Source organism: Halobacillus locisalis (assembly GCF_013694105.1).
In the GTDB taxonomy this organism is placed as follows: Bacteria; Bacillota; Bacilli; order Bacillales; family Halobacillaceae; genus Halobacillus; species Halobacillus locisalis.
On the sequence record NZ_JACEFG010000001.1, the window covers coordinates 57,672 to 288,357 of the forward strand.

The 230,686-nt window shown below is 43.3% G+C and carries 231 protein-coding genes, 2 tRNA genes, 1 other RNA gene, 1 riboswitch and 6 other annotated features (2 of these 241 only partly in view); of the genes, 201 read left to right on the forward strand and 33 right to left on the reverse strand.

Features of this window, described 5'->3' with window-relative positions:
- On the forward strand, window positions 1-55 hold the 3' portion of the coding sequence (locus tag H0266_RS00270; RefSeq protein WP_181470397.1) for an amidohydrolase family protein. Its footprint begins 1,532 nt before the window's first position; only the last 55 of its 1,587 coding nucleotides appear in the window; the start codon falls outside the window, past its left edge; the stop codon is at window positions 53-55.
- Window positions 56-139: 84 nt separating this feature from the next.
- Here the strand turns inward: H0266_RS00270 and H0266_RS00275 are convergent, their stop codons facing one another.
- Complete coding sequence (locus H0266_RS00275) at window positions 140-943, reverse strand: NAD kinase (RefSeq protein ID WP_343063166.1); 804 nt, start codon at window positions 941-943, stop codon at window positions 140-142.
- 226 nt (window positions 944-1,169) lie between these two features.
- Between H0266_RS00275 and H0266_RS00280 the strand changes: the two genes are divergently transcribed.
- The 4 genes from H0266_RS00280 to H0266_RS00295 all read left to right on the forward strand — a co-directional run bounded on the left by H0266_RS00280 (window position 1,170) and on the right by H0266_RS00295 (window position 5,375).
- Window positions 1,170-2,156: a class I SAM-dependent methyltransferase gene (locus H0266_RS00280; RefSeq protein ID WP_181470399.1), complete on the forward strand. Its 987-nt coding sequence runs from the start codon at window positions 1,170-1,172 to the stop codon at window positions 2,154-2,156.
- A gap of 128 nt (window positions 2,157-2,284) precedes the next feature.
- Window positions 2,285-3,475, forward strand: coding sequence for an acetate kinase (locus H0266_RS00285; protein ID WP_181470400.1), 1,191 nt, complete (start codon window positions 2,285-2,287; stop codon window positions 3,473-3,475).
- Window positions 3,476-4,033: 558 nt separating this feature from the next.
- Window positions 4,034-4,882, forward strand: a complete 849-nt coding sequence (locus H0266_RS00290) for an EcsC family protein (RefSeq protein ID WP_181470401.1) — start codon at window positions 4,034-4,036, stop codon at window positions 4,880-4,882.
- Window positions 4,863-5,375: a MogA/MoaB family molybdenum cofactor biosynthesis protein gene (locus H0266_RS00295; RefSeq protein ID WP_181470402.1), complete on the forward strand. Its 513-nt coding sequence runs from the start codon at window positions 4,863-4,865 to the stop codon at window positions 5,373-5,375. The genes H0266_RS00290 and H0266_RS00295 overlap by 20 nt, the downstream gene beginning before the upstream one ends.
- 30 nt (window positions 5,376-5,405) lie before the next feature.
- Here H0266_RS00295 and H0266_RS00300 read toward each other — a convergent pair whose 3' ends face one another.
- Window positions 5,406-5,858, reverse strand: coding sequence for a universal stress protein (locus tag H0266_RS00300; RefSeq protein ID WP_181470403.1), 453 nt, complete (start codon window positions 5,856-5,858; stop codon window positions 5,406-5,408).
- A gap of 114 nt (window positions 5,859-5,972) precedes the next feature.
- Here H0266_RS00300 and H0266_RS19550 point away from each other — a divergent pair, with 114 nt between their 5' ends.
- Entirely contained in the window at window positions 5,973-6,101 is a 129-nt protein-coding gene (locus H0266_RS19550) for a hypothetical protein (protein WP_281374188.1), read from the forward strand.
- Window positions 6,102-6,152: 51 nt separating this feature from the next.
- On the opposite strand, the gene H0266_RS00305 is transcribed toward H0266_RS19550, so the two are convergent.
- The gene (locus H0266_RS00305; protein ID WP_246363568.1) at window positions 6,153-7,472 is read right to left on the reverse strand and encodes a purine-cytosine permease family protein; all 1,320 of its coding nucleotides are present in this window, start codon (window positions 7,470-7,472) and stop codon (window positions 6,153-6,155) included.
- A 101-nt stretch (window positions 7,473-7,573) separates the two neighbouring features.
- Here H0266_RS00305 and H0266_RS00310 point away from each other — a divergent pair, with 101 nt between their 5' ends.
- The 9 genes from H0266_RS00310 to H0266_RS00350 all read left to right on the forward strand — a co-directional run bounded on the left by H0266_RS00310 (window position 7,574) and on the right by H0266_RS00350 (window position 16,072).
- Window positions 7,574-8,338, forward strand: coding sequence for an SDR family oxidoreductase (locus tag H0266_RS00310; RefSeq protein ID WP_181470405.1), 765 nt, complete (start codon window positions 7,574-7,576; stop codon window positions 8,336-8,338).
- 128 nt (window positions 8,339-8,466) lie between these two features.
- Entirely contained in the window at window positions 8,467-9,585 is a 1,119-nt protein-coding gene (gene ald, locus H0266_RS00315; RefSeq protein WP_181470406.1) for an alanine dehydrogenase, read from the forward strand.
- A gap of 282 nt (window positions 9,586-9,867) precedes the next feature.
- The gene (locus H0266_RS00320; RefSeq protein ID WP_181470407.1) at window positions 9,868-10,377 is read left to right on the forward strand and encodes a DUF4178 domain-containing protein; all 510 of its coding nucleotides are present in this window, start codon (window positions 9,868-9,870) and stop codon (window positions 10,375-10,377) included.
- A gap of 15 nt (window positions 10,378-10,392) precedes the next feature.
- The gene (locus tag H0266_RS00325; RefSeq protein ID WP_181470408.1) at window positions 10,393-11,064 is read left to right on the forward strand and encodes a PspA/IM30 family protein; all 672 of its coding nucleotides are present in this window, start codon (window positions 10,393-10,395) and stop codon (window positions 11,062-11,064) included.
- 88 nt (window positions 11,065-11,152) lie between these two features.
- The gene (locus H0266_RS00330; protein WP_181470409.1) at window positions 11,153-11,827 is read left to right on the forward strand and encodes a DUF4247 domain-containing protein; all 675 of its coding nucleotides are present in this window, start codon (window positions 11,153-11,155) and stop codon (window positions 11,825-11,827) included.
- 15 nt (window positions 11,828-11,842) lie between these two features.
- Window positions 11,843-12,238, forward strand: coding sequence for a DUF350 domain-containing protein (locus H0266_RS00335; RefSeq protein WP_181470410.1), 396 nt, complete (start codon window positions 11,843-11,845; stop codon window positions 12,236-12,238).
- 96 nt (window positions 12,239-12,334) lie between these two features.
- The gene (locus H0266_RS00340) at window positions 12,335-13,885 is read left to right on the forward strand and encodes a polyamine aminopropyltransferase (RefSeq protein ID WP_181471671.1); all 1,551 of its coding nucleotides are present in this window, start codon (window positions 12,335-12,337) and stop codon (window positions 13,883-13,885) included.
- 35 nt (window positions 13,886-13,920) lie between these two features.
- On the forward strand, window positions 13,921-14,601 hold the full coding sequence (locus tag H0266_RS00345) for a metal-dependent hydrolase (RefSeq protein WP_181470411.1): 681 nt from the start codon (window positions 13,921-13,923) through the stop codon (window positions 14,599-14,601).
- A 157-nt stretch (window positions 14,602-14,758) separates the two neighbouring features.
- On the forward strand, window positions 14,759-16,072 hold the full coding sequence (locus tag H0266_RS00350) for a DRTGG domain-containing protein (protein ID WP_181470412.1): 1,314 nt from the start codon (window positions 14,759-14,761) through the stop codon (window positions 16,070-16,072).
- 59 nt (window positions 16,073-16,131) lie between these two features.
- On the opposite strand, the gene H0266_RS00355 is transcribed toward H0266_RS00350, so the two are convergent.
- On the reverse strand, window positions 16,132-16,431 hold the full coding sequence (locus H0266_RS00355; protein ID WP_181470413.1) for a YtpI family protein: 300 nt from the start codon (window positions 16,429-16,431) through the stop codon (window positions 16,132-16,134).
- Between the two features lie 123 nt (window positions 16,432-16,554).
- On the opposite strand from H0266_RS00355, the gene H0266_RS00360 reads away from it, so the two are divergent.
- Entirely contained in the window at window positions 16,555-17,499 is a 945-nt protein-coding gene (locus H0266_RS00360) for a DHH family phosphoesterase (RefSeq protein WP_181470414.1), read from the forward strand.
- 800 nt (window positions 17,500-18,299) lie between these two features.
- Here the strand turns inward: H0266_RS00360 and ytrI are convergent.
- Window positions 18,300-18,797: a sporulation membrane protein YtrI gene (ytrI, locus tag H0266_RS00365; protein ID WP_181470415.1), complete on the reverse strand. Its 498-nt coding sequence runs from the start codon at window positions 18,795-18,797 to the stop codon at window positions 18,300-18,302.
- 4 nt (window positions 18,798-18,801) lie between these two features.
- Entirely contained in the window at window positions 18,802-19,134 is a 333-nt protein-coding gene (gene ytrH, locus H0266_RS00370) for a sporulation membrane protein YtrH (protein ID WP_181470416.1), read from the reverse strand.
- 233 nt (window positions 19,135-19,367) lie between these two features.
- On the opposite strand from ytrH, the gene dnaE reads away from it, so the two are divergent.
- The 8 genes from dnaE (at window position 19,368) to H0266_RS00410 (ending at window position 30,222) form a co-directional block, all read left to right on the forward strand.
- Entirely contained in the window at window positions 19,368-22,691 is a 3,324-nt protein-coding gene (gene dnaE / locus H0266_RS00375; protein WP_181470417.1) for a DNA polymerase III subunit alpha, read from the forward strand.
- A gap of 137 nt (window positions 22,692-22,828) precedes the next feature.
- Window positions 22,829-24,067 (forward strand): NADP-dependent malic enzyme, encoded by a 1,239-nt coding sequence (gene ystJ, locus H0266_RS00380; RefSeq protein WP_181470418.1) that lies wholly within the window; start codon window positions 22,829-22,831, stop codon window positions 24,065-24,067.
- Between the two features lie 125 nt (window positions 24,068-24,192).
- Entirely contained in the window at window positions 24,193-24,747 is a 555-nt protein-coding gene (locus H0266_RS00385) for a FadR/GntR family transcriptional regulator (RefSeq protein WP_220127073.1), read from the forward strand.
- A gap of 112 nt (window positions 24,748-24,859) precedes the next feature.
- Entirely contained in the window at window positions 24,860-25,720 is an 861-nt protein-coding gene (gene accD, locus H0266_RS00390; protein ID WP_181470420.1) for an acetyl-CoA carboxylase, carboxyltransferase subunit beta, read from the forward strand.
- Window positions 25,717-26,679, forward strand: coding sequence for an acetyl-CoA carboxylase carboxyltransferase subunit alpha (locus H0266_RS00395; RefSeq protein WP_181470421.1), 963 nt, complete (start codon window positions 25,717-25,719; stop codon window positions 26,677-26,679). Before accD ends, H0266_RS00395 begins: the two co-directional genes overlap by 4 nt.
- Before the next feature lie 242 nt (window positions 26,680-26,921).
- Window positions 26,922-27,881, forward strand: coding sequence for a 6-phosphofructokinase (gene pfkA, locus H0266_RS00400; RefSeq protein WP_181471672.1), 960 nt, complete (start codon window positions 26,922-26,924; stop codon window positions 27,879-27,881).
- Between the two features lie 33 nt (window positions 27,882-27,914).
- Window positions 27,915-29,678: a pyruvate kinase gene (gene pyk, locus H0266_RS00405; RefSeq protein WP_181470422.1), complete on the forward strand. Its 1,764-nt coding sequence runs from the start codon at window positions 27,915-27,917 to the stop codon at window positions 29,676-29,678.
- Between the two features lie 151 nt (window positions 29,679-29,829).
- Window positions 29,830-30,222 (forward strand): FxsA family protein, encoded by a 393-nt coding sequence (locus H0266_RS00410; RefSeq protein WP_181470423.1) that lies wholly within the window; start codon window positions 29,830-29,832, stop codon window positions 30,220-30,222.
- Window positions 30,223-30,255: 33 nt separating this feature from the next.
- On the opposite strand, the gene ytvI is transcribed toward H0266_RS00410, so the two are convergent.
- Window positions 30,256-31,395: a sporulation integral membrane protein YtvI gene (gene ytvI / locus H0266_RS00415; protein WP_343063169.1), complete on the reverse strand. Its 1,140-nt coding sequence runs from the start codon at window positions 31,393-31,395 to the stop codon at window positions 30,256-30,258.
- Between the two features lie 241 nt (window positions 31,396-31,636).
- Here ytvI and citZ point away from each other — a divergent pair, with 241 nt between their 5' ends.
- The 24 genes from citZ (at window position 31,637) to H0266_RS00535 (ending at window position 55,703) form a co-directional block, all read left to right on the forward strand.
- A complete protein-coding gene (gene citZ / locus H0266_RS00420; RefSeq protein ID WP_181470425.1) occupies window positions 31,637-32,752 on the forward strand; it encodes a citrate synthase in 1,116 nt (371 codons plus the stop codon).
- Between the two features lie 118 nt (window positions 32,753-32,870).
- Window positions 32,871-34,145: an NADP-dependent isocitrate dehydrogenase gene (icd, locus tag H0266_RS00425; protein WP_181470426.1), complete on the forward strand. Its 1,275-nt coding sequence runs from the start codon at window positions 32,871-32,873 to the stop codon at window positions 34,143-34,145.
- A gap of 128 nt (window positions 34,146-34,273) precedes the next feature.
- Complete coding sequence (gene mdh / locus H0266_RS00430) at window positions 34,274-35,212, forward strand: malate dehydrogenase (RefSeq protein WP_181470427.1); 939 nt, start codon at window positions 34,274-34,276, stop codon at window positions 35,210-35,212.
- Between the two features lie 75 nt (window positions 35,213-35,287).
- Window positions 35,288-35,764 (forward strand): MaoC family dehydratase, encoded by a 477-nt coding sequence (locus tag H0266_RS00435; RefSeq protein ID WP_181470428.1) that lies wholly within the window; start codon window positions 35,288-35,290, stop codon window positions 35,762-35,764.
- Between the two features lie 271 nt (window positions 35,765-36,035).
- On the forward strand, window positions 36,036-36,731 hold the full coding sequence (locus H0266_RS00440; RefSeq protein WP_181470429.1) for a response regulator transcription factor: 696 nt from the start codon (window positions 36,036-36,038) through the stop codon (window positions 36,729-36,731).
- Window positions 36,732-38,486, forward strand: coding sequence for a two-component system histidine kinase PnpS (gene pnpS, locus H0266_RS00445; RefSeq protein WP_181470431.1), 1,755 nt, complete (start codon window positions 36,732-36,734; stop codon window positions 38,484-38,486). It begins immediately after the preceding gene.
- Between the two features lie 261 nt (window positions 38,487-38,747).
- On the forward strand, window positions 38,748-39,545 hold the full coding sequence (hflC, locus tag H0266_RS00450; protein ID WP_343063228.1) for a protease modulator HflC: 798 nt from the start codon (window positions 38,748-38,750) through the stop codon (window positions 39,543-39,545).
- 87 nt (window positions 39,546-39,632) lie between these two features.
- The gene (gene polA, locus H0266_RS00455; RefSeq protein WP_181470432.1) at window positions 39,633-42,269 is read left to right on the forward strand and encodes a DNA polymerase I; all 2,637 of its coding nucleotides are present in this window, start codon (window positions 39,633-39,635) and stop codon (window positions 42,267-42,269) included.
- Window positions 42,270-42,286: 17 nt separating this feature from the next.
- Window positions 42,287-43,111 carry a DNA-formamidopyrimidine glycosylase gene (mutM, locus tag H0266_RS00460; RefSeq protein WP_181470434.1) on the forward strand — a complete coding sequence of 275 codons (825 nt, stop codon included), beginning with the start codon at window positions 42,287-42,289 and terminating at the stop codon, window positions 43,109-43,111.
- Between the two features lie 69 nt (window positions 43,112-43,180).
- On the forward strand, window positions 43,181-43,768 hold the full coding sequence (gene ytaF / locus H0266_RS00465) for a sporulation membrane protein YtaF (protein WP_246363572.1): 588 nt from the start codon (window positions 43,181-43,183) through the stop codon (window positions 43,766-43,768).
- A gap of 12 nt (window positions 43,769-43,780) precedes the next feature.
- Window positions 43,781-44,380: a dephospho-CoA kinase gene (gene coaE, locus H0266_RS00470; protein ID WP_181470438.1), complete on the forward strand. Its 600-nt coding sequence runs from the start codon at window positions 43,781-43,783 to the stop codon at window positions 44,378-44,380.
- Window positions 44,381-44,512: 132 nt separating this feature from the next.
- Complete coding sequence (locus H0266_RS00475; protein WP_181470439.1) at window positions 44,513-45,547, forward strand: glyceraldehyde-3-phosphate dehydrogenase; 1,035 nt, start codon at window positions 44,513-44,515, stop codon at window positions 45,545-45,547.
- A 255-nt stretch (window positions 45,548-45,802) separates the two neighbouring features.
- On the forward strand, window positions 45,803-46,180 hold the full coding sequence (speD, locus tag H0266_RS00480) for an adenosylmethionine decarboxylase (protein WP_220127075.1): 378 nt from the start codon (window positions 45,803-45,805) through the stop codon (window positions 46,178-46,180).
- Between the two features lie 163 nt (window positions 46,181-46,343).
- On the forward strand, window positions 46,344-46,694 hold the full coding sequence (locus tag H0266_RS00485) for a cytosolic protein (RefSeq protein WP_246363573.1): 351 nt from the start codon (window positions 46,344-46,346) through the stop codon (window positions 46,692-46,694).
- A gap of 40 nt (window positions 46,695-46,734) precedes the next feature.
- The gene (nrdR, locus tag H0266_RS00490) at window positions 46,735-47,199 is read left to right on the forward strand and encodes a transcriptional regulator NrdR (RefSeq protein ID WP_181470440.1); all 465 of its coding nucleotides are present in this window, start codon (window positions 46,735-46,737) and stop codon (window positions 47,197-47,199) included.
- Window positions 47,200-47,353: 154 nt separating this feature from the next.
- Window positions 47,354-48,706 carry a replication initiation and membrane attachment family protein gene (locus H0266_RS00495; protein WP_181470442.1) on the forward strand — a complete coding sequence of 451 codons (1,353 nt, stop codon included), beginning with the start codon at window positions 47,354-47,356 and terminating at the stop codon, window positions 48,704-48,706.
- Window positions 48,707-48,728: 22 nt separating this feature from the next.
- Window positions 48,729-49,661 (forward strand): primosomal protein DnaI, encoded by a 933-nt coding sequence (gene dnaI, locus H0266_RS00500; protein WP_181470444.1) that lies wholly within the window; start codon window positions 48,729-48,731, stop codon window positions 49,659-49,661.
- A gap of 228 nt (window positions 49,662-49,889) precedes the next feature.
- On the forward strand, window positions 49,890-50,681 hold the full coding sequence (gene ytxC, locus H0266_RS00505) for a sporulation protein YtxC (RefSeq protein WP_246363574.1): 792 nt from the start codon (window positions 49,890-49,892) through the stop codon (window positions 50,679-50,681).
- Between the two features lie 327 nt (window positions 50,682-51,008).
- Window positions 51,009-52,955 carry a threonine--tRNA ligase gene (gene thrS / locus H0266_RS00510; protein WP_181470445.1) on the forward strand — a complete coding sequence of 649 codons (1,947 nt, stop codon included), beginning with the start codon at window positions 51,009-51,011 and terminating at the stop codon, window positions 52,953-52,955.
- 412 nt (window positions 52,956-53,367) lie between these two features.
- Window positions 53,368-53,490, forward strand: a sequence feature (ribosomal protein L20 leader region).
- 23 nt (window positions 53,491-53,513) lie between these two features.
- Window positions 53,514-54,074 (forward strand): translation initiation factor IF-3, encoded by a 561-nt coding sequence (infC, locus tag H0266_RS00515; RefSeq protein ID WP_343063229.1) that lies wholly within the window; start codon window positions 53,514-53,516, stop codon window positions 54,072-54,074.
- 32 nt (window positions 54,075-54,106) lie between these two features.
- Window positions 54,107-54,304 (forward strand): 50S ribosomal protein L35, encoded by a 198-nt coding sequence (rpmI, locus tag H0266_RS00520; RefSeq protein WP_035509568.1) that lies wholly within the window; start codon window positions 54,107-54,109, stop codon window positions 54,302-54,304.
- Window positions 54,305-54,334: 30 nt separating this feature from the next.
- Window positions 54,335-54,691: a 50S ribosomal protein L20 gene (gene rplT, locus H0266_RS00525; RefSeq protein WP_181470446.1), complete on the forward strand. Its 357-nt coding sequence runs from the start codon at window positions 54,335-54,337 to the stop codon at window positions 54,689-54,691.
- A 116-nt stretch (window positions 54,692-54,807) separates the two neighbouring features.
- A complete protein-coding gene (locus H0266_RS00530; RefSeq protein ID WP_181470447.1) occupies window positions 54,808-55,086 on the forward strand; it encodes a DUF1294 domain-containing protein in 279 nt (92 codons plus the stop codon).
- A gap of 44 nt (window positions 55,087-55,130) precedes the next feature.
- The gene (locus tag H0266_RS00535; protein ID WP_181470448.1) at window positions 55,131-55,703 is read left to right on the forward strand and encodes a TVP38/TMEM64 family protein; all 573 of its coding nucleotides are present in this window, start codon (window positions 55,131-55,133) and stop codon (window positions 55,701-55,703) included.
- Between the two features lie 74 nt (window positions 55,704-55,777).
- On the opposite strand, the gene H0266_RS00540 is transcribed toward H0266_RS00535, so the two are convergent.
- The gene (locus H0266_RS00540) at window positions 55,778-56,179 is read right to left on the reverse strand and encodes a sigma-w pathway protein ysdB (protein WP_181470449.1); all 402 of its coding nucleotides are present in this window, start codon (window positions 56,177-56,179) and stop codon (window positions 55,778-55,780) included.
- Window positions 56,180-56,291: 112 nt separating this feature from the next.
- On the opposite strand from H0266_RS00540, the gene H0266_RS00545 reads away from it, so the two are divergent.
- Complete coding sequence (locus H0266_RS00545; protein ID WP_181470450.1) at window positions 56,292-56,774, forward strand: dUTP diphosphatase; 483 nt, start codon at window positions 56,292-56,294, stop codon at window positions 56,772-56,774.
- Window positions 56,775-56,847: 73 nt separating this feature from the next.
- Window positions 56,848-57,933, forward strand: coding sequence for a M42 family metallopeptidase (locus H0266_RS00550; protein ID WP_181470451.1), 1,086 nt, complete (start codon window positions 56,848-56,850; stop codon window positions 57,931-57,933).
- Window positions 57,934-57,973: 40 nt separating this feature from the next.
- On the opposite strand, the gene sspI is transcribed toward H0266_RS00550, so the two are convergent.
- Window positions 57,974-58,186: a small acid-soluble spore protein SspI gene (gene sspI, locus H0266_RS00555; RefSeq protein ID WP_181470452.1), complete on the reverse strand. Its 213-nt coding sequence runs from the start codon at window positions 58,184-58,186 to the stop codon at window positions 57,974-57,976.
- A 108-nt stretch (window positions 58,187-58,294) separates the two neighbouring features.
- Here sspI and H0266_RS00560 point away from each other — a divergent pair, with 108 nt between their 5' ends.
- From H0266_RS00560 to pheT, 3 genes are all read left to right on the forward strand, one after another.
- Window positions 58,295-59,029 (forward strand): TrmH family RNA methyltransferase, encoded by a 735-nt coding sequence (locus tag H0266_RS00560; protein WP_181470453.1) that lies wholly within the window; start codon window positions 58,295-58,297, stop codon window positions 59,027-59,029.
- Between the two features lie 55 nt (window positions 59,030-59,084).
- Window positions 59,085-59,305, forward strand: a binding site (T-box leader).
- A gap of 46 nt (window positions 59,306-59,351) precedes the next feature.
- Entirely contained in the window at window positions 59,352-60,386 is a 1,035-nt protein-coding gene (pheS, locus tag H0266_RS00565; protein ID WP_181470454.1) for a phenylalanine--tRNA ligase subunit alpha, read from the forward strand.
- 15 nt (window positions 60,387-60,401) lie between these two features.
- A complete protein-coding gene (pheT, locus tag H0266_RS00570; protein WP_181470455.1) occupies window positions 60,402-62,828 on the forward strand; it encodes a phenylalanine--tRNA ligase subunit beta in 2,427 nt (808 codons plus the stop codon).
- A 516-nt stretch (window positions 62,829-63,344) separates the two neighbouring features.
- Here the strand turns inward: pheT and rnhC are convergent.
- Entirely contained in the window at window positions 63,345-64,271 is a 927-nt protein-coding gene (rnhC, locus tag H0266_RS00575) for a ribonuclease HIII (protein WP_181470456.1), read from the reverse strand.
- A 158-nt stretch (window positions 64,272-64,429) separates the two neighbouring features.
- Between rnhC and zapA the strand changes: the two genes are divergently transcribed.
- The 5 genes from zapA to H0266_RS00600 all read left to right on the forward strand — a co-directional run bounded on the left by zapA (window position 64,430) and on the right by H0266_RS00600 (window position 69,869).
- Window positions 64,430-64,723, forward strand: coding sequence for a cell division protein ZapA (gene zapA / locus H0266_RS00580; protein WP_181470457.1), 294 nt, complete (start codon window positions 64,430-64,432; stop codon window positions 64,721-64,723).
- Window positions 64,716-65,258, forward strand: coding sequence for a CvpA family protein (locus tag H0266_RS00585; RefSeq protein ID WP_181470458.1), 543 nt, complete (start codon window positions 64,716-64,718; stop codon window positions 65,256-65,258). The genes zapA and H0266_RS00585 overlap by 8 nt, the downstream gene beginning before the upstream one ends.
- A 92-nt stretch (window positions 65,259-65,350) precedes the next feature.
- The gene (polX, locus tag H0266_RS00590) at window positions 65,351-67,066 is read left to right on the forward strand and encodes a DNA polymerase/3'-5' exonuclease PolX (RefSeq protein ID WP_181470459.1); all 1,716 of its coding nucleotides are present in this window, start codon (window positions 65,351-65,353) and stop codon (window positions 67,064-67,066) included.
- Between the two features lie 20 nt (window positions 67,067-67,086).
- Window positions 67,087-69,435: an endonuclease MutS2 gene (locus H0266_RS00595; RefSeq protein ID WP_181470460.1), complete on the forward strand. Its 2,349-nt coding sequence runs from the start codon at window positions 67,087-67,089 to the stop codon at window positions 69,433-69,435.
- Window positions 69,436-69,461: 26 nt separating this feature from the next.
- A complete protein-coding gene (locus tag H0266_RS00600) occupies window positions 69,462-69,869 on the forward strand; it encodes a DUF350 domain-containing protein (RefSeq protein ID WP_181470461.1) in 408 nt (135 codons plus the stop codon).
- 673 nt (window positions 69,870-70,542) lie between these two features.
- Here H0266_RS00600 and H0266_RS19555 read toward each other — a convergent pair.
- Window positions 70,543-70,671 (reverse strand): hypothetical protein, encoded by a 129-nt coding sequence (locus H0266_RS19555; RefSeq protein WP_281374191.1) that lies wholly within the window; start codon window positions 70,669-70,671, stop codon window positions 70,543-70,545.
- A 108-nt stretch (window positions 70,672-70,779) separates the two neighbouring features.
- On the opposite strand from H0266_RS19555, the gene H0266_RS00605 reads away from it, so the two are divergent.
- The 7 genes from H0266_RS00605 to uvrC all read left to right on the forward strand — a co-directional run bounded on the left by H0266_RS00605 (window position 70,780) and on the right by uvrC (window position 78,378).
- The gene (locus tag H0266_RS00605) at window positions 70,780-72,483 is read left to right on the forward strand and encodes an AMP-binding protein (RefSeq protein WP_181470462.1); all 1,704 of its coding nucleotides are present in this window, start codon (window positions 70,780-70,782) and stop codon (window positions 72,481-72,483) included.
- A gap of 104 nt (window positions 72,484-72,587) precedes the next feature.
- Entirely contained in the window at window positions 72,588-73,178 is a 591-nt protein-coding gene (gene fadR, locus H0266_RS00610; RefSeq protein WP_181470463.1) for a fatty acid metabolism transcriptional regulator FadR, read from the forward strand.
- 13 nt (window positions 73,179-73,191) lie between these two features.
- The gene (locus H0266_RS00615; RefSeq protein ID WP_181470464.1) at window positions 73,192-73,965 is read left to right on the forward strand and encodes an enoyl-CoA hydratase; all 774 of its coding nucleotides are present in this window, start codon (window positions 73,192-73,194) and stop codon (window positions 73,963-73,965) included.
- 17 nt (window positions 73,966-73,982) lie between these two features.
- Window positions 73,983-74,756 (forward strand): electron transfer flavoprotein subunit beta/FixA family protein, encoded by a 774-nt coding sequence (locus tag H0266_RS00620; protein ID WP_181470465.1) that lies wholly within the window; start codon window positions 73,983-73,985, stop codon window positions 74,754-74,756.
- 25 nt (window positions 74,757-74,781) lie between these two features.
- On the forward strand, window positions 74,782-75,762 hold the full coding sequence (locus tag H0266_RS00625; RefSeq protein WP_181470466.1) for an electron transfer flavoprotein subunit alpha/FixB family protein: 981 nt from the start codon (window positions 74,782-74,784) through the stop codon (window positions 75,760-75,762).
- A gap of 145 nt (window positions 75,763-75,907) precedes the next feature.
- On the forward strand, window positions 75,908-76,222 hold the full coding sequence (trxA, locus tag H0266_RS00630) for a thioredoxin (protein ID WP_181470467.1): 315 nt from the start codon (window positions 75,908-75,910) through the stop codon (window positions 76,220-76,222).
- A gap of 353 nt (window positions 76,223-76,575) precedes the next feature.
- Window positions 76,576-78,378, forward strand: a complete 1,803-nt coding sequence (gene uvrC / locus H0266_RS00635) for an excinuclease ABC subunit UvrC (protein ID WP_181470468.1) — start codon at window positions 76,576-76,578, stop codon at window positions 78,376-78,378.
- A 15-nt stretch (window positions 78,379-78,393) separates the two neighbouring features.
- Here uvrC and H0266_RS00640 read toward each other — a convergent pair whose 3' ends face one another.
- Window positions 78,394-78,837, reverse strand: coding sequence for a YslB family protein (locus H0266_RS00640; protein WP_181470469.1), 444 nt, complete (start codon window positions 78,835-78,837; stop codon window positions 78,394-78,396).
- Window positions 78,838-79,116: 279 nt separating this feature from the next.
- Here H0266_RS00640 and H0266_RS00645 point away from each other — a divergent pair, with 279 nt between their 5' ends.
- The 14 genes from H0266_RS00645 to H0266_RS00710 all read left to right on the forward strand — a co-directional run bounded on the left by H0266_RS00645 (window position 79,117) and on the right by H0266_RS00710 (window position 91,521).
- Window positions 79,117-79,737: a succinate dehydrogenase cytochrome b558 subunit gene (locus tag H0266_RS00645; RefSeq protein WP_181470470.1), complete on the forward strand. Its 621-nt coding sequence runs from the start codon at window positions 79,117-79,119 to the stop codon at window positions 79,735-79,737.
- Window positions 79,738-79,791: 54 nt separating this feature from the next.
- Window positions 79,792-81,543, forward strand: coding sequence for a succinate dehydrogenase flavoprotein subunit (sdhA, locus tag H0266_RS00650; RefSeq protein WP_181470471.1), 1,752 nt, complete (start codon window positions 79,792-79,794; stop codon window positions 81,541-81,543).
- A gap of 15 nt (window positions 81,544-81,558) precedes the next feature.
- Window positions 81,559-82,323, forward strand: coding sequence for a succinate dehydrogenase iron-sulfur subunit (gene sdhB / locus H0266_RS00655; protein WP_181470472.1), 765 nt, complete (start codon window positions 81,559-81,561; stop codon window positions 82,321-82,323).
- 168 nt (window positions 82,324-82,491) lie between these two features.
- The gene (locus tag H0266_RS00660) at window positions 82,492-84,783 is read left to right on the forward strand and encodes a sensor histidine kinase (protein ID WP_181470473.1); all 2,292 of its coding nucleotides are present in this window, start codon (window positions 82,492-82,494) and stop codon (window positions 84,781-84,783) included.
- The gene (locus tag H0266_RS00665) at window positions 84,780-85,430 is read left to right on the forward strand and encodes a response regulator transcription factor (RefSeq protein ID WP_181470474.1); all 651 of its coding nucleotides are present in this window, start codon (window positions 84,780-84,782) and stop codon (window positions 85,428-85,430) included. Before H0266_RS00660 ends, H0266_RS00665 begins: the two co-directional genes overlap by 4 nt.
- Before the next feature lie 61 nt (window positions 85,431-85,491).
- A complete protein-coding gene (locus H0266_RS00670; protein WP_220127076.1) occupies window positions 85,492-85,746 on the forward strand; it encodes a helix-turn-helix domain-containing protein in 255 nt (84 codons plus the stop codon).
- Window positions 85,747-85,936: 190 nt separating this feature from the next.
- Window positions 85,937-86,374 (forward strand): MarR family winged helix-turn-helix transcriptional regulator, encoded by a 438-nt coding sequence (locus H0266_RS00675; protein WP_181471678.1) that lies wholly within the window; start codon window positions 85,937-85,939, stop codon window positions 86,372-86,374.
- Window positions 86,375-86,391: 17 nt separating this feature from the next.
- Complete coding sequence (gene racE / locus H0266_RS00680; RefSeq protein ID WP_181470475.1) at window positions 86,392-87,213, forward strand: glutamate racemase; 822 nt, start codon at window positions 86,392-86,394, stop codon at window positions 87,211-87,213.
- A 601-nt stretch (window positions 87,214-87,814) separates the two neighbouring features.
- Window positions 87,815-88,894, forward strand: a complete 1,080-nt coding sequence (locus tag H0266_RS00685; RefSeq protein WP_181470476.1) for a GerMN domain-containing protein — start codon at window positions 87,815-87,817, stop codon at window positions 88,892-88,894.
- Window positions 88,895-89,062: 168 nt separating this feature from the next.
- Window positions 89,063-89,824: a ribonuclease PH gene (gene rph / locus H0266_RS00690; protein ID WP_181470477.1), complete on the forward strand. Its 762-nt coding sequence runs from the start codon at window positions 89,063-89,065 to the stop codon at window positions 89,822-89,824.
- Window positions 89,821-90,414 (forward strand): XTP/dITP diphosphatase, encoded by a 594-nt coding sequence (locus tag H0266_RS00695; RefSeq protein WP_181470478.1) that lies wholly within the window; start codon window positions 89,821-89,823, stop codon window positions 90,412-90,414. Before rph ends, H0266_RS00695 begins: the two co-directional genes overlap by 4 nt.
- Before the next feature lie 17 nt (window positions 90,415-90,431).
- Window positions 90,432-90,959 carry a metallophosphoesterase gene (locus H0266_RS00700; RefSeq protein WP_181470479.1) on the forward strand — a complete coding sequence of 176 codons (528 nt, stop codon included), beginning with the start codon at window positions 90,432-90,434 and terminating at the stop codon, window positions 90,957-90,959.
- A gap of 250 nt (window positions 90,960-91,209) precedes the next feature.
- A tRNA-Gly gene (locus H0266_RS00705) sits at window positions 91,210-91,283 on the forward strand.
- A gap of 164 nt (window positions 91,284-91,447) precedes the next feature.
- Window positions 91,448-91,521, forward strand: a tRNA-Arg gene (locus H0266_RS00710).
- 54 nt (window positions 91,522-91,575) lie between these two features.
- Here H0266_RS00710 and H0266_RS00715 read toward each other — a convergent pair.
- Window positions 91,576-92,283 carry a DUF421 domain-containing protein gene (locus H0266_RS00715; RefSeq protein WP_220127077.1) on the reverse strand — a complete coding sequence of 236 codons (708 nt, stop codon included), beginning with the start codon at window positions 92,281-92,283 and terminating at the stop codon, window positions 91,576-91,578.
- Between the two features lie 217 nt (window positions 92,284-92,500).
- On the opposite strand from H0266_RS00715, the gene H0266_RS00720 reads away from it, so the two are divergent.
- The gene (locus H0266_RS00720; protein ID WP_181470480.1) at window positions 92,501-92,662 is read left to right on the forward strand and encodes a hypothetical protein; all 162 of its coding nucleotides are present in this window, start codon (window positions 92,501-92,503) and stop codon (window positions 92,660-92,662) included.
- A gap of 51 nt (window positions 92,663-92,713) precedes the next feature.
- Here H0266_RS00720 and sda (H0266_RS00725) read toward each other — a convergent pair whose 3' ends face one another.
- On the reverse strand, window positions 92,714-92,848 hold the full coding sequence (gene sda / locus H0266_RS00725; RefSeq protein WP_181470481.1) for a sporulation histidine kinase inhibitor Sda: 135 nt from the start codon (window positions 92,846-92,848) through the stop codon (window positions 92,714-92,716).
- 369 nt (window positions 92,849-93,217) lie between these two features.
- On the opposite strand from sda (H0266_RS00725), the gene H0266_RS00730 reads away from it, so the two are divergent.
- The 8 genes from H0266_RS00730 to H0266_RS00765 all read left to right on the forward strand — a co-directional run bounded on the left by H0266_RS00730 (window position 93,218) and on the right by H0266_RS00765 (window position 103,114).
- Window positions 93,218-94,204 (forward strand): tetratricopeptide repeat protein, encoded by a 987-nt coding sequence (locus H0266_RS00730; RefSeq protein ID WP_181470482.1) that lies wholly within the window; start codon window positions 93,218-93,220, stop codon window positions 94,202-94,204.
- A gap of 169 nt (window positions 94,205-94,373) precedes the next feature.
- The gene (tig, locus tag H0266_RS00735) at window positions 94,374-95,663 is read left to right on the forward strand and encodes a trigger factor (protein ID WP_181470483.1); all 1,290 of its coding nucleotides are present in this window, start codon (window positions 94,374-94,376) and stop codon (window positions 95,661-95,663) included.
- A 326-nt stretch (window positions 95,664-95,989) separates the two neighbouring features.
- The gene (clpX, locus tag H0266_RS00740) at window positions 95,990-97,267 is read left to right on the forward strand and encodes an ATP-dependent protease ATP-binding subunit ClpX (protein WP_181470484.1); all 1,278 of its coding nucleotides are present in this window, start codon (window positions 95,990-95,992) and stop codon (window positions 97,265-97,267) included.
- 265 nt (window positions 97,268-97,532) lie between these two features.
- The gene (gene lon, locus H0266_RS00745) at window positions 97,533-99,863 is read left to right on the forward strand and encodes an endopeptidase La (protein WP_181470485.1); all 2,331 of its coding nucleotides are present in this window, start codon (window positions 97,533-97,535) and stop codon (window positions 99,861-99,863) included.
- Entirely contained in the window at window positions 99,853-100,440 is a 588-nt protein-coding gene (gene yihA, locus H0266_RS00750) for a ribosome biogenesis GTP-binding protein YihA/YsxC (protein ID WP_181470486.1), read from the forward strand. The genes lon and yihA overlap by 11 nt, the downstream gene beginning before the upstream one ends.
- A 252-nt stretch (window positions 100,441-100,692) precedes the next feature.
- Entirely contained in the window at window positions 100,693-101,517 is an 825-nt protein-coding gene (locus H0266_RS00755; protein ID WP_181470487.1) for a transporter substrate-binding domain-containing protein, read from the forward strand.
- Window positions 101,518-101,662: 145 nt separating this feature from the next.
- Complete coding sequence (locus tag H0266_RS00760; protein WP_181470488.1) at window positions 101,663-102,361, forward strand: amino acid ABC transporter permease; 699 nt, start codon at window positions 101,663-101,665, stop codon at window positions 102,359-102,361.
- A gap of 30 nt (window positions 102,362-102,391) precedes the next feature.
- Entirely contained in the window at window positions 102,392-103,114 is a 723-nt protein-coding gene (locus H0266_RS00765; protein ID WP_181471680.1) for an amino acid ABC transporter ATP-binding protein, read from the forward strand.
- Between the two features lie 124 nt (window positions 103,115-103,238).
- Here H0266_RS00765 and H0266_RS00770 read toward each other — a convergent pair whose 3' ends face one another.
- Complete coding sequence (locus H0266_RS00770) at window positions 103,239-103,730, reverse strand: LiaI-LiaF-like domain-containing protein (RefSeq protein WP_343063173.1); 492 nt, start codon at window positions 103,728-103,730, stop codon at window positions 103,239-103,241.
- 243 nt (window positions 103,731-103,973) lie between these two features.
- Between H0266_RS00770 and hemA the strand changes: the two genes are divergently transcribed.
- The 7 genes from hemA (at window position 103,974) to spoVID (ending at window position 111,547) form a co-directional block, all read left to right on the forward strand.
- Entirely contained in the window at window positions 103,974-105,347 is a 1,374-nt protein-coding gene (hemA, locus tag H0266_RS00775; RefSeq protein ID WP_181471681.1) for a glutamyl-tRNA reductase, read from the forward strand.
- Between the two features lie 14 nt (window positions 105,348-105,361).
- Complete coding sequence (locus H0266_RS00780) at window positions 105,362-106,180, forward strand: cytochrome C assembly family protein (protein WP_181470490.1); 819 nt, start codon at window positions 105,362-105,364, stop codon at window positions 106,178-106,180.
- A gap of 19 nt (window positions 106,181-106,199) precedes the next feature.
- A complete protein-coding gene (hemC, locus tag H0266_RS00785) occupies window positions 106,200-107,129 on the forward strand; it encodes a hydroxymethylbilane synthase (protein WP_181470491.1) in 930 nt (309 codons plus the stop codon).
- Window positions 107,129-107,881 (forward strand): uroporphyrinogen-III synthase, encoded by a 753-nt coding sequence (locus tag H0266_RS00790; RefSeq protein WP_181470492.1) that lies wholly within the window; start codon window positions 107,129-107,131, stop codon window positions 107,879-107,881. The genes hemC and H0266_RS00790 overlap by 1 nt, the downstream gene beginning before the upstream one ends.
- A 16-nt stretch (window positions 107,882-107,897) precedes the next feature.
- Window positions 107,898-108,875: a porphobilinogen synthase gene (hemB, locus tag H0266_RS00795; protein WP_181470493.1), complete on the forward strand. Its 978-nt coding sequence runs from the start codon at window positions 107,898-107,900 to the stop codon at window positions 108,873-108,875.
- Window positions 108,876-108,890: 15 nt separating this feature from the next.
- Window positions 108,891-110,174 carry a glutamate-1-semialdehyde 2,1-aminomutase gene (gene hemL / locus H0266_RS00800; protein WP_181470494.1) on the forward strand — a complete coding sequence of 428 codons (1,284 nt, stop codon included), beginning with the start codon at window positions 108,891-108,893 and terminating at the stop codon, window positions 110,172-110,174.
- 398 nt (window positions 110,175-110,572) lie between these two features.
- Window positions 110,573-111,547, forward strand: coding sequence for a stage VI sporulation protein D (gene spoVID, locus H0266_RS00805; protein ID WP_181470495.1), 975 nt, complete (start codon window positions 110,573-110,575; stop codon window positions 111,545-111,547).
- Here the strand turns inward: spoVID and H0266_RS00810 are convergent.
- A complete protein-coding gene (locus H0266_RS00810) occupies window positions 111,544-111,735 on the reverse strand; it encodes a hypothetical protein (protein ID WP_343063174.1) in 192 nt (63 codons plus the stop codon). The genes spoVID and H0266_RS00810 overlap by 4 nt on opposite strands.
- Window positions 111,736-111,829: 94 nt before the next feature.
- Window positions 111,830-112,056, forward strand: a binding site (T-box leader).
- Between the two features lie 51 nt (window positions 112,057-112,107).
- Here H0266_RS00810 and H0266_RS00815 point away from each other — a divergent pair.
- The 3 genes from H0266_RS00815 to H0266_RS00825 all read left to right on the forward strand — a co-directional run bounded on the left by H0266_RS00815 (window position 112,108) and on the right by H0266_RS00825 (window position 117,950).
- Window positions 112,108-114,750, forward strand: a complete 2,643-nt coding sequence (locus H0266_RS00815) for a valine--tRNA ligase (RefSeq protein ID WP_181470497.1) — start codon at window positions 112,108-112,110, stop codon at window positions 114,748-114,750.
- Window positions 114,751-114,854: 104 nt separating this feature from the next.
- Window positions 114,855-116,156 (forward strand): bifunctional folylpolyglutamate synthase/dihydrofolate synthase, encoded by a 1,302-nt coding sequence (locus tag H0266_RS00820; RefSeq protein ID WP_343063175.1) that lies wholly within the window; start codon window positions 114,855-114,857, stop codon window positions 116,154-116,156.
- A gap of 60 nt (window positions 116,157-116,216) precedes the next feature.
- On the forward strand, window positions 116,217-117,950 hold the full coding sequence (locus tag H0266_RS00825; protein WP_181470498.1) for a sensor domain-containing diguanylate cyclase: 1,734 nt from the start codon (window positions 116,217-116,219) through the stop codon (window positions 117,948-117,950).
- Between the two features lie 22 nt (window positions 117,951-117,972).
- On the opposite strand, the gene H0266_RS00830 is transcribed toward H0266_RS00825, so the two are convergent.
- Window positions 117,973-118,932 (reverse strand): prepilin-type N-terminal cleavage/methylation domain-containing protein, encoded by a 960-nt coding sequence (locus H0266_RS00830; RefSeq protein WP_181470499.1) that lies wholly within the window; start codon window positions 118,930-118,932, stop codon window positions 117,973-117,975.
- Window positions 118,933-118,973: 41 nt separating this feature from the next.
- On the opposite strand from H0266_RS00830, the gene H0266_RS00835 reads away from it, so the two are divergent.
- The 42 genes from H0266_RS00835 to yajC all read left to right on the forward strand — a co-directional run bounded on the left by H0266_RS00835 (window position 118,974) and on the right by yajC (window position 154,443).
- Window positions 118,974-119,441, forward strand: a complete 468-nt coding sequence (locus H0266_RS00835) for a prepilin-type N-terminal cleavage/methylation domain-containing protein (RefSeq protein WP_181470500.1) — start codon at window positions 118,974-118,976, stop codon at window positions 119,439-119,441.
- Window positions 119,438-120,400, forward strand: coding sequence for a hypothetical protein (locus H0266_RS00840; protein ID WP_181470501.1), 963 nt, complete (start codon window positions 119,438-119,440; stop codon window positions 120,398-120,400). The genes H0266_RS00835 and H0266_RS00840 overlap by 4 nt, the downstream gene beginning before the upstream one ends.
- Window positions 120,401-120,410: 10 nt before the next feature.
- Window positions 120,411-121,253 (forward strand): DUF4229 domain-containing protein, encoded by an 843-nt coding sequence (locus H0266_RS00845; RefSeq protein WP_181470502.1) that lies wholly within the window; start codon window positions 120,411-120,413, stop codon window positions 121,251-121,253.
- A 12-nt stretch (window positions 121,254-121,265) separates the two neighbouring features.
- Window positions 121,266-122,627: a VanW family protein gene (locus tag H0266_RS00850; RefSeq protein WP_181470503.1), complete on the forward strand. Its 1,362-nt coding sequence runs from the start codon at window positions 121,266-121,268 to the stop codon at window positions 122,625-122,627.
- A 12-nt stretch (window positions 122,628-122,639) separates the two neighbouring features.
- A complete protein-coding gene (locus H0266_RS00855) occupies window positions 122,640-124,262 on the forward strand; it encodes a GspE/PulE family protein (protein ID WP_181470504.1) in 1,623 nt (540 codons plus the stop codon).
- Between the two features lie 10 nt (window positions 124,263-124,272).
- Window positions 124,273-125,313: a type IV pilus twitching motility protein PilT gene (locus H0266_RS00860; protein WP_181470505.1), complete on the forward strand. Its 1,041-nt coding sequence runs from the start codon at window positions 124,273-124,275 to the stop codon at window positions 125,311-125,313.
- Entirely contained in the window at window positions 125,314-126,519 is a 1,206-nt protein-coding gene (locus tag H0266_RS00865) for a type II secretion system F family protein (protein ID WP_181470506.1), read from the forward strand.
- A gap of 78 nt (window positions 126,520-126,597) precedes the next feature.
- A riboswitch (cyclic di-GMP riboswitch) is annotated at window positions 126,598-126,680 on the forward strand.
- Window positions 126,681-126,736: 56 nt separating this feature from the next.
- Window positions 126,737-127,222: a type II secretion system protein gene (locus H0266_RS00870; protein WP_181470507.1), complete on the forward strand. Its 486-nt coding sequence runs from the start codon at window positions 126,737-126,739 to the stop codon at window positions 127,220-127,222.
- Between the two features lie 64 nt (window positions 127,223-127,286).
- Complete coding sequence (locus H0266_RS00875; RefSeq protein ID WP_181470508.1) at window positions 127,287-128,042, forward strand: prepilin peptidase; 756 nt, start codon at window positions 127,287-127,289, stop codon at window positions 128,040-128,042.
- Between the two features lie 16 nt (window positions 128,043-128,058).
- Window positions 128,059-129,024: a pilus assembly protein PilM gene (gene pilM / locus H0266_RS00880; protein WP_181470509.1), complete on the forward strand. Its 966-nt coding sequence runs from the start codon at window positions 128,059-128,061 to the stop codon at window positions 129,022-129,024.
- 22 nt (window positions 129,025-129,046) lie between these two features.
- Window positions 129,047-129,649, forward strand: a complete 603-nt coding sequence (locus H0266_RS00885) for a hypothetical protein (protein ID WP_181470510.1) — start codon at window positions 129,047-129,049, stop codon at window positions 129,647-129,649.
- Window positions 129,627-130,403, forward strand: a complete 777-nt coding sequence (locus tag H0266_RS00890) for a hypothetical protein (RefSeq protein WP_181470511.1) — start codon at window positions 129,627-129,629, stop codon at window positions 130,401-130,403. Before H0266_RS00885 ends, H0266_RS00890 begins: the two co-directional genes overlap by 23 nt.
- A gap of 129 nt (window positions 130,404-130,532) precedes the next feature.
- Window positions 130,533-131,363 (forward strand): SPOR domain-containing protein, encoded by an 831-nt coding sequence (locus tag H0266_RS00895; RefSeq protein ID WP_181470512.1) that lies wholly within the window; start codon window positions 130,533-130,535, stop codon window positions 131,361-131,363.
- A gap of 160 nt (window positions 131,364-131,523) precedes the next feature.
- Window positions 131,524-132,090, forward strand: a complete 567-nt coding sequence (locus H0266_RS00900) for a Maf family protein (protein ID WP_181470513.1) — start codon at window positions 131,524-131,526, stop codon at window positions 132,088-132,090.
- Between the two features lie 62 nt (window positions 132,091-132,152).
- Window positions 132,153-132,824 carry a RadC family protein gene (radC, locus tag H0266_RS00905; RefSeq protein ID WP_181471683.1) on the forward strand — a complete coding sequence of 224 codons (672 nt, stop codon included), beginning with the start codon at window positions 132,153-132,155 and terminating at the stop codon, window positions 132,822-132,824.
- Between the two features lie 158 nt (window positions 132,825-132,982).
- Window positions 132,983-134,023 carry a rod shape-determining protein gene (locus H0266_RS00910; protein WP_181470514.1) on the forward strand — a complete coding sequence of 347 codons (1,041 nt, stop codon included), beginning with the start codon at window positions 132,983-132,985 and terminating at the stop codon, window positions 134,021-134,023.
- Between the two features lie 11 nt (window positions 134,024-134,034).
- Entirely contained in the window at window positions 134,035-134,916 is an 882-nt protein-coding gene (gene mreC / locus H0266_RS00915; protein ID WP_181470515.1) for a rod shape-determining protein MreC, read from the forward strand.
- A complete protein-coding gene (mreD, locus tag H0266_RS00920) occupies window positions 134,913-135,440 on the forward strand; it encodes a rod shape-determining protein MreD (RefSeq protein ID WP_181470516.1) in 528 nt (175 codons plus the stop codon). The genes mreC and mreD overlap by 4 nt, the downstream gene beginning before the upstream one ends.
- 52 nt (window positions 135,441-135,492) lie before the next feature.
- Window positions 135,493-136,155 carry a septum site-determining protein MinC gene (gene minC / locus H0266_RS00925; RefSeq protein ID WP_181470517.1) on the forward strand — a complete coding sequence of 221 codons (663 nt, stop codon included), beginning with the start codon at window positions 135,493-135,495 and terminating at the stop codon, window positions 136,153-136,155.
- Window positions 136,148-136,945, forward strand: coding sequence for a septum site-determining protein MinD (gene minD, locus H0266_RS00930; protein ID WP_181470518.1), 798 nt, complete (start codon window positions 136,148-136,150; stop codon window positions 136,943-136,945). The genes minC and minD overlap by 8 nt, the downstream gene beginning before the upstream one ends.
- Window positions 136,946-137,355: 410 nt before the next feature.
- Entirely contained in the window at window positions 137,356-138,099 is a 744-nt protein-coding gene (locus H0266_RS19670) for a peptidoglycan DD-metalloendopeptidase family protein (RefSeq protein WP_343063176.1), read from the forward strand.
- Window positions 138,086-138,940, forward strand: coding sequence for a site-2 protease family protein (locus H0266_RS00940; RefSeq protein ID WP_181470520.1), 855 nt, complete (start codon window positions 138,086-138,088; stop codon window positions 138,938-138,940). Before H0266_RS19670 ends, H0266_RS00940 begins: the two co-directional genes overlap by 14 nt.
- Before the next feature lie 8 nt (window positions 138,941-138,948).
- Complete coding sequence (locus tag H0266_RS00945; protein ID WP_181470521.1) at window positions 138,949-140,370, forward strand: ribonuclease E/G; 1,422 nt, start codon at window positions 138,949-138,951, stop codon at window positions 140,368-140,370.
- Between the two features lie 36 nt (window positions 140,371-140,406).
- Window positions 140,407-140,478, forward strand: a sequence feature (ribosomal protein L21 leader region).
- A 13-nt stretch (window positions 140,479-140,491) separates the two neighbouring features.
- Window positions 140,492-140,800 carry a 50S ribosomal protein L21 gene (gene rplU, locus H0266_RS00950; RefSeq protein ID WP_181470522.1) on the forward strand — a complete coding sequence of 103 codons (309 nt, stop codon included), beginning with the start codon at window positions 140,492-140,494 and terminating at the stop codon, window positions 140,798-140,800.
- Window positions 140,801-140,812: 12 nt separating this feature from the next.
- Window positions 140,813-141,142: a ribosomal-processing cysteine protease Prp gene (locus tag H0266_RS00955; RefSeq protein ID WP_181470523.1), complete on the forward strand. Its 330-nt coding sequence runs from the start codon at window positions 140,813-140,815 to the stop codon at window positions 141,140-141,142.
- Between the two features lie 14 nt (window positions 141,143-141,156).
- Entirely contained in the window at window positions 141,157-141,447 is a 291-nt protein-coding gene (gene rpmA / locus H0266_RS00960; protein ID WP_181470524.1) for a 50S ribosomal protein L27, read from the forward strand.
- A 186-nt stretch (window positions 141,448-141,633) separates the two neighbouring features.
- Window positions 141,634-142,155, forward strand: a complete 522-nt coding sequence (locus H0266_RS00965; protein ID WP_181470525.1) for a Spo0B domain-containing protein — start codon at window positions 141,634-141,636, stop codon at window positions 142,153-142,155.
- 13 nt (window positions 142,156-142,168) lie between these two features.
- Window positions 142,169-143,449 carry a GTPase ObgE gene (gene obgE / locus H0266_RS00970; RefSeq protein ID WP_181470526.1) on the forward strand — a complete coding sequence of 427 codons (1,281 nt, stop codon included), beginning with the start codon at window positions 142,169-142,171 and terminating at the stop codon, window positions 143,447-143,449.
- A 16-nt stretch (window positions 143,450-143,465) separates the two neighbouring features.
- A complete protein-coding gene (locus H0266_RS00975; protein WP_181470527.1) occupies window positions 143,466-143,915 on the forward strand; it encodes an ACT domain-containing protein in 450 nt (149 codons plus the stop codon).
- A gap of 13 nt (window positions 143,916-143,928) precedes the next feature.
- Window positions 143,929-144,804, forward strand: coding sequence for a prephenate dehydratase (gene pheA / locus H0266_RS00980; RefSeq protein ID WP_181470528.1), 876 nt, complete (start codon window positions 143,929-143,931; stop codon window positions 144,802-144,804).
- A 290-nt stretch (window positions 144,805-145,094) separates the two neighbouring features.
- On the forward strand, window positions 145,095-146,153 hold the full coding sequence (gene safA, locus H0266_RS19675; protein WP_181470529.1) for a SafA/ExsA family spore coat assembly protein: 1,059 nt from the start codon (window positions 145,095-145,097) through the stop codon (window positions 146,151-146,153).
- Window positions 146,143-147,102: a phosphotransferase gene (locus H0266_RS00990; protein WP_181470530.1), complete on the forward strand. Its 960-nt coding sequence runs from the start codon at window positions 146,143-146,145 to the stop codon at window positions 147,100-147,102. The genes safA and H0266_RS00990 overlap by 11 nt, the downstream gene beginning before the upstream one ends.
- Window positions 147,103-147,139: 37 nt before the next feature.
- Window positions 147,140-147,877 (forward strand): NAD(+) synthase, encoded by a 738-nt coding sequence (gene nadE / locus H0266_RS00995; protein WP_181470531.1) that lies wholly within the window; start codon window positions 147,140-147,142, stop codon window positions 147,875-147,877.
- Window positions 147,878-147,946: 69 nt separating this feature from the next.
- Window positions 147,947-148,501, forward strand: a complete 555-nt coding sequence (locus H0266_RS01000) for a YhcN/YlaJ family sporulation lipoprotein (RefSeq protein WP_181470532.1) — start codon at window positions 147,947-147,949, stop codon at window positions 148,499-148,501.
- 81 nt (window positions 148,502-148,582) lie between these two features.
- A complete protein-coding gene (locus H0266_RS01005; protein WP_181470533.1) occupies window positions 148,583-149,335 on the forward strand; it encodes a YebC/PmpR family DNA-binding transcriptional regulator in 753 nt (250 codons plus the stop codon).
- Window positions 149,336-149,412: 77 nt separating this feature from the next.
- Window positions 149,413-149,982, forward strand: a complete 570-nt coding sequence (locus H0266_RS01010; RefSeq protein ID WP_246363576.1) for a BofC C-terminal domain-containing protein — start codon at window positions 149,413-149,415, stop codon at window positions 149,980-149,982.
- 135 nt (window positions 149,983-150,117) lie between these two features.
- Window positions 150,118-150,735 (forward strand): Holliday junction branch migration protein RuvA, encoded by a 618-nt coding sequence (ruvA, locus tag H0266_RS01015; protein ID WP_181470534.1) that lies wholly within the window; start codon window positions 150,118-150,120, stop codon window positions 150,733-150,735.
- Between the two features lie 18 nt (window positions 150,736-150,753).
- Window positions 150,754-151,755 carry a Holliday junction branch migration DNA helicase RuvB gene (ruvB, locus tag H0266_RS01020; protein WP_181470535.1) on the forward strand — a complete coding sequence of 334 codons (1,002 nt, stop codon included), beginning with the start codon at window positions 150,754-150,756 and terminating at the stop codon, window positions 151,753-151,755.
- Window positions 151,752-151,952, forward strand: a complete 201-nt coding sequence (locus tag H0266_RS01025) for a DUF2905 domain-containing protein (RefSeq protein WP_181470536.1) — start codon at window positions 151,752-151,754, stop codon at window positions 151,950-151,952. The genes ruvB and H0266_RS01025 overlap by 4 nt, the downstream gene beginning before the upstream one ends.
- 18 nt (window positions 151,953-151,970) lie before the next feature.
- Window positions 151,971-152,996, forward strand: coding sequence for a tRNA preQ1(34) S-adenosylmethionine ribosyltransferase-isomerase QueA (gene queA / locus H0266_RS01030; protein WP_181470537.1), 1,026 nt, complete (start codon window positions 151,971-151,973; stop codon window positions 152,994-152,996).
- A 31-nt stretch (window positions 152,997-153,027) separates the two neighbouring features.
- On the forward strand, window positions 153,028-154,164 hold the full coding sequence (tgt, locus tag H0266_RS01035; RefSeq protein WP_181470538.1) for a tRNA guanosine(34) transglycosylase Tgt: 1,137 nt from the start codon (window positions 153,028-153,030) through the stop codon (window positions 154,162-154,164).
- A 15-nt stretch (window positions 154,165-154,179) separates the two neighbouring features.
- Window positions 154,180-154,443, forward strand: coding sequence for a preprotein translocase subunit YajC (gene yajC / locus H0266_RS01040; protein ID WP_181470539.1), 264 nt, complete (start codon window positions 154,180-154,182; stop codon window positions 154,441-154,443).
- A 200-nt stretch (window positions 154,444-154,643) separates the two neighbouring features.
- On the opposite strand, the gene H0266_RS01045 is transcribed toward yajC, so the two are convergent.
- Entirely contained in the window at window positions 154,644-155,027 is a 384-nt protein-coding gene (locus tag H0266_RS01045) for a TIGR04086 family membrane protein (protein WP_181470540.1), read from the reverse strand.
- A 145-nt stretch (window positions 155,028-155,172) separates the two neighbouring features.
- On the opposite strand from H0266_RS01045, the gene H0266_RS01050 reads away from it, so the two are divergent.
- The gene (locus tag H0266_RS01050; RefSeq protein ID WP_181470541.1) at window positions 155,173-156,459 is read left to right on the forward strand and encodes an ArsB/NhaD family transporter; all 1,287 of its coding nucleotides are present in this window, start codon (window positions 155,173-155,175) and stop codon (window positions 156,457-156,459) included.
- 104 nt (window positions 156,460-156,563) lie between these two features.
- Window positions 156,564-157,220, forward strand: coding sequence for a YetF domain-containing protein (locus H0266_RS01055; RefSeq protein ID WP_181471685.1), 657 nt, complete (start codon window positions 156,564-156,566; stop codon window positions 157,218-157,220).
- A gap of 51 nt (window positions 157,221-157,271) precedes the next feature.
- On the opposite strand, the gene spoVB is transcribed toward H0266_RS01055, so the two are convergent.
- On the reverse strand, window positions 157,272-158,822 hold the full coding sequence (gene spoVB / locus H0266_RS01060; protein WP_181470542.1) for a stage V sporulation protein B: 1,551 nt from the start codon (window positions 158,820-158,822) through the stop codon (window positions 157,272-157,274).
- 119 nt (window positions 158,823-158,941) lie between these two features.
- Here spoVB and H0266_RS01065 point away from each other — a divergent pair, with 119 nt between their 5' ends.
- The 7 genes from H0266_RS01065 to dtd all read left to right on the forward strand — a co-directional run bounded on the left by H0266_RS01065 (window position 158,942) and on the right by dtd (window position 167,846).
- On the forward strand, window positions 158,942-159,235 hold the full coding sequence (locus H0266_RS01065; RefSeq protein WP_181470543.1) for a post-transcriptional regulator: 294 nt from the start codon (window positions 158,942-158,944) through the stop codon (window positions 159,233-159,235).
- Window positions 159,236-159,424: 189 nt separating this feature from the next.
- Entirely contained in the window at window positions 159,425-161,707 is a 2,283-nt protein-coding gene (secDF, locus tag H0266_RS01070; RefSeq protein ID WP_181471686.1) for a protein translocase subunit SecDF, read from the forward strand.
- 110 nt (window positions 161,708-161,817) lie between these two features.
- The gene (locus tag H0266_RS01075) at window positions 161,818-162,144 is read left to right on the forward strand and encodes a lipopolysaccharide assembly protein LapA domain-containing protein (protein WP_181470544.1); all 327 of its coding nucleotides are present in this window, start codon (window positions 161,818-161,820) and stop codon (window positions 162,142-162,144) included.
- A gap of 57 nt (window positions 162,145-162,201) precedes the next feature.
- Window positions 162,202-164,529 carry a single-stranded-DNA-specific exonuclease RecJ gene (gene recJ, locus H0266_RS01080; protein ID WP_181470545.1) on the forward strand — a complete coding sequence of 776 codons (2,328 nt, stop codon included), beginning with the start codon at window positions 162,202-162,204 and terminating at the stop codon, window positions 164,527-164,529.
- Entirely contained in the window at window positions 164,519-165,031 is a 513-nt protein-coding gene (locus H0266_RS01085; protein ID WP_181470546.1) for an adenine phosphoribosyltransferase, read from the forward strand. Before recJ ends, H0266_RS01085 begins: the two co-directional genes overlap by 11 nt.
- A gap of 147 nt (window positions 165,032-165,178) precedes the next feature.
- Window positions 165,179-167,377, forward strand: coding sequence for a RelA/SpoT family protein (locus tag H0266_RS01090; protein ID WP_181470547.1), 2,199 nt, complete (start codon window positions 165,179-165,181; stop codon window positions 167,375-167,377).
- A 22-nt stretch (window positions 167,378-167,399) separates the two neighbouring features.
- On the forward strand, window positions 167,400-167,846 hold the full coding sequence (dtd, locus tag H0266_RS01095) for a D-aminoacyl-tRNA deacylase (RefSeq protein ID WP_181470548.1): 447 nt from the start codon (window positions 167,400-167,402) through the stop codon (window positions 167,844-167,846).
- Window positions 167,847-167,933: 87 nt separating this feature from the next.
- Here the strand turns inward: dtd and H0266_RS01100 are convergent, their stop codons facing one another.
- A complete protein-coding gene (locus H0266_RS01100) occupies window positions 167,934-169,460 on the reverse strand; it encodes an N-acetylmuramoyl-L-alanine amidase family protein (protein WP_181470549.1) in 1,527 nt (508 codons plus the stop codon).
- A 156-nt stretch (window positions 169,461-169,616) separates the two neighbouring features.
- Window positions 169,617-169,830: a binding site (T-box leader), on the forward strand.
- Window positions 169,831-169,906: 76 nt separating this feature from the next.
- On the opposite strand from H0266_RS01100, the gene hisS reads away from it, so the two are divergent.
- The 3 genes from hisS to ssrS all read left to right on the forward strand — a co-directional run bounded on the left by hisS (window position 169,907) and on the right by ssrS (window position 173,231).
- Window positions 169,907-171,187 (forward strand): histidine--tRNA ligase, encoded by a 1,281-nt coding sequence (hisS, locus tag H0266_RS01105; RefSeq protein WP_181470550.1) that lies wholly within the window; start codon window positions 169,907-169,909, stop codon window positions 171,185-171,187.
- 1 nt (window position 171,188) lies between these two features.
- Complete coding sequence (gene aspS, locus H0266_RS01110; RefSeq protein WP_181470551.1) at window positions 171,189-172,958, forward strand: aspartate--tRNA ligase; 1,770 nt, start codon at window positions 171,189-171,191, stop codon at window positions 172,956-172,958.
- Between the two features lie 76 nt (window positions 172,959-173,034).
- Window positions 173,035-173,231: non-coding RNA, 6S RNA (ssrS, locus tag H0266_RS01115), on the forward strand.
- An 80-nt stretch (window positions 173,232-173,311) separates the two neighbouring features.
- On the opposite strand, the gene H0266_RS01120 is transcribed toward ssrS, so the two are convergent.
- Both H0266_RS01120 and H0266_RS01125 read right to left on the reverse strand, forming a co-directional pair.
- Window positions 173,312-173,953 carry an RsfA family transcriptional regulator gene (locus H0266_RS01120; protein ID WP_181470552.1) on the reverse strand — a complete coding sequence of 214 codons (642 nt, stop codon included), beginning with the start codon at window positions 173,951-173,953 and terminating at the stop codon, window positions 173,312-173,314.
- Window positions 173,954-174,089: 136 nt separating this feature from the next.
- The gene (locus tag H0266_RS01125; protein ID WP_181470553.1) at window positions 174,090-175,367 is read right to left on the reverse strand and encodes a replication-associated recombination protein A; all 1,278 of its coding nucleotides are present in this window, start codon (window positions 175,365-175,367) and stop codon (window positions 174,090-174,092) included.
- 632 nt (window positions 175,368-175,999) lie between these two features.
- Here H0266_RS01125 and H0266_RS01130 point away from each other — a divergent pair.
- From H0266_RS01130 to H0266_RS01220, 19 genes are all read left to right on the forward strand, one after another.
- Window positions 176,000-176,683, forward strand: a complete 684-nt coding sequence (locus H0266_RS01130) for a DUF6198 family protein (protein ID WP_181470554.1) — start codon at window positions 176,000-176,002, stop codon at window positions 176,681-176,683.
- A complete protein-coding gene (cymR, locus tag H0266_RS01135; RefSeq protein WP_146812759.1) occupies window positions 176,637-177,056 on the forward strand; it encodes a cysteine metabolism transcriptional regulator CymR in 420 nt (139 codons plus the stop codon). Before H0266_RS01130 ends, cymR begins: the two co-directional genes overlap by 47 nt.
- Before the next feature lie 18 nt (window positions 177,057-177,074).
- Window positions 177,075-178,217: a cysteine desulfurase family protein gene (locus H0266_RS01140; RefSeq protein ID WP_181470555.1), complete on the forward strand. Its 1,143-nt coding sequence runs from the start codon at window positions 177,075-177,077 to the stop codon at window positions 178,215-178,217.
- Between the two features lie 14 nt (window positions 178,218-178,231).
- On the forward strand, window positions 178,232-179,344 hold the full coding sequence (gene mnmA, locus H0266_RS01145; protein ID WP_181470556.1) for a tRNA 2-thiouridine(34) synthase MnmA: 1,113 nt from the start codon (window positions 178,232-178,234) through the stop codon (window positions 179,342-179,344).
- Window positions 179,345-179,453: 109 nt separating this feature from the next.
- Window positions 179,454-180,110, forward strand: a complete 657-nt coding sequence (locus H0266_RS01150) for a tetratricopeptide repeat protein (RefSeq protein ID WP_181470557.1) — start codon at window positions 179,454-179,456, stop codon at window positions 180,108-180,110.
- Between the two features lie 25 nt (window positions 180,111-180,135).
- Window positions 180,136-182,463 carry an SF1B family DNA helicase RecD2 gene (gene recD2, locus H0266_RS01155; RefSeq protein WP_181470558.1) on the forward strand — a complete coding sequence of 776 codons (2,328 nt, stop codon included), beginning with the start codon at window positions 180,136-180,138 and terminating at the stop codon, window positions 182,461-182,463.
- 19 nt (window positions 182,464-182,482) lie between these two features.
- On the forward strand, window positions 182,483-183,295 hold the full coding sequence (locus tag H0266_RS01160; RefSeq protein WP_181470559.1) for a TIM barrel protein: 813 nt from the start codon (window positions 182,483-182,485) through the stop codon (window positions 183,293-183,295).
- Window positions 183,296-183,525: 230 nt separating this feature from the next.
- Complete coding sequence (locus tag H0266_RS01165; protein ID WP_181470560.1) at window positions 183,526-184,593, forward strand: AI-2E family transporter; 1,068 nt, start codon at window positions 183,526-183,528, stop codon at window positions 184,591-184,593.
- Window positions 184,594-184,637: 44 nt separating this feature from the next.
- Window positions 184,638-184,844 (forward strand) — a binding site (T-box leader).
- A 118-nt stretch (window positions 184,845-184,962) separates the two neighbouring features.
- Entirely contained in the window at window positions 184,963-187,599 is a 2,637-nt protein-coding gene (alaS, locus tag H0266_RS01170; protein ID WP_181470561.1) for an alanine--tRNA ligase, read from the forward strand.
- A gap of 63 nt (window positions 187,600-187,662) precedes the next feature.
- Complete coding sequence (locus H0266_RS01175; RefSeq protein ID WP_181470562.1) at window positions 187,663-187,935, forward strand: IreB family regulatory phosphoprotein; 273 nt, start codon at window positions 187,663-187,665, stop codon at window positions 187,933-187,935.
- Complete coding sequence (ruvX, locus tag H0266_RS01180; RefSeq protein ID WP_181470563.1) at window positions 187,932-188,348, forward strand: Holliday junction resolvase RuvX; 417 nt, start codon at window positions 187,932-187,934, stop codon at window positions 188,346-188,348. The genes H0266_RS01175 and ruvX overlap by 4 nt, the downstream gene beginning before the upstream one ends.
- A gap of 16 nt (window positions 188,349-188,364) precedes the next feature.
- A complete protein-coding gene (locus H0266_RS01185) occupies window positions 188,365-188,649 on the forward strand; it encodes a DUF1292 domain-containing protein (protein WP_181470564.1) in 285 nt (94 codons plus the stop codon).
- Between the two features lie 677 nt (window positions 188,650-189,326).
- Window positions 189,327-190,451 carry an endolytic transglycosylase MltG gene (gene mltG / locus H0266_RS01190; RefSeq protein WP_246363579.1) on the forward strand — a complete coding sequence of 375 codons (1,125 nt, stop codon included), beginning with the start codon at window positions 189,327-189,329 and terminating at the stop codon, window positions 190,449-190,451.
- Between the two features lie 138 nt (window positions 190,452-190,589).
- Window positions 190,590-191,219: an O-methyltransferase gene (locus tag H0266_RS01195; RefSeq protein ID WP_181470565.1), complete on the forward strand. Its 630-nt coding sequence runs from the start codon at window positions 190,590-190,592 to the stop codon at window positions 191,217-191,219.
- 52 nt (window positions 191,220-191,271) lie between these two features.
- Entirely contained in the window at window positions 191,272-191,925 is a 654-nt protein-coding gene (gene udk, locus H0266_RS01200; RefSeq protein WP_181470566.1) for a uridine kinase, read from the forward strand.
- 157 nt (window positions 191,926-192,082) lie between these two features.
- Window positions 192,083-192,559: a transcription elongation factor GreA gene (gene greA, locus H0266_RS01205; RefSeq protein WP_181470567.1), complete on the forward strand. Its 477-nt coding sequence runs from the start codon at window positions 192,083-192,085 to the stop codon at window positions 192,557-192,559.
- A gap of 157 nt (window positions 192,560-192,716) precedes the next feature.
- Entirely contained in the window at window positions 192,717-193,385 is a 669-nt protein-coding gene (locus H0266_RS01210) for a YrrS family protein (protein WP_181470568.1), read from the forward strand.
- Window positions 193,386-193,413: 28 nt separating this feature from the next.
- Window positions 193,414-194,106, forward strand: a complete 693-nt coding sequence (gene mtnN / locus H0266_RS01215) for a 5'-methylthioadenosine/S-adenosylhomocysteine nucleosidase (RefSeq protein WP_181470569.1) — start codon at window positions 193,414-193,416, stop codon at window positions 194,104-194,106.
- 67 nt (window positions 194,107-194,173) lie between these two features.
- On the forward strand, window positions 194,174-194,404 hold the full coding sequence (locus tag H0266_RS01220; protein ID WP_181470570.1) for a YrhC family protein: 231 nt from the start codon (window positions 194,174-194,176) through the stop codon (window positions 194,402-194,404).
- Between the two features lie 37 nt (window positions 194,405-194,441).
- On the opposite strand, the gene sigK is transcribed toward H0266_RS01220, so the two are convergent.
- The 8 genes from sigK to sda (H0266_RS01260) all read right to left on the reverse strand — a co-directional run bounded on the left by sigK (window position 194,442) and on the right by sda (H0266_RS01260) (window position 201,228).
- On the reverse strand, window positions 194,442-195,155 hold the full coding sequence (sigK, locus tag H0266_RS01225) for an RNA polymerase sporulation sigma factor SigK (protein ID WP_181470571.1): 714 nt from the start codon (window positions 195,153-195,155) through the stop codon (window positions 194,442-194,444).
- Window positions 195,156-195,465: 310 nt separating this feature from the next.
- A complete protein-coding gene (gene mnhG / locus H0266_RS01230) occupies window positions 195,466-195,852 on the reverse strand; it encodes a monovalent cation/H(+) antiporter subunit G (RefSeq protein WP_181470572.1) in 387 nt (128 codons plus the stop codon).
- Complete coding sequence (locus tag H0266_RS01235; protein WP_181470573.1) at window positions 195,833-196,144, reverse strand: Na(+)/H(+) antiporter subunit F1; 312 nt, start codon at window positions 196,142-196,144, stop codon at window positions 195,833-195,835. The genes mnhG and H0266_RS01235 overlap by 20 nt, the downstream gene beginning before the upstream one ends.
- Complete coding sequence (locus H0266_RS01240) at window positions 196,144-196,620, reverse strand: Na+/H+ antiporter subunit E (RefSeq protein WP_181470574.1); 477 nt, start codon at window positions 196,618-196,620, stop codon at window positions 196,144-196,146. The genes H0266_RS01235 and H0266_RS01240 overlap by 1 nt, the downstream gene beginning before the upstream one ends.
- 6 nt (window positions 196,621-196,626) lie before the next feature.
- Entirely contained in the window at window positions 196,627-198,111 is a 1,485-nt protein-coding gene (locus H0266_RS01245; RefSeq protein ID WP_181470575.1) for a Na+/H+ antiporter subunit D, read from the reverse strand.
- Complete coding sequence (locus H0266_RS01250; protein ID WP_181470576.1) at window positions 198,104-198,442, reverse strand: Na(+)/H(+) antiporter subunit C; 339 nt, start codon at window positions 198,440-198,442, stop codon at window positions 198,104-198,106. The genes H0266_RS01245 and H0266_RS01250 overlap by 8 nt, the downstream gene beginning before the upstream one ends.
- A gap of 2 nt (window positions 198,443-198,444) precedes the next feature.
- Complete coding sequence (locus H0266_RS01255; protein WP_181470577.1) at window positions 198,445-200,784, reverse strand: Na+/H+ antiporter subunit A; 2,340 nt, start codon at window positions 200,782-200,784, stop codon at window positions 198,445-198,447.
- A 276-nt stretch (window positions 200,785-201,060) separates the two neighbouring features.
- Entirely contained in the window at window positions 201,061-201,228 is a 168-nt protein-coding gene (sda, locus tag H0266_RS01260) for a sporulation histidine kinase inhibitor Sda (RefSeq protein ID WP_220127080.1), read from the reverse strand.
- A 423-nt stretch (window positions 201,229-201,651) separates the two neighbouring features.
- Between sda (H0266_RS01260) and H0266_RS01265 the strand changes: the two genes are divergently transcribed.
- Genes H0266_RS01265 through H0266_RS01300 form a run of 8 tightly spaced genes read left to right on the forward strand, consistent with a single transcriptional unit; the run spans window position 201,652 to window position 206,668 of the window.
- Window positions 201,652-202,179 (forward strand): YqeG family HAD IIIA-type phosphatase, encoded by a 528-nt coding sequence (locus H0266_RS01265; RefSeq protein WP_181470578.1) that lies wholly within the window; start codon window positions 201,652-201,654, stop codon window positions 202,177-202,179.
- The gene (yqeH, locus tag H0266_RS01270) at window positions 202,176-203,276 is read left to right on the forward strand and encodes a ribosome biogenesis GTPase YqeH (protein ID WP_181470579.1); all 1,101 of its coding nucleotides are present in this window, start codon (window positions 202,176-202,178) and stop codon (window positions 203,274-203,276) included. Before H0266_RS01265 ends, yqeH begins: the two co-directional genes overlap by 4 nt.
- Window positions 203,277-203,290: 14 nt before the next feature.
- The gene (gene aroE / locus H0266_RS01275) at window positions 203,291-204,124 is read left to right on the forward strand and encodes a shikimate dehydrogenase (protein WP_181470580.1); all 834 of its coding nucleotides are present in this window, start codon (window positions 203,291-203,293) and stop codon (window positions 204,122-204,124) included.
- 1 nt (window position 204,125) lies between these two features.
- Complete coding sequence (gene yhbY / locus H0266_RS01280; RefSeq protein ID WP_181470581.1) at window positions 204,126-204,416, forward strand: ribosome assembly RNA-binding protein YhbY; 291 nt, start codon at window positions 204,126-204,128, stop codon at window positions 204,414-204,416.
- Between the two features lie 12 nt (window positions 204,417-204,428).
- Window positions 204,429-205,001: a nicotinate-nucleotide adenylyltransferase gene (locus H0266_RS01285; RefSeq protein ID WP_181470582.1), complete on the forward strand. Its 573-nt coding sequence runs from the start codon at window positions 204,429-204,431 to the stop codon at window positions 204,999-205,001.
- Window positions 204,985-205,545, forward strand: coding sequence for a bis(5'-nucleosyl)-tetraphosphatase (symmetrical) YqeK (gene yqeK / locus H0266_RS01290; RefSeq protein WP_181470583.1), 561 nt, complete (start codon window positions 204,985-204,987; stop codon window positions 205,543-205,545). The genes H0266_RS01285 and yqeK overlap by 17 nt, the downstream gene beginning before the upstream one ends.
- Before the next feature lie 41 nt (window positions 205,546-205,586).
- Window positions 205,587-205,940, forward strand: a complete 354-nt coding sequence (gene rsfS / locus H0266_RS01295; RefSeq protein WP_181470584.1) for a ribosome silencing factor — start codon at window positions 205,587-205,589, stop codon at window positions 205,938-205,940.
- 2 nt (window positions 205,941-205,942) lie between these two features.
- Window positions 205,943-206,668 carry a class I SAM-dependent DNA methyltransferase gene (locus tag H0266_RS01300; protein WP_181470585.1) on the forward strand — a complete coding sequence of 242 codons (726 nt, stop codon included), beginning with the start codon at window positions 205,943-205,945 and terminating at the stop codon, window positions 206,666-206,668.
- 131 nt (window positions 206,669-206,799) lie between these two features.
- Here H0266_RS01300 and comER read toward each other — a convergent pair whose 3' ends face one another.
- Window positions 206,800-207,609, reverse strand: a complete 810-nt coding sequence (gene comER / locus H0266_RS01305; protein WP_181470586.1) for a late competence protein ComER — start codon at window positions 207,607-207,609, stop codon at window positions 206,800-206,802.
- A 76-nt stretch (window positions 207,610-207,685) separates the two neighbouring features.
- Here comER and H0266_RS01310 point away from each other — a divergent pair, with 76 nt between their 5' ends.
- From H0266_RS01310 to H0266_RS01320, 3 genes are all read left to right on the forward strand, one after another.
- Window positions 207,686-208,249 (forward strand): helix-hairpin-helix domain-containing protein, encoded by a 564-nt coding sequence (locus tag H0266_RS01310; protein ID WP_181470587.1) that lies wholly within the window; start codon window positions 207,686-207,688, stop codon window positions 208,247-208,249.
- 65 nt (window positions 208,250-208,314) lie between these two features.
- Complete coding sequence (locus H0266_RS01315; RefSeq protein ID WP_181470588.1) at window positions 208,315-208,881, forward strand: ComE operon protein 2; 567 nt, start codon at window positions 208,315-208,317, stop codon at window positions 208,879-208,881.
- A gap of 83 nt (window positions 208,882-208,964) precedes the next feature.
- A complete protein-coding gene (locus tag H0266_RS01320; RefSeq protein WP_281374227.1) occupies window positions 208,965-211,142 on the forward strand; it encodes a DNA internalization-related competence protein ComEC/Rec2 in 2,178 nt (725 codons plus the stop codon).
- Between the two features lie 37 nt (window positions 211,143-211,179).
- Here H0266_RS01320 and H0266_RS01325 read toward each other — a convergent pair whose 3' ends face one another.
- Window positions 211,180-211,314 carry a YqzM family protein gene (locus H0266_RS01325; protein ID WP_079479604.1) on the reverse strand — a complete coding sequence of 45 codons (135 nt, stop codon included), beginning with the start codon at window positions 211,312-211,314 and terminating at the stop codon, window positions 211,180-211,182.
- 345 nt (window positions 211,315-211,659) lie between these two features.
- On the opposite strand from H0266_RS01325, the gene holA reads away from it, so the two are divergent.
- On the forward strand, window positions 211,660-212,655 hold the full coding sequence (holA, locus tag H0266_RS01330; protein WP_181470590.1) for a DNA polymerase III subunit delta: 996 nt from the start codon (window positions 211,660-211,662) through the stop codon (window positions 212,653-212,655).
- 92 nt (window positions 212,656-212,747) lie between these two features.
- Here holA and rpsT read toward each other — a convergent pair whose 3' ends face one another.
- Window positions 212,748-213,008: a 30S ribosomal protein S20 gene (rpsT, locus tag H0266_RS01335; RefSeq protein WP_181470591.1), complete on the reverse strand. Its 261-nt coding sequence runs from the start codon at window positions 213,006-213,008 to the stop codon at window positions 212,748-212,750.
- Window positions 213,009-213,166: 158 nt separating this feature from the next.
- Between rpsT and gpr the strand changes: the two genes are divergently transcribed.
- From gpr to H0266_RS01425, 18 genes are all read left to right on the forward strand, one after another.
- A complete protein-coding gene (gpr, locus tag H0266_RS01340; protein WP_181470592.1) occupies window positions 213,167-214,258 on the forward strand; it encodes a GPR endopeptidase in 1,092 nt (363 codons plus the stop codon).
- A 95-nt stretch (window positions 214,259-214,353) separates the two neighbouring features.
- A complete protein-coding gene (gene spoIIP, locus H0266_RS01345; RefSeq protein ID WP_181470593.1) occupies window positions 214,354-215,499 on the forward strand; it encodes a stage II sporulation protein P in 1,146 nt (381 codons plus the stop codon).
- Window positions 215,500-215,510: 11 nt separating this feature from the next.
- Entirely contained in the window at window positions 215,511-215,789 is a 279-nt protein-coding gene (locus H0266_RS01350; RefSeq protein WP_181470594.1) for a hypothetical protein, read from the forward strand.
- A gap of 104 nt (window positions 215,790-215,893) precedes the next feature.
- Window positions 215,894-217,708: a translation elongation factor 4 gene (gene lepA, locus H0266_RS01355; RefSeq protein WP_181470595.1), complete on the forward strand. Its 1,815-nt coding sequence runs from the start codon at window positions 215,894-215,896 to the stop codon at window positions 217,706-217,708.
- Window positions 217,709-217,780: 72 nt separating this feature from the next.
- Window positions 217,781-218,920, forward strand: a complete 1,140-nt coding sequence (gene hemW / locus H0266_RS01360; RefSeq protein ID WP_181470596.1) for a radical SAM family heme chaperone HemW — start codon at window positions 217,781-217,783, stop codon at window positions 218,918-218,920.
- Between the two features lie 98 nt (window positions 218,921-219,018).
- Window positions 219,019-220,041 (forward strand): heat-inducible transcriptional repressor HrcA, encoded by a 1,023-nt coding sequence (gene hrcA, locus H0266_RS01365; RefSeq protein WP_181470597.1) that lies wholly within the window; start codon window positions 219,019-219,021, stop codon window positions 220,039-220,041.
- Window positions 220,042-220,162: 121 nt separating this feature from the next.
- Window positions 220,163-220,696 (forward strand): nucleotide exchange factor GrpE, encoded by a 534-nt coding sequence (grpE, locus tag H0266_RS01370; RefSeq protein WP_181470598.1) that lies wholly within the window; start codon window positions 220,163-220,165, stop codon window positions 220,694-220,696.
- A gap of 36 nt (window positions 220,697-220,732) precedes the next feature.
- Window positions 220,733-222,559, forward strand: a complete 1,827-nt coding sequence (dnaK, locus tag H0266_RS01375; protein ID WP_181470599.1) for a molecular chaperone DnaK — start codon at window positions 220,733-220,735, stop codon at window positions 222,557-222,559.
- Between the two features lie 137 nt (window positions 222,560-222,696).
- On the forward strand, window positions 222,697-223,821 hold the full coding sequence (gene dnaJ, locus H0266_RS01380; RefSeq protein ID WP_181470600.1) for a molecular chaperone DnaJ: 1,125 nt from the start codon (window positions 222,697-222,699) through the stop codon (window positions 223,819-223,821).
- 180 nt (window positions 223,822-224,001) lie between these two features.
- Entirely contained in the window at window positions 224,002-224,940 is a 939-nt protein-coding gene (gene prmA, locus H0266_RS01385) for a 50S ribosomal protein L11 methyltransferase (RefSeq protein WP_181470601.1), read from the forward strand.
- A gap of 12 nt (window positions 224,941-224,952) precedes the next feature.
- Window positions 224,953-225,711 (forward strand): 16S rRNA (uracil(1498)-N(3))-methyltransferase, encoded by a 759-nt coding sequence (locus H0266_RS01390; RefSeq protein WP_181470602.1) that lies wholly within the window; start codon window positions 224,953-224,955, stop codon window positions 225,709-225,711.
- Between the two features lie 100 nt (window positions 225,712-225,811).
- On the forward strand, window positions 225,812-226,483 hold the full coding sequence (gene deoC / locus H0266_RS01395; RefSeq protein WP_181470603.1) for a deoxyribose-phosphate aldolase: 672 nt from the start codon (window positions 225,812-225,814) through the stop codon (window positions 226,481-226,483).
- A gap of 104 nt (window positions 226,484-226,587) precedes the next feature.
- Window positions 226,588-227,151 carry a flavin reductase family protein gene (locus H0266_RS01400; RefSeq protein WP_343063180.1) on the forward strand — a complete coding sequence of 188 codons (564 nt, stop codon included), beginning with the start codon at window positions 226,588-226,590 and terminating at the stop codon, window positions 227,149-227,151.
- A gap of 92 nt (window positions 227,152-227,243) precedes the next feature.
- Window positions 227,244-227,417: a 30S ribosomal protein S21 gene (rpsU, locus tag H0266_RS01405; RefSeq protein WP_181470604.1), complete on the forward strand. Its 174-nt coding sequence runs from the start codon at window positions 227,244-227,246 to the stop codon at window positions 227,415-227,417.
- A 17-nt stretch (window positions 227,418-227,434) separates the two neighbouring features.
- On the forward strand, window positions 227,435-227,881 hold the full coding sequence (locus tag H0266_RS01410; protein ID WP_181470605.1) for a GatB/YqeY domain-containing protein: 447 nt from the start codon (window positions 227,435-227,437) through the stop codon (window positions 227,879-227,881).
- A gap of 207 nt (window positions 227,882-228,088) precedes the next feature.
- Window positions 228,089-229,411, forward strand: a complete 1,323-nt coding sequence (locus H0266_RS01415) for an NfeD family protein (RefSeq protein ID WP_181471690.1) — start codon at window positions 228,089-228,091, stop codon at window positions 229,409-229,411.
- The gene (gene floA / locus H0266_RS01420) at window positions 229,408-230,397 is read left to right on the forward strand and encodes a flotillin-like protein FloA (RefSeq protein WP_181470606.1); all 990 of its coding nucleotides are present in this window, start codon (window positions 229,408-229,410) and stop codon (window positions 230,395-230,397) included. Before H0266_RS01415 ends, floA begins: the two co-directional genes overlap by 4 nt.
- A gap of 29 nt (window positions 230,398-230,426) precedes the next feature.
- Window positions 230,427-230,686, forward strand: the 5' portion of a protein-coding gene (locus H0266_RS01425) for a hypothetical protein (protein ID WP_181470607.1). The gene runs 241 nt beyond the window's last position; 260 of the gene's 501 nt are visible here — the first part of the coding sequence; its start codon is at window positions 230,427-230,429; its stop codon lies beyond the right edge, outside the window.

Sequence of the window (230,686 nt, forward strand, 5' to 3'; positions counted from 1 at the left end):
CGACGCGAACGTCATGATGACGGTGGTGGATGATCAAATCGTGTATCAAAGGTAGTAAGGGAGCGGCAACGTTCACAATAAAAACGTCCAGGGAAAGCCACCCCTGGACGTTTTTTTAGTTATACAACTAGCTGATTACTTACAAGAATGTACGTTTTACGCGGTCCCAATACGTGTTGTGTTTCATTTTTACTGTTTTGATGACATCATCGCTCAGTTTGATGGTCACATCACGGATGTTACGGATCGAGAAGGCTTCATTATCCATTCCGATGACAGGATGGTCATTCCCATCTTGGCGAACATCAAGTTTTAACGTGCGCTCTCCGCTCAAAATGAAGGATGAACCTAAGGTGCGGTATCGGTTGTTATTCAAAGAGGCAAGTTCACTGACTTGGAAGCAAGGTAATTTTGGATCGACCACAGCTCCGTTTACTGATTTGTTATAGGCGGTACTTCCGGTCGGTGTAGCGATCACGAGCCCATCTCCTCGGAACGTTTCAAAGTGAAGGTCATCAATATGCACATCCACAACAATCGATTTAATTAATGTGGAGCGGACGCTACATTCATTAAGACACTGATAGGTGGACTCACCATTGACGGTCGCTTCAATGACAGGAAAGCGTCGAACTTCGACCTCTGCGTTTTTCATCGCGGCGATCATTTCATCATGATCATCAATATCAAAGTCACAATACAAGCCCGCTTCGTTATGGCTGCGGATTCCTACATAAAGACAATCCTGTCGGAAGCCTGTTTTTCTAACGGCTTGAAGGAAAGTGCCATCGCCTCCAATTGCGATGATGATATTCGCTTCTTTGGATTCATTAACTACGTTGAAATCATTGTCGCTTGCCAGTTGAAAGAGAGGAGTCAGTTTCTCATCGAGTTCATGACTCGGGTGATAATAGAAAAATAAGTTTCTGCGTTGATCGGACACAATAAATCCTCCTTTATGTAGTGGATGTTGCCATTTTATCATTTTCCTGTTGAAACCGCACTCAATATTCACAAAAGTCCGTCAACAGCGTCTTTGTTGAATCCTGCTGTATATTTCGATATGGTTGAAATAGTGATAATCGAAGATCAGAAGACCTTAGGCGCATGTTGTTTCGTAACAGATGCGCCCATTTCTTTTGAAATACACCTGCTGAAGGAGAATAACGATGAAGCAACAACAAGTCGAACAATTATTCCAATGGATTGATGATACCGCCACAACGGTATCTGAAGATATGAACATCACATATCTAGAAGCGATTGCAGAGACGCTCGACGTATTATTCAACGGTCAACCTTTCAAAGATATGAGCAAGCCTCTCCAAACTCAATTGAACAATGAGTTGGCTAAAATATCGAAAGATCAATTCGAAAAGGAAGAAGTACGTAAAGCCGTCCAATTGACTATATTAAAAGGCATGAAGGGAGCCACACAACAACAGCATCTGATTACCCCTGATTCCGTAGCGATGTTTATGGGCTACATTGCCTCTAAATTATTCGAAGGTGAGGAAGGTTTGAAACTGTTTGATTTAGCGGCTGGATCGGGTAACTTATTAACATCCGTCATGAATCAGCTCGATATGCCCGTGACCGCCTACGCAAGTGAAGTCGATCCTACGTTAATCCAACTTGCTGTTACAAATGCGAATCTTCAAAAGAATCAAATCGAATTCTTTCACCAAGACAGCTTACGACCATTTCTAATGGAACCGGTTGATTTTGTTTTAGGAGATTTACCAGTTGGGTATTATCCGGATGATGTTCAGGCCTCCAAGTATGAATTGAAAGCGGAGGAAGATCATTCTTATTCTCATCACCTATTTATCGAACAAGGATTGAACTACACGAAGGACGGAGGCTACCTGATGTTCGTCGTTCCGAACTTCTTATTTGATAGTGACCAGTCCAAACAGTTGAATGCTTACCTTCGCGAACATGCTCATATTGTCGGCATGCTGCAATTATCTGATTCATTATTCAAAGATGAAAAACATGGTAAGAGTATCTTGATCTTACAAAAGAAAGGGAAACAGACGAAGCCACCGAAGCAGGCGTTATTAGTCAAACTTCCGTCTTTCAAAAACCCTGAGGCCATGTCCGATATCCTAGCTCAGATGAATCAATGGTTCGATCAGTATAAGACGCAGTAATTGTGTGAAAATAGAGAATATAAGAAGTAAACGTTATCATGTTCTTTCCGCCTTGAAATCGAAGAGAACGGGTGATTAAATAGTAGTGGTAGTAATATTCGAACCTAATTTTAAGGGGATGAGCAACGTTGAGTAATAAAATTCTTGCTATAAATGCCGGTAGTTCATCGCTGAAATTTCAGCTGATTGAAATGCCTGAAGAAACAGTTGTTACAAAAGGTCTAGTAGAACGAATTGGACTAGACGATGCAGTCTTCACAATTGAATTTAATGATGAGAAAGATAAAACCGTTACAGATATTCCAGAGCACGGTGTAGCTGTTACCATGTTGTTGGACAAGCTTACTGCAAATGGAATCATTGAATCCTTGGATGAAATCAACGGTGTCGGTCACCGTGTTGTTCATGGCGGAGAGCGTTTCAGTGAATCCGTATTGATTACAGATGAAGTCATCCGTGAAATCGAAGATGTATCTGACCTGGCACCTTTGCATAATCCGGCTAACTTGACTGGAATTAATGCATTCCGCGAAGTGCTTCCGAATATCCCACACGTCGCAGTGTTTGATACGGCGTTCCACCAATCCATGCCAGAACAATCATACTTGTACAGCCTTCCTTATGAGTACTACAAGGAATATGGTATTCGTAAATATGGCTTCCATGGTACTTCCCACAAGTATGTATCTGAGCGTGCCGCTGAGATGTTAGGCCGCCCCGTTGAACAGTTACGCTTGCTTTCTTGCCACCTTGGTAATGGAGCGAGTATCGCAGCAATAGAAGGTGGAAAATCCATTGATACGTCTATGGGATTCACACCACTTGCTGGAGTAACAATGGGTACCCGTTCAGGTAACATCGACCCTGCTTTGATTCCATTCATCATGGAGAAAACAGGTAAAACGGCAAATGAAGTTATGAACGTACTGAATAAAGAGAGTGGTATGCTCGCACTTTCTGGTTTCTCAAGCGACCTTCGTGATATCGAAGATGCAGCAGAGCAAGGCGATGAGCGTGCGGAATTGGCACTAGAAGTATTCGCTGCAAGAATCCACAAGTATATCGGTTCATATGCATCTCGTATGCACGGAATCGATGGCATCATCTTCACGGCAGGTGTAGGCGAGAACAGTACTTCTATTCGTGAACGTGTACTGAAAGGTCTTGAGTTCATGGGTGTCTACTGGGATCCTTCATTGAACCAGGTTCGTGGAAAAGAAGCATTCGTAAACTACCCGCACTCACCAGTTAAAGTCATGATCATTCCGACGAATGAGGAAGTCATGATTGCGCGTGATACAGTAGAAAAAGGTCTATAAGTCGTCACCATCCCCCTATTATTTTATAGGGGGATTTTTTTATTTCTGCCATAATAATGGTTCAAGAATCGGTCAGGGGTCGTCACCTAATTAGTAGTAGGGGGGTGGTTTTGAAACAACTCGCTTTCCTGCGGGGGAGCCGCCTAGCCTCCTCGGTCGTTGACACTCCCTGTGGGGTCTCGCTGTTTCAAAACCATCCCTATCAACATATAGCGGAACGAACCGTCTACATGAACAATGCGCTAGCTAGCAAAATACCCGCACATACTGTTTATTTGAGGTGATCCAACTCATCTGATGTTTCCGTTCCCCTCATAAAAGCAAGTGAGTCATTTCCCGGACCTTCTGACACTACTCTAGGCAACGGAAATCACCAAACTATCTGAAAATTGAGTCTTCAAGATATGGGGGGTAATCTGAAACAAGATCATATTTCCTGGGTGGAGATAAAATCCAATATTGTAAAAATTCACAGCGCTAAATTTCTAGATACTTGCTCTTTTGAATAAGGTAGAGATACAATAAAAGTAAGAAATTCGGTGTAGGAGGGTCTTGAATATGTCACAAGAACGTGTCGCGCACGATGTGAAAAAATGGCTGGATCAATACAAAACTTACGAACCGAACGATTTTGAAATGATGTATGACGATTGGATTACACAAAACTTTGAACAGATCGATCCTGGTATGAAGGAGAAATTTTTCTCTAAATTGGACGATTGGTTCTTTCATACCCATGCCTTCTTGCAAGGGAGTTCATTCCAAAACGATGCGAGGGAACGTATCCTGACCGTCGGGCGTGCGATCTCTAGTGATATCAATAAAATTGAGGACATGAAGCATGAGTTGACGATTGATCAACTGACATACATAGCCGAACAACATAAAGCGAGAGGTCGTCTCTATTCGTTCACGCAAGGTGGATTAACAGGAACTGGCGGATGGTTGTTATTAGGCATTGATTTCCCGTTAATGATGATTATGAATATTAGGTCTGTTCAACTCATCGGGTTAACATTTGGTCACGAAATGAACCATCCCTATGAAATGATGATTTCATTGAAGGTTTTTCATGCTGCGACGTTGCCGAAACGAATGCAAGCAAGAGCCTGGCGAGAGTTGATGGATGAATTGGATAATCAAGAGCATCCCTTTATCTACGAAGGTAATGATCAACTGACGAATGAGAGGTGGCTTGATCAGCCAATTAAACAGGGGCTGAAGTCACTATTCATTCTTATGTTCCGTAAAAAGATATTTCAGGGGCTTCCCTTCATTAGCATAGCGATAGGCGCTTATTCAAATTACCATTTAACGAAGCGGGTCACCGACTTTGCTTTACGATTCTATCAATATCGTCATTTACAGTTGGAGAGGAGTAGGTCTGATGTCGGTTCAGGAACATAAAAAAGAAGCGCCTGACCATGTTCGGTGCATGGTTCTTACCATCAGCGATACGCGCACAGTGGAATCGGATAAGAGCGGCCGATTCATGATGGAAGAACTTCAACAAAAGGGACATGAAGTAGTCAAATATGAGATTGTTAAAGATGAGAAGGCGTCGATTATGAGTCATTTAGAGGAGGGCGTATCTGACCCAGCTATTGATGTCGTTTTGACTAATGGAGGCACGGGGATAGCGAAGCGTGATATTACGATAGAAGCAGTCCAGTCTATCATCGATAAAGAAATTCCGGGATTCGGTGAATTGTTCCGAATGTTAAGCTATACGGAAGATATCGGTTCTGCTGCTTTGTTATCACGAGCCATCGCAGGAACGAAAGGGACAACAGCCATTTTCGCTACGCCTGGGTCTAGTGGCGCGGTACGATTAGCTATGGAGAAGTTGATCTCTCCAGAGATGACGCATGTAGTGAGAGAACTAAGGAAAGATGCATGAAAAAAGCGCCGGAGAGCGGCGCTTTTTTCTTTATTCGTTTTCTTCATCCGCACGTACAACCAGGACATCACAAGTAGCATATCTCGTAATATGTTCGGATACACTGCCAATGAAAAAGCGCTCCATCGTGCTCAGACCCGTGGCTCCACAGATGATTAAATCTGCTTGATGTTTAGGTGCCACATCTTTTGCGATTTTCACTTTAGGGGATCCATACTCGATGTCAATGACGACATTTTTAATACCCGCCTCTGTCGCCTTTGTCTGATAATCATTCAGCAAGTCCGTTGCATATTTCTCAGCTCGAATGGCGAGTGAACGATCATAGGCTTCAACCGTTGCGAAAGCCCTCGTATCGACGACGTGGGATAAGATCAGCTTTGCCTCATTTCGGTTTGCGATATCAATGGCCTTATTAAAAGCCACCTCAGCAGTTTCAGATCCATCCACAGCGACAACGATATCTTTGTACTCAAAAGTCATCGTGAATTCCCCCTTCCCTTTATACTGCTATTATATCACGGTCACCATCGGTTCGTTTATAAGAAAAAAGAATAATTCAAACTATTTTGTGAAAAGTAAGGTGGGGGTGATGAAATGGATAAGAAGAAAAAACCAGTTAACCCGATGGAAAAAGAAGCGCAGCAAGAACTTGAATTGATGAGTGCTCTTAACGAAAGCTATCAATCAGGGGTAAAGGCCTCAGAAGAGAATAAGAAGTCATAAAAGAAGATCCCATCGACTTGGTTGTTGATGGGATCTTTCATGCAGGAGGAATTAATCGCCCCACGTTTTGTTTTTCATGACGATTGGATACGTTATGAATATGACCAGGAATGTAAGGAATCCCGGAGACCATTCATCTGGTAAAGAAAAGTAAACGACACCGCCTACTATAATGTAAATCATAGCCCACGGATTAATGCTCGAGGTTTTGGTAAGTTGAGAAAGAGCTCGGTCATTTAAATAAAGCCGCTTCACAATTAAATAATCACTCGTTATGACAGCTGAAATAGGAATGATCAAGCCGCCGAGCATGGAAATATAGGACTCAGCTTCCGTGACGAGTTCTGGAAATCCGCTCAATAGTACGCCGACGCCCCCGAATAATACGGCACTCTGAACGCGTGACAGACGACTGAAGGTGTTCAATAAGCTATAGCCACCTGTGTAGGCGTTACTGATATTAATCGAGACCATGGACACGATCGCAGTCAGCGTGATGATGCTGATGAAGATCGGGGACTGCGTTTGGTTACTAGAAGATACATAAGGGTTGATGTCTTGGAATAAATACGCTGACGCACACCCTATAAAGGCCGTAATGAAAAAACCGATTCCATTACCGACAAGCAAACCCCAGAACCCGTGAGAAGGGGTTTTCGCGTATCGCGTCATATCCGCAGAGGCACTGACTCCAGAAACATATTGTACGAAAGCTAAACTAGAAAAGAAGAAGAAACTGGGCCAGGAAATCTCTATAGGCGCAGGTGAGAGCGTCAGCCATGAACCTATTCCCTCATTTGTAGTAAAGTATAGGTACAGCATGGTCCCTTCACCAAGTAGAAGCAACGGAAGAAAATAGGTCGTCGCTTTTTTTACAGCATCAAAACCGATGATGGCAATGACGACCATTAAAATCGATAAAGGTATAGAGAAGAGCAAAAAAGGGAGTTCCCTTCCTGAAATTCTAAGAATGAGCTGCTGAATGACATATGTACCACCGATTGTTTGTACACTGAACCAATAGAGGGAAGTTATGCTCCTGATCGGAGAGGATAAGTAGCGTGTTCCTTGGACACCGAGCATGGTGCGGATGGAATATTGAGCTGGAATGCCGAGCCGTGCGCCTGGTAGCGATAAATATGAGACGCATAAAAAGCCTAGCAAGGCACCTATACATGTAGATATGACACCAGCCCAAAAGGATAAGCCCCCTTCTAATACAGCTAGAGCAGGAACTAAGAAGTTTCCGGCATTCGCAGCAATCGCAATTTGAATGATGGCGAAACGGTACCAAGGAGTGTTCTGTTGTTCTTTTGGAACCGATTCTAACCCGATTGTTTCAATCATGGTTTTACGAGAGGTTGCTCTCATGAGGTTGCACGTCCTTTCTGCCGCATTCATTGTACAGAAGGGAGCGGTACTTGTAAACAAAATGATACAGGCTTACATATAGGAAGATTGAAAGAGGAGGAATGGATATGAGACATGCAATTATAACAGCAGGTACAAAAGGTTTAGGGAAAAATGTGACGGAGAACTTCTTGAAAAAGGGGGTTTCTGTCACGGTCACGTACAGGACGGATAAAAATAAAGCATTGGAGCTCTTGCGTGACTTTCCTGAACATCAAGAATCCATTCAACTGATTCAAGCGGATGTGACAAAGAAGGAAGACTTAATTCGGATTGTAACAGAAGCCTACGAGCGTTTCGGTCGTATTGATTATTTAGTGAACAACGCAGGCCCCTACATCTTCGAGAGAAAAAAATTGATGGATTATTCGACCGAAGAATGGGATGCTATGGTTAGAGGAAACCTAGACGCTGTCTTTCATTTATTGAAACTGACGGTGCCCTATATGAGAAATCAAAAATTCGGGCGGATCATCAACTATGGATTTCAAGGAGCGGGGGAGGCCTCTGGTTGGATTTATCGTTCTGCCTTTGCAGCCGCAAAGGTAGGGTTGGTTTCGCTAACGAAGACCATCGCTTATGAGGAAGCCGAACACGGGATTACCTCGAACATGATTTGTCCGGGTAAGATCCTTGGTGATTGGAAAGAAGCAACGATAGCAGAAGGTCGATCCACACATGATGAAGAGACGCCTATAGGACGGCCGGGCACGGGGGAAGACATTGCGCGTACGATTGATTTTCTCTGCCATGAAGACTCGGATATGATTACGGGAACAATCTATGAAGTGACGGGTGGATTGGATGTCATCCATCGGCATTTATAGGGTCATAAATCGGCAAAAAAACAGTTGTATTTCCTGTCGATTTTGTTACAATGAAAAGGCTTTCGTGCACTTGGTGTGAACGGTAAGCTCTGGGAATGATAGAGAATGGAATGGGAGGTAGAATAGCCGTGAAAATTGGAATACCAAGAGAGATAAAAAACAATGAAAATCGTGTGGCTATGACACCCGCGGGAGTGGTAACGTTAACGAATGCGGGACATGAAGTATTTGTTGAAGCAGCAGCAGGTCTCGGGTCTAGTTTTACAGATGAACAATATACGGAAGCAGGGGCGACGATTGTATCCACAGCAAAAGAAGCGTGGAGCAAAGAAATGGTCATGAAGGTAAAAGAGCCGCTTCCAGAAGAGTTCGATTATTTCTATGAAGGACTTATATTATTTACTTACTTACATTTAGCACCAGAGCCAGATTTAACGAAAGCTCTTGTGGACAATAAAGTCGTAGCGATCGCCTATGAAACGGTCCAGGCATCTAATGGTTCCCTTCCTTTGCTTACACCTATGAGTGAAGTGGCCGGTCGTATGGCTTCTCAAATCGGAGCTCAATTCCTTGAGAAATCCCATGGTGGGAAGGGGATCTTGCTAGGTGGTATTCCTGGTGTGCGTCGAGGACGTGTAACCGTAATTGGTGGGGGAGTAGTTGGAACCAATGCTGCCAAAATCGCTATGGGACTTGGTGCCGATGTAACAATCATCGATCTAAGTCCAGAGCGTTTGCGTCAATTAGATGATATTTTTGGTTCCGACATTAACACACTTATGTCGAACCCTTTAAATATTCAAGAAGCCTTACAGGAGTCTGACTTAGTGATCGGAGCCGTTCTCATTCCAGGAGCCAAAGCGCCGAAACTGGTTAATGAAGACGTTGTGAAGTCCATGAAAGAAGGATCGGTTATTGTCGATGTGGCTATTGATCAGGGTGGTATCTTCGAGACGACTGATAGAATTACGACGCATGATAACCCAACCTATGAAAAACATGGAGTGCTTCATTACGCGGTAGCGAACATGCCGGGTGCGGTTCCACGTACATCCACAATCGGGCTTACGAACGTTACGGTGCCTTATGCTTTACAGTTAGCTAACAAAGGATATGTAAAAGCATGTCAGGATAATGAAGCGTTGCTTAAAGGAATGAACACGCTAGAAGGGTATGTTACATACCAGGCGGTAGCAGAAGGGCAAGGCTTAGAGTATGCAGATGCAAGAAGTTTAATCAATAAATAATGGAACAAGCCAGCGGGTTTTTGCCTTGCTGGCTTTTTTCAATATGAACATTCATGCCCCCACTTCTTTGGTTGCTAACGGAGGATGATTTGGAGGAGTTTTCCTGTGAACGGTGGTTTGTTCTAGCCTGTGATGGGAATCTTTTTCATTTTAAGAAAAGGTAGGTTATCATGGAACCTGTTCGATTTGTTATAATAAGAATAAATAAAAAAATGAAACCATTGCCTTGGTTGAACCGTACATAGAGGTACACGAGGTCAAAGTTGAAGGAGAGGTGAGCACTTGGGATTCTTTTCAAAGCTTTTTTCTAACAAAAAAGAGACCCCCGAAGTGAAAGAACGAACCGTACTAAACATTGAAATTGGAGATATCATCACATACGATCTTGTGGATTATGAAGTGGTAGGTAAAATCACATACCGGGATGGTTCTTACAAGTGGTATAGTTATCAATTGCTAGAGGGAAACTCTACAAAATGGTTAGCCGCTGAAATGGATGACGAATTAGAGCTAGGGATGTATGAGACCGTCAAGTTGCCTGTGTCTACACCATTTCCGAAGCAACTGGAATATGATGGTGTCACCTACTTCAAAGATGAAGAGGGTGAGGCGCAAGTGACAGGAGAAGGTCGTAGTGAAAACATCAACGGCCGCTCGACTCGATATGCGGATTACATCTCTGAAGATGAGGAAACGTACTTGAGCCTAGAGTCCTGGGGAAGTGAGGTCGAAGTCAGTTACGGTTACGACATCGAGTCCTATGAGATCAAAATTATTGCAGGTTCAAAATAACAAGGAGGCATTTACATGTTTAAATTTTTCAAACGAGTAAAGACAGTAGTCGGTTCAGAATTAAATACGATGTTAGATAAAGCGGAAGACCCGGTGAAAATGCTGGATCAGTTCATGCGTGATATGGAGAGCGATATTCGTGAAGCGGAAGCTGCAGTAGCGAAACAGATTGCTAATGAGAAAATGTTGAAGCGTAAGTACGATGACTCTCAAGCATTAGTGGATAAGCGTATGAAGCAGGCTGAAAAAGCCATCGAAGCAGGGAATGAAGATTTAGCGCGCCGCGCACTAGAAGATAAGAAAAATCAACAAGATCAAGCGGATCAATTCAAAGCATCTTTAGAGCGTGCTCAAGAAGATTCCAACAACCTACGTTCAAAACTGGATGATATGAAGAAAGAGTATCAAGAAATGAAGCTTAAGAAAGATTCCTTGAAAGCTCGTGCTGAATCCGCGAAGACGCGTACGAAGATGAACCGCACGATGTCTAGTATCGGCGGTGACGAATCCCGTCAAGGCTTCGAGCGTATGGAAGAGAAAGTCCTGCGTTATGAAGCAGAAGCGGAAACGAGTGAAGATATGTCATCTGAAAGCCGCTCGTTGGATGATGAGTTCGATGCCATGGATGATAAGGACAGCGTGGATAATGAACTAGCGGAACTTAAGAAGAAAATGAATAAAGAATAACAGTCTTGTATCCGAGTGAATAAGAATGAGAACGTGCCTAACGGACATTCGTTAGGCACGCCTATTTTTGGAGGAAGGAGGATCTAACATGAAAGATTTTGCAGGGATCATTGTCGTAGGCATCATTGCAGTCGTATTGCTTTTTAATGTGTTTGGTGATGGTGGAAGCCCGCTTAGAGGAATGACAGGGTCTAATACAGAAGATACATACAATGAACTGCCTAGTGAACCTAGTCGCTCAGAGATATTGGATACGATAAGGAATGCGGGAGCGAATGACATAGAGAATCTGATTCAGCAGTCGTTTCCTTTATTGGATACGGTACAGACCAACCAAGGAATATCAAAAATCTATATGACAAAAGAGCTGACTTTACCTGAAGTGGCTGATGAATTGTCGGGTCAGATTCAACCACAAGAAATCAGTGAACGTCAAAGCGATAAGCAAGTACTGGTTTATCCCGATAACTTTGTCATCATTCAAGAAAGTAACTCTGAACCAGGCCTCATAACGATTGAATTGGCAAGTGATCAGTTTGTGAAGAACAACTACTCTCCGAGCTTTTTTGATGGATTACTCGCTTACTATATTTTGGATGAAGTATTAGATGTGGACGACTGGTTCAAGAAGCGGAAGAACCGTTGCCGGCAAACAGGAGACTGTTATGGTGGATATGGGATGTACGGCGGATTGAACTCTGGAGGGTCTGGTTCATTCAGAGGATCTAGCAACAGAGGTGGCGGACCAGGAACAGGAAAATAAAGGAGGCTATTTATAATGGGACCGTTCTTAGCAACATTGGGTTATTTTGTGATCGCTATTGTAATTGTACTTATCGGATTAGCTATTTTCGAATTTTTGACGAGGCAGTATAAAGACTGGGATGAAGTCAAAAATGGTAATCAGGCGATTGCCATGTCGATCTCAGGTAAGATTATAGGAATTTGCATCGTGTTATCCTTTGCCATTTATCATAGTTTTACGGTTTGGGATACATTGATTTGGGGAGCTTACGGTATGGTGTTACAAATGATTGCGTATTTATTATTTGAATTATTCACCCGGAAGTTCTCGGTCGAAACGAAATTGAAAGAAAACAATACGGCTGTAGGAATCATTTCTATGGGAGTCTCCATAGGGTTGGCCTTTGTAATCGGAGCATCGATTACATAATCTAAAGATGAAAATAGATGTTGAAAGCCACTATGAAGTTGACCATAGTGGCTTTTGATTACGAAAAAAGTATTACCGGAATTGGGAGTGAAAACAGTGGAGGCAAGGGGAATTAGGCAGAGTCACTTTATTTATTGGGCATCAGGCATTGTTTCCATATGTGGGATTATCTTTGAAGTTTTGTTCGGCGCGTTAGGTTCATACATACTAGGTGACGGAGTGAAACAATACACGCTTACGATCAGTCTGTTCTTGACGGGGATGGGAGTAGGAGCAAGCTTAAGTGAACGTGTCATGAAGCAGTTGATCATTGCATTCGTCTGGATTGAATTCATGGTTGCGCTTATTGGGGGATTCTCCAGTTTTGCCATGTTCGGTATGACGGCTTTCGCACCAGCCGGATCAGATGCACTATTTCTTTATTTAGTCACATTCACGATCGGAGCATTAACGGGTTTAGAACTTCCTATACTCATTAGAAAAGCGAATGAAATCGGCGTCGAATTGAACCGGAGTACGGCGCGAGTCTTATTTTCTGATTATGCAGGAGGATTGATCGGGGGCCTATTGTTCGCCTTCTACCTGCGCCCGCAAATGGGGATGGTCAAAAGTGCGTTTTTTGTAGGTTGCATCAATTTAGCTGTAGCCATCATTGTCCTGTACTTATTCCGTTCCGAAATCAAACGGATGAAGGTTCATCTTACAGCAGCTACCGTCATTGCTGCTCTCTTAATTGCCGGATTATTCTTCGGGGAAGAAATGGCTTTTTCTTTTGAACAAAAATTGTATAAAGATCCAATCATTCATATGGAAGAAAGTAAGTATCAGAAAATCGTCTTGACGAAAGAACAAGGAGATACACGCCTATTCCTCAATGGTTCTTTACAATTCAGTTCAACAGATGAGCATCGATATCATGAAACACTCGTTCACCCACCTATGGCTTATGCAGACGCTCACGAGCAAGTGCTAGTCTTAGGCGGAGGGGATGGCATAGCAGCAAAAGAACTGCTGGACTATAAGGACATCAGAGAGATTACGTTAGTTGATTTGGATCCCGCAGTCACAGAGTTAGCACGGAAAAATTACCACTTGTTAGAGCTTAACCATGGAAGTCTTGACGATGAACGAGTGACGGTGAAGAATCAAGATGCCTTTACGTTTTTGGAAGAGTCGGATCAATTCTATGATGTCATTATCATTGACTTGCCTGATCCGAATAATGAAAGCTTGAATAAGCTCTATACAAGAGAATTCTACTCATTAGTGAGAAATCATTTATCACCGGGTGGTGCTGCGATGATTCAGGCGACCTCCCCCGTGTTCGCAACAGAAGTCTATTGGACGATTAATGAGACTGTGAAGGCGACTGGAATGTTCACAGAGAATTTCCATGTAGACATTCCGAGTTTCGGAAATTGGGGGTTCATCATGGCTAGTCGTAACCCCATTAACGTAGAAGATTTGAAAATCCAAGAAGATACCACTTATTTATCCGAGGACGTACTACCTGCATTGACAGTGTTTGGGAAAGATGAAGATGGGGAAATCATAACGAGTGAAGGTGAGAGTATTCGATTAAAGCCCAATACTCTCATAGATCCCCACTTGATCCAAAAGTATGAACAAGCCTGGAGACACTATTAAGTGAGGATAATCAATGATCTTAAGGAGTGGTATCAGTGAAAGTGTCATATCATGGACATTCAGTTGTAAAAGTTGAATCGAACGGAAAGACGATTCTATTTGACCCGTTTATTTCGGAAAATGGAAATACGGATTTAAATGCAGACCAAGTCGAGGCAGACGTCATTTTACTAACGCACGGACATAACGATCATGTGGGAGACACGTTGGAGATTGCTAAGCGTAGTGATGTACAAATAGTAGCGCCGTTCGAGCTGGCTACTTATCTAGGAAACCAAGGATTGAACGCCCACCCGATGTATATTGGTGGTGGACATGAGTTTGACTTTGGTCATGTGAAATTCACACAAGCCTTTCATGGTTCTTCGTACACAGAAGAGGACGGCACCATCGTTTACACGGGCATGCCAACTGGCATCCTTCTGACCATTGAGGGGAAAACGATTTTCCATGCTGGCGATACAGGCTTATTTTCTGATATGAAGATGATCGGTGAACGAAATGACATTGACCTCGCTTTCCTGCCGATTGGAGATAACTTTACGATGGGACCAGAAGATGCGCTTGTAGCTGCCGAGTGGCTTCAGGCGAAACAGGTCGTTCCGGTTCACTATAACACCTTCGATTTAATCAATCAGGATGGTGAAGCATTCGCTTCGAAAGTGACTCCTGGAAAAGGGACTGTATTACAGCCGGGAGATTCAATAGACCTATAATATTCACCAAACACCCCTTCACCGGACAATCGGTGAAGGGGTGTTTTGCTGACTTCTCCTTACTTTTTTCAACGGTAATTGCGGTGTAACTGTATCAACTGTATAATAACAAATATAGGTGGTTGGATTAGTACAGTTAGAAAGAATGGTGAATCGAATGGCTACGAAACATGAACAGATACTTCAACATATAGAATCTTTAGAGGTTGGAAGCAAAATCTCGGTCCGCGGGATTGCGAAAGCCTTGAATGTCAGTGAAGGAACCGCTTATCGTGCCATTAAAGAGGCGGAAAACCAAGACCTCGTCAGCACAATGGAACGTGTAGGGACCATTCGGATTGAGAAGAAGAAAAAAGAGAACATCGAACGGTTGACGTTCGCTGAGATTTTGAATGTGGTGGATGGACAGGTGCTTGGAGGTCGAGAAGGGCTATACAAAACGTTGAGCAAGTTCGTCATCGGCGCGATGAAGTTAGAGGCGATGATGCGCTATACGGAAGCGGGTTCTTTGCTCATTGTCGGAAACCGTACAAATGCTCATGAGCTAGCCGTGAAAGAGGGAGCTGCCGTCTTAATTACGGGTGGATTTGATACGACAGATTCGGTCAAGCAATTGGCGGATCAAAAGAAATTGCCGGTCATCTCCACGAGTTACGATACCTTTACGGTCGCTACCATGATCAACCGTGCGATTTACGATCAATTGATCAAGAAGGAAATTGTCATGGTCGATGATATTTATACATCCTTTAAAGACTCTAAATATTTAAAGACGACCGATACGGTCCAACAGTGGTACGATTACAATGCGGAAACGAAACACAATCGTTACCCAGTTGTCGATTCGAATAATCGAGTGGTTGGGATTGTCACCTCAAAAGATGTCATCACAAACGATGTAACGGTACGTATTGATAAAGTGATGACAAGAAACCCGATGACGGTTAACACAACCACGTCACTTGCCAACGCGGCACATATGATGGTTTGGGAAGGCATTGAACTTATGCCTGTCGTAGATCAATCTCAGCACCTTCAAGGAATCATTTCAAGACAAGATGTATTGAAAGCGCTCCAACATATTCAGAGGCAACCGCAAGTCGGAGAAACAATCGACGACTTAGCCACCAATCAGTTAGAGATTATCGAAACGACAGGGAAATCACAGCGATTAAGGTCCAGGGTGACGCCGCAGATGACGAATCAACTCGGGACGATGTCGTATGGAGTCTTCATTTCCCTTATTACAGAAGCATCCAGCAGTCTATTGCGTAAGCATAAAAAAGGGGATTTAGTTGTTGAGAACATCTCTGTCTATTTCATCAAACCCGTTCAACTAGAGAGTGAAATAGAAATTCTGCCACAGATTCTAGAAGTTGGACGCAAGTTTGCAAAAGTAGATGTTGAAGTCCACTTTGAAGGAACGATTGTAGGGAAAGCTTTACTCATGGCGCAACTCATTGATCGCTAGAGAGCGAACCATTCTTATCTAAATAAAAAAAGATCGCTGCCTTTTTAGCAGCGATCTTTTTACGTTGTTGATGTTTCTTGCTTTCGGTATTCGTTTCGGTAGTGCTTCGTAGCTTTCCAACCCGTTTGAGCTTGATAGGCTCCTAAAATGAGAAAGACGATGCCTATAATAAGAGAAAGTTTTGTTTGGTAAAAGAGATATTGGTTTATTCCCCAAAAGAAAATGAAACCACCAAGAAAGATTTTCGCTTTGCTGTTCAAATAAACCTGTGTTAACGAATCTTTTGCTCGAGTAATCATTACTTTGTAGTAAATATATAAAACAAAAGAGAGTAAAATAAGAATCGGAAAAATAATCACGATGAATCGACTCCTGCATGTTTGGATTTTCTCTACTATTGTAGCTTGTTTTCATTCATATGGCTACCTGTTAGATAAAAATCTATGGTTTAATGAGGGAGAAACAAGGAAAGGGGCAATACAATGTTAGAAGCCATTGTTCAAAAAATTAAACAATATGACACGATCATCATCCACCGCCATGTTCGACCGGACCCAGACGCTTATGGATCACAAGCCGGCCTGGCTCAATTGATAGAGAAAAACTATCCGGAAAAGAATGTTTATGTGACGGGTTCAGAAGAAGCGTCCCTGCATTTTCTAGTTCGTATGGATGAAGTGAAGGACTCAGACTATGAGGGTGCCTTGGTGATAGTATGTGATACGGCCAATCAGGCACGTATTGATGATCAAAGGTATGACAAAGGAAAAGAATTGATCAAAATCGATCACCATCCAGTCGTCGATGCTTATGGTGATCTCCAATGGGTAGATACGACGGCAAGCTCCACATGTGAGATGATTTATGAGTTATTTTTACATATGGAGAAAGAGGGAGGCGTATTGTCCGATCAAGGTGCTCGTCTCATTTATGCAGGGATTGTCGGAGATACAGGCCGCTTCCTCTTCCCGAGTACAACACCTAAGACATTGACTTATGCTTCTGACCTTGTCCATTATGATTTCGATCGCAAGGAGCTCTATAACGAGATGTATAAGACATCTTTGCGTGTTGCGAAACTAAAAGGACATATTTTACAAAATTTATCTCTTGAAGAAGCAGGCTATGCGACGATCCCTTTAACGAAAGACGTGTTAGATGAATATGAAATGACTGCTTCAGAAACGAGTCAACTGGTAGGTATACTTGGGGATATCGAAGGAATTCTAGCATGGGTTTTCTTTGTGGAAGAAGAGGACAGCATCCGTGTTCGATTGCGTTCTAAAGGACCAGTCATCAACAAAATTGCAGAAGACCACAATGGCGGGGGACACCCGATGGCTGCCGGAGCAACCGCTAAGAGCTGGGAAGAAACAAAACAGATTGCAAAAGAGTTAGAACAAGCTTGTTATGACTATCAAAAATAAAGCAGGTGCCCCCAGCACCTGCTTTATTTTTGTCCACTTCCAATCACTCATGCTCATTATCTCCCCCTTGTCTTGAATACTTGAAGGTGAGAGGTTCTTGGTCCTCTACATACGTAAGTGTGGGGTGTGGTGGGAAATGACTCGCTTCCCTGTGGGGGAACCGGCAAGCCTCCTAGGTCGTTGACACTCCCTGTGGGGTCTCGCCTGAGCCCTTCTCCCACGGGAGTCTCCCCATTTCCCACCACCCCCATCCCAATGTAGATTGTCGGACTTTTCTTTAAGAGTGGTTACTGATGTGGAGTGCGGGTGTACTTAAAAACGTGCAAGCTGTCCGAATAAGCTGAGCAAATGTCCGATAAAGTGCACCTCTTGTCCGAATTGAAAGAAAATGTCCCGTATAGAGGATCGCTTGTCCGAATTGAGCTTATGAATGTCTGATATGGTGCGCCTGTTGTCCGAATCGCTTTGTTAAATGTCCGAATTGAAGTCCGTTCATCCAATATATCGTAGGGAGGGAAGGGAAAACAGGTAGACTCCTGCGGGAAAATGGAACAGGCTGAGACCCCGGAGAGAGGGGACTACCTGAATATACTTCCTTGCTCCCTTGCGCCGAGAAAGCTTGCTACAGAGCGATACGAGCAGACGCAGGCGCACGTTTCTTTAGCTCGAGGAGGCTCAGCGTTCCCCGCTGAAAGCGGACTGTTCTCCCTTCCCTCCAGACTCTCTTATTAGTGAACGGACCAGCAAATCTCCAATTCAAGTCTTACGCAATAATGCCCGTCTCTTGAATATAGCTTTATCTATGGCACAAGTTTGATTTCGAGGTCGAGGGTCACTTCTTTGGCGACAATCAGCTTCCTTACTTCCAACTGATACGTCATTTGATCGATTACATAGTCCTTGCTTTCCACAGTTGAAATGATCAAGTCTACTTGAGTGGAGATCGTGTTCAAATCTTGCCCATGAATCGATGCCAAAAGCTCTTTGACAAGAGAAGTCAATTGGTGTTGAGTCAGTAAATCGACTTCTAATTTTTTGGCATTGGCATAATTGACGACAACTTCATTGACTTTAGTCGGTTCGGCTTCTTTGCCTTTCTTTGGATTATTCAGGAGGTGTTCGTATTTATCCTCCAATTCGTTGAATTCAGCTGTTAGTTGTATATGTTCTTTCGTGATGTTCTCCTGTTGCTGGCCATAAATAAAAAGAAAGAACATATATCCTATGATGGCACCTAATGAGAGACCGGCGAAAAACCTTTTCCACTCCTTTTTTTTATATAATGGCGGGATGTGCATTCCGTTACGTCACCTCATCTCCAAGAATCCATTGAAATAGCAAAAGAGCTGCTTTGACTCCACCCATAGCCGAAATGATGATAACGATCTGTTTGAAAACATCGAATGTTGACCCGTCTAATATCCCCTTTTCAAAGTTGCTTATGGCGTCGAACGTACCGCCGATCGCTGCGACAATGGCCCAAATCCTTAATCCTTTAGCAATTCGATACATCGACGTTAAAGGAGCTTCTCCAGTCAAAAAACTTCCAATACTTCCAATGATAGTTCCACCTATGATGACACCGAAAGCGATAAAGAAGCATTGAATTATGGATACAATTAAGCGATCTTCCATCTTGTCCCTCTTTTCGCTGTTAGATGGTCTTCCTTAAAAAATATGAGGCGCAACTATTGATTATGCAGAAGGCTTTTCTTTCCACCTTTCTCTCTTGAAAAAACATATCCCTCATATAGACATCACAGTTATTGTGCGCTTTTGACAGAAGGTGTTAGTAGTGGACTATGCTTTCAACAGGTGATAAATAGTAGTAAGATATAACAAAGCCTAACGGAAAGAAGGTGAAAGGAATGCCCTTTACTCACTTGCACATTCAAAGTGCCTATAGTCTGATGAAAAGCACCATAAAAATAGACCCCTTAGTCCAGCAGGCAACCGAGTTCGGTTTTGACTCGCTTGCTTTAACGGATGAAGGGACCATGAGCGGTTCTGTCGCTTTTTATCAGGCTTGTATCAAGCATGGGATCAAACCCATCATGGGGCTGAAATTGACCATACAGACGGATAGCGGAAAGTTCAATACACTTTTGTTCGCAGAGAATAATCAAGGATATCAGAACCTGATGAAACTTAGTTCCTGGGTTCAAACGCAATCGATTATCCCAGAACTCGACAAAGTATCCAACTATACCAACGGGTTGATCGCAGTGATCATGACGAGTGATTCTCCTTGGGCTGATGATATTGCAAAAGGACAGTTAGAAGCTTTAGACAGGGAAATTCACCAATGGCAAGACGCTTTTTCTACTTCTTGTTTCTTTCTTAGTGTCCAAGATTTCGACTTGCACCAAGAGCTGCCTTTGCATAAGTTTTTAAAACCTTGGAGCGTGAAGAACGATGTTCCTGTCGTGGCCATCAGTGATGTGAGGTATATACATAAAGAGGATGCTGAAGCCTTTCATTGTTTGAGGGCTATAGAAGAAGGAAGCCAACTTCCTGAGGAGGCACTTGACAATCATCGTTATTTAAAATCTGGAGAAGAGATGGAACGATTCTTTGATGATTGGTGGCCAGAAGCTGTTGAAGCTACTCAGGAGATTAAGGAACGCTGTCATGTAAGCATCGAGTTCGACCAACAATTGATTCCTTCTTACCCGACGCCAGAGGGCAAAACAGCAGATGAATTTCTGAAAGACCTTTGTTTCGATGCTTTGGACCGCCACTACAAGGATAATAGGGAAAGTGCCATCAACCGGTTGAATCATGAACTGCAAGTCATTCAGTCCATGAAGTTTAGCGATTACTTTCTCATCGTATGGGACTTTATAGCCTATGCGAGGAACAAAGGGATACATGCTGGGCCAGGGCGTGGATCCGCTGCAGGGTCTATCGTCGCGTTTTTGCTGGATATCACTCAAGTAGATCCGTTGGAATATGATTTGCTTTTTGAGCGATTTCTCAACCCTGAACGGATTAACATGCCAGATATCGATATTGACTTTCCTGATCACCGGAGAGACGAAGTCATCCAGTATGTCGCAGAAAAATATGGAAGACATCATGTAGCTCAAATTTGTACGTTCGGGACATTTGGTTCAAGAAGTGTCTTGAGAGATCTGTTCAAGGTGTTGGCTATTGATGAGAGTGATGCGACCTTCATTTTGAAACATATTCCGAAAACATCAAACGAGCCTCTTATTGAATTGATAAAACAATCGGATGACTTAAAAGACTATATTAGGAATGCCTCGTATTTGAAGCGGTTGTTCCAAGTGGCGACTAAGCTGGAGGGGTTACCTCGCCATGTATCGACGCACGCTGCAGGAGTGATCATCAGTGAGAAGCCTCTCGTTCAATATACAGCACTGATGAGTGGTCAAGGGCAAGCATACCTGACGCAATTGGCAATGGGAGATTTGGAGAAAATCGGTCTTTTAAAAGTCGATTTCTTAGGCTTAAGGAATTTGACTTTCATAGAGAAAATAGAGCAGAAAATTCAACGATTCGAGCATCAAGGGTTCTCTGCATCCACCATTCCATTTGATGATGGACCCACGTTCCAATTATTGCAGGAAGGCAGGACCAATGGTGTCTTCCAGCTTGAGTCACAGGGCATGAAAAATGTATTAAAAAGGCTGAAGCCTTCTCATTTTGAAGACGTAGTGGCTGTCAATGCCTTGTATCGCCCTGGACCGATGGACTACATTCCTACCTTTATCAGTCGGAAACACGGTAAGGAGAGCATTCAATATCCCCACCCTGATATCAAGCCGATCTTGCAACCTACTTTTGGGGTCCTGGTTTATCAAGAGCAAATCATGCAAGTAGCGCAAGCTGTAGCTGGATACACGCTCGGACAGGCAGATTTACTTCGGAGGGCCGTCAGTAAAAAACAGGCTCAAGTTCTTGAAGAGCAGAGGGTGGCATTCGTGCGTGGGTGTCTGCAACAAGGTTACACCGAAACCGTTGCCGACCAACTGTTTGACTGGATTGTGAAATTCTCTAATTACGGCTTTAACCGTAGCCATGCGGTGGCCTACAGTATCATTTCGTACAAGCTTGCTTTTATGAAAGCACATTACCCTACGTATTTCCTGTCAGAGCTTATGAATGCTCAAATTGGAGACAAAGAGAAAGTGTCTTTGTATATAAGGGAAGCGCGAGATATGAACATTCCTGTTTTTGCTCCAAGTATTAATAAAAGTCTTATTGCAACCAAGGATGAGAATCAGTCCATCCGTGTAGGGTTGCTAGCTATCAAAGGTGTCGGTTATCAAGCGGCACAATTAATCATCGAGGAAAGAAAGAACGGCTATTACAGAGGACTGAATGATTTTTGTTTGCGTCTCGTTTCAAAGGTGATCAGTCGCTCTGTCATCGAGTCCCTCCTTCTAGCAGGCGCATTTGATGAATTTGATGACAATCGCGCCAAGCTTCTCTCAAGCGTTGACCAAGCGCTTGAACAAGCGGAGTTATTCAAGGAATTTCAAGATCAACCTGAGCTTTTTGGTGATGACTTTGACGTGGGGGAGACGGTTGAGATTGAACCGTTTCCTCAGCTGAAGAAGCTCTCATTAGAAAAGGAAGTACTGGGTACGTACTTATCAGAGCACCCACTGAGCATCCACCGTCAAACATTCAATGAGCAAGGATACATGACCTTAGCACAAGTGGTGAAGCTGAAGCGTAAACAAGTCAAGGTGGCCGGAGTGATTGAATCGATCAAAGAGATTCGAACGAAACGTGGGGAATCCATGGCTTTTGTCAACCTCAGTGATGAAGCAGGAGAATTAGATGGCGTTCTGTTTCCAGATGCCTATCGAGATGTAAGGCCTTGGATAGAGGAACAACTCCTCGTTCTATTAACAGGAAAGGTGGAAGAGCGAAGGGACCGGGTACAACTCATTATCAATAAGGTTGAGCGGTTTGAAGATACCTCAAATGAACAAGAGAAACCAGAGCGATTATTCATCAAAGTGGAAATCGCAAATGAGCGAGCTGCTGTCGAACGAATTAAGAAACTGACTCAATATTTCCCGGGGAATACACCAATCGTCATTTTTCGGGCAGAAGACCGAAAAACCTATCAACTAGACTATCGCGTGAAGGTTTCTGAAGAATTCATGAGCAAGTTGAACGATCTATTCGGGCCTGAGTCCATTGCTCTCAGGTGACGATGGATCGTGGAACTCAGTCCAGCGTTTTGTTATTCTTTACAGGTGAAAACCATCTGTTATAATAAAGAGGTTGACGGTGGTCAGACCACCTAAGTTCGGTATATAACATATATGTCTAAAAGGAGCGTGTCGTCGTGTCTAACTTGCGAGATGAAGCACTGCACATACACAGAGTCAATAAAGGAAAATTGGAAACTCATTCTAAGGTACCCATCCGTAATGCAAAAGATTTGAGTCTTGCATATTCACCAGGGGTCGCTGAACCTTGTAAAGAGATTTATGACCATAAAGAAACCGTCTATGACTACACGATGAAAGGTAATATGGTTGCTGTCGTGAGTGATGGAACAGCTGTCCTTGGTCTAGGGAACATCGGACCTGAAGCTGCTCTGCCTGTTATGGAAGGAAAAGCGGCGCTATTTAAGAGTTTTGCAGGAGTCGATGCGTTTCCGATCTGCCTGAATACAAATGATATCGATGAAATCGTACAGACAGTTAAATTGATGGAGCCTACCTTTGGTGGTGTAAACCTCGAGGATATTGCTGCACCGAATTGCTTCATCATTGAAGACCGCTTGAAGAAAGAGACGAACATCCCTATTTTCCATGATGACCAACATGGAACGGCCATCGTTACGGTAGCTGGTCTGATGAACGCTCTGAAAATCACTGGTAAGTCATTCTCAGATATTAAAGTCGTTGCCAACGGCGCGGGTGCTGCAGGTATTGCGATTATTAAACTGTTGTATCATTTTGGCGTCCGGGACATCATTATGTGTGATTCTAAAGGGGCTATCTTTGAAGGTCGAGACTACGGTATGAACGACGTAAAAGATGAAATTGCTAAGATAACGAATAAAGACCGGGTGGAAGGTAAACTGGAAGAAGTCATGGAAGGTGCTGATGTTTTCGTCGGTGTTTCTGTGGGTGGTTTGCTATCGAAGGAAACGGTACAGAAAATGAACGATGACTCGATCATCTTCGCTATGGCTAATCCTGAACCAGAAATCATGCCTGAAGATGCAAAAGAAGCAGGAGCTCGTGTGATTGGGACAGGTCGTTCGGACTTCCCTAACCAGGTCAACAATGTTCTGGCGTTCCCTGGAATCTTCAGAGGTGCGTTGGATGTACGTGCGACCCGCATTAATGAAAAAATGAAGATTGCCGCAGCTGAAGCCATTGCTTCTCTTGTCAGTGACGAAGAGCTGAGTGAGGATTATGTCATCCCTGCACCATTCGACCCTCGTGTTGCTCCTGCTGTTGCAGCAAGTGTAGCCAAGGCAGCCATGGAATCTGGTGTTGCACGTCACCATGTGGATCCCGAAGAAGTCGCTGAGAAGACGAGACAAATGACTATGATAGATGAAGAGTAAAGATTCGGAGTGTCTTGGAGGAAGTTGTTGTTCTTTCTCCTTACATAGTTTTCTTGGCTTGATATGAAAAGAGGTGTTCAAGTTTCGTGACCCGTTCTCAAAATGGAAAGGTATACGAGGGTGTATTGAGTCAGTTGCAATCATATATTGAGAGAAACCACCTGAAACCGGGTGACAAACTCCCATCTGAAAGGGAATTAAGCGAACAACTTCAAGTTGGGAGGTCATCGATCCGCGAGGCGTTTCGTGCAATGGAGTTGTTAGGGTTGATCGAAACAAGGCGTGGAGAAGGAACGTTCATGAGAGCGTACCGACCCTATCATATGGTAGAACTTCTCTCAAATTTCCTTCTCAATGAATCAAGAACTAGAGAGGAACTTGTCACCGCCAAGCAAATGCTTGAAAAAGAAGTGCTTACTTTGCTAGTTGGAAAGCTGAGTGACGATCAATTAAAAGAAGTGGACCGCATTTGTACGGAACATGAGGGAAAAGAGCGACACCAGTTGCTGTTTCACTATTTGTTCGAGCAATGTGACCAACACCTTCTGCTTTCTATGTGGCAGTTCATATCTGGCTTTACTAATACGGTACACACGATAGAATATGAGTCTGCATGGTATCGATCGGTTCAGAGTGTTTTAGAGTCTGGAGACCGTGTAGATGTACTGTCAATCTTTTAAATGCAATCAAATCTTAGTTGTCGAAGACTTTTCGACACGAACAGTGAGATTACGTAACGACCTTAATGTATATTGAATGGAAGGAAAGCTTTGTCCCAAAGGAGGAATCACCTTGCTAAGAGATTTTTTCAGCAAGAAAAAACGATATGCATCCATTCCCAGACAAGAAGCAAAGAAGGATGTACCCGAAGGGCTCATGCAAAAATGCCCGAACTGCCAAAAGATCTTCTACCGAAAAGAATTACAACGAAATATGAATGTTTGCCCACATTGTGATCATCATCATCGCCTAACAGCTTATGAACGAGTGCAGCATTTATTTGATGAGGATACCTTCGAAGAATGGGACAAGCACATGATATCAAACAACCCTCTTCAATTCCCTGAGTATGAGGAGAAACTTGAAAAAGACCGTATGAAATCAGATTTGAATGAAGCGGTCGTGACAGGGAAAGCGAAATTAGAAGGGATGGAAGCTGCTGTAGCGATTATGGATGCCCGATTCCGTATGGGAAGTATGGGGTCTGTAGTTGGAGAGAAAATTACGAACGCCATCGAAAACGCGAGAAAAGCCGGCATTCCATTCATCATCTTCACTGCTTCCGGTGGTGCTCGAATGCAGGAAGGTGTATTGAGCTTGATGCAAATGGGCAAAACGTCCGTTGCCCTTCAAAGACTGCATGCGGATGGTGGACTGTTCATCTCTGTTATGACCCATCCTACGACTGGCGGCGTATCTGCAAGCTTCGCTTCTCTCGGTGACTACAATTTTGCTGAGCCAGGGGCGCTGATCGGTTTTGCTGGGAGGCGCATCATTGAACAGACAATTCGAGAGAAGCTCCCTGATGATTTCCAAACAGCAGAATTTCTTTTAGAACATGGTCAGTTGGATAAAGTTGTCCATCGTCATGATTTAAGAGACACCCTAAACACCGTGTTGGATATCCATGTTCCAGGAGGTGAGAAAGCGTGAAGCATGTATTAGAATTTGAGAAACCTGTGATCGAGTTACGTGACAAGATCGATGAGCTTAAGCGACTTACAGAGAATAGCGAAATGGACTTGAGTGATGAAATCGTCAAACTTGAAAAACGTCTGGAAAACTTGGAAACAGATGTCTATGATCGAATGCAGCCTTGGGATCGCGTTCAGATGGCACGTCATCCGGAACGACCTACGACGCTTGATTATATTGAACATCTATTCTCTGGTTTTTTAGAGCTTCATGGCGACCGTCTTTATGGGGATGATGAAGCGATCGTATCGGGGATAGCTAAATACAAAGGTAAACCTGTGACGGTCATTGGTCATCAAAGAGGTAAAGATACAAAAGAAAATATTCGGCGGAACTTTGGTATGCCACACCCTGAGGGCTACCGAAAGGCATTACGTCTGATGAAGCAGGCAGAAAAATTCAATAGGCCTATTATTACGTTCATTGACACAAAAGGGGCATACCCTGGTAAAGCAGCCGAAGAACGTGGGCAAAGTGAAGCCATTGCCAGGAATCTTCTGGAGATGGGTGGCATCACCGTCCCGATTATATGTGTTGTAATTGGAGAGGGTGGTAGTGGAGGTGCCTTAGGTCTCGGTATCGGTGATCGGATCTTTATGCTTGAGAACTCCACCTATTCCGTTATCTCCCCAGAAGGTGCCGCATCTATTCTTTGGAAGGATTCAGCTTATGCGCAAAAGGCCGCAGAGTCCATGAAAATCACGTCTTATGACCTTGAGCGTTTAGGAATTGTCGATTCAGTGATTCCGGAAATCCGTGGAGGTGCTCATCGAGACATTGCCGCCCAAGCGAATCACATTGATGAAGTGATTTCTAATGCTCTTGAAGAGCTATTAGCGCTTGATGAATCCCAATTATTAGAAGGTAGATTCAATAAATATAAAAATATTGGCGAATATACGCATCTTGATTTATAATATAAAACGGTTGAAAAAATAAATAGTTCCCATCTAACGTCAAAAAGTCGCACATTCTGGTGCGACTTTTCGCATCTTGAGAGGTTGGTAACGCTATCATTCCTAACGATATGCAGCTTCTTTTCTTTACGATTGATGGAATTTGCACATGCTATAGGAATAAGCGAGCGGTGTGTCAAGAAGGTTTTGCCAGGCGTTTGTTTGGGGACAGAATAACTAGTCTAACTTTTGAGGTGATGAGAATGAAAAAAATCGGTGTACTTACAAGTGGCGGAGACGCCCCAGGTATGAATGCAGCTATTCGTGCTGTGGTACGGAAAGCTATTTATCATGACTTAGAAGTATATGGTATTAAGTACGGCTATCAAGGCTTAATAGATGGAAATATTGAAAAGATGGAACTGGGTTCTGTCGGTGACATCATTCAGCGCGGTGGTACGAAGCTCTACTCTGCGCGTTGTGAAGAGTTCAAGACCGAGGAAGGCCAGCTTAAGGGAATTGAACAATTGAAAAAACATGGCATCGAAGGGTTGATTGCAATCGGTGGTGATGGTACCTTTATGGGTGCCAAGAAATTGACCGAAAAAGGTTACCCTTGTATTGGTGTGCCAGGAACAATTGATAATGATATTCCAGGAACAGACTACACGATCGGGTTTGATACGGCCTTAAATACAATTATTGACGCCATTGATAAAATTCGTGACACGGCAACATCCCATGAGCGCACGTATGTCATCGAAGTGATGGGGCGCGATGCAGGGGATCTAGCTTTATGGGCAGGTCTTGCTGACGGTGCAGAAAGTATCCTTATCCCTGAAGCGGAAGATGAATTTGAAGATGTAATTGAGCGTTTGAAGCGTGGTCACGATCGTGGCAAGAAACACAGCATCATCATAGTGGCCGAAGGTGTAGGCAGTGGTGTCGAATTTGGTCAGAAGATCAAGGAAGCAGCTGACTTAGAAACCAGAGTTACGGTGCTTGGTCATACGCAACGTGGGGGATCCCCTTCTGCCTCTGACCGCGTACTTGCCAGCCGTTTAGGTGCTCATGCAGTAGACCTTCTCATTAAGGGGCAAGCTGGGCGTATGGTAGGTATACAACAGAACAAACTGGTCGATCATGATATTGTAGACATTTTGAATACAAATCACCAAGTAGACCTTGATATGTATCGTCTTTCTAAAGAGTTATCTATATAAATTGTAAGTGGTATTTAGAGGAGGAGAATAAGAATGTTTAGAAAAACAAAAATTGTTAGTACGATCGGTCCTGCATCAGAGTCCGTCGAAAAACTAACTGAGCTTATGACGGCTGGAATGAATGTAGCTCGCTTGAACTTTTCTCACGGAGATTTTGAAGAGCACGGAGCGAGAATCAAAAATATTCGCGAAGCAGCGGCCGCTACTGGTAAAACCGTTGCGATTTTGCTAGATACAAAAGGGCCTGAAATTCGTACAGGAACGCTTAAAGAAGGCGAAGTGTATTTGGAAAAAGGTTCGACTGCTTATGTAAGCATGGAAGATATCGAAGGCGATGCAGAGCGTTTCTCTGTAACGTATCCAGGACTGATTAATGACGTGCACCCTGGTTCCAAAATTCTTCTTGATGATGGTCTTGTGGAATTGCAAGTCGAAGAAGTGGACAAGGACAACAATGAAATCAAAACGACTGTTTTGAACAATGGTCCTCTGAAAAACAAAAAGGGCGTAAACGTTCCGAATGTCAGTGTCAACCTTCCGGGAATTACAGAAAAGGATGCGAAGGACATTGAATTCGGAATCGAGCAAGGTGTTGATTTCATAGCTGCATCCTTTGTTCGCCGTGCTTCTGACGTACTAGAAATCAAAGAGTTACTCGAAAAACACGACGCTCTAGACATTCAAATCATTCCGAAGATCGAGAACCAAGAAGGTGTCGACAATATCGATGAAATCCTTGAGGTTAGTGATGGTCTTATGGTTGCACGTGGTGACCTAGGTGTAGAAATCCCTGCAGAAGATGTACCCCTAGTGCAAAAGGATCTAATCGCGAAGTGTAATAAAGCAGGTAAACCTGTCATTACGGCTACACAAATGTTAGATTCTATGCAACGCAACCCACGCCCTACGCGTGCGGAAGCTTCTGACGTTGCCAATGCAATCTTTGACGGAACGGATGCCATTATGCTTTCAGGTGAAACAGCTGCGGGTGATTATCCGGTGGAGGCTGTTCAGACGATGGCGAACATCGCAAGCAAAACAGAAACGGGTCTAAATCATAAAGCGATTCTAGATGTGCGTTCTAAGCATAGCTATATGACCATTACAGATGCGATTAGCCAATCGGTTACGCATACGGCGATCAACTTAGATGTGAATGCCATTGTTACACCAACAGAAAGTGGACATACAGCACGTATGATTTCGAAGTATCGTCCAAAAGCCCCGATCGTAGCGATCACGTCTAGTGAGAAAGTGAACCGCAAGTTGTCACTTGTTTGGGGCGTCTATGCTATGATGGGACCACGCGCACACTCTACAGATGAAATGCTTGATGTCGCTGTAGAACAAAGTCTTTCTTCTGGTTTGGTAACTCGCGGTGACCGTGTCATCATCACAGCTGGTGTACCGGTAGGAGAGAGCGGAACTACGAACTTGATGAAGGTTCATGTCATCGGAGACGTTCTTTTGAAAGGTCAAGGAGTTGGCCAGAAGAGTGCATATGGCCGTGCGGTCGTTGCTGAAAATGGCGAAGATGCGATCCGTCGTGTTGAAGACGGAGATATCTTGATTACAAATAGCACAGATCGTGACATGATGCCAGCTATCGAAAAAGCTTCTGCACTAGTAACAGTTGAAGGTGGACTTACTTCACACGCAGCTGTTGTAGGGTTGAGTTTGGGAATCCCAGTCATTGTCGGTGTCAAAGATGCACTTGACGTTATTCAGGATGGCTCTGAATTGACGGTGGATAGCTCACGTGGAGATATCTACGAAGGCAATGCTAGCGTCATTTAATCGATATTTTAAGCGGAGAGGGTTACCTTCTCCGCTTTTTTCTATACCATTTAACGTTCAGAGCTGTTTTCGGTAAAGAGCACCCTATTATTCTTTATGATCTTATCATCAAAGGTTATAATAGAGGAAAGGTAAAGGAAAGGACGATGCTATGTTTCGCTGGTTGTTACTCTTTATATTAATCGTACCAGCACTTGAAATCGGTGTACTCATTTGGGCTGGAAATTGGATGGGTCCCTGGTGGGTTATTCTATTGATCATTTTGACTGGTGTTATCGGGGCTTGGTTAGCAAAGCAACAAGGGCTTGAGACGATCCGAAATGTTCAAAACTCGATGTCGACCGGACAAATGCCTCAAGATGCCTTATTGGATGGCGCTTGTATTCTAGTAGGTGGTGCCGTATTGTTGACCCCTGGTTTTATTACAGATGCCATTGGGTTCTTACTGCTTATGCCACCAACCCGCGCACCAATTAAACGGGTTTTAAGAAAAGTCATCACTCGAATGATAGACAAAGGTTCTGTCACCATTTATAGAAGATAAACCCCATTAGCCGTCCACCATTAAGGTGGATGGCTATTTTTGGTCTCCGAGGATAAAGGATTTAGCAAGGTGAAAAAGACCAGAAGTGTAGAGGGTCTTTATCGTTACGATGACGAAAGGACTTAAAATCATCCCGTACACCCCTAATAATTGAAAGCCTAAAAACAAACCGATTAACAATAAGACCGGTGGTACGCCAAAATGAGAAGCGAGTAACTTCGGTTCTAACACTTGTCTAGTGATCACAATCACGGCATATAGAATCGACAGCCCGATCGTCATGGAGAACTGACCACTGAAAAATGAATAGATTGCCCAAGGGATGAAAATCACACCTGTACCTACGTAGGGAATGACATCGACAAGTGCAGCAATCAATGTAATACTTAGAACATGGTTGACATTAAGAATAGTGAGCCCTACCCAAATCAATAGTGTAGAAGTACAAATAAGAATGCATTGGGCCTTCATAATTCCGGTTATAGTCTGACGGAGTTGCCTAGGAATCATCCCTCCTTTTTCGAGTATGGTACGAGGTGTGAGGGACTCTACAACACCTAAGATCTTATTCCAATCTTTGCTGAAAAAAAAGGTCGCTAAAATGCCGACAATCAGGGCTGTCAGTGACATAGGTAAGCTAGCTATGGCACTGGTGATGGTCTCCAAGAATGATTGTAAGAGTCCGGCGGCGAAAGAGCTGGCTTTAGTTTGAAGGACCTGAATAGAATCGGTAAGAGAATGTCTTTGTGTGTCGTTCATTGTTCCAAGCCATCCTTCGATTTTATGGATCATTGGAGTGGCTAACAGGGTTAATTGGTCCGTAATATGATGAATCAATCGTTGTAGTTGTGCTGGTGTTTCTGAAGCTAAGAAATGAACACCTCGAATGGCTTCTACTAGCACGAGAAGAAAGAAGGCCGCCATGAACAGACAAAAAAATAGCACAATCACTAGAGTGGCAAAGGTTCGGGAAAGTTTCATTTGTCTTTCTAGCAATTGGATGAACGGTTGCAGCAAAGCGGCTATACATAGAGCGATGACAAAAGGATAAAGGTATGTCCAGGATAAAGTCATGATCAAAACAGTACATGTTATAGCCAGTAAGACTAAGCACAATCTAAAGAAACGATAAATCAGCTGGTTGTCCAAGGTAAAACGCCTCCTTACTTTCACAAGTTAAATGGTGGAGAACAACCCGGTTCTATGTTTTTCTACACAGGAAAACAGAATGTGTCTGATTGTAGTTCCATTCGATAAAAAGACAGGAAATTAACCGGTTTCAATTCACATTCTCTTCAGAATACTTTATAATTGAATTTGGGGTTCATTTCCTAATTGTATATACGATAAAAGTAAAGCGTTTTCTTGTCGATTGGACAATGAGAACTTCGAATTACTTAAAAGGAGAGATTGTATGTCATCTACTAAAGGTCTAGAAGGAATCACAGCAACGGATTCGTCCATTAGCTCGATAATCAACGACAAACTTACCTACGTTGGATACGATATCGACGATCTAGCAAACAACTCTAGTTTTGAAGAGGTCGTTTATTTACTTTGGAATCAAAAGCTTCCTACATTGAGCGAGTTGAATGAATTTAAAACAGAACTCATTTCAAATATGGATATACCTACTGAAGTTGTGGACCATCTGAAAGGATATGATCTATCGACTGTACATCCAATGGCTGCTCTGCGGACGGCTGTATCGATGCTTGGACTATTCGATCCGGAATCGGACGTCATGGAAGAAGCAGCGAACAAGCGAAAAGCACTGCGTCTACAAGCCAAAATTCCTACAGTCGTTACAGCATTCGCTCGAATCCGAAAAGGGGAAGAGCCAGTTTCTCCGAAGAAAGAATTAAGCTTTGCTGCAAACTTCTTGTACATGCTAAATGGCAAAGACCCTGAAGATATCGAAGTAGAAGCATTTAATAAAGCGCTCGTTCTTCATGCAGACCACGAATTGAATGCTTCAACCTTCACAGCACGTGTATGTGTAGCTACGCTATCTGACGTGTACTCAGGCGTGACAGCAGCCATCGGTGCCTTGAAAGGCCCTCTTCACGGTGGTGCCAACGAGCGAGTGATGAAGATGTTGACTGAGATCGGCGACGTAGATAATGCGATCCCTGCCATTGAGAAAAAATTGGAAAACAAAGAAAAAATCATGGGTATGGGACACCGTGTTTATCGTACAGGCGATCCACGTGCGAAACACTTAAGAGAAATGTCTCGTGAATTGACTGAACTTACAGGTCAATCGAAATACTATGAGATGTCTGTGAAGATTGAAGATTATATTAAAGAAAACAAAGGGCTTCCGGCAAACGTAGACTTTTATTCTGCGTCCGTCTACCACAGCCTTGGAATCGATCACGATGTTTTCACACCAATATTTGCGGTAAGTCGTGTGTCTGGATGGTTGGCTCACATCCTAGAGCAATACTCAAATAACCGACTAATTCGCCCGAGAGCAGAATACGTAGGGCCTAAAGGTCAAACTTATACACCGATTGAAGAGCGTTAAGAACCAAACAGCCTTTTATTAGGGCGGTGCTTTTTCTTGTGTATAATTTAACGTATGATAGAAGGGGATGTTACATCCCAAAAAAGTTAGTAAGCAATATTATTCAGGAGGGTTTCCATTGACACAATCAGAAAAAATCACAGTAGAACAAAACGGAGAATTAAACGTACCTAATCGTCCCGTCATTCCTTTCATCGAAGGTGATGGAATCGGACCAGATATTTGGGCAGCAGCGAGTCGCGTAATCGAAGCGGCCGTTGATAAAGCGTATAACGGTGAAAAATCAATCGAGTGGAAAGAAGTATATGCTGGTCAAAAAGCTTACGATAAGTCCGGTGAGTGGTTGCCAGAAGCTACATTAGACACGATCCGTGATTATAAAATCGCGATCAAAGGACCTCTTACAACACCGATCGGTGGAGGAATTCGTTCATTGAACGTAGCACTACGTCAAGAGCTGGACTTATTTACATGTCTTCGTCCTGTCCGCTACTTCGAAGGCGTACCGTCTCCTGTTAAGCGCCCTGAAGATACCGATATGGCCATCTTCCGTGAGAACACTGAAGATATTTATGCTGGAATCGAGTGGCAACAAGGAACACCTGAAGTGAAGAAAGTGATTGACTTCCTTCAAAATGAAATGGGTGTACATAACATCCGTTTCCCAGAGACGTCTGGAATCGGAATTAAGCCTGTTTCTGAAGAAGGGACAAAGCGACTTGTACGTGCGGCAATTGATTATGCCCTGAACGAAGGTCGTAAGAATGTAACACTTGTACACAAAGGAAACATCATGAAGTTCACAGAAGGCTCCTTTAAATCATGGGGATACGAAGTGGCTGAAGAAGAATATGCGGACAAAGTGTTCACGTGGGCAGAATATGATCGCATTGTAGAAAAAGAAGGAAAAGATGCAGCAAACAAAGCCCAAGATGCTGCCGAAGCTGAAGGGAAGCTGATTGTAAAAGACGCTATTGCGGATATCTTCCTTCAACAAATCCTTACTCGTCCAAAAGAGTTTGACGTTGTCGCTACCATGAACTTGAATGGTGACTATATTTCCGATGCTCTTGCTGCACAAGTAGGTGGAATCGGAATTGCACCTGGAGCGAATATCAACTTTGAAACGGGTCACGCCATTTTTGAAGCAACACACGGAACGGCACCGAAATATGCGGGAATGGATAAAGTAAACCCATCATCTGTTATTCTTTCTGGTGTACTTATGCTTGAGCACCTAGGTTGGAGAGAAGCAGCAGAACTGATCTCCAATTCTATGGATAAAACAATTGGTAGTAAGACGGTCACATACGACTTCGCTCGTATGATGGACGGTGCTACAGAAGTTAAATGTTCTGAATTCGGAGATGCCCTTATCAACAACATGGGATAATTCGGATGCAGTGTGCATTTTGAGTAAAACACCAGCATGAAGGTGAAACCTTCTTGCTGGTGTTTTACATAAGGATAAGACAGTAGATTCAAACTATAATGAAATAACCTTGGAGGAAGGGGATTGTGATGGCCATTCGTAGAAATAAAATCTCAGTCATTGGTGCAGGTTTCACCGGAGCTACAACAGCCTTGATGTTAGCTCAAAAAGAGTTGGGGGATGTCGTGCTCGTTGATGTTCCTGACATGGAAGACCCAACGAAAGGAAAAGCTTTAGATATGTTGGAAGCCAGTCCTGTACAAGGTTTCGATGCGGATATTAAAGGTACATCAAGCTATGAGGATACGAAAGATTCTGATCTCGTCATTATTACAGCGGGGATTGCCAGGAAACCTGGTATGAGTCGTGATGACCTTGTCGCGACAAACTCCAAGATTATGAAGAGCGTGACGAAAGAAATCGTCAAATACTCTCCAGACTGCTATATAGTGGTGTTGACCAATCCGGTTGATGCTATGACGTATTCTGTTTTTCAAGAAGCAGGACTGCCGAAGAACCGTGTCATTGGTCAATCCGGTGTATTGGATACCGCACGTTTCCGTACGTTTGTAGCAGAAGAATTGAACGTATCGATTAAAGATGTAACTGGATTTGTGCTTGGCGGTCACGGAGATGACATGGTCCCTCTTACTCGCTACTCCTTTGCGGGAGGCATTCCGTTAGAGAAGCTGATCGCGAAAGATCGTTTGGATGAAATTGTCGAGCGTACGCGCAAAGGTGGCGGCGAAATTGTCGGACTCCTAGGTAATGGCAGTGCTTATTATGCACCGGCTGCTTCACTTGTTCAGATGGCAGAAGCTATTCTAAAAGATCAGAGAAGGATTTTACCAGCAATCGCTTACCTTGAAGGCGAGTATGGGTATGAGGGAATCTACTTAGGTGTTCCTACCATACTTGGAGGCAATGGAATCGAAGAAGTCATTGAGTTAGAACTTACAGAGGATGAAAAGCAGCAATTGGATAAGTCCGCAGACTCTGTTAAAAATGTTCTTGATGTATTAAAATAAAGAAAGAGGGATTCGAGGCCTATCCTCGGATCTTTTTTTAACTTAAACAGAAAACGCTTACAAAGAGGTGGCTGTATGTTAGATAAGAAACGAAAGTTAGGTAAGAAAATCAGAGATATTCGAGTAGGGGAAACGTTTACGACATCGTTTACCGTTGAGGATCGTGATTTACTTATGTATTTAGGGTTGACGGATGATGCGAATCCACTCTATATACAACATGACTATGCATCACAAACACCTTTTAAACGGCCGGTCGCGCCTACGGTTATGGTCATGGGGATGGTGTCTTCCATTGTGTCCATGCACTTGCCTGGTCCTGGCAGTCATATCGTCCATCAAGAACTCTCCTATCCGAAGCCTGTCTATCATTATGCGGAAATCAGGTTCAATGTAGAAGTGACGAACGTGGATGTGTCAGACCACTTAGTGGATCTCCAAGTGATTGGGTACGATGAAGAAGGAGATGAAGTGTTAAAAGGAAAACTGGCGGTTCATCCGCCGTATGAACCGAGCTCAATGAATGCGACATCGCTTGAGAATTTCTATTAATACTTTGGTTGACTTCAAAACCAAACTGGAAAGGGAGACTAGGATTAGTCTTCCTTTTTTACGTTGTAAGTAGCTTCTAAGGTATGAATTCATAGCGGCTTCTGATTTCCAGCACATAAAAACATGTTATAGAATGTATAAAGAACCCGTTTATAATAGCAAACTCTTGTTAGATCCTTTATTAAGTTTAAGTAAAAATGATAAACATCCGTGTTCAAATTGTAAACTTCATTGTATGATGAAGGTAACTAGGAGCTTGAGGTGATAGGAAATGGAACAGAAGATTTTAATAGTAGACGATGAAGAATCAATTGTAACATTACTGAAGTACAATATTGACCAGGCTGGCTTTGAAACAGAGGTTGCCTATAACGGAACAGATGCTTTAGAAAAAGCATCGAATACCAATTTTGATTTGATTGTTTTAGATGTCATGCTTCCTGGCATGGATGGGATGGAAGTATGTAAACAATTACGTCAAAAGCAAGTAAACACCCCGATCCTCATGTTGACTGCAAAGGACGACGAATTCGATAAAGTACTAGGATTAGAACTTGGAGCGGATGATTACTTAACGAAGCCTTTTAGTCCAAGGGAAGTGGTTGCTAGGATTAAAGCGATTCTACGCCGAATGGTTCGTGAACCAATAGAAGAAGATGGGGGATTCATTAAAATTGCTGACTTGAGCATTTATCCTGAGCAATATGAAGCAACAATCAAAGAAGAGCCTTTGACTTTTACACCGAAGGAATTCGAGTTGCTGCTTTATTTGGCGCAAAATCTTGGACGGGTCCTCTCTAGAGATCAATTGCTGAGTGCTGTGTGGAACTATGATTTTGCTGGTGATACAAGAATTGTGGATGTTCATGTCAGTCACTTAAGAGAAAAGATAGAACCTGATACTAAAAAACCAGTCTATATTAAAACGATCCGTGGGCTTGGATATAAGATGGAGGAGCCTAAATAGATGCCTTCAAATACGAGACCACTTTTAACGTACACGGTCCTCGTTGTGATTGTAATGGTCGGCCTTGGAATCATTCTAGCACAGCTGACCCGTGGTTATTTCATTAATATTTTTGAGCAGAGAATAGAAGTGGAAAGCCAATACTTTGCCACTTATTTAGAGAATTATACAGAAGACAATGATATCAATGAGGACGATTTATTAGAATTCAGTGCTCAATTGAACACGGGGATGGTCTTGATCACTGATGAAGGAAATAAGGCCATTGATACAGTAGAGGCGATTCCCTTGATTTCCGAGCAGGAGAAGCAAATGGTAATGAACCGGGTGTTCGATGAGGAAGAGTCCAACCGTGAGGGTAAACTTGTTGAGAATATCTTTTATTACCCGATTGAACTCGATTACGGGAGCACTCAAGGAACGTTGATACTCCTCTCTCCCGTGAAGTCCCTTACAAATATTACAAAGAACATTTGGTTATTGATCGGAGTGACATTGTTACTTGGGTTGTTAGCTATCTTCTTTATCGGGTTCAACGTCTTTTCTAAATATGTTCGGCCGATCCGGTCGGCGGCTTCTGTTGCAACGGAGCTTGCGGATGGCAATTATAAAGCAAGAACGTACGAAGGTCATTTCGGAGAGGCGGGTCAGTTGAGCCGGTCTATCAATATATTGGCTAGAAATTTACAGGAAATGACGAGTACGAAGGGAATGCAGGAAAACCAGCTAGAAGCGGTGATTAATAACATGGGGAACGGGCTTGTCCTCATAGATGAGAAGGGGTATATCTTGCTGGTCAACCGTGCGTTTCTAGAGACCTTCGGCGGCGAAGGCACGGATTACGTCAGTTATTTGTATCACGACGCTATTCCTCATACAGCTATTCATGAGACCGTTCAGAAAATCTATATGTTCGAAGAAACGGTAAGTGAGACCTTCGTTTTACCTGTAAATATCGATCGGAAACACTTAGAAGTGACAGGGGCCCCGATCTTTAGTGAGAATAAGAAGTGGAAAGGCATTGTCCTTGTTTTCCACGATATTTCTGAGCTGAAGCAGCTCGAGCAAATGCGTAAGGACTTCGTTGCTAATGTATCACATGAGCTTAAAACGCCGATCACATCGATACGAGGTTTCTCAGAGACCTTGTTGGACGGCGCAATGAAAGACGAAGCGATGCTTGAACAATTTTTGCAGATTATCCTTAAAGAAAGTGGACGACTGCAATCTTTGATTCAAGACTTGTTGGAACTCTCGAAGCTAGAGCAAGATGACTTTCATTTAAATATTGAAAACATCGGGATGCAACGGTTACTTCATGACTTAATTCCGATTGTTCAACAACAAGCGGACAATAAAGGGATTCGTTTGAACACTACTCTCGAGGAGGACCCGTTTGTTCAAGGGGATTCAAGTCGATTGAAGCAAGTGTTCATGAACCTTCTGACGAATGCCGTAAACTACACCCCAGAGGGTGGGGAAGTAGCCATTGAACTCGAAGAACTTGAGGATCATGTGAAAGTATCTGTGAAGGATAATGGTGTAGGTATTCCAGAGGAAGAAATTTCGAGGATTTTTGAGCGATTTTACAGAGTGGATAAAGCCAGAAGTCGTAACTCTGGTGGAACTGGTTTAGGTCTTGCAATCGTGAAACACATTATAGAGGGCCACCATGGCAGGATCTATGTGGAGAGTGAAGTCGACAATGGGACAGTGTTTCATGTAGAGATCCCGAAGGAGTTTACACAAAATTAATACTCTCTTCACTTTGTGTTTAAATTTGTTTGTTAAAGTACTTATGAAACCCTTTCATCCAAGGTGTTTTCTCATTTGGGCAGAAGCATCCCTCGCTTCTGCCTTTTTTTGATGCTAAAAATATGAAATTGTCATTTAATTGAAACCCTTTTGGGATTGAAACCGTATTTTTATTACAAATACATAAAGAAGGGAATACGGGGGCTGAGATTCCTTAGAATAGCGATCCTTCTATTTGTTGGATTAAGCTCTGTAGTCAATGTGAAAGAGGGAGAATACAAGGTTGTACGTCAATTTGGAGATGTTATTAAGATTCATGAAGATCCAGGCTTGAAATTTAAAATTCCACTCGTGCAAGAGGTGTCTTCTTTATCGAAGAAGAAAAGGGTTTACGATGTAGATCAAAAGGAAATCACAACACTCGATAAGAAAAGAATGATTATTGATAATTATGCAATCTGGAGCATTTCAAATCCAGAGTCGATGATTTCCAATGCACGTACAACCGCCAATGCGGAAGCGCGTATGGGAGAGTTCATTTTTTCCATTGTTCGAACGGAACTCGGTAAAATGAACTTCTCCGACATTATCAGTGAGGAAAGCTCGCGTGGAGAGTTGAACGAGAAAATCACCAGTCGAGTAAATGAGTTTTTATCACGAGATAATTATGGGATTGTTGTTGATGATGTTCGCATCAAACGGTCTGACCTGCCTGAGGCGAACGAAAATGCAGTGTTCAATCAGATGATCACAGATCGAAATAAGGAAGCCCAGAAGTACTTGTCAGAAGGGGAAGCTGAGAAAATACGCGATATCTCAGAAGTGGATCGTGAAGTCAAAGAGATGCTCTCTACAGCACGCGCGAATGCAGAGAAAATTCGGGCAGAAGGTGAGCAGCAAGCTGCACAAATCTATAATGATTCCTTCTCCCAAGACCAGGAATTTTATCAATTGTATCGTACGTTAGAGTCTTATAAAAGGACAATTGACGGTGAAACGACGATTATCCTGCCTAAGGATTCACCGTATGCTCAACTTCTGTTAGGATATTTTGAATAATCAAACGTGTGCGTCTTTTTCTTCTCTACTGTAATCATGGTAGAATAAAGGAAAAGACGCATGTTTATGTTCAGAGGAGTGGAAACGATGGCGGAAAAAGTTGTTTTAATTGATGGAAATAGTATTGCCTACCGGGCCTTTTTTGCTTTGCCTTTATTGAATAATGACAAAGGGGTCTACACGAATGCGGTTTACGGGTTCACGACAATGCTACTGAAGATCTTAGAAGAAGACCAACCTGACCATCTTCTGGTCGCTTTTGATGCGGGAAAAACGACGTTTCGTCATAAGACGTATACAGAATATAAAGGTGGACGTCAAAAGACGCCATCTGAACTTTCTGAGCAGTTTCCTGTTCTGAAAGAGCTATTAGATGCCTTCGGTGTCAAGTACTATCAGCTCGATCAATACGAAGCAGATGATATCATCGGTACCCTAGCCACTCAAGCGGGTGATAAGGGACTTGATGTCAAGGTTATCTCAGGAGATAAGGACCTGCTTCAACTAGTCAGTGACAACATCACGGTCAGTCTCACGAAAAAAGGGATTACCAATGTAGATACATATGATCCTGCCTTCCTGCTCGAAAAAATGGAAGTTCGTCCAGACCAAGTCATTGATTTGAAAGCGTTAATGGGGGATAGTTCTGATAATATCCCAGGCGTACCTGGTGTTGGAGAGAAAACGGCGGTTAAACTTCTGAAGCAGTTCGACAAACTTGAAAAAGTCTATGAGAATCTAGACGAAGTGAGCGGTAAAAAGTTAAAAGAGAAGTTGGAAAGCAACCAAGACGAAGCGTTCATGAGCAAAGAATTGGTAACCATCGATCGCCAATCACCGATTGAAGTGACCCTTGAAGACTTGGCTTTTCCAGGTTATGAGACACAGAAAGTAACGGAGTTCTTCAAAGAGCTAGGGTTTCAATCATTATTATCGCGTGTGCAAGGAGAAGCGGGGAACGATGAAGCGGCTGAGTTACCGGACATTGATATAGAAGTTGTTGAAAACATAAATTCAGAAATGTTCACAGGGCAAGAGGCGCTGGTTGTGGAAATGCTTTACGATAACTACCATCAGGCTCCAATCGAAGGTATTGCGATTGTCAACGACACGAAGAAGTATGTTCTTTCGATTGAAGATGCATCTAAGTCCGATGAATTCAAACAGTGGGCCGAAGATACCAATAAGGAAAAATGGGTATTTGATGCAAAAGGAACAGTAGTGGCTTTACTACGCTACGGCATTCATGTTCAAGGGATTACCTTTGACTTGCTGCTCGCGTCTTATTTGATCAACCCTGCCGAGAACAATCATGACATTCCGGCTATCAGTCATCGTATGGGAGAAAATGCGGTCAAGTATGATGAAGAGGTCTATGGAAAAGGCGCGAAGATGAAGCGTCCAGACGATGATGACGTATTCTATACACATATTGGTCGTAAAGCACAAATGGTCTATCAATTGAAAGCATCAGCGGAAGAGCAATTGAAGCAGAACGAACAGTTCGAATTGTATAAAGAACTTGAAATGCCTCTCGCATTGATTCTAGGTCAGATGGAACACCGTGGAGTTCTTCTTGATGTTGATCGTCTGCAAGGGATGGGCGATGAACTAGAAGGGCGTCTGGAAACGGTCCAAGCCGAGATTTATGAGTTGGCAGGCGAAACGTTCAACTTGAATTCACCGAAACAATTAGGTCCGATTCTTTTTGAAAAGCTAGAGCTTCCCGTCATTAAGAAGACGAAAACGGGCTATTCTACATCAGCGGATGTATTAGAGCAATTAGAAGAGAAACATGAAATCATTCCAAAGATTCTTCTATATCGTCAGCTAGGCAAGCTGAAGTCTACTTATATCGAAGGTTTACTGAAGGTCGTCCACGAGGATACGAACAAGATCCATACGCGCTTCAACCAGGCGTTGACCCAGACGGGACGATTGAGTTCCATTGATCCGAACTTACAAAACATCCCGATCCGGTTGGAGGAAGGGAGAAAAATCAGGCAAGCGTTCGTTCCATCTAAAGAAGGTTGGGTGATGTTTGCGAGTGATTATTCCCAAATCGAGTTACGGGTACTTGCCCATATTGCAAAAGACGAGAAACTGATGGCTGCCTTTAAAGAAGGGCAGGACATTCACACTCAGACGGCAAGCGAAGTTTTCGGTGTGGACAAAGATGATGTCACGAGCGATATGAGACGACAAGCGAAGGCGGTAAACTTTGGAATCGTTTATGGGATCAGTGATTACGGCTTATCCCAAAGCCTAGGGATCTCAAGAAAAGAAGCCCAGGCATTTATTGATAAGTATTTCGAGAGTTACCCAGGTGTAAAAGAATATATGGAAGATACCGTAAGAGAAGCGAAACGGACCGGCTATGTGACGACGTTCATGAATCGCCGAAGGTATTTACCGGACATCACGAGCCGTAACTTCAACAAGCGGAGTTTCGCTGAACGTACAGCGATGAACTCGCCGATTCAGGGCAGTGCTGCAGACGTGATCAAAAAAGCGATGATTGATCTTGATCAGAAATTGAAAGAGGATCAATTCCAGGCTCGTATGTTGTTGCAAGTACACGATGAACTCATATTAGAAGCACCAGAAGAAGAAGTTGAAAAACTGAAAGAAGTCGTGGCATCGGTCATGGAGCATACGCTTGAACTGAATGTTCCCCTAGAAGTGGATTATTCATATGGTCCTACCTGGTACGACGCTAAGTAAGTGAGGAGTATGAAAGTATGCCAGAATTACCAGAAGTTGAAACAGTCAGACAAACTTTATTGCAATTAGTGAAAGAAAAAACGATTGAACGCGTTTCGGTGTACTGGGGCAATATTATAAAACGTCCTGAAGATCCAAATGAATTCAAAAGACAACTGGAAGGCCAAACCATTCGGGATATCGATCGCAAGGGAAAGTTTATGATTTTCTATATGGATGATCTTTCTCTCGTATCTCATCTGCGTATGGAGGGGAAATTCGGAGTTTATGATGCTTCTGTAGAAAAGCCCAAACATACTCATGTGGTTTTCCATTTTACAGATGGAACAGAGCTTAGGTACGACGATGTGCGGAAGTTTGGAACGATGCATATCTTTCCTAAAGGGGAAGAATTCAAACAGAAGCCGTTGATCCTGCTGGGTCCTGATCCATTTGCGGAGGCGTTTACGCTCGATTATTTTTATAATCGATTGAAGAAAACATCACGGAATATAAAGGCCGTGCTTCTTGATCAGAGTGTCGTTGCTGGACTTGGTAATATTTACGTCGACGAAGCTCTTTATCAAGCTAAGATACACCCGGAGCGGATTGCAAGTAGCTTGACGAAACAAGAAGCTGAAGAACTGAGGCAAGCGAGTATCGATATTATTTTGACCGCCATTGATCAGGGTGGGTCCACGATCCGCTCTTATATAAATAGCCAGGGACAAATCGGAATGTTTCAACAACAGTTGAAAGTGTACGGAAAAGAAGACACCGAATGTCCAGCGTGCGGTACGGAGATTACTAAGTTGAAAGTCAGTGGCAGGGGTACTCATATTTGTCCGACCTGCCAGAAGTAAACACGTTCTAGCCCAAATCCCATATACTACTCACAGTTTAAGAGCTGGGGTGGGGATATGGGTGTTCCGATGTTTACATTCTTATTCGTATTAGCTGTAAGTATGGATAGCTTTGGAATTGGTTGTGTTCTTGGCATGAAGAAGATTCACATAACTTTCAGAGGGATTCTTCTAATCTCTTTTGTTTCGGGAGGGATGTTCTTAGCTTCCTCTTATCTCGGATATTTGCTGCTTCCATTCATCTCACCCGTTTATGCGGAACGGATAGGAGCTATTGCGTTAATCCTTATCGGAATGTATTTCTTATGGCAGTTTTTTAGAAGCCCCGATCAAGAAGATGAGGAAGAGCCGTGGCTGAATCCAGCGAAAGTATTGAATGATCCACTAGCTGCTGATGTGGATCATTCGGGAGGCATTCAAGGAAAAGAAGTATGGTTACTAGGAGCAGCTTTGTCTCTGGATACGATTGGGGCGGGAATCAGTGGAGCCTTTATTGGGATCTCCCCCTTTCTTACGGCTACACTCATTGCCATCTCTACATTCGCTATGCTTTCTGGTGGTGTGATCAGTGGTTCGAAGTGGACAGAGAAGGTCGAAAGTGTCTCGATTCTGCCAGGAGTACTACTCATCATCATAGGTTTGATCAAGTTAACGTAAAGGATGAAGTAAATGACGGTCGTAATTGGATTAACAGGCAGTATCGCTACAGGAAAAAGTACCGTTTCAAAAATGTTTGCTGATTTAGACATTCCCGTCATAGATGCGGATCAGTTGTCGAGAGAAGTGGTTGAACCAGGTGAGTTGGCCTACAAACAAATTGTTGAAACGTTCGGAGAAGGCATTTTGCATAAGGATCGAACGATCGATCGTAAGCAACTCGGTAAAGTCATTTTTTCTGATAAAGAAAAGAGACAGCAACTAAATGACATTGTTCACCCTGAGGTCAGAAGGGAAATGATCGCTCGTCGAGAGTCTTATAAGAAGAAGGGGGCTAAGGCTGTTGTGTTAGATATTCCGTTGTTGTTTGAGAGCGAACTGACGGATTACGCTGACAGGACGCTAGTTGTATATATCGATGAACAAACGCAGTTAGAGCGTCTGATGGCACGAGACGATTCAAAAGCGGAAGAAGCGAAGCAGCGGATTGACTCACAAATTCCAATCTCCAAGAAAGCCAGATGGGCAGATGCAGTGATTGATAATAGAGGAACAGTGGATGAGAGTTTTCAGCAACTAAAAGACATACTTCATAGGTGGGAAGTCGTATAATAACACGTCGGGAGTTCAACCGACGTGTTTTTTCTATTTATTTATGATCACAATCGAAAAAGCGCTTACAATATGTTATACTAATCGTGAAAAAACAACCAAAAGTATATCATATATATAGGGGGCTGGATTATGGAGAAGACAAAGATTGCCATAAATGGGTTGGGGAGAATTGGCCGGATGGTTTTCAGAAAGGCTGCAATGGATGAGACGATTGACCTTGTTGCTGTCAATGCCAGTTATCCGGCAGAGACAATCGCTCATATGTTGAAATACGATAGTGTGCATGGACGATTTGAAGGGGATATTCAACCAATGGAAGATGGTATAGAAGTGAATGGTAAGAAGGTTCATCTCTGCTCGACAAGAAATCCATTGGAACTTCCTTGGTCAGAACTTGATGTTGATATCGTGATTGAAGCAACAGGAAAGTTCAGAACCCAAGAAGAGGCTTCTTTACACATCGAAGCAGGGGCACAGAAAGTGATCATTACAGCTCCAGGAAAAGGAGTTGATGCGACCGTCGTCATGGGCGTGAACGAAGATACGTACTTGCCTAAAGAACATCATGTCATCTCCAATGCTTCCTGCACGACCAACTGCCTTGCTCCCGTAGTGAAAGTGCTGGAAGATCAATTTGGCATTGAAAATGGACTGATGACGACAGTGCACGCCTTCACGAATGATCAGAAGAACTTAGATAATCCACATAAAGACTTGAGAAGAGCCCGTGGGTGCACTCAATCCATCATTCCGACGTCAACGGGTGCCGCGAAAGCGTTAGGGGAAGTGATTCCATCATTGAAAGGGAAGCTGAATGGAATGGCCTTACGTGTACCCACTCCGAACGTATCCCTCGTCGATTTGGTCGTAGACTTGAAGCAAGATGTCACGGCTGAAGAGGTCAATCGGGCCTTTTCTGAAATCGCCCACAATGAAATGAAGGGAATCTTGGAATATAATGACGAGCCCTTAGTCTCCATAGACTATACGACGTCCCCATCCTCAGCTATTATTGATGGGTTGTCTACGCAAGTGATTGAAGAACGAAAAGTTAAGGTGCTCGCTTGGTACGATAATGAGTGGGGGTATTCTTGCCGCGTGGTGGATTTGGCCAAATACGTAGGCAATTTCATGAAACAAGAAACGACAGCACGTGTATCCTAACTAGTCATTCTTCCTATTTTATCCTATAATAGCCATAGGGTAAGGAGTTCCCTTGTTGAGGGGGGACGGCTTCACTAAATAAACCTTGCAATATGGGGATAAACCGTATATACTTCTTTTTGAACTTCTGAATTTCAATGGAATTCATGTCTACTCAAAGGGTTAGGACCTCTCAGGACTAACTTTCCCCCGTGGTAGTTCATGAGTGTTATTTAGAAGATAAAAGAAGTTAATGTACAAAGGGGGATCCTAGAAATGGATACAATGGGAAGACATGTAATTGCTGAATTATGGGACTGTAACGAAGGAAAATTGAACGATATGTCGTATATAGAACAAGTTTTTGTGGATGCTGCTCTGAAGGCTGGAGCAGAAGTGAGAGAGGTTGCTTTTCATAAGTTTGCTCCTCACGGTGTAAGTGGGGTTGTCATTATCTCTGAATCGCATTTGACGATTCACAGTTTCCCTGAACACGGATATGCAAGTATAGATGTGTACACATGTGGAGATCGCATTGACCCCAATGTTGCTGCCCTGTACATCGTAGATGCTCTGGAAGCCGGAAGAAATGAAACGGTTGAAGTGCCACGGGGTATGGGACCGGTTGAAGTTCAACAGTCCCGCGCTCTGTAATTGTGAAAAGTGAAGCCACACAGTCTCGCATTATGCTGTGTGGCTTTTGTTTGTCTTTTAGACCTTCCTTTCCCTCTTTCTTAGAAACGTGTTAAAATAAAGAAAGAAAATGTCGAATGGCTTGAAGGGATTTGAGGATTTGAAAGCATTTATTTCGAAATACTTGAGTAAACATTCAGAGACTGACGAGAAACATAAGGACGAACAGCTGATCACGCACTATTACAAAGCGAAACATGACGACGTCTTTCGTGCGGTGGAGGGCTTATTCGCCTCCCCATCCGAAATTGTCGCTGCTTCTAAAGAGCGTGGGGAGATCACTGTGAAGTATAAAGGGAAAAGGCGTGCATTCATTGTAGCGACGGTTATAATGGTACGTCCATTCCGAACAGCCGTTGATTTCTCTGTAACGACTGACTCGGGTGGTCCGGTTGATTTGGGTTTCAGTAGAAACTTGATTATAGATTTCTATAAACAACTAGATGGCGAGTTCACCGTCACCGATCCCTCATAAGAAAGCGGGCAAAATGAAGACGACGTGGAGTTGATCAAATATGAAATGTCCAAATTGCCATTATAAAAGTACCAAAGTCTTGGATTCAAGGCCGATTGAAGAAGGTCAAGCTATCCGGAGAAGAAGAGAATGTGAACAATGCGATTTCCGCTTCACGACGTTTGAACGGATTGAGGAAGTTCCCTTAATTGTCGTGAAGAAAGAAGGAACACGTGAAGAGTTCAGTCGTGAAAAGTTAATGCGGGGGCTCATCAGGGCTTGTGAGAAACGTCCTGTAGCTGTCGAGGAACTAGAAGGTGTGACCGCAGATATCGAAAAAGAATTAAGAAACCGTGGTGTTTCCGAAGTTCTCAGTAAAGATATCGGAGAGATGGTCATGGAGCGGTTGTCCAAGATCGACGAGGTGGCTTATGTCCGCTTTGCTTCCGTTTACCGACAGTTCAAGGATATTAATGTATTTATTGACGAATTGAAAGATTTAATTAAACACGAGGATGAAGAATGAGCCTGTCGTGGCTCATTTTCTTTTTCCAGGGGCCAAACGGTCGATCTATGGAAAGTCTTAAACAGCACCTTACGTTGACTCTTTTGAGATGTTGTTTAAGGTTTTCAGCAATGGAATGGCCGTTCCGTAAGAATCATTAGGAGGTGGCAAGAGCATGAATTCATCCATTGGGAAATTGTTACCGGTAGACGGATTTAAGCTTACAAAGCGTGGCGAGTTGCCTAAAGGAGCGCACCGTTCATTGACGCACTTGTATCAGCCGATTATCGGCAGGTTGGCTGTCGCTTTATATCAAACGCTTGTATCGGAATACGAAATGACAGATGCTGAACAAGTACAGTCCCATCATACACTTATGTCTTATTTGTCAGCACCGTTGGACCAAATCTATGAAGCGAGAAAACAGCTGGAAGCAATCGGGTTACTTCGTACGTTCAAGCAATCGACCGTAGATACTCAAACCGAATATGTGTACACGTTGTACCCCCCTTTTCCACCTGAGGAGTTCCTTCGTGATGATATGTTGTCGTTACTGCTTCATCATGAAATTGGGGAAGATAAATACCAACGATTGCATGCGAAATTGGTGCGTCCGGACCCTTCCTTAGCTTCTTATGAGGAAGTGACGGCCAGTTTTGACGAAGTCTTTCACGCTGTGACCAGTGGTCCCATTCCGGTACGTGAGAAAGTGGAGAATAATGGACAATCTACTAAAGCTCAAGGACCATCTCTTCAAAATGATCGTGTGGACTTCGAATGGTTACATCAATCTCTTAAGCAAAAGATGTATATAAGCGAGAAGGTGTTGACGGGGTATAACAAGCGTCTCATTACTCAACTAGCTTCCTTGTACAACCTGACTTCGCTGGAATTAGAAAAAGCCGTCACATGGGCGATCGACGAAAATAATGAGCTTGTCATCGAAGAGTTGAAAACGGCGTGTCATGATTTTATGAAAGAGAAACCGAAGCCGAACCAGGACAAACAACTAGACTTACGAGATAAAGTGAAACCATCAGAGCCATCCAATCAAAAAAAGAGTAAGCGTGATCAGTTAGTGGAGCGTTTTGAGCAGATCTCACCTCGAGAATTATTGGAAGACTTATCACGAGGCAATCATGCGGCTGATCAAGACTTGAAAGTGATACGTGATGTGATGACCGAACAAGGCCTCACCCCTGGCGTGATGAACGTTCTTGTGCATTATGTGATGTTGAGGACAGACCAGAAATTATCCAAACCATATGTTGAGAAAATCGCGAGTCATTGGGCGAGAAAAAATGTCAAGACCGTAAATCAAGCCATGAATCTTGCAACAGCTGAACACCAGAAGTACCAACAGTGGGGGCAGCAAAAAACGTATCAACGCAAAGGGGCCAAGGATGAAGTGATTCCGGAATGGTTCAATAAACAGAAGAGGCGTGAAGCGAAGCCGACGGAAGATGAAGCGGTGAATACGGACGAGTTAGCTGAACAGTTGAAACGGTTAACGAATAAAGGAAATTGAATGAAGAGGTAGGTGAAAGCGAATGGAGCCGATTCAAAGTTCCCTGAAAAAATGGATGAAAGATCATAAAGAATTCCAAAAACGCATGACCCAGATGCAAAGTGAAGTTCTTCAAGCAAAAGAAGTACAAGCGCTGCGTGAGGAACACCCTTCTTTGACTGATGAAGCGATCAATAAACAATTGATTAAGTTGTATGAATATCAGTCGCAATCCAAAAACTGCGAAAAGTGTCCGTCTCGTGATGAATGCATTAATATGCTGCCTGGATATGTGCCTAGGGTTGAAGTGGAAGGTCAAGAAATCAAACTGGCTTATGATAAATGTCGTAGACAACGAAAGCATGATCAACAAGAGAAGCAGCAGTCCTTGATCAAGAGTCTGCACATTCCGCGTGAAATATTAGAGGCTACATTGGAGCGCATTGACCCTCATGATCCAGCTAGAGGGCAGGCCGTAAGACAAACGTTTAACTATATAGAAAACCTGACGGATGAGTTACCGAGCAAAGGTCTTTATTTTCACGGTCCATTCGGTGTAGGGAAGACCTTCTTCCTTGGAGCCATTGCGAATAAGCTGAGTGATAAAGGCATCCCTTCGATGATTATCTATATGCCCGAATTTGTAAGGGAAATTAAAGCATCAATCAAAAATGATTCTATTAACGAAAAGATCGAAGCGTTCAAAGAGGTTCCGGTATTGATGCTGGATGACATTGGAGCGGAGTCCCAATCAGCCTGGTTCAGAGATGAAGTCTTAGGGTCCATTTTGCAATACCGAATGATGGAGAGACTTCCTGTATTCTTCAGCTCAAATTATAGTATGGAAGACTTGGAGAAAGTACTGATGACGAGTAACCGTGGTGATGTAGACAAAGTAAAAGCGCAACGTATTACGGAACGAATTCGGCAACTTAGCCAGACAGTTGTCGTAAATGGTGAAAACCGGAGGTCCTAGTCAATAAAATTCAGTCTTGATCACGGCGGATAAAAAGTTGATATTCAAGCATGAACCCTGAATTCCTCACATAAATATAAGATGGAATAGACAACCCTATACCTATTTGAGAACCTGAACTTATGTTAGAGACCATCATGCTTTTTACCATCAGGGTAAAAGGATTCATGGATAGGAACGTTGGGATGAGGGGGGAATGCAGTGGTTTGTATCCGGTTTTCCAAACACTTGGAAGCACGCTTTTTTTATAATACCGTCGTACGTGAGTATAAATGCTGGTTATTACAAGAGCAGACGGATGGATTCGAAGTCAACCTCTTAGAAGGCGATTCATCAGATGATACGTATCGAGATATGATCCATGCTTTCGTAGAGTTGATTCGCGCTCGTAAGTGGCTGGGGTGGATAGAAGGTATTCTTAAGTATCGTTATTATTATACGGATCAGCAGGAGATTAACCGCATTTTAGAAATCGGACGGGAATTCGAAGATGAATGCCCTAGGGGGATTGCCTTGCCACCTGTCTTGGATCGACTTCGTGCGACAGTTGAGAATGAAGTTGAGGAGAGGGACAATCTAGCCTTTGATGAACTCGTGGTCACTTGCCTGCAAAGCCTTCATGAACCATTGATTGAATACACGGGTTATCTAATCGATGAATACAAGCAAGAAGAGTCTTATCAATTGCTTTTGGATTCATGGAGATGCCGTGTTCAGTACAGGGATACAGGTGTGAGGCGGTTGCACCTTCTTGATGATGGTGAATTGCATTATTATCATGATGAAGGAAATCCGATCAGCCCGTCCGAAACAGAACTCTACTTAAAACAGTACCCCGATGAGTCTGTCAATGATTTGCCGAAAAGCTGGTCTGTGACCGCCGCTTTGGTGCATGCACCAGATGAATTAGTTATCTATTCGGATAAAAAAACCGACTCGACGCTGGAATTGCTGATGAATATTTTTGAAGAAAAAGCCGCGTGGCGAGCTCTTGCAGAATTTCCTTTCGAAATGTCTTGATTTCATGATCTATTATGGATATAATACCTACATATCTAATAATAAACGGCTTAGAAAAGGACATGATCACTAAGATACGCATGAGTAGAGAGAGGAGTCATCGGCTGAAAGCTCCTTCGTGTCGACTTAGATGTTTACCACCTTGGAGCCCTGCTTGTGAACCATTATGTAGTAATGAGCAGCGTCTGGTCTGCGTTAAAGATGTATGAAGCCGCATACGTGCGGGAATTTTGGGTGGAACCACGAGTGATAACGCTCGTCCCTTAGCTGATTTTGCTAAGGGGCGGGCGTTTTTTAATTTTAGTTCATATAGAAGGAGTGTTACAGATGGCGAACGCGATTCAAATCAAATTTCCAGATGGCAATACGAGAGAATTTGATCAAGGGACGACAGGAGAAGAAATCGCACATTCGATTTCTCCAGGTTTAAAGAAACAGTCTCTTGCCATCAAGCTTGATGGAGAGCCGTACGATCTCAGACGTCCTATTGATCAGGACGCATCAATCGAGATTTTGACATATAAGAACCCAGAAGGTATTGAGGTGCTTCGTCACTCGACAGCTCACCTCATGGCTCAAGCGATCAAACGTCTGTATGGTGATGTGAAGTTCGGGGTAGGGCCAGTCATTGAAAGTGGTTTCTATTATGATATCGATATGGAGACTTCCCTAACACCTGAAGACCTGCCGAAGATTGAAAAAGAAATGCAGCGCATCGTTGATGAGAATTTTGAAGTTGAACGTATAGAAGTGTCACGAGAGGAAGCAAAAGAGAAGTTCCGTGAAATCGGTGACGACTTGAAACTTGAGTTGATTGACGATATTCCTGAAGGGGAACAAGTCACACTTTACCAACAAGGTGAGTTCTTTGATCTATGCCGTGGTGTACACGTACCGCAAACAAGTAAGATCAAAATCTTCAAGTTACTTAGTATCTCAGGGGCATATTGGCGCGGTGACAGTGATAACAAAATGCTGCAGCGTATCTATGGAACTGCTTTTGAAAAGAAAGCCGACCTTGAAGAGTACTTGCATCTACTTGAAGAAGCGAAAGAACGAGACCATCGTAAACTAGGTAAAGAACTTGAGATCTTTACCGTGAATCAAAAAGTCGGTCAAGGTTTGCCATTATGGTTACCGAAAGGCGCAACAATCCGCCGTACAATCGAACGTTATATTGTAGACACAGAAGAACGTCTAGGGTATGACCACGTGTACACGCCAGTACTAGGTAATGTTGACTTATATAAAACAAGTGGACACTGGGATCACTATAAAGATGATATGTTCCCGACAATGGAAATGGATAACGAAGACCTTGTCCTGAGACCTATGAACTGCCCGCACCATATGATGGTGTACAAGAATCAGTTCTATAGCTATCGTAATCTGCCGGTCCGTATTGCTGAACTCGGCACAATGCACCGCCACGAAATGTCAGGAGCCCTAGCCGGTCTTCAACGTGTACGCGCCATGACGTTGAACGATGCTCACATTTTTGCGCGTCCAGACCAGCTGAAAGATGAATTCAAGCGTGTTGTGAACCTTGTCCAGCGAGTTTACAAGGACTTCGGTTTGAATGATTATTACTTCCGCCTATCTTATCGTGATCCGGAAGATAAAGAGAAGTACGTCGACAATGATGAAATGTGGGACAAAGCACAAGCGATGTTGAAGGAAACAATGGAAGAGATGGAGCTTGAGTATGTAGAAGCAGAAGGCGAAGCGGCGTTCTACGGTCCGAAGCTTGATGTTCAAGTGAAGACAGCTCTCGGAAAAGACGAGACGCTTTCCACAGTGCAGCTTGACTTCCACTTGCCAGAGCGCTTTGATTTAACTTACGTTGGAGAAGATGGAAACGACCATCGCCCAGTCGTCATCCACCGAGGTGTCGTATCGACGATGGAACGATTTGTAGCCTTCTTGATTGAAGAATACAAAGGTGCCTTCCCAACTTGGTTAGCTCCAGTCCAAGCGAAAATCATTCCGGTGTCTGTTGATGCCCACCTTGACTATGCGAAGAAGTTAGAGGATGAGCTCCGTGAAGCGGGTGTTCGTGTTGAACTTGATGATCGTAATGAGAAAATCGGTTACAAGATCCGTGAAGCCCAAATGCAGAAAACACCATTCCAACTCGTCGTCGGTGACCAAGAAATTGAAGATGACGCTGTTAACGTTCGTCGTTATGGAGAACAAGATTCAGAAACAAAATCGGTCGAGAAGTTCAAAGAAGAAATTCGAAACGAGATCGATCTGAAGCTTTTGCGTAAATAAGTCATTGAAAGCCGTGAGTGGAGAGTCTCTCACGGCTTTTTTTGATTTACGGGGATGATGGGGGACCACCTTATGCGGATTAGGACGAATGGTTACCCATATCGGACATTTGTGAAAGGTAATGGGACAAAGCCGGCGTTATTCCAGGCAAACGTCTTTTATTAGGACATTTGCTACGTGTAATCGGACAAAGGCGAAACTATTTCAGACAATCGCCTCACATTCGAACAGCAAACACACTAACTCAGGCCAAGGTACTGCGGTCCCTTCCTTAAACTTCTAGCAAGAACCCCTTGATTTTTTGCTGGTCATACCTTAGTCTAGTAAAGGTAGTCATGAACACGTTCGAGTTATTGTTGACACGAACACGTAGGCATGCTATGATTGTTTAGGTAAATGAATGAACGGATCTAGAGACAAGTAGAAGCACCCGCTTCTCACCTGATCGACGCGTAGAGCAGTTGGCAGGTCACTATCCCTTGATATTACAGGATAAGTGTGGGTGCATTATGTGTACCGACGCTTTTTTTTATGATTTCAAAACCTTGTCGATGACAGATCTTTTATAAGTTTTCTCTAATACGATGGAGGTGGCTCAATATTAGCAAGGAAAATGTTAACATTAACGAAAAAATTCGTGCCCGTGAAGTCCGTTTGATCGATGTGAATGGTGAGCAACTTGGAATTAAATCACGTAACGAAGCACTAGACATTGCCGCAAATGCGAATCTAGATCTTGTTATGGTAGCTCCAAATGCTAAACCTCCCGTTTGCCGCGTCATGGACTACGGAAAGTATCGTTTCGAGCAACAGAAGAAAGAAAAAGAAGCTCGTAAGAACCAAACGGTCATTAAGGTTAAAGAAGTGCGCCTTAGTCCGAACATTGAAGAACACGACTTCAATACAAAACTGCGTAATGCTCGTAAGTTCCTATCGAAAGGCGATAAGGTTAAAGCATCTGTTCGTTTCCGCGGACGTGCGATTACCCACAAAGAATTGGGACAAAAAGTTCTTGAGCGTATGGCTGAAGAATGTAACGATATTGCCCAAATCGAAACAAAGCCTAAGATGGAAGGGCGCAGTATGTTCTTAATGCTTGCTCCTCTTGCTGAGAAGTAGGCAACTGTAAAAAGTAAAAGGAGGAAATTCACATGCCAAAAATGAAAACCCACAAAGGTTCTCAAAAACGCTTCAAAAAGACCGGAACAGGTAAGGTGAAACGTTCTCACGCTTTCACAAGCCACTTGTTCGCAAACAAATCTACGAAGCAAAAACGTAAACTACGTAAAGATGCACTAGTTTCTGCTGGAGACTACCGCCGCATCAAGCACATGCTTCCAAAAGACTAATCTAGATAGAAACATATAGGAGGGATTACCATGCCACGAGTAAAAGGTGGAACAGTGACACGTAAGCGTCGTAACCGTGTCCTAAAATTAGCAAAAGGTTATTATGGTTCAAAACACGCACTATTCAAAACTGCAAAACAACAAGTAATGAAATCAGGTCAGTATGCATACCGTGACCGTCGTCAGAAAAAACGTGACTTCCGCAGACTGTGGATCGCACGTATCAACGCTGCAGCACGTATGAACGACCTTTCTTACAGCCGTATGATGCACGGTTTGAAGCTTGCAGGTATCGAAATGAACCGTAAGATGCTAGCTGATCTTGCTGTTAACGACCAACAAGGTTTCGCAAGTCTAGCTGAGCAAGCTAAAGCTGCTCTAAAATAAATCAGATAAAGGGAAAGCCGGAAGGTGAGTACACTTTAAGAAGCCATTTCCGTTCGGTAGGAAATGGCTTTTTCTGTACCGAAAGTAAAGCACACCGATGAAAGGAGGTAAATTGGATGCCAATATTAATACAAATCTTATTGATCTTGTTTTTAGGTATGAACGTGTTGATGTATATCCTCATGTGGATAGATAAACGCAGGGCAGAAACTGATAAATGGAGAATCAGCGAGAAGACATTATGGGTGGTCGCCTTCCTAGGGGGATCTATTGGAGGCTGGCTTGCCATGCGCTTGTTCCGGCATAAGACCAAACATACATCTTTCGCGATCGGGCTTCCGGGGGTTTCCATTATCTATTTATCTTTGCTTTTGTATGTAGAGAGAATGTTCTAGTCGGCCCTCCCTGTTCATAAGATGTAGACAGGGAGGGGAATGGAATGGGCGAGACATCATCAGCGATCCTTCAATGGTTGGAACATCAAGAAGCCTGGGCACCGCTCTTATTTATCGCGATTCATTTATTGCGGCCATTTCTATTTTTGCCGGTTATGCTTGTCTGTATTACAGGTGGCGTCTTATTCGGTCCGATTGCTGGCACAGCCTATTCAATTATTGGGACCATGTTATCGAGCTTGCTTTTTTATAGGATGATCAGAGTCCTGCCTTCAGGGTTAAAGAGGCTACGCAGTCTTAAAGAGAAGTGGTTGAAACGAAACTCAAATTTGACGGTCCAGCAGGTGGCGATCCTTCGCTTAGTACCGTTTATTCATTTTCATTTATTGTCGTATTGCTTGCTTGAAATAAGCTCGGATTTTAAGGAATATACGAAATCATCCCTATTTGCTAATTTCCCTCTAGCAGTCGTCTATACGTCTGTAGGGCAGTGGATCACATTATTCTCGATACCGGCTATGGTGTTATTCTCTGGAGGGCTTATCGGGCTTTGTTTTTTCATACGAAAGAAATACGAAGTTGTGCTGTGGAGTGACTTCTTTCAAACCAATCCATAGACGAAAAAAGGAACACTTTCCCTAGTTGTAAGGGTAGTGTTCCTTTCTTATGTTGATTAAGTACGTGGCCCGCCTTAATGGTCGTCCTTAACTGGCTTAATGATCAAACGATTGACCGGATACTTCCATTCAATAGAAGCGTATGGGTACCTTATAAGGATTTCTTGCTCCATAAAGTAAATATCTTCACGGTCCAACCCTTGTAATTGCTGAGGGTCCTTGGCACTTACGTTAATGGTGACAACTTCAAAAGCATGATCTGTGGTACCCAAGTATTTCTCCCCTTCGAAAACAAGGCCTTTATAGGTAATTAAAAAATTCTCTTTTGTATTTTCTTTATTGTCATGGAAGTAGAATTCTTTCTTCTCACGAGCTAAATCAAGTTTTCGTTTCGGATTGATGATAAACTTATAAGCGGTGTACATAAGAAACGCAATCGCAATGAGTAGCAGCAAGCGAAATAGAATGATGATCATATCGTTTGTCCCCCTATTTATGGGTTATTAGCTTACATACGTATGACCGTGTCGTTTTGTTTCAAAAAATGATACATTTATGAAAGATATTTTTAGTAAGGGGTGTATGAAGATGAATTGGGGCTTGTTATACGATATGCAGCAGCAATTGGATCAGTATATTGAAACGCAACACGACTTAATGAAAGGTGAAAAAACAGAGGAGAAAATGTTAGCCTTTCTCGTCGAGCTTGGAGAATTAGCAAACGAGACACGATGCTTCAAGTTCTGGAGTGTAAAAGCACCAAGTGAAAAAGGTGTGATTGTCGAGGAATATGTGGATGGACTGCATTTTTTGTTGTCATTGGGCTTGGATATTCAGATTCGTTATCAACCACAAAAAGTTGAAAGGTACGGCTCTATAACAGAAGGCTTTTTAGCTACATATGCAGCGGCTGATGATTTTAGAAAAGTCCCAGAGCGTGATGCTTATCAACAGTTGTTTACGTCATTTCTGAAGCTAGGGGAAACGATTGGATTGGATGAGAACGAGATTATGGAGGCTTATTATTCGAAGAACGAAGTGAATTATAAGAGACAAGAGGAAGGATACTAGACCCCTTCTTTTGTGAAATCGCTTTAAACGTATTATAATAGAAGATGGACTTTAAAAGGAGGATGAATTACATATGTTCAAGAAAGACGAGACATTGACCATGTTGAAAGATTTAACGGACGCTAAAGGTGTTCCGGGCAATGAGAGAGAAGCGCGCGACGTCATGAAAAAATACATTTCTCCCTATGCGGACGAAGTGTTCACCGATAACCTGGGTAGCTTAATCGCTAAGAAAGTCGGGAACAAAAAAGGGCCAAGCGTTATGGTTGCGGGCCACTTGGATGAAGTTGGATTCATGATTACACGCATCGATGACAACGGTTATCTTTATTTCCAAACAGTGGGTGGCTGGTGGAGCCAAGTAATGCTCGCTCAACGTGTGACAATCATGACGCGTCAAGGCGATCTCACTGGAATCATCGGTTCTAAACCGCCTCACATCCTACCAGCAGAACAACGTAAAAAAGCGGTAGAAATCAAGGATATGTTCATCGATATCGGCGCATCTAGTAGAGAAGAGGCTGAAGAATTCGGAGTGAAACCTGGTGATTCCGTAGTGCCTTACTTTGAGTTCACTCAAATGAAAAACGAAAAAATGTTGCTAGCCAAGGCTTGGGATAACCGTATTGGTTGCGCCATTGCTATTGAAGTACTGAAGCGTCTAAAAGGTGAAAAACACCCGAACACGGTGTACGGTGTCGGAACGGTTCAGGAGGAAGTCGGACTACGCGGAGCTCGTACAGCTGCCAATATGATCAATCCGGATATCGCATTCGGTGTAGACGTAGGTATTGCGGGAGATACTCCAGGAGTTTCTGATAAAGATGCTTCTAGCAAAATGGGTAAAGGCCCTCAAATCATTCTGTATGATGCGTCTATGATTTCTCATAAAGGCTTGCGTGATTTTGTTACAGATACAGCAGATGAGAAAGAAATCCCTTATCAGTTCGATTCTCTTGCAGGCGGAGGAACGGATTCCGGTGCTATTCACTTGAGTCATGACGGAGTGCCGGCACTTTCCATTACGATTGCAACACGTTACATCCACTCTCATGCAGCGATGCTACATCGTGATGATTTCGACAATGCAGTCAACCTAATCGTTGAAGTGATCAAAGGTTTAGACGCAGAGAAAGTCAACGAAATTACATTCAACTAATAAAAAAAAGAGCCAGCCCGGCAACGCGGGTTGGCTCTTTTTACATTTGCTTCAAGCTGTTTTCAAGTGTATCTAGAATCTCCTGGTGTTCTTGATCATCCGAGTTTTCCCAAAGTAGTTCAAAGAACACACCGAGACCAGGAAGCATTTTTTCTTCCCCTTTTTGCAACGCGTCGTCAATCGTTGCTTGTAGTTGGCTTGCGTCGTGCCCACTGACATTTTGAAGAATGGCTTGACGTAAATTCAAGTTCATCTGTTCATCCCTCCTTAAAATCATTCATTTCATCAGCATTAGTTTGACCAAACAGGAGATAGCTATGTATGATTAACACAGAAATGAACTAAAAAATGAGGGAAAAATATGATTACTTCAATACAGAACAACAAAGTGAAAGAATGGAAAAAGCTACATAAGCGAAAATACCGTAACCAAGAACAAGCTTTTCTCGTCGAAGGGTTCCATTTGGTTGAGGAAGTCATAAAGAGTGATTTTCTTGTTAAAGAATTGATTGTACGCGAAGGTGTAGAAATACAGTCTGATGCTGACATTCCTACAACAGAAGTGAGCGGTCAAGTGTTTGATGCGATCGCGGAAACCGAAACGCCACAAGGAATTGCAGCTGTCGTGGAGCAGCGATCATTCGACTATGAACCAGGCCGGTGGACATTGATCGTAGATGCTGTCCAAGACCCTGGAAATCTTGGTACCATGATTCGGACGGCCGATGCAGCAGGTTTCGATCACGTCATCTTAGGAAAAGGCACGGTCGATCCATATAATGATAAAGTCATCCGCGCCACACAAGGTTCCTTGTTTCACATACCTATATTCCAGGGAGATATCCAAGATTATGTAGGGAAGCTTCAAGAGAAAGGGACACACGTTTGGGCGTCCACTTTATCAGACGCTTCCCCTTACAAAAACTTAAATGTACCTGAGAAAGTCGCCCTTATCGTGGGCAATGAAGGTCAAGGGATCGATGATTCTGTCGCAGCATTGGCTGATGAGCGCGTGTATATTCCGATATATGGACAAGCGGAGTCCTTGAATGTCGCCATCGCATCAGCTGTTCTTATGTATCATTTGCGAAGCTAGGCTTGCAAATTCGTGAGTCATTGACTATAATTTAAAATTAGTTAGAATCACATACCCAAAAGCGAAGACAGAGCAAAGTAAATTTTTGCATCATCGATTCAGGGAAGAAGCATCATAGACTGGAAATGCTTCTATCGTGGCAATGATTGAAATTTCACTCTTGAGCTGACCTTTAGAAGGTCCGGCATTGATGTCGTTATTCAATCCAAAGTGGGCACTAATAATGTGTCAACAAGGGTGGTACCGCGAAACAACCATACAAGTCTCGTCCCTTTTTTAAGGGATGGGACTTTTTTATTTTTCTTGAAGGAGGAAGGAAATCATGAAGGAACGTTTAGAGCAGTTAAAACAAGAAGCCTTGCAGAAGGTTGAACAAGCAGAAAATGTTCAAGGATTGAAAGACGTACGCGTAGAGTACTTAGGAAAAAAAGGACCTATCACAGAAGTACTTAGAGGGATGGGGAAACTTTCGAAAGAAGAGCGTCCTGTCATCGGGCAATTAGCGAACGATGTACGTGAACAGATTGCAGAAGCGATTGAGACGAAGCAAACGCGCCTTGAAGATGAAGCGTTAGAAAAGCAGTTGGAAGAAGAAAGCATTGATGTAACGCTTCCTGGACGACCTGTTCAAGTAGGTGGACCGCACTTGCTGACTAGCATTGTAGAGGAAATTGAAGATCTATTTATCGGAATGGGTTTCGAAATCAAAGAAGGCCCGGAAGTGGAAACGGATTACTATAATTTCGAGGCATTGAATTTGCCGAAGGGTCATCCTGCTCGTGATATGCAAGACTCCTTCTATATAACGGAAGAGCTTCTGTTGCGTACCCACACGTCCCCTGTACAAGCACGGACAATGGGGCAAAAAGACGGAAGTGAAGTCGTCAAGATGATTTGCCCAGGGAAAGTCTACCGTCGTGATACCGACGATGCAACACACTCTCACCAGTTCACTCAGCTTGAAGGTTTACTTGTAGACAAAGATGTTCGAATGAGTGACTTGAAAGGTGTATTGAATGCGTTCGCGAAGCAAATGTTCGGTGACGATCGTGATATTCGCCTTCGTCCAAGCTTCTTCCCTTTTACAGAGCCGTCTGTTGAAATGGATATCTCCTGTAAAGTATGTGGAGGAGAAGGATGTTCGGTTTGTAAGCAAACAGGTTGGATTGAAATCTTAGGTGGTGGAATGGTGCACCCGAACGTACTTGAAATGGCTGGGTATGACCCGAAAGAATACTCAGGATTTGCATTCGGAATGGGACCAGAACGAATCGCCATGTTGAAATACGGTGTCGATGATATCCGGAACTTCTACACAAACGACGCACGATTCTTAAAACAATACCACAAAGCCTAAAGGAGGAGACGACTGATGCTCGTATCATTAAACTGGTTGAAAGATTATATTGATGTAAGCGACTATACACCAGAAGAATTAGCAGAAATCATTACAAAGACAGGAATAGAAGTTGAAAGTGTGGAGCCTGTAGCCGAGGCGGCTCAAGGTGTCGTAGTAGGGTATGTAAAGTCCTGTGAACAACACCCGAACGCGGATAAGCTATCTCTTTGCCAAGTCGATGTAGGGGAAGAGACATTGCAAATTGTTTGCGGTGCTCCCAATATCGCACAAGGCCAAAAAGTGGCTGTTGCCACACCAGGCGCTGTTCTTCCTGGAAACTTCAAGATTAAGAAGACTAAACTTCGTGGCGAAGCGTCCAATGGAATGATTTGTTCCTTACAAGAGCTTGGCGTCAACGAAAAAGAGGTGCCTGAAGAATATAAAGAGGGCATTTTCGTCTTTCCTGACGACGTTGAAGCGGGTGAGGACGCAATCTCCTTGCTTAATCTCGATGATAAAATCATTGAACTTGGCTTAACGCCGAACCGCTCAGACGCATTGAGCATGGCGGGAGTCGCTTATGAGGTCGCCGCGGCGATTGACGGAAGCTATACATTAGCAGAAGAGAATGTGAAAGAGTCTGAAGAAGCGGCCTCTGATTACATCTCTGTTAACGTAGAAGACGAAAAGGCGAACCCGTACTACGGGGCGTTCGTGATAAAAGACATAGAAGTCAGACCCGCTCCTTTATGGATGAGAAATCGACTTACAGCTGCCGGCATCCGTCCGATCAACAATGTCGTCGATATTACTAACTATGTGCTACTTGAATATGGTCAACCTCTCCACGCCTTTGACTATGACCGATTCGGCACAAAGACGATCGTGACTCGCAGAGCGAATGATGGAGAAGTCATTACCACTCTTGATGATCAGGAGCGGACTTTAACTCAAGATCACTTAGTCATCACAAACGGCGAGGAAGCGCACGCTATTGCTGGTGTAATGGGAGGAGCAAAATCAGAAGTTCAAGACGATACGACAACGTTGATTTTAGAAGCCGCTTATTTCGCCCCTTCTATTGTCCGTCAATCTTCAAAAGATCATGGATTACGCAGTGAATCGAGCACGCGTTTTGAAAAGGGCGTAGATCCTAACCGAGTAGAACGTGCCGGCAAACGTGCCTGTGAGTTATTACAGAAGTATGCCAATGGCACGGTGTTAGGTGATGTCGTGAGCTTTGATGAGTTAGATCGCTCTGAAAAACAAGTGACGATAGAAACGAGTCTCATCAACAAGCGTCTAGGGACAGACATTTCTCATGAAGAAATCGGTCAAATCCTTCGCCGATTACAGTTCACATTCGTTCAGGACGGCGAAGCTTTCCATATATCGGTTCCGACACGCCGCGGGGATATTGAGCGTTTTGAAGACATGCTTGAAGAAGTTGCTCGAATTTATGGCTATGATAATCTGCCGTTCACTCTACCAGCAGGTGCAAATCAAGCTGGAGGACTATCTCTCAACCAACAACTAAAGCGTAAGATGAAGACGTATTTTGAAGGTGCTGGATTAAACGAGACGATTACGTATTCCTTAACGAAAGAACCTTGGGCTAAGATGCTGGTAAGTCCAGAAGTCCAACGTGAAGCGGCTTCACCTGTAGGTCTTGCGATGCCGATGAGTGAAGAACACAGTCATTTGCGTTTAAGTATTCTGCCGGAACTTCTTCAGTCGCTTTCTTATAATGTAGCTCGTAAACAAAACGACCTCGCTTATTATGAGATCGGAACAGTCTTCATCAGCGACGAAGAAAAAGTCCGCACACAACCAAAAGAAGTGTTGCGTGCTTCTGGTGCATTAACAGGAGAATGGTTAGCTCACCCATGGCAACAAGAGAAGAAGATGGTGGACTTCTTTGTTGTGAAAGGAATTGTAGAAGGGCTGAGTGAACAATTAGATATATCGTTCACGTACGAAAAATCAAGACTTCCACAGATGCACCCAGGCCGCACAGCTATTATTAAGGCAGGCGATAAGGAAGTCGGTTTCATAGGTCAAGTCCACCCGAAACTACAAAAAGAATTCGGTTTGAAAGAAACGTATGTGTTTGATTTGAATGCTGAAGAGTTGATGGAGCAATATACCAAAGAAGAAGCGTTCCAGGCCATCCCACGTTATCCATCTGTATCTAGAGATATTGCTCTAGTCGTAGATGAGGATGTCGCAGCAGGAGCGATTGCTGAGACTATTTCTGAAGCGGGTGCTCCTCTCGTCAAAGATGTACGTGTGTTTGACTTATACCAAGGAGAACACTTGGAAGATGGGAAGAAGTCATTAGCCTTCAACTTGCTTTATCTCGATCCGATGCGTACGCTGAAAGATCAGGAAGTGGAAGAAGCGCACAATCACATTTTACAATCAGTCAAAGATCAACATGCAGCAGAACTAAGAAGTTAAGTCAGGAAAAAAAGTGTACCGGTTTATGCCGGTACACTTTTTTTAGAGTGCCTGAGAAAGGTACTTTCGGTTCTTCAAAGGTGAGGAGGGTCCGGTGGCGTGGAAACGACTCCCTTTCCGCAGGAGGCGGTGAGCTTCCTCGGATCGCTTTCGCGTCCTGCGGGATCTCACCCAAGCCTCAGGATCCTGCAGGAGTGTCGCCGTTTCCACGCCACCTTGCGAGAGGAAGTGTGAACCTATTGAAATCACCTACAAGAAGGGCTTCTACGGATAAACGCCATTGTTTGGCAAGGTTCTGTTTCCACTACTTGTAGCATAGCGGGATGGAAAACGGGGAGACTCCCGCGGGAGAAGGAACCAGGCGAGACCCCACAGAGAGTGTTAACGTACAAGGAGGCTTGCCGGCTCCCCCGCAGGAAGCGAGTCGTTTTCCATCCCACGGCATTCTTATATGATTTAACAGAACCTTCTTCAACAGCCTGAAAAAAGTGTACCGGATTATTCCGGTACACTTTTTTATACAAGTTTTTTGGCTTTTTGCGTAGTAGCGAAGTGCACTTTCGCAAGCTCCTCTAATTTATCTTCCCCATAATGCCGGATAACGGCTGCTGCTGCCTTGTCCACTTTCGAAGAGGCTCCTTTTGGAATCGGTAAACCTGTATCGAATTCAAGTGTATTCATAGCTTTAACAAATGCTGAACGCGCAATGATGGAGGCGACAGCCACGGCGATGGAGTAACTTTCTGCTTTTGTCATAAAGTAGACGTTATCTTGTAACTGATATCCTTCACTTCTGAGGTGCTTCTGATAAACAGTCGGTTGAGCGAACTGATCGATCAAGATGCCCTCGGGTTTCTCAGGCTCTATTTTTTCTAACACTTTATTGAGTGCTTGGTGATGGAGAAGAGCTTTCATCTTGCCTTGTGACCACCCTTTGCGTTGCCATTGGTTATATTTCTTGTTTTGTAGACGAAGTAAACTATAAGGGATCTTAAGCTCGACAACCCTCTTGGCAAGGTCGGTGATTTGCGCATCGGAGAGGTGTTTCGAGTCTTTCACACCTATGGCTTTCAAGTGCGAAATTTGATGCTCTTGAACATAAGCTGCGGCAACAGTTATGGGTCCGAAGTAGTCGCCTGTCCCTGCTTCATCCGATCCGATGTGGGATTTAGTGAATAAAGATTGGTCAGGGTGAAAGGCATGGGTTTCTTTCGTTTTCTTCGGCTTACTTCCAGTTGACTGAGCGCTGCCCCATTGATTGGCCTCTGTTTCCGGGCTCTTACCTTGAAACAGGACCTTCCCGGATAAGTAAGCTGTGATGGTGCAGGAAGGAGTCTTCGCTGCAAAGTATGCGTTTGCGGGCGTCGCTTTTAGTTGGCGGTCATAATGCTTTTTCATGGAATCCAACTTAGATTTCGGAATCGTAAGTACAATTTGTGGCATAAGTCTATCCTTTCATGACTGAAATCATTGTTTCCTACATCTCTTCATTATAACAAAGCGCACTAGTAAAAAGAACATTTGCGAAAAACATCCATATCGGTTTCCTAATTGGAAAACTTCATGTTAATATTAAGTTTAGGATTGAGAAACTAGGGGGTATGAACGTGTCGCAGTCAGACCATGAGAAAAAAAGAATTACAGTGGAGATCAATAAACGTTCTTACACTATAGTTGGTCATGAAGAGCCCCATCATATCCGTATGGTATCCAGCCTTGTCGATCAGAAGATGCGTGAGATTCATGAAGCCAACCCAAGTTTAGATACGGCTAAACTTGCCGTATTGACAGCTGTGAATACAATGAATGAATATATAAAACTTAAAGAAGAATGTACGGAATTGATGAACTATATCGAAAAGAAAGAGGAAGAGGACAAAAAGAATCATGATTGATTTATTATTATTATTTATCTTACTAATTGGTGTATTAACAGGATTGAAAAGAGGATTCATCTTACAACTATTCCATTTAATCGGATTCATTGTTGCTTTTATCGTAGCTGCTTTATACTATGATGATTTGTCACCGAAATTAACGCTATGGGTTCCTTACCCTGAATTACCAGAAGATACGGCATGGGCTGTATTTGTTGAGAATCTGCCTTTAGAACAAGCTTTCTATAATGCGGTTGCATTTGCGGCGTTATTTTTTGGTGTGAAGATTATCTTACATATAATTGCTTCTATGCTCGACTTCGTTTCAGAATTGCCAATACTGAATTCATTAAACAGTGTGCTCGGTGGTATTCTTGGATTTGTGGAGACTTATGTGATCATGTTTGTGATTTTATACATAGCGGCACTTGTTCCTTTAGAAATGGTACAGAATGCATTGGATGGCTCATTGATTGCCCAATTGATGATTGAACATACTCCAGTGTTTTCAGATCAGTTGAGAACACTATGGATTGAACATGTAGCTGGCTGATGGAAGTAAAGATGCGTTTTGAATGAAAGCCGCTATGATTTAGATCATGGCGGCTTTTTTTCGTCATTAACCCATAAAGGAGAAGATCAATGATGTCGATCGATAAAAAACAAGTGATTAAACTATTGGAGAGCATCGCTGTCTACTTAGAACTAAAAGGTGAAAACCCATTTAAAATATCCGCATACAGAAAAGCTTCTCAAGCACTAGAACGCGATGATCGTTCGCTTAGTGAGATCGAAGACTTTACTAAGATGAAAGGAATCGGCAAAGGAACAGCCGCTGTGATTGATGAATACATTGAAAACGGAGAATCCGATACGTTAAAGCAGTTACAAGCGGAAGTTCCAGAAGGACTCGTTCCACTGTTGGATCTTCAAGGCCTTGGTGGGAAGAAACTCGCTAAATTGTATCAGCAACTAGGTGTTACAGATTCAAACTCCTTGAAGGAAGCATTGGAATCAGGGAAGGTTGAACAATTAGAAGGGTTCGGAAAGAAGTCAGCTGAAAAAATGCTTAAGGCATTGGAAGATGCTCATAGTCGTCCTGAACGACTACCGATTGCGATCATGCTTCCGTTGGCTGAAAAAATAGAACGATTCCTGAGTGAAGCTCAATCGTTCGCACGTTTCTCTCAAGCTGGTAGTATGAGGCGCATGAGTGAAACAATGAAGGATCTGGATTTCATTATCGCTTCTGAGGATCCGGAAGCCACAAGAGATGAATTGCTGGAGTATCCGGATATTAAAGAAGTGGTGGCGTCCGGTGAAACGAAAGTGTCCGTCGTTGTACGCGAGACTTATGATATTGGCATTGACTTCAGAATTGTCGCACCGGAAGAATTTGCGACAACCCTTCATCATTTTACAGGGTCCAAAGATCATAATGTATCCATGAGGCAGTTGGCTAAACAACAAAATGAAAAGATTAGTGAATATGGAATCGAGAATACGGAAACAGGAGAAGTGAAGACGTTTGAATCGGAAGAAGCTTTTTTTGAACACTTCAACCTCCATTTCATTCCACCGGAGCTTCGTGAAAACTACGGTGAAGTGGACAAGTTTAAAAATCCGGTAGACCTAGTGAACCTGAATGATATCCGAGGCGATTTGCATATGCACTCGACATGGAGTGATGGTGCGCAGTCTATTCAAGAGATGGCTGAGAGAGCTAAGCAAAAAGGGTATGACTATATCGCCATCACGGACCATTCCAAATATTTACGGGTAGCCAATGGACTGGATGAGAAACGATTGCGTATGCAAAGAGAAGAAATTGAGAAAGTAAACGAATCAATGAACGATTTTCATATTTTTGCAGGAGTGGAGATGGACATTCTACCGGATGCTTCCTTAGACTTCAGCAACGATTTCCTGAAAGAGATGGATTTCGTCATTGCATCCATTCATTCGAGTTTTCAACAATCGGAAGAAAAGATTATGGAAAGAATGAACGAAGCCTTAGAGAATCCGTATGTCGATATGATTGCCCATCCGACAGGACGTCTCATTGGACGGCGAGATGGGTATGCCATTTCGATTGAACAACTGATCCAAGGCGCAAAGAAGACGGGAACCATTCTAGAATTGAACGCAAACCCTAACCGACTTGATTTAACGTGGCAATGGTTAATGAGAGCACAAGAGGAGGGCGTTCAAGTTGCCATCAACACGGATGCCCATAATTATTCGATGCTTGAACATATGAGAATCGGTGTAGGAGCCGCGAGAAAAGGATGGTTACGTAAAGATACGGTCATCAACACGTGGACGAAAGAGCAATTAATGAAGAAGTTTGATAAACGATAGCGTTAAAGGAGACGACATACATGAACCAACGAATCCTCCATGTTTTAGAATATAAGAAAATCATTGATCAACTAAGTGAACAAGCAGCTTCTTCCCTGGGTAAAGAAAAGATCGCCGCACTCAAACCATCCTCTAATTTAGAAGAAGTACAAGCTTGGCAGAGAGAAACGGATGAAGCGGCTCAAGTGATGCGGTTGAAAGGACATGTTCCTTTGGGGGGCATATTTGATATCAAGCCGAGTCTGAAACGCACCACTATTGGTGGAATCTTATCGGCTTTAGAGTGTTTAGATGTCGCTAGTACCATTTATGGAGGCCGTCAATTACGACGCTTCATCAATGATATGGAAGAGCCAGACATGCCGATTTTAAGAGAATTGGTTGAAGAGATTGCTCCTATGAAAGAGCTAGAGCAGGAAATCAGAAACTGTATTGATGATCATGGAACCGTAATGGATGGTGCTTCTGACCAATTGCGTTCCATCAGGTCCAGTATCCGAACTTATGAGAGCCGAGTGAGAGAGAAGATGGACGGACTGACTCGCTCGAAGTCTAATATGTTATCGGATTCGATCGTAACCATCCGTAATGAACGTTATGTATTACCTGTGAAGCAAGAATACCGGGGCTCTATTGGAGGGATTGTGCACGACCAGTCTGCATCAGGTGCCACGTTGTTCATCGAACCTCAAGCAGTCGTCGAAGTGAATAATCAACTTCAAGAAGCACGCGTTAAAGAAAAACATGAAATCGAAAAGATCTTGAAAGAATTATCACAAGCGATTGCTTTAGAAAATGAGCCTTTATATCACAATGTATCTGTTTTGGCGAACGTTGATTTTATGTTTGCGCGTGCTAAGTTAGCTCAATCTATGAAAGCATCTATGCCGAAGATGAACGATGAAGGGCGAATCAGCATGAAGCAAGCGAGACACCCACTGATTGCTGAGGATGAAGTGGTGCCGAATGATATTGAGATCGGGCAAGACTATACATCGATTGTCATCACAGGACCGAACACCGGAGGAAAGACGGTCACATTAAAACTTGTGGGCTTGTGTACGCTGATGGCACAGTCAGGTTTGCAAATTCCTGCGTTAGATGGCTGTGAACTTTCGGTGTTCGAAGAAGTCTATGCTGATATCGGCGATGAACAGTCTATTGAACAAAGCTTATCAACGTTTTCTTCCCATATGACAAACATCGTAGAGATTTTGAAAAACGTGGACCACCGCTCGCTGGTTCTCTTTGATGAACTTGGTGCGGGGACGGACCCTCAAGAAGGTGCAGCACTCGCCATGTCGATCCTTGATGAAGTTGTCAAAAGGGACGCAAGAGTCATTGCAACGACCCATTACCCTGAGTTGAAGGCATATGGTTACAATCGCCCTGGCGTGATCAATGCTTCGGTTGAATTTGATATCAAGACATTAAAACCGACGTACCGTTTGCTGATTGGCGTACCTGGTCGAAGTAATGCCTTTGAAATTTCCAGACGTCTTGGGTTAGACGAAACGATCATCGAAGCATCAAAAGAAAAAGTCGGGGTCGATTCACAGAGCGTGGAAAACATGATTGCGTCTCTTGAAGAATCCAAGCGCGGAGCTGAACAGGATTATGAGGAAGCAGAGAAAGTCTTAGCTGAAGCTGAAAAAATGCGAAATGAATTGAAAACCCAGTGGGATCAATTTGAAGAGAAACGTGAAAAGCTTTATCAGAAAGCAGAAACGAAAGCTGAAAAGGCGATTCAACAAGCGCGTGAAGAAGCGGAAACCATCGTGGGAGAAATCCGCAACATGAAATCACAAGCTCAACTGAAAGAACACGAATGGATTGAAGCGCGGAAAATGTTTGAAGAAGCGCAACCAAACCTTGCGAAGAAACAAAAACAGAAAGACACACCAAAGCCTAAGAAAGACACGAAAGAATTGAATCCAGGCGATGAAGTAAAACTACTAACGCTTAACCAAAATGGAACAGTTGTAGAGCAAACTAGTAAAAATGAATACCAGGTCCAAGTAGGCGTCATGAAGGTGAAAGCAAAAAGAAAAGACTTAGAATTCATTAAAGCAGAGACGCCTTATAAAGAAAAGCCAATGGCCAAAGTGAAAGGCAAGAGCTTTCACGTGAAAAGTGAACTCGACTTGCGTGGTGAACGCTATGAAGATGCTTTGAATCGATTAGAAAAGTATGTCGATGATGCCCTTCTAGCAGGATACCCGACGGTCTCGATAATTCACGGTAAAGGGACAGGCGCATTGCGGACTGCCGTACAGAACTATGCCAAAAATCACCGGAGCATAACTGGCTATCGTGCAGGCGGGATGAATGAAGGCGGTAGTGGTGTAACCGTGTTAGAATTGAAGTAAATGATGAGTAAAGGGAGCGTACAGTAATGACCGGGTTTTGGGAATACACGTTAATTGAGACAGCGGCAAGGTACAGTGTTGTCATTCTATGTCTCGTCTTATTTATGGCCGTGTTCGAAATTGTTACGTCCTATAACAATTGGAAAGAAGTGAAAGAGGGCAATTTAGCTGTAGCTATGGCGACAGGAGGGAAAATCTTCGGAATCGCCAATATTTTCAGGTTTTCCATCGAGCATAATGACTCGTTAATTCAAACGATGGGGTGGGGGCTATTCGGATTTATCCTGCTTTTATCGGGTTATTTCATTTTTGAGTTTTTAACCCCATCTTTTAAAATTGACGATGAGATTGCGGCAGATAATCGAGCGGTCGGCTTTATTTCCTTGGTCATTTCAGTAGGTCTTTCATATGTCATCGGAGCGAATATTATCTAAGGAGAACATGGGATGGAAACTTTAGCAAAAGTGCTGATCGTCGTAGCAGTTGTGTTTCTGCTTGTCGGCATCTTATTTTTCATAATTTGAATAGCATCAACTTGGAGAATGCCTAAGACTAGTATCTTAGGCATTTTTTTATTTCATGCTCACATCCAATAATCTCCCCCTTATCTTGAAGACTCGAATTTAAGAGTACTGGGTCCTCGACGAAAGTAAGAGCAGGGTGTGGTGGGAAATAACTCGCTTTCCTGTGGGGGAACCGCCGAGCCTCCTGTCATTACACTCCCTGTTGGGTCTCGCCATTTCCCACCACACCCATCCAACATAGTTAGTCGGACCATTCATTGGTGAGAAGATTGTGGCCTTACTGACATTGAAAAAACTAGGTGTCCGAAAAAATGTGACTTATGTCTCAATAGGCCTAGCATATGTCCGATAAAGTGCATCTCATGTCCGAATTGGTAGGAAATGTCCGATATAGAAGGTCGCTTGTCCGAATTGAGAATGTGAGTGTCTGATATCCTGTACCTTTTGTCCCGATTGTTTGGATAAATGTTCGTATCGAAGTCCGTTCATCCAATATATCCGCAAGGAGGGAAGGGAAAACAGGTAGACTCCTGCGGGAAAATGGAACAGGCTGAGACCCCGGAGAGCTTTAGCTCGATGAGGCTCAGCGTTCCCCGCGGAAAGCGGACTGTTTTCCCTTCCCTCCAGATGAACGAACGGACCAGAACATCTCAAGTTCAAGTATTCCAGATAACTGACCGATTGCTGGATAAAGAAGGATCATAGTTTCCATTGCTGAACAACATATACAAGTTAAGTAATCGCAATTTTTTAAAAATTGTTTCAAATATCTCTCAATTATCGTTATAATAGACGTATAACACAAAGGGGGTAGCTGTTTATGACAAACTTTCAACGTCCATGGCACGAGCATTATCCACCTGAAGTACCTGCAACATTGGATTACGATTTAAAGCCTTTGCATGAATATTTAGAGCAAAGCGCAAAGTTGTACGGAGAAAAGAAAGCGCTTTATTTTATGGGGAAGGAGATCACGTATCAAGAAGTTTATGACCAAGCTAAATCTGTCGCGAGCTATTTACAAGGAATCGGTCTAGAAAAAGGAGACCGTGTCTCGATAATGCTGCCGAACTGTCCACAGTCTGTCATCGCATATTATGGGATTTTAATGGCTGGAGGGATTGTTGTTCAAACGAATCCTCTCTACATGGAGAGGGAGCTTGAATATCAACTTAAGGATTCAGGTGCAAAAATGATCATTTGTTTGGATGTCCTCTATCCGAAAGCGGCAAATGTCAAACCGAATACGCCGCTCGAACACGTGATTGTTACAGGAATTGCAGATTATTTGCCATTTCCTAAAAACAAAATCTATCCATTCATTCAAAAGCGCCAATATCAAGTATTGGTGAAACCTGAACAATCTACCGATACACATATTTGGAAGCACATACTAGAGTCTAGTGATGGAGAGGTAACGCCAGTTGAGATCAACCCTGCCGAGGATTTGGCGCTACTTCAATATACAGGCGGAACAACAGGCTTCCCTAAAGGAGTCATGCTTACTCACTTCAATCTTGTGATTAACACACAAATGTCGAAGAAGTGGCTTTATAAGTGTAAGGATGGAGAGGAAACCGTTCTTGCAATCCTGCCATTTTTCCATGTGTACGGTATGACGTCTGTCATGAACTTATCCGTGATGATGGGAAATAAAATGATTTTAATGCCTAAATTCGAACCTGAAGATGTATTGAAGGTCATCGACAAACAAAAGCCTACTTTATTCCCTGGTGCCCCAACCATTTATATTGCGTTACTAAATCATCCGAACCTTAAAAAGTATGATTTATCTTCTATTGAAGCTTGTATAAGTGGATCAGCACCTCTTCCTGTAGAGGTTCAAGAGCGATTTGAGCAAGTAACGGGTGGAAAACTTGTCGAAGGGTACGGTCTAACGGAAACTTCGCCTGTCACTCACTCTAATTTTGTATGGGGTAATCGAGTAAGCGGAAGCATCGGAGTCCCATGGCCAGATACAGATGCCAAAATCCTTAGGATGGAAGCGGATGAAGAAGCGGACTTTGGGGAAATCGGTGAAATTTGCGTGAAAGGTCCTCAAGTTATGCGTGGTTATTGGAATCGTCCAGAAGAAACCGCTCAAGTTCTTAGTGAAGATGGCTGGTTCCGCACAGGAGATATGGGGTACATGAACGAAGATGGATATTTCTTTGTTGTCGACCGCAAAAAAGATATGATCATTGCAGGTGGTTACAATATCTATCCGCGTGAAGTAGAAGAAGTTCTCTATGAGCACTCTGAAGTACAAGAAGCAGTAATAGTCGGAATTCCAGACCCTTATCGAGGTGAAACGGTTAAAGCTTTCATTGTGAGAAAACAGGGAAGCGATATTACAGAAGATGAATTGAATGAATATTGCCGTAAAAATATGGCTGCGTTCAAAGTGCCGCGGATTTATGAGTTCCGTGATGAACTTCCGAAGACCGCTGTAGGTAAAATTTTGAGACGTAAATTGGTCGATGAAGAACGTGAAAAATTAGAAGGATCAGAGAGTGTGCAATAATTAAAAAAGAATCGCGAAAGAAAGTTGACAGAATATTTACTTGCTTGTAGAATAATAGATGAATGAACAGTCATTCATTTTTTAACTAAGGCGGGAGATACAAATTGAAAAAAAACAAGCCAAAGTACAAGCAAATCATCGATGCAGCCGTCGAGGTTATCGCTGAAAATGGATACCACTCTTCCCAGGTTTCCAAAATCGCAAAGAAAGCTGGAGTGGCTGATGGAACCATTTATCTATATTTCAAGAACAAGGAAGATATTCTTGTCTCCCTCTTTCAGGAAAAGATGGGGCAATTCATAGAAAAAATTGAGCACGAAACGAATTCCAGACAAACGGCGGAGGAAAAGCTGTTCAAACTTGTTGAAACACATTTTGAACAGTTGTCCGCCGATCATCATCTGGCGATTGTGACGCAGCTAGAATTGCGTCAGTCTAACAAAGACTTGCGTCAGAAGATCAATCACGTGCTGAAGCGATACTTGAATGTGATGGATATGATCATTGATGAAGGTGTGGAAGAAGGGTTGTTCCGTGAAAGCCTGGATCGGCGTCTTGTTCGTCAGATGATATTCGGAACATTGGATGAGACGGTCACGAACTGGGTGATGAAGGATCAACGATATAACATAGTAGACCAGGCGAAAGAAGTCCATAGCTTGATTGTTCATGGATTAGCCCGATCCGGTCAATAAAGGAGAGATCAGATTGTCAACGCTTAATGTACAGAAAGAAGATCATGTAGCAACGATAACGATTGAAAGCCCTCCTGCTAATGCACTGTCGAGCGCGATTTTACAGGACTTATCTTCTGAGTTGGATCAAATTGAGAAGGATGGGGACATAAAAGCCATCCTCCTCAAAGGGGAAGGGAAGTTTTTCTCAGCAGGCGCAGACATCAAGGAATTTACTTCATTTCAACAAGCCTCTGATTACGAGGCTTTAGCTAGCAAAGGTCAACAACTATTCCATCGAATTGAAAACTTCCACATCCCTGTGATCGCTGCTATTCACGGGGCGGCCTTGGGAGGTGGATTGGAGCTTGCGATGTCTTGTCACATCCGTTACGTTACGCATGAAGCGAAAATTGGACTACCCGAACTGAATTTAGGTATCATTCCGGGATTTGCAGGCACTCAGAGACTCCCAAGGTATGTAGGTGCTGCGAAAGCTTATGAAATGACATTGACCGGTATTCCGATTTCCGGTGAAGAAGCAGCTCATTATGGTCTTGCGAACAAGAGTTTCTCAGAGGAAGATTTGTTCCCTGCCGCAGAAAAATTAGCTCAGACCATTGCAGCAAAAAGTGGGCCAACAATCCATCATGTGATGAAGTTGATTCCATATGCTCACACTTCGCAACTTGAAGAAGGCGTCAAGAAAGAAGCAACTGCCTTTGGACAAGTATTTGGCAATGATGATGCCAAAGAGGGTATTCAAGCGTTTATCGAGAAAAGAAAACCACAATTTAACGATCAATAGTCTAGGAGGTTAAGGATATGAATATTTTTGTTTTGCTAAAAAGAACCTTTGACACAGAAGAAAAAATTGCGATTAACAATGGTCGAATCGAGGATGATGGTGCTGAATACATCATCAACCCTTATGATGAGTACGCAGTAGAGGAAGCCATCAACATTCGTGACGAACATGGCGGAGAAGTAACGGTCGTAACGATTGGCGATGAAGATGCTGAAAAACAACTTCGTACAGCTCTTGCCATGGGTGCTGATCAAGCCGTATTAATCAATACGGAGGACGACTTGGAAGAAGGGGATCAATTTACAACGGTAAAAATCCTAGAAGCCTTCTTCGATGATCGTGAAGCGGATATTATCTTAGCCGGAAATGTGGCCATTGATGAAGCCAGTGGGCAAGTCGGACCACGCCTGGCCGAGCGGTTGAACATGTCCTGTGTAACAACGATTACGAGTATTACTATTGATGGGGATACGGCGAATATCGAGCGAGATGTTGAAGGGGACGTAGAAAAAGTAGAAACGTCACTACCACTTCTTGTAACTTGTCAACAAGGGTTGAATGAACCTCGTTATCCTTCCCTTCCAGGAATCATGAAGGCGAAGAAGAAGCCTTTAGAGGAACTTGAAATTGATGACTTGGATCTAGAGGAAGATGACGTAGAACCGAAAACGAAAACAATCGAAATTTTCTTACCACCTGAAAAGCAAGCTGGAAAAGTGCTCGAAGGGGAAATGGACGATCAAGTTAAAGAGCTTGTATCACTATTAAAGACAGAAGCTAAAGTACTGTAAATAGATAAGGGAAAGGAGAATCGTTATGAGTAAAAAAGTATTAGTAATTGGTGAAGCAAGAGAAGGTAGTTTACGTAATGTAACATTTGAAGCGATTGCAGCAGCTAATATCGTGAGTGATGGTGGGGAAGTAGTAGGAGTTCTATGTGGATCAGGAGATCTAGAACCCCTTGGGCAAGAGATGGTCTATTACGGAGCTGAAAAAGTTGTTACCATTTCTAACGAAGAATTGAAAACGTATACATCAGATGGCTATAGTCAAGCGATCCAAGAAGTGATCGATGAAGAGTCACCCGAAGGCATCATCATGGGCCACACAGCAATCGGTAAAGATTTAACACCGAAGCTTGCTAGCCGTCTCGAGTCAGGTCTGATTTCAGATGCGACGGAAGTAGTGGCTGAGGGTGGCAACATTGTCTTCACTCGTCCAATCTTTTCTGGTAAAGCGTTTGAGAAGAAACAAATCACGGATGGTCTAGTGTTCGCAACCATTCGTCCGAACAATATCCCAGCGCTTGAGCGTGATGACTCCTTATCCGGTCAAGTGGTTGCTAAAGATGTAACGATTTCGAACATCCGCACGATTATTAAAGACGTCATTCGTAAGTCTTCTGATGGTGTAGACTTATCTGAGGCAAAAGTCATCGTAGCCGGTGGACGCGGTGTGAAGAGTGCGGAAGGGTTTGAACCTTTAACAGAACTTGCTGATGTACTAGGGGGAACTGTTGGTGCTTCACGCGGAGCTTGTGACGCTGGATACTGTGACTATTCCCTTCAAATCGGTCAGACTGGTAAAGTCGTAACACCAGATTTGTACATTGCATGTGGAATCTCCGGTGCCATCCAACACTTAGCAGGGATGTCCAATTCTAAGATCATCGTAGCCGTGAACAAGGATCCGGAAGCCAACATCTTCAACGTAGCGGATTACGGCATTGTTGGAGACTTATTCGATGTGGTACCGAAACTGATTGAAGAAATCAAAGCAATGAAGGTTAACGCGTAACCTATTCATTGAAAATTTGAGTAGCCGAGGCCAAATATTTGGCTTCGGCTTTCTTACATGTTTAAATAGGGTATAAACAAATTGTTAGTCACTAAAAATAGATAGTGATATAATTTAATCAGCATTGATCTAGGAGGAATAATAAATGGCAATTGTAAAAGGAACAGATCAAAACTTTACGGATGAAACAAATGACGGTCTTGTACTAGCAGACTTCTGGGCACCATGGTGCGGACCTTGTAAAATGATTGCTCCGGTTCTTGAGGAACTAGATGAAGAAATGAGCGATCAAGTCAAAATCGTCAAACTGGATGTTGATGAGAACCAAGAAACAGCCGGTAAATTCGGCGTGATGAGCATTCCAACACTTCTTCTTTTCAAAGATGGTAAAGTCGTTGACCAAGTGATTGGTTTCCAACCAAAAGAACAACTTGCTGAGCTTATCTCAAAACACGCATAATTGATTACTCAGAGAGGTCGCGCTGCTATAAGCAGTGCGACCTTTTTTGTTGGTTCTGAAGCAACATCCTGGGCCGGGTTCTGGGTGTCCGATTAGGAAAAGAATGTCCGATTTAAAAGGTCGCTTGTCCGAAATGAACAAACGGATGTCTTATATCATGAACCTGGTGTCCGAATCGCGTTGATAAATGGCTGAAATGACATCCTTAACTCCCACACCTCCTACAGGCGAACGGATCAGGAGATCTCGAAATGGTAACAAACCTCTCCCCAGTAGGCTTTAAACTGTTATAGATTCACCTATTGTGGTATTTTCAATATATAACCTTCACACAAGACGGAGTTGATCCTAGATTGAATGAGAATATAAAAGAGAAATTAGCGGTGTTACCGGACCAACCTGGCTGTTACTTGATGAAGGATAAGCACGGAACAGTCATTTATGTAGGAAAATCCAAAGTGTTGAGGAATCGTGTGCGTTCTTATTTTACGGGTGCACATGACGGGAAAACACAGCGATTGGTTCGGGAAATCATTGACTTTGAATATATCGTGACGACATCAGAGATCGAAGCATTAATTTTAGAAATGAATCTGATAAAAAAATACGATCCCAAATATAATGTGTTGCTTAAAGACGACAAAACATATCCATATCTGAAGGTGACTGGTGAACGTCATCCTAGATTGATTGTGACAAGAAACGTAAAGAAGGACAAAGGTAAATACTTTGGTCCATATCCGAACGTTATTGCAGCTAGAGAAACGAAGAAGCTGTTGGATCGACTTTATCCATTGAGGAAATGTAATACGATGCCAGACCGGGTTTGTCTTTACTACCATATGCATCAATGTTTAGGTCCCTGTCAGTACACCGTGACGAAGGAAACGAATCAGGAGATTGTGCAAAGTATCACCTCATTCTTAAACGGTGGGCATGCAGAAATCAAAAAAGACTTAAAAGGGAAGATGTATGAAGCTTCTGAGGAGCTTGATTTCGAACGGGCGAAAGAGTTGCGTGATCAAATCGAACATATTGAGTCTGTTATGGAACAACAGAAGATGACGATGAATGATCAAACGGACCGCGATATCTTTGGATATTCGTACGATAAAGGTTGGATGTGTGTACAAGTCTTTTTCGTGCGTCAAGGGAAGCTGATTGAGCGAGATGTCGCCTTATTTCCTTTCTTTGATGATCCGGAAGATACGTTCCTCAGCTATATCGGCCGCTTTTATTTACATCAGAACCATCCGTATCCGAAACAGGTGTTAGTACCCGTAGCTACGAATGTAGAAGTGTTAGAAGGCATTATCGACCCTAAGGTAATGATTCCGATGCGAGGAAGAAAGAAAGAGTTGGTTGAGTTAGCGATGAAAAACGCGGAGATTGCCCTTGAAGAAAAGTTTGCTTTAATTGAGAGGGACGAAGAGCGCACAATTAAAGCGGTAGAAACGCTAGGGGACCATCTTAATATAGAAACACCCCACAGGATCGAAGCTTTTGATAACTCGAACATTCAGGGAGCAGATCCTGTATCAGCTATGGTCGTTTTCATTGATGGTAAGCCGAATAAAAAAGAGTATCGAAAATACAAAGTGAGAGATGTTGAAGGACCTGATGATTACGAGACGATGCGAGAAGTTGTTCGTCGCAGGTATAAGCGTGTATTGAAAGAGAATCTACCTCTTCCTGACTTAATTGTCGTCGATGGAGGCAAAGGTCAGATGACAGCAGCCTTAGACGTCTTAGAAAATGAACTAGGCCTAGATGTGCCGCTGTGCGGTTTAGCGAAAGACGATAAACACAAAACGAGTGAGTTATTGTACGGAGATCCAGCACAAGTGGTTGATCTCGATCGACAATCTCAAGAGTTTTACCTAGTGCAACGGATACAAGATGAGGTTCACCGCTTTGCGATTTCCTTTCACCGTCAATTGCGTGGAAAAGGGGCAATTCAGTCCGAACTCGATAAAATTCCTGGTGTCGGTCAGAAACGCAGGCGCTTGTTATTGCGACACTTTAAGTCTGTCCCTGAAATTAAGCAAGCAGATATTTCGGATATGACGAAGCTCGGTATTCCAGAGCCTGTTGCCCAAACAATCCTCATTCATTTAAATGACAATAAAGACGAAGAAGAGCCAGCGGATGAGTAATCCCTGGCTCTTTCATTAAGCTTTAATCGTTGTCAGTTCCACGCAGTTGTCTTTTTTCTTTATTTCTTCAAAGCATTCATATGTATGGCCTGTCAATCTCTGTGTCATTTCTGCTAGGAAACCAGACTCTAAACGGAAATCTACTTCAAATAAGTTCTGATGTAGTCGTTTCTCAATGATGTGCCCTGATAGATTGAAGGTCATCTTGCTTCGCTTCTCTTGGACGAGGCTTAAGTCTCCCCACCCCATATATTGAAAAAACTCGTATAATTCATCGAAGTTCTGTAGCTCGGTTTGCCTCGCTATGTTTTTCCCCATGTAATAAAGCATATAAGGGGCGTCCTGTCCAAGAAAGTCTGGAAGGGTGTAATAGCGCATCAAATCAAATCCAGCACCTGTTCCTACAAGCGATGAAATGTTGTGTGTGGTTAGCTTTGCAGATTCTTTCAAAACGCTCATTCCTTTCTCTACTAATATATTATCGCTCGAAACGAAGTGGTGTGCAATCCTTATTATTCGATTTAGGGATAAGGAATGATATGAGTTTGACAATTTATCAGCGCCCTTTCTTGACGCTACTACTGGATAGAAGTACAATAAATATGTCACAAATTGTACGTTTGTCAGAAAAATAAGGAAAATAGGGGATTTTCCTATTATTTTTTCCGCTTTAATAAAGCGCTTAACTATCTGAAAAATGTACACAATTAAAGAGTTACAATCTTGAGGGGGGTAAATATGGCGGGAACTCGCGGGTACGTAAATCGAAGACTACACTCATTATTAGGGGTTATTCCCATCGGGATCTTTTTGATCCAACACTTAACTGTGAACTACTTTGCAACACGTGGTCCAGAAGCATTTAACGATGCAGCTCACTTTATGGAGAGCTTACCATATCGTTATGTATTGGAGACTTTCATTATCTTTTTACCACTATTATTCCATTCCATTTATGGGGTATATATTGCATTCACAGCGAAAAGCAATCTTTCAAACTTCGGGTATTTCAGAAACTGGATGTTCATGTTCCAACGAATCACGGGAATTATTACGTTAATCTTCATCGCATGGCACGTTTGGGAAACGCGAATTGCGATTGGATTCGGATGGGCTGAACTGAACTATCAGTTGATGGAAAGTATACTTACAGAGCCATTCTTCTTCTGGTTCTATGTTATTGGAGTCGTTTCTACGACATTCCACTTCTCAAATGGTTTATGGTCATTCTTTGTAAGCTGGGGAATCACGGTTTCACCACGCTCACAAAAAATCATGACGTATGCAAGCATCATTGTATTCGTAGCCATCTCTTATGTTGGTGTTCGTACATTGATTCAATTTGCGTACGGCATTTAATACAACAAACATAACGAATGTAGATATATAGTAATAAGGGAGTGAGCTTCAATCATGACGAATCGAAATATTGTTGTTATCGGCGGTGGTCTAGCTGGTCTGATGGCAACTATTAAAGCAGCAGAACAAGGGGTTCACGTGGATCTGCTTTCTATTGTGCCCGTTAAGCGTTCTCACTCTGTATGTGCACAAGGCGGAATCAACGGAGCAGTAAATACAAAAGGGGAAGGAGACTCTCCTTGGGAACACTTTGATGATACGGTTTATGGAGGAGACTTCTTAGCGAACCAACCCCCTGTCAAAGCAATGTGTGAAGCGGCACCTGGAATTATCCACTTATTGGACCGGATGGGAGTTATGTTCAACCGTACTCCAGAAGGGTTGTTAGACTTCCGTCGTTTTGGTGGAACTCAACATCACCGTACCGCTTTTGCCGGTGCAACGACCGGACAACAGTTGCTATACGCACTTGACGAACAAGTTCGTCGCCATGAAGTGAACGGACTCGTAACGAAATACGAAAACTGGGAATTCTTATCGGCTATCGTAGATGAAAAAGGCGTCAGTCGTGGAGTTGTCGGTCAGAACTTAAGTTCTCACGAGATTAAAGCATTCCCGGCAGATGCCGTGATTATGGCAACAGGTGGACCAGGGATTATCTTTGGTAAATCTACGAACTCTGTCATCAATACAGGTTCTGCTGCTGGTGCTCTTTACCAACAGGGCGTCCGATATGCAAACGGTGAATTCATTCAAATCCACCCAACGGCTATCCCGGGCGATGATAAACTTCGTCTGATGAGTGAGTCTGCACGTGGTGAAGGTGGACGGGTTTGGACATATAAAGATGGAGAGCCTTGGTACTTCTTAGAAGAGAAATATCCGGCTTACGGAAACCTTGTCCCACGTGACATTGCAACCCGTGAAATCTTTGATGTCTGTGTGAACCAGAAGTTAGGAATCAATGGTGAGAATATGGTCTATCTAGATCTTTCTCACAAAGATCCAAAAGAGCTTGACGTTAAGCTTGGAGGAATCATCGAGATTTATGAGAAATTCGTTGGCGATGACCCACGTAAAGTACCGATGAAGATCTTCCCTGCTGTTCACTATTCCATGGGTGGAATGTGGGTCGACTATGACCAAATGACACATATTCCTGGTGTCTTTGCTGCAGGTGAATGTGATTACACGCAGCATGGTGGTAACCGTCTTGGTGCAAACTCCCTTCTTTCCTCTATTTATGGAGGTATGGTGGCGGGTCCGAATGCCGTGAAATACACGGAAGGACTCGAAGATCTTGCTGAAGACATCACTTCGACTCTATTCGAAGAGAAAGTCAAAGAGGAGCAAGACAAGTTTGAAGAGATTATGAGCATGGACGGCGACGAGAATGCTTACCAGATTCATAAAGAATTAGGGGAATGGATGACCGATAATGTAACGGTTGTTCGTGAAAACGAGAAGCTGAAGAAAACAGACGAGAAGATTGTAGAGTTGATGGAGCGTTACCAGCGTATCAATATCAATGATACTTCTCGTTGGAGCAACCAAGGGGCAATGTTCACTCGCCAACTCTGGAACATGCTTCAGTTGGCACGAGTGATTACCCAAGGCGCAATGAACCGTAATGAAAGTCGCGGAGCGCACTATAAGCCGGAATTCCCAGATCGTAATGATGAAGAGTGGTTGAAAACAACCATTGCCACGTACGATAAAGAAAACAATAAACCAGTCTTCACTTATGAAGATGTCGATACATCTCTAATCGAGCCACGTAAACGTGACTACTCGAAGAGTAAATAAAGGAGGTCATTGATGATGAGCGAAAACAATACCGTAACGTTTATTATTACACGTCAAGACCACCCGGATGAGCCTACGTATGAAGAAACATTCGAAATTCCATATCGTGAAAATATGAACGTCATTTCCGCTTTAATGGAAATCCGTCGAAACCCTGTCAATGCGAATGGAGAAGCAACAACTCCGGTGTATTGGGATATGGGATGTTTAGAAGAAGTGTGTGGGGCTTGTTCGATGGTAATCAATGGTACGCCTAGACAATCGTGTACAGCTCTAGTCGATCAGTTAGAACAACCTGTACGTTTGGCGCCAATGTCAACATTCCCGGTCAACCGTGACCTTGCTGTAGATCGTAGTCGTATGTTCGATTCACTGAAGAAGGTGAAGGCTTGGGTACCAATCGATGGAACATATGATCTAGGCCCTGGACCACGCATGGCTGAGAGTAAGCGTCAATGGGCGTATGAGCTTTCGAAGTGTATGACTTGTGGAGTCTGCTTAGAGGCTTGCCCGAATGTGAACAGTAAATCTGATTTCATTGGGCCTGCTCCACTATCACAAGTCCGTCTGTTCAACTCTCACCCAACAGGTGAAATGAACAAGAGTGAACGTCTGCAGACGATTATGGATGAAGAGGGTCTCATGGGATGCGGAAACTCACAAAACTGTGTACAATCATGTCCGAAAGGAATTCCTTTGACGACTTCCATTGCTGCGCTGAACCGCGACACGGCAATTGAATCCTTCAAGAGCTTTTTCGGAAGCGACCAACGCGTTTAATTTATACTATATCAAAAGCCACTGTACCTTACTCAGGTGCGGTGGCTTTTTTCATTGTTTCCAGGAAGAGGGGTTGCTGACATCGTCATGAGTAGTATAATAGACTTGATTGTTATTTAGTGATTGGGTGATGAAATGAAAAAAATGAAATGGTTTCATATAGTAATCTTGCTATTTTTTATAATATCCGCCTGTTATGTAACATCATTAGCTATAAATCAACCTTTTCTAGGTATTGATATTGAAGAACAAGATGGAAAGTATGTTGTCGTAAATATCGACTCAGAAGGCTGGGCCGATCGACATCATGTGCCTTTGGGTTCTGAAGTTGTATCGATCAATGGTGAGTCACCTGGTGAACATACGACTGTTAAAATGTTCAATGAAGTTGAGATGGCAAGTAGCTTTGCAATTCAAGTCGATAACCAAACCGTCATGTATGACCAGATTGATGATTCGAGCCCTGTGCATTGGACCCTTTATATCATCATTCCTGTACTGTTTTTCGTTGCAGTATTAGGTATTTCTTATTTGGTTCATAAAAGAGTCCCTAAACGATACTCTATGGGAAAGCTGATTTTGTTTTTCTTGGCTATTGCAACAGGATATATCAGCAATAGTGGTGCAGTAAGAGATGACTTGTATAGTATCTTTTTGAATACTTCTTTATTTTTGGTTTCTCCTGTTATTCTTATCCACTTTTTATATAATTATTTCCAAGAGTTAAATATTTACTGGTTTTCTAAGAAGTTGATCTACTTCTTGTATTTCTTAACCATTGTTGTATCTTTATTAGAGAAGTACTTTTTGGTGACAAGAAATTATCCAGACTTTTTTGATCCGGTTCCGGCTTGGCTGTTACTTGGCCTTTATATCACATTATTCTGGGTGATCTATCGAGGTCTGTATATTTATAAAGCGACACCAGTCGGTTCAGTATTTAAGTATATGAGTGTGGGAATGACGCTTGCATTTTATCCTTATATTTTTCTTTATTTGATACCAGGTTTAACATTCGGTGTCCAAATCATCACTCTTGAGGTCGGCGCATTCTTTTTAACAGCTCTGCCCGTAACCTTTATTTATTTGATTACACGAGAGCGGCTGATTGATATCAGTTTCGTTATCAGTCGGGTGCGTTATTATACTCTGCTTTCTATTCTGCCAAGTTTACTTTTAACCTTCATCACTTCTTGGTTTTGGAATACTCCAAATTCAGTGATTGAATACATTCAAGTTCATTTAGCCATCCATGTGACATTGATCGTTTTTTTATCTATGAAAGAGGTGGTGGACTTCCGGCTGCAACGGTATTTATTTTCGGCTCGCTATTCTTTCCAAGAGAGTATGCACCGGATGGCGAAGGATATGAAAGATCAATCGAATGCTGTCGACCTCATGAAAGTGATGAGAGCTGAAATCAAAAATGTCATGAATGTACGTGATATTTATATTTACTCAAAGCACATTAAACGAGATGTTTATTGTGTCTATGATCCTATTCCGAATGATATTTTGGAACACCTTCATGATCAGCTGAACGATAACCAGCTTGATGTCGGATCGATTCTGGAAACGGAAAAAGGTTTCGGTGTGATTGTAGGTTTTTCTCTAGATAAAATCACGATGTTATGGTGTAAAGGGAAGAGAGATTATACAACATTAAACCGCGATGAGAAGACGTATCTACAAACGATTTCTCACAATGGGAATATCGCTATAGAAAATATGAGTCTCATCGAAGACCTGGTGAAAGAGCTGAAGCGTCTTAGGAATGATCAGACTCAGAAGTATCCTACGTGGTTGTCTCGCTTGTTATTTACAATTGCAGAAAATCAAAGAAAACAGTTATCAATCGACTTGCATGATACCGTTCTGCAGGAGCAGCTATTTTTGTATCGTAAGATGGATGATCTGTTGCGTCAGCGTACAGATCTCCCTGTTACCTTACATTCGGAGCTCGTGATGTACAAGGAATCTTTATTAGACAGTATTCACCTTATACGAGAGACGTGTAACGAATTGCGCCCTGCTTTCATTGAAGAGATGGGGCTTGTGCAGTCTCTTAAGAATTTGATTCAACAATACCAGTTACGGTCGAACTTTACCGTCTACTTTTCTGAAGAACGATTCCAAACGGAACTTGATCAAGAGCGGGTGTTAGCTATTTACCGTATTGTTCAGGAGCTTCTTACAAATGCAGTTAAACACTCAGGAGCAAAAATCGTAAAAATATCACTATCTAATGATGAAAATGAAGTCGTATTACGCTATTCAGATAATGGACGAGGAATGGATTTCTCCTTCCAGCGCGACTTGTTCTCCCATATCGGTTTATCTGGGATTGAACAGCGAGTTAATGGATTAAATGGAAATCTGAACATTACAACGGCACCTGGCCAAGGATTTGAAGCCGTCATTACCTTTCCTTGTACTGTGAAAAAGGAGGTCCAAATATGACGACCGTATTGATCGTAGATGATCATCCAGCTGTAGGAGCTGGAACAAGGTCCATGCTCGAACAACAGTCTGGAATGACCGTTGATGTCATAGAACAAAGCGGAAAAGTGGAAGGAATCTTAAAAGAGAAACAGTATGATGTGTTGCTGCTTGATTTATACATGCCTGGGATGAATGGAATTGAATTGGCTAAGTCCATTCGTAAGACGTATCCTGACCTTACGATTCTTATTTACACCGGTTTTGATTTGAGCACGCATTTCAATATGCTTGTAGAAGCAAATGTCAATGGTTTCGTGAGCAAGACCGCTACAAGTGAGCAATTGGTTACAGCTATACGATGTGCTCTGAGAGATGAAGTGGTGATCCCGTTGCATCTGTTCAAGCAACTAAGACGATCCGAAGCAAGCGTCAGTGAAACAAACGAAGCGCCTACAGGTTCTGGGATTTCACTTAATGAAAAAGAACAATCGATCTTGAAAGAAGTCGCCGCGGGACTGACAAACCGTGAAATTGCCCAGCAGTTGCACATGTCTCAAAGAAGTGTGGAGTACACCCTTACCGGCATCTTCAACAAATTAAGTGTACGTTCAAGAACCGAAGCCTTGTACAAGGCACAAGAGTTCGGGCTTGTGTCGAAATCGTAAAGGGTGGCACAGAGCAAGACTCCTGCTCATACGATACAGTGACTAAATAATTCCCCTTATCATGCTCACGAGAACAAGGAGGGGTACGCTTGTGAAGGAGGACGGCTATCGGCCAACACAAATTCTTACCAAGCGGGAGCGAGAAGTTTTCGAGCTTCTAGTGCAAGACAAAACGACAAGGGAAATCGCTAAAGAGCTTTTCATTTCAGAGAAAACGGTGCGGAATCACATTTCGAATGCGATGCAGAAGTTAGGAGTGAAAGGACGCTCACAAGCAGTCGTTGAACTGCTACGTATGGGTGAACTCGAGTTGTAAGACGGCGATTTCATTGTCATTTTGAGATGAGGAAACCTTTCGGGCATTGCTCCATTTGCGGCGCCTGAAAGGATTTTTTTGTCGAGTACCGTGGTTTAACCTTGAATTTTCATTCGTAAACCGTGAGAATGAGAGATACAGATTAAATCGGTGAGGAGTGCTGAATGTGCCAAATTCGCAACAAACGACTATGGTGGCAGATGTTGAAAAAGAATTAAGATACATAGCCGGGATCATTAAGCAGCGGGGACGGGTTATTCTCAACCACTATCCGATTACTGCTCCACAATTTGTCGCCCTGCAGTGGTTACTTGAAAAAGGTGATATGACGATTGGTGAACTTTCTAATTGTATTCACCTTGCCTGCAGTACAACGACGGACCTCGTTGATCGTATGGAGAAGAATGAATTGCTGGAAAGAGTTCGGGACTCTAAGGACCGAAGAGTTGTAAGGATACAAGTGCTCGATAAAGGGAAACAAATTATTCATGAAGTGATTGAAAAGCGACAACAATATTTAGAAGAAGTCCTTGAAGGGGTCCCTGAAGAAGACGTCCAAACCTTAAATCGTCTCCTTCATGTCCTTCATGAGAATATGTTGCTTGTGGACGAAGATAAAGAAGACTAGTAAAAGAGGGATGCGACGTGAAACAGCCGATTGGAGTCATTGATTCAGGTGTCGGTGGATTAACGGTGGCACGTGAATTGATGCGCCAGTTGCCAAAAGAAAGGTTCTTATACTTGGGCGATACCGAACGATGCCCTTATGGTCCCAGGTCAGAAGATGAGGTTCGGGCTTTTACTTGGCAAATGGTAAATCATTTATTAGAAAAGAATATAAAGATGCTCGTCATCGCTTGTAATACGGCCACGGCCTATACGTTGAGCGAACTACAAGAACAACTATCCATTCCTGTCATTGGAGTCATTGAGCCAGGAGCAAGAGCAGCCATCAAAGTGAGTCAAAACAAACGGATCGGTGTCATCGGGACAGAAGGGACAATTCAGTCGGAAGCCTATCCAGAAGCATTAAAAGCGATTGATCCGACAATACGTGTCAATGATTTATCCTGTCCTCCTTTCGTTCCTATGGTCGAAGAGGGCATTCTATCTGGTCCGGTAGCTGAGGGCGTGGTGAAACGCACCCTCGCTCCGCTGAAGGAAATGAATCACATCGATACATTGATTTTGGGGTGCACGCACTACCCTCTCATTAAACAACTCGTTCAAGAAGAGATGGGCGACCATATCCAGGTGATTAGTTCTGGAGAAGAAACGGCCCGTGAAGCAAGTTTGATATTGGCGTATCACCGAGCGTTGGATACGTCTGATGAAGAGCCCGTTCATGAGTTTTATACGACCGGAGATATTGAGAAATTCCGTGTTGTTGCCAATAGCTGGTTCGAGGATCCTGTAAAAATCTTAGAATTAGTCAAGATCGAACACACGAAAAGCTCTGCTTATTAAAGCAGAGCTTTTTCAGTGTGCCCGCGAAAACTACATTCGATTCTTCCAAGTTGAGAAGAGACCGGTGGCGTGGAAACGACTCCCTTTCCGCAGGAGGCGGTGAGCTTCCTCGATCGCTACGCGACCTGCGGGATCTCACCCAAGCCTCAGAATCCTGCAGGAGTGTCGCCGTTTCCACGCCACCTCACAATAGAAAGGCTGAACCTCTAGAGAATTCAACGACAATGAGTACCTATACGGATGACCGCACCATGCTTGCTTGGCAAGGTTCTGTTCCCACTATTTATCGCATAGTGGGATGGAAAACGGGGAGACTCCCGCGGGAGAAGGACCTAGGCGAGACCCCACAGAGAGTGTTAACGAACGAGGAGACTTGCCGGCTCCCCCGCAGGAAAGCGAATCGTTTTCCATCCCACGGCATTCTTATATGATCTAACAGAACCTTCTTCAACAGCCTGGAAAAGCTCTGCTTATTAAAGCAGAGCGTTTTTTATCTTTTAAAATGGGATGTACTGATCCTCCGATTATAAAAAATCAATGGTCTAATCCGATTCTGGGCTCGTATATATGGTAGTACAATCTATCTCAGGAGGGGAAAAGTATGAAGAGCCTCGGTTTCAAACCCATGATCATAACGGTCTTTCTTTTACTGGCAACAGGATTGCTGTCTGGTTGCTTGTTTGAAGGAGAACAGACGTTAGAAAAAATGGATAGTCCAGAAGAAGCTGTGACAACGACGCCGGAGACGGTGTTAGAAGAGGATGCACCTGAAGAAGAACCGAGCGAGGAAGGCGATGAGCCGGAACAAGCCCAAACGGTCAACCGTGAATTATATTTAATGGATGCAAACGGGATGATTGTACCACAAACCATTACTTTGCCGGCTTCACAAGAGGCAGCAGCTCAAGCGTTAGAATATTTAGTGAAAGATGGTCCGGTTACGAATCTGTTGCCGAACGGATTCCAAGCCGTTCTTCCAGCGGGAACCGAAGTCTTAGGCTTGAATCCAGAAGCGGACGGAACGATGGTCGTGGACCTCTCGGAAGAATTTAAAAATTATGATGCAAAAGATGAACAAAAGATCTTGCAAGCCATGACTTACACGTTGACTCAATTTGAAGGTGTCGAACGAATCAAGTTATGGATCAATGGATATGAACAAAACGTTATGCCGGTGGATGGAACCCCTGTTACAAATGGGGTTTCCCGTTCCGACGGTATCAATATGCAAGTAGGCGATCACGTAGATGTCATGAATTCTGAAGCTGTAACGGTGTACTTCCCTTCACAAGCGGGTGATCATATTTACCAAGTCCCTGTAACGACAAGAGTTCAAAAAGGAGAAGATGTTTATTCCTCCGTGGTCCAAGCATTATTGAGTGGACCGGCGCTTGAAACGGGCTTATTGCAACCATTCAATGAAGGGGCGGAAGTGATCGCAACAGATTTGAATAACGGCGTGTTGACTCTCTCCTTTAACGAGGCCATTCTGACTGGACAAGATCAACCGATGCTATCAGATGAAGCGTTAGCCAGCTTAGTCATGAGCCTGACCGATTTCAAAGATGTTGAATCTGTTGAAGTCCATGTAGAAGGAGCAGAGCAAGTCATTAACGAGATGGGCGAACCTTTAGTGGAACCGGTAACTAGGTCGGATATTAACAATGCAGAGAGCTTATAATACAAAGAACCCTCTTCGTGAGGGTTCTTTCCATTTTTCGATGGGAATCTGCTCAAGAATTTAAAATATTGGGGAAATAGCTAAGGGAGCTCAAGCGACTACCTACGGTTGTGAAATTATGTTAAGATGGGCAAGGATAAGTGGAGAAGATGAAGGAGGTCGTTGTCGATGAGAAATGATCATCGAGAAGTGAATCAGTTAAGAGAAGTAACGATTGAAACAGATTACGTCAAACATCCAGAAGGATCTGTTCTCATTAGTTTTGGAGATACAAAAGTGATTTGTAACGCAAGTGTCGAGGACCGCGTACCTCCTTTTCTGCGTGGACAAGGCAAAGGCTGGATTACTGCCGAATATGCCATGCTCCCGAGAGCAACCGAATCACGAAACATTCGTGAATCCTCGAAAGGGAAAGTATCCGGTCGTACAATGGAGATCCAGCGTCTGATCGGGCGTGCTCTACGTGCAGTCGTTGACTTGGACTCAATCGGAGAGAGAACATTATGGGTCGATTGCGACGTTATTCAAGCAGACGGTGGAACACGTACCGCTTCCATAACGGGTGCTTTCGTGGCGGTTGTATTAGCTCTAGGAAAGCTAGTCGACGGTGGAAAAATCAAGAAGCTTCCGGTAACGGATTTTCTGACTGCCATCTCTGTTGGCGTATTGCCTGACGGGAAAGAAGTGCTCGACCTTTGCTACGAAGAAGACAGCAAGGCTCATGTCGATATGAATGTTGTCATGACTGGACAAGGTGAATTTGTCGAATTACAAGGTACTGGGGAAGAAGCGACATTCTCCATGCCACAGTTGCAGACGATGCTTTCTCTTGCGCAAGAAGGGGTAGAAGATCTTGTGAAGATGCAGAAAGAGGCCATCGGAAACTGGGCAGAAATCATTGAAAAAGCACAAGATAGTGAAAAGAAATGAATCAGCTCGTAATTGCTACGAAAAACAAGGGGAAAGTCCGTGAGTTTCGTGACATGTTTTCAAAGTATGGAATTGAGGTAAAATCACTATTAGACTTCGATCAACCGATTCAAGATATTGAAGAGACAGGGACGACTTTTTCAGAGAATGCCATCATAAAAGCTGAAGCGATTGCGAATGAATTCAATATACCGGTGCTTGCAGACGATTCTGGCATTGAAGTAGATGCTTTGAACGGGGAACCAGGTGTTTACTCCGCACGCTATGCTGGTCTGGAGAAAGATGACCAGAAAAACCTTGAAAAAGTTCTTAAGAATTTGGAAGGTGTACCTAAGCCAGAACGTACAGCTCGATTCGTCTGTGCAGCGGCTGTTGCACGTCCTGGAGAGGAAACCTTTGTAAGAGTCGGAACATGTGAAGGTTCAATCACGACAGAGCCTCAAGGAGATCACGGTTTCGGCTACGATCCGATCTTTTTACCAACAGGTTCAGAACGTACGTTAGCCGAATACACTTCTGAAGAAAAGAACGCGATCAGCCATCGTCATCATGCAATCGTTCAGTTAGAGGATTGGTTGAAAAACGCATAAGAACGAGGTGAATATAAATGGCGAAAGTATTAATTATAAGTGACAGTCATGGTTTGACGAAAGAACTAGCGGATATAAAAGTGCGTCACCAGAATGAAGTCGATGCGATGATTCATTGCGGTGACTCCGAACTAGCTTATGACGCCGAGGAGTTACAAGGCTTTTATTATGCGAAAGGCAACTGTGACTTTGAGCCTGAGATGGTGGATGAACAAGTCGTTAAAGTCGGCGATTTGACGATCTATGCAACACACGGACACCTCTACCAGGTGAAGTCGACTTTGATGCCATTATCCTATCGAGCGGAAGAAGTGGGAGCGCAAGTGGCATGTTTCGGTCATTCTCACATTGCGGGAGCGGAGAAAGTGAACGATACATTATTTATTAACCCTGGAAGTTCGAGGCTCCCTCGTGATAGAGAAGAACCAACATATGCGATACTCGAATGGGATACGTTAGAACACGTTCACTTACAGTTTTATCATGTTAATGGTAGTCCGATTACGGATTTGAAGCTAGAAACAAACCTTGCAGCAAAGGATTAAATCTTTTGCTGCAAAACCATTGACAAAGTTGTGGATTCTTTATATAATAATTCTTGTCCGCTTCAAACGGAACACAATATTTTCTTTTCTTTTGCGGGTGTAGTTTAGTCGTAAAACCTCAGCCACGAGCATCGGCTTCCGCCGAATAAGCTTCGAGTTGCCTCGACGGATTCACTTCCTTGAGTAAGCTTGCAGAGAAAGAGGCATGATCTGGAGACGCTCTAGTCATGGATAATGAAACAATATATATGCGGGTGTAGTTTAGTGGTAAAACCTCAGCCTTCCAAGCTGATGATGAGGGTTCGATTCCCTTCACCCGCTCCATACATATTTTTATGTCCCAGTAGCTCAGCTGGATAGAGCATGAACGAATATGCTCCGTAGCGAAGCTTCAACGTACCGATTTCATATACTTCTATGAAATCACTCGAAGAAAGCGGGACGACAGCTCAACATCAGCATGAACGTAACATTTATTATTTTATCATGTCCCAGTAGCTCAGCTGGATAGAGCAACAGCCTTCTAAGCTGTGGGTCAGGGGTTCGAATCCCTTCTGGGACGCTAACTAAAAAGTTGGCATCGTTGTATTTTACATCGATGCCAACTTTTTTCTTTTTACTCTACATCGGTAGGAGAACGTAAGTGATCTTCATACTGATCGATAAATAACGAACCATTGCTATTGATCACGGCATAGAATACATCTTTAAGCTCTAAGTTCCTTTTTTTACACTCCTGTAAAACCCATTGTTTAGAATAGGTTTCATTCAGGTTTTTTTCAATTAATTTTCCATCCATGATCAATTCTCTAGGAATACCCTCCTTTTCAGCGGGTAATTGCAAGTCTTTTCTAGAGACGGGCTCATATTTCTCTTTCTTTTTGATGGATAGTTGACCGCTGACTTCAAGGAATACGAATTCTAATTCATTTAAATCAAAAACGCCTAGCTCACGAAGGTGTTGATCTAAATCATCTAAGGAAAATTTTATTTTCCTCATATTATGTTCAAGAATCTTTCCGTTTTCAATCAAGACCGTTGGGCTTCCTGAGAACCATGCTCGAATATGTCGTCTCTTGGCGGATAAGACAAGAAAGCAGTAGAAAATGAAGATAATCGTGATGAATGAGACGAGCATTTCTTTGAAAGGTATGGCTGAATCGAACGCCATATTGGCAATGATTGAACCAATGGTGATGGATAAAGCAAAGCTATAGTGGGTTTTGTGGGAATTGATATGCTTTCCGATCATAAGTGTAACGATAATAAGAATAACAAAACTGGCTATTGTCCGGAATATGGGAAACAAATAGGTCTCGATCATCATCGCCTACTTCGCTCTTTTCTTTTAGTATGAACGAAATATGTAGATTATTCTTTTTCTCAAAAAACGTAGCGGTTTTGAAAAGATGGGGTTGTCGAAAAAAGGGGAGAGAATTGAATTGAAAAAAGCGGATGGTAAATCTTCACTTGTGTAAGGTTTTGTTTTTCTCACATAATAATAGAGGCTTAACCGCCAATCTTATTGGGAGTGATGAACAATGAGAAACAACGTACAATGGTTACCCATCATAGCATCAGTAGGTATTGGGGCGGCAACGTATAGTATGATGACGGGCCAAGGTGGCCAGCTTCAGAACGTATTGCCTGGTATCGCAAAAATGTCGAACCAAATGCCATCCCAATCTAAACCTAACCAGTAAGCCTATACAAAGTAAAAAGGTTGCCTCCATTGTATGGGGCAACCTTTATTGTTAAGCTGGAATTTTCATTTGTCGCTTTTGGAGTTCTTTTGTTAGTAATTGAAGGAAGTCGCGATCTAAACCTAGCTTCACGGATTCTTCGTATGTTTTAAGTAGTGTTTGGTCGTCAAGAATCGACACGTTCATACATCTCCTTATAAATGTTAATTATCGGGTCATTCTTTCATAGTCATATGGCATTCAAGTTTCTGCACATTGACTTATTTTAACAGATTCGCACAACTTGGCATGAGGAAAAAGTCCTGAATCTGTAGAATGGAGTCAAAAAATTTATTATTTTTGAAAAACTTAGACCAAATAGGTTTCCTTCGTTTTATCTAATTTTATCGTATGAAGTCTTTATAAACGTTGTGTTTAGGGTGTGACTTCTATATGATGTTTCAATAGGTTCATTTTTCTGTGGTATAAAAAAGAACGAATCCAGGTTTGAAACGTCATCTTTAAGGAAAGACTAGAGAAAAGTGCGTATAACTAACGTAATAGGAAGGGTGCTCTATGGAGAATCAAAACGGGAATGTCGTGATGTTTCCCAAATGGAAAGCAAGGCTTGAAAAAGCAGGTCTCCAAGCTTTGAAGGAGAAAAGGTTCCAAGATGCCGTCGATTCTTTACAACCACTGCTTGAGTACGATGTAGCGAATGATGACGTGATTACAGGCTTATTGATGAGTTGGATTGAAATAGGTGAGTTTGAAGAGGCGGAAGATCTGTGCCGGCAGCAAATGAAAGTCAGCTTGGACGAAAACTATTATCATTATTTACATATGTACATAACGATTTTGTTTCAACGGAATAGGTATCGTGAGATCGTCGACTTGCTTGATGAAGTATTCGAATCTGAAGATATTCCACATCAAAGCCGCACACAACTTTGGCAGATGTACGAAGTCAGCCGCAAATTACTGGAAGATTATCATGAAGAACATGGGAAAAAGTTGCAGTCTGATTTCTTTGAAGCGCTCGAACAAAACGATTTACATAGGCAGTGGCGTTCGCTTGAACAATTGAAGAAACAATCAGTGGAGTATTATATGGATTCTTTCCGTGACTTACCAATTGATGAGACGGTGCATCCCATTATCAAGACGTCTATGATTGAATGGTTCAGAGATAGTAAGGTGAGTGAAAAGGTGAGGGTCGTGAAGTTCGGTCAATCTATTGAGATTATACCGAGCGAACTTAATCAATTTCAGTCTGATTATATGATCAAGCAGATCCAAATGCGCCTCGGGGATATGGAGCAGAGCAATCCTACTATGTATGACATGGTCAATCATATGCTCCATAGCTTTTGTTATGTCCGGTACCCAATCTTCCCTGATGAACAGGAAGTTCCTCGTATTGTGGAAGCGTTGAAGCAATTAGGGTACGGTTATTTGCAGCTATCATATGAGCCTGACGTCACTATAGACGGGGTTGAAAAGTATAAAGAAGAGATCGAATTATGCGAACAACATTACACAATTATCGTTGGTGAATCGTAAGGAATTTTGAAAAAATGACTGCTCAGCCTTACATATCTTGAAAGCACATAGGTTTATGTTATAATATAGTGGTTGCAAAAGAGATTCGTATGTATAAAGAGTCATAGAATCAACAGGAAAATCGTCATTGTGACGAAATTGAATGAATAGATGTTGGAGGGAATTTTTTATGTCAGCAAAATGGGAAAAACACGAAGGTAACCAGGGTACGTTAACAGTTGAAGTATCCGCAAGTGAGTTCGACAACGCACTTGACCAAGCCTTCCAAAAAGTAGTTAAACAGGTTCAGGTACCTGGATTCCGTAAAGGGAAAGTACCTCGTAAACTATTCGAACAGCGTTTCGGTGTAGAATCTCTTTACCAGGACGCAATCGATATCGTTCTTCCAAAAGCGTACACGGAAGCAGTTGAAGAAACAGGAATCGAGCCTGTTGATCAGCCAGAAGTTGACGTGAAGCAAATTGAAAAAGGCGAAGGTGTCGTTTTCACTGCTGAAGTTACGGTTAAGCCTGAAGTACAACTTGGCGAATACAAAGGCCTTGAAGTAGAAGAGCTTAGCACAGAAGTAACAGAAGAAGACGTGCAGAACGAACTAAAACAAATGCAAGAAAAACAAGCAGAGCTTGTCGTCAAAGAAGACGCTGAAGTGGAAAATGGCGACACAGTCGTTATGGACTTCGAAGGCTTTGTTGATGGTGAAGCATTTGAAGGTGGACAAGCGGACAACTACTCTCTAGAAGTTGGTTCTGGTTCATTCATTCCAGGCTTCGAAGAGCAACTTGTTGGTAAGAAAGCTGGAGAAGAAGCAGACGTAGTCGTGACATTCCCAGAAGAATACCACGCAGAAGACCTTGCAGGTCAAGAAGCTACGTTCAAAGTGAAGCTTCACGAAGTAAAAGGGAAAGAACTTCCTGAACTTGACGATGAATTCGCAAAAGATGTTGACGAAGAGGTTGAATCTCTAGATGAGTTGACGAAGAAAACGCGTGAGCGTCTAGAAGAGCAGAAGAAGACAGATGCAGACAACCATAAGCGTGACATCCTTGTAAACAAAGCTTCAGACAACGCAACAGTTGAAGTTCCACAATCCATGGTTAATACAGAACTTGATCGTATGGTTCAAGAATTCGAACAGCGCTTGCAAATGCAAGGCATGACAAAAGACATGTATTTCCAGTTCACTGGTCAAGATGAAGATGCACTACGTGAACAAATGAGTGAAGATGCTGCGAAGCGCGTGAAAACGAACTTGACTCTTGAAGCGATTGCTGAAGCGGAAAGCGTTGAAGCTACAGAAGAAGACGTTAACGCTGAGCTTGAGAACATGGCTTCTATGTACCAAACAGACGTCACTCAGTTGACGCAAATGCTTGGTGGCAACACAGACATGATCAAAGAAGATCTTAAAGTACGTAAAGCGATTGACGTACTAGTAGCGAATAGCAAATCTGCTGAATAATGCTTCATGAAGACAAGGTGCGATCGTCGCGCCTTGTCTTCTCATATATTTTGAATCAATCAGGTATAGCGGGAAGATGAACTGGATACGATGAATGATACTTCCCTCGTTTTACATATGATAATAGTGATATCCTTTTGTTTGACTTATCCATCACATATCTACATAATGAGGTTGGTGCAAAAGAGCTCGCACACCTCTATAATAGGTATTGCTTTTTTGTTTGGAGTTTATTTGATATGATGGGCAAAAGAAACTGAATCGTTTAGTCCAATCTTTAAACTTCAGTCGCATCTATTGCGTCATTTTATTAAGGGGTGAATTATATGTTTAAGTTCAACGATGAAAAAGGACAGCTTAAATGTTCTTTCTGCGGTAAAAGTCAGGATCAAGTTCGCAAACTTGTCGCAGGGCCTGGCGTATATATTTGTGATGAGTGTATTGAATTATGTACTGAAATTGTAGAAGAAGAACTAGGGAACGAAGAAGAAGTGGAATTCAAAGAGGTTCCGAAACCTCAGGAAATTCGTGAAATTCTGAGCGATTACGTTATCGGTCAAGACCAAGCGAAGAAAAATCTTTCTGTAGCTGTCTATAACCATTACAAGCGTATCAATGCTGGTGTAAAGAATGACGATGTAGAACTGGCGAAAAGTAACATCTTGATGCTTGGGCCGACGGGTAGCGGTAAAACTCTACTTGCTCAAACGCTAGCACGCATCTTGAATGTACCATTTGCTATTGCGGATGCTACATCTCTAACAGAAGCGGGTTACGTTGGGGAAGATGTTGAGAACATTCTTCTTAAACTGATTCAAGCAGCTGATTACGATGTAGAAAAAGCTGAAAAAGGCATCATCTACATCGACGAAATTGATAAAGTGGCACGTAAATCAGAAAACCCTTCCATCACGCGTGATGTATCAGGTGAAGGTGTACAACAAGCGTTGCTTAAAATTCTCGAAGGTACGCAAGCGAGTGTTCCTCCACAAGGTGGACGTAAGCATCCTCATCAAGAATTCATCCAAATCGATACAACCAATGTACTCTTTATCGTTGGTGGTGCCTTTGACGGAATCGATCAAATCATTAAACGCCGTCTAGGTAAGAAAGTCATCGGCTTTGGCTCTGAACAGGGTTCTAGTGAAGAAGAAAAGAAAGAGTTGCTTACTCGTGTACTTCCTGAAGACTTGTTGAGCTATGGATTGATTCCTGAATTCATCGGTCGTCTTCCGGTTATCGGAAGTTTAGAGCAGCTAGATGAGGAAGCACTTGTGGAAATCTTGACGAAACCTAAGAATGCGTTAGTCAAGCAGTACCAAAAGCTCTTCCAAATTGATCATGTAGAGCTTGAGATGGAAGAAGACGCTTTGCGTGAAATCGCTCGTCTTGCCATCGAACGTAAAACAGGTGCACGTGGGCTCAGATCCATCATTGAAGGGATCATGCTTGATGTGATGTATGAGCTTCCTTCTAGAGATGATATTGAGAAGTGTATCATCACTCAAGAGACAGTGAACGCGGATAATGGCCGTCCTAAATTAATTCTGACGGATGGTACAGTCGAGGACCAAAATAAAGAGACACCTAAAGAAAGTGCATAACTCGCTTTAGGCATTCATCTTTTTACAAGAAGCCGCGCTACAAGGAATCGTAGCGCGGCTTCAATTGTATTAATGATGTCTGGTCCTTTTATCATCGGATGAAAGTGATGCCCATGGCTCATAATAGGAATAGCGAATGAAAGGCCCCTTGCGCATATGTGTGAGGGGGTTTCCGTGTTTCCATACATCGGTATCCTTGCGTTTACTTTCCATTAAGTTTTATATATGATTAGAATACGAATTGGCATATACGGAGGTGCTAGTAATGACTGAAAAACAACGAACTCAAATCCCCCTCCTTCCCCTCAGAGGATTGTTGGTGTATCCATCTATGGTACTTCACTTAGATGTGGGGCGTGAAAAATCTGTTCAAGCACTTGAACAGGCAATGATGGACGACAATGAAATCTTCCTACTATCTCAAAGAGAAGTGAACATTGATGAACCCACTTCTGAAGATATGTACAGCGTAGGAACGGTTGCTCGGGTCAAACAGATGGTGAAACTGCCAAACGGTACCAACCGCGTACTAGTTGAAGGATTATACCGTGCAAGCGTTGAAGAGCTGAATGAAAGTGACGACTTTTACAAAGCGAATATTTTGAAATTAGAAGACGAACATGAGGACAAAAATGAAGAAGAAGCTTTGATGCGTACGTTGATCAATCAATTCGAACAGTATGTCAAAGTCTCGAAGAAAGTCAGTCAGGAAACGTTCAATACGGTTTCTGACATCGATGAACCGAGTAATTTAGCGGATATGGTTACGTCTCATTTGCCCATTAAATTAAAAGATAAGCAAAAGATTCTCGAGACAGGGAATGTGAAGAAACGTATCCAGAAGCTTATTGAACTGATCGGCAACGAACGAGAAGTCCTGCAAATTGAACAAAAAATCGGGCAGCGCGTGAAAAAGTCCATGGAAAAAACCCAAAAAGAATACTACTTACGAGAGCAAATGAAAGCCATTCAGAGTGAATTGGGTGATAAAGATGGTAAAACGGGAGAAGTCGCCCAACTGAAAGAGAAAATCGAAGAAGCTCAGATGCCTGAGCGTATCGAAAAAATCGCTTATAAGGAATTGGGGCGCTATGAGAAAGTTCCTCAAAGCTCCGCTGAAAGTTCTGTCATTCGGAATTATATTGAATGGTTAGTGTCTCTCCCTTGGCAGGCAGAAACAGAAGACAACCTGGACGTCCTTAATGCGGAAAGGATTTTAGATGAGGACCATTATGGTTTAGAGAAAGTGAAAGAGCGTGTACTCGAGTACATTGCTGTTCAAAAACTTACTCAAACGATTAAAGGACCGATCCTATGTTTAGTCGGCCCTCCAGGTGTCGGGAAAACTTCGCTTGCGAAGTCTATTGCTCGTGCCATCAACCGAAAGTTTGTCCGGATTTCACTAGGGGGCGTGCGTGATGAAGCCGAAATTCGTGGACACCGTCGTACGTATATCGGAGCTATGCCAGGACGTATCATTCAAGGAATGAAACGGGCGGAAACGGTCAACCCGGTTTTCCTTTTAGATGAAATTGATAAAATGGCAAGTGACTTTAGAGGAGACCCTTCTTCAGCTATGTTAGAAGTATTAGACCCTGAACAGAACAGCTCGTTCAGTGATCATTTTATTGAAGAGACGTATGATTTATCTAAGGTCATGTTCGTCGCAACGGCGAATACGATGGCGTCCATCCCGGGTCCTTTGCGCGACCGTATGGAAGTCATCACGATCGCTGGATATACAGAAGTAGAGAAACTGCACATAGCTAAAGAACATTTGCTCCCGAAACAAGTGAAGGAAAATGGACTTGAGAAAAGTCAGATCCAGATCAGGGAAGATGCTATGCTGAAGCTGATACGTCGCTACACGCGTGAGGCAGGTGTACGTGGGTTAGAGCGCGAGTTAGCGAGCGTTTGTCGTAAAGCAGCTAAGATATTGGTTGCAGGAGATAAACAGCGCGTCGTGGTCACGGAGAAACAGTTAGAAGAACTCCTTGGCAGACCGAAATTCCGTTACGGACAAGCTGAACTTGAAGATCAAGTCGGTGCTGCAACGGGTCTCGCATATACAACAGCTGGCGGTGACACTTTATCCATTGAAGTATCCATCTATCCTGGTAAAGGAAACCTGACGTTAACAGGAAAGTTAGGGGATGTCATGAAGGAATCCGCTCAAGCGGCCTTCAGTTACATTCGCTCCCGTGCAGAAGAGTTGCACATCGATGCCGATTTCGTGGAAAAAAATGATATTCACATCCACGTCCCTGAAGGAGCGACTCCGAAAGATGGTCCATCTGCTGGTATTACGATGGCGACAGCCCTTGTATCAGCCCTAACCGGCCGACCTGTCCGTAAAGAGGTTGGGATGACTGGTGAGATCACGCTAAGAGGTCGCGTGCTTCCGATCGGTGGTTTGAAGCAGAAAGCGTTAAGTGCGCACAGAGCTGGATTGACTAAGATCATCATTCCGGCTGAAAATGAAAAAGACTTGGAAGATATTCCAGACAGTGTGAAAAAAGGATTGACGTTTGTTCCAGTTAAGCACTTGGATGAGGTATTGGATCAAGCATTAGCGGAGGAAATTCATGAAGGTTAATTCAGCAGATATCGTCATCAGTGCAGCCAGTCAAAAGCAGTATCCTAAAGCGCCTATTCCAGAAATTGCCTTAGCTGGACGTTCCAATGTCGGTAAATCGTCATTTATTAATAAAATGATTCAGCGGAAGAACCTAGCCAGAACATCTTCCAAACCAGGGAAGACACAAACGTTGAATTTTTACATCATCAATGATCTATTCCATTTCGTTGATGTCCCTGGGTATGGATACGCTAAAGTGTCCAAAACAGAACGGGCTAAATGGGGCAAGATGATGGAGGAGTACTTTGCTGAAAGAGAGCAGTTGCGTGCGACTGCTCTCATCATTGACGTTCGGCATAAGCCGTCGGAAGACGACAGGGTCATGTACGATTATTTAAAGCATTTTGATGTACCGGTTATGGTCATTGCTACAAAACTCGATAAAATCAAAAAAGGCCAACGAGCCAAGCAATTAAAGTTGGTCCGCGAAACGTTAGAGATCGAAGATGAAGACGCACTGATTCCTTTTTCTTCTGAAACAGGAGAAGGGAAAGACGTCGCATGGAAAACCATGCTTTCTCATCTTCAGCTATAAACAAAAGCCACTTCTATAATAGAAGTGGCTTTTTTTCATAGTTTGCCAGTCAGTATTGTAAATTTTATAAGCATTTCACAGTAAATGTAAGCATTATGCCCATTTTTTGGGTGAGGGACTTGTTGAAATATCTATTTAAGCTAAAATCAAGATTTGTACTTTTTGGGAAAAGTTAGAAATCGAGGTATAATGAAAGGTGTCGCAATAATTCGAAAATTAATGCTTTACGATGAAGGGGAGGATTTGGAGCATATGAAGAAATGGTTATTTATGATGACACTTGGGTTGATCATGATGGTTGCTTTGGCTGCTTGTGGTAGTAGTGAGAGTGGCGAAGAGGGTGCAGATGAAGGCACTTCCGGAGAGGAAGGCGAGACTAGTTCTGAGTATGACCTAGTGGAAGACGGGATGTTCACATACGCTGCCTCCGGAGAATTTCGTCCCTTTAGTATGACGAGCGCAAGTGGTGAAATGACTGGATTTGATATCGACGTTGCTCAAGCAGTCGCTGAGGAACTTGGACTTGAAGCAAATCAACAGAAACAGAAATTCGCTTCTATCGTAGAAGGAGTGAAGACAGGTCGATTTGATGCAGCGGTTGCGAGTCATACGATTACAGATGAGCGTGCCGAGCAGGTCGATTTTTCAACACCATACTACTATTCAGGTGCACAAGTATTCACAAGACCAGATAGTGATATTGAAAGTTTAGGTGACCTGGAAGGTATGGAAATCGCTGTTTCTAAAGGGTCTACGTACAGTACGTTTGCTGAAGAAGTGACTGATAACATTAAGACTTATGATAGTGATGTTGTCGCATTACAATCCTTGTCTAAAGGGCGTCATGATGCCGTGATTACAGACTTCTTGACAGGAAAAGAAGCGATGCAACAAGACTTGGAAATTGAAGCGAAAGATATGATCGAACGAAGTGAGCAGGCGATTGCTGTAGCCAAAGGGAATGAGAAATTGCTAGAGGATATCAATGCTGCCTTAGAAACATTGCGTGAAGATGGAACACTCGCAGAAATCAGTAATGAATACTTCGGTGACGATATCACAACAGTACCTGAATAAGCATCTGTGAATGCCAGAGGAAAAAAGAGTGCGCACATGCGTGCTCTTTTTAGTCCTCTCATTAGCGAACGAGCAATAAGGTAATTATGTAGATTTTAGGTATAAGATCAAGTGCATAGCATCAAAAAGATGAAGCGTTTTTTAAATGGATGAGGAGTTGATCGAGTTGTATTTAGGTTTTGTATCCTTTTGGTCAGGCTTTTTTGAAGCACTAATCAACAGCCGCGGTATATTTTTCGAAGCGGCACAAGTAACATTGGCACTAACGGCAGTGTCTATATTCATTGCTTTGTTTATCGGATTGTTTTTTGCTCTTCTTAAAATCTCCAACATTAAGCCACTCGAATGGCTTGCGAATGCTTATATATACGTCGTTCGCGGAACACCTCTTATTGTACAAATCTTCGTGTTTTTCTACGGACTGACTAGTATTTGGATGATTAGTGGATTCTGGTCCGTTGCGCTAGGTTTAGCTTTCCACAATGGTGCGTACATTGCTGAAATATTCCGAGGCTCCATCCAGTCTATCGGGAAAGGCCAATCGGAGGCTGGACGCTCATTAGGTATGAGTCAGTCTTTAACAATGAGGCGGATCATTTTACCCCAAGCTTTCCGTCGTGCCTTACCACCACTCGGTAATCAATTTATCATCGGGTTGAAAGATTCATCTTTGGCTGCTTTTATAGGCGTCCAGGAAATCTTTGCGCTTGCCACGACAAGAGGGGCAAATACATTTGATTATATGACATGGCTCCTTGTTTGTGCGGTCTACTACTTAATTCTTGTCTTCATCCTTACACTTGTTGTAGGTTTAGTAGAGAAGAAATTGTCTGTTAGTGATTAATGGAAGGGGACGTTTGGATTGAGAAAGAATATGATTGAAGTGCATAAGCTTAACAAATATTTCGGAGACTTACATGTGCTCAAAGATATAGATTTCAATGTTGAGGAGAGTGAAGTGGTTTGTTTGATCGGGGCCAGTGGGTCTGGTAAGAGTACGATGCTCCGTTGCTTGAACTTCTTAGAGATGAAAAATAGCGGAGAGATTCTTCTGAAGGGGGAAGAGGTCGACCCAAGGAAGAACGATCTGAACAAGGTGCGTCAACAAGTCGGAATGGTGTTTCAACACTTTAATCTTTTCCCACATAAAACCGTCCTTGAGAATGTAATGGAAGCTCCTACTCAAGTGAAGAAAACCTCCAAAGCGGATGCAAGAAAAGAAGGGAAAGCATTGCTGGAGAAGGTAGGGCTTGAGGATAAAGCCGATGACTATCCGTCTCGTCTGTCAGGTGGTCAAAAGCAGCGTGTAGCGATAGCGCGTGCTCTAGCCATGAAGCCTGAAATCATGTTGTTTGATGAGCCAACTTCAGCCCTCGACCCGGAGCTTGTAGGAGAAGTGTTGCAAACCATGAAGGACCTTGCCAAAGAGGGGATGACCATGGTCGTCGTCACTCACGAAATGGGTTTTGCCAGGGAAGTGGCGGATCGTGTTGTGTACATGCATGATGGGAAAATCGTTGAAACTGGCGCGCCGAAGGATATGTTTGAAAATCCACAAGAGGAAAGGACCCAAGCCTTCTTGAGTTCAATCTTATAATGAAAAAGACGATGAATTTTGGTTCATCGTCTTTTTTTCTACAAACGATATACAATTAAGGTGATTCCATGACTCTGAAGAGATGGTTTAGAATATCTAGGATGGGTAACATATCAAATAAGGTTTACGATTTTCGCGATAATAGATACACACCGAACCCGATCAGAGCAAGGGGCCAAAATCGTTTGATAAGCAACACGATGTCTTGAATCCAATTAAACCAGCCAGGAGTCGTTGGAGTGAATAAAGCAAAAGCTCCAATTCCGATAAAAATCAGTGCAGGCACCAATCCGGATTTCACTTTTTGATACCTCAGAAGAAAAGCGATTCCGATGATCAGTACATAAATACCCCAGTGGTCCCTCCAAAAAGGGAACTGATGGATGGCGTGGAAATGAATGCCGAAACCTAACAGGAGAGCTCCCGTAAATATATTGGAATATTCATTAGCCATGTAACTATGTAATAACAACGCGACACCCACAATTACGAGAAGAGTGGGCCACGAGTAATAAGGGCTCAGTTCAGGGAGGTTTAATTGGCGTAAAAGAAAGTAGGCTCCGAAGCCAATTAGTAAATACCCCATCAATGAGTTTTGTTTTTTCAACAAAATCACGTCCTTTAACCATGGTATAGAAGTGCCGTATCCTTGCGAAAGTGCTCAGGTTCTGGTATATTACAATCGGATTATAAATTATAGTTGTTCTAAATAAATAGTTATAATTTTCTATACAATGTAACTTCATCCTATCACAACAGGTTCAAAATCTGTTCATATTTTTTCAAAAAAATTTTAGCGGATACATGTTATACTAGTAGATATGAAATCAGTATGGAACGTTTAATGGGGGTAGATGTAATGCACATTTTAGCTGTCGGTTTAAACTATAAAACAGCCCCTGTGGAAATTCGGGAAAAGCTCACATTTTCAGAGGATCACTTACAAGAAGCGATGATCGAACTGAATGGACGCAAAAGTGTTCTTGAAAATGTGATTATTTCTACATGCAATCGTACGGAAATTTATGCTGTTGTCGACCAACTGCATACTGGACGTTACTATATTAAGCAATTTTTAGCGGATTGGTTTAACGTCGAGAAAGAGGAGTTCTCTTCTTTCCTTTCGATTTATGAAACAGACGGTGCGATTGAACACTTGTTACGAGTGACGGCTGGCCTCGATTCCATGGTTCTAGGGGAAACGCAAATACTAGGACAAATGAAACAAGCTTTCTTAAGAGCACAAGAAGCCAATACGACGGGTACGATTTTCAATCAATTGTTCAAGCAGTCGATTACCATGGCGAAAAAGGCTCATAAAGAAACAGAAATAGGAGAGAACGCCGTTTCTGTCAGCTATGCAGCTGTTGAACTAGCTCGTAAGATCTTCGGTGATCTTGTTCATAAACACATCGTTATTCTAGGCGCTGGAAAAATGGGAGAGCTTGCAGCGAAGAATTTACATGGATCAGGAGTCAAACAAGTATCTGTTGTAAACCGGACGTTGTCTAAAGCTCAAGTTGTTGCGGACCAATTTAATGGACATGCACATACGATGGAGGATTTGGATGCCGTACTTTCTGACGCTGATATTGTCATCAGTTCGACGGGGGCCACGGATTATGTCATCACACGTGATCGTATGGAGCCGATTCATAAGAAGAGAAAAGGCAAGCCTCTATTCTTTGTAGACATTGCTGTTCCGAGGGATTTGGATCCGGCAATGGAAAGTTTAGAGAGCGTTTTCCTTTACGACATCGATGATTTACAAGGTATTGTAGATGCGAACTTGGAAATGCGTAAACAAGCCGCTGAGCAAATCGAATTGATGATGGAAGCGGAAATCGTGGAGTTCAAAGAGTGGTTGCAAACGATCGGAGTCGTTCCTGTCATCTCAGCTCTTCGTACTAAGGCGTTGTCTATTCAAGCCGAAACGATGAAGAGTATTGAGCGTAAAATGCCTGAAATGACCGATCGTGAGAAGAAAGTCATTAGTAAGCATACGAAGAGCATCATCAATCAAATGTTGAAAGATCCGATTCTTCAAGCCAAAGAACTGGCCGCTCAGCCTGATTCGGATGAAACGCTTCAGTTATTCACTCAAATCTTCGGCATTGAAGAGCAAGTGGAGGACGAGATAAAGAAGCAGGAGAAGAAGAACGAAAAATCGGGGGAAGAAGAGAGTGAAGAGCCTACGCCTTTCTCTGTCATCGCCCCTATTGTTAACTCCTAAGGATGGATGTCCATATGTTAGATTTTAAATGGGTGTATGAACTCATTCTATTGCTTTATGGACTCAGTCTAATTGGATACTTTATTGACTTTGTACAGACGAACCGGAAGGCTAACCGTATAGCCTTCTGGTTACTTAGTATGGTTTGGGTTTTACAAACCTTTTTTTTATTGACTCAAGTACTCGTTAAAGACAATTTACCAATTATGACAGTCTATGATGGCCTTTATTTTTATACATGGATTCTGGTTACTTTTTCTTTGATCATTAATCGGTTATTTCGAGTCGATTTTCTCGTTTTCTTTACAAACGTTGTTGGTTTTCTAGTGATGTTGATACACATTTCCACACGGGCACAGAATGACTTGAAAGATCAAGGGGTCGAATTAGTTAATGAAATGCTTGTCGTGCATATCAGTTTAGCGATTCTTTCTTATGGCTTCTTTACCTTATCATTTATTTTTTCAATTATGTATCTGTTACAATATCGAATGTTGAAACAAAAGAAGTGGAACGCCAAGCTTTTTCGTCTCGGTGATTTAACGAAGCTGGATCATTCCTCTTACGTTGCCGTCATTCTAGGGGTCCCTCTCTTATTGATCGCCATTATCTTGGGAGTGACCTGGGGGTATGTATCCCCGGATACCTTTTACTGGTATGATTCTAAAACGCTTGGATCTTTTCTTGTGTTACTCGTTTATGTCGTTTATTTAGTGTTACGGGTGATCAAAGGATACCAAGGACGAGCGATTTCCATTTTTAATAGCGCTGCGTTTTTATTTTTATTGATCAATTTCTTTTTATTTGGTTCATTATCTAACTTTCATTTTTAGTTGTTGAGGAGGAAGAAGTGTGAGAAAAATCGTCATTGGTTCCAGAAAAAGTAACTTAGCTATCACACAAACAGAATGGGTGATCGAGCAGTTGAAGAATATCGATCCTTCCTATGAGTTCGAAATCAAAAGAATTTCGACAAAAGGAGATCGCATTCTGGATGTGACCTTGTCCAAGGTTGGAGGAAAAGGCCTGTTCATCAAAGAGATTGAACAAGCGATGTATGATGGTGAAATAGACATGGCTGTTCACAGCATGAAAGATATGCCAGCTGTCGTGGCCGATGGACTGACGGTCGCTTCCATTCCGATTCGAGAAGACCATAGAGATGCATTCGTGTCGAATGACCATGTTGCTCTCAAGGATTTACCAGAAGGGGCCGTTGTCGGAACAAGCAGCTTGCGTCGTAGCGCTCAAATCAAGGCGGTTCGTCCTGATGTTGAGATCCAGTGGATACGAGGCAATATTGACACGCGTCTAAGGAAGCTGAAAGAAGAGAACTATGATGCGATTGTTTTAGCGGCTGCAGGTTTGAAGCGTATGGGTTGGGACGATGACGTCGTGACAGAATATCTAGAGCCAGACGTCTGTGTGCCTGCCGTTGGGCAAGGAGCACTAGCGATTCAATGCAGAGAAAACGACTCCGAACTTCGTGGTTTCTTAATGAAACTGAATCATGAATATACAGAAGCAACCGTTAAAGCTGAGCGTAAGTTCCTTCATGACCTGAACGGAGGCTGCCAAGTACCGATTGGCGGTTATGCGTATCGAAAAGGGGATGAACTGGTTCTGACAGGACTCGTGGGAAACCCTGACGGAACGACGATATTGCAGGAAACGGCTACCGGAACGGATCCTTTAGAGGTGGGTAAAGAAGTAGCCGATCGTCTGAAAGCCCAAGGTGCACAAGAGATTGTCGACAAGGCAAAAGAGGAGTACGATCAGTAATGCAACCCTTTGAGGGGAGACGTTTTCTCGTAACAAGAGGAAAGTCTCAGGCGGGTTCGCTTATAAAAGCGATTGAAGATCACGGAGGGGAAGCGATTCATACCCCTCTGATCGCTTTTCAATTGAATGACTCTTGGGAAAATCAAGAGGTCCTTCGGCAACTTCACGACTATTCATGGGTTTTCTTAACGAGCTCTAATGGTGTGAAGTTTTTTTTCGCTTTGTTGAAACAATGGGGAGTTGCTGTTCCGGATCATGTGCGATTTGCTGTGATCGGCAAGAAAACGAACCATGCCCTTCATGACTATGGATATGAAGCAGGCTTTATCCCATCTTCTTTCAAGGCATCTGTAATGGGGCCGGAATTCTTTAAGCATTTTCCGAAAAGTGAAAAGATCTTGTACATACGGGGCAGCCGTTCTCGGGATGTGTTGCTGAAGGTCTTTCAAGAACAGCGTGTCTTTTTCCAAACGGTAACGGCTTATGATACGCTACTACTAAAGGAAAACAGAAACAAACTCGTAGAATATATCAATGAAAACCAGCTAGATGCCTTAACGTTTACGAGTCCTTCAACGGTTCTAGCGTTTAAGGCTATGATCGACAAGGGAAAAGCATATGAGCTCCCTTGTTTCTGTATTGGACCTACAACAGCTGAACAAGCAGATAAGGAAGGGTTCACATCTGTTTTTATGCCTGATCAATACACAATTGACGACATGATGAAACAAATGACAGAGTATTTTAGATGAAAAGGGGAACGATAGTATGTCAGATTTACAATTCAAGCGCCACCGCAGGCTTCGTCGCACGGACTCTATGAGGGCGCTAGTTAGAGAGACCCACTTGCGTAAAGACGATCTCATTTACCCCATTTTCGTTGTAGAAGGCGAGCAAGTGAAAAACGAAGTGGCTTCTATGCCAGGGGTTCACCAAGTTTCCTTGGATTACTTAACAGAAGAGATGAATGAATTGGTGAATTTGGGCATTCGCTCCGTCATCGTATTCGGAGTTCCTAGTGAAAAGGATGAAGTCGGCAGCCAAGCCTATCATCAGGAAGGGATTGTTCAACGGGCCATTCGCCAGATCAAAGAAGAGAATCCTTCTTTGACCGTAATCGCCGATACTTGCTTATGTCAGTATACAGACCACGGCCATTGTGGCATTGTACGTGATGGTGATATCGACAACGATGAATCGTTGAACTACTTAACACAAACCGCCGTCACACAAGCAGAGGCGGGAGCAGACATCATTGCTCCGTCTAATATGATGGATGGTTTCGTAGCCGCTATCCGTAAAGGTCTGGACGAAGCTGGTTTCAGTAACATCCCTGTGATGTCCTATGCCGTCAAATACGCGTCTGCGTTTTATGGTCCTTTCCGTGATGCTGCCCACAGTTCTCCGCAATTCGGCGATCGTCGTGCTTATCAAATGGATCCATCCAATCGTTTAGAAGCGATTCGTGAGGCTCAGTCTGATGTGGACGAAGGAGCGGACTTCTTGATCGTCAAACCAGCGCTCGCTTACCTTGATGTCATGCGTGAGGTGAAGGATCGCTATAATTTACCGCTTGTCGCTTATAACGTGAGTGGCGAATATTCCATGATTAAAGCGGCAGCGCAGAACGGCTGGGTGAATGAACAAGAGATTGTCATGGAGAAACTGACATCCATGAAACGAGCAGGAGCAGACTTGATCATTACGTATTTTGCAAAAGACGCGGCCAACTATTTAGATCAATAAGGAAGGGTGTATAAGATGAGAAACTTCGAACGTTCAACAACAGCCTATCAAAAAGCTGTAGACGTCATGCCTGGTGGAGTGAACTCGCCAGTTCGTGCCTTCAAGTCGGTTCAAATGGATCCGATTTTCATGGAAAAAGGAAAAGGTTCCAAACTGTATGACATTGATGGAAATGAATATATCGATTACGTCCTGAGCTATGGACCTCTCATTCTAGGTCATGCGGATGAAAAAGTGGTCGAGTCATTGAAAAGCGTGACTGAACTTGGGACAAGCTTCGGTACGCCTACGACGATTGAGAACGACTTGGCTGAGCTTGTCATCGATCGTGTACCATCCATTGAAATGGTTCGAATGGTCAACTCAGGTACAGAAGCAACCATGAGTGCCCTGCGTGTTGCGCGAGGCTATACAGGTCGTGATAAGATTCTGAAGTTTGAAGGAAACTATCATGGGCATGGCGATTCGTTGCTCATTAAAGCAGGCTCAGGCGTCGCTACATTAGGTCTGCCTGATTCTCCAGGTGTACCTGAATCTATTGCTCAAAACACGATTACGGTCCCTTATAATGATATAGAGAGCGTTAAATATGTATTTGAACAATATGGTGATGACTTAGCTGCCGTCATCATGGAGCCGGTTTCCGGTAACATGGGTGTTGTCCCTCCAAATGAAGGTTTCCTTCAAGATCTTAGAAAGTTAACTGAAGATAACGGCACCGTGCTCATTTTCGACGAAGTGATGACCGGTTTCCGTGTCGGTTACCATAGTGCTCAAGGTCACTTTGGTGTGACGCCGGATATGACGTGTCTCGGTAAAGTCATTGGTGGTGGACTTCCTGTAGGAGCTTATGGTGGTAAGCGTGAAATCATGGAACGTGTCGCGCCTGTAGGAGATATTTATCAAGCTGGAACTTTATCCGGGAACCCTCTTGCAATGACAGCTGGACTCGAGACCATCACGGCCATGGATGAAGAGGCATATGCATCGATTAATATAAAAGTGGACCGCTTGATTGAAGGGTTTATGGCGGCTGCTGAGAAGCACAATATTCCATTAACAGCGAACCGTGCTGGTTCCATGGTCGGTTTCTTCTTCACGAACGAGCCGGTAACGAACTTCGAGACGGCTAACGGTTCTGATTTAGAGATGTTCACGCGCTATTTCCAAGGTATGATCGAAGAGGGGATCTATCTCCCGCCTTCACAATTTGAAGGGCTGTTCTTATCTGTGAAGCATAGTGATGAGGATATTGAGAAGACGATTCAAGCAGCGGAAAATGTATTTGCTACGTTATAACAGAAAAGCTCAAAAGGCGGAACCTCAGGGTTTCGCCTTTTTATGTGTGCCCGGCCTTCTGTCCGAATAAGTCAAGGTATCCGAATTCGTGTATCACTTGTCCTAATCCTTCTGTTGATTGTCTGAAATATGATTTCTATTTTCATTGTGAACTTTCTGTGAGGGCTTATTGGCACCTCCGACAATAGCGAGGTACTACAAATTAAACGATCCATTTCCATCTATATGGATGAATGTCCGCTTGTTGGAGCAATCATTTGTAGGTTTATAGATTAATCTTACTAAGAATGATGCTTATTTGGTGGGTTTCCGCATAACCTAACGTATATCTACTCAACTATTGCATAGGTTGATTATAGAGACTAAGTATTTATTATACTTTGGGAGGGGACTGTACTTTGCAAAACCAACAAAATGTATTTTCCTTTTATTTAGATGAATCGTTATGGTTTAAGGAAGGACAGGGAGTGCGTGAGTTAATCGGTATTTCACTCGAGCCTGAAATCACGATTGAAGAGGCGGGGGATGAAGTTCGTTTAAAAGGTACGGTGGAACTGGCAGGGGAATATGTAGCGGCAGAAGATCATGATGATGAATCACCTCACTCTTCAGCGCGTGTCGTGAATCATGTGGAAACAGGAGAAGACGGAGAGTACCATTTCTCTCATTCCTTCCCTGTTGAAGTCACCGTTCCACTTGATCGAGTCTCAAGTCTTGATGATGTGTTAGTGGACATCGAAAGCTTTGATTATGAAATACCGGCAACGAATCGATTGCGTTTGCACGCTCAAGTCAATATCAATGGCATACAGCCTCAAGAACAACAAGCAACGAACGATGAGGCCTTTGATGAGCCTGCCACGGTCGGTCCGTTCAACTTTCCTGAAGAAAAAGAGAAGGAATCGCCTGTCTTGCCTGAGCGAGAAGCACCAGTCATTCAGTTGAATGATGAACAGGAAGCGAAAGAGGAAGAGAGCGGTCGTTGGTTATACAAAAAATCACAAAGCTTCCCTGAATTTTTCGGGCAAGAACAACAGCAAGATTACGTGGAGGAAGTCTCTTCAGAAAGCATAAGTATGGATGTGAGTGTATCGAAAGAAGAAAGTTCATCTTACGTTGAAGAACCATCATCGAGTTCCAGTTCTGAGAAGGAAGCACCGTCTGGTATGGACGGCATAAAGCAGATCTTCAAGCACCTTTTCCCGAATAGGGAAGATACGTACACGCAGATGAAAATGTATATTGCTCAGGAAGAAGAGACATTAGCGTCGATTGCCGATAAGTATGGCGTTTCGGTCAAACAGCTCGAGCGCGTCAATGAGTACGAGGAAGAGGATGTCTCTCCTGGGCAAATTGTTTATATTCCGAACTAAATCCATTTGTACTTGAAAGCGAGAAAAAGACCGATGACGAGGCCAAGTAAAAAGATATCGAACGTGGTCGGCCAAAAAATGGTCCGTAAAGCCTGAAAGACCAATATCGGCAGGAGTGACGTTTCAATAACGATCAGCCACGTTCGGCACCAAGATGGCAGTCGATAACGATAAAAACGGCTCAACACTGTTTCCTCCTGTCATATGGGGATGCCCATTTTTTGAAAATAGTTGACTAAATCCTGCATTTCTATATACAATATGAAATATAGTGTTTATACGTGAAATGCAGTGATAGGGAAGAGTACATGAACAATTCCTTCAGAGAGGAAAACGAATGCTGAGAGTTTTCCAGGAACCCTGTTGATGGAAGGTCGCCCATATAGCAGCTTCTTTGAATGTGAGTAGGAGAAGCCGGTTAGAAGCCGTTATTCGAATCGAGTGTGCAGGAGAAGTCTATCCTGTAAATTAAGGTGGTACCACGGAAATCAATCCCTTTCGTCCTTTATTGGATGAAGGGGATTTTTTATTTTTGATAAAGGAAAAGGAGGAAGATCCACATGAATCAGCCAGATCTTTCGATGCCAACAAAGTACGATCCGCAAGCTGTAGAAAAGGATCGCTACCAGTATTGGGTAGATGGGAAATTTTTTGAAGCGACTAGAGATGAGAATAAAGAGCCATACACGATTGTCATTCCACCGCCGAACGTAACAGGGAAGTTGCACTTAGGCCATGCATGGGATACAACATTGCAAGACATACTTACACGCGTGAAGCGTATGCAGGGCTATGATGTTCTGTGGTTGCCGGGGATGGATCACGCCGGCATCGCGACTCAAGCAAAAGTGGATGCCAAGCTTCGTGAGCAAGGCATCAACCGTCATGACCTTGGTCGTGAGAAGTTTCTCGAGAAGTCTTGGGAATGGAAAGATGAATATGCGAAGTTCATCCGAGCACAGTGGGAAAAACTTGGCCTTGGCCTCGACTATTCTCGCGAGCGTTTCACACTAGATGATGGGTTATCTGAAGCCGTGAGAGAAGTATTCGTTAAGCTTTATGAAAAAGGCTTGATCTACCGCGGCGAATACATCATTAACTGGGATCCTCAAACAAAAACGGCACTGTCGGATATCGAAGTGGAGTACCAGGATGTACAAGGGGCCTTCTACCACATGCGTTATCCTTTAAAAGACGGAGAAGGCAGCATTGAAATTGCGACAACTCGTCCTGAGACGATGCTTGGTGATACGGCGATTGCGGTTCATCCGGAGGACGATCGATATAAGCACTTGATCGGTAAAAAAGCGATCCTGCCGATTGTCGGTCGTGAGATTGAAATTGTAGCGGATGACTATGTAGATATGGAATTCGGTTCTGGTGCGGTAAAGATTACCCCTGCTCACGATCCGAATGACTTTGAAATCGGAAACCGTCATAACTTAGAGCGTGTCCTTGTTATGCATGAAGATGGGTCGATGAATGAAAATGCCAATAAGTATCAAGGCATGGACCGTTTTGAATGCCGTAAGCAAATTGTAAAAGACCTTCAAGAGCAAGGTGTACTGTTTGAAATTGAAGACCACATGCACTCCGTCGGTCACTCTGAGCGAAGTGGAGCTGTTGTCGAACCTTATCTATCTACTCAATGGTTCGTGGACATGCAACCGTTAGCTGATGCATCTATCGAGTTACAAAAAGGTGACGATCAAGTCCAGTTTGTCCCAGATCGTTTCGAGAAACCCTACTTGCACTGGATGGAAAACACGAGAGACTGGTGTATTTCTCGTCAGCTTTGGTGGGGACATCGCATCCCAGCTTGGTATCATAAAGAAACAGGCGAATTGTATGTAGGAAAAGAGGAACCGAAAGATCCTGAAAACTGGACACAGGATGAAGACGTGCTGGATACGTGGTTCTCTTCTGCCCTTTGGCCGTTCTCAACGATGGGCTGGCCGGATGAAGCGAGTGAGGACTTCAAGCATTACTTCCCGACGAACGTCTTAGTAACAGGTTATGATATTATCGGTTTCTGGGTAAGCCGCATGATTTTCCAGTCGCTTGAATTCACGGGCGAACGTCCATTCAAAGACGTTCTGATTCATGGCTTGGTTCGCGATGCGGACGGACGTAAAATGAGTAAATCTCTAGGCAACGGTGTCGATCCGATGGATGTCATCGATAAATACGGAGCGGATTCTCTTCGTTACTTCTTGTCAACGGGATCTTCTCCTGGCCAGGACTTACGTTTCCACTGGGAAAAGGTAGAATCTACGTGGAACTTTGCGAATAAGATTTGGAACGCTTCCCGCTTTGCCTTAATGAACATGGGTGATTTAAAAGTGGAAGACATCGATCTTTCTGGTGAAAAATCTGTCGCAGATCAGTGGATCTTGACTCGCTTGAACCAGACGATTGAGCAAGTGACTACCAATATCGATAAATACGAATTCGGGGAAGCCGGACGTCATCTTTACAACTTCATCTGGGATGATTTCTGTGATTGGTATATTGAAATGGCGAAGCTTCCTTTATACGGAGAAGACGAAGCGCGTATTCATACGACTCGTTCCATCCTTGCTTACACATTAGATCAAACGATGCGTATGCTGCACCCGTTCATGCCGTTCATTACAGAAGAAATCTGGCAGCACCTTCCTCATGAAGGTGAATCCATTACACAAGCTTCTTGGCCGACGGTTCGTGACGATTTCCACAACGAAAAGGCAGTTGCCGAAATGAATCGTCTTGTATCCATTATCCGTTCTGTTCGTAACATTCGCTCTGAAGTGGATACGCCGATGTCTAAGGAAATCCAGCTGATGATTCAGGCGAAAGACGAAGATGTTGTCGCAGAACTTGAGAAAAACCGTGATTATTTGGACCGCTTCTGTAATCCGAGTGAGCTTACGATCGGTACAGATCTTCAAGCACCAGAAAAAGCGATGTCTGCCGTTGTTACAGGGGCAGAGTTATATCTACCACTCGCTGGATTGATCAACATTGAAGATGAAATCAAGCGCTTAGAAGATGAGTGGAAGAAGTGGGATAAAGAAGTCGACCGCGTTCAGAAGAAGCTATCTAACGAAGGATTTGTGAGTAAAGCTCCAGATCACGTAGTTGAAGAAGAACGTAAGAAAGAAACCGACTATCTAGAGAAGAGAGCCAGTGTCGAGGCTCGCATTAAGGAAATGAAAGCGTAACGGAAGATTTGAGATAGTCGTATCCTAGGCACGAACACAACAACTTTGCAGGAGGGAGGGTATTCACATCGAATACTCTCCCTTTTTGAAAGAAGGGAACTAAAGTGGTCAACTATCAAGAAGCTCTCGACTGGATTCATAGTCGTGAAAAATTCAAAGTGAAACCAGGACTTGATCGAATGGAATGGATGATGGAGCGCGTAGGCCATCCTGAGAAAAGCATAAATGCAATCCACATTGCTGGCACAAACGGGAAAGGGTCGACCTTATCTTTTCTACGCGAACTGCTTCAAGCGCAAGGGTGCACGGTCGGAACGTTCACTTCTCCTTACATTGTACGCTTTAATGAGCGGATCAGTATGAACGGAGAACCCATTTCAGATGAGCATCTTTCAAATTTGGTAGAGCGAGTGAAACCTGTAGCAGAAGAACTAGCCAAGACACCTTTAGGGGAGCCAACAGAGTTTGAAGTCATCACGGCCATGTCGATGATGTACTTTGCTGATCAATCTCCTGACTTTGTACTATATGAAACAGGATTAGGGGGACTTTATGATTCCACGAATATCATACACCCGACCGTATCGATCATTACGAACATCGGCAAAGACCATATGAACATTCTAGGCGATACGTATGAACAGATTGCCTCTGAAAAAGCAGGGATCATCAAAAAGGGTGTCCCGGTCATTTGCGGAGCGAAGCAACCTGAAGCGATCCAGGTGATACGTGATAAGGCTGATGAAGAGGGGGCGGAAATGTTCCTCCTCGGTGAACAATTTCATGCATCACATACAACTAGCTCGAAAGCGGGAGAAACCTTTCAATACGATAGTAAAGACGACGGCACGCTTTCCCTCATAAGTGGTATGAAGGGCGTGCATCAAGTGGACAATGCCAGTCTTGCCGTGAAAACGATGGATGTGTTGAGACGAAAAGGTTGGAGTTTTGATCGTGATTTATATGCCGAAGCTATCAAAGAGACTAAGTGGCCGGCGAGATTTGAAACCGTTCTGGATGACCCTGTGGTTATCATAGATGGAGCCCATAACGAAGAGGGGACTAAAGCGCTAGTGGAAACCTTGAAAAGTCATTACGAGGACAAAAGGATTACACTCGTGTACTCAGCTCTCGAAGACAAACCAGTACGGCGAATGTTAGAGATACTCTCAGAAGTTGTCGATTGTGCCTATATGACGACCTTTGATTTTCCTCGAGCCTTAAGTGCAAATCAATTAAAGAACCTTTCACCAATCGAACAGACGACTGGTGTGGAGGACTATGAACAAGCGATCGAACAAGCTGTTTCTCAAGTTGATCCTGACGATTTATTGCTGGTTACGGGCTCGTTGTATTTTATATCTGAAGTAAGGAAATATTTTGAATCAAAGAGAAATATATGGTAATATGTTAATTGTCTGAATTTTATTTAAAATTAGTGCTTTCGTAGGGAAGAAGGGGTAGGGATGAGCAAAAATAAGAAAGTAGCCGTCTGGCTAATCTGGATACTCGTATGGCCGACGAGTATTTATTTTCTATTTGAGAGCACGAACCCCCAGATAGCTGGAAATGAACTGGACATCCTGGCTTTTGCAATCTTGGCTTCCATTGTGGCACTATTTCCTCTTCAAATAGGAGAAAATCCAGTCTTCTTCACTCATGGCGTTTCGTTTGCCGTGTTCTTGTATTACGGATTGGCTGTAGAAGTGATTGTTTCACAGGTTGCCTTACTCTTTGTTTTGACAAAGCTGAGAATAGGAAAGGCGAATCTGCACCGTATTCCCGTCAACTTTCTGATGTTCCTCATCATTTCTGTCGTATCTGCGCAGGTTTACAACCTGTTGGGAGGCCAGCACGGAGAAGAAGCGATTGCATCCACTGCGTATGTGATTCCCATCGTGGCCTATGCCTTGTTCGAGCTTATCTTTAACCAATTCTCCATTAAAGTCGTAGCGAAGTTCTTATATAACCGTCATGTGAAGATGTTTGACCAGGGGTTGTTGTGGGACTTGATATCTGGCCTTCTCGTAATACCGGTTGGGTTTCTTCTCTACATGATGTATGTCGAATTCGGCTTAAGTGCGATATTCTTTGTCGGTATTCCATTCATCCTGATTTCAGGCATGCTGATGCTCTATCATAATAGTGGACTAGTCAATAAATACTTGCAGCGCACAAGTAAGATCGGTCATGAGTTAACCGGAAATCTGGGGGTCACAGATGTCCTTGATCTATTCGTGGATCGTTTAAGTAACCTGCTCCCCGTTGATTATATTTATATCTTTGATGTCGCTTCGAATAAAGAAATGAATTTAATTCGTTTCTTTGATCGGTCGGAACAGGTATCGTTTCCAGATATATCGTTACATAAAGGTGAGAGCATCAGTGGAAACACATGGAAAGAAGGCAGAAGCTTCAATTATAAATACCGTAGTGAATGGGCACATCTTGAAAATAAATACACCCCGCCACAAGCAGAGAGCTCTCTGTCAGTCCCTTTGGAGCGTAAAGGGGAAATCGTTGGGGTCATCACCATTTACTCCAACCAAAAACGTGCCTTCAGGCAATTCCAGTTTATGATCCTGAACATTCTAGGAAACTATTTAGCTGTAGCGATTGAAAACGCGAGACACTACGAAAGGACCAAACAACAGAGCGAACGCTGTCCTCTGACAGGTCTGTACAACTTTCGGTATTTCCAGGATCATCTTCACGAAGTATTTGCTACAACAAGTGGAGATGAACCAGATCCGATTTCTGTGATCCTTCTAGACATCGACCATTTTAAGCAAGTGAATGACACGTATGGTCATGAAGGTGGGAATGAAATCCTTTGCCAGTTCGCGGAGCGGCTGACGAGCATGGTCGGGGGTCATGGTGTAGTCGCGCGCTATGGTGGTGAAGAGTTCGCGATTCTTCTGCCTCACTATGAGAATTATGAGGCCTATAGTATTGCAGAAGAGATTCGCAGAGTCATCGTGGAACAGCCTTTCGTGACGTACCAGCATATATTAACTGATCAGGAGCCCAAAGAAGTGACGATTTCTGCTTCGATTGGGGTTGCCTCTTATCCGAACGACTGTGAGGGACCGCTTGAATTGATCAGGCATGCAGACAGGGCGATGTATGTTGGAGCGAAGCAGCGTGGGCGTAATCGGGTTGCGAGTTATGAATATATGAAAACAGCAGCGGAGTCGTAAGTGACTCGGCTGCTGTTTTTCTTTAGTAGCTACAATTTCCTGTTCCCTGATTTGCTTCGATATTTTCATTTTGTAGGGGGTTGCTGACCGCACCTTCAACACAAATTGTTCCTTTTGCTGGCTGTGTGAAGCTTGACCCGGATGCAAAGGATAATGCACCTTTCACAATTAGTTTGCTGTCCTTCTTCATATTAAGTTCCCCGTAAATCGTCACCGAACCTAATACCACTATTTTTGCACTATTTTTCATTTCCAATCTTTCATTAAAAGTTACAGCACCGTCTATAGTATGCGTTGAACCCTTTGAGATACTCACTGGTTGTAGACAAGTCAAGGAATTTTGGGTTATTGTGTTTGATCCTTTTACATTTAATTTTGAGCAATCATTTGTAGCAACATCACCATCATTGCTATCATCGTTCTCATCCTCACCTGGATTTTCTCCGTCAGAGAGTGCTATATCTATCTCCTCAGATCGCTTAGTAATAATTGTGGAAGTAGTATATTTCTTATTTTCTTTGTTTGTGTCGCTCTCAATCATAGTAGTTATCTTTATTGATGTAGGATAGTTATTAGTCGTGATGCATTTTTTTCCATTTAAAGAAGTGTCTTGTTTAATGTTTAAAGGAGCGTTCGTTGTGGATGATTTATCTAAGTTTTCAATGTATAATTCACTTATAGTCAATTGTTCCTTAGTAATTAAGTTGGAATAGAGATAAGGGGCTTGACCGTCATCATCCAACCTTATAGTATGGCGGTCTACTAAACAGATCTCCATATTTTCTTCGGTGATCTGCTCTCTGATAATCGTAAGTATCGAATTGGTTTGTTGCTTTAAGTCAATTTCGTTTTGGACTTTCGAATTAGATTGGTAAGTTTGGGTTACTAGACTCCCGGCAACAGTAACAATAATACCGACTAATGCCAGAGCAGCTAACAGTTCGACTAAAGTGATTCCTTTGTTATTAAGTAAATTATTCATAAGACTTCTCCTTATGATAGATTGGAATGGGTAGTATGTACTTGGATGAAAAAGGTTTGACCCTTGTTGAAATATTAGTATCAATCGCCTTGATGGGTATCGTCATAACTGTTTTTCTTTCTCTTTTCAGTGACTATATGCTCATGACGGATAGGGTGGAAAACGAAGTCGATGGAGTGAATCTAGTTGAAGAAGTTTCCTATTACGTTATAAATGGTCCCTTAGTACTGTCGGATGGATGTACAAATAATGGTAACACAGAATTAGATATCTCATTTATTTCTAATAATGATTCTTATGGATTAGATCCTTCTAATCAAGTATATTACACAACAGAGCAGAATCAAACGTACTATTTCAAAGTACAACAAGTATGTCAAGAAAGTGATGATGAATTATTACAACTAGTACCTATCGAAATTATAGTAGAACGAAAACTAGAAAACGGCGATAGTGTAGAAGTAATAGAAGTACATAAATACATAAACAGAACGGAGGTTTCCGAATGAAGGGTAAATTCACCAATGAGAGGGGTGCAGCCCTTGTTCTTGTGTTGTTGTCGATTTTCCTTGTTATGATATTCGGTGCCGTTCTTGCTTCACAAATTAACAATTCAGGTCTTCAAGTGAAGAAGTCTCAACATAATGTACAAGCTGAAGCTCTTGCGGTGATGGGAGAGACTTACTTTATTGAAAGTATCGAATTACTGAAAACTAATCAAGATCCTGTAGTCTCTATCAAAGAAGTGTGGGAAGAAGAGAAGGATAGTGATCTAGATGGTCACAGAGAAATAGATGACAACCGAAGATTTAATGTGGAGTTAATTAGCAGCACCTTAAAAGATTCTGGACAATTTCAAATGACTTATAAAAGCATTGGAACAGCCTATGGTACCAATGAAGAAATCGTAAATACTATCTCACTAAATTCTTCTTCAAGTGAAGAAGATTGGATTCAAGATATACTTGACCATAAAGAAGAGTTAATCAGTAACAAGAAAAACGGTAAATATAAGACACTGAATTGTAGGGTTGATGATTGTACCGACGATGTAGAAACAATATGTGAAAATAATTATTGCGCCATTGATGAACAAGGGAATATTTATTTAGAAGGAACTTTACAACTAAATGGGAAAGGAAATAACGAGCATGACATCGATTTAGATAAGAACCTGTGGGTGAATGGGTCTACAATCTTAAAGGGGAACAGTTCGGTTAGTATAGATGGCTTTGCATACTTTGAGGGTAGTTCTTTAACAATGAAAGGAAATACTTCCATTGATATTGCAGGGGACGCATATTTTGATTTTTTAGGTGATAACCTTTCTGGAAGTATTGAGAAAGATGTAGTAGTAAGGCGTAATGCTTATTTTGAAATAGAAGATACTCTTCCGGTGGATAAGGAAGCGTTTTGCATTGTAGGGAAGTCTAATGTTGAAGGATTAGGTGGACAAAGTTGTCCGTAAGGAGGTGTGATTGATTTTGACAATACAAATCATTAGTTTCGTCTTAGCAGCTTGTATATTGATACTATTCGTTAATCGTATGCGCACGGGCTACGATAAAAAAAGTACATGGATGCTACTTTCAAGTTCTATTTTAATTACTCTGTTAGTAGTGGCAACTTCCGTAGTATTTAATTGGTTCACAACTATTCTACTAGCTTTATTAATTACCGGACTTATATCCATCCTCCTTTTGCCGCGATTAAGGAAAGAAGAACATGAACAAGAGGAAAGCCTTTGGTTTGAAGAGGACGAATCGCAGCCGGTCGCTGTCCAGAATGAGCTCCAGAGAAGTGAAGAGGAACTGGTAGAGATCGAACTTGTTGAAGATGGTGAGAAAGAGGAATCGTACGAAGAAGAGAAACAGGATGGTATCAACGAAGACCAAAATACTATTAATTATGATGGAGCTGATGACGAAGCAGCTGCCATGGTTGAAATTGAAGAGCGAACAGAGGAGGAGCCTATTGTTGAGAGCCCCCCGTTGAATATAACGGAAAGTGCTTCTATTAATGGAAAAGAAGAACAGGAACCTAAACCAACATCCTCTGCTGATCTTGTAGATATAGACTTCGAAGACGAACTCTTAGCCAACCGAAGGAAATCCGTTGATGATGAAAACTATACATATCCGGAATCTGAACCGATAAAAGAAGAAATGCCTGAGAGAAACTTTGAGGAGTTACTCGAACTTGAGGACGAAGAAATCGACACATACAGGGAAGAGAAAAAGACGGAGAAGCGTAAGATTGACATTGATATGGATGACTTTGAGATTCCCGAAATGGATTTGGATGAAGGGACGAATAGGTAGAGAGGTGAGAGGATGGAGCATGCCAAGGGGTTAGGACTGTTAGCTGGAATGACCGCATTTCTATTACTATTTACATACGCAGGACCTCTAGGGTGGCAACTCGTGTCTGGACAGGAAACCGTATATGAACCGAATACAGCCGTTGCCGGCGTCAGTATAGAGGGGTTAGAACGAAGTGAAGCACTCGTGAAATTATCTGAACAATCGTCTGATTGGAAACAGCAGAAGGATATTCGCCTGGAATCAAGTTCAGGAGCGATGGTGGTGTCTTCTGACTTCATCACGTTTGATGTTGAAGAAACATTAGATGAAGTCGTGCAAGGTTCGAGCCAATCATTTGTAGTGGAAGTGGATGAAAGCTATAAGGCTGAAGTAGAAGAAGAATTCACTACAGAAGTCGCGGAAAATTTTGAATGGGAGAAATGGGTAGCGCAGGTTAGAGATCAAGCATCAGACCTAACTGATGACCCTTTGACATTCTCGATGTACGATTACATCCCAAGTGAAGTGCTCGGACTCTATGAAACAGTTGCAACCTATGAAACTACTGTCAGCAGCGATCCATTATTGGTGGATTTACTTTCTGTGATGAACGCGCTGCCGGTCAATGGGCAACAGTCCTTTTCTTTGCTTGAAGCAGCAGAGGAATTCCCTGTAGCGATTAGTGCGGAAACGTTAAATCCTATCGCCACAGTGATTTATGGAGCGGCCCTTGAGACGAACTTCTCTATTCAACAGCGTCATATCAGTCAGCGGCTTCCCGAGTATGCTGAGCTTGGTAAGGAAGCGAGTGTCAAACCGGAACAGAACGATGATTTTGTGTTGTTCAACCCAAATGAGTCTGCGTATTCGATTCATCTCGCTTTAGAAGGATCAACTTTATCAGCGGAGATTCGAGGCTATCCTTTTGTCGATAAGTATTCGAGCAGAGTGGATGATGTACAATCAATCGAGCCGCGCACCATCGTTCAATACACTTCTTATGTCAATCCTGGTGACGTTGAGTTGAAACAAGAAGGAGAGCAAGGACAAAGTGCTGTCGTCTACAGAGAAACGCGGGGAGAGAACGGCCTTATAGAAAAAATGGCTGAAGATTATTACCCGCCTCTGAACCGTGTTGAATTGAGATACGGTATTGAAGGTGAAGACAATACCTCAGGTGAAGGTTCGGATTCTTCCGGTGGTGATGCTGGCTCGAATGATGACACTTCAGATGAGAACACAGCAGCTGAGGGCGAAGGATCGAACTCAGGTGAATCTTCTGATAATGAAGAACCAACGGATAGTGATGAAGCATACACTGGGGACGACGCACCAGAGGTTGATCCATCTAATCCGATTTGGGAAGAAGATGAAGCGGATGAGAATAAGTAAGGAGATTTCAAAATGGCTGAACGAAAAAGGTTAGGAGATATTCTAAAAGAGGCGGGTCTCGTTTCAGAGGATCAAATCAAAGAGACCTTAAACGTTAAGAAATCGGACCAAAAGTTGGGTGATGCTTTACTTGAGCGTGGGCTCATTACCGAGCAGCAATTGATTGAAGTATTGGAATTCCAACTTGGATTTCCGCACGTATCGTTGTACCGGTATCCAGTGGATACATCTTTACTGAGCATCGTCTCAAAGGACTTCGCCTCAAGAAACATGGTGATGCCGCTTAAGAAAGAAAACAATGAGCTGACCTTGGCGATGAATGATCCGATGGACTACTATACGATTGATGATTTGCAAATTGCGACAGGCTTTCAGATTCTTCCGGTTATTGCGACGAAAGATGAAATCATTCAAGCCATCAATAAGTATTATAATTTGAAAGAAACCGAACAAGAAATGCCGGATGATGATGGCGAACAAGCACCTGCAATTAAGCTGATGAATCAAATTTTGCAAACGGGTGTTCAAATGAAAGCAAGTGACATTCATATTGACCCTCAAGAAAGTAAGGTTCTCATCCGTTATCGTGTCGATGGACTACTTCGTACAGAACGTACGGTCACAAAAAATATGCAAAGTTCTTTAATTGCGCGTGTGAAAATCATGGCCAATTTGAACATTACAGAAACACGATTACCTCAGGACGGTCGCATCAAAGCGAATGTCAATTCTGTTCCCGTTGATTTGCGAATCTCTTCACTGCCTACTGTTTACGGGGAAAAAATCGTGATCCGGATCTTGGACCTCGGCAGTGTATTGAACCGGTTGTCTGAACTCGGATTTAACAAAGTCAACTATCAACGCTATATGAAGATGATTGAGCAGCCCTCTGGAATGATTTTAATCACGGGACCAACAGGATCGGGGAAATCTTCTACTTTGTATGCATCGTTGAACCATTTGAATACGGACGACCAAAACATCATTACCATTGAAGACCCTGTCGAGTATCAAATCGAAGGGATCAATCAAGTGCAAGTGAATACTCAAACGGGGTTAACTTTCACGAATGGTTTACGGTCTGTACTCCGCCAAGACCCTGATATTGTCATGGTCGGAGAAATTCGCGATTCAGAAACAGCGGAAATTGCCGTCCGTGCTTCATTGACTGGGCACCTTGTTTTCTCGACGTTACATACGAATGGGGCTGTAGCTACTATTCCAAGGCTCATTGATATGGACATCGAGCCTTATCTCGTTGTATCTTCATTATCTGGAATTGTGGCACAACGTTTGGTGAGGCGGATATGTCGCGATTGTAAAGAGAAGAAAGAACCGACAGAGATGGAGCGAGAAGTATTTGAGAAGCGAGGGTTATCCATCAGCGATGTGTATTACGGAAAAGGGTGCAGTAACTGCCAATACACAGGATACCGAGGAAGATTGGCGATTCAAGAAGTTCTCGTGATGGATGACGAAATCAGAAAAATGATGATGAACAATCAATCGATCGCTCAAATTCGTCAGTACGTTTGGCGAAATGGCATGATTTTTCTCATTGATGACGGATTATTGAAAGTGAAGAAAGGATTAACTTCGATTGAAGAAGTGATGCGTGTAGCGTTAGACGACTAGGAGGATCAGAATGAAAGAACGCCTTGATCATTTACTGACAGCAGCATTCAAATTAGAAGCTTCAGACATCCACGTAACGGTGGGTGTGCCACCGATCTTCCGTTTGCACGGAGAATTGAAGCAGTACGGAAAAGAAGTGCTGAAGCCGAAGCATACAGAAGAGATGGCAAAAGCGATTTTGTCAGAAGAGTTGTGGGAGCAATTGAAGGATAAAGGTGAGCTCGACTTTTCCTACGGGATCCCAGGCGTATCACGCTTTCGTATAAATGCTTATCACCAGCGAAACTGCATTTCTCTGGCTGTACGGATTGTTCCAACGGAGATTCCGTCTCTTGAGGACTTGCGTATGCCGGAAATATTGACGAAAGTCGCTCAAGCTCAACAAGGATTGGTTTTAGTGACAGGTCCAACGGGAAGTGGGAAGAGTACGACTCTTGCCGCTATGATCGATTATATGAATAAGCAGATGCGCAGACACATCATTACTCTTGAAGATCCCATTGAATATTTGCATTCTCACCAGTATTGCATCATCGATCAAAGAGAAATCGGCTTTGATACAAAAAACTTCGCAAATGGCTTGCGCGCTTGTTTGCGTCAAGATCCTGATGTGATTCTTGTCGGAGAAATGCGGGACCTTGAGACGATTTCGACAGCGATTACGGCGGCTGAGACCGGACATTTGGTATTAGGGACCCTACATACAACAGGAGCGGCGGCAACGATCGATCGAATCATCGACGTGTTTCCGCCCGAGCAGCAACCACAAGTACGGATCCAACTCGCAAGCGTGCTGGAGTCGATTGTCTCCCAACGTCTTTTCCAAACGAAAGATCGTAAAGGACGGCGAGCGGCTACAGAAATCCTAAGAAATACGTCAGCGGTGAAGAATTTGATTCGGAACGAAAAGATCCACCAAATTCAGAACGTCATCCAAACGGCTAAGTCGGAAGGGATGCATACGCTCGAAATGTCTGTGAAGGAATTACTGGATGAGAACGTGATTACCGAAGAAGTAGCCGGACCGTTTCTTCAAGAAAGAGGGATGTAGATGGCCTACTTTACGTACAAAGGCCGTGATCGTCGTGGTCGTTTGAAGGAAGGTCGATTAAAAGCGGGCAGTCAACGGGAAGCGACCGCTCTCTTGCGTGAAGATGGTGTGACTCCTTTTCAAGTTTCACAAATGGATGGCCTATTATTTAAGGACATTCATTTAGGGAATCCTGTTAAGAACCAAGATTTCGTCATCTATTTGCGCCAATTCTCAACATTGATAGATGCAGGGATTTCCTTGATCGAGGCCACTTATATATTGAAAGACCAGACTTCGAGTCGAGGACTGAAAAAGACACTTTCCGAAGTAGCTGATGATTTAGAAGCTGGACACGCTTTCTCGGACGCAGCTGCTAAGCATCGTAAAGTCTTTCCGCTTATGTTCATCAACATGATGAAAGCAGGGGAAGTCGGCGGTAATATTGATGAAATCCTTGAGCGAATGGCGATGTATTATGAAAAGCAGTATGAACTGCGTCAGAAAATCGTCTCTGCGTTATCTTACCCATTGGTTGTCGGGATGATTGCTTTTGCTATTGTGATTTTCATGCTCAGCTTCGTCGTACCACGGTTCGCCAGTATGTTTTCGTCCTTTGCAAGTGACATTCCTCCGTTTACACAGTTTGTGTTAGGTCTTGGAGACTTCTTCAGTTCATTCTGGTGGGCATTTATCTTTCTGCCTGTCATCTTGTACCTGATCTATAAGTACAGTTTGAAGTATGAAAGGTTCGCGTACGTTGTAGACTATGCCAAAATGCGTGTTCCTTACTTTGGGGGTCTCGTTCAAAAAGCGGCATTGGCGCGTATGACGCGAACGCTTAGTTCCCTTTTTAACAGTTCTGTTCCAGTGCTGGAGGCTGTTCAGATCACCGAGCGGATTGTCGAGAACAAAGTGATTGAAGAAGAGCTGCAAAAAGCGCGTGAGTCTTTGGAGAGTGGGGAATCCATGGCTAAGCCTTTAACAGAACACTGGGCTTTTCCGAGCATGGTGACACAAATGATCAGCGTCGGTGAAAAGACGGGTGCTTTAGATCAAATGCTAAATAAAGCGGCCGATTTCTACGAACGTGAAATCGATCATGCAACAGACCGGATCAAAGCTCTGATTGAACCGATTATGATTGTGATATTGGCTTTGATTGTCGGTGCGATTGTGATGGCCATCGCCGTTCCGATGTTCTCAATCTTTGAAAATATTCAATAACATATTTTTACTAAAATTTAGCATATCGAATGTAGCCAATAGTATTGTAGTGTAGTATCATTGAATCAGAACGAATGTCATAGTTTTGGATGTGATGATCAGTTATTTGTAGGTGGGCACTTAAATAACTGGGAGCAAGTAGTGCAACCGGCCGGAGAACGCTTCAGTATGCAGTTTTCTGGCTTTTTTTATAATTAAATATAAAGGGGAGAAAGTAATGAAAGCTTTATTGAAGAGTCGTTTGAAGAACGACAGAGGTTTTACGCTTGTTGAATTGTTGGCGGTTATTGTGATTTTAGGGATTATTGCAGCGATTGCTGTGCCTAGTATTGGTGGAGTGATTGAGCGTTCAAAACAAGACGCTACTGTTGCAAATGCTGAGCAAATTTTAGAGGCGTCTCGACTTATGGTAGTAGCAGAAAATGTATCTCCTGGATCCTCAGGAGCTGATCCTGTGGTTATAACATTGGAAGGCACACATGATCCTAGTGTTGACAACTTTGGTTTAATTGAGGGTGGGTATATTGAAAACGGCTTGGCTGACACAGAAGGAAATCCATATGGTACAGCTCAAGTTTGGTATTATAATAATGGAACAAACCCAGTGTACACAATAAGATTGGAAGGAACTAACTATACTATTGGGGCCTCATCTCCTGTATCAAAAGCGGATTTGGACCGTGACTCTGTTGAAGTGAAGTAACTAGAAAAATCCCTCAAGCGAGGGATTTTCTTCTACATAAAATTAAAATTAGGAGAACATTCCCATGACAACATTCCTCACCATTTATTTCTTCATCCTCGGCACCATCCTCGGTTCCTTCTACAACGTCGTAGGCCTACGTTTACCGAACGGAGAACTATTTAAAGAAGAACGCTCTTACTGCCCCAAGTGCCACAAAACGCTTACATGGTATGAATTGATCCCGATTCTATCCTTTCTCTTCCAAAAAGGACGATGCAGGAACTGCAAGCAAAACATATCTCCGCTTTATCCAACGATGGAACTGTTAAGTGGATTTACGTTTACTCTCAGCTATTATCTTTTGGGTTGGCAGTTGGAGTTGTTGCTCGCTATTTTATTAGTCTCGGTTTTTCATATGATCATAGTGTCCGATATCGCCTACATGATCATTCCGAATCGGCTTTTGCTTTTCTTCTTTGTGCTATTCCTGATTTATCGCATCATTGATCCGTTGACCCCTTGGTGGTCCTCGATCATTGGTGGTGTAGGGGGGATCGTTTTAACCGCTGCAATCATCTTAGCGAGTAAAGGTGGTATGGGTGGGGGCGATATGAAGCTTTTCGGACTGCTTGGTTTTGTTTTAGGTTGGCAATTGCTGCTTGTTACGTATTTCTTATCGACATTGATCGGGGCGGTCGTAAGTGGTGTTTTACTTGCGACAGGGGTAATCCAACGAAAGAACCCGATTCCGTTTGGTCCTTTTATCGTTCTTGGGGCGAGTTTTGCCTTTTTTTCTGGTAGAATGATCATAGACTGGTACTTACAAACTTTCTTCTAAGGTGGAGGTCGTCGTTGTGTTTGGTTGGAAAAAAGATAAACGTGTACATATTGTAATCAAAGATCATACCGTTCGTTACGTGATTGCTCCACCAGCTGATCCTTCACGAATTGAAGCTTATGGGGAAGAGTTTTTACCAAACGACATGGTACAGGATGGGATCATTCAGCATATTCGTCGCTTTGAAATGGTGGTCGAGGATATTGTAGCAAAGCATCGATTGAAGAACGCTCCATTGTTTTTCTGCGTACCGGATTCTTCTGTCATCCTCCGTCATTTATCCGTTCCAAGTGAGGTAGAGGACGATGCGATCAAAGGATACTTGTATCAACAGCTAGGAGAAACGATACACTTGCCGTTTGAACAACCCGTCTTCGATTATGTGAAAATGAGCGACGATGATCGCGAGAAGGAAGTGTTCGTCGTCGCCTATCCTCAAGATAAAATTCAGCAGATGGAAGAGAGCTTTGTTGTATCGAACTTGAAGCCGCAAGCGGCCGACCTCTCATCTTTATCTGTCTATAGAGTGTATGAAAAGCTGACGTTTACGACAGAGGATGAACATTTGCTTGTCGTCGAGTGGAACATTGATGGAATCTCGTTGACCGCTTTTCATAATGGTGTTCCACAGTTTTCTAGGCAAATGAAATCCTCGTTAGCGACGAATGAATGGAAATCCTTTTCGGCAGACGGCAAGCATCAATTGCACTGGACGGGTGAAATTGCCGATATAGAGGGTTATGTCACAGATCAACTCGGTGAATTGACGCGTATATTGAACTTTTATCAGTTTTCCGTTATGAAAGGCCAAGCGGCTATTACACGGGTTGTGTTGGCTGGCGACTGGGCGTATTTTGACGAATTACATAATAGAGTGTCAGAGAGAATAAGTGTCCCTGTAGATACGGTTTCGTTGGATCAGTTAGATATCCAACTGCCAGACCGTTATGCGGACGCTGTCGGATTAATCTACAAAGAATAGGAAAGTTAGGCTTGCAGGAGTGATGGTCGTGCTCATAGATATCAATCTACTAGAAGAAAAAGAACAACCGAATCGACTCCCTTTGTTCACGATTGGCTTAGGCATTTTGCTTCTATTTTTAATAGGGGCTGTTTTCTTATGGCAGAACCAAGTGCTCTCAACAGAGCAAGAGCGTCTTCAAGAAGAAGTGCAGATGCTGCAGGCAGAACAAGCGAACTATCAAGCGGTTGGGGAGGATGTTGAACAAGAACAGCGCAGAGAGCTGGTCGAGGCTGCCAATCAAATGGACGATGCGGTGTTTCCGACGGTCGCTTTAGTGGAACGGATGATTGCCTTGCTTCCAGAACGCGGCTATTTTCAGTCGTATGTGTTCGATAATAGTGGTTTATTGGATATTCAGGTGCGTTTCGACTCCTTGCAAGAGGTAGCGGCCTATACGAATGCCTTATCGGAAGAGCGTTACGTCGATGCTGTTGAAGTGGGCAATATACTTACTGAATCAGTGGATGAGGACCTCAATCAGTTCGAATATCGTCCCAGATATATTGCGACTTATGCAGTTACGATACATAAGCAGTTATTCCGAGAGGAGGTGACGGCTGATGCGAATGGAGTGGACTCGTAATCAGTTTTTCACCCTTCTGATTACCATAGTCGTCGTAGTGGGGATAAGCTTCATAATGTATCAATTCTTTTATCTACCAGAGAAAAAAGAAGTCACCCAATTAGAGGAAACCGTTGCGACAGAATCTCAGCTTCTTCAAGTACTTGAACAAGAACAGAGTGAGGAAGAAGAGGTCATTTCTTTGGCAACTTCAAGAGAGGTCCAAAGCAAGCTTCCTGTATTGAAAGCTCCAGATCAAATGTTGCTTGCGTTGGAGCGTGCAGAATCTGTCTCGAATAGTTTTATAGAAAGTATTGCTGTCAATTCTTCAGCAGTTTTGACACCAGAGGAAGAACCATCCTCTTTAGATGTTGATTCAGATATTGGTGAAGACGAGGGTCCAGTAACTGATGTTGACCCAGAAGTGGAACAGACGGAAGCTCCTTTACCTGTTGGTGTTTCCTCGATGACGTTTGATTTGTCTGTAGCATCTCAAAACTTCACAGACCTGATGTCGTTCTTAAGTGAAGTGATGGATAGCTCGAGAATCGTGAGTATCGAGTCCGTCAGCTTTAATGATGACCGCATTATCGAGGGCGAATTGACATATTTCTTTTATTTCGTCACGTTGTCGGCTTATTATTACCCTGGTTTGGATGAGCTTGAAGATGAATTGCCGGAGTACCATTACAATACAGAATCGAACAAACAAAATCCATTTCCTTATGGAGACGGTGAGACGAACTTGAATGAGGCTGAACAGTCTGAAAACTAGGCTTTTCTAGTAGTGTCCCTCCTGCTTTCTCTATGAAAAAACTTGTCGAAGACGTAGTGACAAATTTCACCGTTCTTTTTATCACTGCTGTGATAGGGTTTAGACAAACCTGGCGGGAGTGAGTGAAGGATGAGTTCAAAAAATAAGATATCCATTTCATTTAGAGAAAACCAACGAAATACAAATCAGACCGTGAAGCGGGCAAAAGATGAACAAGCTGCTTCAGCAGAGCCGGACGATGACAAGGAATGGACGGAGAAGCCGAAAGTCTACTCTCTACCTGTGCCCAAGAAAAAAAGGCGGCCCTCGGCGATCAAACCCATCCTTGTTTCGACAGCGACGGCTCTTCTGATCAGTTTTGGTTTAGGCTTCTTATTATTACGGATGTTTGTTTCGTTGACCGATGAAACGACGAACGGATCTGAATCCATGCCGGTACCGGCGACGTCTACGGGGTCTTCGACGGAAGAAACAGCCACTATCGGTACTTCTACATTGGATGGCTATGTCATTCAGGCAGGGGTTTTTTCTACCGAAGAAAAAGCGACAGAATGGAAGATGAAGTTGACGGCCTCGGCCGTTTCTTCCGCGATTTGGGAACGGGACGGGCAGTATTATTTATTTGTAGGCAGCGCCGGTTCTGAGGCCGAAGCGAATGAGATTGCGGATGATTTGTCAGCAAGGGATGTTGAGACTTATGTGAAGCCGTGGACCGTTCTGAGTGAGCGTACGTCCATCGAAGGTGTCGAAGCGGAAATTGCTGAACAAGTCGGTGATTATGTGGAAGATCACAAGATGAATGAGTTAACAGAAGAACAGCGCCAGGCGTATTTGTTGACCCTGGAAGACAAAGCACCCGATTCCCCGCTTCTAGATCTGTTTAAGAATTGGGAATCATCGGACAAGCAACAATTGAATTGGATTCATGCTTCCAAAGCTTTTGAAGAAATCACCGAATAACGATTTTCAAGGTCATGTACGTTACGAAAAGACTCGATTCAGGAGTCTTTTCTTTATTTTTTCGACTGGTCTGTCCATAGAAAATCCAATTATCACGATTAAAAATATTGTAGGTCTTCCTGTAAAATAACAATACCTCATGTAGAAAGGGCGAGATAGTATGCCAGTACTAGTGCTAGGGTCACAGTCACCAAGAAGAAAAGAGTTGTTGAGTAAGGCTGGATTCGAATTTGATGTGAGATCTTCCAATGTGGATGAAACGTTACCGGGCGGAGTTTTACCTGAAGAAGCCGTATTGATGTTAGCAGAGAGAAAGAGTGAAGCGTTAGAAGTGAGAGAAGGGGAAGTTGTCCTGACTTCTGATACGGTCGTGGCAAAGGACGACTTGATTTTAGGGAAGCCTTCTAGCGTTGAAGAAGCCTTTGACACTTTACGTGCTCTGAGTGGAGAGACACATCAAGTGTGGACAGGTGTCACCATACGTAGCCGGTCCATAACGGCAAGTTTTGCTGTTCGAACCGACGTGACCTTCTTCCAGCTTGAAGACAAAGAAATCCGGGACTATTTGAAAACGGATGAGGCTTGGGATAAAGCGGGTGGATACGGCATTCAAGGAAAGGGTGGTTTATTCGTCGAAAAAGTGAACGGAGACTATTATAGCGTGGTAGGTCTACCGATTGCTAGAGTTGTCCGTGAATTGAAACCGTTTGGCATCTATCCCTCTTGAACATGTCTACATGAGGAATGGTTTTAAGAAAGGGAGCGAATGGATTGCCTGAGATCAGTGTCATGTTAAAGGACGTTCCGAGAGAGGATCGACCTAGAGAACGTCTTCTTGAAATAGGGGCTTCTCATTTATCGAATCAGGAGCTGCTGGCGATTTTGTTAGGGAGCGGGACCAAACAAGAGTCGGTCACGGAACTTGCCAAGCGACTGTTGATTCATTTTGAGGGTCTGATGTTGCTGAAAGGCGCGACGGTAGAAGAATTGACATCTATTCGCGGAATAGGAGTCGCGAAAGCGGTGGTCATCCTAGCCGCAATCGAAATGGGCAGACGCATGCAACAAATGAAGCCAGCTGAACGGTACATCATCCGTAGTCCAGAAGATGGAGCGGATTTTGTCATGGAGGAGATGAGGGATTTGAAACAGGAACACTTCATCTGCCTTTTTCTGAACACGAAGAATCAAGTCCTGCATAGACAAACGGTGTTCATCGGGAGTTTGAATGCCTCGATCGTCCACCCTCGTGAAGTCTTCAAAGAAGCAGTGAAACGGTCCGCTGCTTCGATTATTTGCGCACATAACCACCCCTCAGGAGACCCCACTCCATCTCAAGAAGATATCCAAGTGACAAGGCGGCTTCAGGAGTGTGGAAAGATGATCGGAATTGAATTATTGGACCACCTCGTAATCGGAGATCGTAAATTTGTTTCATTAAAAGAAAAAGGCTACCTCTAAACACTATCTATTTTTCTCGTTTTTTCGTATAATTAAATAAATGGAAATTAAAAGCGCCAATTATAGGGTTCACTATAAATTGGCGCTTCTTCTAGTCCAAATTATAGGTAAGGCGTGACCCGAGCAGAAGAAGCGGGCAAGTAGAAAGGAAGATATTATTGGGTCTATTTGGATTCTCTCAAGACTTAGGCATTGATCTAGGAACTGCGAATACATTAGTGTTCTTAAAAAATAAAGGGGTTATTGTACGAGAACCCTCTGTAGTAGCGAAAAACACACAAACAGGCGACGTGGAAGCGGTCGGTAATGATGCGAGAAATATGATCGGACGTACACCAGGCTACATATCTGTCATCCGTCCAATGAAAGACGGAGTCATCGCGGATTACGATACGACCGCACAAATGATGAAGTATTATATTAAAAAGGCGTTGAAGACGCGTTCTTCTTTTGCCAGCAAACCGAATGTGATGGTTTGTGTGCCTTCAGGTATTACGATGGTTGAAGAGCGTGCGGTGCTTGATGCAACGAAGCAGGCCGGAGCAAAAGAAGCGTATCCGATTGCAGAGCCATTCGCCGCGGCGATCGGTGCTGGATTACCTGTATGGGAACCAACGGGTAGCATGGTTGTCGATATTGGTGGAGGCACGACAGAAGTGGCCATCATCTCGTTAGGTGGAATTGTGACGAGCCAGTCGATTCGTGTAGCAGGAGATGAAATGGACGATGCGATCATCCAGCATGTCCGTAAACGGTACAATTTGATGATTGGTGTCCGCACAGCGGAAGAAGTGAAAATGGAACTAGGCGGAGCAGGAAATGTGAACGTCGGTGAAGAAATGGATATCAGAGGTCGTGATCTCTTAAGCGGTTTGCCGAAGACGATCACCATCCAATCCGAGGAAATCATCGGAGCGTTGAAAGATACAGTCGATACCATTATAGAAACCGTGAAAAACACCTTAGAGAAGACACCTCCAGAACTATCAGCGGACATTATGGAACGCGGGATCGTGCTAACTGGAGGAGGAGCATTACTGAAAAACCTCGATACAGTCATTAGTGAAGAAACGAACATGCCGGTCTTTATTGCCGATGAACCCCTTGATTGCGTAGCGATTGGAACTGGGAAATCGCTTGAATATATTCAACACTTTAAGTCACAGCCCAATGTGGCAACTAGGGCTAAGACGGACTAGGCGCAAGCTTTATGCCATCACTATTTCGTAGAAAAAGACTAATGGTTGTGTTGATCGGTTTTATCGTACTTGTCGCATTGATCGGTTTTTCAATCAGGGACCGTGATGCGTTGAGTACACCTGAGAAATTTCTTCAAGATACTGTAGGGTGGATGCAGACCATCTTCCAGAAACCAGTCAGCCTGGTGGATGGAACCATTGAGAACATTCAAGATATGTTCCAAGTATATGAGCAAAATCAAGTGTTAAAAGCACGCTTATCTGAATATAAAGGCGTTATTGAAAATAATCAGCGTTTGACGAGTGAAAATGAAGAGCTCAGACAAACCATGGAAAAATCAGAAGCCTTGAGTGACTATTCTCCGATTCAAGCAACCGTCATCGCAAGAAGTTCAGAACGATGGTTCAAGCAAATGACCATTAATAGAGGGGAAGAACATGGCGTGGAGAAAGACATGGCCGTGATGACGAGTGACGGTCTAGTCGGAAAAATCAAGTCGGCAGGGGCCTTCCATTCGACCGTTCAATTGCTGAGCGGTTTCGATCGTTCAAATAAGATTTCTTCTTGGATCGTGCGGGAAGAACAAGATGAAGCCTTCGGATTGATTGAAGGATATGACGATGAAACAGGTCGCTTGTTGCTGGAAGGTATCAAGTTGGACGAGGTCGTAGAAAAAGGAGACACCGTCATTTCATCAGGTCTTGGTGGAGTCTTCCCAAGTGATTTACGCATTGGAACGGTAGAAGAGGTCGTGAACGATCAATTCGGCTTGACGAAAACAGCCTATGTTGAACCGTTTGCTGACTTATTCGATATCAATCACGTGATTGTTGTAGATCGAGCGGCTGAATCGATCGAAAACGCTGGTGTAAATGAGGGAGAAGAATCATGAAGAGGTACGTGATTGCTCTCTTTTGTTTAATTTTGCTCGTTTTACAGGGCATGGCGATGAGCTGGTTACCAGCGAACCTTATCTATTCTGATTTATTGATCACGCCTCATTGGGTTTTAGGCTTTCTTATCATTCTTGCCATCTTCTTCGACCGGGATGACACGTATTTTGCGGTTTGGTTAGGGTTATGGTTCGGGTTGTTGATCGATGTCGTCTATACAGGGGTTCTGGGCGTGTATATGGTAACCTACACAGTAGTGATCTATGTCGTCCACGGACTGAATAAGTGGCTGCATAGTAATTTTTTCGGATCCTCCGTGTTGGCGATTCTGGGTGTGGCATTAGCCGATACATGTCTGTATGTCATCTACTCCTTTGTTCAAATCACTTCGATGACATGGGGCGATTACGGCTTGATGAGGCTATTGCCGACGCTGGCAGCAAATATGATATTTTTTGTTATCCTTTATCCAATAGTAAAAGAGCGAATCTCCCTGTGGTCAGAGGAGTTAATGAATACGTAGGAAATGTCTAAGGTTGAGGTGAAATCCTGTGGTAGCGAATATTCAAAAGATCATGATTAAAGGAACGCGTGATGGGTTGACTTTACAATTGGATGATCAATGTAGATTCGAAGAGCTTTTGCGTGAACTGGAAGAGAAACTATCGATGAACGGTCTGGCGGATGATGAACCGATGATTCGGGTTTCGATTCAAGTCGGAAAGCGTTATTTATCGGACGAGCAAAAAGAGCAGCTTACTGAAATCATCCGGGAAAAACAGAAGCTTGTCGTTGATCAGATCGAGTCTGAGGTCATAACGAAGCAAGAAGCACTAGATTGGAAAGAGCATTCACAAATCACGCCGGTCGTACGTACCATCCGGTCCGGCCAAGTGGAACATGTGACGGGTGATCTTTTGCTTATTGGGGATGTGAATCCCGGCGGACAAGTCGAAGCCACAGGAAATATCTTTGTCTTGGGTAAATTACGTGGAATCGCTCATGCAGGAATCAACGGTGATGCAAGAGCTGTCATTGCTGCATCTTATATGCAGCCTAGTCAATTAAGGATTGCCGATCAAGTAAGTCGTTCGCCAGATTATGAATCTGAAGGGGTTTATATGGAGAGCGGATTCATTGATGAGCAAGAAGAGAAAATCCGTATCGACCGCTTGCAAGAAGTGGTTAAGAAACGACCGGATTTGGCAAGTTTTGAAAGGAGAATGCTGAATGGGTGAAGCGATTGTAATAACCTCCGGTAAGGGAGGGGTTGGAAAAACAACGACGACAGCCAACCTTGGGACCGCTTTGGCCTTGCAGAATAAGAAAGTGTGTCTCGTTGATACCGACATCGGACTTCGGAACTTAGATGTCGTCATGGGATTAGAAAATCGAATCATTTACGACATTGTCGATGTAGTCAATGAGCGCTGTAAAACGAAGCAAGCATTGATTACGGATAAGCGGTTCGATTGCCTTCACTTATTACCTGCTGCACAAACTTCTGATAAATCAGAAGTGACTCCTGAGGCGATCAAAGCTATTGTAGACGAATTAAAACAGGATTATGATTACATCGTCATCGACTGTCCAGCGGGAATAGAACAGGGTTACAAGAATGCCGTAGCCGGTGCTGACCGTGCGATTGTCGTGACAACTCCCGAAAAATCAAGCGTGCGTGATGCGGATCGCATCATCGGACTGTTGGAACAAGAGGACATCGAATCTCCGAAACTAGTCATTAACCGAATCCGTAACCATATGATGAAAAATGGAGACATGTTGGAAGTGGATGAAATTGTTTCGGTTCTTTCGATCGATTTACTAGGGATTATCATTGACGACGATGCCGTGATCAAAGCGGCTAACAGCGGCGAACCTGTCGCGATGAAACCTGATTCGAAAGCATCGATTGCGTATCGTAATATTGCGCGCAGGATTTTAGGGGAAGCTGTGCCGTTACAGAACCTTGATGAAGAGTCAGGAGTGTTCGCTAAAGTGAAACGCTTCTTCGGAATTCGTTCATAAAAATAGGGTCTTACGTGCTTCACAGAAGCGTAATAGAAAAGAGCAGCTCTGTATAACAGATGTCTGCTCTTTTTTGTGCGTTCAATATTTTATTTCGGACATTTATACAAGCTATTCGGACAACAGATGTGCGATTTCAGACTTCTACCTGTTCAATCCGGACAAGCGACCTTCTAATTCGGACATTCACTCTCGATTCGGACAATTGATTCACTTAATCGGACATTTACTCCACCAATTTGGACAGGTAGCAAGCTTTTTCGGACGCCCACCCTCCAACAACAGACTTTCGCAAACCTTCGAGTGAAAGTGGTCCGACCAAGGAAGTCATAACTTCCTCCCCTTGTCCATAGAATGATAGAAAAAGGTGGACAAGAGAGGGGATCATTGTGAAAAAGGATATCCGCAGTGTGCGAAAGAATATAGTGGAACGGAAAAAGAAGCGAGTTCAAGGAAATACATCATCACAAAGCTCAAGACCATTTCTCCCGCCCCAGGATGAAGAGGTACACGGTTTTCCACCTCTGATCACGTCAAATGGATCAGGGCAAAGACCCCAGAATGAAGGAAAGAGGACGAACTATTTAGCGGTTCAAGTCGTCTTGGCTGTTCTTCTTTTTGCGACAGTCGCGATTGGTAAAAATACCGACGTCGCGTTACTTGATGGACCTGAACAATGGGTGAGCAGTCAGCTTCAGGATGATTTCCCATTTGCAAAAGTGTCAGCGTGGTATAGTGACCGCTTCGGGGGTGCGCTCGAAGTCATTTCGGACGAGCCTGGGCCACAAACCGATCTCGCATTGCCCGTTAACGGATCCGTCACAACCTCGTTTCAAAACGATGGAAAAGGGATAAGAATGGCTGTCGATAGTGGTTCGCCGGTTCAATCGGTGAAAGAAGGGACCGTCGTGTTTGCTGGTAATGATGAAGATACAGGAAAGACAGTCATTCTTCAGCACGAGGACGGAAGTAAGAGTATCTATGGATTTTTATCCGATATAGAAGTTTATTTATATGAGAATATACCGGCGGAGCATACATTAGGAACGGTGCAAGATGAGGCGGGGCAGTCAGTCGAAATTTTCTTTGGAATCGAACAAAATGATCAATATGTCGATCCAGTAAAGGTTATTAAAGTTGATGAAAGTTCCTAAGCTTACGAACGCGATTCATATCCACCCGCTTTTCTTTTTACTTGCGTTTTCCGCCTTCCTCACAGGGGCCATTTATCAATTCTGTGTTTTGTTCGGAATCGTATTGATCCATGAATGTGGACATTATTATATGGCGAAATATTATGGGTGGCGCGTATCACGTATTGAAATTTGGTTGTTTGGAGGAGCGGTGGTGAGTGAGGAGCATCAAAGCCGTCCGTTCCGCGAACAACTTCATGTGGTATTAGCAGGCCCAGCTCAGCATATCTGGATTTACGGGCTGTTAGTTGGATGTGAGTGGCTTTTCGGATCGCATCCTTTAGTGACGACAGCTCTTTACTATAATGGAATCATTTTGTTGTTTAATTTATTACCCATATGGCCTTTGGACGGAGGGAAATTGATTTTCTATCTCTTTTCTCAATGGGCGACATTCAGGAATACGCAGCTGCTCACGCTTGCGTTTTCTTTCTGTCTCTTCCTTTTATTATGCGGTTGGATGACGGCAGGAGAACATTGGACGCTCGCTAGTGTCTGGTTAGCCGCATTTCTATTGCTTGAGAATCTTCTAGAATGGAAGCGTAGGTCATATGTGTTGATGAGGTACCTTCTTTACCGTTCGACCGATCCATCCCCCCTCCCTGTGCGCTATCTTTCTGTGAATGGTGATGTCCTTGTACGTGACGTACTGAAAAATGTGAGGGTGAACCTCAACCACGTGTATGTATTGAAACATCGTGAGGGTTCTTATATAGTGGATGAACAGGAATGCTTACAGGCTTTTTTTCGCATGCAACAAGCGAATTTGCGACTGGTAGACATTCCAAATAGCTCACAATGAGGGATTCTATGCGTAAAATCGTGATACATACAACTCCTAGCGAGAGATCAGGTGTAGTGGTCGAGGACGGACGCGTTAGCGAAGTGATTTATGACCGGCCCGGCGACAACGTGCGTCCGGGCTCTATTTATGTAGGAAAGGTTGTTACCGTCCATAAAGGGTTACAGGCGGCTTTTGTGGATATAGGTGAAGAGAAGCATGCTTTTCTGAAGAAAGAGGCGGTGCCTTGGGTCTCTGAGAATATAGAGGCTACCCTTAGAGAAGGGGAGGAGCTCTATGTTCAAGTTGTTAAAGAGCCGCTCGGTGACAAAGGGGCACAGGTGAGTGCAGATGTCACTGTACCTGGCTTGTATTCGGTCTATCAACCTTACGGGGGTCATATCGCTATCTCTCGCAAGTTGTCCACCGAAGAGGCTGATTCGCTTAGACTATCGGTTGGAGAAACATTGGATGATACGGAAGGTGCGATTATTCGAACGGCTGCTTCCCGTATATCGAGAGACACCCTGATCGAGGAGCTCGAGTCCTTGAAGAGATGGTGGAAGAAGAAAAGCGAGAAGCCTAATAAGGGACCATTACTAATTCATGAGGATGAACGCTTACCCGATCAACTCATTCGCAAATATCCGGTTCATTCCATTGAGGAAATCGTCATCGAAGACGTGCAGGTGGCAAAAGCAATGCGAGAGCGTTATCCTTCTGTTGCTTCACTCATTCAGTGGGAGAAGTCTCCGACGATTGGTGAACGATCCGTGAATGAATGGCAAGATGATCTGACAAGCCGAAACGTCGCAATCGAAGACGGAATCGAGCTCGTCTTCGACCAAACCGAAGCGATGACGGTCATTGATGTCAATAGTCATCAATATCAAGGGAAAGCGATGACGAACTCTTATGCGTTCGATGTCAATAAACGGGCGGCAAACGAAATTCAACGTCAAATCCGATTGCGGAATTTATCTGGCATCATCATTGTCGACTTTTTATCGATGAGGGAACCATCGTTAGAAAAGAAGCTGCTCGCCCATATGAAGAAGCAAGTGGCTAAAGATCCAGTGAAAACGAGTGTGCTCGGCGTTACGAAGCTCGGGTTGATGGAGATGACCCGTAAGAGACAATCTTTAAGCCTCCCTCATTTGTTCACGGAACGGAAGCAGGTATATACGACTGAGACGATGGTGTACCGACTAGAACGCGAGCTGCTCGCGCGCTCCCGGTCATCGGCAGAAGCGGTTCTGCTTACGGTCCACCCGTCTATGAATGAGAAAAAACGATTGCTTTCTTCTTCGATTTCTAGTAGAATTCCACAGGAGCTGTTTGTTAGGCAAGATCCATCGATCATTGGCTATCAAATTGAGCTTGAAGGGTCCGTAAGCATGGTGCGTGATGTGATTGAATCTCGTCAGTATCATGTTGACAACTTGTTTTGAGATGTGGTAGTATTGTTTTGTTATTCAAGTAGCACTCCGATGCTACAACCGCGCAGAACAGGTTCTTAAACCGATTTCGGTACCTGAATGGCGAGTCTGAGTAAATTGAGGAGGTGCAGGTATGTACGCAATTATTGAAACTGGTGGTAAGCAAGTAAAAGTTGAAAAAGGCCAGGAAATCTACGTTGAGAAAGTGGACGCAGAAGCTGGTGAAACAGTTACATTCGAAAACGTTCTATTCGTAGGCGGAGATTCAGCGAAAGTTGGCGCTCCATACGTTGATGGTGCTTCTGTAACGGCTAAAGTTGAGAAACAAGGTCGTCAAAAGAAACTAACTGTCTTCAAATACAAGCCTAAGAAGAACTACAAGCGCAAACAAGGTCACCGTCAGCCGTACACGAAACTTGTCGTTGAAGATATCAACGCGTAAGGTTCGTAACGGATGATACACGTTACTGTGTTTCGCACTCAAGGTTCCATTACGGGTTTTGAAGTTTCTGGACATGCCGAAAGCGGTCCTTATGGACATGATCTCGTTTGTTCAGCTGTTTCAGCGGTAACCTTCGGGTCCGTCAATGCTGTAATGAAGCTTTGTGAAATCGAACCTGATGTCCAGCAAGGCGGTGAAGGTGGGTATCTGAAGATTACTTTACCTGATGGCTTACATCATGATATTCATGAGAAAGCCCAAATCTTACTTGAAGGCATGCAGGTGTCCTTAGAGACGATTGAATATGATTACGATCAATATATTAAAATTTCTCACCGATAAGGAGGTGAAGACTCATGCTACGTCTTGATTTGCAGTTTTTCGCCCAGAAGAAGGGTGTAGGTAGTACAAAGAACGGCCGTGACTCTGAGTCTAAGCGTCTTGGAGCTAAGCGTGCAGACGGACAACAAGCTTCTGCAGGTTCAATCCTTTACCGTCAACGCGGTACGAAGGTTTACCCTGGAGCGAACGTTGGCCGTGGTGGAGATGACACATTATTCGCGAAAGTGGATGGTGTTGTTAAATTCGAACGTTACGGACGTAACCGCAAAAAAGTTAGCGTTTATCCTGTAGCCCAGGAAGCGTAAGCGAATATTGTATGGTTTCATACGTATGAAGGAAGCCACGCTATGCATCATGCATAAGCGTGGCTTTTTTTATTGTATTCTTATTCCTCTTATTTTGTAATGACTATGTAAGAGGAAGGTTTTAGTTTCCTTCGTAACTCTGCTATACTTTTTATTATCATGAGATGAGCGAGGGAGCTGGACGTATTGGATGAACAGGAAATGGTTACGGTACTCCGACATAAGCGTCATGACTGGATGAATCAAATTCAGTTGATTCAGGGTTATGCCTCTTTAGGTAAGCAAGACCGTCTGATGGAACAATTAGAGGAAGTGAAAGAAGAAGGAGAGCAAGAGAGACGCCTTCTGAACTCTGGAGCACCGCATTTTTCCTTATGGTTGCTTTCGTTTAATTGGAAACAAGAGCAATTCAGGATTCGCTTTCAATTGAAGGAAGAAGATATTGATTTATCCCGTCATGATTCTGTCATAATCGCTTATGTAAAGAGAATGCTAGAACTATTGGATGCTTATAAAGTAGAAGATGAGTTGTACGAAGGAACGTTAATTGTGTACCGGGGATATCAGCCTTCTACGTTTAGTTTGAGTTGGGAGTGGGAAGGTTCATTCCTGCATGCAGAAGAATTGAAACAAAAGCTCGATCAGGAAGGCTTTATTTCAACGATATTTGAAGATCGTGAGCTATCCATCGAGATGACGATAGAATGAAGAGGTGAAGAGTATGTTTGTCGATCAGGTCAAAGTATTTGTAAAAGGTGGAGACGGCGGGAATGGTCTCGTTGCGTACCGTCGTGAGAAATATGTTCCGATGGGTGGTCCTGCCGGAGGAGACGGTGGAAATGGCGGAGATGTCGTTTTTGAAGTGGATGAAGGATTGAATACGTTAATGGACTTCCGTTATCAACACCATTTCAAAGCAAAACGCGGTGAAAACGGAATGAACCAAAAGCAACACGGAAAGAATTCAGATCCATTCGTAATCAGTGTCCCGCCTGGAACGACGGTGAAGAATGCTGAAACCGGCCGTGTGATTGCCGATTTAACCGAACATAAGCAACGGGCCGTTATAGCAAAAGGAGGTCGTGGTGGTCGAGGAAACGCTCGATTTGCGACAGCCAGAAACCCGGCACCAGAAATTGCTGAAAACGGGGAGCCAGGAGAAGAGCTGGACGTTGTCGTCGAGTTGAAGCTGCTCGCGGATGTGGGGCTGGTCGGTTTTCCGAGTGTAGGAAAATCAACCTTGCTATCAGTCGTTTCAGCGGCGAAACCGAAAGTAGCGGATTATCACTTTACGACGTTGTCTCCTAACCTCGGCGTGGTCGAAAGCCAAGACCATCGTAGCTTTGTCATGGCGGACTTGCCAGGGCTAATTGAAGGGGCGCATGAGGGGATAGGGCTTGGTCATCAGTTCCTCAGACACGTAGACCGCACACGTCTATTATTACATGTCATTGATATGTCTGGCATGGAAGGAAGAGATCCTTACGAAGATTATGTAACCATCAACAACGAATTATCATCGTATGACCAACGCTTAGAAAACCGCCCTCAAATTATTGTTGCAAACAAAATGGATATGCCGGATGCGAAAGAGCATTTAGAGATGTTCAAAGAGCAGGTAGAGGGCGATGTGACGATTTATCCGATTTCAACGGTGACAAGAGATGGTATTGACGACCTTCTATACGCCGTGGCAGACCTTCTCGATGAAATTCCGAAGAATGAAGAACCTGTCGAAGAAGTCGAGGAACGTGTCATCTATAAGTTCGAAAAAGAAGAAGCTCCGTTCAAAGTTACGCGTGCCGACGATGGCGCTTACGTGTTATATGGAGAAAAAATCGAATCGCTATTCAAACGGACGGATTTCTCAAGAGACCAATCGATCAACCGTTTCGCCCGTCAAATGCGTGGCATGGGTGTCGATGAAGCGCTGCGTAAGCGTGGGGCGAAAGACGGGGATACAGTTCGCTTGATGGATTATGAATTCGAGTTTGTCGACTAATAAGGAGGACGTGCAAATGGCGGATTACAATGAAAAATTTTATTTAGTCCGTAGCGATATCCTCCCTGAAGCGATGAAGAAAACCATCGATGCGAAAGCTTTGCTGGAAAGGGGAAAAGTGGACTCGATTTTTGATGCCGTGCATCAAGTCGGCTTATCCAGAAGTGCTTTCTATAAATATAGAGATGCCGTCTTCCCTTTCCAGGCTATGGTAAAAGAGCAGATGATCACGTTGTTTTTCCATCTTGAGGACCGGGCAGGAACGTTGTCGAACTTGTTGCAGACCGTGGCTGACTCCGGGTGTAACGTCTTGACGATCCATCAGACGATTCCCTTGCAAGGAAAAGCGAACGTGACATTATCGTTGAACACAACAGGACTCGTTGGATCGATTGAACAGTTATTGCAGAAGTTGCATAAGCTTGATTTTGTCGATCGTGTAGAAATTCTAAGTTCAGGAGCATAAGGGAGAGGAAGACATGGGAGAACAACGAATTGGTTTTTTAGGACCTAAAGGAACGTTTACGAAAATGGCGGTCGATGCTTTGTTTGATGGAGGCACGTTTGTTAGTTACGAAAGCATTCCTGCCTGTTTGGACGCTGTAGAGAACGGGGATGTGCAAACGGGTGTCGTTCCTTTGGAAAATGCGATTGAAGGCTCGGTGCATTTGACGATTGATTATCTAGTTCACCAAGTGGATCAGTCCATCATTGCTGAATTGACAGTTCCCATTAAGCAGCATTTACTTGTCCATCCGAATCAGAAGAACCAACCGATCGAGCGCATCTATTCACACAGTCATGCAATTGCGCAGTGCCATCAATATTTGCATAAACATTACCCAGAAGCAGAAATCGAGTACACGGCTTCCACAGGTCGTGCAGCTGAAATCGTAGCTGAACAGGGGCCAGGTATTGCAGCCATAGGCAATCATCTAGCGGCAGAAGAAAATGGACTGACAATCATCGATACAAATATTCACGATTATGACAATAACCATACACGGTTTGCTGTTGTTCAGAAGCAACCCGAAACATTGAAAGTGAAAGATCACCCGGTTTCGACTCAAAAAACGACGGTGATGGTCACACTTCCGAAGGACTATGTCGGGGCACTCCATCAAGTCTTAGCGGCTTTTGCGTGGAGGAAAATGAACTTGTCGAAAATTGAATCGAGGCCGATGAAAACAGGGCTTGGCAATTACTTTTTCCTCATCGATGTCGATCAACCTTATGATCAAGTGCTTTTCCCGGGCGTACAGGCTGAACTATCGGCTCTCGGGTGTGAATTGAAAGTGCTCGGAACTTATCCAAGTTATCAAATAGATGTCCCGACTCCAGTAGAAAAAGCTTAAAAGTGAAACTTACAATCAGTAGGTTCCTGCGGATTGTAAGTTGATCAATCGGTCCTTTGCAAGGTTTTTTCCTCATCTACTAATGAGGAATACTCTTACATATGTAAAGGTGACATAAAAAAATAGACCTCCGAAACCCTTGTCAAACCTGGGGATTCGGAGGTTTTTTTATTTTTAAAAGAAAGAATCTTAGGCGTTTTCATCAATCTTTTGTCTCCCGTTGCATAGAGTGTTATGAAGCTATTATTGTCTTATTGCTTTTACAGATTCACAGGAAGGGAGTTGCAATTGTGAGAATTCACATTGTACAAAAGGGAGATACGCTCTGGAACATTGCCAAGAAGTATGGGGTGGACTTTGAAGAGGTAAAAGCCATGAATACCCAGCTTTCCAATCCTGATATGATCATGCCGGGTATGAAAATCAAAGTTCCCCAAGGGACCAAACCTGTTAAGAAAGAAACACAAATGAAGCCAGCGAAAAAAGAAATGCCAGCGAAGCCTCCGTATAAAGATACGTCGCCGAAACCGATTCCTGTCATCAAAGAGGACGAGAAAAAGCCTGTCACAAAAGGCGTTATGGAAAAACCGATGATGCCGATGCAACCGGCTCCACAACCCATCAACATGAATATGCAAATGCCTAGCATCGATCAGCAGATGCAAAATTATTACACGACTTTCCACCTGCCACAGATGCCGATGCCAGAGCAACCGCAGGCGCAACCGGAAGAAGAATCTCCGGAAGAATCTCCGGTCGTAAAAGGGGAACAAACGGCGCCTGCTCCACAACCGCAGATGCCGATGCAACCACAATTGGTTCACACAGATTTCTACTGCTGTCCGCCGCACCCGATGCATCCCATGCAAATGCCGATGCACCATCAAATGCCGATGCACCATCAAATGCCAATGCATCATCAAATGCCGATGCAACCCGGCTATGGTCCGATGGTTGGGGGGCAAGGCTTTGAAGAGAGTTCCTCCGATCAGGTCGGTGGTATGCAAGCCGGCGGAGATTGTGGATGTGGAGGAGGTCAAGGACCTGGTCAACAAGCCTATGGTCCGATGATGGGGCACGGTGGCGCAATGCCATACGGTCAACAACCGTTCATGCAACAACCTTATTCACAGCAGCCGTTCATGCAACAGCCTTATGGTGGCCACCAGCCATATGGACCGGGTCCATACGGTCAACAGCCACAAGGGTCGCACCAGCCTGCTCAAGGACCGTGGCAGCCACAACCATATGGTGGTTCCCAAGGCATGCCAGGGCAGTCGTGGAACCCGAATCAAATGGGGCAATGGAATCCAGGTGCTTGGAGGGACGATGATGTAGATGAGGACTGATCATCGAAAAGGCGATTCATATACGGATCGCCTTTTTCATTGGTTGAACCATGAAGAAGGATTACCGATCACTTTGGATAAAGTCATCAAACCCAAAGTGTACAAAATACGCATGAACCATTCTCCTATGATATTAAAAGGATATCGACGCCCTCATGTCCTACTTCAACAGATTGAGTTTTTTAAACATTGGAATTATGCATCGACCTTAGCAGCAAGACCCATCCCCTTCGCGGACAGATCCGATACTAAAAGCAAACTCGGTTGTGAATGGGGGCTGTTTGAGTGGATAGACGGCAAGCATGCTGACTTCGGGGTTGATCATGATCGAAAAGCAGCTGTTCAAGTCATGCAACAATTTCATAAGACCTCAAAAGGGATTGCCGTTCTAGCGATCCCTAAAGATCCATTATATATCAAGTGGGAAAGGCGTCTCGAGCAATTTGAAGAGACGCGAGATGTTTTTGTAGACGCTAGAAAAACAAAACTTTTCAATGAACTGCATACTTGTATGCTTCAACAACTAGAGCGTTTCTCTAATCACCCGTGGGGAGAGGTCGAAGAAAAGGCATGGGAGAATCATGAATGGCTGCACGGTGATGTCGCTCACCACAACTTTCTATCTGGTTCAGACAATCAAATGTCGCTGATTGACTTTGATCTGCTTCATACGGGACCTATCCTCTATGACTATATCCAGTTGGGGCAACGTTTCCTCCCTTACGTTGAAACAAAACAGGCGGTATTATTCTCCTATTTTAAACATATGGAGAATCGTGAATTGTGGTTGCAGGGTGTCCGTGTACCTGCTGACTTATTGAGAGAATGGTTATTCGGCTACCGGCGAAGTTTAAGGGGAGAGGCATCTTTCTCGAAACAGTTGAGAAAACTGGATAAGGCGTGGTCGAGCCGCAAGATGTTTGTCCAATCCACAGACAATATGCTATGATTTAGTCATAACATTGTGTGAAAGGATGAACAATCCTGTGGAGAAAAAAGTAGAGCAAATCGTGACGTGGTTACGAGAGAAAGCGGATAAAGCAAATGTAGAGGGCTTACTTGTTGGAGTCAGTGGAGGAATCGATTCGGCTGTAGTGGCGAATTTGATTAAGAAAGCCTTCCCGAACCAGTCTCTAGGTGTCATTATGCCTTGTAAAAGTCAGTCAAGCGACCAGGACCATGCACAAAAAGTGATTGAAGCCTGTGATTTGAAATCCACGACTGTGGATTTAACAGAAACGCATAACGTGTTATTTGGAACCATCAAGGATCAGTTACAGCAGTCAAGCGATTTCAACGAAGAGCAAGAGCAGATTGCCGATGCCAATTTGCGTGCCCGGTTGCGTATGAGTACGCTTTATACAATTGCGACGAACCATAAGTATTTAGTCGTTGGTACCGATAATGCTGCAGAATGGTACACGGGGTACTTCACGAAGTATGGAGACGGCGGTGTGGATCTCGTCCCATTATCTAATCTGACCAAAGGGGAAGTCCGTGAAATGGCGGAATACCTAGGTGTTCCTCATGAGATTATCCATAAACAACCAAGCGCAGGGCTTTGGGAAGGTCAGACGGATGAGAATGAAATGGGCACGAGTTACGAAATGATTGATAAACACCTGAAGGGTGAAGAAATCCCTGAAAAAGATCGTGAAGTGATCGAATCTATGCATAAACGATCCGCTCATAAACGTCAAATGCCTCCAGCTCCACCGCAATAAGCTTGGTGAATATTAACAGACTATAAACATCCTCCTTAACCCATAGTAAGGGAAAAAGGAGGATTTTTTATGTGGAGAATGATATTTGTCATCCTGTTCTTCAGCTTCACTCTTGTTGCCTGCAACAATAATGAAGAGGCTACCGATACAGGAGACAACAACGATCAATACGAACCATTGCAATACGGAGCAGATGAGGGAATCGAACGTAGAGGTCAAATCCCGACTGGGAAAGACAGCTACTTTAAACGGACGGCGGAAGAGGAATTTCGTAATTCAAGATACGGGCAAACCAACCAATCGCACGACAACGCTTTTAATAATGAAGATGCAATGGATATTATGGAAAAAGTGAATGAACTGGATGAAATTACGATGACACAGGCATTCACAACGGATGACAAGGCGTATATAGCGGTTATGATCAATCCGTATAACAACCGCGATCATACAATTTCAGAACGCGTCCGTGCCAAAGCACAAGAAGTAACGGATAAAAAAGTCGTGATCTGGACGAACAACAACAATTGGGACAATATGAAAGATGTCAATGCCCGCCTGAAAGCATCCAAAGCTCCAGATGAAATCAGGGATCGAATCGTTCATTTCTTCCAGAGGGATTAACCCAGCCGCATTCTTTAACCTTTAGAGGGACCTATGGTATATTGATAAAGGAAAAGATTTGCTTTGGAGAGGAGAATGTCCATGGCTGGTCATTCAAAATGGAGTAACATAAAACACCGAAAAGGTGCACAAGACAAAAAACGCGGGAAGCTCTTTATGAAGCTCGCTCGTGAAATTTACATGGCTGCGAAACAAGGCGGTGGAGACCCAGATACCAACCCTCCCCTGCGTCAAGCTGTCGATAAAGCGAGATCGAATAATATGCCGAACGAGAACGTCGATCGTGCGATTAAAAAAGCAACCGGCGACCTAGAAGGCGTGAATTATGAAGAATTCACCTATGAAGGGTACGGACCTGGAGGTGTAGCGGTGATGGTCAAAGTATTGACCGACAATAAAAACCGCACAGCTGCTGATGTACGCCATGCGTTCAATAAAAATGACGGCAACCTAGGGGAAAATGGGTGCGTCGCATTCATGTTCAACCGAAAAGGCTACATGGCCATCGACCGCACTGAAACAGAAGCGGATGAAGAGGACATGATGCTTGAAGTCATCGAAGCCGGTGCAGAAGAAATGGAAACGACAGACAGTCATTTTGAAATTTATACAGAACCAGAAACCTTCACTGAAGTGAAAAAGAGCTTGGAAGAGCAAGGCTATGACTTTACGACGAGTGAAGTGACCATGATTCCTGAAACGTACACTCCTTTGGAAGAAGAAGGGGTCGAAAAAATGTTGAAGCTGATTGATATGCTCGAAGATAATGAGGATGTACAAGAGGTGTACCATAATTTAGATGCGGATGAAGCGGTACTTGAGAAATTATCGTAACCTCCTATTTCTATGATAATAACTTCTGTTTCTGGACACACTAGAAACAGAAGTTATTTTATTAGGGGGGAACACTCATGTTTCGGTGGATGGGAATCATTGTACTGCTTGTAGCGGTGGCTGGTTGCGGAGCAGAGCCTGAACAGGACCATTCTTATGAACAAGTCCATTTTCCTGACAAACAGTCGATGGAAAAGCCTGTTATTGAATCAAAGGAAACCGTTTCTACACTAGTAAAGCCAGAACCTCTTGAATTGACTGTCATCATGAAAGAGCATTATTTAGATGGAGTGATCGAAACGACGACGACGAAGGAAACCATTTGGTCTATGATGGACTTCTGGGCTGAGTATAAAGAATGGACAGTAGAGTCACAGGAGATCGATCGAGTCGTTTTTCAAAGAGAAGTGCAGGATATTTCTCCACTGACGAAAAAACAGGGGTATTTTGGGTTAACAGAAGATGGCGACTTAGCTGTATTCCAGGGACAGCCAGGCGAAGGGAAGATTATTCAATCGTTCAAACCCGTTCCGATAAAACCTTTGGAGTCTAAGAGAAAATCAGAGCTTGAAAATGGGATAAAAATTCAAAGTTATCAGCATTTCGAACAAGTACTTACTCAATTCTCCCATGAAGATCCTGTATAAAGAAACAGTCGCGCATGTGGCTGTTTTTTTATGTTGTCCGAAATCTTCTTTTCCATCGAATACGATGGGCGAACGTATGCTTGTATGTTACAATAAGAGGGTTAAGGAATACAGGTGCAGAGAGGATTTAACGCAATGATTGCATATATAAAAGGACAATTGACTACGATTGAAGATACAGCGATCATCATTGAAACGGGTGGCATAGGCTATGAAATACTGTGCGCTAATCCCTTCCGTTTCCAAGAAGTGATCAATCAAGAAGTGAAGGTCCATACATACCATTATGTACGGGAAGACCAGCAAACGTTGTTCGGCTTCAAGAAAAAAGAGGACAAACAGCTCTTTGCTCAATTGCTGAACGTCTCAGGGATTGGACCTAAGGGAGCGCTTGCCATTCTAGGTACGGTCAGCGTCCCGGAATTTGTATCAGCCATTGAACAGGAAGATGACAAGTATTTGACGAAGTTTCCAGGTGTAGGAAAGAAAACGGCACGTCAGATGATTTTAGACCTAAAAGGGAAATTGGTCGTATGGCTTCCTGATGAGCAGAATGAAGACACGATTTTCTACCAAGATGGACTGACCACTCAAGAGAAGCGCGGCCGTATTGAAGATGCAATTGAAGCATTGAAAGCCTTGGGTTATACAGATAAAGAAGTGAAGCTTGTGAAAACGGAGCTTGAGAAGGCTAAAGAAGGCTCAGTTGATGACTTCGTGAGGCAAGGTTTGCAATTATTAATGAAAAAGTAGAGATGAGGAGGGGCTGTAGTGGAAGAACGAATGATTTCGGGTGAGCAACAAGACACGGAACAAGATTTGGAGCTTAGCTTACGGCCGGAGACGTTAAAGCAATACATTGGTCAGCATCAGGTCAAAAATAACCTCGGTATTTTTATCGAAGCGGCGAAAATGAGAGAAGAACCATTGGACCATGCGTTGTTGTATGGCCCACCAGGTCTCGGTAAAACGACGCTAGCTTCCATTATCGCCAATGAAATGGGCGTTCAATTCCGTTCAACAGCTGGACCTGCAATTGAGAGAGCAGGGGATTTAGCTGCCATCCTTTCTTCTTTAGAACCAGGAGACGTACTTTTCATTGATGAGATCCACCGCTTGCCTCGTTCGGTCGAGGAAGTTCTTTACCCAGCGATGGAGGACTTTTGTTTGGATATTGTTGTCGGCACAGGGCCGAGCGCTCGGTCTGTCCGCTTGGATTTACCACCCTTCACCCTCGTAGGGGCAACCACTAGAGCGGGTTTACTGTCCGCTCCTCTGCGGGACCGCTTCGGCGTGCATAGTCGATTGGAATATTACGATACGGAGGCCCTATGTTCTATTGTGGAGCGAACGGCTGAGATTTTTAATGTAGACATCCACTTGAGTGCGGCCGTAGAAGTGGCGCGTCGTTCAAGAGGAACCCCCCGAATTGCGAACAGGTTACTGAAGCGAGTGCGGGATATCGCTCAAGTGAAAGGGGAAGCGGTCATTTCTAAACAAACGACACAAGAAGCTTTAGAAATGCTTCAGGTGGACGCCGAAGGCCTTGATTTTATTGATCATAAGTTATTGATCGGCATTATGGACGGCTTCCAAGGCGGACCTGTCGGATTGGATACGATTTCTGCAACCATCGGGGAGGAGTCCCAGACAATCGAGGATGTGTACGAGCCGTTTCTACTGCAAATCGGTTTTATCCAACGGACCCCACGCGGTCGTGTTGTTACACCGAAAGCCTACGCACACTTCAATAGGGAGTTGCCAGGCTCTTGACTGGGTTTGGTAAAATCTTTATTGTAGTAGGGATTGTATTCATCGTGATTGGGTTGATTTGGACGTTGATTGGAAAATTACCGGGTGATTTTACTTTCAAAAAAGGGAATGTCACGTTCTATTTCCCTATTATGACGTCCATCATTGTCAGTATTGTACTTTCCTTGATTTTTTATTTCATCGGAAAAATACGTTAGCAAGAATAGGAGTTTGTTATGGATATTAAGCAATATGATTTCGAACTGCCGGAGGAACTGATTGCACAAGTTCCTTTAAAAGACCGGACATCTTCTCGTCTCATGGTATGCGACCGGGAAAAGCAGACGATTGAACATCAACATTTTTCGGATATCACAAAATATATTCAACCAGGCGACTGTCTCGTGCTGAATGATACGAGAGTCTTACCTGCCCGTTTATACGGGGCTAAAGAAGATACAGGCGGAAAGGTTGAGGTCTTGCTTCTCCACCAAACAGAAGGTGATGATTGGGAAGTACTCGTCAAGCCTGCCAAAAAAGTGAAAGAGGGGACTCGGATCTCCTTTGGTGACGGTCAACTTGTCGCAGAGTGTACCGAAATACAAGAGCATGGAGGTAGAAAGGTCCGCTTCTCTTACGAAGGGATTTTCCTTGAAGTGTTAGAGTCCCTCGGTGAAATGCCCTTGCCTCCATACGTCAAGGAGCAGCTGTCTGATCGCGAACGTTATCAGACTGTCTATGCAAAGGAAGAAGGGTCTGCAGCGGCACCGACAGCAGGGCTTCATTTTACGAATGAACTGCTTCGTGACATACAGGATTCCGGGGTTGAAATTGCCTATTTAACGTTACATGTTGGCCTTGGAACCTTCCGTCCGGTCAGTGTGGATAATGTAGAAGAGCATGATATGCATGCTGAATTCTATCAAGTGTCACAAGAGACCGCTGATCAGTTGAATCGTGTAAGACAATCAGGAGGCCGCATCATTTCGGTCGGCACAACATCGACTCGTACATTAGAGACGATTGTGAGAGATCATGGTACATTCAAGGCAGCGAGTGGATGGACGGACATTTTCATTTATCCTCCACAGAAGCTGCGGGCGATCGACGGCTTGATCACGAACTTCCATCTACCGAAATCGACGTTGATCATGCTTGTCAGTGCTTTTGCCAGCCGTGACTTTATTATGGAAGCTTATCACCGGGCGGTTGAAGAGGAATATCGTTTCTTCAGCTTCGGGGATGCTATGCTTATTCTTTAAAAAATGCAGAACGATAGAAAGGATCGAAATTATGGCGATCACATACGAATTGATTCATACTTGTAAACAGACCGGAGCGCGTTTAGGGAAAGTACACACGCCTCACGGTTCTTTTGAAACACCTATGTTCATGCCTGTCGGAACGCTTGCGACGGTGAAAACGATGAGCCCAGAAGAGTTGGAGCGCATGGGTGCCCAAATCATCTTGTCCAACACTTACCATTTATGGCTTCGTCCTGGGGAGGATATTGTCAAGGAGGCAGGCGGACTGCATAAGTTCATGAACTGGAACGGGTCCATATTGACCGATTCCGGCGGCTTCCAAGTGTTCAGTCTTAGTGATTTGAGACAAATCGAAGAAGAGGGCGTTCACTTCCGTAATCACATCAGTGGAGAGAAGCTTTTCTTATCACCAGAAAAAGCGATGAGGATTCAGAATGATCTGGGGCCTGACATTATGATGGCGTTTGATGAGTGTCCACCGTACCCTGCCGAACATAAGTATATGAAAGATTCTGTAGAGCGTACGAGCCGCTGGGCTGAGCGTTGCTTAGAAGCTCACCAGCGTCCCAATGATCAAGGGTTGTTCGGGATTGTCCAAGGTGGAGAATACGAGGATCTTCGTCGTCAGAGTGCTCAGGACCTTACATCGATGGACTTTCCTGGTTACGCAATCGGAGGATTGTCTGTCGGTGAGCCGAAAGACGTCATGAACCGTGTCCTGGACTTTACAACGCCTTTACTGCCTTCTGAAAAACCAAGATACTTGATGGGTGTAGGCTCTCCTGACTCGTTGATTGATGGCAGTATCCGTGGGATTGATATGTTCGACTGCGTCCTTCCGACTCGCATTGCACGTAATGGAACATTGATGACATCAAACGGTAGACTTGTTGTGCGTAACGCTAAATTTGCACGTGACTTCCGTCCGATTGATGAAAATTGTGATTGTCACACGTGTCGAAACTATAGCCGTGCTTACATTCGTCACCTGGTAAAAGCCAATGAAACATTCGGCTTTAGATTAACGACTTATCATAACCTATATTTTCTGTTAAACTTAATGAGGCAAGTGCGTGAAGCTATTAGAGAAGATCGACTCGGTGACTTTAGAGAAGAATTCTTTGAGCAGTATGGTTTTAATAAACCTAACGCAAAGAACTTTTAGAAGGGGGGAAAGTAAATGGATACATTAGTAGGACTATTACCTATTATTCTAATGTTTGTCATTTTCTATTTCCTTTTAATTCGCCCGCAACAAAAGAAACAAAAGAAAGTACAAGAAATGCAGGCGGATTTACAAAAGGGTGATAGAATCATCACAATCGGTGGACTGCATGGCACGATTCATGCCATCGATGAAGGAACTCTTGTCATTTCGGTTCAAGATGGTTCACAAATGAAATTTGATCGTTCTTCTATCCGTGAGAAGTTAAACCAGGACTGATCACAGAGACGATCGCTCATACTTAGGTGAAGGAGGTGGTTCCCAGTGAATCATTTCTCTCTACGTATGCAGAAATCCCGTTACTTTAAGTAGCGGGATTTCTTTTTTTGGGTAGAAATGTTCCCGAGCGCGAGGGTGTTGTTCTCGATCGTAATCGAATTGGTCCCTTAAGCGTAAACATTGTTCCTTAACGAAAATAATTACCGCTTTACCGTTTTTCTCGGTAAGTTCACTCCGATCATCCCACCTAACCAAGCGGCCACAACCAGCCCACCGAAGTAACTCAACTGTGGTAACGATACCCACTGGTTTTCGAAAATAATTTGGAATAAGATCATAGCTGCTACGAAAATCAGTCCAGTCATCCCTCCAGAAAGCCAGCCCTTTTGCTCTCCTTTATAAGCGGCAATCATCCCACCGAAAGCTAATATACTAATACCGGCAATCAACGCAAATTGGTTCAATGTTTGATAGTCCATAGCAGTGAAGCGGAGTAAAAGGGCCAGTACGAAGGCAAATAGGATCATAAGTATAAAGATAGATCCGATGCCATAACCAAGAACGCCTTGAACAAGTTTCTTCATGTGATCTCCCCTCCTTTTTAACGGATCCTAGAAGTAAATAGCTTGTCACTTCACTATATGCATAAAGGGAGTTGAGATAGAAGCAGATATTTTCCTCTTTTCGTGAATAGACATAAAGAAAAGCCAGTGTAAAAGGGGAAGATCTATGTCAACGGTACTTGCGTTACTCATCTTTATCGTCAGCTATGTATTGATTATGACTGAGAAATGGAATAGAGCTTTAGTAGCCATCGCAGGTGGGGTTCTTCTCTTAATTACAAAAGTCTTTAGGTGGGAAGAAGCTTTCGGTTTCATCGATTGGCAGACGATTGCTTTATTGTTTTCGATGATGGTACTTGTTTCGATCACAAAAAAGACAGGGGTGTTTACGTATGTAGCGATTCGACTTGCCCAGTTAGTCAAAGGGAAACCTATCCCGCTTTTAATCGTTACCGCCGTCTTTACAGCGGTTGGTTCTGCTTTTCTAGCCAATGTAACAACGGTTCTTCTGTTCGTACCTGTATTGCTCTCTCTTACCGACCGATTGAAGTTGCCTGCATTCCCTTATTTGTTGATGACGATCCTCTGTTCAAATATAGGCGGAACAGCGACTTTAATCGGCGATCCTCCTAACATCATGATTGGACAAGCCGTTGAGCATTTTACATTTCTGTCCTTTCTTTATCACCTCGGCCCTGTGGTTATGGTCATATTCATCATCGTCGTATTCATAGTGATTGCAATATTTCGGAAAAAATTAATCTATGATAAAGCGTTAGCCAGTGAACTGATGAACCTCAATGCACATGAGCATTTAAAAGTATCTAAACTACTCGTCCAATCCCTATCTGTCCTATTTCTGACCATCATCGGATTTATCATGCATCCATTTGTATACATGGATATTACGACTATCGCTGTAAGTGGAGCATTGTTGCTATTGTTCCTCACCGATAAAGAACTGGACGTCGAACATGTCTTCCAAGAAGTCGAATGGGTGACGTTGTTTTTCTTCATGGGGTTGTTCATGCTTGTTGGAGGACTAGAAACAGTGGGTGTGATCGACGAATTAGCACGGGGAATGGTATGGATATCCGGGGGAGACATGCCGATCACATCTATGGTGATGCTATGGAGTTCAGGTTTGCTTTCTGGTGTCGTAGATAATATTCCGTTTGTTGCGGCGATGATTCCTGCTGTTCAGGAACTGAGAGGTTACGGGATGATGAACGTCGATCCTATTTGGTGGTCGCTTGCTTTGGGCGCATGCTTAGGAGGAAACGGTACATTGATTGGAGCTTCTTCAAATGTTGTAGTAGCAGGACTCGCAGCAAGTTATAATCAACCGATTTCGTTCTTTAGATATGCTCTTTATGGTATTCCGATATTGATTTTGTCGCTGCTCATTTCTTCCGTCTATATCTTTTTCCGTTACTTAATTCCTTTTCTATAGCAAGGTTTCTTTGTTTATGAGGTTCATTAAACCTTTTTAATGGTTGAAATAAAATGTGGGAAATAGGTGATGTTAAGAGGAGTATACTAATGGGAAGGTCGTGAATCGACGTGTTAGTTGCCTCAATCATTTTTCGGACAATCATCACCTATTTTGTTATTTTACTTGTATTTCGATTTATGGGAAAAAGAGAAATCGGCGAACTCAGCGTAATGGACTTAGTTGTATTTGTCATGCTTGCTGAGATTGCTGTCTTTCTCATCGAGAACCCCAAAGATCCTATTTGGCAAGCGGTCGTCCCGATGGCGATTTTACTCATCATCCAGCTTGCGAGTGCCTGGATTTCTTTGAAAAATCAGCGGTTTCGGAATTGGTTCGATGGAAGACCGTCTGTCATAATCAAGCACGGTAAAGTCGATGAACATGAAATGAGGAAACAGCGTTATAACTTCAACGATTTATTACTTCAACTGAGAGAACAAGGTATCCAGCAAGTGGACGATGTGGCCTATGCGATTCTAGAACCTTCAGGTAAGCTCTCTGTGTTTGAGAAGAAAGAAGATGGACACTCTGACTATGCCGTGGTTCTGATTGCTGACGGTAGTGTGGAGTCTAGTGGTTTGCAGAATATCGGAAAAGATGAAGAGTGGTTGCTTGAAGAAGTGAAAAAGCAAGGATTCTCTTCAGTCAAAGAAGTCTCCTTATGTACGGTTGATGATGAGGGGAATGTAAACATGGATCGTAGAGATGAGTACCAATAAGATGATGTTCCTCCAGTAATTCTCATACAAAAATAACCGCCAACTTGGCGGTTATTTTTTGTGAAGCCATCTGTTCCAAGGAATCATCTTCCACTCTTCTTTCGTAAGCAGTTTGAATGCAAATAGTAAGGTTGTATAGATTGTGACAAGTAAGGTTCCGATGACGAGAAGGTCAGTTAGATTATCGAGAACGAAATGGGACTTCATTTCATAGCCGATCCACCCTGTAATGGCCATGATGGTTGAGAACTTGAATAAAAGGACACCAGGAAACACAATGACCTTATGCTTCATCAACACACCTAGGTGCAGGAGCGTTACGACTACGACACCAATGGATATGGCAGCGGCGACCCCGTGAATACCGAATTCCGGCTTGGAACTTAACCCAACGAGTACAATGAACTTGATAATGGCACCGATGAGTGTGTTCCACATAGCAGGGCGGGCAAGGTCAAGAGCCTGCAAACTCGCTTGAAGCGGTGTTTGGATATAGTGTAGTAAAAAGAATGGCGCCATAAATTGCAACATGAAAGATCCACTGTCTGTCCCGTAAACATTCGTGAGGATGACGACAGGAAAGATCATGAAGACGATGGTGATGACTCCACCTGAAGCGAGCGAAAGGCGCATCGATTGAAGTATCCGATATTGAATTGTCTGCACGTTCCCTTTCGCGCTTGCTTCACTGATCGAAGGTACAAGAGAGATAGACAAGGCATGTGTTAAAAATGTTGGTAAAAACAGCAAAGGAAGCACATACCCGGTCAGTTCCCCGTACTGCTTCGTGGATTCAGCTACGGCAATCCCTGCAATCGCTAGACTTTGAGCGACTAGGATCGGTTCAAAGAAATACGTAAGCGATCCGATGAACCTGCTACCTGTTGTAGGGAGTGCAATCGTCATCAATTCATTTAGAGTCTTCCTGCCTTCTTGTAAGTGACTTGTCCATGTTTTTCTCAACTTGAATCGTTTCTGAAGATTAAATTGTCTCATCATATAAAGTAAAGAAACAAATTCACCTAGAACGACAGCAATCATAGCGCCTGCTGCGGCAAATTGGACACCATAAGGCAAAAATAACTTCGTCAGAACGATGACGGCCCCTATACGGACGATTTGTTCGATCACTTGTGAGAAAGCTTGAGGCTTCATGTTTTGACGACCTTGAAAATATCCGCGGATCACAGAAGATATGGCGATGATCGGGATGATCGGCGTGACCGCAAGTAACGGATAGATCGCTCTAGAGTCTGTCAGAAAGTACTTGGCAACAACCGGTGATAATAGAAACATCCCGATTGTGAATACAACACTAAGCGAAACTGTAACAGCAAGCGAAACGAGTAAAATGCGCTTGATTTTTTTCTCGTCTCCTACAGCATCGGCTTCAGATACACGTTTGGAAATGGCTACAGGCAGGCCGAACTGCGTAATCGTCATCGCAAGAATCAATGTCGGAAGGGCCATCATATAGAGACCCACTCCTTCTGCTCCCATGACACGAGCGACTACAATCCGGTTGATAAACCCAAGCAGCCGGGTGATGAGTCCTGCAGCTACAAGGATGAGGGCTCCTTGAAGAAAGGTTTGTTTAGACATATCCATGCTCCACTTCTCAAAGTATTAAAATTCAGCTACAATGAAGTATATGCGTATCCAGGGACAAGGCATGACAAGCGAATCGAAATTCACGAAATCAGCAAATAAGGAGTGCTGGCATGTACGAAACGAAAACGGTTCATCAGTGGAAAAGGCAAGTGGGTCCTGTATTGAAGAGTAAAGTCGATGAGCTTCACCTCATGGGGTATGAACGAGCAACAGAAGATGAGATTTGGAATTGCCTCATAAAAAAGGTATGGAAAGGTGAGCCGGAAAAAAGGCTTTATGAAATTGTGCAAGATATATTTCATCTGAATAGCCATACATATGTCAGTTATTTGACGGCGGAAGCCTACCAGAATGAGGATTTATTAGCTTCCATTGAAGCGGTAGCCCAGTTAAGCAACGAATAAGTGCTGTTCATATATGCGTCGGTAAGGGTGTTTAAATACAAAGACAGGTTGTCAAATAATAAAAAAGTAGTAAAATTGTTACGGGAAGAAACAAATGAGAAACATCCTCAGCTAAAGAAGCGATTCTAATAAACGTGTGTTTTGAATGACTCAAGGATGTGTCAGGATTTAAAGGAGGAAATGAACGATATGGTCAAACGGGGGCGGATCGTCGCTTTTTTTATCGTGCTATTAGTTCTAGCCGGTACAATTGGGACGACCATTACAGGTGTGACAAAGGACATAAGATTAGGACTTGATCTTCAAGGTGGGTTTGAGATTCTCTATGATGTAAAGCCGATTGATGAAGATCAAGAAGTGAACGATCAAGTACTTCAAGCAACTGCTGCGGCTCTTGATCGACGAGTGAACACGCTTGGTATTAGTGAAACGAACATCAACATAGAAGATGGAGGGCGAATCCGTGTCCAGCTCGCGGGTGTTGAAGATCAGCAGCAAGCACGTGAATTGCTGTCAACAACGGCTGAGCTGACTTTCCGTGGAGCAGACGGAACGCTTTATATGGACGGTTCGGATTTAGTGGAAGGTAGTGCACAACAAACCTTCAACCCGAATACCAATGAACCGGTCGTATCGTTGAAAGTAGACAGTGCATCCAAAATGTACGACGTTTCATCCACAATCATTGATAAAGGGGACGACCCATCTACCCCTTATCCTGAAAATGTACTCGTCATCTGGTTAGACTACAGTCAAAAAGACACGACGTTTGCAGAGGAATTCGGTCAACCCGACCCTGCCTATATTTCTGCACCGGGCTTTAGTGACGGCCCGATCCGTGACACAACCGTACAAATTAGCGGGAACTTTACGGTGGAGTCGGCACAAAACTTGGCTGACATTTTAAACGCTGGTTCATTGCCAGCTAATTTAGAGGAAACGTACTCGACTTCTGTCGGTGCCCAGTTCGGTGAACAAGCGATGAACAAGACCATCTTCGCAGGAATGATCGGAATTGCCATCATCTTCTTGTATATGATTGCCTATTACCGTTTCCCTGGTGTCATTGCTGCCATCACTTTGACAGCCTATGTGTACTTGATTTTAGTCGTTTTCGAAGCCATGAATGGGGTCCTCACCTTACCTGGAATAGCAGCTCTTATTCTCGGTGTCGGTATGGCGGTGGATGCCAACATTATTACCTACGAACGGATTAAAGAAGAAATCAAAGCCGGTAAGTCAGTTCTTTCCGCATTCAAAGCGGGTAACAAACGATCGCTTTCGACTATTCTAGATGCGAACATTACAACACTGATCGCGGCTACCGTTCTATTCATATTCGGTACAAGCTCTGTTAAAGGTTTCGCAACGATGTTGATCGTCAGTATCTTGGTCAGCTTCATTACAGCTGTATATGGTACTCGATTGTTCATGGGACTTTGGGTGAAGAGCCGCTTCTTGAACAAACGTCCGAAATGGTTCGGCATTAAGCCAGAAGACATTCAGGACATTGAAGAAGGAGAACAAATCGAACCGAAAGTTATGGGACGTTCCTTTGATTTTGTCGGTCTTCGTAAACGGTTCTTTACCATATCGATCATTCTGATAGGAGCAGGGATTCTAGCTCTTGCCGTATTCCGTTTGAACTTAGGCATTGACTTTACGAGTGGTTCACGTGTTTCCATTCTTTCGGATGGAAACATCAACCCTTCACAAGTAGAGGAAACGCTGAAAGACGAGTTCAATGTTACGGCTAAACAAGTGATTTCTGCCGGGGAGGACGGCGAAATCGCAGTAGCTCGATTTGAAGAAGAGCTAAGCAAAGACAAAATTTCTGAAATTCAAACGTACTATGAAGAAGAGTATGGCAATACGCCTAACGTGAGTACGGTATCGCCTACGGTCGGTCAAGAATTGGCGAAGAATGCTGCACTCGCCGTTCTGTACGCATCGATCGGAATCATTATCTATGTAACAATCCGATTTGAAATCTTCTTTGCCTTAACGGCGATCATCGCCTTATTACACGATGCATTCTTCATCCTTGCATTGTTCAGTATTACAAGACTCGAGTTTGATATTACGATCATCGCTGCAATCCTGACCATCGTCGGTTATTCCGTCAACGATACCATCGTGACGTTTGACCGGATCCGAGAGAACTTGAAGCTCAGGAAGAAAGTCAAAGGATTCAAGGAGCTTGCTAAAATCGTCAATGATAGCTTGATGCAAACACTTGCTCGTAGTCTAAATACGGTCATCACGGTCATTTTCGCAGCTCTTATGCTATTGATTTTCGGAGCTTCGTCTATCACGAACTTCTCATTTGCTCTTGTTGTCGGCTTGTTTGCTGGTACGTATTCTTCCTTATTCATCGCTTCTCAACTATGGTTGATCTGGCGTGGAAGAAATATCAAAGACAATCCGATTCAGTTCGAAAAGAAGAAAAGCACGGGTGGACCACAAGTTTAATAGTATCCATCTCTTTCAAAAGCTACCACGATTCTGTGGTAGCTTTTTTGGTTGAAGAATCCCGTTTAAGGGTAATGAATAAGAAAAGGTTGAAGAAAGGAGAAGTTAATATGAAAGGTCAAACTTACCTGATACTCGCTCTTCTATTCGCTCTAATCATTGCGATTTTTGCCGTGATCAACGTAGATCCTGTTCAAGTGAACTTCTTGTTTACATCAGGGGAAGCCCCGTTGATACTTGTAATTCTACTATCGGTACTACTCGGGGGATTAGCCACAGCATCTGTTGGAGCGCTGCGCTATTTTAAATTAAAGAGAGAGAACCGTTCTTTGAAAGAACAAATAAATAAAGGAACAGACGCTAAAGTGGACGAAACCTCAAGCGAGGATCCAGCGACACAAGGTGAGAATGAAGAATCCACATATAAAACCACTTAGTTCTGTTTGCTCCCCCTGAGCTGCTCTTGTATAATAGACAGGTCAGGGGTGAACTTTATGATACAAAGTAAAATGAAATGGAAATTTACATATAACGAACAAGAGGACATAGGACCCGTCCAAGATGGTCTGACACCTCTCACTCAACAGTTGCTGTTCAGAAGGAACATTACTAGCCCGGAAGCCATTCAGCGATTTTTGCATCCTACTGTAGATGATTTGCATGATCCGTTTCTCATGGAAGGGATGGCGAAGTCGGTAGAGCGCGTCAAACAAGCGGTTGAAGCAGAGGAACCTATTCTGGTGTTCGGTGATTACGATGCGGATGGTGTCAGTTCGACTACGCTAATGATCGAGGCTCTTAGAGAAGCGGGCGCACAATGTGACTTTTACATTCCCAATCGCTTCACAGAAGGTTACGGCCCAAACGAAGAAGCCTTTCAGTTTGCGGCGGACTCTGGTTACGCTGTGATCATTACGGTGGATACAGGAATTGCTGCCATGCATGAAGCTGATGTTGCCAAGCAATTAGGCATCGATTTGATTATCACGGATCACCACGAGGTTCAAGAAACGTTACCGGATGCTTTTGCTATTATTCATCCGAAAACGTCAACCGAGTATCCTTTTCAGGAACTTGCGGGTGTCGGGGTCGCTTTCAAGTTTGCTCATGCCTTGCTGGGGCGTTTTCCTAAAGAGCTACTGGATCTTGCGGTGATTGGTACCATTGCGGACTTAGTTCCACTCCATGGCGAGAACCGTGTGTTAGCCTCCATCGGCTTACAAGCGATTTCTCATTCCAGACGACCAGGAATCCAAGCATTACGAGAGATTTGTGGTATCGAAGGGGACATGAACGAAGAAACGATCGGATTCACCATCGGTCCCCGGATGAATGCGGTTGGTCGACTGCAGGATGCCTCACCAGCTGTGGACCTGCTTCTTTCTGAGAGTAGGGAAGAAGCCATGGAAATCGCTGCGTTTATTGATCAATTGAACCAGGAACGTCAAAAGATCGTATCTGCGATTGCTAAAGAAGCAGAAGAAATGTTGATGGACCAAGGGGAGGAGCTTGAGAATGTCATTGTTGTGGCAAAAGAAGGCTGGAACCCAGGTGTCTTGGGAATTGTTGCTTCAAAACTCGTCAGGCAGTTCGATCGTCCAGCGATCGTCTTAGGAATAGACGCTGAAAAAGGACAAGCTAAAGGGTCTGCACGTAGTATTGATGCTTTTGACTTGTTCAGTAACTGTATGGAGGTAAGAGGTCGATTCCTCCATTTCGGCGGTCATGCACAGGCGGCAGGAATGACGTTGGAGGTCGATCAAATTGATGCACTACGAAATGATCTGAATACACTCGCCAGTCAAAAACTAGCACCTGATGATTATCAGCAAGTGCTTGAGGTTGAAACATCGGTCGGTTTAGAAGACATTTCCTTGCAGCAAATCGAAGAAGTGAACCGCTTACGCCCGTTCGGCATGGGTAACCCTAAACCGTTATTTCATGTAAAGCACACCCCCAAAGAGGTTCGGTTAATTGGAAGTAAAAAAAATCATTTGAAATTTCAGTTCCAGCAAGACCAGGCGAAAGTGGACGGCATTGCGTTTGGCATGGGAGACTTATACTCTCAACTAACGCCTTCCGATTCGTTGGACTTGATCGGAGAACTTGGAATCAATGAGTGGAATGGTCGGAAAAATTTACAGATCATGATTAAAGACCTGTGTGTGAAAGAGTGGCAATTGTTCGATTTGCGAGGATCCAAGCATGTGGAGAAGAACATGGAGATTCCTCACGGGCAACACTACGCTGCGGTTTCATTCCATGGTTCCGAAGATGCTCCTCACGATTTGCCAGTCTTAACCGTAGACCAATTTGAAGAGGGACAACATGTTGACGGTCTAGTCATTGTGGACATGCCGAGCAAGGTCGTGGATCTAGAAGCATTGCTTCAAAAAATCACGGTAAGCAAAGTTTATGTTTGTTACCGTATTGAAGACAGTGCATTCTTAAAAACGTGGCCAACCCGTGATCACTTCAAATGGTTTTATGGTATGCTGAGGAAGCGTGAAGCATTTGACCTGAATAAAGATACGGAATTACTTGCCAAGCGTAAAGGTTGGGACCGATCGATGGTCGATTTCATTTCACAGGTGTTTTTTGAACTTGAGTTTGTTAAAATAGATAATGGACTTGTTACGATCAATTCACAACCATCTAAGAAGGATCTACAGGAATCAGTTTTATATCAACAACGCGCGGAACAATTACGTATAGAACAAACCTTGTACTATTCCACATATACAGAGTTGAAGGATTGGTTTACCCAACATTTAAATAAGCAGTCAAAGATCGTCAAGGAGGAAGTATTTCATGGACTATAAAGAACATATCGCCATCGTAGAGGATTGGCCAAAAGAAGGGGTTCAATTTAAAGACATCACTCCTTTAATGGATAATGGTCCGGCATTTAAAGCAGCTGTCGACGAAATTGTTGAATACGCAAAGAAACAAGACATCGATATTGTTGTAGGACCAGAAGCCCGCGGTTTCATTGTCGGATGTCCAGTTTCATATGCTTTGGAAATTGGTTTTGCACCAGTTAGAAAAGAAGGCAAATTGCCGAGGGAAACCATCAATGTCGATTATGGTTTAGAATATGGGAACGACGTACTAACGATTCATAAAGACGCCATTAAGCCAGGGCAGCGGGTTCTCATCATCGATGACCTTCTTGCAACAGGCGGAACGATTGAAGCGACCATCGACCTTGTTGAACAACTAGGTGGAGAAGTAGCCGGCTGTGCGTTCTTAATCGAGCTTACGTACTTGGATGGACGTAGCAAACTCGATGGCTATGACGTACTGACATTAATGCAATACTAATTGTTGAAGGAAGAGTGCCCTTATTCAGGGCGCTCTTTGTTTTACAAATAGAAGACAATTGTTTTTTCTTTACATTTATTCGACTTTTTTTGATAATGTTAAACAAATATCTTTTTAAAGGAAGTTAAAAGAAACTAGGGTGATTGAATGGCTAAAGATACAGTTCTAACTGCTGAAGAAGTCATAGAGCAGGCAAGTCACTACTTAAACGAGTCGGACCTTGCTTTTATACGCCGGGCGTATCAGTTCGCTGAACAAGCCCATAGTAACCAGTTCCGTAAGTCTGGGGAACCGTACATTATCCACCCCATTCAAGTAGCTGGAATCCTTGTCAATCTTGAGATGGATCCAGAAACGGTTGCTGGCGGATTTCTTCATGACGTGGTTGAGGATACCGATATTACACTGAAAGAGATTGAAGAAGCGTTCAATACGGAAGTTTCAATGCTTGTTGATGGAGTGACGAAGTTAGGGAAAATCAAGTATAAGTCAAAAGAAGCACAACAAGCAGAGAACCACCGTAAGATGTTTGTGGCCATGGCGAAAGATATCCGGGTCATTTTGATCAAGTTAGCCGATCGCCTGCACAACATGCGCACATTGAAGCACCTCCCTGCTGAAAAGCAGAGAAGGATTGCAAACGAGACGCTGGAAATCTTCTCTCCGCTTGCCCATCGATTGGGGATTTCCACTATTAAGTGGGAACTTGAAGATACAGCTTTACGCTACTTGAACCCTCAACAGTACTATCGTATCGTGCACTTGATGAAGCAAAAGCGGAATGAGCGTGAACACTACATTGAAGAAGTGATTGACGAAATCAAAGATCAACTCACTGATGTCAATATTGACGCCGATTTGAATGGGCGACCGAAACACTTGTATAGCATCTATCGTAAAATGGTGCTTCAAAATAAGCAATTTAACGAAATCTATGACTTGTTAGCCGTTAGAATTACTGTGAACAGTATTAAAGATTGTTACGCCGTATTAGGGATCATCCATACGTGTTGGAAACCTATGCCTGGCCGTTTCAAAGATTATATTGCGATGCCGAAGCCGAACCTTTATCAGTCTCTGCATACGACGGTCATCGGACCTAAGGGGGACCCGTTGGAAGTGCAGATCCGAACTCATGAAATGCATGAAATCGCTGAGTACGGAATTGCTGCTCACTGGGCTTATAAAGAGCAGACGACAGCAGAGCAGTCGTTTGAGGAGAAATTGACATGGTTCCGTGAAATTTTGGAGTGGCAAAGTGAAACGCACGATGCAGAGGAATTCATGGAGTCTCTTAAGGTCGATTTATTTTCTGATATGGTGTATGTCTTTACGCCTAAGGGAGATGTCATTGAACTCCCATCTGGTTCCGTTCCCATCGATTTTGCATACAGGATTCACACAGAGGTCGGGAACAAGACCATCGGTTCGAAAGTAAATGGGAAAATGGAGCCTCTAGATTATCAACTGAACACAGGCGATATTGTAGATATCATGACATCTAAGCATTCCTATGGCCCATCGAAAGATTGGATCAAGCTTGCTCAGACGTCACAGGCTAAAAATAAAATCCGTCAGTTCTTCAAGAAACAGCAAAAAGACGAAAATATCACTAAAGGAAAAGAATTGGTCGAGCGTGAGATTCACAATTTCGGTATACAACCAAAAGAAGTGTTCACAACCGATAATTTGAATCGTGTATCCGAGAAATTCAATTTTTCCAATGAAGAGGATATGTTCGCCGCTGTCGGTTATCAAGGCATTACTGCCGCTCAAATCGCGACCCGTCTGACAGAAAAGCTACGCAAACAGAAGCAACAACAGCAAGATTTAGAACAGACGTTAGCGGATGTAAGTACGACAGAAATCAAGACTCCGCAGAAAACGGGGAAAAAGGATTCTGGAGTGCGAGTCGAGGGTGTAGACAACCTGCTTGTTCGTTTATCGAAGTGCTGTAACCCTGTACCTGGTGACGATATTGTCGGGTATATTACGAAAGGGAGAGGTGTATCGGTACACCGTTCAGACTGCCCTAATGTAAAAACCGAAGAAGCACAAACGCGTCTACTACCAGTTAAATGGGAAACGTCTGTCACAGATTCGAAGCAATATCATGTAGACCTCGAAATCTGGGGTTACGATCGAAGAGGGTTGCTCAATGAGGTTCTTCAAGCGGTCAATGAAACAAAAACGAACATTACGGCCGTTTCTGGGAAGTCAGATCGAAATAAAATGGCGACAATCAATATTACCATTTTGATTCAGAATACCAATCATTTACGTAAAATTGTTGAGCGAATCAAACAGATCCAGGAAGTGTACACGGTAAGGCGTGTCATGCAATAAATCCTTAAAAGGAGTTTGTCTTATGAAAGCAGTCGTTCAGCGGGCGGTGGATGCTTCCGTCGATGTGAACAAAGAAACCAAAGGAGCGGTCGATCACGGCCTTGTCGTTCTTCTTGGTGTGACCCATGAAGACACGGAAGAAGATGCTCGTTATTTAGCAAAAAAAATTCCGTATCTGCGTATTTTTGAGGACGATGACAAAAAGATGAACCTTTCGCTAGTCGATATCGGAGGAAAGTTATTGTCGATTTCCCAATTCACGCTTTATGGAGACACGCGTAAGGGACGTCGCCCGAATTTCATGGGAGCAGCGAAACCTCCTCAAGCTGAAAAGCTATATGAGACGTTCAATCAAATGGTCAAAAACGAAGGAGTTCATGTTGAAACAGGTGAATTCGGAGCGATGATGGACGTCAAACTGACAAATTCAGGTCCTGTAACACTCATATTAGAAAGTAAAGATCGTTAACATCAAACAACCCCCAAAGGAAGCTTCCTTTGGGGGTTGTTTGATTGAATTGATTTTAGGCAGGCAACAACATCAGTTTTATAAAGGTCACTTGGAGAAATAATGGATAAGACCTTGAGTTATTCCCTTGCTCACTTTGGATTGATAAGCAGAAGAACCAATCACTTGCTCTTCTCTGGCATCAGAAATGAATCCGAGCTCTAATAAAACGGCAGGCTTTTTATTCTCACGGATCACATGGAAGTTTCCGAATCGTACGCCTCGATCTCTGAGCCCTGTTGTTTTTACAATTTCTTTTTGGATGGAACCTGCGAGTGATTTGTCCCGTTCGTGATAGTAATACGAGCTGATTCCTTTAGCAATGACGTGCAAAGGAGCACTATTATAGTGAATGCTTATGAATGCGTCTGCATTGGATGCGTTTGAATAATAACTACGAATCGAAAGTGAGACGTAATCATCAACATCCCTTGCCATCAGTACCTTTGCGCCTTTACTTTCTAATTGTTTTTTCAACTGAAAGGCCGTGTTTAGGGTCAGTGTTTTTTCGTAACTTCCCCCTCTGCCGACAGCACCTGAATCTTTACCTCCGTGTCCAGCGTCAAGCATGATGGTCTTCCCTTTCAAGTCGCCTTTCAAAGTAGGGGAAGAAGGCGTTTGGCCTTTCTCATCTACGATCCATCCTGCTACGAAGGCTGTCTTTCCATTGACTTTGATTTGGTACCATTGGCCTTGCTGACCCACCACTTCAAACGTGTTCCCTTTATGACCACTTGCGACTACGTTGTAGTTTGTGGAAGGACCGCTGCGTAGGTTCGTAGAGTTGTATTGAAGGGTTACATATCGTTTAGTGTTTTCGGTCGGTTTCTGGACGGGCTTTGATTCTGGCATTGGATCTGAATCCACTTTGTCAACAAGCCATCCCGCTACCCAACCTGTTCGTCCATCTGATAGGCGAATATGATACCAGCGATCTTGGTAGTCTATGTAATCAAATAGCTGACCGGCTCTCACTTGAGTGACGATACTCCCTTTGGTGCTCCCTTCTGTTCGGACATTCAATATCGATGTTCGAACTTTTATCTTCCCTACTATTTCAGAAGGTACCTCCGGCTTTTCTTTTTCAACTTCTTCAACTTCTTGTGACTTCTTCTTTGTAACGTAATCCTTGTGAACCCAACCATTGTTTTTGTCGATTTTCAGCCAACTTCCCTCTTGTTGAGAGACAAGGATGGATTCATTCTCCATCAGATAGCCGTTCACCTTTCCATGAAGACCAGGTGCCGACCGGATTCTCAAGTAGTCCACTTTTGAAAAATATCTGGTCTCGTGGCTCGCTTCTTCGCTTTGGGTCACCTTTGTTAACCATTTTGCAACCCAGACATCTCGACCATTCCAGTGAACTTTGAGCCAGTTGTTCTTCTCTTGAAGAATCTCGAACTTGTCGGTTTTGTTCACTTGTCCGACTCGATCAAAATGGGTGCCGGGGCCTGTCCGGACATTTAAATGATCAACCTGGACTTCAGCTTCATCAGCAAGAACGTTGGCGTCAGGTCCATGAATAAAGAGTAAACATAATAATGCGATGATACAGGAACTAACTATTTTGGCCATATACACACCTCCTAGCATGTTTTGTTAATATTCGACATGAATTTGACGTATACCTGCTAAAATGATAGAAAAGGGTTAGAATATTTTTTATGCGGAATAACTTGACATGACATTCAATCAGGCTATATGATTATAATCAATTCTATAATGAATCGACCAAAACCGTTGAGGAAAAAAGTAGCTCGACCCATATGAACAGAGAAGGAGTGCCCTTGGCTGAAAGCACTCTATCATAATGGACGAGTGAAAGACATTTCTTAGGTTCTACATCGAAATAACAGTAGGTGTAGACGTATCGCAGGCGTTAACTGTTCTAAGCGGAAGCACGAGCTTCAATTAGGGTGGCAACGCGGGTAATCCCGTCCCTTTTCTCCATAGCGCGAGAAAAGGGACGGGATTTTTTTAATGGTAAGAAATGGGTCCAACGAATAGAGGAGGAATTGTTGATGAATATAAATGCCCCAAGAGGAACACAAGATATTTTACCTGGGACATCCGAAAAGTGGCAGTATGTCGAAGGGCAATTGGCTGATTTATGCCGCCGCTATAATTATAAAGAAATTCGTACGCCGATCTTTGAACACACGGAGCTATTCCAAAGAGGAGTAGGAGATAGTACCGATATTGTGCAGAAAGAAATGTACACGTTTGAAGATCGTGGTGAGCGCAGCATTACATTGAGACCAGAAGGTACAGCCTCTGTCGTTCGCTCTTACGTCCAGAACAAAGTGTACGGTTTGCCGAATCAGCCGACGAAATACTTTTACATGGGACCGATGTTCCGTTATGAGCGACCGCAACAAGGGCGTCAACGACAATTCGTACAGTTCGGTATTGAAGCACTAGGCAGTGACGATCCGGCTATTGATGCAGAAGTCCTCGCTTTGGCCTTGAACTCCTACCAGGAACTTGGCTTGACATCGTTGAAATTGGTGCTGAATAGTTTAGGTGATCTTGAGAGTCGGGAAGCTCACAGAGAAGCCCTCGTGAAACACTTCGGCCCTCATCGCGAGGAATTGTGTGCAGATTGCCAGGTGCGTCTAGATCAGAATCCTTTGCGTGTACTGGATTGTAAGAAAGACCGCGATCACCCGGCAATGAGCACCGCGCCATCTATTTTGGAGTACTTGAATGAGTATTCCGAGAACTACTTCCGTGAAGTGAAGAAGTACTTGGATGAAATGGGCATCGCTTATGAAGTGGACCCAAACCTCGTACGTGGCTTGGATTATTATAATCACACTGCATTTGAAATCATGAGTGAAGCAGAAGGCTTCGGTGCCATTACGACATTGAGTGGAGGCGGTCGTTACACAGGACTCGTTCAGGAAGTCGGCGGCCCTGAAACCTCAGGAATCGGATTTGCAATGAGTATTGAACGTTTACTGATGGCTTTAGAAGCAGAAGGAATCGAGCTGCCGATCGATGAAGGTTTGGATACGTACATGGTCGCTTTAGGGGAAGATGCGGAGAAAGCCGCGGTGCGATTGACTTATGAGTTACGCAAGGCGGGCATTCAAGTAGATAAAGACTACTTAGGCAAGAAAATGAAAGCCCAGTTTAAAGCGGCTGATCGACTTCATGCTAAATTTGTGCTTGTGCTCGGAGACCAAGAACTTGAGAATAACGTAATCAACGTGAAGACGATGGATACCGGTGAGCAGAAGGAAGTATCTCTCGATGAAATCGTGGACTATATGAAGAAACAATTGATTGGAGTTGAATGAAATGGAACGAACAGTATGTGGATCATTACGTAAAGAACATTTGGGTCAAGAAGTAACATTAAAAGGGTGGGTGCAGAAGCGCCGAGACTTAGGTGGCTTGATTTTCATAGACTTGAGAGATCGTTCCGGCCTTGTACAAGTCGTTTTCAATCCCGAAACTTCACCAGAAGCCTTGCAAGCTGCGGAAGGTGTGAGAACGGAGTATGTGCTAGAAGTGACAGGAGAAGTCGTGGCACGTAGCGAGGAGACAGTCAACAAAAATCTAGGCACGGGAGAGATTGAACTGGCTGCGAAGGAACTTCATGTACTGAGTAAAGCCAAGACACCTCCATTCATGATTGAAGATCAATCGGAAACATCAGAAGACCTTCGTCTGAAGTATCGTTATCTAGACTTGCGTCGTAAAGAAATGCAAGACACATTCAAATTACGTCATAAAGCCACACAGTCGATTCGCAACTTCTTAAATGAAGAAGAATTCCTTGAGATGGAAACGCCGATGCTGACGAAGAGTACACCTGAAGGCGCGCGTGACTATCTGGTTCCGAGCCGGGTTCACGATGGTGAGTTTTATGCCTTGCCTCAGTCACCTCAACTCTTCAAGCAGTTATTGATGATGTCAGGTTTCGAAAAATACTATCAAATTGCGCGATGCTTCCGGGATGAAGACCTTCGAGCAGACCGCCAGCCTGAGTTTACTCAAGTCGATATCGAGACATCTTTCATGTCTAAAGAAGACATTATGTCTATGACTGAACGTATGATGACAAAAGTCATGAAAGAAGTGAAGGACATTGATATCCAAACTCCTTTCCCGCGCATGCCTTACTATGAAGCGATGGAACGCTTTGGTTCTGACAAACCAGACACGCGTTTTGGTTTAGAACTTGTTAATATTTCGGAAGATGTGAAGGACTCAGGATTCAAAGTATTCAGCGGCGCTGTTTCTTCTGGTGGTCAGGTAAGTGCTATCAATGTAGAAGGGGAAGCGGACCAATTTTCCCGTAAGGACATTGATAAGCTGACCGAAGATGTAAAAGTTTACGGTGCAAAAGGCCTGGCATGGTTGAAAGTTACGGATGGTGAATTCAATGGTCCAATCGCTAAATTCTTCTCTGATGAGGAAGTAGCGTCACTTAAAGAAAAACTTTCTGCTAAAGACGGAGACTTGCTATTGTTTGTGGCCGACAAGACATCTGTCGTTCAGGATAGCCTGGGTGCGCTTCGTCAAAAACTTGCACGAACACTTGATTTAATCGATCACGAACAGTTCAACTTCCTATGGGTAACGGACTGGCCGCTGTTTGAATACGACGAAGAAGAGGGACGATACTATGCAGCGCACCACCCGTTCACGATGCCGGCTGATGAGGATATCGATAAATTATCGACGAACCCTAAGGAAGTTCACGCAGAAGCTTATGACATCGTGCTGAACGGTTATGAGTTGGGTGGAGGATCTCTCCGTATTTATCAAAAAGAGTTGCAGGATCAAATGTTTGAAGTGCTTGGTTTTAGTCAAGAAGAAGCAGAAGAGCAATTCGGGTTCTTATTAGAGGCTCTTGAGTACGGAACGCCACCTCATGGCGGGATTGCACTTGGGTTCGACCGCTTCATCATGTTGTTAGCTGGTCGTACGAACTTGCGCGACACCATCCTATTCCCTAAAACTGCTTCGGCTACAGATCCGATGACGAATGCGCCGGGAACGGTAAGCACGGAGCAGCTGAATGAACTTCACTTGCAGTTGGCTCCGAAAAAGGAAAAATAAAACTATTGGTTCATTCTTCGAATCATGATTGATAAGGCTATGTAAATATGCTATGATAGCTATACAGTAAAAGAGATCAATCCTGATGTGTACGTTGTTCAAATGCACGTTTTGACCGAACATTTATGAGACGGGAGCCCGGTGTTTCCGGATGGAATGCAAGCCTCTTAACCATCACTGATGGGAGGACGCAAGAAATCCGGAACAGGGCACCCACCTGCCTGGAGCGGGTTCAAAACTCATTACAACAACAACGGCACGATTGGGATTGATCTTTTTTATTACATAATGTAGAAACAAAGAAGGTGCCCCTTATGGGGCACCTTCTTTGTTTCTCTCCGATAAAATTGATCTTATCGAGCTACATTCTCAAGATTTCCATTCTTCTCCATCCGGAACTGTGGTTTGTAGGCATCATGATCATCAAACATGACCATTTTACGTGCGCGGTCCATAATTTGAATGAGAGCTTGATAATCATCCGCCATCGATTCCAATTGTCTCGTTAATTGTTGGTTTTGTTCAGTAAGACGTTGGTTATCTTGTTTGAGCTGTAAGACTTCATTTTGTGTAGTATGATCGTCGGCGGATTTTTTCTGCAGGTCTTTCAAGAAGTTGATAATTTGATTTAAGTCCAATGCTGTTTCCTCTTTTTGCTGCTGGTAAGTAGCAGGTTCTTTCTCGACATAGGTACGGGAAATCGTCTCTTCTTGGTAAGAAGGCTTTTCTGCAGGTTGAAACATTGGCTGCTGTCTTGCTTCTTCACGCTTTTTCTCTTTACGCTGTTTTTTGGCTAATTCTACCGCTTGTTCATACTTTTGACGAACTTCTGCGTTCCACCGGAATCCACAAGCAGCAGACGTTCGGTTCAGGACATCACCGACTTCATCAAAAGCTCTCAATTGAGTACTTCCTTCACGGATATGTCGTAATACGGTTTCTGCTAATAATAGATCATCTTCATGTGACCACGCGTCTTGTCTAACTTTAGGCATATATATTCACTCCTGTTGGTTTCTACATAGAGGGGTGCTACCTAATGTGGCTTTTGAATGGAACCGTCACCCCATATATAGAAAAGTAGTTTTTCAGATTTAGTTGTAGTGTAGCCAACAGAAGTGAGATTTATACTCAAGTAGATTTTTGTTTTTTTATCTTTTGCCAGACTTGACTTAGAGCTTGCTCGAATTTTCCGTTCGTTTTCGGTTCGTAATAGTTTCTATTTTTAATGGTGTCCGGTAAATATTGCTGATCGATCCAGGACCCTTCATAATTGTGAGGGTATTTATAATCAAGCCCTCTGCCTAATTTGGAGGCTCCTTTATAGTGAGAGTCTTTCAAGTGAGCGGGGACGTCGCCGCTCTTTCCATTACGAATATCGCTTAATGCGGCATCCAATGCTTTGTAGGCACTATTAGATTTCGGAGAGAGAGCGAGCTCTGTAACAGCCACAGACAAAGGGATCCTTGCTTCAGGAAAGCCTATTCTCTCGGCAGCTTCTACGGCAGCCATGGCTCGTGGTCCAGCTTGTGGATTTGCTAGTCCGATATCTTCATATGCAATGACGACCATTCTTCTTGCGATGCTATCTAAGTCACCGGCTTCAATTAGTCTACCTAAGTAATGAAGAGAGGCGTTAACGTCACTGCCGCGAATCGACTTTTGAAAAGCTGATAGCACATCGTAATGGGCATCTCCGTCTTTATCATGTGAAAAGCTCTTCTTCTGCATACATGCTTCAGCTACCTCTAGGTTAATCACCACAACTCCCTCATCATTTGCAGGTGTAGAAAAAGCAGCGAGCTCAAGTCCATTCAAAGAAGCGCGTAAATCCCCATTGGAGGACCCAGAAAAGTGTTCAAGGGCTTCGTCTGTTATATCGATCTTCATATCTCCTAATCCTCTTTCGCTGTCATGTAGGGCTCGTTCGAGTGCTTGCTTCACTTCTTCAGCTGATAAGCGGTAAAGTTCAAACAAATGACACCGACTCCTAATCGCAGGATTGATGGAGTGATAAGGGTTGCTTGTGGTACACCCGATTAGTGTCAGACGATTGCTTTCCAAATGAGGGAGTAGGAAGTCTTGTTTGGCTTTGTCCAGACGGTGAACCTCATCTAAGATCAGTACAAGCTGCCCGTGCATTTTCGCCTCTTCTACCGCAATCTCCATGTCTTTCTTCTTGTCCGTTACCGCATTCAGGGTCTTGTGTGGCAACTTTAAGCTTTTAGCTAAGGCTGTAGCCATGGACGTTTTACCTGTGCCTGGTGGGCCAAACAGAATCATGGAAGCTAGGCGGTCGGCTGTCACCATTCGACGGATGGTTTGTTGTTCTCCGACAAGGTGAGATTGACCGATAATTTCATCTATGTTTGAAGGTCGCATACGAAATGCGAGTGGTTGCTGACTCATCTTATCCTCTCCTTTAAAGGCGGGGTAGTGGTTTCCGTTACATCATGTAGAGTTTGAAGTGACGGGAAATAACTCGCTTTCCGTGGGCATGTGGTGAGCTTCCTCAGTCGCTTTGCGCCTTGCGGGATCTCACCGATCATGTACAACCCACAGGAGTCTCGTCATTTCCCGTCACTTCTTACTTTTATAAGGAGAACGGAAACGTTGAAAAAAAAGTCCGCTCGTTAGAACTCTTGATGTGGGAAGCTCGTCTTGGAGAGCGCTGGGTGTTCAGACCTGAGCACCCCCATACATCATGCTATGGGTTCGTTTCTCCCAGTTTAGAAAGGGGTGGTTTTGAAACAGCGAGACTCCCGTGGGAGAAGGGCTCAGGCAAGACCCCACAGGGAGTGAAACGACCGAAGAGGCTTGCCGGCTCCCCCACAGGAAAGCGAGTTGTTTCAAAACCACACCTGCTCCTTATGCGGTGACGAAGCTTTAACATCTCATTATCAGGCTTTTTGGTTTGCTGCTAGATTCGCTGAAACGGACTTCTTTCTCATTCAAGACTATTCCCATTTTTAACGAAATGCAAGAGACTTGCCATTCATGCTATAATAGCGTTTGGTATAATAAAGAGAGGAGGGTTTCAAGTGGAAAGAAACCATTCCAATAATAAACAAACCCTGCTTAGGTGGAGTTTCTTCACGATCGGCTTGATTATCCTCGGATTAGGGATATCGATGACGATGCAAGTCAAAGATTTCGGTATCGGTCCATGGGATGTGTTCCATTACGGTCTATTCCTACAGTTGGGACTGACAGTCGGAACGTGGTCGATCATTGCTGGATTAGTTATTGTCATCATTCATTCAATTGTGCAAAAGCGATTCCCTCAAGTAGGGACGATATTAAATATGGTCTTAATTGGTGTGTTTATTGATGTATTCAATTGGCTGTTGCCAGAGCCGGAACTATTGTTTACCAAATTGCTTGTATTCGGACTTGGAACGTTTGTGATTGCAATCGGAATCGGCGTTTATGTCGCCCCTGATATGGGAGCTGGACCAAGAGATAGTCTGATGCTTCTCCTTACAAAAGCTACGGGGTGGAAAGTATCCACAGTTCGGAATGGCATTGAAGTAACGGTCGCTGTCCTCGGGTTCGCATTAGGTGGTCCTGTCGGGTTCGGAACCGTGTTCATTGCGTTGTTTTTAGGGACTTTTGTAGGCTACACCCTACCTTATTCGAAGAAGCTGCTAGAGTTTTTACAAACGAAAGGTGAATTATATGAAGATATCTACCAAAGGCCGATACGGTCTAACCATTATGATTGAGCTTGCTAGAAAGTATGGAGATGGACCGATTTCGTTAAAACAAATTGCACGCGACAATGATTTATCCGAACATTACTTGGAGCAGTTGATTGCGCCGCTTAGAAACGCCTCTCTTGTGAAGAGTGTGCGTGGGGCTTACGGCGGTTATATGTTGACGAAGGCACCTCATGAGATTACAGCTGGAGATGTCATTCGTGTCCTAGAAGGTCCGATCACCCCTGTTGAGGGAATCGAAAATGAGGAACCTGCAAAACAAGCTTTATGGAAACGTGTCCGAGACGCTGTGAAAGACGTGCTCGATACGACGACGCTTGAAGATTTGAAGGATCATGTAGACGATCAAACGCAAGATGCGTATATGTTTTATATTTAAGGAATGTGAGGTGTTATCATGGAGTCAATTTATTTAGATCATGCTGCGACGACGCCGATGCACCCGGACGTTATTGAGGAAATGGTTCCCGTTTATAAGGAAACATTCGGAAACCCCTCCAGTGTGCACCAGTTCGGAAGGTCAGCAAGAAGATTATTAGATCAAGCAAGACGAACTACGGCCTCGAGTATCGGTGCGAATGAGAAAGAAATTGTGTTTACCAGTGGAGGTACGGAAGCTGACAATTTAGCCATTATTGGAACGGCTATCGCCAACCAACAAAAAGGTAAGCATATCATTACCACTTCGATCGAACATCATGCTACATTGCATGCAGTCGAATCTTTGGAGGCACAAGGTTTTGACGTCACGTATTTACCCGTTGATGAATCTGGGGCAGTTAAAACAGAGGATGTACAACAAGCCCTACGAGACGATACGATTCTGGTATCCATTATGATGGTCAATAATGAAACAGGCGTCATTCAACCGATAGAAGAGATTGCCGACTTAATGAATAGTCATCAAGCTTATTTCCATTCGGATATCGTTCAGGCATATGGATTGCTGAACATCAATGTTAAGGAATTACCTATCGACCTATTAGCTGTCTCAGGTCATAAAATAAACGGACCTAAAGGTGTCGGTTTTTTATATGTTCGTGAAGGAACGCAGCTTGCCACTCTCCAACATGGAGGGGAACAAGAACGAAAAAGACGGGCAGGCACTGAAAATGTCCCGGCCGTCAAAGGTTTTGAGAAGGCTGTTGAAATCATTACAGAAAAAAGAACCAGTTATCGAGAAGCCTATCGTCGTTATAGAAATCGATTCATTGAGACACTTAAAGAAGAGTCGGTGAATTATAGCATCAATGGTGCGGAAGATAAAACGATGGAGTCTATTGTAAACATCAGTTTCCCTGGAATGAATGTAGAAACGTTATTGACTAACTTTGATTTGTCAGGCGTAGCGGCTTCAAGCGGAAGTGCTTGTACAGCAGGTTCTGTTGAGCCGTCTCATGTTCTTTCTGCTATGTATGGTGCGGAAGATGATCGAACAACGAACTCGATCCGGTTCAGCTTTGGTCTGGCTAACAATGATGATAATGTAGAACAAGCAGCCAAAAAAGTCAGTCAAATTGTTCATAGACTGAGTGACTAGGAAGGTGAAAATAAATGAAAGAACGAAAAGATACACGCGTCGTTGTCGGTATGAGCGGAGGCGTCGATTCTTCTGTCGCGGCTCTTCTTTTAAAACAACAAGGCTATGATGTTGTCGGTATATTCATGAAAAACTGGGATGATACCGATGAGAATGGAGTATGCACAGCAACAGAGGACTATGAAGATGTGATTCGAGTGTGTAACCAATTGGATATCCCTTACTATGCTGTAAATTTTGAAAAGCAATATTGGGACAAAGTATTCTCCTATTTCCTTGAAGAATACAAAGCAGGACGTACACCGAATCCGGATGTTATGTGCAATAAAGAAATCAAGTTCAAAGCATTTCTTGATCACGCGATGAGCTTAGGCGCTGATTACTTGGCAACGGGGCATTACGCTCAAGTGCGAGAAAATAATGGTAGCTACGAAATGCTTCGTGGTGTCGACCACAACAAAGATCAAACGTACTTCTTGAACCAATTATCCCAAGATGTGCTGGCCAAAGTGATGTTTCCACTCGGACACCTTGAGAAAAAAGAAGTTCGAAAAATCGCTGAAGAAAATGATTTAGCAACAGCGAAGAAGAAAGATTCTACAGGAATCTGCTTCATTGGTGAGCGTAACTTCAAGGATTTCTTGAGCGAATACTTGCCTGCACAACCTGGAAATATGGAAACTTTAGATGGGGAAGTAAAAGGGAAACATGATGGTCTGATGTATTACACATTAGGTCAGCGTCAAGGTTTAGGCATTGGTGGAGCAGGTGACCCGTGGTTCGTGGTCGGTAAAAATGTTGAAGATAACATTCTTTACGTCGGCCAAGGTTTCCATCACGATGCCCTATATTCTGATGGCCTCATTGCTTCAGAAGCGAACTGGACATCAGGGAATGCACCAATCGAAGCCTTCAAAGCAACAGCTAAATTCCGTTATCGCCAGGAAGATAGTGGAGTAACGGTTTTTCCGATGGAGGATGGCCGCTTCAAAGTGACATTTGATGAACCAGAACGTGCCATCACACCAGGACAAGCCGTTGTTCTTTATGATGGGGAAGTCTGCTTAGGTGGAGCAACCATCGACACTGTTTTAAAAGAAGAGACGGCAATTACGTATGTCGGTTAATGGTAAGGTCATGTCCGTCTAAAGGGCATGACTTTTTTTTAGGGTTCCAAGTTTAGAAAACCCCTTTCATGTTGAACGTAGATCGAACGATATTAGGAGGAATGTACAAATGGATAAATTAACTCAAGGAATTGAACAGATGCAGCAACACAATTATGAAGAAGCGGCTCGCCTCTTCACTGAATCGATTGACGAGAACCCTGAGGAGCCAGTGGGTTACATAAACTTCGGAAACTTGTTAACCCACATGAACGAATATGAGAGAGCGGAACGCTTCTTCAACCGTGCAATCGAATTGAATGCTGAGGCCGCAACGGCCTACTACGGTTTAGGGAATGTGTACTATGATCAAGAAAAATACACGAAAGCGCAGGAGCAATTCATTCATGCCGTGAAGAATGGGTTAGATGAGGCAGATGTTCATTTCATGTTAGGGATGACGTTTGTCCATCAAGAATATACAAAGCTCGCTTTGCCTTATTTATTGCGTGCAGCGGAACTTGCTCCTGAAGATGTAGATATACAATTCCAGTACGGACTGTGTCTTGCCCAGAATGGACAGATTGAAGAAGCTGAAAAGGCCATGAACGGTGTGCTACAATTGGAAAAAGAACACAGTGATGCCCATTACAATTTAGGTGTTGTTTCACTTCATAAAGAAGATGCAAGAGGGGCTTTAGAGCACTTTAATCGAGCATTGGAGATCAATAGTGAGCACATGTTAGCGGCCCATGCTAAAGCACAAGTCGAGCAAGCATTGGAATAGTAAGGATTGAAGGGGAAAGATGACTATGAATCAACAAACGCTCTTTACGGAATCGAATGAAGAACGTCCTTTTGTGAAAGGTGAACTCGGTCGGATGATCTTTCATAACGAATCTGAACATTTTTCAATTGCCTCGATTCAGGTTAAAGAAACGAATGAAGCATTCGAAGAAAAGACCCTTGTCATCAAAGGTCATTTTTCTCCTTTAGAAGAAGGGGAAACGTATATCTTTCATGGCGAATTCCAGACCCACAAAAAGTTCGGTACACAATACGTCGTAGACATGTATAGCCGCGTTCTACCGGAGACGAAAGAGGGGATCGTCCTCTACTTATCCAGTGATTTATTTCATGGTATCGGGAAAAAAACCGCCGAACGAATCGTCGATCACTTAGGAGAACAAGCCATTACCAAGATATTAGAAGATCGAACCGTTTTGGAAGAAGTCCCGAAGCTTCCAAAAGAGCGAGCGGATCAACTGTATGATTCACTTAAAGAGCACCAAGGGTTTGAACATGTCATGATCCATCTATCACAGTATGGCTTCGGTTTGAAGCTGTCTCAGAAGATTTATGAAGTATTTAAGGACCAGACGTTATCCATTATCGAAGAAGACCCTTATCAGCTCGTCTTCCGTGTTGAGGGATTCGGATTTCACCGGGCAGACGAAATGGCGCGAACGCAGCAGTTAGCACACGATCATCCGACCAGAATTCGTGCGGCTTGTTTATATATGCTTCAAAAAAGCATGTCTGATGGGCATGTGTATTTGCCCACGGAAGAATGCCTCGTCCAGGTTGAGCAGTTATTGAATACAGGTGTAGATCCTGAGATTTCTTTTAATAAATTATCTGAGCAGATTATCCATTTAGGTGAGGAGAAGCACGTGTATATTGAAGACGATCGGGTGTATCTGCCTTCTTTGTACTTTGCGGAGAATGGGTTTCGGAGGCACTTGGAACGTGTCATGGATGATGAGGTGGAGGCTGAACATACCCAAGCTGATTTGCTGAAGATCATCGGGGATATCGAAGAAGAGGAGTCGATCAGCTATGGAGAAGACCAATTCCAAGCGATAGAGAAAGCTCTATCTTCAAAACTCATGATCTTGACTGGTGGACCGGGAACAGGGAAAACGACGGTCATCAAAGGGATCATCCAATCGTTTGCAGCTTTGAACGATTTGTCGATGGATCCGGAGTCGTATGATTCCGATCAACCTTTTCCATTTGTACTAGCTGCACCGACGGGCAGAGCTGCCAAACGTATGAACGAGTCTACAGGCTTGCCGGCGAGTACGATTCATCGCCTTCTCGGTTGGGACGGGCATGAGCAATTTGAAAAAAATCAGAACAACCCGCTAGAAGGGAAAGTGCTGATCGTCGATGAGTTTTCAATGGTAGATATTTGGCTTGCGAATCAATTATTCCGTGCAGTGCCTTCAGATATGCAAGTCCTCCTTGTCGGCGATGAAGACCAATTGCCATCCGTCGGTCCAGGACAAGTGCTTGCTGACTTGTTGGCATCCCAAAAGCTGCCGTCTGTTCAACTGAAAGAAGTATACAGACAAAAAGAAGGTTCGAAAATCATACAGCTTGCTCATGAGATAAAAAATGATGAATGCAATCGAAATTCCTTGAGCAAAGAACATGATTTTAATTTCCTTCCTGCAAGGGAACATCAACTTACAGACCTTGTCACGAACATCGTGAAGAAAGCGGTGGATAAAGGGATTGAATTAAAAGAACTGCAAGTATTGGCGCCGATGTATCGTACAGATGTGGGGATTCATAGATTGAATGAAGAAATACAGAAAATCATTAATCCACAAAGTAAACAGAAACGCGACATACGGTTCAAAGACACGATCTTCCGGAAAGGTGATAAGGTCATCCAACTCGTGAATCAGCCGGAAGATGGTGTGTACAATGGTGACATCGGAAAGATTGTCGCGATTTTCCGGGCAGAAGAAAATGTGGATGGCGTAGAACAAGTCGTCATCGACTATGATGGGAAGGAAATTGTTTATCCGAAGAAAGATTTGCACAATATCATGCATGCGTACTGTACATCGATTCACAAATCACAAGGTAGTGAGTTTTCAATTGTGATTTTACCCATTGTGCGTAGCTATCGTCGTATGCTCAGAAAAAATCTGATTTATACGGCCATCACGCGTTCCAAACAGTCACTCATTATTTGTGGTGATGCCAATGCGTTTTTAGAAGGAGTTCAGACAACGGATACGAACTTACGCTATACAAGGCTGAACGAAAAACTTCAAGAAGATGCACCTGAAGCCCCATTAGAAGAAGAGGAAGAAGACATTTCCCCGTACGATTTTATGGAGTAACAAAGGAGGGTCATCTGTGATGCAGCATCAATTAGGGATGTCCGGGAGCACCATCTTATCCGACCCGGATCGATTCGATCACTTATTTCAACAAGGGTGTACACATGTTGAGATAGGTGAGTTCCCTAGCCAAGCCGCGTTCAAATTGTTCTTAGAAAAGGCTCGCAGGCATAATGTAACGTTTGGCGTTCATTCGCCACTGATACGTGGTGGAAGTAAATATGATTTAATAGAAAACGTAGCGCAACCAGTCGGGAAGGCACGCACGGAATTTGAACAGGAAGTACATTACCTCTCCACTGTTGGAGCCGAATATGTCCTTGTCCATTTCCCTTACTTCAAGAACTCCGTCTCTTACCCAACGAAAGATGTCATCGAGGAAGGATTGGATTTCTTGAGCCGCTTGCAGACGGATTATGGCATTCCGATCGTATGTGAACCGAAACTCGGTCAACACAAGTCTCCGTGTGGTATTCACTATTTGCACGAATTTCCGAAGACACTATGGAAGCAGTACGGGTTAGGTATATGTATTGATCTAGGAGATTATCGGATGGCAACGGAAGACGAGTGGAAAACTTACATAGAACCGTTACTCCCTTTTACAAAAGTGGTCCACATGCATAATGTCCAGTTGAAACAAGAAGGGTACATATGGACGCTGATGCATCCGAAAGCTTATGGGGTATTCGATATGCAACCGATGATAGAGTACCTTGCTTCTCAGCAGTCGGTCTTTTTCATCTTTGAGCATACGCCTCACACCAATCCCACATCCAACGAAGTCGCAGAAGCCATCCAGTGGATTCACAAGTCATTAAGGAATGTATGAATCTATAAAAGGTCGGTCATAATGATGGTAAAAAGGAGTTTATCATTATGCGCTGTCCGAATTGTGAAAACAAAAACCTCGGAAAAATTGGCACACACCAATTTTATTGTTGGAATTGTTGCTTGGAGCTTTGGGTAGAGGATGGGAAAGTCAACATTCATCAAATCGAGGAAGATGGTAGTTTAAGCTCTTTGAATGATATATTCTATCAGCAAGGATCGTAAACGTGTATGAGTGATCATTCGTCAGCATGGGTCAAGCGACTCGCCATTTTCTTAATCGTGCTTGTCACTTTGCTATTGCTTGCGTGGTTGTTTCCATACTATGATCATGTGATTGTGATGATCGGCAGGGTTTTACTACCATTTGTACTGGCCTTGGTTCTTTCATTGCTGTTACATCCTCTTGTCCATTTGCTAGAAGAGGTTGGAGTGCGGAGATCCTTGGCGATCTTGATTTTGTTCTTTGCTTTCTTTTCCTTGATCAGTTTCGGGGTCTATCGTGGGTATCCGAACTTGTTGGAGCAGCTTCGCATGTTGAACGAGCAGGCACCTCAGTTGGCTGAAACCTATCAGAAGTGGACAAATCAATTCTACGCCCAAACGGAGCGTCTTCCAGATGGAATCCATGAAAAAGTGAATGGAAGCTTCTCAGACTTTGAGGATTGGATTAGTTCAAAGGTGATGGCTCTTCTAGCGAGTATGCGTGGTGTATTCAACATGGTCGTTTTGATGGCGGTCGTTCCTGTCATGACTTTTTATTTTTTGAAAGATTATAAAAAGATTGGAAAATGGATGATTCAATGGCTTCCAGAAAAATGGCATCAAGAAGCGAATCGTCTCACCACACAATTGAACCATTCTTTAGGTGGCTATATCAGGGGACAATTATTAATCAGTTTAGTCGTAGGCTTTCTTGCGACTCTTGGCTTTTGGTTGATTGAACTTCCCTATCCCCTTGTGCTTGGAATTGTGGTCGGGCTGACCAATATCATTCCGTACTTCGGGCCACTGTTGGGGGCTGTCCCTTCCATTGTTGTTGCTTTGACTGTATCTTGGCAGATTATGCTTTTTACTGTAATCGTCATTGCTGTCATTCAAGTGTTAGAAGGGAATTTGCTATCGCCTTACATTATGGGGAAAAGCATCCATATCCATCCGTTATTCATCATTCTAGCTTTGCTTGCTGGTGGAGAACTGGCAGGTATTCCGGGATTGATTTTAGCTGTGCCTGTGTTAACGTGCTTGAAGGTGATTGTTGCGGAAGTAAGGGAAGGGCGTCTGAACATTGACAGATAGGTATCAATTATCTATAATAGCGCATATCAACACTATATGAGCGAAAAAATACATCGATGGAAAAGAGTAGGCAATACTTCATTGTAGAGAGGTGTTCTCAAGGCTGTAAAGGACACTATGGATTAGGTTGCTGAAAGCTATTCCGGAGTGCGGTTAATCCCCGCCGGTCCACGCCCCGTTATACGCGTTCAAGCTGATAGGCGAATGCCTATAATCAGGGTGGTACCGCGGATTCAACTCCCGTCCCTGCCAATGTGCAGAGACGGGAGTTTTTCGTTTGTATAGAAAGAAACAGCATTCCTAAAAGCGGCTTGTAACATCGTACAAGATTCCCGCTTTTGAGATAAAGACCTAGGGAGGTATAGAACAATGAAATCATTAACGTCTGCAGATGTGCGACAAATGTTTTTAGACTTTTTTAAACAAAAAGGACACGGAGTAGAGCCAAGTGCCTCTCTCGTTCCTCATGAAGATCCCACTTTATTATGGATCAACAGTGGTGTAGCTACGCTTAAGAAATACTTCGATGGACGAGTGACACCCGAGAATCCAAGAATCGTCAATGCTCAAAAATCGATTCGTACCAATGATATTGAGAACGTAGGATTTACAGCCCGTCACCATACGTTTTTCGAAATGCTCGGAAACTTCTCGATTGGTGATTACTTCAAAGAAGAAGCGATGCACTGGGCATGGGAGTTTCTTACGAGTGATCAGTGGATCGGTTTCGATCCCGAAAAGTTAGCGGTCACCGTCCATCCTGAAGACGACGAAGCGTACTCGATTTGGCGAGATAAAGTCGGGCTGGATGAAGAACGTGTCATTCGTATTGAAGAAAACTTCTGGGATATCGGTGAAGGGCCGAGTGGTCCGAACACAGAAATATTCTATGATCGTGGAGAAGCGTTTGGGAATGACCCAGAAGACCCTGAGCTGTATCCTGGTGGAGAAAACGAACGCTACTTAGAAATTTGGAACTTGGTATTTTCTCAATTCAATCACAATCCGGACGATACTTACACACCATTACCGAAGAAGAACATTGATACGGGGATGGGGTTAGAACGAATCGTTTGTGTCATTCAAGAGACGCAAACGAACTTTGAGACAGATCTCTTCTTACCGATCATTGAAGCGACAGAGGAAATCTCCGGTCGTAAATACGGCGTGAGTGTCGAGGAAGACTCAGCGTTTAAGGTGATTGCCGACCATATGAGAACGGTCACCTTCGCGGTCAGTGATGGAGCCCTTCCATCCAACGAAGGACGTGGCTATGTTCTTCGTCGTCTTCTTCGTCGCGCTGTGCGTTTCGCTAAACAGATCGGTATTGATGAGCCGTTCATGCACAAACTAGTACCAGAAGTGTCCAAAATCATGGTCGACTTTTATCCGGAAGTGAAGGAAAAAGAAGCGTTCATTCAGACCGTGATCAAAACCGAAGAGGAGCGTTTCCACGAAACGCTGAACGATGGTCTGGCGATTCTTTCTTCTATCATGAAGCAAGAAACGGAAAAAGGAAGCAACGTTTTCCCGGGTACAGAAGTGTTCCGATTATATGACACCTACGGATTTCCTAAAGAACTGACAGAAGAATATATTGCTGATGCCGGCTTTACGATTGATGAAGAGGGCTTCCGTCTTGAAATGGAAAAGCAGAGAGAACGTGCGCGTAATGCGAGACAAAAGACCGACTCCATGCAAATTCAAGAAGGCGTGCTTGGAGATGTACATGTAGAAAGTACCTTCATCGGGTATGATCAATTGCAAACCGATGCTGAGATTGTTGAACTCATTAAAGGAAAAGACTTTAGTAATGAAGCTGATGAAGGCGACACGGTTTATTTATTCCTGAACCAAACCCCATTCTATGCTGAGAGTGGAGGACAAATGGCTGACAAAGGATTCATAACGTCTTCTAGTGCAAACCTTGAAGTGACAAATGTACAAAAGGCTCCGAACGGGCAACATATGCATGAAGCGGTTGTTCGAAGCGGTTCAGTCCAAAAAGGCGATCAAGTGAAAGCGGAAGTGGATGCTGGATCACGCTCCTTTATCGTAAAAAATCACACGGCGACTCACTTGTTGCATCAAGCGTTAAAAGATGTTCTAGGCGACCATGTCAATCAAGCCGGTTCCCTTGTCGCTCCTGACCGTTTGCGTTTCGACTTCTCTCACTTCGGTTCTGTATCGAATGAAGAGATGGAACGAATCGAGTCCATCGTCAATGAAAAAGTATGGCAGTCGATACCTGTTTCCATCGAATACAATTCGATCGAAGAAGCGAAGTCTAAAGGGGCGACGGCTCTCTTTGGTGAGAAATACGGAGATACAGTTCGGGTTGTGCAAGTTGGCGATTACAGTCTAGAACTTTGCGGTGGTTGCCACGTTCATAATACGGCGGAAATCGGCTTGTTCAAGATCGTTTCAGAGTCAGGGATCGGTGCAGGAACGAGACGAATCGAAGCGGTTACCGCTAAAGACGCCTACCTTTACATGAATCAAAAAGAAGCCTTGTTGAAGCAAGCTGGAGAACTTCTTAAAACAAAGCCTGCTCAAGTACCAGAACGTATTGAAGTGCTTCACAAAGAAATGAAGGACTTACAAAAAGAAAATGACTCGTTGAGCGCCAAATTATCAAATATGGAAGCTTCTAATATTCTAGATGAATTTGAAGAAATCAACGGAGTTCATGTTTTAGCTAAACAAGTAGACGTCAAAGATGCGAACGCATTAAGAACGATGATTGATGACTTAAAACAAAAGGTAGAGTCCGGCATCATCTTACTTGCTGCACCGAATGGAAATAAAGTTCAGTTAATTGCAGGAGTATCCAAAGACTTAGTAGAAAAAGGATATCATGCAGGTCATTTAATTAAAGAAGCGGCCAGCCGCTGCGGAGGCGGAGGCGGTGGACGTCCGGATATGGCTCAAGCAGGTGGTAAAGATGCTTCTAAAATTCCGGAAGCTCTTGAATTCGCCAAAGAGTATGTCCGTCAAGACGCATAGTTTTCCCTATGGGTAAAACAGGTATATAATGAAGTAAAGACTAATAAGTGCGAGGTGACTGTAATGAGTTCGATGGATAGAACAATGAGATTCAATTTCTCAGAGGAGCCGTTCGACCAAGATGTTCGCTCTGTATTATTGTCTGTACACAACGCCCTGCAAGAGAAAGGGTACAACCCTATCAACCAGATTGTCGGGTATTTACTTTCAGGAGATCCTGCATATATCCCGAGGCATCAAGATGCTAGGAATTTAATTCGTAAGATTGAACGAGACGAATTAATTGAGGAATTAGTCAAATTTTATTTAGAAAAGAATAAAGAGGGCATTGAATGAAAAAAATAGGATTAGATGTGGGCGAAAAAACCATTGGCGTCGCGATTTCTGACGCCTTTGGTTGGACTGCCCAAGGATTAACAACGATTCAGTGGGATGAAAAGGATTATTCTACCGCTAGACAAGAGCTTCTAAAAATCATTGAGGATCATATGGTGACCGAAGCGGTCGTTGGGTTTCCGAAGAATATGAATGGAACAATCGGTCCAAGAGGAGAAGCAAGCCAAGCTTTTGCCTATTGGCTCGAGAAGAACTTTAAAATAACCGCTCATTTGTGGGATGAGCGGTTAACAACCATGGCAGCAGAACGTGTACTCATTGATGCTGACGTAAGTCGTAAGAAACGGAAGAAAGTCATTGATAAGATGGCTGCCGTTATGATTTTGCAAAGTTTTTTAGATTCAAAACAATAAAGGAGGCCACTTAATTATGGCACTAGAAAAAGAAGAGCGTATTATCATACCTGATGAAAACGGGGAAGAGCATTTATTTGAAGTTCTATTCACATTTGATGTAGACCAGACAAAGCAATCCTATATTGCGGTTGTTCCTGCAGATCAAAAAGAAGGCGACGAGGTTGAAGTTTTCGCTTTCCGTTATGAGGAAAAAGGGAATGAAGAAGACGACTTGGCTCTATTCCAAATCGAGTCAGAGGAAGAATGGGAAATGGTCGAAGAAATGCTGAACACGCTGACAGACGAAGATTTAGCGTAATGATACAAGAGCCCGCGGATGAATCCGTGGGTTTTTTTATGTGTTTTGTTCATTTAAGATTTAGTGGTTTCCGTTGCATCGGGTAGCGTATGAAGGTCCGGGAAATGACTTGCTTTCCGTGGGCATGTGGTGAGCTTCCTCAGGCTCCGCCTTGCGGGATCTCTCCAATCATGTACATCCCATAGGAGTCTCGCCATTTCCCGGACCTTCTTGCTTTCATGAGAAGAACGGAAACAACAGCCGAACTGATTCACGTCACATAATAAGCATAGGTGCTAAACTCTTGATACCTAGCGCATAGTTCTATAGTGATGATTCACCTACCACGTTGAGGGTTCGTTCCTCTCTGTGTCCAAAGGGGTGGTTTTGAAACAGCGAGACTCCCGCGGGAGAAGGACCTAGGCGAGACCCCACAGGGAGTGTCAACGACCGAGGAGGCTTGGCGGTTCCCCCGCAGGAAAGCGAGTTGTTTCAAAACCAGCCCCTGCTCTTAATCTGGTGACGAACCCAGTACAACTCGAAATCAAGTCTTCAACAATCCTACACGATTGTTGAGGAAAGGAATTCTTTGCTAATATAAACGGGAATTTCCTATATATTTGTAGAAATTTAATGGCAGATGTAGAAAGATTCTAGCATTATATAGTATAATGTACCGGATGGAAGGGGGAAGTCCGTTGTCAGAATCAAACTTCAAAGATAAATATAAAGAACGCTTCAAAAAACGCACAGAAGAGGCGAGTACAGTGAGGAAAATTGTTTCAACAATCTTAATCACGCTTATCGTTGTCATCGCTGTAGGTGGCTTCTCAGGTTACATGTACGTCAAAGGGGCATTAGAACCAGTGGATCCCGACGATAACAGCCAGCAAAATGTTGAAATCCCATTAGGGTCTTCTACTTCACAAATTGCTTCTATACTTGAAGAGAATGAGATTATTAAGAATGACTTGATTTTCCGCTTCTACACGAAGTTCAATAACGAAACAGGCTTTCAGGCTGGAGACTATCAATTTACTCAATCGATGAAATTGAATGAGATTATTGAAACGTTGAAAACCGGACGATTAGTGAAAGAGCCTGTCTTCAATGTGACCGTGCCAGAAGGTCAGTCAATTGAGCAGATTGCTGAAATCTATGCTGAGAAATTGGACTTTACGAAAGAAGAGTTCATGGAAAAAGTGAATGACAAGACGTATATCAAAGAGTTGATGAGTCAACACTCTGCATTACTGACAGACGCCATATTGCAAGAGGATATTCGTTACCCGCTTGAAGGGTACTTATTTGCAGCCACCTATCCATTTTATGTGGATGACCCGAGTATTGAACAAGTGGTATCGAAAATGATACAGAAGACTGAGTCCGTTGTACTACCATACACAGATGCATTCGAAGCGAATGATTTGACGATTCATGAAGGGATCACAATGGCTTCATTAGTGGAGAACGAAGCACGTACAGCTGAAAACCGTAAGAAAATCGCAGGTGTCTTTTACAATCGTATTGGTGAAAAGATGCCATTACAAACAGACCCTACCGTACTTTACGCTCTTGGGGAGCACAAAGATCGCGTTCTATATGAAGACTTAGAAGTTGAGTCCCCATATAACACGTATCACGTAAACGGTCTGCCAATCGGTCCGATTTCTAACTTCAATGCAAACTCTGTTGCTGCAGCAGCAGAACCAGCAGAGAATTCATTCTACTATTTCCTTGCTGATAGTGAAGGAAACATTTACTATGCGGAGACACTAGAGAAACACAATGAATTAAAAGCGAAGTATATAACGGGCAGTTAATCACGTTGAAGGAATGTTCGCATTCCTTCTTTTTTTATGCGTTTTCCTGAAATCACCGATGGCGTTCAGTAGGACCGTATGTTAAAATAATAGGGTTGTAAAATGCGATCGACTATCGTAAGAAGGGGTGTTCTTTCCATGGAGCAAGAAGATTACTTACAATCATTACTGCCGAAAGCTACAAAGCAGGTAGAGCGATTAGAAGAATACGCCAAGGAACAAGGTGTGCCGATCATGGAGCCCTTAGGTATTCATTTCTTAATGCAGATCATTCGTATGCAAAACCCTGATAGAATCCTTGAAATCGGGACAGCCATAGGGTATTCCGCATTACGAATGATTGAAGCTTCGCCTACAAGTGAAATTGTAACGATAGAACGAGATAGAGAGCGTTACGACGAAGCCTTGAAAAACGTAGCCGAAGCGGATGCTGATCATCGTATTCATATTTTGTACGGCGATGCACTGGAAATGAAAGAAGAGGTAGTGAAAAAAGCTCCATTCGACCTTTTGTTTATCGATGCGGCCAAAGGAAAATATGAGGAATTCTTTCATTTATATGAACCTCTGCTGTCTGAGGGAGGGGTCATTATTTCTGACAATGTCCTGTTTAAAGGGTATGTTGCAGATGATACGGAAGCAAGTAAACGTATGGCGAAAATCGCAAAAAAGATTAGGCAATTCAACGAGTGGTTAACGAGTCACCCTGATTATCACACGACCATTATTCCAATTGGGGATGGAGTAGCCATCACAAAGAAGAAATAAAGAGCCCTGAAGGGTCACATAGATTGAGTGGATGAAAGGAGAATCTAGAACTATGAAGGATAAACCTGTTGTAATCGGAGTTGCTGGAGGAACGGGGTCAGGTAAAACAAGTGTTACACGTTCCATCATCCAACGATTCGCTGATAAATCAATCCTTATGATTGAACAAGATTATTATTATAAAGACCAAACGCATCTTCCTTTCGAAGAAAGGTTGCAAACGAATTATGATCATCCATTGGCTTTCGATAACGACTTATTGATTGACCACTTGAAACAATTGATCAACCAAGATGCGGTTGAAAAGCCTGTTTATGATTATAAGATGCATACCCGTTCTGATGAGACGATTCATGTCGAACCGAAAGAGGTCATCATCGTAGAAGGGATTCTTGTCTTAGAGGATGAGCGATTGCGCGATCTTATGGATATCAAAGTATTTGTTGATACCGATGCTGACGTGCGCATCATCAGACGTATGATGAGAGACATCAATGAACGCGGTCGTACATTAGATTCCGTCATTGAACAGTACATTAATGTCGTACGTCCGATGCACTTGCAATTCGTTGAACCCACTAAGCGTTATTCGGATATCATTATTCCTGAGGGTGGACAGAATCACGTAGCGATTGATCTAATGGCTACAAAAATCCAAACCGTCCTTCATGAGAAAGGGCAAACGCAAAGCAAAGAAAATAGTTGAAATGCTACCAAAAATCTGGCATAGTACACAATAGTAGTTCTAAACAAGTATGTCCTCGGATAAAGTATAGTTAATTAGAATGAGCGTACGGACGTACTGCTCATTTCCTATATTAGGGGAACATCCTATTGATGTATTAAAGGAGTGTATCTAGACCATGGCAGAAGAAAAAAGTTATTACATGACAGAAGAAGGTAAACAAAAGCTCGAAGAAGAGTTGCATCATCTGAAAACAGAGCGACGTAAAGAGGTTGTCGAACGTATTAAAATTGCACGAGGCTTCGGGGACCTTTCTGAGAACTCAGAGTATGATGCTGCTAAAGATGAACAAGCCTTTGTTGAAGCACGCATTACTCAAGTTGAAAACATGATTCGCAATGCAGTTATTATCGAGAATGATAATGCAAATCCGGATACAGTTACACTTGGTAAATCTGTCACATTCCAAGAACTTCCTGATGGTGATGAAGAAACCTACACGATTGTAGGTAGTGCAGAAGCAGATCCTTTCGAGGGTAAAATCTCAAATGACTCTCCAATGGCTCAAAGCCTGATCGGTCACAGTGTCGGTGATAAAGTGACGGTAGCGACACCAGGTGGAGACATCAATGTGAAAATCGTTACAGTTGAATAGTGATGTAAGGGAAAGGGCAGAGGTCAATCTTCTGTCCTTTTTATTTTTGGTACATCTGATTGCCCAGGAAATAAGGGGTGAGCCCGCTAATTTGGGTATTGGTGTTCTTGGTGTGATATTGTATAATAAACATCGAGTTTAAAGGAGGAGAACATCCATGACGAATTCATTCCATTCACGGTCTAACCGTTATGAGAAAAAGCGGAAAGGAACGAAAATGATGACCTGGCTTATGGGTGCTGCCGGTTTGTTGGTCATCACCTTTGTAGCCCTCTTTATTTTTGGTGGAAATGAAACAGATGGGACAGCTAAGCAGCCGGAACCATCGGAGTCCGTCAGTGTTGAGGACGAGGAAGAAAAAGAGAACACAAATGGGGATAACGATGATTCTCAGGTAGACGAGAATGCACCAGAAAAATCCTCAGATCAACAGGATTCTGAAGTCTCAAGTGAGGAAGGCGAAGAGCCGAAAGAAGAATTAACTGTTATTGAAAATAGTGACGATGAAAATGTTAAAAGGATCATAAAGAAAAATTGGAAACCGCTCCAAACTGAACAGACGATTGAAGGGGAACATCGAATCACCTACGATACAGAAAGTCAGGATTGGGTTGAAATGGAGCAGGTGGTACGCGATGTTACAGGTTTAACAAAGGACAATATGATTACCCAATATATAGGCAATGGTGGAACACCGAATAAAGCCATTGCTACCGTCTACAACAAAAATAATAAAGATGAAGTGTATCGGGTCTACCTAGAGTGGATTGAAGGTACAGGCTTTCAGGCACAACAAATGGATGAGTTGAATCAAGTGCCACAATAACGAACAAAATCGAGAGGGGAAGTCCGTCATGACAATAGGCATCATTGGAGCTATGGACGAAGAAGTTGAATTACTTAAACAAAATATGACAGATACGAAAGAACAGGAGGTTGCGGGTAGTCTCTTTATTGAAGGCCGATTGCACGACAAAGACGTTGTATTGCTTAAATCGGGAATTGGGAAGGTCAATGCAGCGATGTCCACGACCATTCTTCATGAGCGCTTCCGGATTGATAAGGTGATCAACACAGGCTCAGCAGGAGGCTTTGCCAAGGATTTAGAAGTTGGGGACATTGTTGTTTCAAGTCTAGTCACTCATCACGATGTAGATGTCACAGCTTTCCAATATGATTATGGACAAGTACCGGGCATGCCAGCGATGTATGCAGCTGATGAAGCCTTGATGACAAGCGCTATGGAAGCTATTAAAGAGACCGATGCCAAGGCCGCACGTGGTATCATTGCAACAGGGGATTCTTTCATGCAAGAAGAAGAGCGAGTCGACTTCGTTCGAGGTAAGTTTCCTGAAATGATCGCGGCAGAAATGGAAGCCGCTGCGATTGCTCAAGTTTGTTATAAGTATGGGACACCATTTGTGGTCCTCAGAGCTTTATCGGATATTGCAGGTAAAGAATCATCGATATCATTTGATCAATTCTTACCGAAAGCAGCCGAGAATGCCGCTATCATGATTATGAACATGGTAAAAGAAATGGAGTAAAACATTACCACCTCCGTAGCGAATCTATTATGTTACAATAATATTCGTAGCAGGAGGTGAGTCATCCATGAATTCTAACGAGTGGATGAAGAATAAAATCTCAGACTATAAACGATTCATTGCCACGTTACTGATTTTATCTATTTATCTATATATAGGAACGTTGATCAGTCTTTATGAGTATAAGACTGATCTTCATCTCTATCTTTACCCTGTACTCGCACTCACTTTATTGACGGCATTCGTATTGTCGATCAAGCTGAAGCGCTGGAATCAGTCATTGAGAGAAGATCAATAACGAAACGAGAGCCACTCCTTTTTTATGGGGTGGCTTTTTATGCTTTTTTCCCTTGCTTACTCTGTTTATAAAACTCATGAAATATTTTCATGAGTGCTCTTTTTTCAATTCTGGACACATAACTTCTGGATATCCCTAGTTCTTTAGCGATTTCTCTTTGCGTTTTTTCTTCTGTTTGATTTAATCCATAGCGAAAGATGATCACTTCTTTTTCCCTCTCATCCAGAACGGTGATGAAGTCTTTAATTTTTTCAAGTTCCATATGAAGTTGAATTTCCTCAACAATATCCTGAACATCTGCTTGAAGAATATCGAGTAAATTCAGTTCATTCCCTTCTTTATCATGACCAATAGGGTCTTGGAGGGAGACGTCCTTGTTTGTCTTCTTTGTTGACCTGAGGTGCATGAGTATTTCATTTTCGATACATCGAGCTGCATACGTTGCGAGCTTCGTACCTTTGCCTGTGGAATAACTCTCGATTCCCTTGATCAAGCCAATCGTCCCGATAGAAATTAAATCCTCAAAGTCCTCTTTCGTGTTCTCGAACTTCTTTACGATGTGTGCGACTAGGCGTAAATTATGTTCGATTAGAGTGTTACGGGCTTCGTGACTACCCTCAGCCATAAGCTTCAACTGCTTTGCCTCTTCTTCTGAAGAAAGAGGGTTTGGGAACGCTTGATTTTTAACGTAAGACATAAAAAATAACGATTCTCTGAAAAAGTAAAGAATAGATGCGATCAAGCTACTCATAGGACGCGCACCTCCTCGTAGATTAGGCCACTGCCTATCACATACATATGTAGGTAAATCCTAAGCTGTGCTTGACCACAACGAAATAGACTTGTACGAATTACGAAAACAAAGGATGTGCTCCTAGTCAGTGATTTTTTGCGACTCCCGCAAATCGAATAGAACGTGTAGACAGAGAACGACAGAAGAGGGGGTAGTGAGCTTTTTGATTCACAAATACCTCATATATTGAAAAAGGAGTGAATCGTTGTCAGGCGAGGCTTTAAATGCGAAATAAAGGCACATACATGGAATGTATGTGCCTTTAAGGTTAACCGTTTGATTTATTTTGTTTTTTTTCAGCTTCTAAAGCTTTCGCATAATCATCTTTCACGCTTTCTTTCCATAACGGAACACCACTACGGTATGCAGCCCGGGCAATCACATGACCGGAAACGGGAGCAGTCAGCAGGACAAACACAATCCCGAGTAAGAGTTTTCCACTGACGATGTCGTGTTCAATGAATAGAAATAAGAAAGCTCCAATCATAATGCCGGCTACTCCGAGCGTTGAAGCTTTTGTTGCTGCGTGAAGACGTGTGTAAACGTCAGGGAAGCGTAAGATCCCGATGGAACCAGATACGATGAAAAAGGTACCGACTAACAAAGAGATGCAGATGGCTATATCAAATAGTAAGTTAATCCATGTCCCGCTCAATGATAACACCCTTTTCTAAGAATTTCGCCAAGGCTACCGTTCCGATGAAAAGCAAAATACCAATGAGCAAAATCACGTCATTGAACTTTGTAGTAACAAGCAGGATGGCGATCAAGCCTGCTAGGGCCATAAGGTTGATACCGATAATATCAAGCGCTACAGCTCGGTCGGGGTTCGTTGGCCCCTTGATTGCTCTGTAAAGGAGAATAATGACAGAAGCGGCTACTCCTGTGATACAAATCAAGGTCGTGTATTCTATGAGCGATTGAGTGACATCTAATATTTGCTCCATTACCTAGTCACCTCCATGATCGCTTTTTCAAATGTTTCCTTAATATCAGTTATGGATTTCTCTACGTCCGGAATATCCATCGCATGAATGTAAATCTTAGTATGATCATCACTGACGGCCATAGAAAGTGTTCCAGGCGTCAGCGTAATCAAATTGGCAAGTAGAGTTATTTCAAAATTGCTTCTAAGATCAATAGGGAGTGTGAAAATCCCAGGTTCAATGTCTAGCTTGGGTTTATAAACGAGTTTGACAATATCAAGGTTGGAGAGTACGAGCTCTCGGACAAATAATAAGATCAATTTAATGAACTTCCAAACACGTTTCATATAGAAGGAATCCGGGATAAATCGTTGTAGGACGAACAATAATCCGATTCCTAGCAAATACCCGACGACGAATGTCGAAAATTCATAGCTTTCACTAAGGAACATCCACATGATGGCAATGATAATATTGATTACAATTTGTAATGGCATCTGCTTCTACTCCTTTAACACAGAATCGATATAGATTTGTGGATCCATTAAATATTCAGCGATGCTTTGGATAGTCGGATAGAACCATTCAGCTCCTACACCAAGTAAGACGGAGAAGGAAAGCAAAATGGCGACAGGCCAAGCCATTTTCGCCGCTTTTCGTTTCCTTTCAGGATAGGGGTTTTCTGTTTTCTCTCCCCAGAACCCTCGGATGAAGATCCGAATCATGGAGAACAAGATCAGTAAACTTGAAATTAAAGCTACAATCACAATCATCAACTCATCTTGGGCAAGGCCGCCTCTTAACAGTAATAGTTTCCCTATGAATCCACTAAAGGGAGGTATTCCTGCTAGTACAAGTGAAGCCATGAAGAACATCCAGCCGAGAACAGGATGATGGTGGATCAAACCACCCATTTTACGTAAATCCGATGTCCCAGCTACATACACAAGGGCTCCCACTAAAAGGAAGAGCGCTCCTTTGATGATCATGTCGTGAACCAAGTAGTAAATGGTTCCACTGATTGAGACTTCGCTGAAAATCCCGATTCCCATAAGCATGAATCCAACAGCTGGAATGATGTTATAGGCTATGATCAGTTTGACGTTATGCGTTGACAGAGCTCCGATGACCCCAAATAACATCGTCAGAGCAGCTAAATAGATAAACAGTGTATGCGTCAATTGTACATCCTGATTGAACATAAGTGTAAAAGTGCGGAGTATGGAATAGATCCCGACTTTCGTCAATAATGCCCCGAACAATGCGCTCACAACTGGATTAGGTGAAATATACGGTCTTGGTAACCAGTAGTAGAGCGGGAATACAGCTGCCTTCGTTGCAAACACGAAGAAGAATAATATACCAATTGTCGTTAATATTCCTTGCTGCTCAACTTCCTGCACACGGACTGCGATTTGAGCCATGTTCACGGTTCCGACGACGGAATACAAGAAAGCGATTGTCGTAACAAACAGCATGGATGAAAATAAGTTGATCAATACATACTTAATCGATTCCCGAAGTTGCACTTTCCCGTTTCCTAAAACGATGAGGCCGTAAGAAGCCATCAGCAGGACTTCAAAGAATACGAACAGGTTGAATAAGTCCCCAGTTAAAAAAGCTCCGCTCACACCAGCGACCAAAAGGAAGAAGAAGCTATAGAAATAGTACTCTTCCTGATGTTTGGATAGCGATTGAGGGGCGAAGAAAACACAGGCAACAGCAATGATATTTGTCGTTAAAACAAGTGTCATCGATAATAGATCCCCGACAAGAATAATGCCGTAAGGGGCAGCCCAACCCCCTGTCTCTAAAATGATGGATCCATTTTGTTGAACCTGAAGAAAAACCCAGGCAACAGCAATCAAGTTCACAACTGAAATCACTTGTGAAAGGATTCGGACTATTTTTGTTTTCTTATGAATGAAAGCCACTACAATTCCTGCTAGTAGCGGCAAGATGATAGGTAGTGCAGCTAAATTACTCATAATCATTCCCTCTCAATTGCTCCATATTATCTGTTCCGTTGACCTGGGATGCTCTGTAAGCGAGCACTAACAATAAGCTTGTTACACCGAAACTGATAACGATGGATGTTAAGATCAACGCTTGTGGGAGAGGATCGGTGTAATTTTCTACTCCTTCAGTCAATATCGGTGGTTTTCCAGTCTTCAATTCTCCCATTGTAAGAATGAATAGGTGGGCACCATGTGAAATGAGCCCTGTCCCTATGATAATTCTTAGAAGTTGCTTTTGAAGGAGGTTATAAATTCCCGTAGTAAACAAAATACCAGCCAGTATGGCCATAATGAATTCCATGTTTACTTCTCCTCCTTTTTACCAGGTAATCTGATCAATCCATAGATCGCCATGGCGGCTATACCAAGTACGACGATTTCAAATAGCGTATCTAGCCCACGGAAATCGACGAGGATAACGTTGACCATGTTATCTCCTCCACCCAACTTGTAGGTGTTATCGATAAAGTAACTGGAGATGGACTCGAACCATTTGCTACTGTGAGCGGAAATCGCAATCATCGTCATCATAGCGCCGAATCCGACAGAGATGATTAAGTTTAACATGCGTGTACTAGCGGCTTCTTCTTTTTTACGTAGTTTCGGCAAGTGATAAAACACGAGTAAGAAGAGAGCTACCGTCACGGTTTCAATGATTAACTGGGTCAGAGCCAGGTCAGGTGCACGGTATAAAACGAACAGCATCGATAATCCGTAACCGACAACACCTAGTATTAAGATGGCTGTAATTCGGTTATTCGTCAAAATCGTACCTACGGCAGCAATCACCATTGTGATCGCGACGAATATCTCCGGTAACGAAACGTCAGCTAGATTGCTTGTATCAACAGTAAATCCTCCGGTAATGGCCATGAAGGCGAACGTTACAATCAAAATGGCTGCTAACACGAGGCGGACATAACGGCCTAATGAGCCATTCATATACCCTTTTGTCACGGTTGAAGAATATGTCTCTAAGCGGTCGACTAAGCCATCATAAAACTTGTTCATGCTCAAAACACCAGGAATGATTCGGTACACAGGTGCCCATTGCTTTCTTGATAGGTATAAAACTGTCCCGAATACAAGAACGGTGATCGACATGATCAGTGGTGGATATAAGAACCCATGCCAGAAATAAATCTCCTTCTGAACTTCTAACCCTTTGACTGCGCTTGCTGCGTGCGCGATAAATGGCTCATTGATCCATTTAGGGAACAATCCGATCAGAATCACACCAAGGATTAGGATGATCGGGGAAATGAGCATCCCGATTGGTGCTTCATGTGGTTTCTTCGGTAATTCTTCTAAATGAGACTTCCCGCGGAAGGTACCGAAGAAGAAGTACACTGAATACACAAACGTGAATATACTCCCGAAGACGGCAAGATACGGAAGCAACATTTTTATAAAACCGACGACTCCTACATTTGCAATTTCATCTAAATGTAGGGAGGCATCAAAGAAAAGCTCCTTACTATAGAAACCGTTAAGGAATGGTAAGGGAACTCCCGCCATAGAAAACGTTCCAAATAGGGCAAGTGTTGCCGTGATTGGGAGGTAGGTCATCAGACCACCTAATTTTCGAATGTCCCTTGTACCAGCTTCATGGTCGACAATTCCAGCAACCATAAATAAGCTACCTTTGAATGTTGCGTGGTTGAGAATATGGAATACTGCTGCGAATACGGCCACTTTTGTACCAAATCCTAGCATGGACATGATCATTCCGAGTTGACTGATTGTCGAGAAGGCTAAGATCCCCTTCAAGTCTGTTTGTCTCACGGCCATGTAAGAGCCCCAGCATAGCGTAATAATCCCTACACTTGATACGATAATGAAGAACCAGTCGCTTGAAGACAGCATAGGTGAATAACGGGCAACTAGGTAGATTCCCGCCTTAACCATGGTAGCGGAGTGTAAGTATGCACTGACTGGAGTTGGAGCTTCCATAGCATCAGGTAACCAAATATGAAATGGGAATTGAGCCGATTTCGTAAAGGCACCTAGCAACAATAGAGCGAGAATCAAAGGAAAATACTCGCTGTTTAAAATCAGCTGTTGCTGACTGATCATTTCTTGGATACTCGTCGTATTCGTGAGAACTGTCATGAATACGAGAGCACCGAGAAGGCTCAGCCCACCGAATACGGTGATGAGCATAGACTTCAATGCTCCATATCTGGACTCTTTTTTATAGTTCCAAAAACCAATTAACAAGAAAGATGATAAAGATGTGAATTCCCAAAAACTATAGAGTACGAACACGTTGTCAGACAACACTACTCCGAGCATCGAGCCCATAAATAGTAAGAAATACACATAAAAATGTCCCAGTTGCTCCGATTTATGTAAATAAAAAATCGAATAAAAGGCAACTAGGGCTCCGATTCCGCTTATAAGCAACACAAATAAAAGACTAAGACCATCTAAATAAAATACCATGTTGATATCCAGCGAAGGGATCCATGAGTATTCTCTCATAACTGGTTCAAAGTTTGATCCTAAGAATCGAGCAAAATAAATGAAAATGAGTGCCGGTATAATCGTTACGAAATAACCGGGGTGAATCTTGTCTTTCCATTTACTTAGAAATGGAATAATAATAGCAATGATAAAAGGCAATAATACAGCCAATAACATTTTGATGGCTCCTCCCTTGACGTTAGTTTCAGCGTCATCTATGTGAATTGTTCGGGTAAACTTTCTGTTGATTCAATTGTAATCAAAAAAAGCATGATTATTCAACTGTGATCAACTGTAGTGTGTGCAGCAGCATGTTTATTTAGTATTCCCTATTAAATAAGAAGAGACACATGTAAATGGGGAGAAAAAAATAAATAAAAAAACTCGCTGCATTTTAGCTAGCGAGTTTCTTTATGTATACATGTTGTCAAATCTTGTTAGGGTGTCGATAGATCAACTAACTTGGGATGCTTGTTCCTTGATGAGGTGTTGAAGGGATCTTTCTCGTATCTCCAATTTGATTTGATCGATGAAATCTTGCGAAAGATTGAGTTCTATAGCTTTGTGGTAAGATTGTATTAGCAGGGAATCAGATAGTTGCTTCATACCTCTGTCACTCATGTGACAGCCACCTCCCGTGTCATTCAATGTTTCTAAAACCTGTTCATTTGCTTGTACGTTAACCTTACCATGACCTGTAAAACCCCACAATCTGGTAGTTATCTACAGGTAAGTGTAGATAACTATATGAATAATTTTCCAAAGTGACTGCATTGAACGTGTTCAACCATGTGGAAATTGTGTATAAAGTTATCCACAGGTAAGACGTGTCGGTAATTGTCGAACGATTTTTGTTCTTATTTATTCAAAATCACCAGTCAACTAGTCATCTGTTTTACTATATTCAATAGAACCCTTGATGTGCAGAGCCAATAGGGATGGCGGTTTTTAGTGATTTGTTGAAAGAGTTTTTGAAACATCGACTAATTTTGTATATGATGGTGAAGGAGATTTTGCCGTTGTTTACGAGATGGAGTGAAAAATATGCTGAATAATTTCTTACCAAATGAACATGTGCCGAGTGTCTTTGACATTGATCCTCTTGTATTGAAGGAAAAAGGCGTGAAAGGTGTAATAACTGACTTAGATAATACATTGGTCGCATGGGATGTTGAAGATGCGACAGATGAAATAAAACGTTGGTTCAAAAAAATGAATGATCACGGCATTCAAGTGACGATTGCCTCTAATAATAAAGAAGCGCGAGTGAAATTGTTTTCTGAGCCATTAGAGACTTCTTTTATTTATAGTGCACGTAAACCATTGTCGAAAGCATTCAAAAAAGCAAGAAAAGAGATGGAGTTAGATAAAAGCGAAGTGGTCGTCATAGGTGATCAGCTTCTGACTGATGTACTTGGAGGGAACTTGGCGGGCTTCCATACGATTCTCGTTGTTCCGATTGTTGAAACAGATGGTTTCTTCACGCAAATCAATCGTAAAATTGAACGCAGAATCCTTAACTGGATGCGTAGAAAAGGAAAAATCACATGGGAGAGGAGAAATCATTCATGAGTACGATCTACTGTCAAGGCTGTGGTATCGAAATTCAAACCACTAATCCAGATCAACCAGGTTATGCACCATCATCTGCGTTGGAGCGCGAAGATGTAATCTGCAAACGGTGTTTCAGGTTAAAACACTATAATGAAGTGCAAGACGTTCCTTATCAAGACGACGATTTCTTAGAAATGTTAAATCAAATCAGTAAAAATGAAGGGTTGGTTGTACAGCTCGTTGATATCTTCGATTTTAACGGGAGCTTTATTTCAGGGTTAAAACGTCATACGGGAAATAATCCGGTCATCCTCGTCGGAAATAAAATGGATGTGTTACCGAAATCCGTCAACCCAGGAAAAGTGAAATTATGGTTGAAAAAGGCGGCCAAGGACCAAGGGTTGTCCGTAAAAGATGTGTTTTTGATTTCTGCTGAGAAGAATCAAGGCATTGAAGAGCTCTCAAATGAGATTGATAAGTACCGTAAAGGCAAAGATGTTTATGTGGTAGGCACGACGAATGTTGGTAAGTCGACATTCATCAATACGTTGATATCTAACACATCAGGTGTAAAGGATGCTATTACAACATCTTACTTCCCAGGTACGACCCTCGGCTTCATTGATATTCCATTGGATGAACGAAGTTCCCTTTACGATACACCTGGGGTTATTCAACGTCATCAGATGGCTCATTATGTATCCGATCAAGATTTGAAAGTCATTACACCAAGGAAAGAAATCAAAACAAAAGTCTTTCAGCTTAATGAAGAGCAAACCTTATACTTTGGTGGATTAGCTCGTTTGGACTTTGTTGCTGGGGACCGGACTTCCTTTGTATGTTACTTTTCTAATGAGTTGCCGATTCACCGTACGAAACTTGAAAAGGCAGATGAACTATATGAGAATCATCTAGGTGAGCTGCTTTCTCCTCCAGATGCTGAAACAATGGAGAAATTGCCTCCATTGAAGGGGCATACTTTCAAAATTAATGAAGACAAAACAGACCTTGTTTTCTCAGGCTTAGGTTGGATTACCATTCCAGAAGGGGATATAACCGTTACGGCTCATGTACCAGAAGGTGTAAAAGTATCCTTGCGTGATTCACTGATTTAAGGAGGCCGTTCAAGATGAAATTAGGTTTGGTTGGTTATCCTGTTGGTCACTCGCTCTCTCCTTGGATCCATGAGCGGTTGATGGAACAGCAAAATGTATCAGGAACGTATGAATTATTTGAAACCTCGCCTGAATCATTCGATAGCTATATAGAAACTTTGAAAAAAGAAGGACTCGATGGATTTAACGTCACGGTTCCTTATAAAGAAACCATCATTCCGCATTTAACTGACCTGGATGATAGTGCACGAGTATTAGGAGCCGTAAACACCGTCAAACAAACAGAGCGTGGTTGGATTGGGTATAATACGGATGGGATTGGATTCGTCGACTCTATAAAGAATCGGTTCCCGGAAAGACTGCATAATGAAGCTCAAATCCTTATGCTGGGAAGTGGAGGAGCGGCGCGTGGAATTTATCATGCCCTGATCCAATCCGGTGTTGCGCGCGTGGACGTGGCGAATCGGACACCGGCAAAGGCCGAGGCCTTGCTCGAAATGAATGATACAATGGTGAAATCAAAAGCTTTGGATTTACAAGAAGCCGAAGAGGATTTAGCCAGATATGATGTTGTGATTCAGACTACATCTGTTGGGATGAGTCCGAACCACAATCAGGCCATTATCTCGTTAAAACGACTGAAGCCAGGTGCTGTCGTTAGCGATATAGTTTATAGACCGATGGAAACAGCGTTTCTAATAGATGCGAAAGCACAAGGTGCCAGCCTACATTACGGACACGAAATGCTCTTGCAGCAAGCGGTATACGCATTCAAAATTTGGACAGGAACAAATCCTGACGCATTCAAACTACTAGATGAGTTCGAAAGCAAACTGAAAGGGGTATAGAATGTTAACAAGTAAACAGAAAAAACATTTACGTACGATCTCACACGAAGTGCAACCTATTTTCCAGGTTGGTAAAGCAGGCGTGAATGAGAATATGACCAAACAAATCGATGAAGCACTTGAAAAAAGGGAATTAATTAAAGTCAGTATTTTGCAGAATAATTTCGACGATAACAAGCAGGTAGCAGAACAGATTGTAGAGGCAACCGGAGCACATATCGTACAAATGATCGGGAATACCATTATTCTATATAAAGAATCAGAAGAAAATAAACAAATCGAGTTGCCGTAAAGGAGATCTCTCATGAAACGAATTGGCATCCTTGGAGGAACGTTCGATCCTCCTCACTTAGGACACCTACTTATGGCGGAATTGGCTTATGAGGAAATGGGATTAGATGAAATATGGTTTTTACCTTCACACATCCCTCCGCATAAACAAAAGGCCACCGTTTCATCCAGAGACCGGCTGGCGATGGTAGAGCAAGCCATCAAAGGGAACCCTCATTTTCAAGTATGTGGTATTGAGATGACGAGGGAAGGGCCCTCATACACAGTAGATACAATCACTGAATTGAAAAGTAAATTTCCCGATGATCAATTTTATTTTATCATCGGGGGAGATATGGTTGAGCACCTACCTAAGTGGAACCGGATCGAGGAACTAACGGAAATGGTAGAATTCATCGGTGTCAAGCGGCCGGGCTATCCGTGGGACCCGTCCATTCCGGTGCACCAAGTAGAGGTCCCGCTTGTCGGGATTTCTTCCTCGATCATTCGCCGTCGGACTGCAATGAAACAGAGTGTGCGATACATGGTACCTGATTCGGTTGATCACTATATAAAGGAGCATCAGCTGTATGAACTTGACTCGTAATGAAGCCTTAACCTATGTTGAACCACATCTGAAACGTTCTAGATACGAGCATACCGTTCGTGTTGTTGAGCAAGCGGTTGACTTAGCTAAGAAATACGATGTGGACGTGAAATTAGTAGAAATTGCTGCGGCTCTCCACGACTATGCGAAGTATAAACCTTTAGAAGAAATGGAGCGATGGATCAAGACAGATCGACGATTACCTAAAGACCTGCTTGATTACCACCATGAGCTATGGCACGGTCCTGTAGGAGCATTGATGCTTGAAAAAGAGCTCGGCATAAGTGACGCTGCTGTTATAAGTGCCATTACATGTCATACAACAGGTAAAAAACACATGAGCACATTAGATAAAGTCGTCTTTCTAGCGGACTATATCGAGCCTGGCAGAGACTTTCCTGGTGTGGATGAAGTTCGTGAATTAGCGAACAAAAATCTTGATGATGCTTGCCGACTCGCATTAAAGAACACCATTCTTTTTCTAGTAGAAAAAGGGCGGACGGTTTATCCGGACACGTTTCATGCTTACAATGATTTCATATAATAAGGTATAGAGAAAAGTAAGATGACTAAGGGAGGAAGACTATGGAAAGCAAAGAACTCGTAAATTTAGCAGCACAAGCCTGTGATGAGAAAAGAGCGAATGATATTGTCGTCTTGGATATGTCGGATGTTTCACTCATCGCTGATTATTTCCTGATTTGTGAAGGTTCCAACGAACGACAGGTTCAGGCGATTGCAAGAGAATTAAAGAATCAGGCAGATGAACAAGGGATCGATGTAAAGCGAATGGAAGGGTTTGATCAGGCCCGTTGGATCCTAGTTGATTTGAATGGTGTCGTCTGTCACATTTTCCATAAGGACGAGCGACATTACTATAACTTAGAACGCCTGTGGGGCGATGCTTCTACGGTTCATATTGAAGGCATAGAAGGCTGATTATGAGCTATGGAAAAATGGCTCAAGTCTACGATCGCTTAATGGCAGATGCGCCATATGATCAGTGGGAAGCCTATACGAGTCACATGTTGAAGACCTATCACCCAAATGCAAAGCGGATTCTGGATTTAGGATGTGGCACAGGTGAAATCACACGACGTCTTCATGAAAAAGGGTTTCTCATGACAGGTGTCGATCTGTCAGAAGACATGTTGACGATTGCGGAGCAACAATCCTCTTCTGCCATTCAATGGTTGAATCAAGATATAACCAATCTAGAGGGGTTAGCTGATTACGATTGTGTAATCAGCTTCTGTGATGTGATCAACTACCTTACAGAAGAAGAGCAAGTGAAGGCGACTTTTTCGAACGCTTATACAGCTTTATCTGCTTCGGGAATGTTTTTGTTTGATGTTCATTCCGTTGAACATGTAACAGAGGATCTCTATGGACAAACCTTTGCGGAAGTGTATGATGACCTATCCTATATTTGGTTTTGCGATCCTGCGAATGAGCCGAACAGCGTCATTCATGACCTTACATTTTTCGTGCAAGATCAAGCACAATACCAGAGATTTGATGAACAACATAAACAGAGGGCCTATCCTGCTCAGAAGTTAAAACAATGGATTCAAGAAGCGGGGTTCAACCTTTTACAAATCCATGCTGACTTCGACACTACTCCTTCTGATAGAGGCGACCGTTTGTTTTTTGTTTGTCAAAAATAAAAAACGCGCTCAAGGAAAACTACTTGAGCGCATTTTTTTATTGGACTGGTGACCCCAAACAGAACGGAATGTACGCGATCGGTCAGCAATAAAAAAGAAGGATTTTTTTCTTTTATGTCGAATAATAAATTTTAGAAATCAATCTGTTGTTTATCTTCTAAATGTTTTCGTTGTGTCGCTTTAAACATCTCCTTAAACAAATCTCCAGTATGATTCTCCAGCGCCTCTAAGCCTACTCCCGTTACCCCGCCTTTAACCGTAACTTTCTCCATTAATTGTTCAAGACTGAAAATCTCTTGAGAAATCAATTGTCCGAGGCCTACGATCATTTGTTCCGTAAGCTGGGTAGCTTGTTCCTCGGAAATCCCCGCCACTTGATGAGCAGCTGTAATCCATTCTTTTAGTAGAAAGCTTACAAAAGCTGGTCCGCATGAGACGATGTCAGAAGAAACACGGATAAATGGTTCCTCAACAGCGACCGGTGTAGAGAATTGCTTAAAAGCATGTTCTAAAGCTTTTTTGTAGTCGTTTGAGACGCGAGTACCAACCGTGAATAAACTGACGCCTGCGAACGCATGATTGGTTATGGAAGGTACGATACGTGCTACTTGACAAGGGACGACTTGTTCTAACTCTTCAACAGATACAGGACTTGTGATGGATACGAGGCATTGGTCTTCTTTTAATTCAGTTGCAATCCCCTCGAGGACTTTTTTGTAGTCGTGCGGTTTTACACACATGAACAACACATCACACACTCTGGCCATTTTTGATAAGTCCGTTGAAACCGTAACGTTTTCGAATGATTGGCAAAGGGCCTGAGCTTTTTCTGTCGATCGGTTAAAAACGAACAAATCTTCTTCTTGTATAGCTCCGCTGGTGGTCAAAGCAGTTGCTAACATGCTCCCCATGTTACCAGTGCCGATGATTCCCCACTTCAATGGAATCCCTCCTTATTTGGTCACTCCCATATTTTTATTCATAGAAAATTGAATTATGAAAGTAGGCGAACGATATATGATGATGTTGAAAAGATATGGATGGATGGTCGGACTGATTCTTATTTTTCTTTTCGTCTTTGCACAAGGGCAAGAAGAAAATCCTGTGGCTACACCTGTTAAAGGCTTGGAAGTAGAGACGGGTCTAAACGATGAAATAGATGAACCAAAAGAAATGAAGGTGGATTTGAAAGGGGAGGTCGTGAAGCCTGGAGTGTATGTTGTCAAAGCAGGTATGAGGGTGGATGATGTCATTAGTATGGCAGGGGGGATGACAGGGAGTGCCGATGTCACAAGTATAAATCTCGCTCAATTACTGCAAGATGAGATGGTTATTCTTGTCTTGCCCATTGGAGAATCTGCTCCTACTAGTGCCTCATCAGCTTCTGTATTTCTCCCCATTAATCAGGCAACAAAAGAAGAAATTGAAGGACTGAGTGGTATTGGTCCTTCCAAAGCCCAAGCCATTGTGGACTACAGAGAAGAGCATGGACCTTTTTCAAGTAAAGAGGAACTGCTTAACATCTCTGGTATAGGCGAGAAGACGCTTGAAGGAATGGAAGATGAGATTCGCATTCCTTAGGGAATATTGACGAATGAAGATGTGAAAGGGTACACTGAATGCAAATTTGTATAGGAGGTTACATAGTGGATCGAATTTCATGGAATCAATACTTTATGGCGCAGAGCTATTTACTTAAATCAAGAAGCACGTGTGAGCGATTAGCTGTTGGAGCTGTCGTTGTCAGAGACAAGCGGATGATTGCAGGGGGGTACAACGGAAGTGTGACGGGAGGCGTTCACTGTATTGATGAAGGATGCTACGTGGTCGATGGACATTGCGTCAGAACCATCCACGCCGAGATGAACGCACTGTTGCAATGCTCGAAATTCGGTGTGACGACAGATGGTGCCGAAATCTATGTTACGCACTTTCCTTGTATCCATTGTACGAAAGCCATTATCCAGGCCGGGATAAAAGCGGTGTTTTACAGTGAAGATTATAAAAACGATCATTATGCCATTGAGCTTCTTCAACAAGCAGGGGTAAAGACGAAGCAAGTGCCTTTACAAATCGACCCTGTTCACTATGAGCAGCAGAAGCTCGTTGCAGATTTAATCGATGAATTAGAGGAACAAGGCGATTCACGTGTTGATGAAATGAAAAGAAGGGCCCGTCACTTATTCCATGTCCCTCATCAAAACCAATCATGAAAGGATCGCTCCATCTCCCCGTCTTGGCTTTCGTCATTGGCGGGGTAACTTCAAGACTTTCTGGTATGGATTTGTTCATTATGATGGTGCTATTGTTCCTCTGGGGGTTCTTTCTTTTACATCATAGAATGTTCTTTCTAATCTTGTTATTCTTTTTGTTCGGTTACGTCTATTTATCCCCTCCCACTTCACCCTCTATATTACCCACCCACCTGTCTTCAACGGTAGTGATCAAAGATCTTGAATACACCTCTCAAACAGTACAACTGGTCGTGTACGACACCCAAACTAAAGATCACCGGCTTATTACCTACTTTGGAAAAGAATCATCAGCCCTCCCGGTTTCATGGAAACACGGAGCAACGTGTGCCGTTGGAGGAGAGGTAAAGCCGATCGATGGGGCGACAAACCCCGGAGAATTTGATTATCGACAGTTTATGGCTCGTCAATCGGTCCATGGTCAGGTAGAGTTGAGTTCCCCAAATCAACTCAAATGTGAAGGGCATTCGAAAATCACTCATTTATATGAAGCGAGAGTCGCCTTGATGAAAAAAGTGGAAGGCGCACTTTCAAAAGAAGCGTTCGCATGGGTAGCTGCTTTAGTATTTGGTGAGCAAGATCACTTGGAAGAAGGCACCGTGCAGTGGTTTCGGGACTTTAACCTTTCTCACATCTTAGCCATTTCGGGCCTTCATGTGGGTTTATTTATTACAGGTGTTTATCTCCTCATTTACAGGCTAGGTATTGGGACGAAAGAACAAGCGAAGGTGTTGTTATTTCTGATGCTTCCTATGTATGCTTTTTTAGCTGGAGCGGCTCCTTCTGTACTGAGAGCTTCTCTTATGGCTGTATGTGTTCTGTTATTACCCTATTTCCGATTGAAAGTTCCTTTAACAGATATCGTCTCCTTCATTGCGTTAGGTCTACTTATCGTATCTCCTTCATATTTCTCGCAAATCGGATTTCAGTTCTCTTTCCTCGTAACCTTCAGTTTGATTCTCTCTTTTTCAGTTTTTTCCAATTCCCCTAATGTGTGGGTCACTTCAGCCCAAATTAGCTTGATCAGTCAGCTGTCTATTTTACCTATACAAATTCATTACTTTTATGAATTCAATCCCTTATCATTAGTAGCCAATGTGCTGCTGGTTCCGTATTTTTCATTTGTCGTCATCCCTTTTTCCATTGTTCTTGTGATTACGAGCTTAATGGTGCCTGCAGTCTCTTTGTTTCTATCGGCGAGCCTTTCACAAAGTAACGCTTTAGTATTACAATTTTTTGAATGGGGGTTAGAACCGCTAAGGATATCATGGGTCGTTGGGGAGATGAGTCCTTTCTACATGATACTTTCCTTGGGAGCTTTTATTTGTATGATGGCCATGTGGAGTCAAAATAGGCTGCGTGAGACTATTGTGGCAGGCACAGGAATGGTTGTGATCATTTCCTTATTTAGTATGCTGCCGTACTTCTCTTCTAAAGGTACGGTTACGATGCTTGATATTGGCCAAGGAGATACGTTCGTTATTGAGCTTCCTTATAGAAAGGGAGTCATTATCGTTGATGCAGCCGGACCTCCTATATTTACAGAAAATAAGCGCAAAACAGCAGACCGAATTATTCTTCCATTTCTTAAATCAAGAGGAATCGATACGATCGATGCGTTAATTGTGTCTCACGAAGATTCCGATCATAACGGAAGTGTTCCTTATTTGATTGAGGAATTGAATGTAGAGGCGTTGGTTGTCAGTTCATTTTATGATGAAGAAGAAACAGGGGTTAAGGTGGCTCGGATGGAAGCTGGTGATGTGGTGGAAATTAAAGACCATCGTTTTGAGATCCTTCATCCTTACGAGGATACACAAGATTCGAATGATAATTCATTGGTTCTGACTAGCGCGTTCGGTGGGAAGAAGTGGATGTTTACAGGTGACATATCAAAAGAAATGGAGGCGCAAATTATGGAAAGATATCCGAGTCTGGATATCGATATTCTTAAAATCGGTCACCATGGTAGTGATACCTCCACTTCAGAGGAATGGGTAACAATGCTGAATCCGAGTGTGGCGTTAATATCCGCTGGGAGAAACAACCGGTATGGACATCCACATGCAGACGTCTTAAAACGCCTTGAGAGAAATCATTCGACCATATATGTAACAAGCGAACACGGGAGTGTCCAATATACTTTTTCTGGGCAAAGTGGAACGTTTTCAAGCTTTCTCTCGTATAATGCAAACAGATCAAAAGAAAAGAGAGCAAATTAAAAAAGACTGCCTAGGCAGTCTTTCTGGTTAAGTATTCTTATTGTCCAATAACGGAAAATACAACTCCGATGAAGAAAATGACGAAGAAGAAAACGAATGAAAATACAAACCCTAATCCAGAGTCGATAACGTCATTAGTCTTGGACTGAATATCCTTCTTGAATTCGTTCATTGTTACCCCTCCTATATCCAATTCTAAGTATAAGCGATGTTTCGGTAAAAATCTACAATCAACTCGTAGGAATTCCAAAATTCCTTTACCGATTTTTTCATTGGCTCAGCTAGCAAGACTTGTCACAGATAATTATCAAAGAAGCGGTCAAACTAAACGAGAAGAGAGGGAAAGCATCGTCCTCTTCAGAAGCACCCGGGGCTTCTCGAATGGCGTTTATATAGATGGTTGATACGGCGATTTCGGTGTCACTTTTTTGACAGAAGAATAAATGCACCATAAAATAGTGTCACTGACTCCCCGATTTCGGGGGTCGCCGTATTCTTTTTTGAGAGGGACGAAACAGTGAAATCACACGTATATGTATTATATGGAGAAGAATCTTATTTAATACAAGAGAATAAGAATAAAATTATTGAGAAAACGTTGCATAAAGATGATCGAGAATTCAATATATCACAATATGATCTAGAAGAAACGCCGATTGAAGAGGTTGTAACGGATGCAGAGACGTTTCCTTTCTTAGGTGAAAAGAAAGTCGTCATTGCTTATAACCCTGTTTTTCTTAAAGGGAAGCCCGATAAATTATCCTTTGAACATGATGTCGATGCGCTCCTTGAGTATATCCAAAATCCGGCTGATTACACGGTGTTGATCGTGGTTGCTCCGTATGAAAAACTCGATGAACGGAAAAAAGTGTTTAAACAGCTCAAGAAACAAGGTGAAATCATCCCCTGCCAACCAGTCAAAGAATGGGATATTGATCAATGGATCAAGACCTTGGCTGATGAACTACATATCGTTGTCCCGCAAGATATTTACGAATTGTTTTCCCGTGAAATTGGAACCAACTTGATGGCTTTACGCAGTGAGATGGAAAAGCTTGCATTGAATGTTGGGGAGGGCGGTGTCGTTACGAAAGAACTGGCTGAACAGTTGCTCTCACATAGCGCAGAAGCTTCTGGCTTGAAACTGGTCGACGCTGTCATGGAACGCGATTTAGGACGAGCGATTCAACTGTATAAGGATTTAGAGAAACTAAATGAAGAACCCATTGCTTTAACGGCACTTCTTGCTTCTCAGTTCCGGATCATTAGTCAGGCAAAAGTGTTAAAACAAAAGGGCTATGGTCAGAATCAAATGAGGAATTATATCAAGGCTCATCCTTACGTTATAAAGATGGCTCTGAAGAGGGAGCGATATTTCACACAAAAAGAACTGAACCATATCATGGAACAGCTTGCGCAAACGGACCATACGCTGAAGCAGGGGAAGATAGACAAACCGCTTGCCTTCGAATTGCTGTTGTATAAATTAATACAAGTTAAACAGCAAGCGTAAAAAAGCCCTTCGATTAAATTCGAAGGGCTTTCTTTAAATAGAAAACGATCCAATCAGAAGACGGATCGCTTGTTGGTCATAAGAACTGACTATTATAATGCGTTTACTTGTTTAGTCAGGCGAGATTTTTTACGGTTACCCGTGTTTTGAGGAAGAGCACCTCGTTGGACAGCTTTATCAATTTTCTTAACGGCTGTTGGAAGGGCTTCTTTCGCGCTATCCGCATCTTTGCTAGCGACTAGCTTTTCTACACGTTTTACTGCTGTACGCATATCTGATTTGAATGCTGCGTTTAGGGAACGAGCGTCATCGTTTACACGTACACGTTTTTTAGCTGATTTAATGTTAGGCATGGTTTCACCTCCTAGGTAAAAACAAAAGACTCATTCATATCGAACAAGAGACATTCTACCAGAGCAAGTCCCTGTTTTCAATAGATATATGCATCCTTCTCTTAATTTGCATAGTTTCTTTAAGGGTGGGAGAAAATGGACATAAGGAGGAATGGCGCATGAAAGAGAAGGAAAAGTTCATTGTTCGGACCGATTTAGCCCTTGAAGCTCAAGAGATGAATGTAAAAGACGACCCATCTTCGTCGGATTCCGATGGTGTGGAAGTACATGAAAACGAAAAAAATGATATCAAAATCACATATGTGACCGTAGATGAAATAGGTGCTGAGAGAATCGGGAAAAAGGCTGGTCATTATATTACATTAGAATCTCAAGCGATTCGTAAACAGGATACAAAGCTTCAGGCTAACCTTTCAAAAGTTTTATCAGGGCAGTTACGAAAGCTTTTGCAAGATATGGGGGTCGATGAGAAACAACGAGGCTTAGTCGTGGGTTTAGGGAACCATCATATCACGCCTGATGCTCTCGGACCCTGGGTGACGGAGAAAGTGCTTGTTACAAGTCACTTATTTGAGTTGCAGCCAGAAACGGTCGCCGATGGCTATCGATCGGTGTCAGCTGTAACGCCAGGAGTAATGGGGACAACTGGGATTGAAACGAGTGACATGGTTCACGGGATCATCGAGGAAGTAAAACCGGATTTTGTGATCGTTGTGGATGCTCTAGCCTCAAGGTCAATCGACCGCATCAATGCGACCATTCAGTTATCGGATACGGGAATCCACCCAGGCTCAGGTGTGGGCAATAAGCGTAAGGAAATCAGTAAAGAAACCTATGGCATACCCGTTATTTCAGTAGGCGTTCCGACTGTCGTCGATGCTGTGACGATTACAAGTGATGCGATCGACTATGTTTTGAAGCACTTTGGTAGAGAGTGGAGAGAAAAGGACGCTCCTTCTAATGCTCTATCACCAGCCTTGAATCCATTTGAGAGAAAAGAGTTAACGAATGAGGACCTACCGAATGAGGAACAAAGCCAAGCAGTGCTCGGGATGTTTGGACAACTCAGTCAAGCAGAGAAAAAACAGCTTATTAAAGAAGTGCTGACTCCTCTCGGTCATAACTTAATGGTTACACCGAAAGAAGTAGACGGCTTCATCAGAGACATGGCGCACGTCATTGCAACAGGAATCAATGGAGCACTTCACCCTGGCGTAGAAGACGGAGAAGCTCAGTCCTACTCGAGGTAACAACTTACCTTTATAAAAGAATAGAAGAGGGTTCTATTAAAAAGTCCTCTCTCATACGATTTACTAGATAGAGTTCGTATGGGGAGGATTTTTTTATGCGCCGTTTTCATAAATGGGGAAGAAAGCCAAGGCATCCTTTTAAAGCAGGAACGAAATGGCTAGGGGTTGCTGTTGCTGTCCTTGTCTTATTATTCATCGGGATCGGAGTTTTGACTGGAGCGAAGAGCACGTACCGGCTTTATTCAGAAACCATTCAAAATGTGACCACAAAGCTTGAAGGAAGTTCCTTCATTTATCTATTCGAAATGGAGAACCGTGCATTCAAAGGGGCTCATCCAGAGGGGGAGCGTCTGCCGACATTTTCAACGCTTACCTTTCAGCTTCTGACGAGTTTAACCCCGAACGATCCGAGGAGTTTACTTGGCAGAGAAATTCCGGGGTTATCTTCTTACAACAGTCAAATCATCATTGCGGGTAAAGGAACGGACTATACGACGATTCCGATTGAGTCTGAACCGCCCCTTGATGTAGCGGAACGAGGAAATACAGGAAACATCGAGGAAGAGACTCCTGACTCTAGTGAGAATCCAGAAACGCTTGGAGAAGATCAAGTTTACATTTACCACACTCACAATGAGGAGTCGTTTTACCCGCATTTGCCTGACGAGTCAACGGCATATGACGGCAAAGTCAACATTACATTGGTCGGCGAACGGTTGGGGGAAAAGTTAGAACAGAGAGGAATCGGTGCGAAAGTAGAACAAACAAACTTTATGGACATTTTGAGGGACAAAGGCTGGAAGCACTATCAATCCTACGATGTTGCACGACCGGTCGTAGAGGAAGCTATTGGCCAGAACGAGTCGTTACGCTATTATTTTGATCTGCACAGGGACAGCATTGCAAAAGAACATACGACGACTACGATCAACGGAAAAGAATATGGCCGCTTTGCATTTGTCATCGGAGCAGAACACAGTAATTATGAAGAGAACTTGTCGTTTGCCACAGAGATGCACCAGAGGCTTGAAGATGCATATCCTGGCATCAGTCGCGGTGTCATTACGAAAAAAGGATCAGGTGTCGACGGAGTGTACAATCAGGATTTGAATCCAAATGCAATCCTTATTGAATTTGGAGGTGTTTATAATCACCTCGATGAATTGTATCGTTCTGCTGATGTGCTCGCTGAAGTATTTGCTGATTATATGCACGATGCTGAGAAAGTTTCTGGGGACTAGGAGGAAGAAGCATGAAAGGATTAATGGTCGTCCTACTCGCTATTGCCTTATTTTTTTCAGGAGCCCTTTATGGAATAGACAAGAATCAAGAGAAGGAAAATGGCGCCGTGGAGACAAATGCGGCGCCTAGCGTCCAAGATACAACGAGCCATCCGGAGTGTGATGCACCAGTTGTTGAAGAGGACATCCCTTGGATCAGTCAACTTGCTGGAGGGATTGGCGAAGGGGTGGCCGTCAGCTTTAATGGAATTGTTCTCATTTTATCGGAAGTCCTATCAGCGGGTTCTTGAACTCATTTTATCGAGGAGGAATCGCAGTAAACATTGAATAATGTCCTGGCTATTGCTATAATCAGGCTAGTTATTTGTGCCGAAATTAGTAGGAGTGATGCAAGTTGACTAGTCAATCAAAACAACAAAGAGTACGTAACTTCTCGATTATTGCCCATATAGACCACGGGAAATCGACGTTAGCGGACAGGATTTTAGAAAAAACGAAAGCTCTCACGCAACGTGAAATGAAAGAGCAATTCTTAGATGCCATGGATTTAGAACGAGAGCGAGGCATTACGATTAAGTTGAATGCCGTACAACTCAATTATGCTGCCAATGATGGTGAGGATTATACCTTCCATTTGATCGATACACCTGGACACGTCGATTTTACATACGAAGTGTCCCGAAGCTTAGCTGCGTGCGAAGGAGCCATTCTTGTCGTAGATGCTGCGCAAGGAATCGAGGCCCAAACGCTTGCTAACGTTTATCTAGCTTTAGAAAATGATTTAGAAATCATTCCAGTCATTAATAAAATCGACTTACCAGGAGCGGACCCAGAGCGGATCAAACAGGAGATTGAAGATGTGATCGGTATTGACGCCTCTGATGCTATCCTTGCATCAGCTAAAGAAGGTAAAGGTATTGATGAAATCCTTGAACGGATCGTATCAGACATACCTGCTCCTGAAGGGAATGCACAAGACCCTACCAAAGCGTTGATCTTCGACTCCCTTTATGATTCTTATCGTGGAGTTGTGGCGTATACATGTGTGCGCGAAGGCTCCATCAAATTAGGCGATAAAATCCGTATGATGGCGACAGGTAAAGAATTCGAAGTCAATGAAGTCGGTGTGTTCCGACCGACTCCTACACCGCTGAAGGAATTGAACGTCGGGGATGTCGGTTATTTGACCGCCTCTATTAAAAACATCGGAGACTCTCGTGTCGGTGATACGATCACACTTGCCAATAACCCGGCTCAAGAACCACTGCCAGGGTATAAGCGGATGAACCCTATGGTGTTCTGCGGAATGTATCCAGTGGATGCCAATAAATACAATGATTTACGTGATGCTCTCGAACGTCTAGAACTGAATGATTCATCCTTGCAATACGAAGCAGAGACCTCCCAGGCGCTAGGTTTCGGTTTCCGTTGTGGATTCCTTGGTATGTTACACATGGAAATCATTCAAGAGCGAATCGAAAGAGAATATAAAATCGATTTGATTACGACAGCACCGAGTGTTATTTATAAAGTCCGAAAAACGGATGAAACGGAAATGGAAGTCGATAATCCGTCGATGATGCCGGATAACCAGACGTTGGATGAGGTACAGGAACCGTTCGTTAAAGCGACGATCATGGTGCCGAATGATTATGTCGGTCCAGTTATGGAAATCTGCCAACGTAAACGCGGTAACTTTATGGACATGCAGTACTTGGATGATAATCGGGTTAACATCGTCTATGAGATTCCGTTGTCTGAGATTGTTTATGATTTCTTCGACTCGTTGAAATCACAGACGAAAGGGTACGCTTCCTTCGATTATGAGCTGATCGGGTATCGCGCCTCCAATCTTGTGAAGATGGACATCCTCTTAAACGGAGATACCATTGATGCCTTGTCGTTCATTGTGCATAGAGACTTTGCTTATGAGCGCGGTAAATTGATTGCCGAGAAGTTGAAAGAATTGATTCCGAGACAACAGTTTGAAGTCCCTGTCCAAGCAGCAATCGGGAACAAGATTGTGGCTCGTACCACGATCAAAGCGATGCGTAAGAACGTATTGTCGAAGTGTTACGGTGGAGACATCTCCCGTAAACGTAAGCTTCTTGAAAAGCAAAAAGAAGGGAAAAAGCGCATGAAGATGGTAGGCTCTGTCGAAGTACCTCAAGAGGCCTTCATGTCTGTCCTGGACTTGAACGAAGATTAATTGAAAAGATTTATGATAGAGAAGCCGCAGGAGATCCCCTCTTGCGGTTTTCCTTATGAAAGGTGGAGCAACATGACGATTTCTTCTGCATATATCCACATTCCTTTTTGTCAGCAGATTTGTCACTATTGTGATTTTACGAAGTTTTTCTATAATGAGCGCTTAGCTGATGAATATTTAGAAGCATTGAAGAAAGAGATTCACACGTATATCCCTGGAGAGAAAGCCAAGGTCAAAACGATTTTTGTCGGTGGAGGTACCCCGACGGCTGTCAATCATCAACAACTGAAAAGGTTGCTTGTGATGATCGATGAGCATTTCGACGTCAGTGCATGTCACGAGTACACATTCGAAGCCAATCCTGGTGACTTGGACGTGGAAAAGGTACGTTTATTAAAAGAGTATGGAGTCGATCGTATTTCTTTAGGTGTCCAAGTGTTTGACGATGACATGCTGGAACAAATCGGACGCGTTCATAAAGTGAAAGACGTATATACAAATGTCGACCGCTTGATTCAGGCTGGATTGACAAATGTCAGCATTGATTTGATGTATGCATTGCCTGGGCAAACGGTCGATCATTTTGAGAAAACCATCGATGAGGCAATGCAATTCGACTTGCCGCATTACTCTTCTTATTCATTACAAATCGAACCCAAGACCATCTTTTATCAACGATATAAAAAAGGGACTTTGGTCAAACCGCCGGAAGAAGATGAGGCAGAGATGTACGAGCTTCTTCAACGCAAACTTGCCGGAGCAGGCGTCCATCAATATGAAATTAGCAACTTCTCGAAGCCGGGGTTTGAAAGTCAGCATAATTTGACATACTGGAACAATGAGTATTACTTCGGAATTGGTGCAGGTGCACATGGTTATCTACCGGGTAAACGAACGATCAATATTCGTCCGCTTCCAGCCTATACGAAACAAGCAATGGCTAGCGGCAAACCGATCCTTCATGAAGAACCAGTCGGACTCAAGGAAAAAATGGAAGAAGAGATGTTCCTAGGTCTGCGTAAAACCGAAGGCGTATCCATTTCCGAGTTCAAAAAGAAATACGAAAAAGAGATGATGGATGTGTTCGGTGAAGCCATACCAAAGTTAATGGAGCGGAATCTGCTCGAAAAACAAGAGGGCATGGTTGCTCTGACACCTAGAGGACGCATCTTAGGAAATGAAGTTTTCCAAGAATTTTTGTTAGATGATTAGAAAGTGGTAGTTAACCGTTGACAACCTTATACCCATTTGATAATTTATTATTAGATTTAGCACTCAGACAAACCGAGTGCTAACAGAGGTGATCATCGATGTTAACAGAAAGACAACTGCTCATACTGCAAGTCATTGTTGATGATTTCATCACGACCGCTCAACCTGTTGGGTCGCGGTCTATTTCAAAGAAAGAGACCATCACGTTTAGTTCCGCTACTGTGAGAAATGAAATGGCAGACTTAGAAGAATCGGGGTTTATTGAAAAAACTCACTCTTCTTCCGGACGAATTCCGTCCGAAAAAGGGTATCGCTTCTATGTGGACCATTTGCTTTCTCCGCTACGGTTATCGAACCGTGAAATCAGTACGATACGTGAGGCATTTGCGGACAAAATGATGGAATTTGAAAGAGTAGTTCAAAAATCGGCTGGTATTTTATCCGACTTAACGAATTACACTTCCATTATTCTAGGTCCAGAGGTGTTTGAAACGAAGCTGAAGCAATTGCAAATTGTTCCGCTGAATGATCAGTCTGCTATTGCTATACTCGTGACGAATACGGGGCATGTGGAGCACAGAGCATTCAATGTCCCTGTAGAAATAGCCTCTACCGATTTAGAGAAAATGGTCAACATTCTGAATTCACGTTTACATGGAGTTCCATTGATTCAACTTCATGAAAAGCTCTATTCAGAAATAGGTGACTTATTGAAATCGCACACCGATCAATATGAAGGGGCCTTTCGTTACTTACAGGCGGCTCTTGTCGAGGAGCAACCCACGAAACTATATATCGGTGGCAAAACGAATATCCTCATGCAACCTGAATTCAGAGATTTAGATAAAGTCAGATCTCTTTATGCAACCATTGAAAAAGAGAGTGAGATGGCTGATCTCTTAAGATCAGATGATGAGGGCATTCATGTAAGAATTGGACAGGAGAATCCCTACGATGCCATGCAGAACTGCAGTTTGATTACAGCCAGTTACCGACTTGGCACAGATCAAATCGGGACGATCGCTTTGCTGGGTCCGACTCGCATGGAATATAACCGGATGTTTTCATTGATGAATGTACTTTCAAAGCATATGACGAGCACGTTCCGAGGTTGGTATTAAAGAACCGACAAGGAGATGGGGGGAACCGTTCCCATCGTTTCTTTTTGTCTATTGCTTTTTCTGAAGCATCCATTCATGTTATAGTCAAAAACGGCTAAAGGGAATGTAGGAGGTGTAAGTCGTGGAAGAGAACAAACAAGAAGATGTACTACATGAAACAGATGAACAGCAAGAGCAAGAAGCTGAAATCATCGAAGAAGAAGTCCAAAGCGAAGAAGAACAACTTCGTAAGGAAAGAGACGACCTGAACAATCGTCTGCTTCGTCTTCAAGCAGATTATGATAACTTCCGTCGCCGTACACAAAAGGAAAAAGAAGCGGATCGGAAATATCGTTCACAAAGCTTAGTAGAAGAGCTGGTTCCTGTATTGGATAACTTCCATCGTGCCCTTCAAGTTGAAGTGGACGGTGAATCTGCTCAAAAATTTGCCGATGGCATGAAGATGGTCTACGACCAATTCCAAGCCGCGCTTGATAAAGAAGGAGTCGAAGAGATTCCTGCACAAGGAGAACCATTCGATCCAAACCTTCATCAAGCCGTCATGCAAGTGGAAGATGAGAACTACGATTCCAACATTGTCGTTGAAGAACTGCAAAAAGGGTATCGTTTGAAAGACCGGGTCATTCGCCCGGCAATGGTAAAAGTAAACCAATAATAGATAATGATGAGATTGTAAAGGAGGACATTAACCATGGGTAAGATCATTGGTATTGATTTAGGTACAACAAACTCTTGTGTCGCAGTAATGGAAGGTGGGGAAGCGAAAGTCATCCCTAACCCGGAAGGTAACCGTACGACTCCATCTGCTGTCGCTTTCAAAAACGGTGAGCGTCAAGTCGGTGAGGTAGCGAAGCGTCAGGCAATCACGAACCCGAACACGATTCTTTCCGTTAAGCGTCATATGGGTACAGATTATAAAGTAGAGGTAGAAGGCAAAGAGTACACGCCACAAGAAATTTCTGCCATCATCCTACAGTATATCAAGAACTATGCAGAAGATTATCTTGGAGATACGGTTGACAAAGCAGTCATCACTGTACCTGCTTACTTCAACGACGCAGAGCGCCAAGCAACTAAAGACGCAGGTAAAATTGCAGGTCTTGAAGTTGAACGTATCATCAACGAACCTACTGCAGCGGCTCTTGCATACGGAATCGACAAAGAAGATCAAGACCAAACGATTCTTGTTTATGACCTAGGTGGCGGTACATTCGACGTATCCATCCTAGACATTGGCGAAGGTACATTCGAAGTTGTATCAACTGCCGGTGACAACCGTCTAGGCGGAGACGACTTCGACCAAGTGATTATCGATCATATGGTTGCCGAATTCAAAAAAGAAAACGGTATTGACCTTTCTCAAGATAAAATGGCGAAACAACGCTTGAAAGATGCTGCTGAGAAAGCGAAGAAAGACCTTTCTGGTGTTGCTCAAACACAAATCTCTCTACCATTCATCACAGCAGGAGAAGCAGGTCCATTGCACTTGGAAATGAACTTGACTCGTGCGAAATTTGAAGAATTGGCTTCCGATTTAGTCGAGCGTTCTATGAAGCCTACACGTCAGGCTCTTAAAGATGCGGGTATGAGTGCTAGTGACATTCACAAGGTTATCCTTGTTGGTGGTTCAACACGTATCCCAGCAGTACAAGACGCGATTAAGAAAGAAGTAGGCAAAGAGCCTTCTAAAGGCGTTAACCCTGATGAAGTTGTAGCCCTAGGTGCTTCTATCCAAGGTGGAGTGCTTCAAGGTGACGTGAAAGACGTTGTTCTTCTAGACGTTACGCCATTATCCCTAGGTATCGAAACTATGGGTGGCGTGACGACGAAATTGATCGAGCGTAACACGACAATTCCTACAAGCCACTCACAAGTGTTCTCTACTGCTGCAGATAACCAAACGGCCGTAGATATCCATGTTCTTCAAGGTGAGCGTGAGCTTGCTCAAGACAACAAGACACTTGGTCGATTCCAACTAACGGATATTCCACCAGCTCCACGTGGTGTTCCACAAATCGAAGTTTCCTTCGATATTGATGCGAATGGTATTGTGAATGTTCGTGCTAAGGATATGGGTACGAATAAAGAACAATCCATCACGATCAAATCTTCTTCAGGTCTTTCTGATGATGAAGTAGAAGATATGGTTCGTCAGGCAGAAGAAAATGCAGAAGAGGATAAGAAGAAGCGTGAAGCAATCGAGCTTCGTAACGAAGCCGATCAACTGATCTTCTCTACAGATAAGACAATCAAAGATCTTGGCGAACAAGTTTCTGAAGAAGAGAAACAAAAAGCTGAATCCGCTAAAGAGGAGCTTCAAACAGCTCTTGAAGGCGAAGATCTAGAAGTCATCAAAGAGAAGAAAGAAGCTCTTCAAGAACAAGTGCAAGCTCTTTCTGTGAAACTTTATGAGCAAGCGCAACAGCAAGCTGAGGCTCAGCAAGGTGAAGCTGGCGAGACTGAAGAAGATGTTGTCGACGCCGATTACGAAGAAGTAAACGAAGACGACAAGAAGTAAGCTTCATAGTGAGAAAAGAAAAGTCAAAGTCAGGTTCTTCTTGGCTTTGACTTTTTTCACGTAATGGCGGTTGCCTGTCTAAAGCGTGAGTGTTAATATAAACGTTATGTAATAGCGCCCGGGAGAGTGATGGACAAGTGAGTAAACGCGATTATTATGAGGTGCTTGGTGTTTCACAAGACGCTTCGAAAGAAGAAATTAAGAAAGCCTATCGTAAACTGGCGCGTCAATATCACCCAGACGTCAGTGAAGAAGAGAACGCTTCTGAAAAATTCAAAGAAGCGAAAGAGGCGTATGAAACGTTAAGTGACCAGCAGAAACGTGCCCAGTACGACCAGTTCGGGCACCAAGATCCGAATCAAGGCTTCGGAGGCTTCGGCGGTGGTGCCCAGGACTTCGGTGGTTTCGGTGATATCTTTGATATGTTCTTCGGAGGCGGCGGACGTCGTCGAGACCCGAACGCCCCTCGAAAAGGTGCTGACTTGCAGTACACCATGGCAATGGAATTCGAGGAAGCCATCTTTGGTAAGAGCACAGACATTGAAATTCCTACAGAAGAAGAGTGTGAAACATGTGATGGGTCTGGTGCCAAACCGGGAACATCTCCTGAAACATGCTCACATTGTCAGGGAAGTGGCCAGATTAACCAAGAGCAGGATACGCCATTCGGTCGTGTTGTAAACCGTCGAGTGTGTCATCATTGTCAAGGTAGCGGTCAAATTGTCAAAGACAAGTGTAATACTTGTGGTGGTGACGGACGCGTTCAAAAACGCAAGAAGATCCACCTTGATATACCGGCAGGCATTGACGATGGTCAGCAAATTCGTGTTCAGGGTAAAGGGGAGTCCGGCGTTAACGGCGGACCAGCCGGAGACTTGTTTGTTGTAATCCGTGTTCAACCACATGAATTCTTCCAGCGTGAGGGGGACCACATTTTCTGTGAGATTCCGTTGACGTTTGCGCAAGCAGCGCTCGGAGATGAAATAGAAGTGCCAACGGTTCACGGAAAAGTGAAATTGAAAATTCCTCAAGGGACTCAAACAGGTAAAACGTTCCGATTAAAAGATAAAGGTGCACCTAATGTCCATGGACGCGGACAGGGAGATCAGCATGTGAAGACAAAAGTCATCACACCGAAAAACTTAACGGATCGTCAAAGAGACTTGCTACGTGAGTTCAACGACATCAGCGGAAATGAAGCAACGGATGAACAACACGGCAATTTCTTTGAACGGATGAAGCGTGCGTTCAAAGGTGACTAAAAAGCCATAGTAAAAGGAGAGTGTCTGCTACGACAAGGTTCTCAGGGTTTATATACATCCCCGTATCAACCGAATGGTAGCAGGCACTTTTTTGTATTTCGACTGTCGAAATACATGAAGGACGATCAGAATGTGCATGAAGAATCAAGAGAATTTTAAAGAAAAGTGAGTTGAGTGATAATGAAGTGGTCAGAATTTTGTATCCATACCGCGAACGAAGCGATTGAACCGATTTCTAATATCTTACACGAAGCAGGTGCAAGCGGAGTAGTGATTGAGGATCCTCAAGATCTTCAAAGAGAACAAGCCCCTCTTGGAGAGATATACGAGTTGAATCCGGATGATTATCCAGAAGAAGGCGTAAGGGTTAAAGCCTACTTGCCTGTGAACAGTTTTCTGGCGGAAACGGTCGATGAAATCAAAACGTCAATCAACAACTTGAAGACCTTCGATATTGACCTTGGCCATAATGAAATTACGATGAGTGAAATCAATGAAGAAGATTGGGCGACAGCTTGGAAGAAATATTATAAGCCTGTGAAAATTTCAGAAAAAATTACGATTATTCCTACGTGGGAAGAATACACGCCTGTGTCGAGTGATGAAATCATCATTGAGATGGACCCAGGTATGGCTTTTGGAACAGGTACTCATCCTACGACCGTACTCAGTATTCAAGCCTTAGAGCAGTATTTAGAAAAAGATGATCTTGTGTTAGATGTGGGGGCAGGTTCAGGAATTTTGAGTGTTGCTTCTGTGTTACTCGGCGCTAGACATGCCCATGCTTTTGATTTAGATGATATTGCCGTAAAGAGTACGATGTTGAATGCAGAATTGAATCAAGTGCAGGACAAAGTGACGTCCAAACTGAACAATTTGCTCGAGGGTATTGAAATGGAAGCTGATTTGATTGTTTCAAACATTTTAGCCGAGATTATCGTTCAGTTTACAGATGATGCGTATAGTCGTGTGAAGCCAGGTGGATACTTTATTACATGTGGAATCATCGCAGGTAAGAAAGAGATGGTGCGAGATCGCTTACTTGAGTCTGGCTTCGAGATCGTCGAAACGAACAAAATGGAAGACTGGATCAGCATTATCGCTAGAAAACCGGAGTAAGGGTGGATTCAGATGCAACGGTATTTTGTGAGTGACGACCTGTGGGACAAGAACCAAGTTACCATTGAAGGTAAAGACGTCCATCATATTGTGAGAGTGATGCGTATGGAACAAGGGACTAAAATCATTTGCATCCATTCTCAAAAAGGTGCTGCTTTATGTGAAATTCTGGAGGTTACAGATGAGACCGTTATTGCCGGTGTAATCGAGTGGCTTGATGAAAACCGTGAATTGCCGGTAGATGTGACGATTGTACAAAGTCTTGGAAAAGGGGACAAGATGGAGCAAGTAGTCCAAAAAGGAACCGAATTAGGTGCCCATCGTTTCATTCCTTTTGCTGCGGATCGATCTGTTGCTAAGTGGGATTCCAAAAAAATCGGGAAGAAGATCGAACGACTCGAAAAAATTGCAAAAGAAGCGAGCGAACAGTCAGAACGAATGCACATCCCGATGATCAGTACTATGCACAAACTCCAGGATCTTGTAAAGCTCTCTGATGACTTTACGTATTGCTTCTTTGGATACGCAGAGTCGGCGAGACAATCAGTTTCCCTGTCTTTGCATGACCATTTGAAGCATGTCGCTCCAGGGGACAGTGTCCTTGTAGTATTTGGCCCTGAAGGCGGATTATCAGACGAGGAAGTTTCAGCATTTAAGAACCACGGTTTTGAGTCAATTCGACTAGGTCGAAGAATATTGCGAATGGAAACAGCCCCTCTTTACTTTTTATCCAGTCTCTCCTATCAGTTAGAAGAGCAAGGACAGCTTTAAAGGAATAGCAATGGGAAGTTAGACTAGCATTCGCATTTTATGCGCTTTCATGCTATGATGATGTACGTACAACTTATTAGTTAGAAGGGAAAGATAAATAATGAAACAAAATCTAGCGAAAATGATTGATCATACACAATTAAAGCCAGATACTCCGAAAGAAAAAATTCAACAAATCTGTGAAGAGGCGAAAGAACATGGTTTTGCTTCTGTTTGTGTGAACCCACACTGGGTAAAAACCTCCTATGATCTTCTTGAAGATACAGATGTGAAAGTATGTACAGTCGTTGGTTTCGCACTAGGAGCGACGACTAAAGAAACGAAAGCCTTTGAAACACGTCAAGCAATCGAGCAGGGCGCAACAGAAATCGATATGGTCATCAATGTTGGTGAACTGAAATCTGGGAATGAAGATATCGTTCAACAGGATATCGAAGCCGTTGTACGTGAAGCAGAAGGGAAAGCGATTGTAAAGGTGATCATCGAAACATCTCTGCTATCTGAAGATGAGAAGGTGAAAGCTTGTGAACTGGCCAAAGCAGCTGGAGCGGACTTCGTTAAGACATCTACAGGTTTTAACGGAGGTGGCGCAACCATCGAAGATATCAGCCTGATGCGTAAGACTGTAGGTCCTGATGTAGGAGTGAAAGCTTCTGGTGGTGTTCGTGATTATGAAGGTGCGAAAGCGATGATCGAAGCTGGTGCCACTCGTATCGGAGCAAGTTCTGGTATTGCCATCATTAAAGGTGAACAAGGAACGTCTGATTATTAAGTTTCATCTTTTTTACTGAATTACGAACCTCTTAGGTCATCTTTTATAAGGTGACCTGAGAGGTTTTTTAATGATAAACTTTAAGGTATAGGAGGTGTTAAAAAGTGAAAAAAAGAGACCACATCAAGATGCATAGTTACCCAGGAATGGTGGCTGTCGTAGGGGTGCACTCTGAAAAGGGAGTGAATTTTATGGCGGCAGGATGGCATGCCTATTTGTCTATGGATCCACCTATGTACGGCGTAGCGATCGGACGTGAACGTTATACATATCAAGAAGTTAAAGAAGTTGGGGCATTCAGTATCAATTTTCTCCCGTATGAACAGGCAGCGTTCATTCAATATAGTGGCACCTTTTCTGGAAAGCACGTGGATAAAGGAAGGGAGAGCTTGTGGTATCTAACAGAATCTTCTCTTCCCTTATTGAAGGATGCTTATCTTGCTTATGAATGCGAATTGAACCAGATGGTGCCGACGGGGGATCATGACTGGGTGATTGGAGATATCCATACTTGTCACTACAGAGATGGGATTTTTGGAGACGATGGTCTTCCGGATTTTGAACAACTTCATATCCCTCTCTACTTGGGAAGGTCTACGTATTTGAAGTTGGATTCCTCTACTGAAAGAATAGAGATTGAACGAAGTGAATTTGATAAAAAAAGTTGACCGCATTCGTTCAGTATAATATAATTATCAAAGGTATGGGGGGTCCCCATACGAGAGAAACAGTTTTTTTGCTTCGGAGGGAGGGAAATTGCATGTCAAATTCAACTCGCGTTCGTAAAAACGAGTCTCTTGAAGATGCTCTTCGTCGCTTTAAGCGCGGTGTATCAAAAAGTGGTACATTAGCGGAATATCGTAAGCGTGAATATTACGATAAGCCTAGTGTTCGCCGTAAGAAAAAGTCTGAGGCGGCTAGAAAGCGTAAATAAAGAGGGTGCAGAACAAGATGACGATTACAGAGCGTTTAACCCAGGATATGAAAACAGCCATGAAGGCTCGTGATAAACAAAAGTTATCAACGATCCGAATGGTAAAGGCTTCAATGCAAAATGAAGCGATCAAACTGGGAACAGACTCATTATCTGAAGAAGAAGAAATGACTGTTTTATCTCGTGAGGTAAAGCAGAGGAAAGATTCCCTCCAAGAATTTAAAGAAGCTGGACGAGACGATCTTGTAGAAGGACTTCAGTTTGAACTTGAAGTTTTACAAGCATATATGCCGAAACAGCTGACAAATGACGAACTTGAACAAATTGTTCAAGAAACTATTGAAGAAGTAGGAGCTACGACCAAGGCCGACATGGGGAAAGTCATGACGGCGGTTATGCCTAAAGTGAAAGGCAAAGCCGACGGGTCTCAAGTCAACAAACTTGTACTTCAACAATTATCGTAAATCAAAAGGTCTCTCTATTGAAAGAGAGGCCTTTTTATTACGGTCGAAAAGGTGTTCGAACTCATTTTCGGGTGGCTTGAGAGTTTTTTTATTTTTTTTGAAACAAAACCGCTTACATAAACGTATAGGTAGTATTCCAAGGGAAAGCTAACTAGAGGAGGTGAACGTACCGTGAAGCGCACTTGGCGAATTTGGTTGTTTGTTTCTATGATCATAGCATCCGCTGTCCTTTCTCTTTTTCAATTCATGCCTTTTGTTCAAGCAGATGGGGAAGGGGATCAAGTGTATGTGATCCCCGTTGAGAATACGGTTGAAAGAGGAATGGCTGCTTTTCTAGAGAGAACGACGACAGAAGCTTACGAAAATGGAGCCGATCATATCGTTTTTGAAATCGATACTCCTGGAGGGCGCGTGGATGCTGCCAATGAGATCGCCGTCATCTTCCAAGACATAGATATTCCCAATACCGCGTTCATTACGAGTCAAGCTTTGTCAGCGGGGTCCTACATCGCGTTAAATGCCGATCAGATTTATATGAAACCTCAAGCAACAATGGGAGCATCAGGGGTTATTAACTCTGATGGGACAGCGGCAGATAAAAAAGCGCAGTCCGCTTGGATTTCAGCGATGGTAGCGGCTGCGGAGTCGACAGGCCGTGATCCGATATATGCTAGAGCGATGGCTGACAGTAGTGTTGATTTGCCGGAATACGGGGCAGGTGAAGGAGAGTTTCTGACGCTTAGTCCTTCCGATGCGTTAGAAGTAGGATATTCAGAAGGAATTGTCGACGACCGTACAGAATTACTTAATGAACTGAATTTATCTGAAGCGAAGGTTGTAGAAAAATCGCCTACAGCTGCAGAGAACTTAGCTCGCTTTTTAACGGATCCCGTCGTTATCCCGATTCTATTATCAATAGCCAGTTTAGGGCTTGTGGTAGAACTCTACTCTCCAGGTTTCGGAATCCCCGGCATTATGGGATTATTGTCCCTGGTTTTGTTCTTCTATGGACATATCGTGGCTGGATTGGCGGGATATGAAGCCATTATCCTGCTCGTTCTGGGTATAGGTTTGGTCGTTGCGGAGCTCTTTTTACCTGGAGGCATTGCCGGGATAGCGGGAATCATTGCCATCGTTTCATCCTTGATGCTTTCATCTGCAGATATGGGACATATGGCTATGAGTTTGGGGATTGCTCTAATAGTGACCATCATTGTCTCAGTGATCTTATTTAAAACAATGGGTCTTGAGCGTGGATTCTTCCGTCACGTCATCCTGAATGATTCTACCTCAACAGAGAAAGGTTATGTTTCACAATCCACCCGGTTAGAGCTGATCGGGTTGGAAGGGGAAACTTTGACGCCTCTCAGACCAGCAGGTACAGCAGAGTTTGATAAGGAGCCGCTTGACGTTGTCACAGAGGGTGGCTTCATCAGTAGCCATAAGAGAGTAAAAGTAGTAAAAACAGAAGGATCAAGAATTGTCGTAAGAGAAGTGGAAAAGGATAATACTGAGGAGGAAACAGAATGACATTAAACGAACTAATGCCAATCATCATTATTGGTGTCATCATCATCGTATTAGCGGTACTGTTCACATTTATACCTGTTATGCTTTGGATCAGTGCCTTAGCGGCTGGTGTAAAAATCAACATCTTCACACTCGTAGGGATGCGTTTGAGACGTGTTATTCCATCGAGAGTGATTAATCCCTTGATTAAGGCTCATAAAGCCGGGGTCAATGTAGATACCAACCAGCTGGAGAGTCACTATTTGGCCGGTGGTAATGTAGACCGTGTCGTCAACGCGTTGATTGCAGCGCAACGTGCAAATATTGAGTTGAGTTTCGAACGGGCTGCGGCTATCGACTTAGCTGGTCGTGACGTGTTAGAAGCCGTTCAAATGAGTGTAAACCCTAAAGTGATTGAAACACCATTCATCGCTGGTGTAGCGATGGACGGAATCGAAGTGAAAGCGAAAGCGAGAATCACGGTTCGAGCCAATATCGATCGTCTTGTCGGTGGTGCCGGAGAAGATACAGTCATCGCACGTGTCGGTGAGGGAATTGTATCAACCATCGGTTCTAGCAAGAACCATAATAAAGTGTTAGAGAACCCGGACCTCATTTCTCAGAACGTATTAGGCAAAGGTTTGGATGCAGGGACAGCTTTCGAGATCTTATCCATTGATATTGCGGATATTGACATTGGTAAAAACATCGGTGCCATCCTTCAAACGGATCAAGCTGAAGCGGATAAAAACATCGCTCAAGCGAAAGCGGAAGAACGCCGTGCGATGGCGATTGCTCAAGAGCAAGAAATGCGCGCTCGCGTTCAGGAAATGCAAGCTAAAGTGGTTGAAGCCGAAGCACAAGTTCCTCAAGCACTTGCAGAAGCATTGCGCTCAGGGAAAATGGGTGTCATGGATTACATGAACTACCAGAATATCAATGCCGACACAGATATGAGAAATACGTTAGGCAAAATGTCTGATGAGGAAGAAAATGAAGAAAGTTAAACGTTGGATCAATAAAAAGGAGAATTCCAATGGAAGCATTCTTTGATTTTATCTTCGGGAATATTTTTCTCGTTGCTGTGATTATAGGGGGAATTATCAGTTGGTGGCGAGGCGTGAATAATAGCGATGATGAGAAAGAGACCACGCGCATGCCTTCTGGTCCTTTCCCCTCATCTACGAGAGAGCCCTCCCTTGAAAGAGAAACTGAGGGCTCCCCTGAAAAGACAGGGGAAGATCGCCTGAAAGAGTACTACGAAGTTAAAAAAGAACAAGTAGAAAAAAACTCTGA

What these genes read in the sequence shown, in the direction of transcription:
- secDF (WP_181471686.1), top strand. Translation starts at nt 159,425, where the DNA reads ATGGTCAAACGGGGGCGGATCGTCGCTTTTTTTATCGTGCTATTAGTT.
- H0266_RS00350 (WP_181470412.1), top strand. Translation starts at nt 14,759, where the DNA reads ATGGCTACGAAACATGAACAGATACTTCAACATATAGAATCTTTAGAG.
- H0266_RS00860 (WP_181470505.1), top strand. Translation starts at nt 124,273, where the DNA reads ATGAAAGAACGCCTTGATCATTTACTGACAGCAGCATTCAAATTAGAA.
- cymR (WP_146812759.1), top strand. Translation starts at nt 176,637, where the DNA reads ATGAAGATATCTACCAAAGGCCGATACGGTCTAACCATTATGATTGAG.
- H0266_RS00300 (WP_181470403.1), bottom strand. Translation starts at nt 5,858, where the DNA reads ATGACTTTTGAGTACAAAGATATCGTTGTCGCTGTGGATGGATCTGAA.
- ytaF (WP_246363572.1), top strand. Translation starts at nt 43,181, where the DNA reads ATGTTTACATTCTTATTCGTATTAGCTGTAAGTATGGATAGCTTTGGA.
- H0266_RS00975 (WP_181470527.1), top strand. Translation starts at nt 143,466, where the DNA reads ATGGCGGATTACAATGAAAAATTTTATTTAGTCCGTAGCGATATCCTC.
- hemL (WP_181470494.1), top strand. Translation starts at nt 108,891, where the DNA reads ATGAGAAACTTCGAACGTTCAACAACAGCCTATCAAAAAGCTGTAGAC.
- H0266_RS01185 (WP_181470564.1), top strand. Translation starts at nt 188,365, where the DNA reads ATGGCACTAGAAAAAGAAGAGCGTATTATCATACCTGATGAAAACGGG.
- H0266_RS01410 (WP_181470605.1), top strand. Translation starts at nt 227,435, where the DNA reads ATGACGATTACAGAGCGTTTAACCCAGGATATGAAAACAGCCATGAAG.
- minC (WP_181470517.1), top strand. Translation starts at nt 135,493, where the DNA reads ATGATTAAAGGAACGCGTGATGGGTTGACTTTACAATTGGATGATCAA.
- yajC (WP_181470539.1), top strand. Translation starts at nt 154,180, where the DNA reads ATGGATACATTAGTAGGACTATTACCTATTATTCTAATGTTTGTCATT.
- pheA (WP_181470528.1), top strand. Translation starts at nt 143,929, where the DNA reads ATGGGAGAACAACGAATTGGTTTTTTAGGACCTAAAGGAACGTTTACG.
- H0266_RS00290 (WP_181470401.1), top strand. Translation starts at nt 4,034, where the DNA reads ATGTCACAAGAACGTGTCGCGCACGATGTGAAAAAATGGCTGGATCAA.
- H0266_RS00540 (WP_181470449.1), bottom strand. Translation starts at nt 56,179, where the DNA reads ATGATCATCATTCTATTTCGCTTGCTGCTACTCATTGCGATTGCGTTT.
- rsfS (WP_181470584.1), top strand. Translation starts at nt 205,587, where the DNA reads ATGGAAAGCAAAGAACTCGTAAATTTAGCAGCACAAGCCTGTGATGAG.
- H0266_RS01125 (WP_181470553.1), bottom strand. Translation starts at nt 175,367, where the DNA reads ATGAGTCAGCAACCACTCGCATTTCGTATGCGACCTTCAAACATAGAT.
- H0266_RS00645 (WP_181470470.1), top strand. Translation starts at nt 79,117, where the DNA reads ATGGCGGGAACTCGCGGGTACGTAAATCGAAGACTACACTCATTATTA.
- sda (WP_181470481.1), bottom strand. Translation starts at nt 92,848, where the DNA reads ATGAACGTGTCGATTCTTGACGACCAAACACTACTTAAAACATACGAA.
- H0266_RS00535 (WP_181470448.1), top strand. Translation starts at nt 55,131, where the DNA reads ATGGGCGAGACATCATCAGCGATCCTTCAATGGTTGGAACATCAAGAA.
- polX (WP_181470459.1), top strand. Translation starts at nt 65,351, where the DNA reads ATGTCGATCGATAAAAAACAAGTGATTAAACTATTGGAGAGCATCGCT.
- H0266_RS01285 (WP_181470582.1), top strand. Translation starts at nt 204,429, where the DNA reads ATGAAACGAATTGGCATCCTTGGAGGAACGTTCGATCCTCCTCACTTA.
- H0266_RS01000 (WP_181470532.1), top strand. Translation starts at nt 147,947, where the DNA reads ATGTGGAGAATGATATTTGTCATCCTGTTCTTCAGCTTCACTCTTGTT.
- yqeK (WP_181470583.1), top strand. Translation starts at nt 204,985, where the DNA reads ATGAACTTGACTCGTAATGAAGCCTTAACCTATGTTGAACCACATCTG.
- H0266_RS00945 (WP_181470521.1), top strand. Translation starts at nt 138,949, where the DNA reads ATGCGTAAAATCGTGATACATACAACTCCTAGCGAGAGATCAGGTGTA.
- H0266_RS00715 (WP_220127077.1), bottom strand. Translation starts at nt 92,283, where the DNA reads ATGATCGAGACCTATTTGTTTCCCATATTCCGGACAATAGCCAGTTTT.
- H0266_RS00670 (WP_220127076.1), top strand. Translation starts at nt 85,492, where the DNA reads ATGCTCACGAGAACAAGGAGGGGTACGCTTGTGAAGGAGGACGGCTAT.
- mtnN (WP_181470569.1), top strand. Translation starts at nt 193,414, where the DNA reads ATGACAATAGGCATCATTGGAGCTATGGACGAAGAAGTTGAATTACTT.
- rplU (WP_181470522.1), top strand. Translation starts at nt 140,492, where the DNA reads ATGTACGCAATTATTGAAACTGGTGGTAAGCAAGTAAAAGTTGAAAAA.
- citZ (WP_181470425.1), top strand. Translation starts at nt 31,637, where the DNA reads ATGTCATCTACTAAAGGTCTAGAAGGAATCACAGCAACGGATTCGTCC.
- H0266_RS00545 (WP_181470450.1), top strand. Translation starts at nt 56,292, where the DNA reads ATGAATTGGGGCTTGTTATACGATATGCAGCAGCAATTGGATCAGTAT.
- dnaK (WP_181470599.1), top strand. Translation starts at nt 220,733, where the DNA reads ATGGGTAAGATCATTGGTATTGATTTAGGTACAACAAACTCTTGTGTC.
- greA (WP_181470567.1), top strand. Translation starts at nt 192,083, where the DNA reads ATGGCAGAAGAAAAAAGTTATTACATGACAGAAGAAGGTAAACAAAAG.
- H0266_RS01010 (WP_246363576.1), top strand. Translation starts at nt 149,413, where the DNA reads ATGTTTCGGTGGATGGGAATCATTGTACTGCTTGTAGCGGTGGCTGGT.
- yqeH (WP_181470579.1), top strand. Translation starts at nt 202,176, where the DNA reads ATGAGTACGATCTACTGTCAAGGCTGTGGTATCGAAATTCAAACCACT.
- sspI (WP_181470452.1), bottom strand. Translation starts at nt 58,186, where the DNA reads ATGAACTTGAATTTACGTCAAGCCATTCTTCAAAATGTCAGTGGGCAC.
- H0266_RS01075 (WP_181470544.1), top strand. Translation starts at nt 161,818, where the DNA reads ATGAAAGGTCAAACTTACCTGATACTCGCTCTTCTATTCGCTCTAATC.
- H0266_RS01250 (WP_181470576.1), bottom strand. Translation starts at nt 198,442, where the DNA reads ATGGAATTCATTATGGCCATACTGGCTGGTATTTTGTTTACTACGGGA.
- H0266_RS01300 (WP_181470585.1), top strand. Translation starts at nt 205,943, where the DNA reads ATGAGCTATGGAAAAATGGCTCAAGTCTACGATCGCTTAATGGCAGAT.
- rpsT (WP_181470591.1), bottom strand. Translation starts at nt 213,008, where the DNA reads ATGCCTAACATTAAATCAGCTAAAAAACGTGTACGTGTAAACGATGAC.
- clpX (WP_181470484.1), top strand. Translation starts at nt 95,990, where the DNA reads ATGTTTAAGTTCAACGATGAAAAAGGACAGCTTAAATGTTCTTTCTGC.
- ytrI (WP_181470415.1), bottom strand. Translation starts at nt 18,797, where the DNA reads ATGCACATCCCGCCATTATATAAAAAAAAGGAGTGGAAAAGGTTTTTC.
- hemB (WP_181470493.1), top strand. Translation starts at nt 107,898, where the DNA reads ATGTCAGATTTACAATTCAAGCGCCACCGCAGGCTTCGTCGCACGGAC.
- H0266_RS01085 (WP_181470546.1), top strand. Translation starts at nt 164,519, where the DNA reads ATGGACTATAAAGAACATATCGCCATCGTAGAGGATTGGCCAAAAGAA.
- H0266_RS19555 (WP_281374191.1), bottom strand. Translation starts at nt 70,671, where the DNA reads ATGGAAACTATGATCCTTCTTTATCCAGCAATCGGTCAGTTATCTGGA.
- H0266_RS01265 (WP_181470578.1), top strand. Translation starts at nt 201,652, where the DNA reads ATGCTGAATAATTTCTTACCAAATGAACATGTGCCGAGTGTCTTTGAC.
- pheT (WP_181470455.1), top strand. Translation starts at nt 60,402, where the DNA reads ATGCTCGTATCATTAAACTGGTTGAAAGATTATATTGATGTAAGCGAC.
- radC (WP_181471683.1), top strand. Translation starts at nt 132,153, where the DNA reads ATGTTAAAGGACGTTCCGAGAGAGGATCGACCTAGAGAACGTCTTCTT.
- H0266_RS00875 (WP_181470508.1), top strand. Translation starts at nt 127,287, where the DNA reads ATGACAACATTCCTCACCATTTATTTCTTCATCCTCGGCACCATCCTC.
- H0266_RS00865 (WP_181470506.1), top strand. Translation starts at nt 125,314, where the DNA reads ATGGCCTACTTTACGTACAAAGGCCGTGATCGTCGTGGTCGTTTGAAG.
- udk (WP_181470566.1), top strand. Translation starts at nt 191,272, where the DNA reads ATGAAGGATAAACCTGTTGTAATCGGAGTTGCTGGAGGAACGGGGTCA.
- aroE (WP_181470580.1), top strand. Translation starts at nt 203,291, where the DNA reads ATGAAATTAGGTTTGGTTGGTTATCCTGTTGGTCACTCGCTCTCTCCT.
- rph (WP_181470477.1), top strand. Translation starts at nt 89,063, where the DNA reads ATGAGAAATGATCATCGAGAAGTGAATCAGTTAAGAGAAGTAACGATT.
- ruvX (WP_181470563.1), top strand. Translation starts at nt 187,932, where the DNA reads ATGAAAAAAATAGGATTAGATGTGGGCGAAAAAACCATTGGCGTCGCG.
- H0266_RS00435 (WP_181470428.1), top strand. Translation starts at nt 35,288, where the DNA reads ATGTTAGATAAGAAACGAAAGTTAGGTAAGAAAATCAGAGATATTCGA.
- H0266_RS19550 (WP_281374188.1), top strand. Translation starts at nt 5,973, where the DNA reads ATGGATAAGAAGAAAAAACCAGTTAACCCGATGGAAAAAGAAGCGCAG.
- zapA (WP_181470457.1), top strand. Translation starts at nt 64,430, where the DNA reads ATGAACGTGTCGCAGTCAGACCATGAGAAAAAAAGAATTACAGTGGAG.
- sdhA (WP_181470471.1), top strand. Translation starts at nt 79,792, where the DNA reads ATGACGAATCGAAATATTGTTGTTATCGGCGGTGGTCTAGCTGGTCTG.
- H0266_RS00335 (WP_181470410.1), top strand. Translation starts at nt 11,843, where the DNA reads ATGGGACCGTTCTTAGCAACATTGGGTTATTTTGTGATCGCTATTGTA.
- H0266_RS00900 (WP_181470513.1), top strand. Translation starts at nt 131,524, where the DNA reads ATGCCAGTACTAGTGCTAGGGTCACAGTCACCAAGAAGAAAAGAGTTG.
- dtd (WP_181470548.1), top strand. Translation starts at nt 167,400, where the DNA reads ATGAAAGCAGTCGTTCAGCGGGCGGTGGATGCTTCCGTCGATGTGAAC.
- pheS (WP_181470454.1), top strand. Translation starts at nt 59,352, where the DNA reads ATGAAGGAACGTTTAGAGCAGTTAAAACAAGAAGCCTTGCAGAAGGTT.
- H0266_RS01005 (WP_181470533.1), top strand. Translation starts at nt 148,583, where the DNA reads ATGGCTGGTCATTCAAAATGGAGTAACATAAAACACCGAAAAGGTGCA.
- recJ (WP_181470545.1), top strand. Translation starts at nt 162,202, where the DNA reads ATGATACAAAGTAAAATGAAATGGAAATTTACATATAACGAACAAGAG.
- H0266_RS00475 (WP_181470439.1), top strand. Translation starts at nt 44,513, where the DNA reads ATGGAGAAGACAAAGATTGCCATAAATGGGTTGGGGAGAATTGGCCGG.
- ytrH (WP_181470416.1), bottom strand. Translation starts at nt 19,134, where the DNA reads ATGGAAGATCGCTTAATTGTATCCATAATTCAATGCTTCTTTATCGCT.
- trxA (WP_181470467.1), top strand. Translation starts at nt 75,908, where the DNA reads ATGGCAATTGTAAAAGGAACAGATCAAAACTTTACGGATGAAACAAAT.
- H0266_RS00310 (WP_181470405.1), top strand. Translation starts at nt 7,574, where the DNA reads ATGGATATGAGACATGCAATTATAACAGCAGGTACAAAAGGTTTAGGG.
- H0266_RS01415 (WP_181471690.1), top strand. Translation starts at nt 228,089, where the DNA reads ATGATCATAGCATCCGCTGTCCTTTCTCTTTTTCAATTCATGCCTTTT.
- yhbY (WP_181470581.1), top strand. Translation starts at nt 204,126, where the DNA reads ATGTTAACAAGTAAACAGAAAAAACATTTACGTACGATCTCACACGAA.
- H0266_RS01320 (WP_281374227.1), top strand. Translation starts at nt 208,965, where the DNA reads ATGGTGCTATTGTTCCTCTGGGGGTTCTTTCTTTTACATCATAGAATG.
- H0266_RS00850 (WP_181470503.1), top strand. Translation starts at nt 121,266, where the DNA reads ATGGAGCATGCCAAGGGGTTAGGACTGTTAGCTGGAATGACCGCATTT.
- rpsU (WP_181470604.1), top strand. Translation starts at nt 227,244, where the DNA reads ATGTCAAATTCAACTCGCGTTCGTAAAAACGAGTCTCTTGAAGATGCT.
- rplT (WP_181470446.1), top strand. Translation starts at nt 54,335, where the DNA reads ATGCCACGAGTAAAAGGTGGAACAGTGACACGTAAGCGTCGTAACCGT.
- H0266_RS00780 (WP_181470490.1), top strand. Translation starts at nt 105,362, where the DNA reads ATGTTAGATTTTAAATGGGTGTATGAACTCATTCTATTGCTTTATGGA.
- H0266_RS00330 (WP_181470409.1), top strand. Translation starts at nt 11,153, where the DNA reads ATGAAAGATTTTGCAGGGATCATTGTCGTAGGCATCATTGCAGTCGTA.
- yihA (WP_181470486.1), top strand. Translation starts at nt 99,853, where the DNA reads ATGAAGGTTAATTCAGCAGATATCGTCATCAGTGCAGCCAGTCAAAAG.
- recD2 (WP_181470558.1), top strand. Translation starts at nt 180,136, where the DNA reads ATGAATCAACAAACGCTCTTTACGGAATCGAATGAAGAACGTCCTTTT.
- thrS (WP_181470445.1), top strand. Translation starts at nt 51,009, where the DNA reads ATGGCGAACGCGATTCAAATCAAATTTCCAGATGGCAATACGAGAGAA.
- floA (WP_181470606.1), top strand. Translation starts at nt 229,408, where the DNA reads ATGACATTAAACGAACTAATGCCAATCATCATTATTGGTGTCATCATC.
- H0266_RS00360 (WP_181470414.1), top strand. Translation starts at nt 16,555, where the DNA reads ATGTTAGAAGCCATTGTTCAAAAAATTAAACAATATGACACGATCATC.
- nrdR (WP_181470440.1), top strand. Translation starts at nt 46,735, where the DNA reads ATGAAATGTCCAAATTGCCATTATAAAAGTACCAAAGTCTTGGATTCA.
- H0266_RS00990 (WP_181470530.1), top strand. Translation starts at nt 146,143, where the DNA reads ATGAGGACTGATCATCGAAAAGGCGATTCATATACGGATCGCCTTTTT.
- hemA (WP_181471681.1), top strand. Translation starts at nt 103,974, where the DNA reads ATGCACATTTTAGCTGTCGGTTTAAACTATAAAACAGCCCCTGTGGAA.
- H0266_RS00295 (WP_181470402.1), top strand. Translation starts at nt 4,863, where the DNA reads ATGTCGGTTCAGGAACATAAAAAAGAAGCGCCTGACCATGTTCGGTGC.
- H0266_RS00830 (WP_181470499.1), bottom strand. Translation starts at nt 118,932, where the DNA reads ATGAATAATTTACTTAATAACAAAGGAATCACTTTAGTCGAACTGTTA.
- H0266_RS00700 (WP_181470479.1), top strand. Translation starts at nt 90,432, where the DNA reads ATGGCGAAAGTATTAATTATAAGTGACAGTCATGGTTTGACGAAAGAA.
- dnaE (WP_181470417.1), top strand. Translation starts at nt 19,368, where the DNA reads ATGCCCTTTACTCACTTGCACATTCAAAGTGCCTATAGTCTGATGAAA.
- hrcA (WP_181470597.1), top strand. Translation starts at nt 219,019, where the DNA reads ATGTTAACAGAAAGACAACTGCTCATACTGCAAGTCATTGTTGATGAT.
- H0266_RS01140 (WP_181470555.1), top strand. Translation starts at nt 177,075, where the DNA reads ATGGAGTCAATTTATTTAGATCATGCTGCGACGACGCCGATGCACCCG.
- alaS (WP_181470561.1), top strand. Translation starts at nt 184,963, where the DNA reads ATGAAATCATTAACGTCTGCAGATGTGCGACAAATGTTTTTAGACTTT.
- H0266_RS01065 (WP_181470543.1), top strand. Translation starts at nt 158,942, where the DNA reads ATGTACGAAACGAAAACGGTTCATCAGTGGAAAAGGCAAGTGGGTCCT.
- rnhC (WP_181470456.1), bottom strand. Translation starts at nt 64,271, where the DNA reads ATGCCACAAATTGTACTTACGATTCCGAAATCTAAGTTGGATTCCATG.
- H0266_RS00895 (WP_181470512.1), top strand. Translation starts at nt 130,533, where the DNA reads ATGAGTTCAAAAAATAAGATATCCATTTCATTTAGAGAAAACCAACGA.
- ruvA (WP_181470534.1), top strand. Translation starts at nt 150,118, where the DNA reads ATGATTGCATATATAAAAGGACAATTGACTACGATTGAAGATACAGCG.
- rpmI (WP_035509568.1), top strand. Translation starts at nt 54,107, where the DNA reads ATGCCAAAAATGAAAACCCACAAAGGTTCTCAAAAACGCTTCAAAAAG.
- spoIIP (WP_181470593.1), top strand. Translation starts at nt 214,354, where the DNA reads ATGCGCCGTTTTCATAAATGGGGAAGAAAGCCAAGGCATCCTTTTAAA.
- H0266_RS00560 (WP_181470453.1), top strand. Translation starts at nt 58,295, where the DNA reads ATGATTACTTCAATACAGAACAACAAAGTGAAAGAATGGAAAAAGCTA.
- H0266_RS00550 (WP_181470451.1), top strand. Translation starts at nt 56,848, where the DNA reads ATGTTCAAGAAAGACGAGACATTGACCATGTTGAAAGATTTAACGGAC.
- H0266_RS01240 (WP_181470574.1), bottom strand. Translation starts at nt 196,620, where the DNA reads ATGCCATTACAAATTGTAATCAATATTATCATTGCCATCATGTGGATG.
- mnmA (WP_181470556.1), top strand. Translation starts at nt 178,232, where the DNA reads ATGAAAGAACGAAAAGATACACGCGTCGTTGTCGGTATGAGCGGAGGC.
- H0266_RS01120 (WP_181470552.1), bottom strand. Translation starts at nt 173,953, where the DNA reads ATGCCTAAAGTTAGACAAGACGCGTGGTCACATGAAGATGATCTATTA.
- H0266_RS01310 (WP_181470587.1), top strand. Translation starts at nt 207,686, where the DNA reads ATGATGATGTTGAAAAGATATGGATGGATGGTCGGACTGATTCTTATT.
- lon (WP_181470485.1), top strand. Translation starts at nt 97,533, where the DNA reads ATGACTGAAAAACAACGAACTCAAATCCCCCTCCTTCCCCTCAGAGGA.
- H0266_RS00840 (WP_181470501.1), top strand. Translation starts at nt 119,438, where the DNA reads ATGAAGGGTAAATTCACCAATGAGAGGGGTGCAGCCCTTGTTCTTGTG.
- tgt (WP_181470538.1), top strand. Translation starts at nt 153,028, where the DNA reads ATGGCGATCACATACGAATTGATTCATACTTGTAAACAGACCGGAGCG.
- speD (WP_220127075.1), top strand. Translation starts at nt 45,803, where the DNA reads ATGGATACAATGGGAAGACATGTAATTGCTGAATTATGGGACTGTAAC.
- H0266_RS00855 (WP_181470504.1), top strand. Translation starts at nt 122,640, where the DNA reads ATGGCTGAACGAAAAAGGTTAGGAGATATTCTAAAAGAGGCGGGTCTC.
- H0266_RS00870 (WP_181470507.1), top strand. Translation starts at nt 126,737, where the DNA reads ATGAAAGCTTTATTGAAGAGTCGTTTGAAGAACGACAGAGGTTTTACG.
- H0266_RS01210 (WP_181470568.1), top strand. Translation starts at nt 192,717, where the DNA reads ATGACGAATTCATTCCATTCACGGTCTAACCGTTATGAGAAAAAGCGG.
- H0266_RS01100 (WP_181470549.1), bottom strand. Translation starts at nt 169,460, where the DNA reads ATGGCCAAAATAGTTAGTTCCTGTATCATCGCATTATTATGTTTACTC.
- H0266_RS00760 (WP_181470488.1), top strand. Translation starts at nt 101,663, where the DNA reads ATGGATGAGGAGTTGATCGAGTTGTATTTAGGTTTTGTATCCTTTTGG.
- spoVB (WP_181470542.1), bottom strand. Translation starts at nt 158,822, where the DNA reads ATGTCTAAACAAACCTTTCTTCAAGGAGCCCTCATCCTTGTAGCTGCA.
- H0266_RS01195 (WP_181470565.1), top strand. Translation starts at nt 190,590, where the DNA reads ATGGAGCAAGAAGATTACTTACAATCATTACTGCCGAAAGCTACAAAG.
- H0266_RS01090 (WP_181470547.1), top strand. Translation starts at nt 165,179, where the DNA reads ATGGCTAAAGATACAGTTCTAACTGCTGAAGAAGTCATAGAGCAGGCA.
- rpmA (WP_181470524.1), top strand. Translation starts at nt 141,157, where the DNA reads ATGCTACGTCTTGATTTGCAGTTTTTCGCCCAGAAGAAGGGTGTAGGT.
- H0266_RS01175 (WP_181470562.1), top strand. Translation starts at nt 187,663, where the DNA reads ATGAGTTCGATGGATAGAACAATGAGATTCAATTTCTCAGAGGAGCCG.
- H0266_RS01045 (WP_181470540.1), bottom strand. Translation starts at nt 155,027, where the DNA reads ATGAAGAAACTTGTTCAAGGCGTTCTTGGTTATGGCATCGGATCTATC.
- polA (WP_181470432.1), top strand. Translation starts at nt 39,633, where the DNA reads ATGGCGGAAAAAGTTGTTTTAATTGATGGAAATAGTATTGCCTACCGG.
- pnpS (WP_181470431.1), top strand. Translation starts at nt 36,732, where the DNA reads ATGCCTTCAAATACGAGACCACTTTTAACGTACACGGTCCTCGTTGTG.
- H0266_RS00955 (WP_181470523.1), top strand. Translation starts at nt 140,813, where the DNA reads ATGATACACGTTACTGTGTTTCGCACTCAAGGTTCCATTACGGGTTTT.
- sda (WP_220127080.1), bottom strand. Translation starts at nt 201,228, where the DNA reads ATGAGTGACAGAGGTATGAAGCAACTATCTGATTCCCTGCTAATACAA.
- H0266_RS00595 (WP_181470460.1), top strand. Translation starts at nt 67,087, where the DNA reads ATGAACCAACGAATCCTCCATGTTTTAGAATATAAGAAAATCATTGAT.
- H0266_RS00605 (WP_181470462.1), top strand. Translation starts at nt 70,780, where the DNA reads ATGACAAACTTTCAACGTCCATGGCACGAGCATTATCCACCTGAAGTA.
- H0266_RS00530 (WP_181470447.1), top strand. Translation starts at nt 54,808, where the DNA reads ATGCCAATATTAATACAAATCTTATTGATCTTGTTTTTAGGTATGAAC.
- H0266_RS00885 (WP_181470510.1), top strand. Translation starts at nt 129,047, where the DNA reads ATGGTCGTGCTCATAGATATCAATCTACTAGAAGAAAAAGAACAACCG.
- H0266_RS00305 (WP_246363568.1), bottom strand. Translation starts at nt 7,472, where the DNA reads ATGAGAGCAACCTCTCGTAAAACCATGATTGAAACAATCGGGTTAGAA.
- mreD (WP_181470516.1), top strand. Translation starts at nt 134,913, where the DNA reads ATGAAGAGGTACGTGATTGCTCTCTTTTGTTTAATTTTGCTCGTTTTA.
- obgE (WP_181470526.1), top strand. Translation starts at nt 142,169, where the DNA reads ATGTTTGTCGATCAGGTCAAAGTATTTGTAAAAGGTGGAGACGGCGGG.
- queA (WP_181470537.1), top strand. Translation starts at nt 151,971, where the DNA reads ATGGATATTAAGCAATATGATTTCGAACTGCCGGAGGAACTGATTGCA.
- H0266_RS01050 (WP_181470541.1), top strand. Translation starts at nt 155,173, where the DNA reads ATGTCAACGGTACTTGCGTTACTCATCTTTATCGTCAGCTATGTATTG.
- sdhB (WP_181470472.1), top strand. Translation starts at nt 81,559, where the DNA reads ATGAGCGAAAACAATACCGTAACGTTTATTATTACACGTCAAGACCAC.
- H0266_RS01325 (WP_079479604.1), bottom strand. Translation starts at nt 211,314, where the DNA reads ATGAACGAATTCAAGAAGGATATTCAGTCCAAGACTAATGACGTTATC.
- H0266_RS00495 (WP_181470442.1), top strand. Translation starts at nt 47,354, where the DNA reads ATGAATTCATCCATTGGGAAATTGTTACCGGTAGACGGATTTAAGCTT.
- H0266_RS00600 (WP_181470461.1), top strand. Translation starts at nt 69,462, where the DNA reads ATGACCGGGTTTTGGGAATACACGTTAATTGAGACAGCGGCAAGGTAC.
- H0266_RS00625 (WP_181470466.1), top strand. Translation starts at nt 74,782, where the DNA reads ATGAGTAAAAAAGTATTAGTAATTGGTGAAGCAAGAGAAGGTAGTTTA.
- tig (WP_181470483.1), top strand. Translation starts at nt 94,374, where the DNA reads ATGTCAGCAAAATGGGAAAAACACGAAGGTAACCAGGGTACGTTAACA.
- deoC (WP_181470603.1), top strand. Translation starts at nt 225,812, where the DNA reads ATGAAACAAAATCTAGCGAAAATGATTGATCATACACAATTAAAGCCA.
- coaE (WP_181470438.1), top strand. Translation starts at nt 43,781, where the DNA reads ATGACGGTCGTAATTGGATTAACAGGCAGTATCGCTACAGGAAAAAGT.
- hemW (WP_181470596.1), top strand. Translation starts at nt 217,781, where the DNA reads ATGACGATTTCTTCTGCATATATCCACATTCCTTTTTGTCAGCAGATT.
- H0266_RS01245 (WP_181470575.1), bottom strand. Translation starts at nt 198,111, where the DNA reads ATGAGTAATTTAGCTGCACTACCTATCATCTTGCCGCTACTAGCAGGA.
- H0266_RS00790 (WP_181470492.1), top strand. Translation starts at nt 107,129, where the DNA reads ATGCAACCCTTTGAGGGGAGACGTTTTCTCGTAACAAGAGGAAAGTCT.
- H0266_RS00280 (WP_181470399.1), top strand. Translation starts at nt 1,170, where the DNA reads ATGAAGCAACAACAAGTCGAACAATTATTCCAATGGATTGATGATACC.
- dnaI (WP_181470444.1), top strand. Translation starts at nt 48,729, where the DNA reads ATGGAGCCGATTCAAAGTTCCCTGAAAAAATGGATGAAAGATCATAAA.
- H0266_RS00720 (WP_181470480.1), top strand. Translation starts at nt 92,501, where the DNA reads ATGAGAAACAACGTACAATGGTTACCCATCATAGCATCAGTAGGTATT.
- H0266_RS00665 (WP_181470474.1), top strand. Translation starts at nt 84,780, where the DNA reads ATGACGACCGTATTGATCGTAGATGATCATCCAGCTGTAGGAGCTGGA.
- H0266_RS01165 (WP_181470560.1), top strand. Translation starts at nt 183,526, where the DNA reads ATGAGTGATCATTCGTCAGCATGGGTCAAGCGACTCGCCATTTTCTTA.
- H0266_RS00940 (WP_181470520.1), top strand. Translation starts at nt 138,086, where the DNA reads ATGAAAGTTCCTAAGCTTACGAACGCGATTCATATCCACCCGCTTTTC.
- H0266_RS01150 (WP_181470557.1), top strand. Translation starts at nt 179,454, where the DNA reads ATGGATAAATTAACTCAAGGAATTGAACAGATGCAGCAACACAATTAT.
- H0266_RS00825 (WP_181470498.1), top strand. Translation starts at nt 116,217, where the DNA reads ATGAGCAAAAATAAGAAAGTAGCCGTCTGGCTAATCTGGATACTCGTA.
- H0266_RS01220 (WP_181470570.1), top strand. Translation starts at nt 194,174, where the DNA reads ATGAATTCTAACGAGTGGATGAAGAATAAAATCTCAGACTATAAACGA.
- pfkA (WP_181471672.1), top strand. Translation starts at nt 26,922, where the DNA reads ATGAAAAAAATCGGTGTACTTACAAGTGGCGGAGACGCCCCAGGTATG.
- pyk (WP_181470422.1), top strand. Translation starts at nt 27,915, where the DNA reads ATGTTTAGAAAAACAAAAATTGTTAGTACGATCGGTCCTGCATCAGAG.
- H0266_RS00730 (WP_181470482.1), top strand. Translation starts at nt 93,218, where the DNA reads ATGGAGAATCAAAACGGGAATGTCGTGATGTTTCCCAAATGGAAAGCA.
- H0266_RS00325 (WP_181470408.1), top strand. Translation starts at nt 10,393, where the DNA reads ATGTTTAAATTTTTCAAACGAGTAAAGACAGTAGTCGGTTCAGAATTA.
- H0266_RS00440 (WP_181470429.1), top strand. Translation starts at nt 36,036, where the DNA reads ATGGAACAGAAGATTTTAATAGTAGACGATGAAGAATCAATTGTAACA.
- H0266_RS00585 (WP_181470458.1), top strand. Translation starts at nt 64,716, where the DNA reads ATGATTGATTTATTATTATTATTTATCTTACTAATTGGTGTATTAACA.
- H0266_RS00620 (WP_181470465.1), top strand. Translation starts at nt 73,983, where the DNA reads ATGAATATTTTTGTTTTGCTAAAAAGAACCTTTGACACAGAAGAAAAA.
- H0266_RS01350 (WP_181470594.1), top strand. Translation starts at nt 215,511, where the DNA reads ATGAAAGGATTAATGGTCGTCCTACTCGCTATTGCCTTATTTTTTTCA.
- H0266_RS00755 (WP_181470487.1), top strand. Translation starts at nt 100,693, where the DNA reads ATGAAGAAATGGTTATTTATGATGACACTTGGGTTGATCATGATGGTT.
- aspS (WP_181470551.1), top strand. Translation starts at nt 171,189, where the DNA reads ATGGAACGAACAGTATGTGGATCATTACGTAAAGAACATTTGGGTCAA.
- H0266_RS00695 (WP_181470478.1), top strand. Translation starts at nt 89,821, where the DNA reads ATGAATCAGCTCGTAATTGCTACGAAAAACAAGGGGAAAGTCCGTGAG.
- H0266_RS00640 (WP_181470469.1), bottom strand. Translation starts at nt 78,837, where the DNA reads ATGAGCGTTTTGAAAGAATCTGCAAAGCTAACCACACACAACATTTCA.
- mreC (WP_181470515.1), top strand. Translation starts at nt 134,035, where the DNA reads ATGCCATCACTATTTCGTAGAAAAAGACTAATGGTTGTGTTGATCGGT.
- H0266_RS01235 (WP_181470573.1), bottom strand. Translation starts at nt 196,144, where the DNA reads ATGGAGCAAATATTAGATGTCACTCAATCGCTCATAGAATACACGACC.
- mdh (WP_181470427.1), top strand. Translation starts at nt 34,274, where the DNA reads ATGGCCATTCGTAGAAATAAAATCTCAGTCATTGGTGCAGGTTTCACC.
- H0266_RS00675 (WP_181471678.1), top strand. Translation starts at nt 85,937, where the DNA reads ATGGTGGCAGATGTTGAAAAAGAATTAAGATACATAGCCGGGATCATT.
- hisS (WP_181470550.1), top strand. Translation starts at nt 169,907, where the DNA reads ATGAATATAAATGCCCCAAGAGGAACACAAGATATTTTACCTGGGACA.
- H0266_RS01390 (WP_181470602.1), top strand. Translation starts at nt 224,953, where the DNA reads ATGCAACGGTATTTTGTGAGTGACGACCTGTGGGACAAGAACCAAGTT.
- prmA (WP_181470601.1), top strand. Translation starts at nt 224,002, where the DNA reads ATGAAGTGGTCAGAATTTTGTATCCATACCGCGAACGAAGCGATTGAA.
- H0266_RS01255 (WP_181470577.1), bottom strand. Translation starts at nt 200,784, where the DNA reads ATGTTATTGGCTGTATTATTGCCTTTTATCATTGCTATTATTATTCCA.
- H0266_RS00890 (WP_181470511.1), top strand. Translation starts at nt 129,627, where the DNA reads ATGCGAATGGAGTGGACTCGTAATCAGTTTTTCACCCTTCTGATTACC.
- H0266_RS00815 (WP_181470497.1), top strand. Translation starts at nt 112,108, where the DNA reads ATGAATCAGCCAGATCTTTCGATGCCAACAAAGTACGATCCGCAAGCT.
- mutM (WP_181470434.1), top strand. Translation starts at nt 42,287, where the DNA reads ATGCCAGAATTACCAGAAGTTGAAACAGTCAGACAAACTTTATTGCAA.
- sigK (WP_181470571.1), bottom strand. Translation starts at nt 195,155, where the DNA reads ATGAGTAGCTTGATCGCATCTATTCTTTACTTTTTCAGAGAATCGTTA.
- gpr (WP_181470592.1), top strand. Translation starts at nt 213,167, where the DNA reads ATGAAAGAGAAGGAAAAGTTCATTGTTCGGACCGATTTAGCCCTTGAA.
- H0266_RS00685 (WP_181470476.1), top strand. Translation starts at nt 87,815, where the DNA reads ATGAAGAGCCTCGGTTTCAAACCCATGATCATAACGGTCTTTCTTTTA.
- H0266_RS01160 (WP_181470559.1), top strand. Translation starts at nt 182,483, where the DNA reads ATGCAGCATCAATTAGGGATGTCCGGGAGCACCATCTTATCCGACCCG.
- minD (WP_181470518.1), top strand. Translation starts at nt 136,148, where the DNA reads ATGGGTGAAGCGATTGTAATAACCTCCGGTAAGGGAGGGGTTGGAAAA.
- H0266_RS00410 (WP_181470423.1), top strand. Translation starts at nt 29,830, where the DNA reads ATGTTTCGCTGGTTGTTACTCTTTATATTAATCGTACCAGCACTTGAA.
- H0266_RS00765 (WP_181471680.1), top strand. Translation starts at nt 102,392, where the DNA reads ATGATTGAAGTGCATAAGCTTAACAAATATTTCGGAGACTTACATGTG.